The following is a 230686-nucleotide window of genomic DNA, read 5'->3' as shown; positions in this document are numbered from 1 at the left end:
TGAGCGCTCGCGCGTCGCAGAGGACCTGCTGCACATAGCCGGTCGACTGCTTGGGCGTATGCGCGGCGGTCTCGGCTATGCCGTCGTCCTCGTCGGCGCCTTGCTTGCGGCATCAACCGGCATCGTTGGCGCAACTGTCATCACAATGACGCTGATCGCCCTGCCGACCATGCTGGCCCAAAAGTACGACCCCAAGCTAGCGACCGGGACGATCGCTGCCTCAGGCACGCTCGGCCAGATCATTCCGCCAAGTATCGTCCTCATCCTGCTGGCAGACGCCGTTTCCAATGCGGCGAGCCAGGCCGCCAATGAGATGGGCATTGGCAGCTTTGTCGTGTCCGTAGGTGACCTGTTTGCCGGAGCGCTCATTCCGGGCCTGCTACTGGTTGGGCTCTATCTTGGCTGGATCGCGGTCATGGCAATCCTGAAGCCAGAGTCTTGTCCACCCGTCATCGACAATGACAGTCCGCCGCTGACAGGCAAGGAGGTCGCGTTCGGCCTCGGCGCCCCACTCTTTCTGATCATTGCGGTGCTTGGGGCTATCCTATCCGGCATTGCGACCCCAACAGAAGCGGCATCGATTGGCGTCGCTGGCGCGCTGCTTCTTGCAGGTCTCCGCCTGTCTGAAACGGGAGACGCTTTTCTCGTGCGGGTCATCGCCGGTGCCTTCGCGGCGCTTCTCCTCATTCTGGTGATCCGCAATGTGATGGATCTACGCCTTGGCGTGGCGACAACGGATGCGATCACCCTGGTTGGTATCGCCGTGATCGTCGTGTCGGCGATCCTGTTTCTGGCGGGTACGGTCGCCGGGATGATCATCCTTCATCGGCGCGGCTTTCTCACACTTGCGCTGAAAAGCGGCGTTCACATCACCTCGATGGTGTTCCTCATCCTGATCGGCGCGTCGCTCTTCTCGCTCGTCTTTCGCGGTTTTGGCGGCGACGACATGGTGGCCGACCTGCTGCACGCCATTCCTGGCGGGCGCTGGGGCGCGCTGATTGGCGCCATGCTCGTCATGTTCGTGCTTGGGTTCTTCCTCGACTTCATTGAGATCGTTTTCGTCGTCGTTCCGCTCGTCACGCCGCCGCTCATCATCATGGGGTTTGATCCGGTCTGGCTCGGCATCCTGATGGCGCTGAACCTGCAGACCAGCTTCCTGACGCCGCCATTCGGCTTTGCGCTTTTCTATCTGCGTGGCGCAGCCCCCGACAGCGTCCAGACGATCGAGATCTGGCGCGGCGCCCTGCCCTTCATCGGCTTGCAGCTTCTGATGATCCTCGCCGTCGCCTTCCTGCCGCAGCTTGCAACCTGGCTGCCGTCCCTTCAGGCGAACTAACCGTACTCGCAAAGAAAAATCCCGGCCTTTCAATGCGAAAGACCGGGATCTTAATTTTCATATCTAAAGCGCTTGGAGCCTAGAACTTCACTTCCGGCGCGTTCGACAGCGCCGTGCGATCGCCGCCAAGGTCGAAGAATTCGCGTTCCTCGAAGTTGAACATGCCCGCCACGATGGAGTTCGGGAATTGCTCACGCGAGGTGTTATAATCCTGAACGGCCGCATTGTAGAAACGGCGTGCGGCGGCAAGCTTGTCTTCGATGACAGACAGCTCGTCCTGCAGGTCCTTGAAGTTCTCGTTCGCCTTCAGGTCCGGATAGGCTTCGGACAGCGCAAACAGGCGGCCGAGGGCCCCGGTCAGTACGCCTTCGGCCTGCGCCATCTCACCCGGCGACTGCGCCGCCACGGCTGAATTACGTGCCTGAACGACCGCGTCGAGCGTTTCGCGCTCATGCGTGGCATAGCCTTTCACCGTTTCCACCAGATTGGGGATCAGGTTCTGGCGCTGCTTCAGCTGCACATCGATGTCGGCGAAAGCCTGATTGCAGCGCTGACGCTTCGCGACAAGCGCGTTGTAGATACCGATCAGGAAGACGACCAGAATGGCCAGCGCGCCGATCAGAACGTAAAGAAATGTCATGGAGGTCCCTCCACCTCGAAGATTGTCCCGGCAGACTTAGTAGACCCGCCCCTGCGGGAAGACAAGCTAACCGGTGAATGTGCCTGACTTTGGAAATCCGCGTGGTGCCGCCTTTCCAGCCTGTGCCCGTTTGCCGACCCACTCTTCCCATTCAGGGAAGGTGCGTGAACGCCCGGCTGAATCGGTCACAGCGAAGCCTTCTTCGGCCTTGAAGGTCATGGCATCGGCAAGCTTGTCCTTGCCGCGATAGGCCTGAAGCTTCACGCCCTTGCCGCGAGGCATTTCCGGCAGCTCTTCCAGCGGGAAGATGAGCAGCTTCTTGTTCGTGCCAATCACGGCGATCTGATCACCATCGACGATACGGCTGATGAGCAGATTTCCACCGGCCGTATTCACGACGGACTTGCCAGCCTTGCGGTTCGACTCAAGCTCGCCTTCCGGCACGATGAAGCCATAGCCCGCATCCGACGCCATCAGACGCTTGCGGCTGGCATCCAGCCTGAACATGGCGATGATCTCGATATTGTCCTCAAGGTCGATGGACAGCCGGATCGGCTCACCATGACCGCGCCCACCCGGAAGCTTGTCACAGGTCAGCGTGAACGCGCGGCCGTCGCTAGCGAGCAGGACGATCTTGTCAGTCGTCTGCACTTCCTCGCTGAGATAGAGGCTGTCTCCATCCTTGAACTTGGTCGTTTCAAGATCGAGGCCGTGCCCTTTCATGCCGCGGATCCAGCCCATTGAGGACAGAACCACCGTGAGCGGCTCCTTAGGCGTGGACGCCTCAAGCGCCGCGGACAGGTCGATTTCAGGCGCATCCTCAAAGGTTGCGCGGCGGCGGCCGAGTTCGGTCTCCGGATCAAAGACCTTGCGAGCCTCTTTCAGCTCCTTGCCGACCTTGGTCCACTGGCGGCGCGTCGAACCAAGCAGGGATTCGATGTCGGCGCGCTCTTCCTGAAGCGTGTCATTCTCCTTGCGGATTTCCATCTCTTCTAGCTTGCGCAGGGCACGCAGGCGGAGGTTGAGGACCGCTTCGGCCTGAATATCGGTCAGATCGAAACGCTTGATCAGCTCCTGCTTGGGCTCATCCTCCTCGCGGATGATGCGGATCACTTCATCGATGTTGAGGAAGGCCTTGAGGTAGCCTTCGAGGAGGTGGAGGCGCTTCTCGATCTTGTCGAGGCGGAAGCGCGCCCGGCGCACGACGACCTCGCGGCGGTGATCGAGATAGGCGATGATCACTTCGCGCAGGCTCATCACCTTTGGCGCGCCGCGATCCAGCACGTTCATGTTCATGGAGAAGCGCGATTCCAGATCGCAGAGCTTGAAAAGGCTCTCCATCATCACGTCAGGATCGACAGTCTTCGCACGCGGCTCCAGCACAATACGAATGTCTTCAGCGCTCTCATCGCGCACGTCGCTGAGAAGCGGTGCCTTCTTGGTCTCTATCAGCTCTGCGAGCTTTTCGATGAGGCGGGATTTCTGGACCTGATACGGGATCTCGGTGACGATGATCTGCCAGGTGCCTCGGCCAAGATCTTCAACAGACCAGCGCGCGCGGATACGGAAGCCGCCGCGACCTGTCTCATAGGCTTCGCGAATGGCGCTGCGAGGCTCGACAATGACCCCGCCTGTCGGAAAATCCGGGCCCGGCATGACATTCATCAGCTCGGTGATCGGCGTATCGCGGTCCTCGATCAGGAGGAGTGCCGCGTCGATAACCTCGGCGACATTATGCGGCGGAATGGACGTTGCCATGCCGACGGCGATGCCGGATGCACCATTGGCCAGAAGATTCGGATAGCCCGCCGGCAACACGACCGGCTCACGATCAGTCTCGGAATAGTTGTCCTTGAAGTCGACGGCATCCTCATTGAGGCCGTCGAGAAGCAGCTTTGCCGCCTCTGTCATCCGCGCTTCGGTATAGCGGTAGGCGGCCGCATTATCGCCATCAATGTTGCCGAAATTACCCTGACCATCGACCAGCGGGTAACGGACGGAGAAATTCTGGGCGAGCCGGACGAGTGTATCGTAGATCGCGCTGTCGCCGTGCGGGTGAAAGTTACCCATCACGTCACCGACGATTTTCGCACATTTGCGGTAGCCGGACTCCGGATCGAGCTTAAGTTCCCGCATGCCATAAAGGATGCGGCGCTGGACGGGCTTCAGGCCGTCGCGCACATCCGGCAGGGCGCGGGACGTAATGGTGGACAAGGCATAGGCAAGGTAGCGCTTGGTGAGGGCCTCACTCAGCGGCTCATTGATGATGTTGCCATCTTCGGGGTCCAGAAGGTCGGACATGGTGGCTCCTTCGGGCTGTGCCTGTTCAGGAATCGGGCTTCGGCCCTGACTCTATCAGAATGACGGACGATTATAAGAAATGATCAGCACGCTTGAGCGGGGTATTAAACAGGTTGGTGTCGTTGCGGCACTGCTTCTGGCTGCAATTGCCTTCAATGCGTTCGTTCCCGTGCAGCATAACCCGCTTCGTCCGCTCAGCCTGACCGACCCGATCGGGTTTGCGACGCCAATCAAGCTATCCCGGCTGAAGGGTGATTTTGACCAGTGCTATGCCCTGCTAGACCGCGCCGAGGTCGGTTACACCGCCCTTCCCGAAGGCAGCGGCACGGAGCGCTGCCCGCTGGAGCGCCCACTGACGCTGGACCGGTCGGCCTACCCTTACTCCGTCGCGCCGCTGAAAATGACCTGCGCACAGACAGCGTCGCTCTTTGTCTGGGAGCGAGAGATCGTGGCGCCTGCAGCTGAAGAGATCCTTGGCGAAGAGGTCGACCGCATACTCTCTTATGGCTCATTCTCATGTCGCAACATCGCCGGCTCCAGCAACCTGAGTGAACATGGCAGAGCCAATGCCATCGACATTCGCGGCTTTCGGCTGGCCGACGGCCGCGTCATCGACGTGCGCCAGCACTGGCGGGAGGATAGTGAGTTCGGGACATTCCTGGAGGAAGTGCATGGCGGAGCCTGCCAGCTCTTCTCCGTCGTGCTTGGGCCTGACTATAACGCCGCCCACGCTGACCATTTCCACTTCGATATGGGCGGCTCGAGCATCTGCCGCTAGGGCGTTTGCGGACGCGCCAGCTTTGCCACCAGCCGCCGTCTCGGCTCCGGCATGTCGCGGTTCATCGTGTTGAAAAGCCGCCGCTCAATGAAATGACCGGTCAGCTCCAGCCCATGCGCGATGTCCTGCTCTGTGGCTGGTGAGCGCGCGTCGATCAGGAAGTTTGGCAGCACGAAGAGCCGGTCGATATACTCTTCGGCTTCTGAGCCTTTCACCGCCCGTCCCGTGCGCGGAGACACATGGGTGAGACCATCATTCGAGCCGCTTACAGCGCAGGCATCAAGGTCTAGCCCGAACCCCAGAGCGGCGAGCAGCCCAAGCTCCCAGCGGACATAAAGGGCGGGCCAGACCTCAGTATCGTCCAGCTGATCGAGAAGTAGTTCAGTGGCAGCAAACAGCGCCGAGCCTGCATGGTCGCCCTCGTTCAAGGCACCGCGCAAGAGCGCGCAGATAGATGCGACTGCATTGAGAGCTAGCGGAAGGTCAATCAGGCGGGACGCGCGCTGGCGCGAGCTTTCGGCCACATCAAACCGGCCAAGCTGTTCTTCCAGCCGCCCGGACCACGAAAGTTCAACCGTATTGCCGGCTTCATACTGGGCGCGTTTCTTGCGCGATGCGCCGCCATAGACGAGACCAGAGCGGCGCCCGCGTTCACGTGTCAGCACGTCGAGGATCAGTCCGCTTTCGCCGAACTTGCGGCCGCCGAGGACAAGGCCCTCATCGCGCCACTGCATCAGCTATCGAACTCCAGTCCAAGATGGGCGTAGCTCTCGCGCTTTTCCTGCCACTTTTCGTCCACCTTCACGAACAGGAAGAGGTGCACGCGCGTATCCAGCAGCTTGCCCAGCTCTTCGCGCGCGGCGCGGCTGACCCATTTGATCGTCTGGCCATTCTTGCCGAGAACCATGGACTTGTGATTGTCGCGGCCAACGATAACGGCCTGCTCAATGCGGACATCGCCATTCTTGAAGTCTTCCCAGGTCTCGGTCTCCACCGTCAGCTGATAAGGCAGCTCTTCGTGAAGGCGCAGCATTAGCTTTTCACGCGTGATCTCAGCGGCGAGAAGGCGCATGGGAATGTCGGCGGACTGGTCTGGCGGGAACATGGCCGGTCCTTCCGGCATCTGCGCGGCGAGATGGTCCATGAGCAGGTCCAGCCCGTCGCCATTCTCAGCCGAGATCATGAAGATGTCGCTATAAGCGCCTTCCTCATTGAATTGGGCGATCAGCGGCAGGACTTCGTCATGTGGGAAGAGATCAATCTTGTTAAGCGCGAGGATGACCTTTCGGTTGTTGCGCTTCAGCGTGCGGATCACGTCGCGGTCATCCTCGACAGATTTGGTCTGCGCAGGCGCGGCCTTGCCCTTGCGGTCCGCGATCCACGCGGCAGCGTCGATCAGGTGCACGACGGCATCAGCGTCCTCCGCCCCGGTCCATGCCGATTTCACCATGGCGCGGTCGAGGCGCTTCTTCGCGCCAAAGATACCGGGCGTGTCGACGATCACCAGCTGCGCGTCGCCCGAATGGGCCACACCGCGCACCGGAAAGCGCGTGGTCTGGACCTTGTGGGTCACGATCGCGACCTTGGTGCCCACCATCGCATTGGTCAGCGTGGACTTGCCCGCATTTGGCGCCCCGATAATGGCGACAAAGCCTGCTCGATTGATGTCGTCAGCCTGCATTCCGGATCAGATCCCTTAAAAGTCGGTCGGCCGCAGCCATTTCGGCTTCCTGCCTCGAGCGGCCCTTGTCTTGCGCTGAACCGCGCCCTTCGACCCTGGCCTCAACGAGGAAGACCGGCTCATGATCTGGGCCGGATCGCTCGATGATATCATAGGTCGCATAGGGCGCGCGATTGGCGCCGCACCAGTCGCTCAGTCTTGTTTTCGGGTTCTGCTGCGAGATTTCCCGATCTACAAGCTCCATGATCCAGTGGCGGCTGATAAAGGCGCGGGCCGCTTCCAGCCCGCCGTCGCGGTAGATCGCGGCAACGATGGCCTCAACAGCATCGGCAACGCTCTTGTCATAGCTGCCGCGCTTATTCTTCTCCATCGACGCATCGAAGAAGAGGAATTGGCGCAGGCCCATAGCTTCACCGACCTCTGCGCAGGCTTCACCGCTGACAAGCTGATGGAAGATGCGCGTCAGGTAGCCTTCGCGCTCAGACGGAAACTTGGCGATCAGCACTTCTGCCATGATGAGGCCGAGCACGCGGTCACCGAGGAATTCGAGGCGCTGGTTGGAGAATTGCGCGTCGCCGTCATAATTGTCGATGAGGCTGGGATGGGTCAGTGCGCGGTTCAGCCACTCGACGTTTCGGAACGTGTAGCCCAGTCGGCCCTCAAGCTCCTTGCGGTCTTCGGTAGAAAGCTCGGGGCGTTTGCGTTTCACCGTCCGTCCGGAGGCGCGCAGTCTTGTACGTTTTGGACGGGCCGGTTTCATGAGCGCGCTTCTACAGGCAGCGCCTCGATGATGACAACTGCCGAAGCCCATGGATGGTCATCTGTGATGGTGAGGTGAATGACCGCCTCGTGTCCAGCAGGCATCATCTCCGCCAGACGCTTGGCCGCCCCGCCGGTCAAGGCCATGGTCGGTTTGCCGGTCGGCAGGTTCACAACACCCATATGCTTCCAGTGCACACCGCGCCGGGGCACGCCTGTGCCGAGCGCCTTTGCGCAGGCTTCCTTGGCGGCGAAACGCTTCGCATAGGTTTCAGCCGAGCGGCGCCGACGTTCCGCCAGTGCGATTTCAGTTTCAGTGAAACAGCGCTGCTTGAACCTCTCCCCGAAGCGTTCGATCGACTTCTCGATCCGCTCGATATTGCAGAGGTCATTGCCCATACCGATGATCATGAGCGGATGCTCCTTCAGGCAAGGCCCCGGCTGCCGGGTTTGACCGGCGGAAGCGCCTTGAGCTCGTCCGGCAGATCGTTCGGATCAAAGTCGGGAAAGTCGACCTGTGCGAGGGAAACGAGTTTGCAGCCGACATCGGCGCGGCCATTCGACCGGTCGATGACACATGACCCGCCCACGACTTCACCGGGCAGCTTGCCAAGCGCGACGACAGTTTCGCGGAAGGACAGCCCGGTCGTCACGATATCCTCGGCGATCAGGATCTTCTCGCCCTCAGCGATTGAGAAGCCGCGGCGGAATTGAAGTTCCCCATCAACACGTTCAGCAAAGATGGAGCGGCAGCCAAGCTGGCGCGCGAGTTCGTAGCCAGGAATGATGCCACCGACAGCAGGCCCCGCCACAACGTCGATCTTGCCGAACGTGTCAGTGACTTTCTTCGCGAGCGCCTTGCAAAGGCGCTCTGCCAGTACAGGCTGCGAGAAGACGAGCGCCTTCTGAAGGAAGACAGGACTACGGCGCCCGGACGAGAGAATGAAATGACCTTCGAGCAATGCACCAGCTTCGCGAAAACAGTCCAGCACGTCGTCATTGGTCAATTGGTCGTCTCCTCGATCCGCTCAACGCTCTCCACGACGGCGAGCGCCCGCAATGCGGCCCTTATGTGCTCGAGATGACGCAAGTCCTCAACCTCGATATCGAAGATAAGCTGAAGAAAATCAGCGGCGCGTTCGCCGGTCTCGACGCGGGTGATGTTGCCGCCAGCCTGCGCCACGGCCGAACACTGAAGCGCCATGACACCCGGCTTGTTGACCGCCTGCACGCTGATCCGGCCGACGGCCACGACACCCTGCTTGGCAAGCTCGTTCCAGCGAAGGTCCACCCAGAGGTCGGGACGGTCTTCGAAGGCTGCGACCTGACGACAGAAGATTGTATGGATGACGAGGCCCTTTTCGGGCTCCCGCAGACCAATGATGCGGTCCCCGGGGATCGGGTGGCAGCACTCGCCAAGATGGAGGGTGACACCCGGGGTGAGGTCTTCGCCTGCAATCATCTGGCTGGCATGCTGATCGTCGATCAGCGTGCGATCGTGCGCATTCGCCTGTGCCGGCTCATGTCCCGGGAAAGCCGTGCGGATAAAGTCCGCTGTGTCATAGCGCCCGCGTCCGATCGCTTCGGCGAGGTCCTCGGCGGTCTCAAAGTCCGCGCGCCGGGCAACGCGCACCATGTCGATTTCGAGCGGCTCTATGCCCGCACGTCTGAGATCCCGGTCCATCAGAGCGCGCCCGAGACGAACAAACTCGATCTGCTCGCGGCCCCTGATGAGGCGGCGGATGGCTGATCTGGCCCGCCCTGTAACCGTCAGAGCTTCCCAGCCAACTGCCGGTCGAGAGTCCGGCCGGCGCAATATCTCGACGACATCACCATTTTTTAGCGGCGTACGGAGCGTACGGTCAACGCCATTCACTCTGACGCCATCACATGTGTCGCCTACGGCGGTGTGAACGGCATAGGCAAAGTCGAGCGGCATCGCGCCCTTGGGCAGGATGATCAGCCGGCCCTTTGGCGTGAAGACAAACACATGCTCGCGGTACATCTCCAGCTTGGCATGCTCGAGAAACTCATCAGGCTCTGCGCCATCGGCGAGCAGTTCACCGAAAGCCCGAAGGTTCATGCTCGGGTCGAGACCCGCCGCCTTGGACGATTCGAGATCGAAACCGTATTCGCTATTCTTGTAGGTCCAGTGCGCGGCGACGCCGTGCTCTGCCGTCCGGTCCATTTCTTCGGTCCGGATCTGCAACTCCACGAGCCGGTTACCAGAGGCACGTACTGTCGTGTGGAGCGAGGCATAACCGTTCGGTTTTGGAACCGAGATGAAGTCCTTGAACCTGTCAGGCAGGCACGCCCAGACCGTGTGAAAGGCACCAAGCAACTGGTAGCATTCGCCCGTCTCTTGCACGATGACGCGGAAACCGAAGATGTCGGCAACATCACGGAATGAAATCGACTTGCGTTCCAGCTTCCGCCAGATCGAATAGGGCTGCTTGCGGCGCCCCTTTACGCGTGCCGTGAGCCCCTGCTCTGCGACGACCTGCTTGATGGCAAACCGGATACGCTCAAGATCGTCGGCATTTTCCGACATCAGCTCTTCAAGCTTTGCGACAATGCTCGCGCGCGCTTCAGGATTGACGTGATGGAAGCCGAGATCCTCAAGCTCCGAGGCGACCTGGTATAGACCAACCCGGCGGGCCAGCGGCGCATAGATTTCCAGCGTCTCACCAGCGATGCGCCGACGCGACTCTTCCTTCGGGATAAAGTGGAGCGTGCGCATATTGTGCAGCCGGTCAGCCAGCTTCACCAGCAAGACCCGGATGTCATTGACGGTCGCAAGGATGAACTTCTGGAAGTTCTCGGCCTGCTTGGACTGTTCGGATTTGTAGTCGAGCTTGCCAAGCTTGGTGACGCCGTCGACCAGTTCAGCAACATCATTGCCAAACCGGCTCTCGATCTCATCCAGCGAAACGTCGCAATCCTCGACCGTGTCGTGAAGAAGCCCAGCCATGATCGTGCACTGGTCCAGCTGGATGCCAGCAATAAGCATCGCGACCTGCACGGGGTGGGAATAATAGGGGTCGCCGGATTTGCGCAGCTGTTCGCCGTGCTTTTCCTTGGCGAAATCATAGGCATCACCAAGACGCTTCGAGTCTACTTCAGGATAGTAGGCCCGGACCGCGTCAATCAGGTCATCGCGGGTAGGAATAGCAGCGCGCGCACCAGCATCGCGCCGCTCCATATTTGGGGGCGACCGATCAATGTTGCTGGCGGCCGCACTGCTCATGGGACTATCAGAAACGGTCGTCGCGGCCCGACTCCAGTTCGGCCTGGTAGGCGCGCATGACGTCTTCTTCGGTCGCTGCAGGTGCAGTCTGAAGCGCCGCACGATCTGCCTCGCGCTCTTCTTCCTCGCCAGGGCGAACTTCCTGAAGGTTGGCGATCAGGCCTTCGCGAACGACGTCGAGGCTAACAGTGCGATCAGCAATCTCTCTCAGTGAGATGACCGGGTCCTTGTCATTGTCGCGCTCGACAGTGATCGGCGAACCTTCGCGGATCATGCGTGCGCGCTGCGCAGCCAGAAGGATCAGGTCAAAACGGTTCGGGACCTGCTCGATGCAGTCTTCGACAGTAACTCGTGCCATATGGGAAATCTCCTGATAGCCGCTCTTTATATGCGTTGCAGCACAGCGATACAACCCGTCACTTGCGGTGGTTGCAGTCCGGCGCTAGCCTCGCGGATATTTTGATACGACTTTGAATTCTGGGTTAAAAATGGCATTTTATAAAGACGAACGACTGATGTTGTTCATCGATGGCGCAAGCCTCTACACAACCGCCCGATCGCTTGAGATTGAAATCGACTTCCGCAAATTACTGGCAGAATTCAGAAATCGCGGCAGGCTGCTTCGCGCCAATTACTACACGACCATTGTTGAAGGCGAAGATTACAGCCCCGTCCGGCCACTCGTCGACTGGCTGAGCTACAATGGCTACAATGTCATCCACAAGGCCGCGCGCGAGTTTACTGACCGGGAAGGTCGCCGGCGTGTACGCGGCAACATGAATGTCGAGATTGCCGTCGACATGATGAGCGCCGCCAGCACAGTCGACCATATCGTTCTCTTTGCAGGCGACAGCGATTTCCGCAGGCTCGTCGAAATGGTGAAGGCACAAGGATGCCGCGTGACCGTCGTCTCTTCGGCCAAGACACAGCCTCAGACGATCGGCGATGAGCTTCGCCGCGAAGCCGATGTCTTCATCGACCTTGAAGACCTTTCAGACCTGATTGGCCGTCCACGAAATGGAACGCCTGACCGGGCCGTGGCTTATGCAGATGATGACGATGACTGATAAAACGACCGTTCCGCCCGAAGCGCCGCCCAATTGCGAACTCTGCCCGAGGCTTGTGGCCTACCGGTCGCAGAACCGGCTGAACCATCCAGGCTGGTTCAACGCACCTGTCCCCTCTTTCGGTGATGAGAATGCGCGGCTTCTGGTTATCGGGCTTGCCCCGGGCGTCACAGGAGCGAACAAGACCGGCCGCCCCTTCACTGGCGACTGGGCGGGTGATCTTCTCTACGCAACCTTCGCCAAGTTCGGCTTCAGCGAAGGTGAGTATCAGGCCCGGCCGGATGACGGGCTGGTCCTCAAGGATGCGATGATCACCAATGCGGTGCGCTGCGTCCCACCGAAGAACAAGCCGGTCGGCAGCGAGGTCAATAATTGCCGCGGATACCTCACTGCACGCATCGATGCCTTGCCAAAGGCTCAGGTATTGCTCTGCCTCGGCAAGATCTCGCACGACTCGATGCTGCGCGCCTTCGATCTCAAAGTGAAGGATCATCCCTTCGGACATGGCAGTGAGTACCGCCTGCCCGACAATCGCATCCTTCTGTCGAGCTATCACTGCTCGCGGTACAACACGAATACCGGACGGTTGACGACGGAGATGTTTGAAGCCGTCTTCGCGCGGGCCAATGAGCTTCTCGGCCGCTGATCGGCAATCCTTCAACAGCTAATCGCTGTGCGGGACTAGGAGAGCTGAGGTTCGCCCTCGTATGATCAGGCTGATTCGGTCTAGACGAGGTGGTCATGACAGGCTCCAATCAAGCACAACTGTTCGACGACGTTCCAGCAGACACATCCGGCTATTCAGCCAAGGATATCGAAGTCCTTGAAGGGCTCGAACCCGTCCGCAAACGTCCCGGCATGTATATCGGCGGCACGGACGAGCGCGCCTACCACCACCTTTTCGCCGAAGTCCTCGATAACTCGATGGACGAGGCGGTCGCCGGCCATGCGAGCCGGATCGAGGTTCGCCTCGATGCAGACGGCTTCCTGACGGTGACCGACAATGGCCGCGGCATCCCGATCGACCCGCACCCGAAATTTCCGGACAAGTCGGCGCTGGAAGTCATCATGTGTACGCTCCATGCGGGCGGCAAATTCTCCGACAAGGCCTATGCGACCGCAGGCGGCCTGCACGGTGTCGGTATCTCGGTCGTGAACGCGCTTTCGGAGCGGGTCGAGGTCGAGGTCGCTCGTGACCGCAAGCTGTACGTCCAGGTGTTCGAACGCGGCCAGGTCATGTCGCCGGTCGAGCTGAAGGGCGCAGCGCCAAACCGCCGCGGCACCAGCGTGCGCTTTAGACCGGACGTCGAAATCTTCGGCGACAAGCTGCGCTTCCGCCCATCGCGCCTGTTCCAGATGGCGCGCTCCAAAGCCTATCTCTATCGCGGCGTCGAAGTGCGCTGGTCTTGCGACCCGTCGCTCCTGCCAGAAGACTCCAAAATCCCGGCCGAAGCCACCCTCACCTATCCGAACGGTCTCGCTGACCAGCTGGAAGAGGTCTTCAAGGGCAAGGCGACCATTACGAATGAAGCCTTCTCAGGCCTTGTTGAGACCGATGAAGGCAAGGTCGAATGGGCCATCGCCTGGACGGCGGCCGGCTTCGGCGAAGCCGACGGTTTCTCGCGCTCCTACTGTAACACCATCCCGACACCGGATGGCGGCACCCATGAGGCAGGCCTTCGCTCGGCCATCACCAAGGGCCTTCGCAACTATGGTGAGCTGACGGGCCAGAAGAAGGCGACCGCGATTACCGCAGACGACATCATGTCCTATGCGGGCATCCTTCTGTCTGTCTTCATTCGCGGCCCTGAATTCGTCGGCCAGACCAAGGACAAGCTGTCGACCACGGCCGCCTTCCGCCTTGTCGAGAACGCGGTCCGCGACCGCTTCGACCACTGGCTTGCTGCCAGCCCGAAGGAAGCTGACAAGCTTCTCAACTGGGCGATGGAACGCGCGGATGAGCGCGCCAAGCGCCGCAAGGACAAGGAAGTCGCGCGCAAATCTGCGACCCGCCGCCTGCGCCTTCCCGGCAAGCTCGCAGATTGCTCTGCAAATTCCGGCGATACCGAGCTTTTCATTGTCGAAGGCGACTCGGCAGGTGGCACGGCGAAGACGGCCCGAGACCGCAAGATGCAGGCGATCCTTCCCCTGCGCGGCAAGATCCTCAACGTCGCTTCGGCTTCCGTCGACAAGCTGGAAAAGAACCAGGAACTCGCCGACCTGATGCTGGCGCTGGGCACGGGCCTCAAGACGCGCTTCAATCTCGATGATCTTCGCTATGAGCGCGTCATCATCATGACTGACGCTGACGTCGACGGCGCACACATCGCGTCCCTGCTCATCACTTTCTTCTACCAGATGACGCCTGGCCTCATCGAAAGCGGCCGCCTCTATATGGCGATGCCTCCGCTCTACCGCCTCAGCCATAAGGGCAAGTCGGTCTATGCGATGGATGACGCGCAGAAGGCAGAGCTGATCGCATCGGAATTCAAGAATAGCGAAAAAGTCGAGATCGGCCGCTTCAAGGGTCTTGGTGAGATGAATGCCTCACAGCTCAAAGAGACCACGATGGACCCGCAATCGCGCACGCTGGCGCGGATCACCCTGCCGGACTCCATGGACGAACTCACGGAAATGAAGCCTGCAGAGCTCATCGACACGCTGATGGGGCGCAAAGCCGAGCACCGTTTCAAGTTCATCCAGGACAACGCCCAGTTCGCGTCTGAACTCGATATCTGACGCTTCAGGAATTCGACTGGTGTAAATCTTGCGGGCCAGACAATGGTTTCTTCACGACGTTCCGGTATAGACTGGAGCGATTGGTGACCTTGGTCTGGGCGCAGGTAAATGAGCATTCACTGGCAATATGTCCGGCACGACAAGCTGGACTCAAACCTTCTCGACGCTGAACACAGCCTCCACCAGTCGCCGCTTTTCTGCGACGCTTCGCTTGCCGCCCTGCTAGACGCCTATCCGCGCGAGCGGCTTGGCATCTGGACCTTTGGTGAGCACGCCGAAGGCGATGAGAAACCAATTTTCGGCACCGCCAACAACATGAGCGGCGAAGAAATCCTCGAAGCCGTGAAGAAGGGCCGTATCTGGCTCAATTTGCGCGCCACGAATGAACTCGTGCCGCATTATGCCGACACGGCGGACAACATTTTCGACAGCCTGCAATCGCGGATGGGCCAGCGCATCATCAAGCGCGATATGAGTGTTCTTATCTCATCGCCGGGCATTCACGTTCACTACCATCTCGATATTCCGCTGGTCGCCCTGCTGCAGGTTCGCGGCACCAAGACGCTCTACCTCTACCCGGAATCCGAGCAGTTCGCGCCGACCGAGCGTCTTGAAGCGATCGCGCTTGGTGAGGGCGATGAAAGCCTTTACTTCGAAAGCACTTTCGACGCCCACGTGCAGCCGTTCGAGCTGCAGCCCGGCAAAGGCATCTCATGGCCTCAGAATGCGCCGCACCGCGTTCAGAATGGCGACATGATGAATGTCTCGCTCTCATGCGAATTCATGACATGGCCGGCGCTATTCCGCGCGAACGCGCTTTACGCCAATGGGCGACTTCGCCGGTCTTTCGGCGCCCGGCCCGGCCGCCCGCAAGGCATCGTGCCAGCGACTTTCGGCAAAGCGGCACTCGCGCGCGTTTTCAAGAAGTTCGAACGTGGCGGGACGACGCCGGAACCTCGTCATCCCGCCTTCGCGCTGGACCTCGACAGCCCCGGCGCTGTTCGCACGCTCTAGGGTGCATCGCCTGCGGATATGACGCCGGAAATTCGCGCACAAAGTTCTGCGTGCCATTGAAAGAGCCGGCAAACGGGTCACAATACCCTCTGGATACGGATTTCCGGCTGAGGGGCTGATATGAAAATTGCGATGCGTCTGGCAGTGGCGCTGTCTGCTGCGACCTTCCTCACCGCGTGCGGCGGTGGTGGACAGGACACCGAAAACGACACCAACGGCGAACAGGCCGAAGCTTTCGACCGCGACCCTTATCCGTCAACCTACACGCCCTACCCATCAGGCGCCGTTCTTCTACAAAACGCGACCGTTTATGACGGCATCGGCAACGTCTTCGAGAATTATGACGTCCTTCTGGAAGGCGGAAACATCGCGGGAATGGGCGAAGACCTCGATGCGGGCGATGATGTCGAAGTGATCGACGCAGCCGGCAAATTCGTAACGCCCGGCATTATCGACAACCATTCCCACCTTGGTGTGTACCCCTCGCCCGGCGTCAGCGCCCATCAGGACGGCAATGAGATTTCAGGCCCCGTCACAGCGGAAGTCTGGGCCGAGCATGGCGTCTGGCCACAGGACCCGGGCTTCACCCGCGCGCTGGCTGGCGGCGTTACATCGATGCAGATCCTGCCGGGTTCAGCCAATCTCTTCGGCGGGCGCGGCGTGACGCTCAAGAACGTCCTGTCGCGCACCGTACAGGGCATGAAGTTTCCCGACGCGCCTTACACATTGAAGATGGCATGCGGTGAGAATCCGAAACGCGTCTATGGCTATGGTGGCGGTCGCTTCCCGGGCGGCGCCCCCTATTCGCGCATGGGCAATGTCGCAGGCTACCGTAATTCATGGATCGAGGCACGCGCCTATCAGGAAAAGTGGGACGAGTGGGAAGCAGATGGCGGCGACATGCCGACCCGAAACCTCGAGCTGGACACGCTGGCGGGCGTTCTCGACGGCGACATCCTCGTTCACATGCATTGCTACCGCGCCGATGAGATGGCGCAGGTGATCGATATGTCGGAAGAGTTTGGCTACAAGGTCACCTCATTCCACCACGCCGTCGAAAGCTACAAGATTGCGGACCTATTGGCTGAGAAGGACATCTGTTCAGCCATGTGGGCCGACTGGTGGGGCTTCAAGATGGAAGCCTATGACGGCATCCGCGAGAATATCCCGCTCGTCCATCAGGCCGGTGCCTGCGCGATCGTTCACTCTGATAGCGATATCGGCATCCAGCGCCTGAACCAGGAGGCCGCCAAGGCACTGGCTGACGGCCGGCGCGCCGGGATCGAGATTTCAGACGCTGACGCCTGGACCTGGCTCTCGGCCAATCCGGCAAAGTCGCTTGGTATTTTCGATCAGACAGGCTCACTGGAGATCGGTAAGGACGCTGACGTCGTTCTCTGGAATGGCGACCCGTTCAGCACCTATTCGAACGCCGAACGCGTTTATATCGACGGCGCGCTCATGTTTGATCTTGAGCAGCCAGACTTCACCCCCGTCACAGATTTCGAGCTTGGCCAGCCTGGCGAAGGAGACCTGAAATGATCTTCAAATTTGCAGCAATTGCCGCGTCAACCTCGCTCGTCTGTGCCAGTGCGCTCGCGCAGAACCTCGCCATACAGAACGCCACCCTGTTTGACGGTGAGACGGTTCGCGAAGATGCGACCCTCGTCATCCGGGACGGAACGGTCGTCGCTTGGGCGGATGCGGACCAGCTCCCGTCAGGGCTTGAGACCATCGATGCGGAAGGCGCCTGGATCACACCCGGCATCTTCACGCCTTTCTCGCGCACCGGCATTGTAGAAGTCGGCGCTGAAGACTCGACGGACGATACCTCGGCTGGCCAGTCTGCATTCGGCGCGGCCCTCGATATGAGCGACGGATTTAACCCGGCCTCCACGCTAATTGAAGTCACGAGACTTGAAGGCGTGACACGCATGGCCGTCGCGCCAAGCCTGGGCTCGTCCCTCTTTGGTGGTCAGGGCTTCATTGCCACCACCACGGGCGAGCCCGGCTCCATCATTGAAGAGCGCGCGTTCACTTTCATCAATCTTGGTGAAGGCGGCGCCGGTATCGCAGGCGGCTCACGCCCGGCGGCCTGGGCAACTTTCCGTGCAGCCCTCGGCGATGCACGCGCCTTTCCAGCCCGCTATCTCACCGGACAGGAAGGCGATGTTCTCAACCGGATCGACGCGCAGGCCCTCTCTCGTGCAGCTCGCGGCGATCAGCTGATCATGATCTCCGCCAGCCGCGAAAGCGACATCCGCCAGATCATCGAGCTGAAGCAGGACAATCCTCAGCTGCAGATCGTCATTCTCGGCGCGCAGGAAGGCTGGATGGCCGCAGACGAGCTCGCCGACGCTGAGATTCCTGTCATCATCGACCCTTATGACAACCTGCCTGGCAGTTTCGCCCAGCTCGGCGCAACCCAGCAGAACGCCGCGCGGCTTCTCGATGCCGGTGTGACAACCGCCTTCGCCTATTTCGACAATAGCAGCCACCAGGCCCGCCTTATCCTGCAGAGCGCTGGCAATGCCGTCGGTAGCGGCGTCGACCATACGGACGCCCTGCGGGCGATCACGTCGGTGCCAGCCGATATTTTCGGGATCGATGGTGCAGGACGCCTGACTGCTGGCAGCCTTGGTGACCTCGTCATCTGGGATGGTGACCCGCTGGAAGTTAGAAGCGCGCCTGTCCGCATCTTTATCGATGGCGTCGAGCAACCGCTCGAGAGCCGCCAGACAAAGCTGCGCGACCGCTACCTCAATCTCGATGAAAGCGAACGGCCACTCGCCTACAAGCGCTAGTCAGCGCTTGGCGACGTTCTCGACTTTTTCGAGGGGTTCGATCGTCTGAACATAGCCGGCCTCTGCGGGGATATGCAGGCAGGGTTTGCCATTCTCATCCTTGCCGACGACAGGCAGCACGGTGACGACCTTGTTGTCCTTGAAGCGGCTGATGGCGGTCGGCACGCTTTGCGCTTCGGCCAGCTTTCCAAGGTTCATCTTGGTAGGGAAAATGATTGTCGCCTCGCCGGCCGCTTCCATGTCGAGAGCCAGCTGCGGGGACAGCCATACAGCATCCGTCGTTTCACGCCCGTCATGGGTCGCAAGCTGCTGCGGCGGCGTCGGCGCCAGATAGAAATGCGTATCGAAGCGCTTGGGCATCATGTCTGGCGTGATCCAGTGGCCAAAGTGAACCAGCGTATCGAGCGCGAGCACGAGGTCATGCTCTTTCACCAGCTCAACAAAGCTTTTCTCGCGCCGATCAACGGCCTCGCGGAACGGGGCAAGCTTGTCAGCGACATCGACGCCAACAAGCGCTGCGCCCTCGCCCCGCGCGCTCGCCGGGCGCGCCAGGATAATCCCTGATTCTTCAAAGGCTTCTCGAAGCGCAGCAACCCGCGCGATCCGTGCCTTGCCGTCATAATTGCCGTCGCTCAGGGCGTCCCACTCGTCAGACGCATCTTCGTCATTCGTCTTTCCGCCCGGAAAAACCAGCGCCCCTGCGGCGAAGTCGATCTGGTAGTGGCGCTTCACCATGAGGACCTGCAGGTCCGGCGCGTCGCGCAGCAGGAGAACGGTAGCGGAAAGTCTTGGCGCGGCATCGGTCATAACGAATTCTCCCTCAGATCCAGCAAATTTGCTGTAAATCCACTCGTTCCAATCCGCGTGATCTCAACGAGCGTCTGTCATTGTTCTTGTCTCGATACATTCACAGACAGGGATGCGGCATGCAACAGGTTCGGACACGCACATCGGCTCAGCCATCAATTATTCCAGGCGAAGGCGAGCTGCGGCTGTCCCCTGTCATCCACCTCCTCACGGGCGACATCGTCAACCAGGTCGCCGAAACGCAATTTGCTTTCGATGATCGCGTGTCTTTCGGCGCCGGTAGCCTCTTCGTGAACCGCATCAGCCCGGCCCTCTGGCTCGCCCATCAGGTTGAGGCTGTCGCGCGCCTTGCCAATGAGACGCCGCAGGCAACGGCTCGCCCGATCATTGTCGAAGCCCCGATCGCGGCCCTGATGCACCCGGACACACCGATTGCCTGCGAGGCCGCCGCTGCCCGCAGCCGCATCTGCCCTCAGGAAATCTGCATCGAGGTCGGCGACGCGACCCTGTCCCAGTCGAAGTCCGACATCCTCAAAAGCATCGAAGCGCTTCGCCGCCGTGGTTTCCGGGTTGGCGTCAATGCAACGCGCTCATGGTGCACACCGCTCGACACGCATCTGCGCCTCCTACTGGATTCGGTGCGCATCGACGCGCTGAAAGTCTGGAGCGAAGCCGATCTCCTCAACCGCATCGAAGCGGCCAGCGCCTGCGGCATGGCCGTCATCGCTGAGAATGCGCGTTATCGCGACGGTGAGAAGCTGGCTTCCGTAGGCATCGAGCTTGCCCGCGCCCCCCGGGTCGACGGCTAGCCGAAACGGCGCGCTGCCTCTTCGGACGGCGGCGTTTCCATGGCGCGCGCCTGCTCTGAATAGAAATCCAGTTTTTCCAGCAGATAGTCGAGGTCGCCCTTCGGGATGGCCTGGAACTGCGTCAGCACGCGTTCAATCATCCGCATCCGGAAGCGGGCCTTGTCGTTCGGACCGCCATCGACTTCGGTTTCGTGGAAGACGTTCACCGCGGCCTTGAAGGCTGGCAGGAGCTTACGCGGCAGACCGGCCCGGTCGAAAATTGCTGCAAGGCCACGCGGACCCGCATCATGGATCATCAGCCACGCCTTGCCATGCGTGACACCGGCGAGCTCTGCCATGGCATGTTCGACAAACTTCATCTGTCCGAGACACAGCGCGCGCATGATGAGCGAGTTCGTCAGGCGGCCATTGAGGTCAAGCTGGTGGACGAAATAGCCCATATCCTGGCTACGGTCCGCCTGCTCGACAAGGTCCACGGTCGCGCGTTCACGCGCACCGGCAGCAAGATCGATAGCGAGCTGCGCTGGCAACTCATGCCGGTTCACCAGCATGTCGAAAGCCTGCCCCGAAACAAGCGACACCAGCTTTTCAGCGACATGAACCGGAATATGCTCACGCGCGATCAGCGCGGTCTTCACGCCCTCATTCTCAGCGAACCGGTCGATGGAGCGATCGAACGCCTTGTTCGTCCAGCTCGCACCGCGATTGCGCGCCAGCGCGGCCACGGCATCAGCAATGCCCTCGCCAGCAATCGTCTCACACAGTGCGGGGTCGATACGTTCGCGCGATGCGATGGCGATCTGCTTGGCGCCTTCAACAGCGCGGACAAGCTCGATCAGGTCCTGATCGGTCAGGGACGGTGAATACTGAAGCACGGGCAGCGCGACGGACTCCACGTCGCGCGCAAGCTTGAGCGCGACGTCACGCGGCAGGCGCGGCGAGTTGCGCAGCGCCACAGAAAGCGTCTTGCGAACGAGCTCTGCGGCGTCCTGCGCGAGGATGCCAATAATCTCTTCTGCGTGGCGGCGTTCGGCGTCTGTCAGAGGGTCAGTCGCAATCCGGCGGCAGAGCTTGTGCGCAATGCCAGCCCGTTCGTCCGGTGTCTCACCTTTCATGAGCCGCTCAATGTCCCCTTCGGACAATTGCGGCCGCATGCTTGAAATACCCATCGATAGCGCCTTCCCTCAGCCGAGGAATCAATTTGCTGAGAATTGTATTGTGCCGGTTAATGTCCGGTTTACCAATGGGTCCGGCAGCAGGCCTGAAATAAATCTGGGAGTAGACATGCTCGAAGGCATTCGCGTCATAGAATACGCAACCTATATGGCCGCCCCTGGCGCAGGCAGTATCCTGAGTGACTGGGGCGCCGAAGTGATCAAGGTTGAACCACCCGGCGGCGACCCGATCCGCAAATTCTTCGCGACCATTGGCACCGACATCCAGGACAATCCGGTCTTTGATTTCGACAATCGCGGCAAGAAGTCCATCGCGCTCGACACGACCACCGATGAGGGCCGCAAGATCCTCCGCGAACTCGCCGAAAGCGCGGACGTCTTTCTGACCAATGTTCGCCCCGGCGGCCTCGCGCGGTCTGGCCTCGACTATGAAGGTCTGAAATCAGTCAATCCAAAACTCGTCTATTGCAGCCTGACTGGATACGGCCTCGATGGCCCGGACGCCGACAAGCCTGGCTTCGACGTGGCGAGCTTCTGGGCACGCTCAGGCGCGGCGCGCACCACCATCCCGAAGGGCGGTGAGCCATTCCCGTGCCGCACGGCCTTCGGCGACCACACGACCAGCATCGCTGCGGCCGCTGGCATCTGCGCGGCGCTGGTGGAGGCTACCAAGACCGGCAAGGGCCGGCTGGTAGAGGCTTCGCTGCTGCGCACCGCCCTCTTCACGCTTGGCTCTGATTTCGCGATCCAGCTCTTCTTCGGGCGGCTTGGCTCCACCAAGCAGCGCCACGAGCAGACCGTGCCAATCATGAACTTTTTCCGCACCAGTGACGATCACTGGCTCTGCATCGTCGCGCGTCAGGGCAATTCTGACTGGGGTCCGATCTGCCGGGTCATAGGCCGCGAGGACCTGATCGAAGATGAGCGCTTCTCTTCGCCAAAGGCCCGCCGCAAGAATAGCGTCGAATGTGTCGGCGTCCTCGATGAAGGCTTTGGGGCGATGACGAAGGAAGAAGCTGCCAAGCGTCTGGATGAGCATTCAATCGCCTGGGCGCCGGTCCAGACGATGGCCGAAGCAGCGGCCGATCCGCAGGTTCTTGCAGCCGGCGGCATCGTGGACGTCCCATCAGCCGCAGGCGATGGCAGCTCGTTCAAGTCACCTGCCTCGCCCGTCCGGTTTCCCGGTGCGAATGATGGCCCGAAAGGCCCCTCACCGAAATTCGGTCAACATAGCCGAGAGGTCCTCGCTGGCCTCGGGCGCAGCGAGGATGAGATCACTCAGTTGCTATCTTCGGGCGCCGTATCGGACGGGGCGAAACCGGCAAAATAGCTACGGATGTCATCAGCGCGCTCCGCTTCAAGCGCGACGCAGAGCCCGATGCTCTCACGGGCTTCAGCAAGCGCTCGTTCATAGCCCGGCGCGAGGTCGCCATACGCGCCAAAAAGGGCCTCAAGCTCGACAATTGCCGTCGGTGAGCAGAGATCATCTGCAAGCCGCGGCGTTGAGCGCGGGCGCTGACCGGGAATACGCTTCACGAATTCCGGATAATTCGCCTGCAGCCACGCCCATGCGTCCTGTTTGACCTCGCTCTGGCGCATCTGGCCGGACATGATCGAATAGGTCTCGCGGGTGCCAAGCTGTCCTGACATGGAAAGCTCCATGATGACTGGCAGCAACTCGGGGTCATTGTTCTGACCGATCGCGTAGGCAACCGCCTGCTCAAAGGTCGGATCATCAATGTCAGAAAGCGACGCCAACATCGCTTCAAGGAAGCGTTCCCCGCCTTCCTGCATGCCGATGGAAAGCGCGGTCGAGAAATCGTCGCTCGTCAGCCCACGTACTTCGCCGCTCACGGGAAGTCCGACATACGCATTCGCCGCACGCGCGAACTCTTCGCGCAGCTCGGCGTCATTGCCGGTGCGTGCCAGGAATGATTCCAGCCGGGAAACCAGAATGCGATCGCTCTCGATATCAGACTGTCTTGCGCGCTCGAGGCGCGGCCCGAATACGCGGGCGATCTCGGCTTCCATGCCTGCACGTGCGGCCTCGTCAGTCGAAACGGCACGGTACAGCGCGGAATAAGCGCGCATTGCGCCATCGACGACCTGGCGCTGGTCATGCCGGGCCGCGGCATTTGCGATCGCCATAAGGGTCGGGAGGGCAAGGTTACCTGCTTCGAAACTCGCCACGGCGCTATCAACGGCGACCATGGCTTCACCGGCCTCCAGCGATCCAAAGTTCACAGCCAGCAATGCCCACTGCGCGTCAGGCAGGTTAAAGCGCCAGTATCCGGCGCCGCCCGCATTCGGCATGATCCAGTCCGGACAGGTCTCAAACTGGTCCAGCGTCAGCGTCGCGGTTTGCTCACTCATCATGGTGCAGACGCGTTCACGCGTGTCGCCGCTCGCCGCCACGAGACAGTAGGGAATCGTCCAACGCCGGCTCTGTTCGATCGGGCTGCCAAGAGGTTCGTACCGGCTCTGCGACAGGGACACCTCCGGCGTGCGGCCTTCGCGGCATTGCAGCTCAGCGTTCACCAGCGGCAGGCCTGACTGCTCGACGAAGCTGCGAAACGCCGTCGTCAGGTCCGGCTCATTGGTCTCGTCAGCGATCACCTCGAAGAAGTCAGGGCTGTCAGCAACCGAGTCCTCGAAACGCGAGATATAGCGACCAAGCGCCGGGCGGAACTTGTCGGCCCCGAAATAGGAGTCCACCATCGCGATGACGGCGAGGCCTTTGTCATAGGTAATCGAGTCGTAGGCGTTGCGGATGTCCTCGTTTAGCGTGATCGGCTCTCTGACAGCGCGTGCGCTGCGCAGGCTGTCGAGCGACATTGCGCTGATACTGTCGGCAACAGCATCCAGCTCATAGCCGCCATCCGGCTCCAGCTCGGATAGCACGATGCCCGTCGCCCAACTTGAAAACGCTTCCTTCAGCCAGAGATCATCCCACCACGGCGGCGTAACCAGATCGCCGAACCACATATGCGCGATTTCGTGGCTGTGAATGTTCAGAAGTGCCCGGCGCATCGCAGGGCCGCTCGATGGCCCATAGAGAATTCGGCTCTCGCGATAGGTGATCGCAGCTGCAAGCTCTGTTGCACCGCTCGGCCATTGCGGGGCCGCGATGATATCGAGCTTTTCATAAGGATACGGAACGCCAAGTTCTCTTTCAAAGAACGCCACCATCGGCTCTGTCATCATAAGAGCATAGGAGATTTCGCTACCCTTCCCGGCCCTTGTGTAGCCCGTCAGCGGAACCGAAAAATCCCGCACTTCATTCGGCGAGAGCGAAGGCCCATCCAGCCGGTCGAACGGACCGACAGCAAGCGACAACAGGTAAGTCGGAAGTGGACGGGTCGGCTTGAAGGTAATCCGCTTAAAGCCTTCATCTTCCAGAGTTTCTTCACGCTCTATCGGCGTGTTTGCGATCGCTGTGTCGTCTTCGGGCACGGTCAGGACGATGTCATAAGGCGTCTTGAAGCGCGGTTCATCAAAGCCCGGCATGAAACGGCGCGCCTGAATACTTTCAGACTTCGCGAGAGCATAGGCGCCGCCCTGCTCCTCAACCTTGAACAGCCCTGCAAGATTGGCATCGAAAGGCGCGGTATAGTCTATCTCGACGCGGACGGTTCCCGCACCAGCGCGCCGTGGAAAGTGGATCCAGGCGACCCCTGAATTCAGGACATCGCGCCAGGTTGCCGCCTCATCCTGCATATTCGTGCCGCTGACGGTGACTTCTTTGATCTCGAGCCCCTGTCCATGAAGCCAGAAGCCCTGGGCAGGCTGGTCGAACTCGACATCGATCGTGACTGTGCCACCAAACCGCGTGCCACGCGGGTCGATCTTCAAATCCATGTCGTATGCGGTCGGGCGAACGCCATCAGGCAGAGGCCCTCGCGGCGCGCGCTCATACAGTTCGGACAGTTCCGGCTGTTGCTGACGCGGCGTCGGACCACACGAAGCAAGCCCGAAAGCAAGCGCGCACACAAGAAGAAGACGTTGCATGGAAAACCCTGAATTGCGTGTAACAATTCATATGAGGCAGCGCCCCTTGGCGTCACCCTCAAAAAGGCCTGCAGCTGTATTTCACAAAGCGCCATGCGCCGACTTCTCATGGCGTCCTGCCTGAATCGCCCCTATAAGAACGCCATGAAAATCGCGACCTGGAACGTAAACTCCATCAAGGCCCGCATGGCGACGGTGCTTGATGTCCTGAAAGCCATCGATGCGGATGTCATCTGCCTTCAGGAGATCAAATGCGAGACCGAGAACTTCCCCTATATGGAGATCGAAGAGCTCGGCTATAATTGCGCCGTGCATGGGCAGAAGAGCTATAATGGCGTTGCGCTCCTCTCTCGCTATCCGCTTGAAGACATCGTGACCGGCCTGCCCGGCAATGAAGATGATGATCAGGCCCGCTATATCGAAGCGCTCGTCCTGGCTGATCGGCCGGTCCGCGTAGGCGGTCTCTATCTGCCAAATGGCAATCCGGCGCCGGGGCCGAAATATGACTACAAGCTTGGCTGGATGAAGCATCTCAAGGCCCATGCTGAAGCGCAGTTGAAGCTTGAAGAGGCTTTCGTGCTGGCAGGCGATTACAACGTCATTCCGCGCGATGAAGATTGCTGGGATATCGCTGTCTGGCGCGACGATGCGCTGGCGCTGCCGACAACACGGGCGGCCTTCCGTGAGCTGAAGTGGCTTGGCCTCACCGAAGCCTATGAAGCTGCTGACGGGCGCGCGCATGAGTACAGCTTCTGGGACTATCAGGCCGGCGCCTGGCAGAAAGGCCATGGCATCCGGATCGACCATCTTCTGCTGTCACCGCAGGCCGCAGACCGGCTGGAAGGCGTGGAGATCTACAAGAAGGCGCGCGGTCTGGAAAAGCCGTCAGACCATGTGCCAGTCATCGCGACGCTGGCTGACTAGGCTCGCCTAGTCCTTCGTGGCGCAGTGCGTGTTGTAGGCATTTACGCGCGCATTCGCGCTCGCCGCCTTTGCCTGCAAATCAGCCTCGACCGCGCGTAGACGCGCTTTCAGGTCTTCATAAGCTGCCTTGGAGCTATCGGCCTGACGGGCCTGCTCGGCGCTGAAATTGCGCATCGCCTGATTGTTTTCCCAGGCATCGCCCGCATCCTCGACCTTCGGCACCAACGCGTCGCGCTCTGCCTTCAGCTTCAGGACATTCTGCTGCGCCGTCCGGATCGTCTCTGCCTGCTGAACGCAGCTTTCAGACGCGGCCGCGAATGGGGCCGCCACGAAAGCGGTCAGGGCCAGAGCGGCTATGGTCAGGGAGTGGGTCATCTTGATCATCCTCTGAGGCTATCGGGTCCAGCCTGAAGCCTCGGTGAACGGCGTGACCATTCCATGGCCGCAATCTGCAGCTTTTACGACGATTTAGAGATCGGCGTAAACATGGCGCTCAGCCTTGAAGCCTTCATGGGTTACAGCGCCCTGATAGGCTGGTCCGACAAGCTTTGCGAACTTCGCAAGCGCACCTGACGCGTATTTCGTCTCCCGCGGGGCCCAGCTCTTGCGACGCTCTGCAAGCTCAGCTTCGCTGACCTCAAGATCAATCGTGCCCTTGGCTGCATCGATAGAGATCATATCGCCATCCTTGATGAGCCCGATGGGCCCGCCTTCCTGCGCTTCCGGCCCGACATGGCCAATACAGAAGCCGCGCGTTGCGCCAGAGAACCGCCCGTCAGTGATCAGCGCGACCTTGTCGCCCATGCCTTGCCCGTAGATTGCAGCCGTCGTCGACAGCATTTCGCGCATGCCGGGGCCGCCCTTCGCACCTTCATAGCGGATGATCAGGACGTCGCCTTCCTTGTAATCACGCGATTCCACGGCTTTGAAGCAGGCCTCCTCGCCGTCGAAGACGCGGGCCGGGCCGCGGAACTGGAGCGAGTGGAGACCGGCAACCTTCACAATGGCGCCATCGGGGGCGAGAGAGCCCCACAGGCCAACCACACCGCCAGTCTTGGTGATCGGCTTGCTAGCCGGAGAGATCACTTTCTGCTCAGGGTTCCAGGTTACCTCTTCAAGGTTTTCGGCCCACGTCTTGCCGGTCACCGTGATACAGTCGCCGTGGATAAGGCCTTCTTCCAGAAGGGTTTTCATCAGCATTGGCACGCCGCCGGCCTCACCAAAATCCTTGGCGACATATTCACCGCCCGGCTTCAGCGACGCGATGTAAGGCGTCTTTTCGAAGATACGGGCAACGTCCTTCAACTCGAAATCGACGCCGCATTCATTGGCCATGGCTGGCAGGTGAAGCGCTGCATTGGTCGAGCCGCCGGTTGCGGCCACCACGACCGCTGCGTTTTCAAACGCCTTGCGCGTACAGATATCGCGCGGGCGCAGATTGGTCTCGATGAGGCGCATGACGGCCTCACCTGAGGCAACAGCGTACTCATCGCGGTTGGAATATGGCGCAGGCAGTGCGGACGATAGCGGCAGCGCGAGACCGATCGCTTCGGAGACGCAAGCCATTGTATTTGCAGTAAATTGACCGCCACATGCCCCGTCACCCGGACAGGCGAGCTTTTCCAGCGCGTGGAGCTTTTCTTCGGTCATGTCGTTATTGCCGGCCGCATGCGCGCCGACGGCTTCGAAAACGTCGAGAACGGTCACGTCCTTGCCCTCGAACCGGCCCGGCAGGATGGAGCCGCCATAGAGGAAGACCGATGGCACGTTGAGGCGCAGCATGGCCATCATCATGCCCGGCAGCGACTTGTCACAACCGGCAACGCCAACCAGCGCATCATAGCCGTGGCCGCGCATGGTCAGCTCGACCGAATCTGCAATGACTTCGCGCGAAACGAGCGATGATCGCATGCCTTCATGGCCCATGGCGATGCCGTCTGTGACCGTGATCGTACAGAATTCACGTGGGGTGCCGTCGCCGGCCTTCACGCCTTCAGAAACCGCATGGGCCTGACGCATCAGGGCGGTGTTACAGGGGGCGGCTTCATTCCAGCAGGACGCGACGCCGACGAAGGGCTTCTTGATGTCCTTGGTAGACAGGCCCATTGCGTAATAATAGCTGCGATGCGGGGCGCGGGCCGGGCCTTCGGTGACGTGGCGCGACGGCAGGCGTGACTTGTCCCAGGTCTTGCTCATTTCGCGGGCTCCTCAAGCTTGATCTTCGCTGATCTGATAGAAGCCCGGCCGGGATGAGGCTAGTGGGCGACAGCGAATTTCCGCCGGAAAGTGTGCGAAAAATTCTGCCCTTTTACCCTCAAAACACGGTGCAGTGACGGTGTACTGGCGGTGTTTTTGACGGTGCAGCGCCGACCTTGCGCAAATTTATTCCAATTTCAGCCGCATCAGGAATTCAAGGTCGCGGTGATTTCCGACCGGGAAGTCGAACTCTCCCACCTTCTCAAAGCCGAACCGCTCATACAGTCTGCGCGCGCCATCATTTTCCGAAAAGACACTGAGATAGAGCTCCGGCGCCTGCGAGATCTTCGCCCAGTCGATCGCCTCCTCAATGAAGTGAGACCCGAGCCCCCTGCCCTGAAGCGCCCCGTCGACATAGACCCGCATCAGCTCCACCGCGCCCTCTTCGGCGTTATCGGCAGGCAGCTCCATCGGCGAGCAGACGAGATAGGCGCCGAGCGTGCCATCCGGCAGTGCGGCCACACGGACGAGAAAGTCCGGGCTGTCGACCATGTGCGCGTAGTTCGTGCGCGTGTGAGCCTCTTCCAGATAGGCGTCGAGATCGGCCTTGGCGTAGATGTGGCCAAACTTCTCGACGAAGGTCCGCCGTCCAAGCTCTTCCAGGGCAGCCGCATCGCCGGTCGTCGCGGCGCGGATGGTGATGCCGGTGAGATCAGCTGGCATTGAGACGGTCCATCTCTTCGGCGCTGAGTTTGAGATCGGCAGCGCCCATGATGTCGGTCAGCTGCTCCATCGAGGTCGCACTGGCGATCGGCGCGGTGATGCTCGGCCGGGCCATGACCCAAGCGAGTGCGACCTGCGCCATGGTGGCATCATGCGTCTTCGCGATCTCATCCATCGCGTCCAGCAAGGCCATGTTTCGATCTGTGAACCAGTCGCCCATACGGCCCCCGCGCGCGCTCTTGTCGAGGTCATCCTTTGAACGGTACTTGCCCGTCAGAAAGCCCATAGCGAGCGAGAAATACGAGATGACGCCGAGCCCTTCACGCGCGCAGAGATCTTCAAGTTCACCTTCATACTGGTCGCGCGTGATGAGGTTGAAGTGCGGCTGGAGCACGGAGTAGCGCGCGCGGCCTGGCGCTTCTCCGGCTTTGAGCGCTTCTGACAGCTGGGCCGCATCATAGTTCGACGCTCCGACAAAGCGGACCTTGCCAGCATCGACCAGCTTCTGGTGCGCTTCCAGCGTTTCGTCGATCGGCGTGTCGCTGTCGGGGGCGTGGGAGAAATAAAGGTCAATATGATCGGTCTTGAGGCGCTTCAGTGAGGCCTCGCAATTCTCGATGATGAGCTTGGATGAGAGGCCAACATTACCGCCGCCCATATCCATGCCGGTTTTTGTAATCAGGAAAAGCTCATCGCGGCGCTTTTCGGCCGCCAGCCATTCGCCAATGACGATTTCGGATTCGCCGCCTTCATGACCCGGGATCCATCGGGAATAGACGTTGGCGGTATCTACCGCGTTGAAACCGCCGTCGAGGAAGGCATTGAGAATGTCGAAGCTGGTCTGCTTGTCAGCCGTCCAGCCAAACACATTGCCGCCCAGGACAAGCGGCGCGATCTTCGCATCAGGATGGCCAAGAGTGCGCTTTTCCATGATTGTCCTCCGCTTCGTTTATCTTTGGCTAGAGGATAGAGGGCGGGTGGTGAGGAGCAAGATGATAGGTGCCAGAATGGATAATTGAGACGGCAGCGCGGTCGCCCGTGGTTCGACTTCGCTCACCATGCGGGCTTTGAGAGGTCAGGCTCAAAAGACGGGCTTTGAGAAGCTATTACTTGGGGAAGCGAGCCTTGCTCGGGTCGGCTGGGGCCGACTTCGATTTTGACAGCGCTTTCAACCGTTCAAAGTCTCCAGCGATTAGAGCCTCTTTCTTGGCCCTCGACCATTTCTTGACCTGCGCTTCGTAAGAAATGGCGTCAGTGATGCGGTCGAAGTGCGTTGACCACACCAGTTCGACCGGGCGTCGCTTGTAAGTCCAGGCTTCTGGGTGGTGACCCGAATTGTGCTCGCCAAGGCGCGTGGCAAGATCATCGCCGCGGTAGTTGCCGACATAGTATTTGTCGTCCGCACACCTCAGAATATACACGAAACAACCACCTTGCATCGGCTCTCATAGCCCGCATGGTGAGCGAAGTCGAACCACGCGGGCGGCGACGCGGACGAGGTAAAAAGGCCTACTCCTCGGCCTCAAAGATCGCCGTCTCAAGCGTGCCGTTGGCGTCCATCATGCCGCGATACATGCCGGCGGAGTTGAAGACGTAGGCGTACTCACCTTCGCCGCCCATGACGATGACGCCGCCATCGCCGCCGAGGTCAGCGACCTGGGTCAACGCATTGTCGGCCGCGGTCTCGATGTCTTCGCCAGCGAGTTCAACGCGCGCGCAGATTGTCTTGGCAACACCGACGCGGATGAAATATTCCCCATGGCCGGTTGCCGAGACAGCGCAGACGCCGTTCTGGGCATAGGTCGCCGCGCCGATGAGAGGCGAGTCGCCGATGCGGCCATGCATCTTGGCAGTCATGCCGCCAGTTGTGGTGGCCGCGGCGAGGTTGCCATTCTGGTCGATCGCGACAGCGCCAACTGTACCGTGGCGGTCCGCATCGGTACGTTGCTGCGTATCCAGCACGCGTTCTAGCGCCTCGCGGCGGCGATCCGTGGTGAAGTAGGAATTCTCGACCATGTCGAGGCCGACCGATTCAGCAAAGCTGTCGGCGCCCTCGCCTGCGAACATGACGTGTTCTGATTGGTCCATCACAGCGCGGGCGGCGAGGATCGGGTTCCTGACGCGGGTGACGCCCGCAACGGAGCCTGCATCGCGCTGGCTGCCCTCCATGATGGAGGCATCAAGCTCATGCATGCGGTCAGCGGTCATCACCGCGCCGAAACCTGCATTGAAGAGCGGATCGTCTTCCATTGTCAGGACGGCAGCCTGGACAGCATCTAGCGAGCTGCCGCCGTTTGAGAGCACCTCGGCGCCAGCACGCAGCGAGGTTTCGAGGGCGGCGATATAGGCCGCCTCCTGCTCATCGGAGAGGTTCTCACGCAGGATGACCCCTGCCCCGCCATGGATCACGATGCGCCAGTCCGGGCGTTCAGCTGCGGCCATATCGGTCTCCGTGTCTGGCGTTGGCGCGGCTTCGGTAGAGACCTCGGCACCTGTTTCTGACGCTGTGCTCAGTTCTGACTGCTCGGGCGCTTCGGGCGCGCACGCGGCCAGCGTGCCTGCGAGACAGAGGGCGGCGAAAACGCGGTACATGGCAAATCCTCGCTGAAAACTGGGGCGTCGTTCGCCAGCCAGTGTGCAAGGGTTGAGCGCCCATTGGCAAGGGCGCACGAAGCATCAAAGCCTACTTATCAGGCCCCGGACCCGAACGGCCGTTTAGGCCGCCCGGCTGGTTCGCCTTGCGAAACAGGTAGAAGAGGATGCCGATGTCAAAGATGACGAAGGCAGCGATGCCAACGAAAATCAGCCAGTTCATCCTCTTATCTCACCTTCTGGCCTCAGGCTCAGGCCTCATGCTCAGGAAAGATCAGCGAGCTGATCGCGAGCCGAGCGGAGCTTTGCAAGCGTCGCGGTCCACTCTGTGATCCGTTCGCGGTTCTCTTCGACGATCTCTGGCGGGGCCTTCGAGACGAAGTTCTCATTAGAGAGTTTCTTTTCGGTACCCTCAATGTCCTTGGAGAGTTTCGCCATCTCCTTGTCGAGACGCGCGACTTCATCAGACAGGGTAATGAACTCCTGCACTTCAAGCGCGATGGTCTCTTCGCCCGAGGCAATGGTGACCGCACCGGCTGGCTTTTCAGCGGCGATATCGAAGGCAGACAGGCGGGCGAGTTGCCGGATCGGCGTCTCGTTCTCCTTGGCCCAGCCCTTTACCTTGTCGGAGGCGCCGATGAGCGAGGCAGCGACCTGCGCACCCGCCGGCACGTTGAGGACGGCCCGCGTCGAGCGGATCTCTGACACGGTATCGAGCACCCATTGAAGCTCTGCCTCGGCATCGCTGTCAGCCCAGGCGTCAGCGAAGGCAGGCCAGTCCTGAACCATGAGGAAGTCAGCGCGCTTGCGGCCTTCCTGCTCGGTCTGGGTCCAGAGGGCTTCGGTGACGAACGGCGTGAACGGGTGAAGCAGCTTCAGCGTCTGGTCGATCACCCAGCCGCAGGCCTTGCGGGTTTCGGCTTTCGCGGCTTCATCCTCGCCATTCATGACCGGCTTGATCAGTTCGATGTACCAGTCGCAGAGCACATTCCAGATGAACTGGTAGAGCGCCTCGGCAGCTTCGTTGAACTTGTAGGCTTCGAGCGCGGTCGTGACGGCCGTCGCCGCCTTGCCGAGCTCTGCCGCGATCCAGCGATTGAGCGGCAGATTGAGATCGCCCGGCGCAAGGTCGTGGCCGAACTCACACTGGTTCATTTCTGCAAAGCGGGCCGCATTCCAGAGCTTGGTGGTGAAGTTGCGATACCCTTCGACCGCCTGCGGCGAGAGGCGGATATTGCGGCCTTGGGCGGCCTGACGGGCAAAGGTGAAGCGCAGCGCGTCGGCACCGTACTGGTCGATCAGCTCCAGCGGGTCCATGGCATTGCCCTTGGACTTCGACATCTTCTGGCCCTTCTCGTCGAGGACGAGGGCGTGAATGTAAACGTCGTGGAACGGGATTTCGCCATCCATGAAATGAATGCCCATCATCATCATCCGGGCGACCCAGAAGAAGATGATATCGTGCGCAGTGATCAGCACGCTGGTCGGGTAGTAAGTCTTGAGGTCGTTCGTATTCTCCGGCCAACCCTGCGTCGAGAACGGCCAGAGCGCAGAGGAGAACCAGGTGTCGAGGACGTCTTCGTCCTGCCAAATAAACCGCTTCCCTTTACCGGCGATCTTATCAGAGATTTGAGACACGCTGTTCTCGGTAATTTCAACTTCTTCGCCGTAATATTCTTCCGCAAGGCGTTTAGCCTCTGCCTCTGTATCGGCGACGAATATCTCGTTTCTGATAGGCTCAAACGGATCTGTAACGAGAGAACCATCAGAGGTTTTCTTCGGGCCGAACCAGGCCGGGATGCGGTGGCCCCACCAGAGCTGGCGCGAGATGCACCATGGCTGGATGTTGTCCATCCAGTTGTAATAGGTCTTGGTCCAGTTTTCGGGCACGAATTTGGTACGGCCTTCACGGACGGCGGCAATGGCGGGCTTTGCCAGCTCTTCAGCGTTTACATACCACTGGTCGGTCAGCCATGGCTCAATGACAACGCCGGAGCGGTCGCCAAAGGGCTGCTCGACTTTCTTCTTCTCGATCTCGACCAACAGGCCGAGCGAGTCGAAGTCTTCCTCGATTTTCTTGCGCGCCTCATAGCGGTCGAGGCCGCGATAGGCGTCCGGGATGCCGGCTGCATCGGCTTCGCCGCCATCGACGATGGACGCGACGTGCGTAAGGATGTTGAGCCGCGGCAGGCCCGCGCGCTCCCCGACCTGGAAGTCGTTGAAGTCGTGGGCGGGCGTGATCTTCACCGCGCCCGAGCCCTTTTCAGGGTCGGCGTGTTCATCCGCGACGATCGGGATGCGGCGGTTCACGATCGGCAGGTCCACGAACTTGCCGACGAGGCCTTTATAGCGCTCATCATCGGGATGAACGGCAACGCCGGTGTCGCCGAGCATTGTCTCGGGGCGCGTTGTCGCGACGACGATATAGTCGCGCGTTTCCGTGCCGGCCGGATTTCCGTCTTCGTCCTTGACCGGGTGCTCATAGGTCACGCCATCAGCCAGCGGATAGCGAAGGTGCCAGAAGGCGCCCTGCACTTCTTTCTGCTCGACTTCGAGGTCTGAAATGGCGGTCTGGAAATGCGGGTCCCAGTTCACCAGCCGCTTGTCGCGGTAGATGAGGCCCTGATTGTAGAGGTCGACGAAGACCTTGCGGACAGCTTCCTGCATCTGGTCATCGGGATTGTCCCGGTCGCCCATGGTGAAGCGCTCATTCTCCCAGTCGCAGGACGCGCCAAGGCGTTTTAGCTGCTGGATGATCTGGCCGCCGGATTTCTCTTTCCATTCCCAGACGCGGTCCACAAAGGCTTCGCGGCCAAGGCTGGCGCGGCTCTCATTGCCGGCTTCTGCAAGCTGGCGCTCAACCACCATCTGCGTCGCGATACCGGCATGATCGGTGCCCGGCTGCCAGCGGACATTCTTGCCGCGCATGCGCTCAAACCGGATCAGGATGTCCTGGAGCGTATTATTGAGCGCGTGGCCCATGTGCAGGACGCCGGTGACGTTTGGCGGCGGGATGACGACCGAATAGGCCTGCGCACTCGTATCGCCGGAGGGGCGGAAGCAGCCCGCCTCTTCCCAGCGCTCATAGATGCGCCCCTCGGCGCTCTTGGGATCGAAGCGTTGGTCAAGCATTTTGTCGGTCCATAGTCGGGGTCAGAAAACACAAAAGAAAAGGCGCGCCGGTTGGGGCGCGCCTCGTCTCTATATCAGGGTGTGAACGAGGGTCTAGCGCGCCATGCGGGCGATGCGCTGTACTTCTTCTTCGACCTTGCGCTCAACAATCGTTGGCAGGTTGGCGTCGAGCCATTCCTTGATCATCGGACGCAGGAGTTCGCGCATCAGGCCATCGAGCGTGTTCGGGTTGGCTTCTTCCTCGGCCGAGCGCTTGACCATGAGCTTGCCAAGAGCGGTCGCGGCCGCGCCAGCAATACGCTCATCGGTGAGCGCGTCGCCGCCAGTCTGGGCTGACGAAGTCGGTTGTTCGGTCATCTGAGGCTCCGGCTCTGGTTGTGGCGGGCTGAATTCGGCAACTGCAGGCTCTGTTTCCGGCTCAACCTCTACAGGTGGTGCCGGGTCGAATCTGGCGGTGAAATCGGTGGTCTGAGGCTCTGGCGTGAAGCCCTGATCGACGGGTTCGGGCTGCGGGGCGACGCCTTCCAGCGGTGCAGCAGTGTCGAACGAAGTGTCCTCAAAAGTCTCTTCCGTGGACCAGTCGCCGTCATCATTGCCAGAGAGCTCATACTCGCTCTCGTCGCTGGCATAGTCTTCGGTGTCGGCTTCGGTCTGCGGGGCAGCGAGTTCCTGCGGCGACCAGGTGGCGCCCGGTGATCTGGCGGCCTCTTCAAAGGCCGGAGCATCTATCGATGGCTTGTCCTCGAAGGTTTCGAGGCCGAAGTCCTCAAGGTCGTCATCTTCTGTTTCGAAAGGCTGAGGCGCTTCTGGCGCAAAATCGGCTTCGCCCGATGTGCTGCCTTCAGCCGAGAGGTCTTCGAACATGTCATCGTCCGACAGGAGGCTGCCAGATGCGTCTTCGGTCTCCATGAGATCGAAGTCTGCTTCGCCTCGGGATTTCTCCTGTTGGGCGAAAAAGTCTTCCTCAGGGCCGTTGACCTCATCCGATTCGGTTTCGGCCACGACGTCATCCAGAGACAGATCATCAAAATCGTCGTCTTCTGAAACATTTACATCGACAGAGCGGGAGGCCTGCGGCGCATCCTGAGCGCCTGCTGAGGGCGCAGGGCCATCATCGGCGATAATCTTGCGAATGGAGGCAAGAATTTCCTCCATCGTTGGCTCGGATTGCGCTTTGTCAGCCATTTTCAGCTCCCGCAGAAAAGAATTTATGCCCTGATCCGGCTATACCGCGCCAGTTAACATGATGTTATGACGGATTCGAACGCGAATACACCGGTCAGGCGAACTTTCGTGTCAGTCCTTAACCACGTTGAAGGCCGAGACGGGTGGGTGTCAAATCCCCCATCGCGGCAAGCAGTGCATGCGCGGCAACATAGCGGTCGCGTTCGGCAGTCACACGTGACAGGCGCGCCTCCAGAAGCTGTTGCTCCTGATCGAGCACATCAAGCGTGGTGCGCACCCCTACGCTGAGCTCTTCCTGTGCGCCTTCATAGGCAAGTTCTGCTGCCTCGACCTGTCTTGCAGACGCATCGACAGCGCGGTCGGCCGCCTGAAAACTGTACCAGGCGCGCGCGACCTGCGTGCGGACGATTCGTTCACTGAGGGCGATCTGGCTGTTGGCCTGTCGGCGGGCGATCTGGGCTTCGCGGACGAGAGACGTGTTCAGCCCGCCGGTAAATAGCGGAACGCTGGCCTGCGCGCCCGCAACGATGCTCGAATCAGTGAAGCCGTCCGTGTGATATTCCTGGACGCCGGCCTGCGCGATCACTGAAACTTCAGGCTTCAGCGCCCCGCGGGCAACTTCGACGCCCTGACGTGCCGCCTGCTCTCCCAAACGCGCAGCTTCGATATCAGGATTGGCGTCCAGTGCGCGGGCGAGCGCGGCTTCGAATGTCTCCGGCAGCTCTGGCAGTGGCGGCACGGGTGCCAGCGGGTCAGACGCTTCAAGCCCGGTCAGAAGCGCATATTGGGCGAGCGCTGCCTCCAAATCGGCCTGCGCAGAGGCGAGCGCGGCGCGGCCACCTTCCAGACGGGCGCGGGCGAGTGACACATCGGTGCGTGTCGTGTCACCGACTTCGAACCGGTCAGACGCTGCGGTGAACTGGCCCTCTAGCAGCCGGATGCTGTTCTCGCGGATCGCAATGACTTCGCGCGCCCGGATGATGTCGACATAGGCGATCAGCGTATCGAGCAGGATGGACTGGCCGGTCGCTTCAAGCTGCGCCAGCGCCGCGAGGGCGCCCGTCTCAGCCTGGGCGGTGCCTGCATTGAGGCGGCCGCCGGTATAGACAGGCAGGCGGGCTTCGATCTGCGCCGAAGCAACGGGACGGTCGCCGAGGTTGAAGGCGAAAGGCCTGTTGGAATCGATCGATTCGTAGACATAGCTGCCGAAGAGCGTAACGCGCGGCTTTCTCTGGGCGCGGGCCTGCTCAATCCGTTCACTGGCGATTTCAGTGGAGTCGCGTTCAGCCTCGAGCGCAGGGTTGTTCAGCCAGGCCGCTGACAAGGCATCCTGCAGCGTTTCTGCGCTGGCCGGCAATGCTGTGACCGCAAGTCCGGTTACCAGCAATGACGCCGTTTTTCTTATGCGACGCATCGGTCGTGCCCTCCCTCGGCAAGGGTGACCCTATACGTCTTTTCCGAAAAAGTGAACAGTGTTCACTTCCTGAGCGACGTTCGCCCAAGGGAAGCCAGACTGCTATCAGACCCGCGTCGACGCCGAACTAGAAAACGAAGCTTTTCGGCTTTTCAAACCCAGCAAGGCGCGGCGGGCAGCAGTCAAAGACTTCGCGGTAGGAGACCGTCTCGCCTGCCTTGGTCCAGATGCGTGCACGGCCAAGATCGCGGCCCGCAACAACGGGCGCACCGAGACGGCCGCCTTCTGCGAGCTGGCTGAACCAGGCTTCCGGTGCCTGCTCAATAAGACCGCAGACAAGAATGATGTCGAAAGGCGCCTGATCGGCAAGACCGTCGCGAAGGTTGCCCTGCACGGCGACCGCGCGGTCATAGTCGAGGCTGGCGAGTTTCGCTGTCAGCTCATCGACGAGGTCCTCGTCCTCTTCCAGAGCGATGACGGTTTCGCAGAGATGGGAGAGGATCGCCGTCTCATAGCCTGCACCTGCGCCAATCACGAGCGCGATGTCGTTTGGCTGAGGATCGAGGGACTTGATCATCTTGCCGATGTCGCGCGGGGTCCAGAGCGAGCGGCCTTCGCTCGTCTCGATCTCATACTCTGCATAGGCAATCGCCTGCTCGCTCTTCGGCACGAAAGCTTCGCGCGGGGTGCGCAGGAAGGCCGAGACGATCTCGGGATCGGTCACATCATTCGGGCGGATCTGTGAATCCACCATGATCCGGCGCATCTTCGCAAAGTCCATTGGCGCAACCTTTCAGGCAATAAGTGCTGCTTGCAGTCGCCTTATCTTAGCCCGCCTGAAGGTGCAACGGCGGGCCTATGTGCGAAACGCCGCAATCGCACATTGCATGCGACCCGGAGCGCTGCTATTCGACGCTCCTTCTCTCGGCACGGCCCTGTGGCGGAGTGGTGACGCAGCGGATTGCAAATCCGTGTACGCCGGTTCGATTCCGGCCGGGGCCTCCAGGGAACTTCCCGCTTCAGTTTATCCAGCGCAGCGCACGCTTCAGCAGCCGGATTGTGCTGGCATGTAGCGCGTCACCAGTTTCTTTCGGCGCCTTTCCTGCGCATGCCCGCGCATACGTTCCCTCCAGAATGATACCCAGCTTGTAACAGGCCAGCACGCCGTACCAATGGATGTGGGTAAGATCGCGGTCTGATTGCGCTGCGTAATGCGCGATGAGCTCGTCCGCTGTTGGAAAACCTTCCCATGGTTGCACTGTCACCGTGCCACCTTCCTCGAGGTCTGCCTCATCAGGCCAGGTGGCCATGAGCCAGCCAAGGTCGAGAAGTGGGTCGCCAATCGTGGTCAGCTCCCAGTCGACAATGGCGGCAAGTTCCGGACGGTCATAGCGGTACATGACGTTATTGAGGTGGTAGTCGCCATGGATGATTCCGGGCTGGAATGTGGCTGGCCGGTTCGCCTCCAGCCAGTCGCCGACGCGGTTGACGCCCTCAATGTCCTTGCGCCCATCCCATTCGGGGACCTCAGCATAGCTCTCAAGCTGCGACTTCCAGCGGCTCACCTGACGCTCGAGATAATTATCCGGTTTGCCGAGGCCGGTAAGCCCGACTGCTTCATAATCGATCGCGCCGAGCGCCGCGATGCCATCGACGAGAGAAAGCCCCATCTGGTGGCGGAGGGTCGGTGAACTGACGAAAGGTTCCGGCAGGCCTTGTGATGGGGCATACCCATCGACGGGCTCCATCAGGTAGAACGCCGCGCCGAGCACATTTTCATCGCCGCAAGCCGCGATCAGTCCGGGGTGTGGAACATCAGAATCGGCAATTGCTGCGAGGACGCGCGCTTCACGCCGCATCGTCTCATTCGAGTTACCACGCAGCGACAAAGGCGGACGGCGAAGGACATAGGTGCGCCCTGCCCTGTCGAACTTCAGGAGGATGTTCTGCGTGCCACCGGCGAGACGGACGGCGTTTTCGATCGGGCCGCTGCCCAGCGACTGCTCGTCCATCCATGATGTAAGCCGCTGCAGGTCTACGCCAGTTTCCATGTTTCCTCTCCATGCATTCGTTTTCTTCTCAGGGCTGGCGCCCAGAATCGCGGATGACAAGCCTTCCCCACGGTACGCCAGTCCTTGAACCGGCATCAGCGTCCCGCCTTCGCGGCCCCGTAACGTGGCGGCATGATTGACTGACCCGGCCGCATGCCTCTCATTTCGGTCCATAATCAAAATCAGTGCGCGCCGAGCTGCCGCCAGAAAGGGACGGAAGACACAGATGAATCTCGATTTCTCAGATGAACAGAAACAGTTGCGCGATCAGGTGCGACGCTTCCTGAAGGAAAACTGCCCGCCAGCCACTGTGCGGGCCATTCTGGAAGGTGGCGACGCCTATGACGCAAAGCTCTATCAGGGTCTGGCTGACCTTGGCGTGCTCGGCGCGGCAATCCCGGAAGAATATGGCGGCGTTGGCCTCGGGCATCTGGAGCTTTGCGTCGTTGCAGAAGAGCTTGGCCGCGTCCTTGCGCCCGTGCCGGTCGCCTCGACGGTCTATCTTGGTGCAGAATGCCTGATGCAGGCCGGCAGCGAAGACCAGAAGCAGGAATGGCTTCCGAAGATCTCGGCTGGTGAGGCCATCGGTTGCTGGGCCATCAATGAAGGCAGCGGCCGCATGCAGCCTTCGAAAGTCGGCCTTACGTTTGATGGCAAGACGGTGTCCGGCTCCAAGGCACCAATCACGGATGGCGAGATTGCAGACTTTGCCATCGTACTGGCCAAGGAAGGCACTGAGCTGTCGCTCTGTCTCGTCGACCTTTCGGGCAGCGGCGTCACCCGCGAAACCCTCGATTCGATTGACCCGACGCGCGGACAGGCAAAGCTGACCTTTGACGGCACGCCGGCCACCCGTATCGGCAGCGCCGGCGATGGCTGGCATATCGCGACGCAGGTGATGGACCGCGCCGCGATCCTGATCGGCTTTGAACAGCTGGGCGGCGCCGACCGCGCGCTGGAAATGGGCCGCGACTACGCGCTGGATCGCATGGCCTTCGGTCGTCAGATCGGTTCATTCCAGGCCGTGAAACACATCCTCGCGGACATGTATGTCTCGGCCACGCTGGCCCGGTCCAATTGCTATTATGGGGCATGGGCGCTCTCCTCGAGCGCAGCAGAGCTACCGATTGCGGCAGCGACGGCCCGCGTTTCGGCAACCAATGCGTTCCAGCACTGCGCCAAGAACAACATCCAGGTCCATGGCGGCATGGGCTTCACCTGGGCGTTCGACTGCCACCTCTATTATCGCCGCTCCAATGCACTGGCCCTGACCATCGGCTCGCTCTCCACCTGGGAGAGCCTGCTCATCGAACGGATGAGCGCCGGAAATGTCGAAGCCGCCGCCTAGAAGGGAAGGAAAAAGACAATGGATTTCAACGATACACCGCAAGAAGCTGAATTTCGCAAAGAGGTCCGCAGCTGGCTCGATGCGAATGCCCCGAAACACCTCGAAGCCGAATTGAAGCGCGCAAGCTTCGGCTCTAACGGCCTTGAGAGTGAAGACCCGATCAAGGCGTCCAAGGCCTGGCAGAAGAAGAAGGCCGAAGCCGGATGGGCCTGCCTGCACTGGCCGAAGGAATATGGCGGCGGCGCACGCTCTGCCATGGAGCGCGTGATCTGGAGCCAGGAAGAAGGCCCTTATGCCGTTCTCTCCGGCCTGTTCACGATTGGCCACGGCATGTGCGGCCCGACCGTGATGGAATGGGCAAATGAAGAGTGGAAGGAACGCCTGCTGCCACCACTCGCAAGCGGCGAGGAAGTCTGGTGCCAGCTCTTCTCCGAGCCGGCCAGCGGCTCTGACCTTGCGGGCCTGCGCACCAAGGCAGTGAAAGCCGACGATGGCTCAGGCGACTGGATCATCAATGGCCAGAAGATCTGGACCAGCGGCGCGCAAAACTCTGACTGGGGCCTGCTGATTACCCGTACCGACCCGGACGTGCCGAAGCACAAGGGTCTCACCATGTTCTTCCTGCGCATGGACAGCCCCGGCGTGAAGGTCGTGCCGATCAAGCAGGCGAACGGCGCATCGGGCTTCAACGAGGTTTATTTCGACGATGTCCGCATTCCTGACGATCAGCGCCTTGGCGATGTTGGTCAGGGCTGGAAGGTCTCGCTCACCACGCTGATGAATGAGCGCCTTTCCATTGGCTCTGGCATGTCGACGGGCTTTCCGGAGCTGTTCAAGTTCTGCATGGACATGGAAATCGACGGCGAAGCGGCGACCGCCGATTCAGGCGTTCGCTCCAAGCTCGCACAGTTCGCGGTCAAGCAGAGCGGCCTCAAATATACCGGCATGCGCGCAATCTCAGCGCTCTCCAAAGGCGAGACGCCGGGGCCGGAAAACTCCATCGGCAAGCTGGTGGCGGGTGCCACGATGCAGGAGCTTGCCATGTATGCGCTCGACCTTCAGGGCGAAGCTGGCGTCGTCTGGAACGAGGACAGCCCTCAGAATGGCCGCTTCCAGGCCATGCTGATGCGGTCACCGGCGACGCGGATCGAAGGCGGGTCTGACGAGATCCTGCGCAACATCATTGGCGAACGCGTGCTTGGCCTGCCGGGCGATATCCGCGTCGACAAGGACGTTCCGTTCAAGGAAATCCCGACAAGCGGAAAGGCGAAAGCATGAGCTATCCCCTGCCAAACAATTCGACCGACCTTTCCGGACAGGTCGCGCTGGTCACCGGCGCATCCTCCGGCCTTGGTCTTCGCTTTGCCAAGGTTCTCGCCAGTCAGGGCGCCAAGGTCGCGATCGCGGCCCGCCGTCTCGACCGGCTTGAAGCGCTGGCAAAGGAGATCGAGGAGGCAGGCGGCACCGCCCTGCCCGTCCAGATGGACGCGACCGATGCCGACCAGATGGTCGCCGCTGTCGCCAAGGCTGAAGAGACCCTCGGCACTGTCACCATCCTCGTCAACAATGCCGGTATCCCGGACGCCCAGCGCGCCCACAAGATGGATATCGAGCTGATCGACCGCGTGCTGGACATCAATGTGCGCGCGCCGTTCGTTCTCAGCTGTGAGGTGGCTCGCCGCCTCATGGCTGCGGACAAGCCGGGTCGGATCGTCAATATCGCCTCCGCCGCGGCCTATCACTATGCTGGCAATGGCGCCGCGCTCTATTCGGTGTCCAAATCCGCCGTCGTGCGGATTACCGAGACGCTATCGGTGGAGTGGAGCCGCAATCACATCAACGTCAACGCCATCGCGCCGGGCGCCTTCGAGTCCGAGATGATGGACGGCATGCTGGAGCGGATGGGCGACATTGCCCAGCACTTCCCGCGCAAGCGGATCGGCAATCCGGCCCAGCTGGACGCTGCGCTCCTGTTCCTGGTCGGCCCGTCTTCAGATGCCGTCACAGGCACCTGTATCCGCGTCGATGACGGTCAGGGCTCACGCTAGCCTCGAAGGGAGAAACTCCATGTACGATTACAAGACGATCAGCGTCGAGGTGCGCGGTGGCGTGCACTATCTGACACTCAACCGCCCGGACATGCTGAACGCCATCAACACTGAGATGGTGGGTGAGCTGTCGGACTATTTTGGCGGGCTGTTTCACAATCGCGATTGTCGCATCGTCGTGATGAAAGGGGCCGGGCGCGCATTCTGTGCTGGTCTCGACATCAAGGCACGCGGTGAAGGCGAGTCGCCATTTGGCGGCGGATTTGGCTTCCAGGGCTATCTCGCGGACGTCTACATCAAGATGCGCCGTTGCCCGCAGCCGATCATCTCACTGATCCAGGGCGCAGCCTGCGGCGGCGGCTTTGCCTTCGCGCTTGCCTCCGACATCCGTATCGGCGGCGAAAGCATGAAAATGAATGCCGCCTTCATCAAGCTTGGCCTCTCAGCCTGCGATATGGGCGTCAGCTATTTCCTGCCGCGCCTTGTCGGAGTGACGATTGCGTCCGAGCTGATGATGACCGGCCGCTTCATTCATGCTGACCGCGCGCTCGCCGTTGGCCTCGTCAACCAGATCGTGCCGGACGCCGAGCTTGATTCGGCGGGCGAGGTTTTCGTCGAAGAGATGCTGGCGACCTCGCCAATGGGCCTCCGCCTCACCAAGGAAGGTCTCAACATGGCGGTTGATGCGGCCAGCCTTGAGGCGGCAATGGCGATCGAGAACCGGAATCAGGTGCTCTGCGCAGGCACGGAAGACGTTAAGGAAGGCATGCAGGCCTTCATTGAAAAGCGTAAGCCTGTCTACAAGGACGCCTAGTGAAAACCCACTGCAGACGGGGTTTTTCGATGGTGACTGGACTATTGTGAATCCCAGCGGGATTTTCGTTAATCCTTTTACGACGCATTAACCATTCCGACTCATACCTACACTCGTCTTCTTTGGAGACACCCACCATCACCCAACGCCTCGGCGGGAGATTTTCAGTCTCCCGCCCTTTTTTTGTCAGGCGCTGCAGCGGGGTGTTTGACACGCGCGTTTGCTCTGGTATTGGAGCCGTCTCGCAAGTGATCCGCGATAGCTCAGTTGGTAGAGCAGGCGACTGTTAATCGCCCGGTCGTAGGTTCGAGTCCTACTCGCGGAGCCACTTCCCCCCTTACAATTTGTTTTGTTGCTGGTGCGGGCCTGTCAGGGCTTGCAGGCGCTTACGCCGAGCACAGGTATGACCGTGCGCCAGCCTTCGTCGGCGGTGATGGTCAGGCGGCCATCCTCAATGCGCTGACCACCCTGCAGCTCTTCACCAGGCTGGAAGCTGACAAGCACCTGCTGGCCAGTGGGCGTCAGGAAAGCCTGCTCCGTCATGAACTGGCCGAAGATGGTGCCGCGATTGGCCGTCTGGACCGCATCCACCGTTTCATTGGCGATGATCATGCGCGCCTGGCCGCTCGCTGCGCGCTGGAAGAAGATGAGCCGATCAGGCTGCGTCTTGCTCCAGAGGAATAGGCCGCACTCATTGCTGGCGAGAGTCTGCGCTTGCAGGCCCGCCTGGGGAATGACACTCACAGCTGGCGCGAGCCCCTGCGCGGCCAAAGCTTCGTCAGCGGCTGAGCGTTCCACAGGTGCTGCCTGAGGCGCAGACGCGGTATCTGCCGCCCCCACACTTTCGCAAGCGGCAAGCGCCATGAGGCCCGCCAGAACGGCAAGCGAAGTTGCAATTCGGTTCATTGTGCCCCCTGCCCTGAGCCGCCTGTCTCGCGAATGAAGGTCCAGACGCCATCGCGGCGATTGAACCCTGCGCTTGCGAGAAGCGATTCGATCTCATCATCATTCGTGTTGGCGACGACCTTGATCTCTGATCGTCCATAGAGCGTCGCCTCTGCAGCGACGGCCACTGTGTCACCGGTCGGGCCGGACCCGTTCATGTCGATATTGAAGGCCCCATCGACACAGTCCAGCGTGCCGGAAAGCTCGGAAAATTCGCGGCCAAATTGCTGCGCAGCGATAGACAGCGTGTCTGAACTCAGTCGCCCGGTCGCGGACGTGCAGCGATTGCCCTCGATACGAAGCGCACCCTGCGAGAGGCGGAAGACGCCGCCAACAGCGCGCACTTCCGGCGAAAGGCTCTCCATGGCGGAGATCCGTTGCTCGATCCGCAGATTGGAGGCGCTGACCGTATCGCCGCTGATGCCGACGGTCCCGGCGCCGCGTCCACCTGCACCGCCCCACTGGAAATCGACTTTCGGCTGCAGGGTGATGAGCGAGGCTGGCTGCAGCGCGACATCAATGTCGCCGACCGGCTGGCCATTCAGGTAGACGCCCATTATGCGGCCATTCCAGATGGTGCCCTCAGACTGGGTCCAGTTCACGCCCATGGCATTCAGCGGAAGCTGGCGAAGCGCAAAGCCGAGCGGAATTTGCGATGCCCCTGCCCAGATCAGCGCGACAAGGGCGGCAATGATCAGAAAGACGCGCATCTCTGCTCAGCCCCCTGCCACGACATCGATGGTCGCGCGCACACGCTCGCCCGAAGACTGGTCAATGCTCATACGCTCAATCCGTCCACCGAGGCGGTTCTCCACCTCGTTCATCCAGTAATATAGTTGGCGCGCATCAGCTTGCTCGAAAACAAGCGAGAAACGTCCCGCGTCCCCGCCCTGCAGGCGCGAGATGGCAAGGCCCGCGCTTTGCGCGGCGCGCGTGACTTCGGTCTTGAACGCGTCGCCGGTATAAGGCGCGCGGCCCGCAGATGTGACGCCAGCCGAAAGCGGCATCTGCGCCCGCTGGACCGCAAGAAGGCGCTCCACCTGCGCCAGGTCAGATGCGGCCCGCTCACGATCGAGGCGTGCATCCGCCCGCGCCGTCAGAAGCGGCGAGACAATGCCGTACCAGACAATCAGGATCGCCAGCAGCGCGCCTGCTGCGCCGATCAGCAGCTGTTCGCGAAGGGTGAGCCCCGTCCACCAGTTCTTCATGATGCGGCTCCCTCAATCGTGAGCTCGGCGAGGACCTGATCGCCGGTCTGGCGCGCCTGGCCGAATGTCACGCCAAGCCCTGCTGTTTCAAGCTGTGCGGCAATGGCATCCGCCTCGGCATAGTTGGAGATGAGCACAAGCGCTGTGAGCTGGCCCGTGGCGGCGTCATAGCGAAGCGTGCGGATCTCGGCGCCCTCAGCCGCTGACAGCGCCTGATATAGCGCAGCCGACGCGATGGTCGGGCGCACGGACGCGGTGCCGATGCGCTGGGTCTGGCGAAGCTGCGTCAGCGCGGCGTCGACATTGCCGTTGGACGACGGCACGGCGGTTGAGATCAGGTCCACCGTCTGCGTCCGCAAGGCGTCTGCCTGACTGCGATAGGCGGCGGTTTCAAGGCCCACGCTGGCCAGCCAAAGTATAGCGGTAGCAGCCGCGAGCAGCCCGACGAATCGCCAGCGACTGGCGCTTTCCAGACCCATACGGCGGCGACGGGCATAGACGCCCTGACGAAGCGAGATGATCGAGCCGGGCTCAGCGGTCTCGTAAACGTCGGCCAGGGTTTTGAGATAGGCCTCTCCGGTGAGAGCGCCTTCGCCCGCAGGTGTGGTCCCGAGCCGCCTCGCGAGCGCCGCGCCGTGCACCCTGCCCTGCGCTGGGGCCAGCAAGCGGAGGACATCGTCAGGTATCGATGCATCGACCGCAAAGGCACGCCCATCCCGGCGCAACAGGATCTCATCCGGCGCTTCGAAAGCGTCGGCATCCTCCGGCATGAGGCTGTGGGCGCAGACGACATCGCAAGTGCCAAGCTGGTTGGCTGAAAGCCACGCCATCCAGCCAGCCATGTCGCTCGCAGAGGTCACCAGCACGTCGCGCGTGCCGTCTTCAGCGGAACGGCCGACAGCGATATGAAGCCGGTCAACAGGCTCTGCCACATCATCCTCAACGGCATAGAGCGCTGCCTGACGCACTTCGGCAGGACGCGTAGCAGCAATCTGGACCGTGTGGCGGGTGACGGCCGTGCCCGGCACAATCGCGACCGGGAAGAAGTCATCAGCGTCTTCCGGCGCCGTTTCAGCAAAGCGCCAGATGCCGTTCGTATGCCACCCGAAAAGCGGGGCATCGGCCTCAGAGGCGGGCATGAGGATGTAGAGATTGGCCACGATCTATCCTTTACGCTCCCGCCATATCGTCTCGATACGCTGGGCGCCATCACGGCGATACATGATTTCCACTGTGCGGCCCGTGCCTGCAAAGTCGATCGCGGCGTCTACGCGGACATATTCAGATTGAACCGACAGCATGTCGCTGCGCCGGAGCTCTGGCGAGATTTGCTGGACAGCCGGTTCAGCGAGAAAGGCCTCGACGTCCGGCCAGCCGCCGACGGGCCGCTGGAAGATGAGGTCTCTCGCCGCCTCGACGCTCAGCGCACCAGAGAAGGCCAGCGACAGGAGCGGCGCCTGTTCACCGGTCAGCGTGTTGATGTTGAATGATGGCTCATCCGTGCCCGGCAGCGCGCAGACCAGCGGCTCCAGCGTCTCCATCACGTCCGGCGTGTAGTAGCGCACGGCGCGAAGCTCTGACACGTCGATCATCGGGGTGCCCGGCGTGCGGTATTGGAGGCCCGGCGAGGCATAATAGGCATTCTCCGCCCCGTTCAGCCCGGGTGACTGGTCTGCATCGATCCAGTCGGCCGCGCTGTAGACGAGGCCCGTAAGATTTGGGTCATCGACCTCGGCAAGCTCCAGCAGGCTTTCATAGTCCTCTGGGGCATTCGGGCCGCTCACACCTATGGCGTCGTCATCTGGGCGTGCCGCAGCCGTGCCGAGACGGTTTATATTGAAGCAATTGCCGCCGTCGCTGGCGCGCATCGTGATTTCGCCGCCCTCTATTGGAAAGCGCACAGGCTCGGCAAAGCCCGGCATGTCGGCGGACAGGTGTCCTTCGCTGGCAGTAAACATCTCCTCGATCAGGGCACGGCCGACCTCCTCAGAGGCTAGCGCGAGCCAGTCGGCCTGACTGGCGGCGTCGATGGTGCGCGCTCGGGTCGTTGCCGACATGACGGCGGCGCTGAGCGTCACGGCCACGGCAGACATGGCCGCGACGATCATCAGCACGGTGACAAGGGCCACGCCCTCTTCGGATTTCCTTGCGTGGTGGTTCATGTACCCACCCCGCCCGCGAGGCTGGAAATGAGGAGGGTCCTCTGGTCATCGAAGCGGATTTCCATGTCGATCCGGTCCGGAAGCCCTGTGCTGGCGCCGCCTGCCGCGCTTTCCCAATATAGCGACATCTCATCACCGCGCCAGAAGGTGAGGTTCACAGTCTCAATACCCGTCAGCAGGACCTGCCGGGCGGTCGGCGTTGCCTCAATCGGGTCTGGCCGCAGCGCCGCGATACGGACAAGCTCGCCATCGGGGGTCAGCTCGTAGCGGATGTATTGAAGGCCAGAGCGCGCCTCTGCCTGCTCCGGATTGATCCAGCCATTGCGGACAAAGCTGATCAGCGCGTCCGTCTGCGAGGTTTCGCCGCCTGTAAGCCCCATCGGCCCACCTCGGCCGCTTGCGCTCTCGGCCGCGCGTGGTGTCGCCGCCTCAAGGTCACCGCGGATATAGGCCTGCGCCATGTCGAGCGAGCGGATATAGGCTTCGCGCTCACGGACCTGTTTGCCCGCGCTCGTCGCGCCGAGCAGCATGCTGCCCCCCGCCACCGCCATGATGGAGAGGATCAGCAGCGCCACCAGCGTTTCGACCAGCGTGAAGCCTGACTGAGAGGATGTGAGGCGTTGGGTCATTCCTCGCCCCCCTCGTCTTCCGGTGTATCCGGGGTCGTTACCTGCGCCGGAACAGCCTTCAACGTCATGAGCCGGGCGAGGACTTGCTCGCGCCCTTCCTCGCGCACATTCACCTCAAAGCGGAACAGCGTCTGGCGGTCTGTCGGATAGACGATAAGGTCCCATTCAAAAGGCCGCCCCATCTGCACTTCGGTGCCCTCTGACAGGCCAAGCTCTATCGGTTCACGGCTTGAGACCGCACGCGTGAGTGCGTTCTCTGCGGTCGTGCGGGCAAGCAGGCGCGCCTCGAGGCGGCCAGTGTTCTGGACGGCGTTCGTGGCAAGCTGCATCAGCGGGATCGCAGCCAGCGACAGGATACCGAGCGCGGCAACCGTCTCGACAAGGCTGAAGCCCTGCTGGCGCTTTGTTTGGAATTTAGAGGTCCGCGTCATTGGCGACCTCTCCGTCAGGGTTGAGCTCGACACGCTCCGACCAGCCCTGCCAGCTGACGCCGAGCGTAACCGGTTCAGCACGTCCTAGCGGATTGAAGACGATACGTTCCGGCGCAGCTTGCCCTGCCCTGCGCTGGTCCTCAGGCGGCAGGATTTCGACAGCGACACCCTCGGGCAAACGAAGTGCGCCGCCCTGAAGAGGAAGCCATTCTTCGCCCGTCCAGCTGAGCAGTTCGAAGCCAGTTTCGGTCTGTTGCAGTCCGATCACTTCGCCCGTCAGGACGGCGCGGTCCTGCGCCTGCATCAGCGCGGCTTCAACCTCGCGCAGCACACGTGCCTCTGGCCGCTCACGCGGCGGTAGTGTCATGACCGCGACAGTGGTCGCAAGGCCGATGATGAAGATCACCATCATCACTTCGACCAGCGTCATCCCGGCATCGCGCCGGATCAGGTGAGCGCGCGGTGCCAGCAAGCGCTAGCTCCAGTTTCCGATGTCTGCGTTCTCGTCTTCGCCGCCTTCCTGGCCATCCGCGCCGAGCGAATAGAGGTCATAGGCACGGCCAGACTTGTCGCCGGGGCGCTCATAGACAAATGGGCGGCCCCATGGGTCGAGCGGGATGGAATTGACGTACCCACCAGTGCGGTAAGTGCCCGCAGCGCTCGCCCCGTCCGGCTCGTTCACCAGGGCATCGAGGCCCTGCTGCTGGGTCGGATAGTCGTACATGTCGAGGCTGTACTGCTCGAGCGCATTAGTGAGCGCCGTGATATTGGTACGCGCGGTCTTCACCTGCGCGTCGGTGCGGGCGCCGAGCACATTGATCAGGACAACGGTCGACAGAAGGCCGATGATGAAGACGACGACCATGATCTCGGTCAGTGTGAAGCCAGCTTCTTTCGATTTTGGCTTTGAGCGTGCCTGACGGTGTTTTCTCGCGAACATGAGTTTTGTCTCCGTTGGCGCTAGCCGATGGCCAGCTGGTTGATCTGAAGAATGGGCAGCATGATGGAGAGGACGATCAGCGCGACGATGCCCGCCAGGATCACGATCATGATCGGCTCCAGCAGGCCGAGTGCGACGGTCGAGGCGTTGTCGAACTCATCCTCAAGATAGTCGGCCGCGCGTTCCATCATGCCGGCAAGGTCGCCGCCGCGTTCGCCGCTCGCGACCATGTGTAGGAGGATTGGCGGGAAGACGCGCTCGGCGCGCATGGCGCGGGCAAGGCCGGTGCCCTCCTCTACGCGGCGTCTTACTGACAAGGTTGCTTTCCGGAACACGGCGTTCGACATCGCGCCGCGCGCTGCGCTCAGGCAATCTGGCACCGGCGAACCAGACGCAGAAAGCGTCGCGAATGTGCGTGCGAAAGCAGCGGCGGAGACGCCGCGCGACAGCCGCCCGATGATGGGCAGAGACAGAATGAACCGGTCACGTGCTTCAGCCACATTTGGCTGACGAAAGAGGCGCCGCAGGCCCCACACGCCAGCAATGAGAAGGAGAAGAACGACGATCCCCCACTGGCGGAGAAAATTCGAGACGCCAATGACGGCTTCGGTGAGCCAGGGAAGGTCCTGCCCCAGCGTGTCGAACTGCTCGACGATGGCGGGAACGACGAAGACCATGAGAAGCGTCACGACGATCAGCGCGATGACACCGAGAACAATGGGATAGATCAGCGCCGACAGGATCTTGTTGCGCATCTTGCGCGACTTTTCGAGGTGGACGGCAAGACGCTCCAGCACCTCGTCCAGCCGGCCTGACGACTGCCCTGCCGACACGACAGCGCGGTAGAAAGGCGGAAAGGCTTTCGGCGCGGTGTTCAACGCTTCGGGCACAGAATGACCATCGGTGATGGAGGAGCGTACGCCGAGGAAGACCTTGCGCGTGGCGGGCTTTTCAGCCTCCGCCGCGACGGAGCCGATGGCTTCCTCAACTGGCGTTCCCGCTTTGACCAGAAGCGCCAGCTGGCGCGTCGCGATGACAAGGTCACTACCTGCGAGTTTCTGGTCATGGCCCGTCGCTGACGTGCCTTCACGGACCTTCCGGCTTTCAGCAATCGAGAGCGGAGAGAGCTGGCGCAGCCGCAGTTCCTTGCGGGCCGCGCGCGCCGAGTCGGCGGTAATGACGCCGCGCGTCTTCTTCCCGTCCGTTCCGATCGCCTGATAGTCAAAGACAGCCATGATCAGGCGTCCTCATCCTTGCGGCAGACCCGCAGGACTTCCTCAACGCTGGTCTGGCCGGTCGTGACATAACGCGCCGCATTGCGGAACAGCGTGTCATGGTCAGCGAAGGCACGCGCTTCCAGCTCGTCCTCGGACACGTCCTCGCGGATGAGGCGGCGCATCTCCTGATCAACCAGCAGGAGTTCGTAGACACCGAGACGCCCCTGATAGCCCGTTTGGGCGCAAGCCATGCAGCCGCTCGGACGGTAGAAAGTGTGCGCCTCGTCTGCCGGGATCGCGAACATCGCCTTTTCTTCGGGCGTCGCCTCATGCGGGGTCTTGCAGGTATCGCACAGCTTGCGGACGAGGCGCTGGGCCAGGACGGCGCGCATCGTGGCGGCGAGCACATAGGGCTCGATCCCCATATCGCGCAGGCGCTGGATCGCGCCCACCGACGAGTTGGTGTGCACAGTCGAGAGGACCGGACGGCCCGTGGACGAGAACTCGAACGCGACCTTGGCCGTCTCGAGGTCGCGAACCTCCCCTACCATGACGACATCTGGGTCGTGGCGAAGGATTGCGCGTAGCGTCGCGGCAAAGGTCAGACCGACCTTGTGGTGCATCTGCGTCTGGCTGATGCCTTCGAGGCCGTACTCGATCGGGTCTTCCAGCGTCATGACATTGCGCTGGCCATTATTCAGGACCGACAGCGCCGAATAGAGCGTGCTCGTCTTGCCGGAGCCGGTCGGCCCGGTGACGAGCGTGATGCCGTTTGGCTGGGCAAGGACCGTTCTGAAGCGGGCGAGCGTCTCCGGATCCATGCCAAGCTCATCGAGGCCCAACAGTGCGTTGCGCGTATCGAGAAGGCGCATCGTCACCCGCTCGCCATAGCGCGATGGAAGCGTTGAGACGCGCACGTCGATGGACCGCCCACCAATGGAAAGCGAGATACGGCCATCCTGCGGGATGCGTTTCTCTGCGATGTCGAGACGGGCCATGACTTTCACGCGGCTGGTCAGCGGCGCGGCTAGTTTGCGCGACGGGGTCAGAACTTCCTGCAGGACACCATCGATGCGGTAGCGGACCGAAAGATTGTCCTCGTGCGGCTCAATATGGACGTCCGACGCACGGCGTTTGACGGCTTCATAGATGAGACCGTTGATCAGGCGCACGACCGGCGCGTCATCATCGCCGTCGAGCAGGTCCGCCGTCTGTGGAATATCATCGATCAGGGAATGGAGATCGCCATGGCTGTCCATGGCGTCGGCTTCCTCATTCTCGATAGCGCTGCGGGCATAGGCTTCTGAGAGCTCGCGCTCGAAACGCCCTGCATCGAGCGAGGTGAAACGCAGCGGACGGCCGAGCGCCCGGCGCGCTTCGATGATGGCCATCGGGTCTACGCCCGCCCGCACGCCGAGGCTGATCGCGCCGTCCTCTTCGCCCATGACCACGAGGCCTTTGTCCTTTGCAAAGGCATAGGTCAGGCTTCGGGTTTCGGTCGATGTCTCGCTCATCTCTACTCAATCTGCAGGCAGCAAGCCTGCCGCCGGTCTATTCGCTCGTCTCTGGGGGCCCGAGCACTTCATCAAGGAAGGTATCGAGGGTGATCTCGCCCTCCTGCGCCCGCAGCAGCTCCTGCGCGCGGATGTAATTGTAATTGCGCGCGGTGACGGTCTGGGCGTCGCCCCGGCTGCGCACGATGGTCGGCTTGATGAAGATCATCAGATTGGTGCGGGTATTGGAGCGCCCTTCAGACTTGAACAGGTTCCCGGCAACCGGAATGTCGCCGAGGAATGGCACCTTGGAATTGACCGTAGAGTCCGTCTGCTCGATCAGGCCGCCAAGCACGATGATCTCACCGTCATCGGCCAGAAGGCTGGTGCGGAACTCGCGCGTGTTCAGAATGATGTCGGGGGAAAAGCCGCCGCCGATGAAATCATCGACGCTGGAGACTTCCTGATAGATATCGAGACGGATTGTACTGTCGGAAGAGATGCGCGGCGTGACTTCGAGTTTTACGCCAACCTGCTCTCGCTGGACGGTGCGGAACGGGTTGGAATTGTCATTGCCCAGAACTTCACCAGAGGTCAGCGGCACGTCCTGACCGACGAGGAGCGATGACGTCCCATTATCAAGGGTCATGTTGAAGGGCTTTGAAAGAACACGCGAATTTGTGTCCTGCTCAACCGCATTGATGATTGCGCCAAACAGCGTGTCGCCATCCTGCCCGCCGATGCCGAGAACGCTGCCATTGACGCCCAGCAGCGAATTGATCGCCGCATTGGTGAACTGGTTGCCGCCGTCGCCGCCGCCAATATCAGGGTCGATGATCGCACCCGCCAGCGCCAGCAGGTTCGGCGCGGAGCGGGAGAAATTCGTCGAGGCAAACGGCGTGGAGCTGTCGCCCGTGCCGGACAGCAGGAACTGCACACCAAGTTCGCGGGCGGTGTCGTCCGACATCTCGACAATGATCGCCTCAACAAGGACCTGCGCGCGGCGCTGATCGAGCGCATCAACAACGCGCTCCATCGCCAGAAGCGTGTCCGGCGTTGCGCTGATAACGAGGGAGTTCGACTCTATATGCGCAGCGATCGTTGCCGGTGGGGCCGCATTCTCTGCCGGGCCACGCTGGTCTGCCATCGTCGCGGCAAGCGATTCCAGAACGGGCGCGATCTCTTCCGCGGTCGCATTGTTGAGAGAAATGACACGGATATTGTCACGCGTCGGCTCTGCGGCGTCGAGTTCTGTTGCGACCTGTACGGCGCGTGCGACCGTCGGTGCGTCGCCGCGGATGATGACCGAGTTGCTGGTCTGCGAGGCCGTCACTTCAAAGTTCTCGCGGACATTACCGTCCTGCGTGCCGAGAAGATTGACGAGGATCGTCTCCATCTCACGCGCGGGGACACTTTTCAGGGATATGGTCCGCAGCTCTGACCGGTCAGCGCTGTCGAGCGACTGAATGACTTCACGGATGCGCGGCATGTTCGAGGCATAATCGACGACCACGACAGAGTTGGACCGCGCATTCGCGACCACCTGGCCTTGCGCGTCGATGATCGGTTTCAGCATCTGCGCCACTTCAACGGCGCCAAAACTGTCGAGAGAGAAGACCTGCGTAACGAAAGCGTTGGGCCCGCTCGCCGGACCACCTGCCTCACCAACCGCAAGCGCCTCTGGCACCACGCGGTAGACGCCGCGCCCCGCCGGAATGGCTGCAAAGCCATTGACGCGCAGGGTGGAGAGGAAAACCTCGAACACCTCGTTCGTCGTCATCGGGGTTTGCGACAGGACGGTCACACGCGTGCGCCCGACATCCGGGTGCAGGATGAAGGTGTAGCCGGTGATCGTCGCGACATCGTCGATCAGCGCGGTGATCTCGACATCATCAAGGCTTAGCACGTGGCGCCCGCCCTGCGCGTCTGCTGGCATCAGCTGCACGCCGAGCCCGAGCACGGCAATGGCCGCGAGGAGTTTCTTCATGACGTCATCCCTCCTCGAAACGAATGTCGAGATCTTGTGTCGCCCCGCCCCGCAACACTGTCACACTGACAGTCTGCGCCGAACTCAATTCCGCAGCGAGGGCTGCAGTGTCGAGGTCGCGGACAGGTTTCTGGTTAATACGGATCAGGCGGTCGCCCGGCTGGAGCCCGGCCTGTTGCATGAGGTCCGGGCTATTGCGCGGCTGCAGGACGAAGGCCTCGACCACGCCATTGGACATGTCCGCGGCCGGATTGAGGCTGGCGAGCAGTGTCCGCGCACTGACGCCCGGTTCAAACAAGGGGGTACGCGCGGCAACCGTCGTGGAAGGCTCTCCGGCAACTTCAGCGGCATCGCCAATGACGGACAGGCCTGCTTCGCGGCCACCGCGCATGAGTGTCTCATCAGTGCCATTGCGCGAGATGATGACCCGGTCGCTGAGGACTCGCACAAGTTCTGTGCCCGGAATGATCTCATCGCCCGGCTGGAAGCGCTGGGAGCGATTGTCGGGCGTCACGATCGTCGCCGAATCCGCAGCCGGGTCGGTCGACATGAAGATGGCTGCTAACTTGAGGTTCAGCGTCGTCTCTGGCGCGTCTGGCACGGCGCTTGGCGCGCGGCCGGATGAGACGAACGGGTTGGTTGTCATCAGAAGGGAAAGATCGCCGCGAACATTGGACCGCGTCACCTGCTGGATCGGCGCGGGCAGCGGCCGCACCGTCAGCGACGACACCGCATCCGATGGCGCTATGAGCAGCCAGCCAATGCGCGCGACCAGCATGGCCATCACGATGACGAGGACGAATTGCAGCACGGTGCGCACGCCATCGAGCAGGCGTCCGGCATTGTCCGGCAGCGAAAATCGTCCCTGTAAATCCATACCATCCCTCAATGGTCCGGGGGCAGGATCAACCTGCCCCCGTTCCCGTATATCTCAACTGGTACGTGTTGAAAGCCTGCGCGGGTGCTGCGCAGCTCACACGTACAGTCTAGAAGCGGCGCTTCAGGCCAAAGCCGATGGACGTGCCGAGGTCATAGACATCGACATCCACGCGGTCGCCGCCAGCGGTCTGGTAGGCTTCATAGGAGTCGCCGAACAGGTTCTCGACCTTGACCGAGAACTCATACTCACCGCCCCAGGCCATGAAGCCCTGGTTCCAGACGATATCGACGGTGACCGGCGGCTCTTCGATGATCGCCGGAATGTTGAGCGCAAGCGCCTCGCCAGAACGGATCCGCTCACTTGCATAGTTCACCAGAAGGCTGACTTCACGCATTGCGTCGACATCTTCATAGATGAGCTGGAAGTTGGCGAGATGCTCTGACTGGCCCTGAAGCTGGCGGCCATCCTCAATGAGGCCGGCGCCCGGCAGCAGGAACGGCTCCGGGTCAAGCGGCTGCTGGTTGGTGACAACGCACTCATCTTCGAACCGGGCACAGAACTCTGCGCTGGTCAGGCCGAGGTCGTTCGGGTTGCGGCCAGCCGACACTTCGGAGTCAGACCAGGTGTAGTTGGCCTTCACCGTCAGGTCGCGGTCGCGGAAGAAGTCCCAGCCGAACTGGTCGAACAGCGGCAGGCGCTGCTCATACTCGATCTCGGCGCCGTAGAGCTCTGCACTTGGCACGTTGATAAAGGTCGTCTTCGGCGTGTCACCGGTGCGCTGGTTGATCTCCTCGATCGGGCGCGTCATGTCCTTGTAGAAGACGCCGAGCGTCAGGAACTGGTCCCTGCCGAAATAGTATTCGCCGCGAATGTCATAGTTCTTGATTTCGGCGTTCACGAGGAACGGGTTACCGAGGAAGTTCACATCGGTTTCAGTGTTGAGGAATTCCGTCGGTGCCAGCTCGCGAAATTGCGGGCGAGTCAGCGTTTCGGAATAACCAGCGCGGACCTGAAGGTCATCAAACGGGTTCCAGGTAATGGTTGCCGCCGGCAGCACGTCTTCGGTGTGCTCACAGCTGCTGTCGGGCTGGCGTTCGATACAGGCCTCAACGAAGTTGGTTGATGGATCTGCACCGATGACCAGCGTGTCGACGACCTCAATCGCGCGCTCATAACGGGCACCGATAGCGCCGCGCACGTACGGCGTGATCTGCGTGTCGAGACCGACATAGCCGGCATCGACTTCAAGCGTTGCCTGATAGCGCTCCGGGAAGGCGGAGCCGCCGATGGAGCTGACATCAAGTTCGCCTGTGCCTGCGAGCGCATTGAACAGGTAATCGATACGCGTGCTGGAGGTTGGCAGGCCTTCGATCGCGAACAGGCGCGAGGTCGCGGTCCGGTCATTCTCGACATAGGCATAGCCGGCGCGAAGGTCGGTTTCGCAGAAGAAGTTACAATCGCTGCCGCCAAAGGTCAGCGGAAGCTCGAAGTCGATACCAAGGTCGCGTGAGCTGTCATCGATGCGGCTGAAGCCGAAGGTCGTGTCAGCTGCGTTCGACAGGGTCTGCAGGCCGTTGCCGGAATCCTGATACAGGATGTTGAACTGGTACGGCGCATCGCGAAGCGCTTCGGAATAGGACGCGCGCCACTCGACTTTCAGGTCCATGAGGCCCGGGAAGTAGTGCTCACCGGCGAGCTGCGTGGTCCAGAGCTGGCGCTCGAACCATTCGATCGCATCATCGCGCTCAAAGTTGTCGTCGAAGTCGACGCCCTGAACGGTGCGTGCTTCCTTGTCTGACGACCGCACGATGAGCGCCGTGCCCTTGACCTCGTGATTGTCGTATAGGTCAAAGCCGATCGTTGCGAACCCGTTCACATCGACGGAGTTTTCCGTCGAATAGAAGTCATAGTTGAAACGCTCGGAAAGGCCGGTGCCTGCGCTGTCGGCAAAGCCGCGCGTGCCCTGGCGCGTGCGCCATGCATTCGAGTAGGACGCTGCCACGAGAACACCCATGGAGATGTCCTGGTTCAGGTCATAGCGGTTACCGCCAGACAGGCTGAAACCGACATCAGCCGGAACCGTGCCTTCCTGAATGATAAGGAGGCTTGAATTGTCCGTCAGGGCGCGGGCGAAATCTGCATCGACGCCGGTTTCCGGAATGGTCGGCATGTCGCGCTCGGATCCGGAGAGGCCGAGGAAGTCCTGGTCGGTGCCATCATAGAGAAGACCGTCCTGGAAGGTTGTTTCAGTGTCACCGGACACCGAAGCAGAGATCTCGAAGAAAGCTTCGTCCGGAACCGCCTTGGTGCGGATGTCGACGAGACCGCCGCCAAATTCACCCGGCAGCTGCGGCGAGAATGTTTTCTGGACCAGGATGCTTTCGAGCACAGAGGTCGGGAAGAGATCGAGCGGAGCCACGCGGCGCAGCGGCTCAGGGCTCGGCAGAGGTGAGCCGTTCAGCGTGGCGCTGGAATAGCGCTCATTGAGACCGCGAACATAGACGAAGCGGTCCTGCGCGGTTGAGATACCTGCGACACGCGCAAGCGCTGCGGCTGCGTCGCTATCACCGGTCACCTGAAAATCGCCGGCGTCGATGAGGCTCGACACCTCAGAGGTCGAGCGCTTCTCATCCGGAATGAACTGGCCGCGAACGACGACGCTTTGCTGGCGAAGCTCTTCAGCGGACTCTTCGTTTGCAGTCGTGTCCTGGGCGGTGGTGTCCTGCGCGACCGAAACGGAAGCGAGACACGCTGCGGAAGCACCGGCCAGCAGTGCGAAGCGCAGGTAATTAGCGGGTTTATTCATGACTTCCCCCTCGGGCTGAGAGGCTCCCCTCTCGAATGTGCGACAGAATGTGATGAGGCAGGGCAGCCCTTTTTGAAGGAAAACTGCCCTGCCCCGAACTTTGGATTGAACCTAGTTGGTGGTTTCGGCACCCGTGATGTCGACCGTCCAGCCGCGGAACCAGGTGTCGTTTGCGTTCGCAACGGCACCGATGTGCGTGGTGGTCTGGAGGTTGCCGATCCCGCCGACTGCGAACGGCGTCACACCAAGCTCTGCGCTGCCCGGCACGACACCGGTTGCGTTCGGCACGAAGGTGAAGCCGCTGAGGCTGTTGGTGCCGGTGACGATGTTGTCGCCAGCTGCGAAAGCAGGCGTGCCTTCGTTCGTGCCACCTGGGCGGTCGCTATCGGTCGCGAAGTTCTCGGCATTGTCGAGGAAGAGCGACTTGATGCGCAGCGTACCGTCACCGAAGTTGGTGTAGGTCTGTGAGCTGTCGACATCGAGGCCAACTGACCAGTCAGCGATGATGCCGTTAGCGATCACGCCGCGCGTACCCCGGCGAAGGAGGACACCCTGCTGGGTGGCTGCGTCACCGGAATTGATCAGCGTGAAGTTCGACAGGTTCGGCGCCGAGAATGGCGTCTTGTCATTGTCGCCGTCACGGTTGTCAGCTTCGATGCCGCGCGGGTCACCCGACATGTCTGGCGAGACGCCCGGATAGACGATCGCGTACTGCACGGAGCCCGTCCAGCCATCGGTCCAGTCGAGGGAGTCGTCGCCGACACCGGTCACGACCACGTGGTCAGCAGAGACCGTGCCGCCGAACCATTCGATGCCATCGTCAAGGTTGTTGGCAACCTGAACATAGCTGACTTCCGTGCCGCTGCCGACGCCCTGGAAGGCGATGCCGTTGAGCTCGTCTTCATTGGTGAGGCGGGTACCGGCATACTGGACGCGGGTGTAGCGAAGACGGCCGCTGTCATCGTTTGCGGTGGCGCCGCCGAAGAGGCCAGAGGCACCTTCACCGGACTTCTCACAGCTGACCGTGCCGCCGGTTGCGCCAGCGTCGATACAGGCGTTGATCGGCGCGCGGCCATTGATGACGATACCGCCCCAGATACCCTTGGTGGACGCTTCGATCGTGGATGGGTTTTCAATCGCGCTCTTCGCGGTGAACACCACAGGCGCGTTTGCCGTGCCGTTGGTCACAAGGCGCGAACCGCGGCGAACGATGAGGTACGCGTCGGCGTCAGCACCGACAACCGTAACACCCGGCTCGATGGTGAGCGTTGCGGAGACGCCGCCCGGCACTGGCGAAGCAGGGTCTGGACCAAGGTCGACACCGACACCCACAACACCGTCGAGCTCATAGATGAGCTGGTCGCCATTGGAGAGGGTGAGGTTCGAGGTCAGGTTACCGCCCGGGACCAGACAGAGCGTCTTGCCGTCAAGCGTGCCACTCTCAGTCGTGCCGGTCGGGCAACCAACTGGCGCGAACAGCGTGCCGGTCTTGGCGAAATTCGCCCAGTTGTTGGAGACCGTCTCATTGGCAGAAAACGCGCCGACATAGTTGACGTTGTCGAAGAAGGCATTGCCATTCAGCGCGTTCGAACGCGGAACGTTCTGCTCCTGCGTGCCCGGGAAGAACCGGTTCTGCAGGGAGTTCTCGCCGCCACGGATATTGTTGGCTGCAGCGTATGCTGGCAGCGGGCCGTCATCGCTATCGGTTGCGAGCGTCTGGGCTGCATCAATGAAGAGCGAAGCAACGGTCAGCGTGCCATCGTTCAGGTTGGTGTAAGTCTGGCCGCTATCGATATCGAGGCCTGGCGTGAAGCCGCCCGAAACGATGCCGTTGACCACGGTACCGCGGGTACCACGGCGAAGCAGGATACCTGCCTGATTGCCCTGGGTGCCGATGAGCGTGAAGTTTGACAGGTTCGGCGCCGAGAATGGCGTCTTGTCATTGTCGCCGTCGCGGTTGTCGGCCTCGATGCCGCGCGGGTCGCCAGAAGATGGCACGTCAGAGTAGACGACCGCGTATTGCAGGTTGCCCTGCCAGCCATCGGTCCAGTCCAGCGAATCGTCGCCAGCGCCCGTCACTACGACGTAGCGTGCGTTCACGGTGCCACCGAACCATTCGATGCCGTCATCGAGGTTGTTGTGGACCTGGACGTGGGAGACTTCGGTTGCGTTGCCAACACCTTGGAAGGCAATGCCGTTGAGCTCGTCTTCATTGGTCAGGCGTGCGCCTGCGAACTCGACGCTGAGATAGTTGATCTCACCGGAGTCGTCGTCGGCGTCAGCGCCGCCGAAGAGGCCCGAAGCGCCTTCGCCAGACTTCTCACAGCTTGCCGTGCCACCGGTCGCGGTGGAGTCGATACAGGCGTTGATCGGCGCAGAACCGTTGATGATCAGGCCACCCCACTGTGCGTTGGTCGAATTGTCGATCAGGCTGGAGCCGACTTCCTCATCGTTGATGGCCGCGCGGGCCGTCATGCGGACGACGCCGGTCTCTGTGCCGTTCACATCGATCTGCGAACCACGGTTGATGACGATGTAGTCGTCGGAGCCGTCGCCCGTGCCGTCGACAGCAGCACCGAAGAGGCGCGCGCCTTCACCGATGGTCAGGGTTGCAGAGGTGCCACCGTCTTCACCGATGAACACAGCGCCGCGGATAGCGACAGCGACGCCGGCCGGGATGTTCACATCCTGGGTGATCGTGGTGTTCGAGCCAGCTGCGTCGCCAATGGCGCACACGTCCATGCTGGAGAAGCCCTCAGAGGCGATCGCTGGCAGCGTGATTGAAGTCGTGCCGGTCGGGCAGCCAGCAGCTGGAACAAGCTGGATGGTGGAAGATGGCGGAGGTGGTGGGGGCGGCGAAGTTGGCGGCGGAGGTGGTGGAGGAACGGCCGGAGCGCCAGGTGAAGAAATGCTGGTGTCCGAACAGGCCGCAACGGCGAGCGCGAGAACGCTCGTCGTGAAAGCCAGACGCAAGGTGTTCGCCTTTTTCATAAGAAGCCCCCTTCAGGGTTAACTGAGTTCAATCACGTGGATCGGAAACTCAGCCCCTGCCGACTCCCGATCTCGGGGGCGCTATGACACACCTCAAAGACAGTAATGCGACATCACAAAAGCTTCACACGACTGTCACGGACGTGACACACACGAATAAATACAGAATACTCATGTATTCGCTCATATTCGAACACGCTCGCTCTTGCTTCGATAGAATACCTATCGAAAAGCAGGCGCTCGGGGCTTTATCTCGACTACCCATGTCGCCAAGCGACGTCCGCAAGCACTTCAAAATCTCTTTACCCACATAACAAAAAGGGCCGCACGAGGCGGCCCAGTCTGGATTGTCCACAGATTTGGCTCTGGAACGGGGGAGACTTTCGGGCGCGGCGCTAATCTGCAGCATCCGTTGAAGGCGCGCCGCCTTCAACCGTCCCGACGCCCGCAAGCGCGGCATCTAGTGAGATCATCATCAGCTCTCCCTCACGAGAGAAAAACAGGATTGATCCGTCCCCCGACATTCCGGCGCCGAAATCGATGCCGGGCGTATTCACCGGCTCACCAAGATTTTGCGGCGCACCCCAAACCCCATCGGCGCCGCGCTCGGCCGTCCAGATGTCGACACTGCCGAGCTTCGGCGTGCGCGCACTATAGAAGAAGATACGCCCGCCATCAGGGGTAACGGCGAGGTGAGCCTCGGCCCGGAACGTGTTGAAGGCGTCAGGCATGGCAGAGACGGTCCATTCGCCTGCCGACTCGTCAAAGCTCGCCTCGAACATGTCGTGGCTGCCTTTGCTGTCATAGCCATTGTCAGTGAAATAGAGCCGACCCTGGCTATCCATTGCAGGGTTCAGCTGATCAGCGCCGGAATTGACGGAAGCGGGAAGCGGTTCAGGTTCACCCCAGCCGTCTTCGCCTGGCGCCACGCGCCAGATGTTGGCGTCGCGCTGGCCGCGCTCGAAGATATCTTCGTCAGATGCGTAGTAGAGCATTCCGTCAGAATGACTGAAGGACGGCGTGGTCAGCTTCTTGCGCGATGGAAACTCGAGCTTCGATGGCTCAGACCAGCTACCATCGGCCTGCTTGCGCATCTCGAAGAGATAGGTGTCGTCGCGCGCCTCCTTCGCGAAGACGCGGATCATGCCATCGGGGGATTCAGTGAGGCTGTAGGCCCGCGTGAAGACAGTTGGCGCCTCCGCTTCGGGCAGAACCGGGGTGGGTGACTTGATCTCCGGAACCTTCGCACCGCAACCGGCCAGCAATACCAGACCGAACACCAGACCTAACCGCATGAAATCCTCCGCACGCAATACATTTCGTCGACCGCGCCTCCTAAACGCCGCACATGACGTTTTCGCAACAGGAACTGCAGTCACACACAAACGCACGGGTTGGAGAGTGGTGCCGGCAGAGGGACTTGAACCCCCGACCCCCTGATTACAAATCAGGTGCTCTACCAGCTGAGCTATACCGGCAACCCCTGCCCTTTACGCCGTGCCGCTGGGCGGGGCAAGATTCCTTTGCAAGGTCATCGCAGCGCCGGATTTTAACGTTTTTGGGCACCAAATCACCGCAAAGGCGTTGCCTAATCAGTGTTACAGCAAGGAGCACTGAGATGAAACGTCATATCCTGCCCTGCATGATGGGCCTCGCGCTCGCCGCCGGTCCCGCCTTTGCAGACGAGGCGCGCACCCCGCCGCCGTCAGAGCCTTACTATGCTCCGCAGCCGTCCGGCTGCGACCTTGTTCGCCTGAAAATCTATTTTGAGCCCGGCACCGCCACCCTCACACCTTTTGCGCGCGACGCGATCGGTCAGATCAGCGAGCAGCTGGCAGGCTGTTCGGTCCAGCGCCTCAACGCCACCGCCATTGCGGGCGACAGCTCAAGCGAGGCACCCGTGGTCGGCCTCGCCGAAGACCGGCGCAACAGTGTGATGAATGAGCTTCTCGCTCAGGGAATCCGCGCCTCCGACGTCGCGATCGACACCGATCTCGGTAACTCAGTGATGTCCCGAACGGTGGACATCGAGCTTCAGACCATTCCGGCCAGGGTTAGCTAGGCGCAACGCGCATTAACCATGGCCATAGGCCCCGGCATTGCAGAACATGCCGGGGCTTTTCTTGTCCTCAGTCCAGTTTCGACAGTACCGCGCACCCGGCGACGAAGGTCACCACAGTGTGCGATAGATCGACCAGCAAGCCGCCGGTCGAATGCCAGGGCGTATAGAAGAAGTCATACGCCATAAGCGGGATGCCGATCAGCAGCGACAGTTTCAGGCCGAACGATATCGCAGCCCCAAGGCCCGCGACGCTGCCTCTGCGCATCAGCCAGGCCAGCCCGAAGGACAGCACGACAGGCACCAGAAAGCCGCCCAGCATCCACATTGGATTGGCATCCTCCTGACGCTCGGTCGCGATGCCGCTTGCCGTCAGGAAGTTCATCGCGTCGCGCGCTTCATTGATGAAAATGCCCTGCGCATTCATGTAAACTTCGGCAAAGAACAGCCCGTACCAAAGAAAGCCTATAAAATAGATGACGATGGCTGAGACCAGGACGCCCACCAGATTGATGCCTGCAAGACGTGGCATTGTTTCCTCCTAAACCCGTTTCATTTTTTGTTCGCCGCGCCTAAGAGTGCCCCCTCACAGCTTGGCGCCGAGGAAGATGCGCCCAAATCGAGAATGACGGAAGCCATAATGACGAAGTCCGCCCCCCGCAGAATTCTGGTCACCTCTGCCCTGCCCTATATCAACGGGGTCAAACACCTCGGCAATCTTGCCGGGTCCATGCTGCCGGCAGACGTGTATTCGCGGTTCCAGCGCCTGCGCGGTCATGACGTTCTCTATATCTGTGCGACCGACGAGCACGGCACACCTGCAGAACTCGCCGCCCAAGCCGCGAATGTGCCGGTTCGCCAGTATGTCGATGAGCAGCATGAGATCCAGAAAAAAGCGGGTGAGGATTTCCTGCTCTCCTATGATCACTTTGGCCGCTCCTGCAGCGCCGAAAACGCCGCGCTCACCCAGCATTTCGCGCACGTGCTGGAGGCAAACGGCCTCATCGAAGAGCGCACCATGCGGCAGGTCTATTCGATCGATGATGAGCGTTTCCTGCCTGACCGCTATGTCGAGGGCACCTGCCCGCACTGCGAATTCGAGAAAGCGCGCGGCGACCAGTGCGATAATTGCGGACGCCTGCTCGACCCGGTTGATCTCATCAATCCATACTCTGCTGTCTCCGGCTCACGGAATGTCGAAGTGCGTGAGACGCGCCATCTTTTCCTGCTGCAGTCGCAGATGCAGGAGCGTATTCAGGCCTGGATCGAAGCCTCGACCGACTGGCCGCCGCTGGCCCGCTCCATCGCGCTGAAATGGCTCGACGAAGGCCTGCGCGACCGCGCCATCACACGGGACCTCTCATGGGGCGTGCCTGTCACCAACCCTGACGGTTCGATCCGCGAGGGCTTCGAGACCAAAGTCTTCTATGTCTGGTTCGATGCGCCGATCGAATATATCGCCGCAACCGAGGAATGGGCCAAAGCCAAAGGCGAGCCAGAGGCATGGCGTCGCTGGTGGCGCACCGATGAGGGCGCTGATGAGGTCCACTATGTCCAGTTCATGGGAAAGGACAATGTCGCCTTCCACACGGTTGGCTTCCCGGTCACAATTCTCGGCTCGCAGGAGCCATGGAAGCTCGTCGACCGGCTGAAAGCCTTCAACTGGGTCACCTGGTATGGCGGCAAGTTTTCCACCTCAAACAAGCGCGGCGTCTTCATGGACCAGGCGCTGGACCTGCTGCCAGCTGACTATTGGCGCTGGTACCTGACTGCGAATGCGCCGGAAGGCTCGGACGCGGCCTTTACATGGGAGGGCTTCCAGTCCTCAATCAATTCAGACCTCGCCAATGTGCTCGGCAATTTCGTCAACCGGATCACCAAATACTGCGCATCCAAGTTTGACGGCAAAGTGCCGGAAGGCGGCGAAGCGGGCGAGGCTGAAAGCTGGATGGTGGCCGAGCTTGAGACCCGCCTGCCACAACTGGTGCAGCACTATGAGAATATGGACTTCCGCAAGGCGGCCGCGGAAACGCGCGCCATCTGGGCAGCCGGCAATGAATACCTCACCAAGGCTGAGCCATGGGTGAAATACAAGAATGATGTCGATGCGGCCGCCGTCGGCGTTCGCGCAGGCCTTAACCTTGCGGCCCTGTACGGCATCATTGCCCAGCCCATCATCCCTGAAGCGGCGGCGATGATCCTTGATGCGCTGGGCGTTCCGGAAGATCGGCGCACCCTCAGCGAAGAGGCATTTGCCGATATTCCGGCGCTACTCGATGCCCTGCCGCGCGGCCACGAAATCTCACCGCCGGATGTCCTCTTCCGCAAGATTGAGGATGATCAGGTCGCTGAATGGACAGAGCGGTTCGGCGGCGAAAGCTGACATGCCGCTTCAGAACCGCGTCGATCCGTATGCCGCAATCCATGCGGTATCGGCGCGCGGGACGTTCATGGGCAATCGTGGCGGCTGCTTCCACACGGAAGACCGCACGCTGAAGCGCACCCATTGGAAGAGCAGGCAGTGGATTATCTGCCTGCTCGATTTCAAGGGCCGTAAACGCCAGCTGATGGCGCCTGGCCAGTATACCGAACTCTTCTTTCTCGATGAGGCAACGGCGCTCGCAGCCGGTCATCGCCCCTGCTTTGAATGCCGACGGGACAATGCGCGCGCGTTCAAGGATGCGCTCGTGCAGGCCGGACAAGTGACCGACACGGCGCGCGTCGCCGACATCGACAGGCTGATCGTTGGCGATATGCAGGATCGACTGCGCGGCAAGGTAACGGCGCCGCAGGCCCAAGCCTCCAGCCTTCCAGACGGCACCATGTTCGACTGGCAAGATCAGGCGTGGCTGAAGCTCGAAGACGCTTGCCTGCCGTGGAGCTTCGAAGGTTATGGCCCCGCATCCCGCCTTCCCGGGGCGCCCGTCAGCGTGCTGACACCACGCGCGACCCTTGCAGCTCTGGCCGCAGGCTACAGGCCGCACATTCACAACTCGTCAGCCCCGGACTGATATCCGGGCCCATCTCTGGCCGAGGCGAAAAAGTCTGATAGTGTCTCCCTCACGAAAACGAAAAGGGACACGACCATGGTTTCCAGACTGAAACTGACCGCCTGCGCATCCGCCCTCTGCATGATGCTGTCGATGCCAGCCTTTGCGCAGCAATCAGTCCCGGAACCGGGCACCGACCTCGTTGAACTCTACACCTGGTTGCACGCCAATCCGGAGCTCTCCTTCAAGGAATCGACCTCCGCCTCGATCATGGCGGCTGAGCTTGAGGCGCTGGGCTTTACCGTTACCACAGGGCTTGGCGATGAGTGGACGCGCGCGAAGTCTCAGCGCGATGAAGGCACGGTCCGCGACGGTGTCGGCGGCTATGGCGTCGTTGGCGTCTATGAGAACGGTGAGGGCCCAACCGTCCTCATCCGCGCGGATATGGACGCGCTGCCCGTGCCCGAACAGACCGGCCTCGACTATGCCTCAGAGGTGATCAGTACGACATGGACCGGCGTAGAAAGCCCCGTCATGCACGCCTGCGGCCACGACATCCACATGACCAGCTGGGTCGGCACGGCGCGCGAACTGATTGAGAATAAGGACGACTGGTCAGGCACGCTCGTCATGCTAGCTCAGCCTGCGGAAGAGTTGGGCCTCGGCGCAAAAGCTCTACTTGAGGAAGGTCTGTATCAGGATTTTCCGTTGCCGGATTATAATCTGGCGCTTCACGTAAGCGCCAGCTCACCCGCCGGCACGGTGGCCTATTCGTCCGGCTACGCCCTCGCCAATGTCGATAGCGTCGATATCCTGGTCAAAGGCGTTGGCGGTCACGGCGCCTACCCTCACACGACCAAGGACCCGATCGTCATCGGCTCCTCCATCGTCATGGCGCTCCAGACCCTCGTCTCACGCAATGTCGACCCGCAGACACCTGCCGTGGTCACCGTCGGCTCTTTCACCGCGGGCGCGAAACACAACATCATTTCGGACGGTGCAGAACTCCTCCTGACCGTCCGCTCCTATGATGATGCGACACGCCAGCTTCTGCTTGATGGCATCACGCGCATCGCCAAGGCGCAGGCCGAAGCCTTTGGCGCGCCAGAGCCTGAAATCTCCATCGACAATGACTACACCCCGTCGACCTACAACACCCCTGCCCTCGCCGACAAAGCGATGACCGCGATTCGCGCGGCCATTGGCGAGGAGAATGTCATGGAAGTGACGCCGGTCATGGGCGGTGAGGATTTCTCCCAGTACGGCCGTACAGACGAAGATGTCCCCGGCCTGATCTTCTGGCTGGGCGCGATCAATCCGGACACCTATGCCGCCGCGCAGAATGGCGGCGACCCGCTACCATCGCTCCACTCACCTTTCTTTGCGCCGGACGCAGCGCCGACCATCAAGACCGGCGTCAGCTCCATGACCGCTGCGGCGCTCGCTCTCTTCAGCGAGACAGCGTCAGAGTGATTTCAGCCAATCCAGCAGGATCGCGTTCACCTCATCCGGACGCTCCTGCTGGGTCCAGTGGCCGCAACCTTCCAGCAGGTGGGCCGCCTTCAGATTTGGCAGATTAGGCTTCATCGCTTCGACGGGATCGCCCGGAAACATCTTCAGGACGAGATCACGCGTGCCGCCGATGAACAGGCTCGGCTGGTAGATCTTGCTGTCGTCCAGCGATGTCAGGAAAGCGTGGTCACGCTCATGATTGCGATAGCGGTTCAGCGGGCCGCGAAAGCCGGATTCGCGAAACTGGGAGTCGTAGTAGGCGACATCTTCCTCGCTCAGCCACGGCAGCGGCATGTCTGGCTCCGGCAGACGATGAAGCAGCGTGTCGCCATGCTTCTTATCGATCGGCCACGTCCCGTCAGGCGCATCACCTGAGATGGCATAGTAGAACTTGCGTATGGTCGCGGCCGGGTCCGCCTCGAGCTCTGCCTCCGGCGGGCCCTGATCCTGAAAATAGACCTGATAGAAGAACATGCCGCGCGCGGTGAAAAACTCGCGGAAGACCTGGATAGCAGGCTTGTCGCCCAGCGGAAGATACGGGACCGAAAGGCCGGCCACGGCCTTGAACTGGTCAGGATAGAGAAGCGCCGAATTCCACGCGATCGGCGCGCCCCAGTCATGACCGACCACAATTGCAGGGCTATCAGGCTGGAGCGCCTTCGCCACACCGGCAATGTCCGCCGTGATGGTTTCCATATCATAGGCTTCGACCGGCTCTGGCTTGTCAGAGCCGCCATAGCCGCGCACATCGACCGCAACCGCGCGGTACCCTGCCCCGCCGACAGCCGTCAGCTGATGGCGCCAGGAATACCAGCTCTCCGGAAAGCCGTGCACGAAGAGGACAAGCGGGCCATCCTCGGGCCCCTCTGCGGCCGCCCGCAATTTAATTCCATTGGTCTCGACGTGGAAAAATTCGGGCATGTCGCGCTTCCTGCTTTAGCACCGCCATCGCAGACGGAACGGGATGTCTGAAGCGCGAAGTCTCGCACCCATCCTGCAGCCCTGCAATGATCGCGTCGGGGAAGCCCGCCCGCCTGCCCGCTACTGGCCGCCGGCTGCCGCCCGCTGGCTCTGATTGATGGCGATGACCGTCTCAGGGTGGGTGAAGAAGCGGTAGCCGACATCCTGACCATGATCCTCGATCGCCTGTAGAAAGGTCGCAAACTCGATCGGAATAATGTTGACCGGGTCGCTCGCCGTTTCGTCGCTACCCGATAGCTTTTCTGAGAGCGCCTGCGCGTCGGAATAGCTGGTCATGACAGGTGTCACCGGGCCTTCAGCAGTCTGCAGCTGCACTTCGAGGCTGCCGCTCGTCACAAAGAAGACCGGCGCCATGAAGTCACCGACCTCAGGGGTCAGCTCACGGGCGTTCGCGATTTCAGCTTGCGAGCCCTGAAAGATGATCGCGCCCTTCCAGTCGAGCAGCAGACGGCCGAGATCCACGATGCGGATCTTCATGGACTGGTCTTCTAGCGGGGCAAGCTGCGCCTGCGCGGCGCCGGGGGTTAGGAAGACCACGATTGCCGGGTCGCCCTCTTCGGACTGGACCGAGGCAATCCCGCCATCCGGATTGGCCAGCACGGCGACCTGCAGACCCTTCAGCGCGATGATCATCGGATTGGGGGAAGCTGCCTGCGCGCGCTGCGGCTGGGCAGCTTCCTGCGCCTGAACGAGAGGAGCTCCGACAGCGAACGCAGCAGCGGCACAGGCCAGTAGACGTTTCATGAAAACTCCCCTCTAGAACGCGTAACGGGCGCAGGCTTAACACCTGCGCCCGCAATCGCAAGGAGAGACCTGATTAGCCCTGTTTCAATTCGTCGAACGGTACTTTCTTGTCCACACGAACATCCTGAGGCAGGCCCAGAACGCGTTCGGCGATGATGTTTTTCAGAATCTCGTCGGTACCGCCCGCAATGCGAAGGCCCGGCGCCCACATGAAGCTCTGCTGGAACAGCGCATTCGCAGGCATCGTGTCGGTATCATTCATGATGCCGTAATGGTCCTGCATCTCGATGGCCGAGTTACAGATGTCCTGAAGCTGGTTCGCCGTGATGATCTTGCCGATGGAGTTTTCAGGCCCCGGCGTATCACCGCGCGACAGCGCTGTCTGCGTGCGGAACTTGGTCAGGCTGTAGCCCTGTGCGGCAACATACCAGTCAGCAAGTTTCTCACGGAAAGCCTGATCGGTGAGCGAGCCCGTATCGCGGGCATATTCCATGATCTCTTTCCAGTCCGGGCCCGGCGAGCCACCGACAGCCAGACGCTCATTCATCAGCGTGACCAGTGCGACCTTCCAGCCATCGCCGACCTCCCCGAGACGGTCGGAGTCAGGGATGCGAACATCGGTGAAGTAGACTTCGTTGAATTCGCGCCCGCCTGATGCCTGGTGGATCGGCTTCGCCTCAACGCCCTTCTGGTGCATGTCCACGATGAACATGGTGAGGCCTTTGTGTTTTGGGGCCTTCGGGTCGGTGCGGGTCAGCACGATGCCGTAATCAGAGAAGTGCGCACCCGTGGTCCAGACTTTCTGGCCATTGATGACCCACTCATCGCCGTCCTTGATGGCACGGGTTTTCACACCCGCAACGTCGGAACCTGCGGCCGGCTCAGAGAAGAGCTGGCACCAGATTTCCTCGCCGCGCAGCGCCTTTTCGACATAGCGCTTCTTGTGCTCATCTGAGCCAAACGCGATGACGGTCGGCACGCACATGCCAAGGCCGATCGTGAACGGACCGGTTGGTGCGTCGAATTTGGCTTCTTCCTGGTTCCAGATGACCTGCTGCATGGCCGTGCCGCCACGACCGCCCCATTCCTTGGGCCAGGTAATCTGCGCGAAGCCGCCTTCGGCCTTGGTTTTCTGCCATTCCTTGGCGCGCTTCAGGAAATCCTCGCCCGTTGGACGGCGCGGGGAATTGGCGTCTTTCGGTTTCAGGTGTTTTTCAAGGAAGCTGCGCGCCTCGACGCGGAATTCGGCTTCTTCTTTTGTGTCATTGAAGTCCATTTTAAGTCCTCCTAGGCAGCATTCTTGCGCTCAAGCGCGCTAACGAGTTTCTCTTTCCAGACCTTTGGCGATCCAGCCTGCACCGCGAGCAGCTTGGCCCGGCGGTAGAAGAGGTGGCAGTCCACCTCCCAGGTGAAACCCATGCCGCCATGCGTCTGGATATTCTCCTTGGAAGCAAACCAGTAGGCTTCGCTCGCCGCAAGGCGGGATGATGCCGCAGCCTCCGGCAGCTCTGACGCATCGGTCGAAAGCGCCCACGCGCCGTAATAGCAATTGGAGCGCGCGACCTGGTTCTTCACATACATGTCGGCAAGCTTGTGCTTGATCGCCTGGTTGCCGCCAATCGGACGACCGAAGGCGTAGCGATCCTTTGCAAACTCGGTCGCCATTTCGAGGCAGCGATCTGCGCCGCCAAGCTGTTCGAACGCCAGCAGGACAGCTGCGCGGTCGAGCACGCGGTTGTGATAATCTTCACCTTCGCCGGCCTTGCCGAGGCGCTGGGCCGGGGCACCGTCGAAGGTGATTTCGGCGTGGCTACGGGTCGGCTCCAGCGTGCTGACCTTCTTGCGGCTGACGCCTGCACCGGTCAGGTCGACCAGCACGAGGCTCGCGCCGGAACCTTCCTTCGCGAGCACCACAGCGTGGGTCGCTATGTCACCATCGGTGACCGGGATTTTCGTGCCGGTGAGCTTGGAGCCATCGAAAGTGGTTTTCAGCTTGGACGGCTCCGGATTGCCCGGGCCTTCGCTCGCGGCATAACAGCCGACGACTTCGCCGCTGACGACCTTTTCGAGGACGTCTTTCTTCTGCTCTTCAGAGCCGGCGGCCTTGAGCGCCTCTGCGAAGAAATAGGTGGTCGATGCAAAAGGCACCGGCGCCAGCGCGCGCCCCATTTCTTCTGCGATCACGCAAAGTTCCAGCATGCCGAGGTCAAGCCCGCCATACTCTTCCGGGATTGCCGTCCCGATCCAGCCCATCTCGACGACCTTGTTCCAGACGCCCTCATGATGGCTCTTGTCGTCGTCGTTCAGCACCTCACGGACATGCGCGGTGGTGCACTGTGCATTGAGAAATTTACGCGCCTCGCCCGCGAGAAATTTCTGGTCCTCTGAAAAGTCGAAATTCATACGACCTCATCTCCCTTTGTAAGCCTTTGAAGCCAACCATAGCGCGGTCTCAGCGGGCGAAAAGCGGTATCGCAAGGTAAGGAAGCTGCAGCGAGATAGGTGAAATTTCACAGACCTGTTTCACCGCGTTTCAAAACTGCTGTGCCATAGCATCGCGAAGACTGGAGTACGCGAATGGCTAAGGCACTGTTTCACAAGTCGCAGCGGGTTTTCATCAAACCTGTCGGCACATGGGCAATCGTCGAGAAGGTCATCCCTCACTGGGTGAAGGATGTCGAAGAGCCTCTGCGCGTTACCTATGACGTCGGCCTTGGCCGCGAATTCTCCGCCACCGAGCTTGTCTCCGAAGAAGTGATGCACGGGCGATCCAAGTCACGGATGGACGATGACCCAACGGCCGAGCATTGGCGCATCCAGCGCGCCAAGAATCGCTGGCAGGAAAGCGACGATGTCTCCGCCCACCCCTTCCCGGGCACATTCCCGGTTGTCATGACCGATGAGAATGACTGGGGCGGCTGGCGCGTGCCGGGTTCCGAATACGACCGCGACCCGCACAAGATCGAATATCAGGCCCGCCTGATCGTGAATTCGCCTCAGCTTCTTTCCATGGTCCGCAAGATGGCAGAGTTCACCGCCCGCCACCCGGATCAGGTGCCAGATGAGATGAAGGCGCTGCTGAAACCAGCCAAGGATGCGCTGCGCCACATCTATGATGTCGCAAGCGCCCCGCGTCAGGCCGCCGAGTAATATCAGCCCAGCCCCTCGCGGGTGATTGAGAGCCCGCCGGAGACATCCTATCTGTCGTTCAGGACGACGACAGAGGATGAATCATGCTGCGCACAGACACGCCCGTTTCGGTAAAGCTGGAAGAGTACACGCCTTATCCGTTCGAGATCGATCAGGTCTCGCTGGATTTCTCTCTGGAGCCGGCCGAGACACGGGTGAAGGCCCGCATGACGGTGCGCCGCACGCAGCCCGGCCCATTCGTTCTCGACGGCGTCAAACTCAAGCCCAATGACATCCGCCTCGACGGCAAGACGCTCAGCCCGGACGCCTATGAGCGAACGGACGAGACTTTGACGATCCACAAAGTCCCGGATGAATTCGTCCTAGAGACGGACGTCACCATCAACCCGTCCGCCAATACCGCTCTCTCTGGTCTCTACATCTCTGGTGGGCGCTTCTGCAGCCAGTGCGAAGCGACGGGCTTTCGCCACATCACCTACTGGCCTGACCGTCCGGACGTGATGAGCCGCTTCCATGTGCGCATGGATGCCGACAAGTCGAAATACCCGATCCTGCTTTCCAATGGCACGCCGGGCGAAAGCGGCGATCATTCCGATGGCCGCCACTATGCCGAATGGGACGATCCGCACCCAAAGCCGTCCTACCTTTTTGCGCTCTGCGCCGGCGACTATGATGTCTGGCGCGACACCTTCACCACGATGAATGGCGACCATGTCGACCTCGGCGTCTATGTCGACAAGGGTCAGGCCGCCAGCGCCGAATGGGCGATGGAAAGCCTCAAGGCCTCGATGAAATGGGATGAGGAGCGGTTCGCCCGCGCCTATGATCTCGGCGTCTTCAATATCGTGGCCGTGCGCGACTTCAATTTCGGCGCCATGGAGAACAAGGGCCTCAACATCTTCAATTCGGCCTACGTTCTCGCCAGCCAGGAGAGCGCGACAGATGCTGACTTCGAAGCGATCGAGAGCATTGTCGGCCACGAATATTTCCACAACTGGACCGGTAACCGCATCACCTGCCGCGACTGGTTCCAGCTCTGCCTCAAGGAAGGCCTGACCGTCTTCCGCGATCAGGAATTCTCATCGGACCTGCGCTCACGCCCGGTCCAGCGCATCAAGGACGTCATGCGCCTTCGCGCCCGCCAGTTCGCTGAGGACGCTGGGCCGCTCGCCCACCCTGTCCGGCCGAGCAAATATGGGTCTATCGACAATCTGTATACGGCTACGGTGTACGAAAAGGGCTCTGAGCTTATCCGTGCACTGACCGTCTTTATCGGGATCGATTCCTTCAACCAAGGCATGCAGATCTATTTCGACGAATACGACGGCACAGCCTCGACCATCGAGGACTTCTACAGCTGTTTCGAGAAATCCTCCGGCAAGGATCTAAGCCAGTTTCGCCGCTGGTACGCGCAGGCCGGCACGCCCGAAGTGAAGGTGGAGGAAAGTTGGGACGCCGCCAATAGCAGGCTCACCCTCACTCTCTCGCAGAAGACGCCAGCAACGCCCGGCCAGCCAACCAAAGAGCCGGTGCCAATCCCGCTTCGCACCGCCCTGCTCGACGGCAATGGAAGCCATGTCAGCGTCGAAGGCTGGGAGAATGGCGAAGGCGTCCTCGTGCTTGAAGATGAGAAGATGACCGTCGACCTGAAGGTCACGGGCGCCACCGACAAGCCACTTCTCTCCATCAATCGCCAGTTCAGCGCGCCGGTCCGCATCGATCGCGAACTCACCAATGAGGCACTGCTGGAGCTTGCGGCCGCAGAGAGCGACCCGTTCAATATCTGGGACAATTTCCAGACGCTGGCACGCGTTGAGATTTTCCGCCTGCTCGACAATCCGCAATCGCCACCAGACGAAGCACTCGTCGGCGCGCTCGGCGATGCCGTCCGCGCAAATGAGAGCGACCCGGCCTTTGCTGCGCTCCTCACCGCGCTGCCCGATATCGGCGAACTCTTCCAGCACCGCGAGCCGGTTGATCCGGCAGGCCTGAACGATGCCCGCAAACGCCTGCGCAAGGCACTCGGTGAGAACCTCAAGGCCGACGCTGAGCGCATCCTCGCTGAGCCGTCCCCTGCCCCGTTTGAGCCGAATGCCGAGCAGGCAGGCATCCGCGCCCTGCGCTCTGCCATGATCGGCCTGACCGGCGCGCTCGACACCGCCGACGCGTCGCGCAAGCTGAAGAGCCTGTTCGATGCCGCCTCGAACATGACCGAAAGCCTCGCCTGCCTCCGCACGCTCGTGCCGTTCCAGACACCAGAGCGCGATGAAGCCATCGAGACCTTCTACGAAACCTGGAAAGAGAATCCGCTGGTCATCGACAAATGGTTTGCCGTCCAGGCCGGTCAGGGGGCGGCAGACGATGCGCGCCGCCTGTCGCAGCATCCAGACTTCGATCTGTCGAACCCTAACCGGGTGCGGTCGGTCGCAGCTGCCTTCTCCATGACCAACCTTGCCGCCTTCCACGCCCGCGATGGTGAGGGACACAAGGTGATCGGCGACATCATCCTCGAAGCCGACAAGCGCAACCCGGCCCTTGCCGCCCGCCTGCTCACCAGCTTCGAGCAGTGGCGCAAGCTGGAACCTGTCGCCAAAGCGAGCGCTGAAAAGGTGCTGAAACAGCTCCAATCTCAGTCGCTTTCCAAGAACGCGTCCGACATCCTCGCACGCGCTCTCGGCTAAGGACGCAAGGCACCCTTATTAACCCTAACGAAAAGCTTTTCTGGTCATGCAGGAAGGTGGACTGGGTTAGTAAGGGGCGCGCCCTTGGCGAAGCTGAAAGACAGGGTAAAGCCTCCCAAGCGGAGCGCCGAAGGCCGCCAGGCCTCAGCTGCCGTTCTGGTCGTCACTTTTCTGATCCTGGTTGCGTCCATCGCAATGGTGGCGTGGAACAGCCAGAGCAGCCGCGACGACAGTGCCATTCGCCTTGCCCAACGCGACGCGCTGCTGACGGGATACGCGCTCAATGCGGCTGCGGATCGCGCAGGCGAGCGTCTCGACGCATTGCGCGCCTCAGGTCGTAGCCTCAGCGACATCGATGCCAGCGAGATCGGCGTAGACAGCATCATATCCATTCAGGCAGCGCGCAGCTCCAATGACGAGCGCAATCGCCAGCTTGCCGAGCTCGCGCAGGAAATGATCGCCGCCGGTGTGCGCCTGCGCCTGACGCCAAATAATGAGATCATGCTGGTCCATCCGCTGGACGAAACATCCGGCATCGTCTCCCGCGTGTCCCTCGACAAATGGCTGACGGGCGCGAATGCAGCCCAGCGCATCATTCTGGATGGTGAACGCACCGTGTCGATTGGTGGCCAGAATGTCCTTCCCCCGAATGCCGCGATCCTGGCTGGCCAGAGCAATTTTCGCTGGCAGGGGCCGATGGATCGCTCTCTGACGGCTTGTTCCGATGTCGCTGGCGCTAACTTTCGCCTCTGTCTCAATCGCGCAAGTCCTGTCCTGACCCAGGCAAACGCGCTCCAGTTTCTCCTCTATGCGATCCTTCTCGGTGCGCCGGCGCTTGCCGTGTTCGGCCTCTACCGCGCAGCGCGCACGCCAAGGCCGCAGGTCGCAGAACCCCGCCGTGAAGACCCGAAGGCCGTGCGCGTCGCCACCGCGGCTGAGAACAGCCAGGTCGGTGCCTGGCAGATCATGCCCGGAAGCGGCAAAGCCTGGATCAACGAGCCGACCGCCCGCCTCTTCGGCTTCCAGCTCGCCGGTGAAATCGATCTCGCCGAACTGCTGGAACAGGTATTTCCTGATCATCGCGAGCATTTTCAGCGCGCAATGGAGACCTGCCGCACGGGTAAACCCATGTCGGTCGACGTCGCGACGAAGATGTCACGCGGCGAAACCTGGGTGGAATTTCGCGGCAGCATGGACCGCATCGACCATGGCGCCGAGGCGACCATGAGCGGCGTCGTCTTTGATGTTACTGAAGCGGTCCGCCAGAGAGAGCGCCAGCGCTCCTCCGAGGCGCGCCTTCGTGTGGCCATCGAGAACTTCCCTTGTCCGTTCGCCCTCTGGGACGGACGGCGCAGGCTGACCTTCTGGAACAAGGCCTTCGTTCAGCTCTTCCAGCTTGAGGATGTCGTCAGGGTCGGCGTTGCCTATGAGACGGTCATGCTCGCCCGCACCGCAACTACGGTCAGCCAGCGCGGCTCAGAGGACGACCCGCACACCACGATCGTTGGACTGGCAACGGGCCAGTGGTTCAAGATCGTTGAGCGACGCTCGCCCGCTGGCGGCGTCATCACATTCGGGCTGGACGTCACGCAGGACGTGAAAAGCGAGGACGAACTCCTCCGCCAGAAAAAGAAGCTCAGCTCTGCTGTGCAGGAACTGGCCCGATCTGAAGGCCACAATGCCGAACTCGCCCGCAAGTACAATGAAGAGAAGGCCAAGGCCGAGCGTTCTGCAGACTCCAAGAGCGCCTTCCTCGCCAATATGAGCCATGAGCTGCGCACGCCGCTCAACGCGATCAATGGCTTCTCCGAAATCCTCGTCAATGAGATGTATGGCGCCCTCGGTGACCAGCGCTACCGCGACTATGCGCGTGATATTCTGACCTCGGGCCAGCACCTTCTCGACATGATCAACGACATCCTCGACATCGCAAAGATCGAGGCCGGCAAGATGACGATCGATCCAAAGCCGATCGATCTGGTCGACCCCGTCGATGCAGCTGTGCGCATGATCCGGCGCAAGGCGGAAGAAAAGAATGTCAAACTGTCCCTGCAAGCGGCAGACGACCTGCCAGAGGTCGATGCAGACCACCGCGCGGTGCGCCAGATGGTGCTGAACCTCCTCTCCAACGCAATCAAGTTCACCGACGAAGGCGGGCAGATCATCGTGGCGGTACAGGACAAGGGCGATTTCGTCCGGGTCGCCGTTCGCGACACCGGCGTCGGCATTCCAAAAGAACACCTGCCGCGCCTCGCCCAGCCTTTCGAACAGGTTCAGGAAACACGCGAGCGCAATTATGAAGGCACGGGCCTCGGCCTCGCCCTCACCAAATCCTTCGCTGAAATGCATGGCGGCCGGTTCTCGATCGCCAGTGAGGTTGGCAAGGGAACGATGGTCAGCTTCTACCTGCCGGTCAGCAAAACCATTCACCGTCCGAAAGTTGCGATCGCCTGATCAGCCGCCAAGCGTGTCGGCATCCTGATCCTCAACCGGCACGGCCCGGTCAGCGATGAAGACAGCGGCTTTCTCGACACAAAGTCGTCCCGCGTCGGACAGCGCCCGCGCACGGGCCAGATCGCCCTTCGCCGTCGATGCTGCGCGCGCCGAGACGGACTGCTGCGCCACGGGCACACGGCTACGGCCATTCAGAAGTGTCAGCTGAAGTTCACAAACGCCTTCCAGCCCCTCCAATGAGAATTTCGAAACGCGCCAGTAGAGCTCATACTCGCCGCTCACGCCTGTCACATCATCGACCGCTAGACCCGGCGCATCGCCCTGGAAAGCATCCAGCAGCGTCACCTGAAACATGCGCGTCGCCCGGTCAGCCCAGGCAACACCCGGCACGACTTTCAGTCCGCCATCCGGGCTCTGCGAGGTAATCGTGCGCGACGCAAAAAGGCGCGGCGCATCAGGCTCACGGATCACGACATGTGTGCGCAGTTCAGCGAGCGCCTGCGGCTCTGCCAGCCGGTAGACGGCTTCAGGCTTTGGCTGTTCGGGCAGGACGGACACACAGCCGCCAGCGGCCATCAGGATAGCGAGCGCGCCTGCGGGCCAGATGCTTCTCTTGGAGGTCATTCTCCATCCTTCTCATATGGCAATGGGTCACTCCGCAGGAGGCCCTGCGGGTTCTGCTCAATCTCGCGGGTCAGACGGTCGAGCCGGGCGATGAGGACACGCAGATCCTGCGCGACGATGCGGAAATCGACAACGGCATCTGTCCCCGGCCCTTCGATCACGGTCGCTGCGGAATCAACAGCGCCCTCGACCCGCTCAATGGCGGATTGGGCAGACGTCGTGACCGCTTCAAGATCTTCAGTGATCGCGGAAATCTCTTCACCGATCCGTTTGACCTCGACGCTCGCGTCGCGGCCAAGCTGGCCGAGGTCACGCGAGGCCTGGTCGAAACTCTGCGCGGCGGCATTGGCGTTCTGGAGCAAGTCATTCACGTCCGTGAATATCTCCCCATTGCCGCTCAATGCCGAAGTGATCGCCTCGACATTCTGCACGGTGTTCGACACGGCATCGATATTCTCCTGGCTGAGCAGCTCATCGATCCGCTCCAGAGCGAGCGTCGCGCGGCCCATGACTTCCGTGCCGCTGGAGACCAGCGCGCTAAGCGGATTGGACTCAGTCTTGATCTCCGGGATGTTTTCGTTCGACGCCCGCTTCAGCCATTCAGCCTCCGGCGCCCCCGCATTGATCTGGATGAAGGTGACCCCGGTAATGCCTGCAAATTCGATAGACGCCGTGGAGTCTGTCTTCACTGGCGTCTCATTGTCCACGCGCAGCCGCGCGCGGACCTTGGAGGCATCATTCCGGTCAATGCCGATTGAGGTGACCTCGCCGACCTTGATGCCGATATATCGAACCGACGCGCCCTCCTCGAGCGTCACCGGGCCTTCGAAGACCGCATCATAGACGTCATATTCGCGGTTGAACTGCGACTGGCCAAGCCACAGCACAAAGCCGAGCGCGGCGAGCGCCGCGATAATGACGAATGCGCCGATCAGCGCATAGTTCGCGCGTGTTTCCATCAGCTCTCTCCAGCCTGTGCTGCGCGCCCACGCGGGCCGCAGAAATAGTCCTGTATCCAGGGGTCGTCATTGCGGCGCAGCTCATCAATCGTGCCTGTCGCAATGACCTTCTTACGGCCAAGTACCGCGATCCGGTCACACGTCGCAACCAGCGTATCAACATCATGGGTTACAAGAAACACGGTGAGCGACAGCGCACTCTGCAGCTCGCGCACCAGCGTATCAAAGCCCGCCGCCGTGATCGGGTCGAGGCCGGCCGTCGGCTCATCGAGGAACAGGATCGGCGGGTCTAGCGCAAGAGCACGCGCCAGGGCGGCCCGCTTGCGCATGCCACCAGAGAGGTCTGACGGGAATTTCGGCCCGGCGCTGTCATCAAGGCCTGACATGCGCAGCTTCTGGTCGGCAAGCTGCTTCATAAGCGGTTCTGGAAGGTCGGTGTGCTCACGCATCGGGACCATAACGTTTTCACGCACGGTGAGGTTCGAAAACAGCGCACCGTCCTGGAACATGATACCCCAGAGGTTCTGCACCTCGCGCAGATCATCGCCTTCAAGATCCGTGACGTTCTTGCCGAAGACCTCCACCGTCCCTGTCTCGGGCCGTTTCAGGCCGACAATGGCGCGCAGGAGGACGGACTTACCCGTACCAGACGGGCCGATCACACCGAGCACTTCGCCCTTCATCACGTCGAGGTCGAGCTCTTCATGCACGGTGTGAGTGCCATAGGCGGTGGTGAGGCCGCGCACCTTGATGGCAACATCCTCGCTCATACGCCAAGCTCCATATAGAAGATGGCGAACAGCGCATCGATCACGATGATGGAGAAAAGCGCCTGCACGACTGACTTGGTTGTGGACTGCCCCAGTGACTGGACGCTGCCGCCCACCATAAGGCCCTGCCGGCAACCAATCAGTGCTACGACAAGCCCGAAGACCGGTGCCTTGGACATACCGACCCAGAAATTCTCGATCGGCACATAGCTCTGGATGCGATTCATGAAGACGGTGGGGTTGATGTCGAGCGCCAGCCAGCTGACAAATGCGCCGCCGCCAACACCGAACAGGATGGCGATCAGCGTCAGCACAGGCGTCATGACCAGCATCGCAAAGGCGCGCGGCACGACCAGCACGTCCATCGGGTTCAGGCCCAGCGTTGTCATCGCATCGACCTCCTGACGCATCCGCATTGCGCCGATCTGCGCTGTAAATGCGGAATTTGTGCGGCCAGCCAGGATGATCGCTGTCAGCACCACGCCGAATTCACGCAGGACCGCAATCCCGACCAGCTCGACCGTAAAGATCGTTGCGCCGAACTCCGAAAGCGTCGTCGCGCCGATAAAGGCGATCACCATGCCGACAAAGAAGGACAGGAAGGCCACGATCGGCACCGCGTCGAGGCCGGAATCTTCCATGACAGAGACGAGCGCTGTCCAGCGCATCTTGGATGGGCGGGTCACGATGTGAGCCATCGCCATGATGGTCTCACCAAGAAAGGACAGCGTCTCGACCGTCTCTTCGATAAAATGCATCGTGGTACGGCCGGTCCGCTCCAGAAGGTCGACTATGCCGAACTCTCTCTTGCGCACTTCGTCTTCGCCCTCGGGGCGCAATTCGCCGGCTTGCTTGAGAAGCGCTGAGGCCTGTTCGCTCGCATTCACCGGGTCGACCTTGCCCGCGCCAGACCGGCAGGCGAAGCGGTCAATGACGAAAGCGCCCGCCGTATCGAGCTTGCCAAGCTCTGCGCAATCGACTTCGAGCGCCTCCAGGCCTGATGTGTCTTCCGATGCCAACCGGCCCGAAATCTTGCCGATCGTGTGGACGGTCCAGTCGCCGGACACGCTGAGCCGTCCGCGCGCGGCGTCGGTCGTCAGCTCATATTCGGGCGTAACTGGCATGCCGGTCCTGTTTCTCGCTCACAAGCGTCTACGCGCGCGGACCTTGAGCATGACAGCAAGCTGCTTACAACATCCGGCAATACAGCTAGAGCTTATTGCATATGATCACGCTTTCAATTGAGCACGTCTCATCCCCGCTGGCGCGGGAATTTTCCATCTCACGTGGCGCCAAGACGTCTGCCGAATCAGTGCTCGTAACACTGCAGCACGATGGCGCGGCGGGCCGCGGCGAAAGCGTGCCCTATGGACGCTATGGCGAAACGCTCGAAAGCGTCATCGCTGCCATAGAAGAACACCGCGCTGCCATCGAAGGCGGCCTCACGCGGGAAGATCTCCAGACCCTCATGCCTGCCGGTGCAGCGCGCTGCGCCGTCGACTGCGCCATGTGGGATCTTGAGGCCAAGCGGACGGGCAAACCCGTCTGGCAGCTCGCAGGCCTGCCAGACCCGGCACCGTTGGAAACGGCCGTGACCATCGTCCTCTCCAGCGCAGATGAGATGGCGAAAGCAGCCAGCGAGGCGCCCGGCAAACTGCTTAAGGTCAAGCTTGGCGGCGACGGCGATATGGACCGCGTACGCGCCGTCCACGAAGCCCGTCCAGACGCCCGCCTCATTCTAGATGCAAACGAACAGCTGGAAGCTGGCGCCCTGCCCGGTCTTGCCCGTGAAGCCGCCACGCTCGGCGTCGTCCTGATCGAACAGCCCTTTGCTGATGGCAAAGATGGCGCGCTCCTGAAGCGCCCGCCGGAAGTCGCGATCTGCGCTGATGAGAGCGCCCATACACGGGAGCAGGTGCAGGACCTCGCCCGGCTTTACGACGCGGTGAACGTCAAGCTCGACAAGACCGGCGGCCTCACCGAAGCCATCGCCATGGTCCGCGAGGCGAAGGCCTGCGGTCTCGGCGTCATGGTCGGCTGCATGGTGGCAGGCTCCATCAGCATGGCCCCGGCCGTTCTTCTCGGTACGCTCGCCGACGCCGTCGATCTTGATGGCCCGCTCTGGCTCTCCAAGGATGTCGAGCACGGCCTGAAATATGAGGGCGGAACCGTTTTCCCGCCCTCAAGAGACCTCTGGGGCTAGGCGTCCAGAACGTCCTTCCAGCCAGATGGCGCATGCGGCCCGATAAAGAGCTGCTCCAGCGCGCCGATCCCTTCTGACGATTTTCCGTCAGGGCCTTCATGGGTGACCTTGGAGATCGCCTGGATGTGCAGATTGGTCGGCTCCTTCCAGGTCATCACGCCCGGCTTGAAGTCCTCCCGCTCGATCGCATACTCGCCCTTATAGACGCCGTGGCCCCAGCTCGGATGGCCATAGCCAAGCCCCTTCATCTGGAAGATGGAAAGCGGCTCATAATGCACCTTGTGCAGGCGGCCTTGCGTATCAGTGACCTCAAGCAGGCCCTTGCTGATGCGCCGCGTGCCGGCCTCATACTCAGCCGAGAATTTCGGATGATCGAGATGCATCAGACCGTCCGCATCGGCGCCGTCCATGCCAAGCACAGCGCGCGTATTCCAGCTCTCGCCCTTCTCGTCCTCATTGACGTGGAAATAGACGGCGAGATTCTCGAAATTGAGCGGCGTCCAGACCCAGTAGAACTGGAACGGCTTTTCCGGAACGACAGGCTGCGGGTCCTGCGCCCCGATTGGCCGTACACCCCAGCTTCTGTCGCGCGTGCCGTAATAGCTCGACACCTCGATGCGCTCACCATCCACCTCGATCCAGCCATTCCAGTAGCCGTTCTGCGTCATGCGGGTGACATCCATCACCGTGCGCGAGCCTGAGCGGCGCTGGAAGCGTGGCTCCTCAACCGGGAAGTGGCGCCCTTCAAAAGTCAGCTCGCCCGAGATACCCTCAGCGCCCTTCAGCGTGATCTTCACCGAGTGAAGCGGCTGGAGCTCGTCGATCTTCATTGGCCCGACGCGCGTATCCATCCGCTCGTGGTGCATGACCCGCGACAGGTGAACCGAATGCTGAACCCCGTCCTTCAGGACGGAAAACGCGCCATCCATGATGTTGAGGTGCGGATAGACGCCAAAGGCCGCGCCGAAGAAGACAGAGCCATCCTTCGAATAGCCATTGAAAAAGTAGCGGTCGTAGAAATTGCGGTCAGACCCTGCGACCCAGACCGGTTCGGGTGTCTGGTGGATCGGATATTCGTCGCCCCATGTAAGCATGCTGGCTAGCCTTTCTTGTCTATACTTGCGCCGAACCCGATAAGGTTTCCGGCAGGGTCCCAGAGATGAAATTCGCGCATGCCATGGCCGGGCTGATCCTTTGGTTCAGCCTCGATGCGCCCTGGCACGAAGTCGCTATAGGTCGACGCTTCCAGCCATTCGGCATGAAGCAGGTCGAGATGCTCGACACACGCAATTTCGGTGTAGCAGGCGGTATTCTCGGCAATCGCCCGGTCCGCGCATTTCCATAGATGCAGCGCAAGTTTGCCGCGCCGGACAATAGCGTAATTCCCATCATCAAAAACGGCGGTCCGAAAGCCGAGATGCTTTTCGTACCAGCGGGCGGCCTCACCCGGGTCGGGCGCAGCAAATTTCGGTGCCGTGTGTGACCCCTCCAGCGGATCGTACATCCGGTTTCCTTCCCTATCGTGACCTCTTGGCGGGTCTTTCCTCTTGCCTACACTGTCGAAACCGGAGACCGGGATCAATCACTGACGCGGGGAGAGACATGACGTCTAAAGTTACTGTGGAGGAAGCAAACGCCTTTCTCGCCAAGGCCTTCAACAATTCCCAGAACCGGTCCGAAGTCATTCTGATGGAGGACGGCCACGCCATCATGCGCCTGAAGGCAGGCCCCGAACACCTGCGCCCCGGCGGCTATATCTCCGGGCCGACGCAGATGACCATGGCTGACAGCGTTACCTATATGGCGATCTTCACACGCCTCGGGATTACGCCGATGACGGTGACGAGCAACCTCAACATCAACTTCCTGCGCCCCTGTATCGGCGAAGCCGTCATCGCAGAGGCAAAGCTGATGAAGCTCGGAAAGACACTCGCCGTCGCCGAGGTGGAGATTCGCGCCGAAGGCTCTGACAAGGTCGCAAGCCACGTCATCGTGACCTATTCGATCCCGGCCGAATAAATCTCGTCACGCGCGATTCCTTTGCTAATGTGCCCTCTGAGAAACGACTGGAGGGTATGATGATGAAACGTCTTGTTCTTGGCGGCGCCTGCGCGGCCGCTCTTGTTCTTCCATCAGGCGCCCAATCCGCCGAGGAGCAGCTTGAGTCGCGTTATCGGGCCCTCGCAGCAATCATCGATGCCCGGCTAGAGAAAGAGGCCGTACCAGGGGCCGCCATCGGCCTCATCCACGATCAACAACTTGTCTGGTCCTACAATTACGGCGTTGAGGACCTCGAAACGGGCACGCCGGTCAGCGGCGATACAGTTTTCAGCATCTGTTCGGTTTCGAAACTCTTCAACGGCGTCGCTGCCATGTCGCTGGTTGAGGACGGCAGTCTGGACCTCGATGAAACCATCTTCACCTATCTCGACACCGAGGGACCAAGCGACGAGACAGGCGCTGAAGAGACTGCAACCCTGCGCAATATATTGAGCCATGTCTCAGGCCTTCCACGCGAAGGGGTCGAGGACTTCTGGGCCGACACGTCCTTTCCGGACGCAGAGACGCTGATGGCCAGCACCAGCGCCCACGATCAGCTCTACCGCCCCTATGATCACTGGCAGTATTCCAACCTTGGCATGGCGCTGATCGGTGAAGCCATCGCCGGGGCGAGCGGCAAGACCTGGGGCGAATACGTCAATGATACGATCCTTGCCCCACTCGGCATGGGCGAAACACGCACCGACATGCCTTTCGAGGAAGTCGGAAATGGCTTTGCCCGCGGTTACTATGTCCGCAACGCCAATGGAGAGCGCGCTCCGGTTCAGGAGCACAGCTTCCGCGCCTATGCACCCGCTGCGGGGATCGCATCCAGCGTCAACGACATGGCGAAGTTTGCCAGCTGGCACTTCCGGCTGCATGAAACGGGCGGCGAGGAAATCCTGAAGGCGACCACGCTCGGCAACATGCAACGCGTTCACTGGGTCGGGCCCGACTTTGAGGATCCGGCCTGGGGTCTTGCCTATGGGGCGCGGCGCTGGGGCGAGAAAACGCTCTGGGGGCATGGTGGCTACTGCCCCGGCGCGCGCACCGATTTTGCAATGCGCCTTCCAGACAGGACCGGCTATGTGATGATGATGACGGCGAACGACGTATCGCCCGGCACCTATACACGCCTTGCCTATGATTTCCTGAACGACAAAGTGACCGGCCTCTATGGCAAGGATGACGACAGCGGCGAAGACGAGGATCAGGCCGAAGCCGACACGCCCGACATCGATCTCAGCCAGTATGAAGGCTACTACGCCACCCCCAATTATGACTGGGACCGCTATATCGGCATCGACGACGGCAAACTCTTTTCGATTTCAGTTTTCGACGCCGATCCGGTGAAGAACATGGAAATCTATGTCCATGAGGAAGGCGATCGCTTTTACCGCGAACGTGACGATGAGACCGAAGGCGAGCCCGTCATCTTCGAGCGCGATGGCGACGGCAATATCGTTTCGCTCGTCCAGCATAGCTATCGCAGCTACAGGCGCGAGGATTAAACCTCGCCAGTCGAAGCGTTCCCCCGCGACATAGGCACTCTCCCCTATGTCGGACGGCTTCAGCGGTGCTAGGCTACGCCAAAAGAATGTCCAAGGGAGGACAAAAGTGAGCGAACAGATACTCGATGTGCTCATCGTCGGTGCCGGTATTTCCGGCGTTGGAGCAGCCCGCCACATGAAAACCCGCTGCCCGGGCAAGAAGGTCGCCGTCTTTGAGGCGCTGGACGGCTTTGGCGGCACGTGGAAGGTGCACACCTATCCCGGCATCCGCTCTGACAGCGACCTCTACACCTTCGGCTACCGCGACAAGCCATGGACCGGCCCGCCCATCGCCACGGCCGAAGAGATCCTCACCTATATGGGCGAGTTCATCGAAGAGAACGGCCTCGCCCCGCTCATCCACTACAATCACAAGATCACCAAGGCCGAATGGTCCTCGGCTGAAAAGCTCTACACGGTTACCTATGAGACCCCTGACGGCGAGCACACCTTAAAGGCGCGCTTCCTCTGGATGTGTCAGGGCTATTACGATCTCGACAAAGGCTACACGCCCGACTGGGACGGCATGGACAGCTTCAAGGGAGAGATCGTTCACCCGCAGAACTGGCCGGACAATATCGACCTTTCCGGCAAGAAAGTCGTCGTCATCGGCTCTGGCGCAACTGCCGCCACGCTGGTGCCGAACATTGCGGGCGACTGCGCCCACGTCACGCTGCTCCAGCGTTCACCGACCTATTTCGCGCCGGGCCGCAACATCAATGAACTCGCAGACGAGCTTCGCCGGCTCGAGATCGATGAGGAATGGATCCACACAATCATCCGCAAGAAGGTTCTCGTCGACCAGCGCGACTTCACCCAGCGCGCCAAGGAAGAGCCGGATGCCGTGAAGGGCGAACTGCTGGAAGCGGTCAAAGCCTTCCTCGGCGAAGACTTCGACATGAAGCACTTTACGCCGAATTACCGGCCATGGCGCCAGCGCATCGCCTTCGTGCCCGATGGCGACATCTTCCAGGGCATTGCCAGCGGCAAGGCCAGTGTGGTGACCGACCATATCGACCGCTTTGTCCCGGAAGGCATCAAACTCAAATCTGGCGAAGTGCTCGAAGCCGACATCATCATCTCGGCGACGGGCTTCAATCTCAAATTCCTGGGCAACATTCCCTTCGTGGTCGATGGCGAGACGGTCGACTTCAATGACCGGCTCACCTGGCGCGGCATGATGGTTGAGGATGTGCCGAACATGCTCTTCGTCTTCGGCTATTTCCGCGCAAGCTGGACGCTGCGTGTCGACCTGCTCGGCGACTTCATGGTCCGCCTGCTGGAGCATATGGACCAGACCGGCGCCGCCGAAGTGCGCCCGCAAGTGCCTGCAACCGAACGCAGTCTCGAACGGATGAGCTGGATGGACGCAGTCGACTTCAACCCCGGCTATCTGCAGCGCGGCCAGCACCTGATGCCGAAGCGGATCGATCATCCTGAATGGCAGCACACGCAGGACTATTGGCACGAGAAGGACGCCCTTCCGGAGGTCGACCTCGATGAGGCTTCCCTCGTCTATGAAGACGCCTCAGGCCAGCTTGTCGGGAAGGCCTCAGCGAACGCCGCCTGATCGAGCCGACTGAGACGGAATGCACCATTGATGGCCTCCAGCTGCCTGCCCTAGGACTGCTGGCTGGAGGCCCCAAATGGCGTTGACCCTTATCTCTTCAGTCCTCGGTTTTGCCGGTGTCGCCCTCGGCGCATTCGGCGCGCATGGCATGTCTGGCCGGTTCACCCCGGAAAGCCGCGGCTGGTGGGAAACCGCCACGCTCTATCTTCTTGTTCATGCGGTCGCCGTCTTCGCAGCGAGCCTGTCAGGCCGCACGGGACTCTTCTCTGCGGGCGGCTGGGCCATGATCATTGGCGCTCTGATCTTCTCCGGCACGCTCTACGCCATGACGCTCGGCGCCCCGCGCTGGTTTGGCGCCATCACCCCGATTGGCGGTGTCGGCCTGCTCATTGGCTGGGCCCTCTTCGCGGTCGCGGCCCTACGCAGCTGAGTTTCACTCCATCAGGTTTCCGCAAGGTATTGGCAGCGCGCGCGATTTGAATATGGTGCGGCGCCAGATACTGCACATGTGAAATAAATGGAGGAAACCATGGCCAGTCTTTTCGATCTCACCGGCAAGGTCGCGCTCATCACCGGCTCGTCCCGCGGCATCGGCAAATCGATCGCCGAAGAGATGGCAGAGCAAGGCGCAAAGGTCGTCATTTCCTCGCGCAAGCCAGGCCCCTGTCAGGAAGTCGCTGAAGCGCTGAACGAAAAGCACGGCGCAGGCACGGCGATCTCTGTGCCGGCCAACATCTCCTCCAAGGATGAGCTTCAGCACCTCGTGGACGAGACGCGCGCCTCTTTCGGCAAGATCGACATTCTCGTCTGCAACGCCGCCTCCAACCCGTATTACGGCCCGATGGAAGAGATTGGCGACGAACAGTTCGAGAAAATCCTCTCCAACAACATCATATCCAATCACTGGCTGATCCAGATGGTCGCGCCAGAGATGAAAGAGCGCAAGGACGGCGCAATCGTGATCATCTCGTCGATTGGTGGCCTCAAGGGCTCTCCTGTCATCGGCGCCTACAACATCTCCAAGGCAGCTGATTTCCAGCTTGCCCGCAACTATGCGATCGAGCTCGGCCCGCACAATATCCGCGTCAACTGCGTCGCCCCCGGCCTCATCAAGACCGACTTCGCCAAGGCGCTCTGGGAAAACCCAGAAAACGCCGCCCGCATCGAAAAAGGCACGCCAATGCGTCGCATCGGTGACCCGGTCGATATTGCCGGCGCAGCCGTCTTCCTCGCATCTGACGCTGGCAAATACATGGCCGGCCAGATGATCGTCGTCGATGGCGGCTCGGTCATCGTCTAGGAAAGACCAGATCCATGCATAAGGTAGACCTGCCGGGCGATGGCCCGGCAGCTCCGACCGATTTCGACACGTTCCGCCAGATCGATGTGCGCATCGGCACAGTGCTGGAAGCGGCTCCGCTCGAGGGCGCACGCAAGCCTGCCATCCGTCTGCTGATCGATTTTGGCCCGGGCGTCGGCGAAAAGAAATCTTCGGCCCAGATCACCGAACACTACACGCCCGAACAGCTTGTCGGGCGTCAGGTCATGGCCGTGGTGAACTTCCCACCACGCCAGATCGGCAAGTTCATGTCCGAAGTCCTGACCCTTGGCTTCCCCGACGACGGCGGCGCGATTGTGCTGGCCGCACCAGATACGCCAGTCCCGAACGGAGCCCGCCTCGCATGAGCCTCGCCTATAATCCAGAAGACTATTCGCCGATGTTTCAGGGCTTCCTGAAGGGGATCAGCTCCGGCGACTGGCCAAGCAAGCCAAAAGGCATCGCCAAGCTCGGCATCATGCCCGAAGACTGGCTGAAGGAAATCGAGCCGGGCCGCGTCCACTATGTCTGGCCAAACGATGGCAGCCACGACATCCAGCCGGGCCGCGCTTTTGGCGGCTGGGTCGGCGCCCTGTCCGACCACGTCGTCTCCATCTGCATGTTCTCCGCCCTCACCGACGGTGAGGCCTTCACCACGCAGGACCTCCAGATCAAGCTCTTCCGGCCCGTCAGTCACGGCGACATCACCATCAAGGCGCATGTCGTGAACCGCTCGAAATCGACAGGCTATATCGAAGCCGAGTGGCGCAATGCCGAAGGCAAACTGCTGGTAAAAGTACTCGCCTGGAAAGCCATCCGTACGGTGGAAGCCATTCACGGCCCAAGGGATTAGGAAGGCGGACTTTTCCTCGGCCCCACGTCCCGACAACCCCTGCGAAGGCTGGGGTCCAAGGTGCTTCGGCTGAACCGTTAGCTTCCGGCTTTGGGTCCCACCATGGATGCCTGCCCCTCATCCTGAGCGAAGCCGAAGGACGCAGGCATCTACGGAAAGCGGGGGCGAAAGCGCACCGCTAATGGTGCTCTTCTTCCCCCGCATGCGGGGGAAGTGGCCTGCGAAGCAGGTCGAAGGGGGCTGTGGGACAAAACAAATCCATCCCCACCCTCACAAACCCGCCCCATACTACACGCCTCCCATCACCAGACAGGGCGGTCCGGACCGACCGGAAGGTGTTGGTTCTCATCAAAGCTGCACGTGCCGGTACAGACCCCGGCGCGCGCTGGCAGAGACGGGAGGGCTCTTGCGCGGCCAACGCTGCCCATGAGCGGAGTGCGAAGGTGACCGGTGCTGCGGGCGGGGTGTAACGCCCCTGCCATGTGGTCGGCGTCATGTGGGGTAATCAGTGCTGCGCAGGCTGTCCTGTGTACGAAAATGTTTCCGAGACGGGCCGGGAGTGAGACATCCGAACGGTCGATACCCTTCGCAAGGGCGCGTCCATGGCGCACGCTCTACAGCCACGCCGAAAGGCTGGCATTACCTAAAGCGTCCACCCTGGACGCGCCCGGCCCTGTCACTTCAGGGCGAGAGTAAAAGCGCACCGCCAGCGGGAAGTCCCGCGTGGCGATATTGGTGTTTGGCTAAATCGCTAGTGAAGTTTCAGGCTGTCCCCAACGAGGCGCACTTCAGCGGGTTTGAGAAGATCCGAATGTGCGATGTTGACCGAGTGGATCACAGCATCGATCTCCCGGCGCCAGCGATCAAGGAAACCGGCAAGCCGGGGAAACTTCGGGGCGATGTCCACTGTCTGCCAGACAAAACTCTGGAGAAGGCTTGGATAATCCGGTCTGTAATAGAGCACTTCCGCCGTCAAAAGGCCGCCGCCTTTCAGTCGATCCCTGAAATCATCATCTGCCATCCGAATGCCTCCTATTGTTGACGGACTCACTATTCCGGAGTTTGCGAGACCTCATGAGGCTGTCAATATTTTTCAACGATTTCAGCGTGTTGGCAGCCGCCGACCATGGCTGCTAATTGCGCCTGCGCCGCGAGCTCGAAAATCGGCCTTCTCGACAAAAAATTTCGCTGTCCGGGGTGTTGACGTGGCTTGGCAGCGCTCCTAACTCAGCGCCGTTAGCAGTCGCCCTCTGTGAGTGCTAACACAAAAGAACATATTGCCCCGCCGGGGCGAAACCAAAGGTAAGTGATCAAATGAAATTCCGTCCTCTGCATGACCGCGTTCTCGTAAAACGCGTTGAAGAAGAAGCCAAAACCGCTGGCGGGATCATCATTCCGGACACCGCAAAGGAAAAGCCACAGGAAGGCGAAATCGTCGCTGTTGGCTCCGGCGCTCGCGGTGACGACAATGAGATCATCCCGCTGGAAGTCAAAGCTGGCGACCGCGTCCTGTTCGGCAAATGGTCCGGCACGGAAGTGAAGATCGACGGCCAGGATCTTCTGATCATGAAGGAAAGCGACATTCTCGGCATCGTCGAGTAAGCGCTCCCCCTTTTTCCAAACACAAACTTCGAACTGAATTTCAGGAAGGAAGACAGCCATGGCTGCTAAACACGTAAAGTTCAGCACGGATGCGCGCGAGCGCATGCTGAAGGGCGTCGACACGCTCGCAAACGCTGTAAAAGTCACCCTCGGCCCTAAAGGCCGTAACGTCGTCATCGAGAAGTCCTTCGGCGCACCGCGCACGACCAAGGATGGCGTCACCGTCGCCAAGGAAATCGAGCTTGAGGATAAGTTCGAGAACATGGGCGCACAGATGCTGCGCGAAGTTGCTTCCAAGGCAAACGACGTTGCTGGCGACGGCACCACGACCGCGACGGTTCTCGCTCAGGCCATCGTCCGCGAAGGCATGAAGCGCGTTTCCGCCGGCATGAACCCGATGGACCTGAAGCGCGGTATCGACAAGGCCGTTGCTGAAGTGATCTCCGACCTCGCGCATCATTCGCGCAAGGTGAAAGAGAATTCCGAAATCGCACAGGTCGGTTCGATTTCCGCCAATGGCGACAAGGAAATCGGCGACATGATCGCGCATGCGATGGAGAAAGTCGGCAATGAAGGCGTCATCACGGTCGAGGAAGCAAAATCCCTCGAAACCGAACTCGACGTCGTCGAAGGCATGCAGTTCGACCGCGGCTACCTCTCCCCGTACTTCGTGACGAACCCGGAGAAGATGGCTGTCGAACTCGAAGACCCATACATCCTGCTGCACGAGAAGAAGCTTTCTTCGCTCCAGCCGATGCTGCCGATCCTCGAGCAGGTCGTTCAGTCCCAGCGCCCACTGCTGATCATCGCTGAAGACGTCGATGGCGAAGCCCTCGCAACGCTCGTCGTCAATAAGCTGCGCGGCGGCCTCAAGGTTGCAGCTGTGAAGGCCCCTGGCTTCGGCGACCGCCGCAAGGCCATGCTGCAGGACATCGCTGTCCTCACCGGTGGCCAGGTCATCTCCGAAGACCTCGGCATCAAGCTTGAGAACATCTCGCTCGACATGCTCGGCACCGCCAAGAAAGTCGAGATCGACAAGGACAACACCACGATCGTCGATGGTGCTGGTTCCAAGGACGAGATCGAAGCCCGCGTTGGCCAGATCAAGAAGCAGATCGAAGACACCTCTTCGGACTATGACAAGGAGAAGCTCCAGGAGCGCCTTGCCAAGCTCGCTGGCGGTGTTGCCGTGATCAAGGTCGGCGGCGCAACCGAAGTCGAAGTGAAAGAGCGTAAGGACCGCGTCGACGACGCCCTCAGCGCAACCCGCGCTGCTGTGGAAGAAGGCGTGATCCCGGGCGGTGGCTCTGCCCTGCTCCGCGCCGCTCAGAATATCGACGTGAAGGGTGAGAACCCAGACGAGCAAGCCGGTATCGACATCGTTCGCCGCGCCCTCGAAGCGCCGATCCGTCAGATCGTCAACAATGCCGGTCTCGAAGGCTCTGTCGTCGTTGCAAACGTCCTTGCCAACAAGGATCGCGCATACGGCTTCAACGCCCAGACCGAAGAGTATGGCGACATGTACAAGATGGGCATCATCGACCCGGCAAAGGTCGTGCGCTCTGCCCTTCAGAACGCTGCTTCCGTCGCGGCCCTGCTGATCACCACCGAAGCTGGTATCGCCGAAGCGCCTAAGAAAGAAGGCGAAGGCGGTGGCATGCCGGACATGGGCGGCATGGGCGGCATGGGTGGCATGGGCGGTATGGGCTTCTAAACCGGTCTGCGAAGCAGAATTATCGATCCAGTGGATCGATAATAGGTTTGGAAGGCCACGGCAGTGGCTCGAAACTGGCGACAGTCAGAAAAGAGCCACCAGCCCACCCACCAGACGCAAAAAGGAAAGCCCGGCGCACCACGCGCCGGGCTTTTTCTACTCATTGATGCTGCCGATCCTAATTTGAAGGCGCATCCCCTGAATGATCGTCGCCGCGCTGTTGCTCCACCATCTCCTCAATTTCAGCTTCCCACTCATCGAGAAAGGTCTCGGCTGCTTCGCCAGAAAGTCCCTCTTTCATTGCAACGGTCTGAGGCAAATCCGCATCCGACGTGAACCGCTTGCACGTCCCGTACTGGTCCCAGTTGATGAACCGGCCAGCCCCGCCACCGAAATCGACACGCTCACGATAAGTGATCTTCCCATCTTCATGCGTGAAGATGACGGTCGTTTCGCCAGCCAGTGCTTGTCCCCAATCGTTGAACGAAAGCGCGAGACGCTCATCCAGCCGCTTCAGAGGGTGCGTACGCGAGAGCCTGCGCGTGGCCGCCGGATAAGTCCGGATTTCCCCGGCCCCCGCGTCGGCGCCGACTGAACCCTCGCCGCCCGGCGCGTCGACCACGTAAATCGTCTTGGCATTGCCCCCATGATAGATATTCGTCGAATTATCGATCGTCACTTCAGTCGTGAAACCGCTATCGATCCGGACAGAACCTGTCTTCGTGCAGAGATAATTTGCCTCCGCCATGACAAGCGCACGATTTTCATCCTCCTGTGCGCTCGCCGTGCTAATAATGCCAATCGAGCTCCCAAGTACGAGCGCAGGTATAGCGAGGTGTTTCAGCATGGGGTGTCTCCATCAGCCATTTCCTGTTTTCACCCTGGATAGAAAATTATCCCCGCGCAATGGCCCCGTCCAAAAACTTCGACGTCGCACGACTGAGCGAAACTGTTCATCTTTCCTGACGTAAACTGTCCCTTGAAAGCCCCCTGCCCCAAGCGTAAGCATTTGCCCCATGAGCAAGATTTACGACAGCGCCGCAGCCGCCCTTGATGGCGTGCTATTTGACGGCATGACGATCGCTGCGGGCGGCTTTGGCCTCTGCGGGATTCCAGAGCTTTCCATCGCTGCCATCCGCGATGCGGGCACCAAAGACCTCACCATCTACTCCAACAATGCAGGCGTCGACGGCTTCGGTCTCGGTGTCCTGCTTGAGAGCAAGCAGGTGAAGAAGATGGGCTCGTCCTATGTCGGCGAGAACAAGGAATTCATGCGCCAGTATCTCGGCGGAGAGCTGGAGCTGGAGTTCAACCCGCAAGGCACGCTGGCCGAGCGTATGCGCGCTGGCGGCGCTGGCATCGCGGGCTTCTACACCAAGACCGGCTACGGCACGCAGATCGGCGAAGGCAAGGAAGTGAAAGAATTCCACGGCGAGAAATACATTCTCGAAGAGGGCATCTTCGCTGACCTCGCCATCGTGAAAGCATGGAAAGCCGACACGACCGGCAACGCCATCTTCCGCAAGACCGCGCGTAACTTCAACGAGCCTGCCGCCATGTGCGGTAAGATCTGCGTCATGGAAGTCGAGGAAATCGTCGAGCCGGGTGAGCTTGACCCGAACCACATCCACCTGCCGGGCGTCTTCGTGCACAGGCTTGTAGAGGGCGAGTTCGAAAAGCGCATCGAGCAACGCACGACCCGGAAGAAGGAGACCGCCTGATGCCCTGGACACGTGATGACATGGCCAAGCGCGCCGCGCAGGAGCTTGAAGACGGAATGTATGTCAATCTCGGCATCGGCATCCCGACGCTGGTCGCAAACTATATTCCGGACGGCGTTTCCGTGACGCTCCAGTCTGAAAACGGCATGCTGGGCATGGGCCCTTTCCCTTATGAGGGCGAGGAAGACGCTGACCTCATCAATGCCGGCAAGCAGACCATCACTGAGCTGCCCCACACCGCCTTCTTCGACAGCTCCATGAGCTTTGCGATGATCCGCGGCGGCAAGATCAACATGGCCATCCTTGGCGCCATGGAAGTTGCCGAAAACGGCGACCTCGCCAACTGGATGATCCCCGGCAAGCTGGTCAAAGGCATGGGCGGGGCGATGGACCTCGTTGCCGGCGTGAAACGCATTGTCGTGATCACGGACCATACCTCGAAATCGGGGGAGCCGAAGCTGATCAAGGAGTGCACCCTGCCGCTCACCGGCAAGGGCGTGGTCAATCGCATCATCACCGACCTCGGCGTCTTCGACGTGGTCGATGGCGGTCTCGAGATCATCGAACTCGCCCCAGGCGTCGAGCGCGATGAGGTCTATGAGAAGACCGCCGCGAAGATCGTCAATTGAGCACGCTTCCGCCATGTCCGGCTTGCAGCTCTGCCTTCACCTATGAGGATGGTGAGCTGCTGGTCTGCCCGGAATGCGCGCATGAATGGTCCGCCGACGCGTCCCTCAACCCGAACCACAAGGTCTGGCGGGACGCAAACGGCACAGAGCTTCAGGACGGTGACACTGTCACGGTGATCAAGGACCTGAAGGTGAAGGGGTCTTCCTCGGTCGTGAAAGTCGGCACCAAGGTGAAGAACATCCGCCTTGTCGACGGAGATCACGACATCGATTGCAAGATCGACGGCATCGGCCAGATGGGGCTGAAGACCGAGTTCGTCAAAAAGGCCTGAGACTCAGCCTTCCTCAAGCACCGCGTACAGCCTGCGCTCATCCTTGCGTAGGCGAACCGGCCCGGCCTCAGCATCCGGCGTTTCGCCGTTGCGGGCCATCTCCACCAGCTTTGGATGGATATACGAATTACGGGCGATGGTTGGCGTATTGCCGAGCCGCTCTGCGGCGGCTTCGGAAATGCCCTTGATGCTGCTCGCGCCTTTGCGGAGCGCTTCGACAGCAGCAACTGACCCAGCCCATGTGCGAAAATCCTTCGCCGTAAATCCCCCGTCCCCTGCGTCCCGGATAAAACGGTTCACACGGGTCGATCCGACATGCCCATCCGGCGTGTCAAAGAGCGACTGTCCCGGCAGGCACTGGAGTTCACCAACGGCATGGGCAAGACTTTCATCGCAAATGGAGACTTCCTGCTCCTTGCCGCCCTTGCCTTTGAACTTGAGGCGGATGGTGTCTTCGTCCGTCTGGCGAACGTGGCGCTTGTAGAGCGTCGACGCACCGAAAGTGCCGTTCCTTGCGTGCCGCTCAGAGCCGACCCTGATGGCACCCTTATCGAGCAGGCGGACGATGGCGGCAGTGGCGAGCTCAACATGGTCTTCAGGGTCTTCAAGCACGGCCTTCACGCGTTTGCGGATACGCGGCAAGGCACTGCCAAAAGCAAGCATGTCAGAGAACTTTACGCCCTCACAATGGGCGCGCCAGTCCTCATGATAGCGGTATTGTGTGCGCCCGGCCTCGTCCTTGCCGGTCGCCTGAAGATGGCCCTTCGGCTGCTTGCATATCCAGACATCGGCCCAGGCTGGCGGCAGGACGAGCGCTTCCGCCCTCTCCCTGTCGTCACCCTTCAGGACATCGCCCTGCTCGTCGAGATAGGTGAAGCCGCGACCATGCGGGCGGCGCGTCCAGCCAGGCTCCGAGCTGCAGACATAGACGAGACCCGCATCAGCAGGGTCGAGAGATTCGCGGGCGAGTGAGAAAGGCATGAAGTCAAAACCTGCCAGAGCGCTGCCGGTTCCTGCACCATTTGGCGCAGCGTCATGGCTTGCAAGCCGCCCGCCTAGACCGGACAGTGCGCAGAGATATTTCAGGGAGTTTTCAGATGGCTAAAGGGTCAATGCCGGTACTGGTCGGCGTCGGACAATCGATGAGCGAATGGGACGGCACCAAGGGCCCGGATGGCGCGCCATCGCCGCTCAGCCTCGCCGTCACGGCATCAAAAGCCGCCATCGAGGATGCAGGCATCGAAGCCTCCGCCATCGACACGCTGACCTTCGTGCGGATCTTCGAAGACTCTGTGCGCGGCGCAAAGCACCCACACGGCCACAACACCAACCTGCCCGGTACGCTGGCGCGCGATATCGGCGCAAAGCCAGCCCGCCTCATCTATTCGGATGTTGGCGGCCAGAGCCCGCAGGCCCTCGCCAACGAAATGGCCAACCGCATCTATGAAGGCGAACTTGATGTCGCGCTGGTCGCAGGCTCCGAAGCCAACCGCGCGTCCAAGGGTGCGCTGAAGAACAAGGTCGAGATCAACTGGACCGATAGCGACGACGCCGACTACGAAGACCGCGGTCTTGGCGGCGAGATGCTGTCGCGCGCCGAGATCAAGCACGGCCTGATCGCACCGGCCTTCTTCTACGCCCTGTTCGAGAATGCGATTGCCGCCCGCGAAGGCCGCACCCGGTCTGGCCAGCGCGAAGCCATGGCAAAGCTTTTCCACCCCTTCTCGAGAGTCGCGTCGAAGAATGAGTACTCCCAGTTCCCAGTGGAGCGTTCGGAAGAGTTTCTCGCGACCCCGTCGCCGAAGAATTACGAGTTCGCTGACCCATTCCTGAAATGGCATATCGCGCAAGATGCGGTGAACCAGGGCGCCGCCATCCTTATCATGTCCGAGGAGAAGGCAGATGAGCTGGGCGTCGCCAAGGACAAGCGTGTCTATCTCCATGGCGGCGGCGAGGCGAGCGACGACCTTCTCTCGCTCCGTCCAAAGATTGACGGCTCCTGGGCGATGGAAACCGCTATCTCCCGCGCGCTTGAGCAGGCAGGCCGCACCTCTGGCGGCATCGCCTATTTCGACCTTTATTCCTGTTTCCCATGCGCTGTCTTCTCGTCGACGGCGGCCATGGGCATTGACCCGTTCACCGATGAGCGTCCCCTGACACTGACGGGCGGGCTCCCCTTCTTTGGCGGGCCGGGCAACAACTACTCCATGCATGGCCTTGCGGAAATGGCGCACAAACTGCGTGATGAAGCAGGCGCCTTCGGCCTCGTCCTCGCCAATGGTGGCTGGATGACCAAGGAAGCGGTCGGTGTCTGGTCCACCACGCGGCCGGATGCCTACAAGCCAGTCGCGCCGTCGGCAAAGCCAACCGAGCAGGTCGAGCTTGATCCGCAACCAGATGGCGGCACGGTGGAAAGCTACACGGTGGTGCATGGCCGCGATGGCCCGCAGCATGGCGTCATCTTCGGGCGGACCGACGAAGGCAAGCGTTTCCTCGCTGTCGCAGATCCGGCCGCGCTAGACCGCCTGCGTGAGGAAGAAAGCCCCGTCGGCGCGCGCGTTACGACCCGAACGGAAGGTGAAGTCACACATTTCAGCTTTGCGTGACCTCTCTGTGCGGTATGTCTGAAGGATGACATCCAGACGCATATCCACCCGCCTCGCCGGTGTCGCAGTTGCGGCAGCCACGCTGACCGCCTGCGTCACACAGCCAGACCCCTGCACGCCTGAATGGATCGAGTGGAAGACCGATCAGGTCCTCGAACGCTTCGCATATTCCAACCTCGACACCATCAGGGCGCTGCGGCGGGTTTCCGGCGACATCGAGAATCCGGGGCCGCTTCTTGCGATCCAGCTCGCGACGCTGGCGGACGATTTTACCGATCTGGCCCGCGACTTTGACAGGATCGTCCTGCCAGAACTCAATGATGCAGTGGCCCTCTGCTCTCGCCCGCAGGAATTCATGCCGGCCTTCGCCGCTTTCCTGCGTGATGAGGGCGTCGGCGAGGACGTCATCGTCTGGGTCGAAGCGCTCGGCTATGTCGCCATGGAACAGCGCCGCAGATGAGCGAACCGTCCGCCACGCCGCTTATTCATGGCTTTGAGTTCGACAGCGATGGCGGCGTTAAACGCCTGAGCTGGGAGGACGTAAAGTCTGCCCCGGCCGAACGCCCCGGCGTCTATCGCTGGCTCCACCTCAACCGGCTGTCGCCAGAGGTGCGCGACTGGCTGACCGGGACGAGTGGCATCGACGATGTCATCGACGCTTCTCTGCTTCAGGAGGATACGCGCCCCCGCTGCATCCGGCACGGCTCCGGCCTGCTCGTCAATCTGCGCGGTGTGAACCTCAATGAGGGCTCACAACCAGAAGACATGATCGCCATCCGCATCTGGATGACCGAAAATGTCGTCGTGTCGCTGCGGGCCTTCCACATCCGCGCAGCTCAGGATCTGCGCGACCAGATCATGGCGGGCGACGTGCCGGAATCGACTGGCGCGATCATCACCTTCATCGCGGCCCGCCTTACCGACAGGATCGAACCAATCGTCGCTGAACTCGACAGCCAAGCTGACGATTTCGAGGACGAATTGCTGCAGCCGGGCGCCAGCCTGCCGAAGACAGCGCTTGCAAACTTCCGCCGGAAAGTACTGGCGCTGCGCCGTTACATCATCCCCCAGCGTGAGGCGCTCTCACACCTTGCGCGAGAGGGTGAAGGCATCCTCTCGCAGGGCGACGTGCTTCACCTGCGCGAAATTGGCGACCGGGTCACACGTATTGGCGAAGAGCTAGATGCCATCCGTGAGCGCTCTCTTGTCCTTCAGGAACAGGTCGTCGAGGAACGCGCCGAAAGGATGAACCAGCGCCTGTTTGTGCTGGCGATCATCTCGGCCGTCTTCCTGCCGCTGGGATTTGTGACGGGTCTGTTCGGCGTGAACCTTGGCGGCATGCCAGGTGCGGCGAGCCCGCTAGGCTTTACGATCCTTTGCGTGATCATGGGCGCCGTCACCGCTGGCCTGCTTTTGCTGTTCAGGCGCATGCGCTGGCTCTAAATTATCCCTTGCGGAAAATGACGCTCAGATTATTGGCGGGCATGTCGACGATGGTCTCAAGTGTCAGGCCAGCCCTCACGGCCAGTGGCAGGACTTCCTGCACAAGGTCGCGCACGCCCCAGCTCTGGTCGCGGCGCTTCAGGTCTTCGCTGAAGGCAGCATTGGACGGCGCGATTTCACCATCCTGCGCAAATGGCCCGTAGAGCATGAGCTTGCCGCCCGGCTTCAGAAGACGCCCGGCCCCTTTGACGAGGCCTTCGGCAGCTTCAAACGGCGCGATGTGGACCATGTTGGCGCAGAAGATGCCGTCAAAGCTCCCCGGGCGCTCAGCTTCGCCCCAATTCTCCTCCGAAGCATCGATACGGACGGGACCAGAAAGCCTGTCACCCGCCTTGGCGTGCGTCACCCATGCGGCCTGGCTGGCCATGCTGATCTCGTCGAGATCTGAGTAAGTCCAGCGAAGCTCTGGAAAACGCTCAACAAACCGGGCGCCATGCTCACCGGTGCCGGACGCGATTTCGAGAATCTGGCCATCAATCGGCATATTCGCGGCGAGCACGTCACCGATCGCCTCGCCGTTTCGCGCAGCCGATGGCGAATAGCGCCGTCCGTCCTCGCCGGTATTGCGGGCCTCAAGCGCGACGGATTTGCCGCTGGAGCCGATATCGTCTTGGTCGCCTGACATTCAGGCCTCGTCCCGCTCAAATTCGAACCGCTCGGTATCCACCGTTGCCTGCATTGGCGGTGCATAGCGCGGACCGACCGCTGACTGCGGCGTGAAATGCGCATCGAGCTGTTCAACAATATGCGCCGGGAGCGTGATGCGGCCTGCTTCGATATTGTCTTTCAGGTGATCTGTACGCGTCGTACCGGGGATCGGGAGGACGTGATCTCCCTTCGCCAGCAGCCAGGCGAGCGCGAGTTGCGCCACGGTGCAGCCGACTTCCGAGGCGAGGCTGCGTGCCTGCTCAAGCAAAGCGAGATTGCCGGGATAATTCTCCGCTGAGAAGCGCGGGAAGAGCCGGCGCATATCGCCGTCCTGCATATTCGCCGGATCATAGGGCGGGTCCGCAAGGAAGCCGCGGCCGACTGGCGAGAAGGCCACGAAGGCGATGTCGAGCTCCTTGCAGAGCTCCAGCACGGCAATCTCCGGATTGCGGACCCAGAGTGAATACTCAGTCTGAAGCGCGGCAATCGGGTGCACGGCATGTGCCCGGCGCACCAGCCCTGCCCCCATCTCGCTGAGACCGACGAAGCGGATCTTGCCTGCATCAACTAGCTCAGACAGCGCGCCGACCGAGTCCTCGATCGGCACATTCGGGTCCGGGCGGTGCATGTAATAGAGATCAATGACGTCCGTATTGAGCCGCTTCAGGCTGGCGTCGCAAGCCGCCTTGATCGACTCTGGGCGCGCATCGAGCACGCGCTTGCCATCCTTCACCGCCAGCACGCATTTACTGGCGAGGAAGTACTCATTGCGCCGATGACCGATTGAGGATGCAATCAGTTCCTCATTCGTGCCGGCGCCGTAAATCGTTGCCGTGTCGAGGAAGTTGCAGCCCTGATCGAGTGCGCCGTTGAGCAGGGCCGAGGCCTCTTCGAGTGCCGTTGGTGGCCCATAGGCATGGCTGAGGTTCATACAGCCAAGCCCGATGGGCCAGACCATCGTGTCACCAATCTTGCGGTCCGTCATGGCGTCCCTTTCTGCCTAGCTGCGCGGCGTAAACTGCTCTCGCAGGGCCGGCTTCAGGATCTTGCCATTGGCGTTGCGCGGAAGCGGCTCATCCTGGAACTTGATCTCCACCGGGACCTTGAAGGCCGCGAGCTGGCTGGCGACGTGCGCGCGAAGCTCATCCTGCGTCACGGACTTGCCGGGCTTCAGCTGGACCACGGCGCCAACTTCCTCACCCAGCACCTTGTGCGGAATGCCGACAACAGATGCGTCCATGACCGCCGGGTGGTCATAAAGGGCGTTCTCGACCTCGATACAGTAGATGTTCTCACCGCCGCGGATCAGCATGTCCTTGGCGCGGTCGACGAGGAAGAGGAAACCGTCCTCATCGAGGCGGGCCAGGTCGCCGGTGACAACCCAGCCATCTTTGAAGGTCTCGGCGGTTGCATCCGGGCGGTTCCAGTATCCCTTGCAGTTTGCCGGGCTCTTGCACCAAAGCTCACCAACCTCGCCTGGCGGCAGGGTGTCGCCGTCCGGGCTGACGACTTTCAGCTCGACCGCTTTCGGCGGGGCGCCCGCGCTGGTCGGGCGGTGGACATAGTCTTCACCGATATTCAGGGTCGCTGTGGCGCACGTCTCTGTCATGCCCCAGCCATTGCCGGGCATGGCTTCCGGGAAGCGCTTCTTGATCGTCGCGACAAGCTCTGGCGCAGACGGCGCACCGCCATAGGAAACGGCGAGGATCGAGGAGAGATCATACTTGTCGCGGTCCGGGTGCTCGAGCACTTGCCATGCAATGGCCGGCACGCCGCCAATGGTGGAGATCTTCTCCGCTTCGATGATCGGCAGCGCCTTGCCTGCATCCCATTTGTACATGCTGACGATCTTATCACCGCGCAGCAGCGTGGGGATGAGAACGGCGAATGAGCCGGTCGCATGGAAGAATGGGATGGAAAGAAGCGTCGCGCGCTGCTCGTTCGGATCCGGCTCGGGGGGCTGCTCACCGCGGCGCAGGAACATGCGCGCCTGACAGGTCATGGAGTTGAGGAAGTTCGAGATGACGGCGCGGTGGGTCGCCAGCGCGCCCTTGGGCTTACCTGTCGTGCCGGACGTGTACATGATGGTCGCGTCATCATCCGGGCCGAGATCGATTTCAGGAAGGCCTTTATTCTCAAGGTCGGCCCAGCTGTTCGGCTCACCAATGAAGCTCTCGAAATTGTGGACGCGCGGATTGTTGCGCTCTTCTTCGGTTTCGCGCGCGATGATGACGGCTTCCAGATCAGAGAGGCCAGACATGTGCTCACGCATGCGCTCAAAGATCTGCGGATCGACGACCGCGACCTTCACGCCGGCATTCTGGAGGCCGTATTCAAGCTCCTCGCCGGTCCACCATGAGTTCATTGGCGTTGCGATTGCGCCAATGCTGAGCGCCGCGAAGAAGGCAACCGGCCATTGTGGATAGTTGCGCATGATGATGGCGACGCGGTCGCCCTTCTGCACGTTGAACTCGGACTTCAGGACATGGGCGAAATGGCTGACGGCCCGCCAATGTGCGTTGAAGGTCACGCGCTCATTCTCATAGACGAGGAAGGTACGCTCGCCATGCGCCTGCGACGCCTCCACGAGGAAACGGAGCGTCGGCGGCGCCTCAGGGTAATAGCGCATGGTCACGCCATTAATCTCGCCTTCTGCAACGGCAAGCGGCGTTCCTGGCTGGGCAAGCATTTCATTCGCCTGCGCAATAGTCATTGCAGGCCAGGCGGGTGCGGCATCAGCGGCCATGACGTAACTCCCTAATAGTTTTGATAGGTCGCGCGCACTCAATCACGAGCACGCCAGTCATGGAAGTGCGACCTGTCGCATACAGGCCGAAATCCGTCCAAAAAACCGGGGAGTGATGCGCTAGGAAGAAGCCTGCGGCGTTGGCGCTGGAGCAGCGGTCGGTGCCGGGCACCAATCCAGATCGGAGAGGTGGCTGGTGTTCTCGCCAAGCTGCCACTTGCCAGCGCCGGCTCCGTCATTGCGGCAGAGATAGCCAGCTGCCTCGAGCAGGCCCGCATCGAATGGGTCTGGGGCAAGGCCAGAGGTGCGATAGCGCTCTGCCGCCTCGGCGACTTCGGAAACAGCGACCTTGTCGTCGAACCATTGCGGCAGCGTCTGGAGGCCTGCGAGGCGGGCGCGCGACAGCTGGAGCTTGGCTTCGGCGATACGGATCATGGAGGAGGTGTCCGGGATTGGCTGCATGGGGGCGACGCCCTCTTCCGGCACGATGGTCGCCTCAAGTTCTGTGGCCTGCTGCAGGTCCTGGATGCCGTTTGGCAGTTCGATCGCGTTTTCGGTGCGGATGCGGCCACGCTCATACAGGACGCGCGCACGCTGGGCCGTGGAAAGCGTCTGGGTTTCCAGCATCGTGTTGAGATCTTCGATGCCCGCATATGGGTGCCAGGCAGAGGTCGCCCGCGACACGGCCGTCTGGAACGCCGATGGCTGCATGTTCACTTCGACTGGGACAGTTTCACAGCCGACCAGCATGAAAGCGCCGATTGCGGCGAGCACTAGAGATCTCATTGTCTTCCTCATGGAAACCGATTTGTAGCGACCATATCTGTAGCCGCCGTCATGGCAAACGGGCTAACCGAAAAGTTAGGCAGAAAATCGGCTAAAGCGTCAGGCGCGCGCGAAGCGGTCGATTTCACGCATATCACCACGCCCGAGAGCATCGATTGCACGGGTCGCGATGCTGTGTGCATCGAGGCCTGCCTGCGCATACATGATCTCTGGCTTGTCCTGATCCTGGAAGATGTCCGGCAGGTGAAGCGTGCGGACCTTGAGGCCGTTATCGAAGGCATTTGTCTCCGCGAGATGATGCAGCACGAACGCGCCAAAACCGCCGCGCGCGCCTTCTTCCACGGTGAGGAGCACTTCGTGTTCGCGGGCCAGACGGTTCACCAGCTCCTCATCCAGAGGCTTGGCGAAGCGTGCATCCGCCACGGTGCAGGAAAGGCCCTGCGCAGCGAGCATTTCAGCCGCTTTCAGGCATTCCTGCAGGCGTGCACCGAAGGACAGCAACGCAATCGTGGAGCCTTCGCGCACGATACGGCCCTTGCCGATCTCGAGTGCTTTCGGCTGGGCAGGAAGCTCAATGCCGATGCCATTGCCGCGTGGATAGCGGAAGGCGCTCGGCCGGTCGTCAATCTCGACAGCCGTGCGGACCATGTTCACCAGTTCGGCTTCATCGGCCGCGGCCATGCAGACCATGCCCGGCAGTGCGCCGAGGAAACCGATATCGAAGCTGCCAGCATGGGTCGGGCCGTCGGCACCGACGAGACCGGCACGGTCAATCGCGAAGCGGACCGGAAGACGTTGGATCGCCACATCGTGGACGACCTGGTCATAGCCGCGCTGGAGGAAGGTCGAATAGATCGCTGCGAACGGCTTCATGCCGTCAGCGGCGAGACCGGCAGCGAAGGTCACAGCGTGCTGTTCGGCGATACCGACATCGAACATGCGCTCAGGAAATTCCTGCTCGAACAGGTCCATGCCTGTGCCGCCCGGCATGGCAGCCGTGATGCCGACAATCTTGTCGTCGCGGCGCGCTTCCTCGATCAGGGCCTTTGCGAAGACCTTCGTGTAGGCAGGCGGACCGCCGGCGGATTTCTGCTGCTCGCCTGTGACGACATTGAACTTTGCGACGCCGTGATACTTGTCGGCGGAGTTCTCGGCCGGCTCATACCCCTTGCCCTTCTGCGTCACGACGTGAAGCAGGACCGGGCCGGTTTCCATTGCCTTGCAGTTCTCAAGCACTGGCAGGAGCACGTCGAGGTCATGGCCGTCGATCGGGCCGACATAGTAGAAACCAAGCTCCTCGAACATCGTGCCGCCCATGGCGAAGCCGCGAAGGTATTCCTCAGCCTTGCGGGCCTGGCTTTCCAGACCGATCGGCTTGGCGATGGATTTGGCAAACTTGCGCAGCCCCCGATAGGAGCGCGAGGAAACGAGCTTCGACAGGTAATGACTCATCGCGCCGACCGGCGGCGCAATGGACATGTCATTGTCGTTCAGGATGACGAGCATGTCGCTCAGGTCAGAGCCTGCATTGTTCATCGCCTCATAGGCCATGCCGGCGGACATGGCGCCGTCACCAATGACGCAGACGACCTTGTTGTCCTTTTCCTGCAGGTCGCGCGATTTCGCGAAACCGAGGCCAGCCGAAATGGACGTCGACGCGTGAGCGGCGCCGAACGGGTCGTATTCGCTCTCATCGCGCTTGGTGAAGCCGGAAAGCCCGCCGCCCTGGCGAAGCGTGCGGATACGGTCCTTGCGACCCGTCAGGATCTTATGGGGATAGCACTGGTGACCGACGTCAAAGATGAGCTTGTCGGATGGCGTGTCGAAAATGGCGTGAATGGCAAGCGTCAGCTCAACCACGCCGAGACCTGCACCGAGGTGACCGCCAGTGCCGGACACTGCGTCGATCACTTCCGCACGCAGTTCATCAGCAATCTGCTTCAGATCCTCGCGTGAGCGAGACTTCAGATCAGCCGGGGAATTGATCGTATCAAGAAGGCGGGTTTTCGCAGGCAAGCTCATGCAGCCGGGTCCTTTCAACGGACAGTCTTTTTTGCGTTCAGACAGTCCTTAGCGTGTCCTGTCCAGAACATAATCAACCGATTGCAGCAGGATATTGGCGCGACCACGGAAAAAATCGAGGTGCTGGCGAGCCTGTGCTGCAAGAAGATTTATGCGTTCGCGCGCGCCCTCAATCCCCAGAATGGTCACAAAGTTCGCCTTGCCGGCGGCTTCGTCGCTGCGCAGCGTTTTTCCGACAACCTCCTGGTCACCCGTGGCGTCGAGAAGGTCATCTGCAATCTGGTAGGCGAGACCGAGGTCCTGCGCAAATCCAGCAAGCGCGTGCTTGGCATTGGCGCTCGCACCGCCGACGATGGCCCCCGCTTCAACCGAATAAGAAATGAGCGCGCCGGTTTTGAGGCGCTGCATGCGGGTGATCGTGTTGAGGTCGCGGGGGCTTGCTTCCTGCAGCATGTCGATCATCTGGCCGCCGACCATGCCGGTCGCGCCGGACGCATCAGCGAGACGCTCAATCAGACGTAGGCGCACAGCCGGGTCGTTGTGGGTCTCGTCGCTGGCGAGGATCTTGAAGGCGAGCGTCAGCAGCGCATCGCCAGCGAGGACGGCGGTCGCTTCGTCGAAAGCCTTGTGCACGGTCGGCTGGCCCCGGCGCAGATCGTCATCATCCATGCAGGGAAGATCGTCATGGACCAGCGAATAGGTGTGGACACATTCGAGCGCCGCAGCCGTCCGCAGGAGCGCCTTATGGTCGGCATCGAACAGCGCGCCCGTCTCAATCACGTAGAAGGGGCGCATCCGCTTGCCGTTGGCGAGGGCTGCGTGCCGCATCGCCCGCATCAGGTCAGCCTCTGGCCCCTGCGCAGGCGGAATGAGCTGATCCAGCGCGACCGTTACCTTGTCGGCGATCTCGGTCAGGCGCGTCTCGAACTCCATAAGCGGTTCCTTACTCGAAGCTTGCGCTTTCGGTTGTGGGTTTGCCATCCGGGCCCTGGACAATCTGCTCGATCTTGAGCTCTGCCGCTTTCAGCCGGGCTTCGCAGTGCGATTTCAGTTTCGCCCCACGTTCATAGATTTCGATGGACTTCTCAAGCTCGACCTCGCCGCCTTCCAGCTGGCGTACAATGGTCTCAAGCTCCCGCAGGGCCTGCTCGAAGCTCATCTTCTCGATGTCTGTCACTGTCTGATCGCTCATGAGAGCCAGTCCTCATACTCGTTGAGCAGCCGCACCCTAAGCAGGCGCTGGCTGCATCACAATGGTCAGGGATCAAGATTTCCCGCGATATTCGTAGATGCGGTAGCTCCAGTAATTGTCGCCACCATCGCGCACGCAGACCCAGCCGATACGCGCCATGGCCGGTCTCAACATGCGATTGAACCAGCCATGCGCGGCAAGGTACACCTTCCCGTCAGCTGCAGCCTCATGCAGATGCTGGGCAGCCTTGTTAGCCCGCTCACGGGCCTGACGGTTGCTCTCGCCATCAAGGCTGTGGCCGTAGAGCCAGGCCGTACGGGCGATCACATTCCACGTCTTTGGAAGATATTTGCGGTTGCGCAGGCGCGGCGGTGGCAATGGAGCTTCCACGAAGACCGGAAAGGTTTCCGGCTCACGGCCTGAGGCCAGTATCGCCGTCTCGATTGCACGGGGCGCTGTTGAGCTGAGGACAATATCAGCGTCGGCGACAGCGGCCTTGAGGTTCTCAGGTGCCTGCTGGCCTTCGGCAAGGCTGCCGATCTCATAGCGGTCCCACCAGTCGCGGTATTCACGCCAGTCCAGTCGCGGCCCAGCCGTCCGGTCCAGAGCTGGACGGCCATGACGGGAAACGATGATCGGCCCGCGCGCTGTTTTGGCTTTTTCGCGCTTGGCTGCACTCATTACACTTCATCCCAAATCGAAAGCGGAGGCGAGCCTTTCACGACTCGCACAACCGGCTCAACTGATGAAGCGCTTAACTGGACGCACTAGTGTCGGCAAGATCAATAGCTGCCGCAGTGCGCCGCAATGAGTTGCCAATGCCCATGAGACGGCCAGCAGGTTTGATCTCACTGATGCAGACCTGATCGAGGCGGCGGCGGGCTGATTTCATGACACCCGACACGCGATCATTCAGCTTCTGCTCGCCCGTGCGCCAGGCGTAGCCAAGGATACGGTCCGGCCGGATAGCGAGCGCGCGGCTGCGCACAACGCCGGAGCCGACAGGCAGCTGAAAATTGGAATAGTGGCGCTTGTAGTGGTCGAGGCCCGGGCCGGCATCATAGACCTTTGGTCCATCACGGTTGGCCATCTCTTCCAGCATGAACTGGACAACGAAATTGCCGGGGGAATACTGCGCATAATCAGCCTCATAGGCGGTAATCCACCCATGCATCACATTGCGCGACTGGAGCACCAGTTCACTGGCAGCATGCTGTCCATCGAGATGCAGGCTGATCAGTCGCAGCCGGAAGCTTTCATCTTTCTGGTGACGAAGCGCGTCGAGCAGTTGATGGGCCCAACGCGTGCCGAGCACGTCGTGGCGGCCTGTGCGCCTGAACTGCTCACGCTTGAGGAAGATGAGGCGGCTGAACGTGTCGTCACTCTGGTCGTCAAAGCGGAATTCGACTTCGGAGAAATCGCGCTCCATGTTGCGGGCAAGCCGGCGCATCTTCTTGAAATGCTTGGGCCAGCGCTCGCCCTGATTTTCCATGAAGCTGTCCCAGCCAGCACTGACGTCGCTCATATTTGCGCCTGCAATAGTCAGACGACCTTCACTTTCACTGTCCTGCGGCAACCAGCCAAAGCTCGACATGCCGAGCACGCCCATACCGCGCAGGAAAGCATGCGCTGTAAGATCTGTCTTCACTGACAGAACCGGCCCATGCCAGTCGGAGAACGGCCCACCTATCGGACGCGCCCAGGCGCCGGGCCTTCTGTGGATCGGCCAGGCACCGATGAGTTCGTCGCCCTCAAATGCCAGTCCGAGGCGCGCATCCGGCCGCACTTGCGAAACAAGCCGCGCATATTCCGGATCGAAGAAAGGATCATTGTAGCGAGGGCGCGCATCGCGCAGCGCGTGAAATTGCGACCACAGATCCTCGGTCACTTTATCGAAACGCAGGAGGCGAAAGCGGTTCTTTTCCATGCCGCACCTTTAAGCAGATACGGATTAGGAATTTGCAAAGATCGCGCCAGAATTCGCGCCTAAGGAGTAAGGTCTAGAGCCCTCTCCAGAGACGCTTTTTCATGCACGGATCGGCATCAGCGCGCGAGCAGGAATAGGTCGAAAGCAGCACCGTATCGGCGCGGCCAATCAGGTTTTCAGCTGGGACATAGCCAACAGAGGCACGCTCTGCAGAGACGCCGGGCGCGAGTTCACAACCGGCTTCGTCGATGACACCATCATCGCCCACCGGGCAGTGACCCGTGACTGAACGGCCGTCTTCAGAATTGTCGCGATTGTCGCCAATGAAGAGATAGTGACCTTCAGGAACCTCAAAGACGGGCGTATTGTCGAGGCTGCGGACCTGGCTTGGGCCCTGCTGCCACTGATGGGTCAGCCACGACTTATCGCCAATCGTCTCGCGGTATTCACGCGCGGTTTCCGTTCCCCGGAAATCATGCGGGCGATAGGTGATGCTACGGACAAATTCGCGGTCGATTGGCTCACCGTTCAGGTAGAGCTGCTCATTGATCATCTGAACGCGGTCGCCCGGCAGGCCAATGATGCGCTTGATCATGACCCTGTCGGTGTGCGGATGCATGAAGACTGCGACGTCGCCGCGATCAGGCTTGCTGCCAAACACTCGGCCCTCGCCTTCGGGGATCAGGCGCCAGGCTCCCCAGGGAAGGCTGTAGCGGCTGTAGCCATAGGCGAACTTGTTAACGGCGACGCGGTCACCAACCTGCAGGTTCGGCACCATGCTTTCAGATGGAATGACGCGTTGCTCATAGATCAGGAATGAGAACATGTAGAACGCAGGAATGAAGATGAGCAGCGTGACCGCCCACTCCCGCAATTCGTGCAGCACTTTCTGCTTGAGCGTCCGGGTGTCCTCGGGCTCTGATTCAGTCATGTCGGATGAAGTGCTCATGACAGGCTGACACAGATCCCTTGAAAGGGCCGCAGGACACGACCGGCTTAGAAAACAGATACTTGCCGGACACCGCAAAGGTTCCGGGCCGTCATGGCTTTGAGCACAGAGGGCGCTGCGGTCAAGTAGATCATTGGTCGCTTCTGCGATTCATCAGGACATGTGACCCGTCTGCTTCGCCGTCTGTTCAGACTGCACGGTACCAGTCCACACCATCGCCATCGCGCTCAACAACCGCCATACCTTCAGCAATGAGGTAGTTGAGGTGGGCAATCGCCTCCCCCGTCGCGAGCGAGAGCGAGTCCTCGCCGATCTTGCGTCCGAAGATCGCAGGAAAGGTGTCGACGACGCGGCGCGGCCCCTCTGCAAGGCGTTGGGCCAATCGCTTCAGGCCGACATCGTGTCCTCTAATGAGGTGGTCGAGACGCTTGTGCGCGCCGCGGAACGGTGTGTTGTGCGCAGGCAGCACCAACACGTCGTCGCCCACTGCGGATTTCAGCTTCCGGCAGCTCTGCAGCCAGTCCTTCAGCGGATTTGCCTTCGGCTCTGTCGGGTGAACGGACACGTTGGAGGAGATGCGCGGCAAAAGCTGGTCGCCGGAAATCATCACATTCTCACTCTTGCAGAAAAGGCAAACATGTTCGGGCGAATGGCCATTGCCCATCACGATTTGCCAGTCACGACCACCGAGGCGAATGGTTTCGCCATCGAAGAGGCGACGATACGCGTCCGGCATCTGGCTCACGCCCTTGCCGAAGCGGCCGAACCGGCTGCGATACGTCTCGACTTGCGCCTCATTCCAGCCTGCAGCGACATAGAAGTCGGTGCCCGCCGCAGGCGCTTCGCGGCCCGTGTCTGCGACCAGCATACGGCAGGAAATGTATTCCAGCTGGCTCATCCAGAGCTCGGCGCCGGGGAATTTGCGCGTCAGCCAACCCGCATTGCCGACATGGTCTGGGTGCATGTGTGTGACGATCACGCGCCAGACGGGCCGGCCGCCCAGACAGTTTTCGAAGATGGTGCGCCAGGCGTCCTTGGTTTCGGGCATTGGCATGCCGGTATCGACGATGGTCCAGCCACGCTCGCCATCATCGATCAGCCAGAGATTTATCCATTCCAGCGCAAACGGCAGGCGCATGCGCACCCAGTAGAGACCGGGAATGATCTCTGTCGTTTCGCCTTGCTCGGGGACCTGTTCATCGAACGGGTAAGTCAGGCCGGGCTTTGCCGGCGTTTTCGTCTGTAAGCCATCCATGATCCGGATGGTGACACGTGAGTCACGCTTCACCAATCCATGACGGCGCGGAAGACCCTATCATTTCTGCTAGCAGGCGATGACATTCACCGCGAGGCCACCCGTGCTGGTTTCCTTGTACTTGTTGGACATGTCATTGCCCGTCTGGCGCATTGTCTCAATGACCTGATCGAGGCTGACCTTGTGATGCCCCGTGCCCTGAAGCGCGAGTCGCGCAGCGTTGGCGGCCTTCACCGCGCCAAAGGCGTTGCGCTCAATACACGGGATCTGGACCAGTCCGCCAACCGGGTCGCAGGTCAGGCCCAAATTGTGCTCCATGCCGATCTCGGCCGCGACACAGACGGTTTCGGCGTCGGCGCCCCAGACGGCGGCGAGCCCGCCAGCCGCCATCGAGCAGGCAACGCCGACCTCTCCCTGACAGCCCATTTCTGCGCCGGAGATCGACGCGCGTTGTTTGTAGAGAAGGCCGATGCCCCCGGCCGTCAGCAGGAAACGGCGCGCTTTGGAAAGATCGATCTTGTCGTCATCACAGCAATAATGGCGCATGACGGACGGCAAGATGCCCGCTGCCCCATTGGTAGGTGAGGTCACGACACGCCCGCCCGCCGCGTTCTCTTCATTCACCGCCATGGCATAGACATTGAGCCAGTCGAACAGCTGCTCGCGCTCATTGGAGCCCGGATTGTCGACGAGGCGGCGATGGAGGTCTGGCGCGCGGCGCTTCACATCCAGCCCGCCTGGCAGCGTGCCTTCGGATTTCAGGCCATTGCGGATGCACTTCATCATGGTTTGTGCGATTTTATCTAGCCTTTTCTGTGTCTTGTCGCGCGATCTTCGTGCATCCTCATTGTGGAGGACAAGCTCATCGACACGCCAGCCCTGGCTCTTGCAAAGCTCGATCATTTCCGCCGCGGACCGGAAGGGGTGCGGCGCGCCGCGTGCGCTGGCGACAAGGTCGCCGCTGGCTGGCTTTTCAAGCTGTTTGCGGGAGGCGATGAAGCCGCCGCCGGTGGAGTAATATTCCCGCGAATAGGGTTCAGTCCCATCGGCGCCAAACAGGGTGAGCACCATGCCATTGGGGTGCAGGTCGGGAACAACGTCCGTGCAGAATTTCAGGTCTTTCAGCGGATTGAAGTCGATCTTCGGGCCGCCATCCAGCTGAATGGATTTGGTCTGGACGATTTCGCGGAAACGCGATTCGGCCTCTGCCGGGTCAGCGGTTTCTGGCTGCATACCTTCAAGGCCGAGCATGACCGCCTTGTCGGTGCCGTGCCCGACACCCGTGAGCGCAAGCGAGCCCTGAAGCGCGACCTCAACCCGGACGGCGCCGTCCAGCCGCCCTGCCCTGTCAGCTTCTTGCAGGAAGCGGCGCGCAATGCGCATTGGCCCTACGGTATGAGAGCTCGACGGGCCCAGCCCGATACGAAAAAGGTCAAGAACTGACAGCATGCAGATTATGTCCGATATGCGAAAAACTAGAACGCCTACCGGGCTATAACCTGCTTGCCTTTGCGGCAAGACCAACGCAGGCTGGCGCACATATGGCCCGACAGAGGCCGCCGGGAGGACACCTATGACGACTATGACACGCCGCCGCCTGCTCGCAGGTGGCACAACGCTCGCCGCCTTTCTGCCTTTCGCGAAGGCCTGCGCCCCTGCAACTGTCATGGCCGCAGGCGCAGGATCTGCCGATCTGGATGGCATTGCCATGGCGCAGATGATTGCGCGCGGAGAGACGACCTCGCTGCAGCTCACCGAGGCCGCAATTGCCCGCGCAGAAGCCGTGAACCCGTCGATCAACGCCTTCGCGACGAAGACCTATGACCTCGCCCGCTCACGCGCGGCGGCCTCTCCGAAAGGTTCGTTTGGCGGCGTGCCGACAGCGATCAAGGACCTCGTCAACTGGAAGGGCGCGCCGACCATGTATGGCAGCCGCGCCTTCCGCGGGAACCTCGCCGAGGAAGATTCGGTCTTTGCCGCGAAATGGCGTGAGGCGGGTGTCGTCTCCATCGGTAAATCCACCACGCCTGAGATGGGCCTGATTTCGTCGACCGAGCCGCTTGTGACAGGGCCGACGCGCAACCCCTGGGATCCATCGCGTATTCCAGGTGGCTCATCGGGCGGCGCTGCCGCGCTGACGGCGGCACGAATTGTCCCCTTTGCGCATGCCAGTGACGGGGGCGGGTCTATCCGCATCCCGGCAGCGTGCTGCGGTCTGTTTGGCCTCAAACCTTCGCGCGGTGCCCTTGCAGCCCCGCCGAGCAGCGCGCCCGTCGATCTCAGCGTCAATCATGCCGTCACCCTCACCGTGCGCGATAGCGCAGCGCTTTTCGCCGCCGCAGAAACAGGTGAGAGCCAGCCCAAGATCGGAGAGATCACGGGGCCATCGTCGCGCCGGCTCAAGATCGCCCTGACGACTGATCCGGGCACCGATGCAGCACTGGATCCAGAGGTACGAGCCGCGACCGAACAGGCCGCAGAGCTCTGCCGCGAGCTCGGACATGAGGTGATCGAGTGGGACCTGCCAGTCGATGCACGCAAATTCCAGGACCAGTTCATCCTTTTCTGGGCCGCTGGTGCCGCAGAGTTCATGCAGGACGCCGCCGCAGCGCTTGGGACGCCGCCCTCGCCTGAAACAATCGAGCCCTGGACGCTCGGCCTCGCCGCCCTGTTCAGTGAACGCCGGGGCGAGTTTGCTGAGGCTGTTGCCGATCTCCAGGCCTTCTCTTCCGTCTATGCAAGCTGGTTCGATGAGTTCGACGTGCTGCTCACGCCAACAGTGACCAAGCTGCCGCCGAAGATTGGTGAGCAGGCGCCCGATGGTGACTTCGACACGGTGATGAAGTCGGTCACCGATTATGTTGCTTACACGCCTTACATGAACGTCTCTGGCGCCGCCTCCATGAGTGTGCCGCTCTTCTGGTCTGAAGGCGGACTGCCGATCGGCTCGATGTTCTCGGGCCGTCAGGGCGACGATGGTTTGCTGCTTGCGCTCGCCTATGAGCTCGAACAGGCCAGACCGTGGATTTCCCGGCGACCGCAGTTGATCGCGACTTGACGGGCCACCCGTAAGCTGAAAGCGGTGGCCAATGTCCACATCGGAAAACCGCCCCGTATTTCTCTCAGGCTCAGGTAGCTGCGCAGAAATCGTCATCAATGCGCCCGCAAGGCGCAATGCGCTCAGCATGTCCATGTGGTCGGCCTTGCCGGTGCTTGTGCGAACTGTGGACGCTGATAGCGCGGCCAAGGCGCTGGTCATTCACGGGGGAGCAGTCGGCCATTTTGCTGCGGGCGTCGATATCTCCGAATTCGAGACCATCTACGCAGATGAAGCGAGCACGCGTGACACAACTGCGATCATTTCCGACGCGGTGAAAGCCATCGAGAACTGCTCCAAGCCGGTGATCGCCGCTGTAGAAGGCAGCTGTTTCGGCGCTGGCATCGCGCTCGCGGTCGCCTGTGATATCCGTATCGCAGCTGCAGACGCCTCGTTCGGGCTGCCGCCTGCGAAACTGGGCATTGTGTACCCACCAGCCGACCTCAAGCGCCTGGTCCACCTGATCGGTCCATCCAACGCAAAACACATGCTGTTCTCTGCAAGGCGTTTCTCAGGTGAAGACGCCCATAAGATGGGGCTGGTGAATGAAGTCGCCTCAGACGCCAGTCCGGTCGACGCGGCCCGGAAGATAGCCCAAGAGATTGGCGCGAACTCATCCTGGTCTGTGAAGACGCTGAAGACCATGATTGGCGACATCGAGCGCAATGCGAGCGAAGAAGACCTCATGCGCTATATGCTCGAAGGCGCCGCCGGGCCTGACTTCCGCGAAGGCTACACGGCATTCCTTGAGAAGCGCAAAGCCAGCTTCCCGTCCGGCTAGATCACCAAAACTGTTGCTGCACTGCACCGGCGCGAAGGGCGAACGGGCCAAAAGTGATGCATCTATACATCACTAGTGAAGTATTTTTGCATAACGCTGATTTCTTCCATTGAGAATTTGCAGCAGCGCACTTTATGGCGTGCTGCGGCGCGATCTCCAGCATTTATTGGGAATCGTACCTTGCAATCACAAAAATAATCATTCGGGAGTTATAAAAATCATGCAACGCAGCAAATTCCTCCTCGCAACCGTGGCTTCTGCCGCGGTGCTCTCGCAAGCGCCTGCCTTTGCACAGGATGCGCCTGACGCAGAGCGCGAGTCCGCTGTTGACCGCGTCCTCCAGACCGTCACCGTTTCGGCAACGAAAAAGCAGAACGTCGAAAACGTGCAGGATGTTCCTGTTTCCGTCACAGCGTTCAACGAAGACACGCTCGACGCACTGAACGTCACCAACCTCGAAGACCTGTCCTACACCACCCCGAACGTCTCGCTCGACGACGTCGGCACGGCCCGCGGCACCGCGAACTTCGCAATCCGCGGCCTTGGCGTGAACTCTTCGATCCCGTCCATCGACCCAGCCGTTGGCGTCTTCATCGACGGCGTCTATCTCGGCGTGAACAACGGCGTCGTCGTTGACCTGTTCGACCTCGACAGCGTCGAAGTCCTGCGCGGCCCGCAAGGCCTGCTCTTCGGCCGCAACACCACCGGTGGTGCACTGGTCGTCAACACGGGCAACCCGACCGACGAGTTCAGCTACAAGGCACAGGCAACGTTTGACGGCCCGATCGACGATGATCGCGGCGGCCTCAACTCCACGATCCAGGGCACCGTTTCCGGTCCGCTGATCGATGGCGTCCTGAACGGCAAGATCGGTGCGTACTACAATACCGACGCTGGCTACTTCAAAAACCTGAACGACGGCGACAATCACGGCGAAGCCCAGGTCGCGATCTATCGCGGCGCCCTGGAATGGTTCGCCACCGACCGCCTCACCTTCCTCGCGAAGGCTGAGTACAGCGACAGCCGCGTTGACGGCCCTTCCGGCCAGAACCGGTCCTACTTTGATCGCGACAGCTTCGACTTCTCGATCAACAGCCCGGGCACCGGCGAGGCCGAAACCGTCTTCGCATCGCTGCGCGCCGACTATGACGTTGACTTCGGCAACGGCACGATCACCAACATCCTCGGCTACCGCGAATATGACTCTGCCAGCATGGGCAGCGACATCGACGCGACGCCGTTCACCCTGTTCCACTCCGACGCAGAATTCCTGCAGGAGCAGATCTCCAACGAGCTGCGTTACGCTGGCACGTTCGGCAAGACTGACCTCACCACGGGCGTCTACTACTTCAACCAGACGCTCGACTATACCGAGATCCGTAACCTGCCGACGACCCGTCCGGCACCACTTCCGGCGACCATTCCTTGGGTCTTCTACGGCGGCGGCTCGCAGGATCACACTGTGTACGGTGCGTTCGCGAACGTCGACTATTCGATCACGCCTGACCTGATCGCAACTGTCGGCCTTCGTTATTCGAAGGAAGAGAAAGACGCGGACATCACCTTCATCCGTCCACGCTTTGAGTGTTCGGTTGTCGAAGGCACCTGCCCGACGGACGGCTTCAACCCGCTTCTCGGTGCACTCGGCGCGCAAGAGCCGAACGGCTTCTCCGATGGTGATGACTGGTCGAACTGGACGCCAAAAGTCGGCCTGCAATACTTCTGGAACGACAATGTCCAGACCTATGGCTACTACACCAAGGGCTTCCGCTCGGGCGGCTACAACTTCCGCATCACGGACGTTGCAGTCTTCCTGAACCAGATCGTCCCGGCGACCGGCGGCAATTTCGGCTTTGACGAAGAAGAAGTCGACGCCTTCGAACTGGGCTTCAAATCCAGCAGCGAAGACGGCCGCGTCCAGGTCAATGGTGCAGCATTCCTGACCAAGATCACGGACATGCAGCGCGAAGTGAACACGGCTGGTCCATCGGGCGTGGTTCAGAACATCCTGAACACCGCTGACGCAACGATCACCGGTATCGAAGTTGAAGGCCGCTTTGCGGTGACCGACAGCTTCCTCGTCAACTTCAATGCCGGCCTCATCGACGCTGAGTATGACGATGTCCGCTTCGACATCTCGGGCGATACCCAGGTGAACAACGCCGACAAAGAGCTCGACCTGCCACGCGTTCCGCCAGTCACCTACGGTGTTGGCGCGATCTATGACATCGATCTTGGCGACATGGGCGCCGTGATCAGCCGCGCGAACTATCAGTACCGCGACCGCATCGCGTACACCGATAGCAACTTCGGCTGGATCCAGGATTCCCATCAGCTTTCGGCGAACATCAGCTGGGAAACCCCATATGATGGCTTCACCGTCTCGCTGTTCGGCCAGAACCTGCTCGACAGCGTCCAGGCCGGTAACGACACACAGCTGCCATTCCCTGGCCCGCTGTCGAACGGTGTGCAGACGCCTTACCAGAACCGCCCAGGTGCTGGCACGTTCTCGCCGCTCAAGAAGGGCCGCCTCGTCGGTGTGGAGTTCACGCTCCGCCGCTAGTGCGATCTGATTGCCAGAATTGGAAAGGGCGGCAGAGTGATCTGCCGCCCTTTTTGTTTGTCATGTCCTCGTGCCTATCGGAACACCATCTCGATATTCTCGAACGCACCATGCTTATGGTCGTCGCAGAACATCTGATGGTCCCGCTTCAACCTGTCGGCCGCCTCTTCGGTAAAACTGACGATGTCATCGATGAACAGGCCGCGCGGATGAGCAGCCTCGAGAATGGCTGGCTCGACATCATAGTCCAGCTTCCCGAGGTCGTCCGAGCGCGCATGCGCCTGCGCGAGGGCGGCACCGCAAGCCTTCGCGTATTTTTTCCAAATCTTGTACGACAGGTCGTCCATGTCGATGTCATCGCGGAAGGGCGCGCGTTCCCGGCTCATGAAGCTCTCACCATCGATTTCGACGGCTCCATAGAAGATATCTCCATGCGCGAGCTGAACCTGCTGGCCATGGGCGATGCGGTCAGCCTTGTCGCCAGCATTGAACTCGGTCGGCGGCGTCAGCCCTTCGAGCGCAGACTGACGGGCGCGCTTGAATTCGATAATGATGTCGTCGGTCGCATTCTTCGACGGTCCTTCGATGAGCACATAATAGCGTGGAAGGCCAAGCGACGCTGTTCCCTGGCCATGGCGCACGCAGACGTCTTTCACCTTCAACTCCCCGGCCCGGTCCGGTACATCGATGCCCTTGGAAGCTGCGAGGTCGTTGACAGCTTTCTGGAATTTGGCCGCCTCTTTCGAGAGCGGCTGCAATTCGTCCGTTGCCCGAAACCCTCGCCCGTTTGGTTTGAGATAGTCATCCCAGAGCCAATCACGGCGATCTTCCCAGGCCTCTTCGAAAAGCCGCTGAATGACGTCCGGCGAATTGTCGAGACGAAACGCGTCCTGCTGCTCGTTCTCATACTTGGCGTAGGTCTGCATGGCATTGAGATACCCTTTGACGAACTTTGCCACGACTTTCCGTCTTTTCTTGCGCTTCATGCCGGCCACCTTCTCGGTTGCGACCCAGAAGCCGACGGAGCCGCGTTTGATGTCCCAGGTGAACGGCGCATAGATCACTTCATCGAAGTCATTCACACCAAAGATCGGCGCACCGTTCTCGTCCGGCATGATCCCGAAATTCTGAGGGTGGACGTCGCCCAGCGCGATGACCGTGGGCATGTGGCCGTCTTCACCAACCATATCGCGATAGAACAGGAGCGCTGTGCCGCGAAAGAATTTGAAATAGTCTTCCGACAATATGTCGAACTTGTTTGCCGCCCCCTGTGAGCGGCTTTCGATGCGTGAGGCGTGGTCTTCGCGAAGCGTTGAGCGAACATGGAGGCGTCGGGCCTGTCCCGTCAGAAAGCGAGGTGGCACGATCTGCGCCCCACTTGCCAATGCTTCTGCCAGCTTGCGGAAAGATTCGACCTTTCCTTCAGCCTTTTGCGTCGGCTGTACTTCGCTTTCCTTGTCTTCGCTGACGAGATTTTCGTTCTTTTCTGCCAAATGCTGCTCCGGACCTTATCGCTGTACATCGTAAAAACGCGGCAGCGCGAGCCCGGTTGCCTTCACGCAAACTGATTTGGAAACCGCTTGGCTTTCGCAGGGTCAGCGATGCTTTGGCTCACCCCAATCAAGGAAACACTAGGGAGAGCCTCAATGAAAGTTGCCAGCCTGAAGAAGCCGGGCGGTCTGCAGAACATCCAGATCGAAACCCGCGATGACCCGAAACCCAAAGCCGGCGAAGTGCTGATGCGGGTGAAGGCGAGCTCGCTGAACTATCATGACTTCGTGGTGGCGCAGGGCGGTATTCCAACGCCCGATGGCCGTATCCTGATGTCCGATGGCGCGGGCGAAGTGGTCGAAGTCGGCGAGGGCGTCACCCGTTTCAAGAAAGGCGACAAGGTTCTCTCGACCTTCTTCCCTGGCTGGCGCGATGGACCGCCCGAACTCGACAAGATGCTGGCCGTGCGCGGTGACCGGATCGACGGCTTTTCGGCTGAACTCGTCGCAGCACCCGCAGAGGGCCTGACCCGTATGCCAGAGGGCTGGAGCTTTGCTGAAGCGGCGACCCTGCCCTGCGCGGCGCTAACAGCGTGGCGGGGCCTGATGGTAGAGAACTCGATCCAGCCGGGCGACTGGGTCCTGACGCAAGGCACGGGCGGCGTGTCGATCTTTGCGCTCCAGTTTGCCAAGGCCGCTGGCGCGCGCGTGATCTCGACATCTTCCTCTCAGGAGAAGCTCGACAAGCTGAAAGAGCTCGGCGCCGACCATGTGATCAATTACAAGGACACGCCGGACTGGGGTGCGAAGGCCAAAGAGCTGACGGGCGGCCGCGGTGTCGACGAGGTCATCGAGATTGGCGGCCCCGGCACGATGGCCCAATCCATCGCAGCCTGCCGTATCGGTGGTCACATCTCGCTTATCGGCGTGCTGACGGGCATCTCCGGCGAAGTGCCGACAGCTGCACTGTTCAGCTCCAACATTACCGTGTCCGGCATTACGGTCGGCTCGCGCCAGTCTCAGGAAGACATGATTGCGGCCATCGAATCATCCGGTATCAAGCCGGTGATCAGCGACCATTTCCCGCTTGAGAAACTGGCCGATGCGTTCGCGCACCAGGCGAGCCAGAAGCACTTCGGCAAGATTGTTGTGGACATCTGATCCCCAGCAAAAATCGCAGTTCTGACAGACAGGCCGGCATCCCCGGCCTGTCTTGCTTTGCGCCAACCTATAGATTTTCACAATAGCTATCAGGCGGCGTTTTGATTTGTTCGATGAGGCTTGATCGGGTACTGTTCGGCATCAGATCAACGCACAGGTTAGAAGGAAGGATTCAACCATGGCTGACGACGCCAAGTGCCCAGTAATTCACGGTGAAGAGCGCCACTGGCTCTTCAAGGGTCCACGCAACAAGGATTGGTGGCCGAAACTCCTCAACCTCGACATCCTCCATCAGAATCACCCGGCTGGTGACCCGATGGGCGAAGACTTCGACTATGCCGAAGCTTTCAAGAAGCTCGACCTGAAGCAGGTCAAGAAAGACATCGCGGTCGTGCTGAAGGACTCCAAGGATTGGTGGCCGGCTGACTATGGTCACTACGGCCCATTCATGATCCGCATGGCGTGGCACTCTGCCGGCACCTATCGCGTCGGCGATGGCCGCGGTGGTTCGGGCACGGGCCAGCAGCGCTTTGCGCCGCTCAATTCCTGGCCGGACAATGGCAACCTCGACAAGGCACGCCGCCTGCTCTGGCCGATCAAGCAGAAGTATGGCGCAGGCCTGTCCTGGGCTGACCTCATGATCCTCGCCGGCAACGTCGCGCTTGAGGATATGGGCTTCAAGACATTTGGTTTCGCTGGCGGCCGTCAGGACGTCTGGGAACCAGAGAAAGACGTCTATTGGGGCACGGAAGAAGAGTGGCTCGCTACCTCTGACAAGCCGAATAGCCGCTACAGCGAAGGCCGCGCGCTCGAGAACCCGCTCGCAGCTGTGCAGATGGGTCTCATCTATGTGAACCCTGAAGGCCCGGATGGTGAACCTGACCCGGCAAAGGCCGCGTTCGACATTCGCGACACCTTTGCCCGCATGGCGATGAACGACGAGGAAACCGTCGCGCTGATCGCTGGCGGTCACACCTTCGGTAAGTGCCATGGCGCAGGCGACGCTTCGCTGGTCGGTGCAGAACCGGAAGGGTCCGACATCGCAGCGCAAGGCTTCGGCTGGGCCAGCACCCACGAATCCGGCGTTGGCGGTCATGCCATCACCTCCGGTCTGGAAGGCGCCTGGACGCCAACCCCGACCGAGTGGAGCATGAACTATTTCCGCATGTTGTTCGAGTATGACTACGAGCTCACCAAGAGCCCGGCAGGCGCCTATCAGTGGGAGCCGAAAAATGTGAAGGAAGAAGACCTTGCCCCGGCAGCTGATGACAGCTCCAAGAAGGTCTCGACCATCATGCTCACGACCGACCTCGCGCTGAAGGTTGACCCGGATTACGAGAAGGTCTCCCGCCGCTTCTACGAGAACCCGAAAGAGTTCGAGGATGCGTTCGCACGCGCCTGGTTCAAGCTGACCCACCGCGATATGGGCCCGAAAGCCCGCTATCTCGGCGAAGAAGCACCTCAGGAAGACCTGCTCTGGCAGGACCCAATTCCACCGGTCGACCATGACCTCGTTGACGCGTCCGACGTCAAGTCGCTGAAAGAGAAAATCCTCTCTTCCGGCCTTTCTGTCTCGGAACTCGTTTCCGCTGCATGGGCGTCGGCTGCCTCGTTCCGCGGCTCTGACATGCGCGGCGGTGCCAATGGTGCCCGCGTGCGTCTCGACCCGGCAAAGAACTGGGAAGCGAACAATCCTGAGCAGCTCGCCAAGGTCCTTTCCAAGCTGGAAGAGATCAAATCGGGCTTCGACTCCGGCTCCAAGAAAGTCTCAATGGCCGACCTGATCGTGCTTGGTGGCTGCGCCGCGGTCGAGAAGGCTGCCAAGGATGCAGGCCATGATGTGGACGTACCGTTCACGCCGGGCCGCACGGACGCGACGCAGGAAATGACGGACGTTGAGTCCTATTCCTACCTCGAGCCGAAGGCGGATGGCTTCCGCAACTTCGTGAAGGCGGACTACTTGGTCCCGGCTGAGGAACTCCTCGTTGACCGTGCCCAACTCCTGCGCCTCAGCGCGCCTGAGATGACGGTTCTGGTTGGCGGCATGCGTGTCCTCGGCACGAACTCCGATGGCAAGCCGCACGGTGTCTTCACCAAGCGCGTTGGCCAGCTCACCAATGACTTCTTCGTCAACCTGCTCGACATGAGCACGGCGTGGAAAGCATCGGAAGAGAACGAGCACCTCTATGAAGGCCACGACCGCGCAAGCGGCGACCTCGTCTGGACGGCCACCCGTGCCGACCTCGTCTTCGGGTCCAACTCGCAGCTGCGCGCTCTTTCGGAAGTGTATGCTGAGAACGGCCACGAGAAGAAGTTCGTGAAGGACTTCGTGAAGGCCTGGAACAAGGTGATGATGCTCGACCGTTTCGACATCAACTAGGCCTGACGCCAATTACAAAACAGGAAAGCGCCCCGGTCCGTCCGGGGCGCTTTTTCGTTGGGGAAACCAATAAATTCCTCGCTTATGGCTCGCCTAAGCGAACGCCCCGAACTAGCATGATGGTCAGACACGCTAGCGCGGAGGGATTATGGCGCTTCGGATATCTCTGAACATCAACGGCACCGAACACGGTGTGGACCTTGAAGATCCACGCCCGACATTGCTCGACGTGCTTCGTGAACGCATCGGGCTTACGGGCACCAAAAAGGGCTGCGACCGCGGCCAGTGCGGGGCCTGCACAGTGCTGGTGGACGGGCGGCGCGTGAACAGCTGCCTCACGCTCGCGGTGAGCCTCGACGGCGCCGATATCACCACGGTCGAAGGCCTGGCAGATGGCGACACGCTCCATCCGGTGCAGGCGGCTTTTATTGAGAATGATGGCTTCCAGTGCGGCTATTGCACGCCCGGCCAGATCATGAGCGCGGTGGGTCTCCTCAATGAAACAGGCGGAAAGGCATCTGCCGAAGCGATCCGCGAAGGTATGAGCGGCAATCTCTGCCGCTGCGGCGCCTATGCCGGCATTCAGGACGCCGTACTCGAAGCGCAGGCGAATATCGCCAAGGCAGGCAAGTCATGAACATCTTCGATTATGAGCGCCCGGAGACCATCGCCGATGCGATCAAGGCTGCCAGCAAACCCGGCGCCTCCTACTATGCGGGCGGCACGAATTTGCTGGACCTGATGAAAGCAGGCGTGCGCACGCCTGACCGCCTTGTCGACATCACACGCCTTGATGAGCTTCAGCGTATCGAGCCACAGAAGGACGGGTCCTTGCGCATCGGGGCAATGGTGCGCAACTCAGATCTTGCCCGTAATGAGCTCATTCAAAAGGATTTTCCAGCCGTCGCCGAAGCGCTTCTAGCTGGCGCGTCGGGACAACTGCGCAATGCCGCGACGGTTGGCGGCAACCTGATGCAGGAGCCACGGTGCGCCTATTTCTATGACGCTCACAGCGCCTGCAATCTGCACGAAGCCGGACAAGGCTGCGATGCGCTCGAGGGCGTGAATGGCAAACATGCCGTGCTTGGCTGGACCAAGACCTGTATCGCCGTCCACCCTTCCGATTTCTGCGTACCGCTCGCGGCGCTCGGCGCGCTGGTCGACGTCGATGGGCCGGATGGAAGCCGGCAGATATCGATCGATGAGTTCTACCGCCTTCCAGATGCGTCGACGCCTCCAGGCAGCGCGCTCAAGCAAGGCGAGATCATTACGGCCGTCACCCTGCCCTCTGATGCCAAGCGTTTCGCCGCGCGCGCCCGCTATATAAAGCTACGTGACCGCACGTCCTATGCATTCGCCATCGTGTCGGCTGCAGCCATGCTCCATATTGGCGATGGCCGGATCAAGGATGCACGCATTGCCCTTGGCGGTGTCGCCGCCAAGCCGTGGCGCGCCCGCAAGGCCGAAGATGCGCTGAACGGCGCTGAGGCAGGCGAAGCCGCATTCCGAAAGGCCGCCGATGCCGCGCTCGCTGACGCGAAACCTTCCGGCGACAATGCGCACAAGATCGAACTCGCAAAGCGGATCCTGATCCGCGCGCTGAAGGCTGCCGCCGACGGCACTCCGGCGACCATGCCGGACCTGCCCGGCTCTGTCTTCGCAACCGGGAAGGAGGCACGATAATGGCTGATACACCGATGGTTGCCGCCCACCATGTCCGGCTCGGCTCGAATTCCGGCCAGTCGATGACGCGCAAGGACGGCCTTGCCAAGGTCACCGGCAAGGCCAATTACGCCGCTGACAACCGGCCCGAAGGCCTGCTCCACGCTGTCTTTGCAGGGGCCAGCATCGCCCGCGGCCGCGTCACCTCGCTGGACACGAAGGCTGCGCTTGCCCATCCGGGCGTTGTCCATGTCATGACCCCGGACAATACCCCTGCTCTGTCGCAGGACCCGGACGAGAAAACGACACCGTTTACCGCGCGGATCGACGTGCTCCAGCATGATGACGTCCGCTACGCCGGACAACCCATCGCTGTTGTCGTAGCCGAAACGCTCGAAGCGGCCATTGAGGGCGCACGCCTCATCAAGGCAGAGTATGATGAGCAGCCAGCGCGGATCGGTTTTGACGACGGTGAGGCATTCACGCCTGAAGCGGTTGGCATATCAACACCGCCAAAATTCGCGACCGGTGACCTTGAGGCTCAACGCAAGCAGGCGGCGTCCAGTGCGAGCGTCGTTGTGGAGACACCGCTCCAGTATCACAATGCGATGGAGCCGCATGCGGTCGTTGCCGCTTGGGATGGTGACAAGCTCACCGTCGATATGCCCAATCAGGCCATCGGCCTCGCCAAGCCAGGCATTGCCAATTACTTCGGCATTCCGGCAGAGAATGTGACGCTTCGCTCGCCCTATCTTGGTGGCGGCTTTGGCTCCAAGGCCGTCCTGTTTGGCCCGCAAATGCTGGGCATACTTGCAGCGCGCGAACTGAAACGCCCGGTGAAACTGTCGCTCAAGCGTGACCAGATGTTCGGGCCCGTCCAGCACCGTAGCGCCACGCGCCAGACGGTCCGTTATGACATGGACGCTGACAACCGCCTGCTAGCCTTTGAGCATCAGGCAAATGTCTCGACCAGCAGCTTTGACAACTGGCTCGACGGCGCAGCGAATGCGGGCCTCAGCCTCTATGCGACGCCAGCCATCAGTGTCAGCCATTCAGGCACGCGCTTCGACACAGGCACGCCGGGCGCCATGCGCGCGCCGGGTATCGCCACCGGGTCTGCCGTCATTGAATGCGCTATGGACATGGCAGCTGAGAAGGCGGGTATGGACCCGCTTGAGTTCCGTCGTCTGAACTATGCAGAGAAAGACCACTCAAACGGAAAACCGTATTCAGCCAAGGCCTTGCGCGAATGTTATGACACGGCAGCAAGCGCATTCGGGTGGAAAGACAGACCGCTCAAGCCCGGGCAGATGCGTGATGAAAACGGGCTCCTGACCGGCTGGGGCATGGGCACCAGTATCTTCCATGCGCCCTTCTTCCCGGCAAAGGCACGGGCTGTCCTGCGCAAGGACGGCTCGGCGCGCGCTGAGACCTCAGGTGCCGATATGGGCCAGGGCGCATGGACCGCACTCTGGCAGATGGCGGCTGATGGCCTTGGCATGTCCGCCGACGATATCGACTTCGACATTGGCCACTCGGACCTGCCAGACGGCAGCGTCGCTGGCGGCTCGGCGCATACGGCTTCTGCTGGCGGCGCGCTCTTCGCAGCCGGCAATGACGTTATTCGCCAACTCGCAGAGATTGCGACCAAGGACAGCGACTCTCCTCTTTTCGGCGCAGGCAATGAACGCCTGATCGGCGAGAATGGGCGTCTCTTCAAAGCCAGCGACCCGAGCGTCGGAGAACCCTACACCGCCATTCTGGAACGTGCCGGGATCGAGCAGATTGAAGGCCAGGGTCGGGGCAACCGCGACAAGGCGAGCACCGAGACCTACGCCATGTTCTCGCACGGTGCCGTCTTTGCTGAAGTGAAGGTCGATCCTGACCTTTACCAGGTACGCGTCAGCCGCCTCATTGGGGCGTTCGCCGCAGGCCGGATCATCAATCCGCGTCTCGCAAAAAGCCAGCTCACAGGCGGGATGATCTGGGGAATGAGCTTTGCGCTGCATGAAGAAGGCGTTCACGACAAGCGAACGGGCCGCCCGCTCAACAATGACTTTGCGGGATATCACATCCCCGTTCTGGCGGACGTGCCGCATGTCGAGGCGCTGCTCGTCGATGAAGACGACCCGCATGTGAATGACCTTGGCGTCAAAGGCGTGGGGGAGCTTGGCATCACGGGCACTGTCGGTGCGATCGCAAATGCCGTCTGGCATGCCACCGGCGTGCGCACGCCGCGATATCCGATCAAGATCGAGGATCTTCTCAAGGGCGCCGAAGCACTGAAACCCTAGTCGCCAGCCAGTACGTCCAGCACGCTTTTTGAGATAGATTGGCGGACTGTGTCATACCCTTCCCAGGGGTCTGATTTCAGCGCTGACAGCCGGCGCCGGATCGTCGAAAGGGTATAGTCGTGGCCGGAGCTGATGCCGGACAACTCATCCCAGCGTACAGGGGTCGCAATCGGCGCACCCGGTCTTGCGCGGAGCGAATAGGGACAGACCGCGGTGGCGCCGCGTTCATTGCGAAGCCAGTCGACGAATATGCGTCCCTTGCGCTTGGCTTTGGACATCTCGGCGACATAACGGTCCGGATCGGCTTCAGAGAGCTTCCTCGCAAGCCCTCGGGCGGCGGATTTCACTTCATCCCAGCCTTGCCTGCGCTCCAATGGGGCAATCACATGAATACCTTTGCCTCCTGTCAGCAGCGCAAAGGTCTGGAGCCCTGCCGCATCAAGCACGTCGCGCACTTCAAAGGCTGCGCTTTTCACGTCTTCAAAATCCAGCCCTTCATCCGGGTCGAGATCAAGTACGAGACGGTCTGGACGATCCAGCCGGTCAGTGCGCGAACCCCAGATGTGGAGCTCAAGGGCGCCAATCTGCGCTGCTGAAACCAGCGCTTCAGCCGAATTCAGTACAAGGTAGCCAGATGTCTCCCCGTCTTTCTCCTCTATTTCCACTTCATCAATCGCATCAGGGACGGAGTCGGTGTGGTGCTTCTGGTAGAAGCACTTGCCGCCTGCCCCAGACGGACAGCGGACCAAGCTGACGGGATGGCCCTTGATGTGAGGCAGCATGCGCGGCGCGATCTCGGCCAGGTATTCGGCAATCTCGCGCTTGGTAGCACCCTGCTCCTCATAGACGACACGGTCCGGATGACTGATACGTACGCTAAGTACCGTTCCATTATCGGCGTCTTCGACTGTCTCCGTTTCCTTTTCGCGGCGCGTCTTCACTTGCTTTGCCTCCTTGTCCTCCCGCAGCCCCTGAAAGCTCGGGTGGCGTAGCAGGCCGTCGGGCGTGCGCTCTGTATAGGCGATCTCGGCTACGAGCTTCGGCGTCAGCCAGACAGCACCGCGCCTGGCGTCGGCTGGCAGGCCCTGAAAAGCGCTCGTCTTGCGCTCCAGCCTGGTCATCGCCGCCGACAGCTCATCCATCGTCGCTTCGTCAAATCCGGTACCGACGCGGCCGCGGTAGTGGAGTTTGCCGTCTTCAAATTCACCAAGCAGAAGCGACGCGAACGGCCGCGCCTTCTTGTCTGACTTGCGATAGCCGCCGATCACGAACTCGTCGCGGCCAACGCATTTTGACTTGATCCAGCCCGATCCGCGCCCAGACACATATTTCGATGCTGCCTTTTTGGAGATGATACCTTCCAGACCCATCCCGCAGGCCTTGCCGATGACGTCGTCACCTTTGCCCTCGATATGGTCGGAGAAGCGCACGATTTCGCTATCGGCGGGAATGATTTCGCGTAACGCAGCTTTGCGCTCTGTAAGCGGCTTCTTGCGTAAATCCTTGCCATCTCGCGAAAGCAGATCGAACGCGTAGAAGGCCAGCGTGGCCTCCGCCTCGCCCTTTGTAGCTGCCTGAAGTGAAGCAAAGTGGCTGTGCCCACGTTCATCCAGGGCAACCAGCTCTCCGTCGATGGCCGCAGTCTCTACCTCAAGCGCCGCAAGTGCTTTCGCGACGGCGGGATAGCGATCCGTCCAGTCCTTGCCATTGCGCGTGATCAGCCGAACCTGATGGCCTGCGATCAGTGCCTGAATGCGATAGCCATCAAATTTGAGCTCATGCAGCCATTCATCACCTGAGGGCGGATCATCGCGGAGTTTGGCAAGCTGCGGCTCGACAAAACCAGGAAAGTCGGGGGCCTCGTCTTCTCCCAGTATGTCGGCATCACCGCCGGCAGCCGCCTCTTCGATCTCTTCGAAATCACGGTCACTCGTCACGCTGGTCTGCCAGGTCTTTCGTGGGTCGGACTTGCGATCGGCCTCGTCATCCTTTTCCTTGATGAGGAGCCAGTTCTGCTTGTCCCTGGTGGAATTGTTTTTCATCAGGACGAGCGCCCAGCCGCCCTTTAACCGCTCACCTTTGAGATTGAACTTGAGCGACCCTTTCTTGAGACCTTCATGGGGGTCTTCGCGGGGTTCCCATTCCCCCTGGTCCCACAACATGACCGTGCCCGCGCCATAGCCATCGGGGATCACACCTTCAAAGCTGCCATAGTCGAGCGGGTGGTCCTCAGTCCGCACGGCCAGACGCTTGTCTGACGGGTTGAGGCTCGGCCCTTTCGTGACCGCCCAGCTTTTCAGAACACCATCAAGCTCAAGCCGGAAATCGTAATGAAGCCGGCTCGCATCATGTTTCTGGATGACGAAACTGAGCGCGCCATTCTTCGATCTGGAGCGCTTTGATTTTGAGCCATCAGGTTCCGGCGTGCGCGTGAAGTCACGCTTTTCCCGATAGGTCTTCAAGGTATCCGCGTCAGCTTTGGCCATATGGATCAAGCCGCCTTGCCGGACTTAGACTTGGACGACTTGGAAGACGTTTTCTTCTTTGAGGTGCCCTTGTCCTTGTCGACGCTCTTTTTCAGTGCCTCCATCAGGTCGACAACCTTTCCGCGTCCGCCAGAGCCGCTGGCGCTATCAGAGCTCTCATCATGGCTTATGGCGCCCTCTTCGCGCTTCTCCTTGATAAGCTCCATCAGCGCGTCGGCATAACTCGATTTGAACGCCTCCGGTTTGAAAGGTTTCGCCTTGCGTTCGATCAATTCGCTCGCAAGCTCCAGCATCTCCTTGTCCGGCTTCATTTCGGGGATATCGTCGAACACGGTGTCGCTTTCGCGGATCTCGTCGGCAAAGCGCAGCGTTTCGAGAAGCAGTCCATCCCCGCATGGCTTGATCGCGACAACATAGTCGCGCCCGCGCACTGCCATCTGGCCAAGGCCGACCATCTTGTTCTTGCGCAGGGCCTCGCGAATAACGGTGAAACCCTCAGCCGCGACCTCATCATCGCGGGGCACGACGTAGTAGGGCTTTTCAAAATAGCGCGGGTCGATCTCGCAGGTTTCGACAAACTGAACCAGATCGATCGTCCGTTTGCTTTCAAGCTTGATCTCGTCGAGCTCATCCGGCTCCAGGAGGACATACTCATCCTTGCTGGTCTCGAACCCTTTGACGATCTCATCGGTGTCGACCGGGCCGACGCCTTCAGCGATCTTCTGATAGCGAATTCGCTTGCCGCTCGGCTTGTGGATCTGGCGCAGCGAGACGCGTTTCTGCGAGCTCGTCGCCGAATAGAGCTCGATACCGATATTCACGAGTGAAAGGCGCAGATAGCCCTTCCAGTAAGCACGCATTGCCATTGCGGGTCCTCCAATGGCGAATCAATGCCGTTCGCAGGGTTCGGTTCCAGCCAGGCCTCGGGATCATCTGGAACGGCGAACACACCAATGCGTTGCGTTGAACCTGCGGGCCACTCGCGCCCTATCAAGTCACCGACCGATGCAGGGGACCGATCTTGAGCAACCAAAATCAGCAGGAAAACAGGCAGAAAGAGCCAGCAAGCAGGACCGCACCGCAAAAGCCGATCGTGCTTATAATCGGCGCTGCGGGAAATATCGGCAGCGCGCTCACTTCCGTTCTCAAGGACGATTACCTGGTCATCGGATTTGATGTGCCGGGACACGAGGCTGATTGCGCGTCGATCGATTGCGACCTTACCTCTGACGCTTCAGTCAGGGACGCCTTGCACACACTGTCTGAGAAGTACGGTCGCAAACTCGCCGGCGTCATTCACCTCGCCGCCTATTTCGATTTCACTGGCGAGCCGCACCCCCTCTATGAAAAGCTGAACGTTGAAGGCACGCGCCGTCTGCTCGATGGCTTACAGGACTTTGAAGTCGATCGCTTCATTTATTCCGGAACGATGCTGGTGCACGAAGCGGGTGTCCCAGGCCTGCCAATTACCGAGGAGACGGCCCTTAACCCGAAATGGGCCTATCCCGAATCCAAGGCCCGCGCGGAGAAGGAAATCAGGTCCGCCAACGGCGACATTCCCTTCACGCTGCTTCATCTGGCAGGCGTCTATGACGAACACTCTGCCGTCCCGACGCTGTCAGAGCAAATTCGGCGCATCTATGAGCGCAACCCGCATGGCCATGCCTATGCAGCGTCCACCGAGGTCGGCCAAGCCTTTCTCCACAAGGACGATATGGTCGATGCTTTCAAAAGGGTCGTCGACCGGCGCAACGAGCTTCCAGACGACAATGTCATCCTGGTCGGCGAACCGAAAACACTGAGCTACGAGGCGCTTCAAAAGGAGATCGCCGGCCTTGTTCACGGAGAGAAGGACTGGCGGACCTTCACCCTGCCCAAACCCCTTGCCTCAGTTGGTGCCTGGATTGAATCGAAGTCAGAGCCTGTCGTCCCCGACGATATCGACCAGGGCGAAAAGCCGTTCATCCGCCCGTTCATGGTGGATATGGCGGACGACCACTACGCGCTCAGCATAGAGCGCGCTGAACAACAGCTTGGATGGAAGCCACGTCACAATATTGCGGGTGTCCTTCCTGATCTCATCGCCAATCTCAAGGCTGACCCGCTCAAGTGGTATGGTGAGAACGGCCTGACGCCCCCGCCATGGTTATCTGTCGCCGAAGAGCATGGCGATCACCCTGAAGACGTCCGCCTGCAAGCAGAGAAGGAATCCATCACCCAGCACCGGGAGTTTCTCTGGGCGCCCTTCCTGACCATGGCCATGGGTATCTGGCTTGCCGCCAGCCCGGCCATGATTACCTACAACTCCGCGCCACTCATCTGGAGCGACATTCTCAGCGGGCTTGCTGTCGCCCTGCTCGGCTATCTATCGCTATCCTGGAAACTTCGGCTTGCGAGATGGGGCACCGCTGCAATCGCGACCTGGGTGATGTTTGCCCCCCTTGCCTTCTGGGCACCGACTGGCGCGGTCTATACCAATCAGACGCTTTGCGGCGCCGTGATCTTCGGCCTGGCTGTCATGGCCCGGCCGACGCCGGGCGTACAGAATGCCGCTGCCGTAACAGGGCCAACCATTCCACCCGGATGGGACCAGTCCCCCTCGGCATGGATCCAGCGCGTTCCCATTATCGCGCTCGCCGTTGTGGGTTTCATGATCTCTCGGCACATGGCCGCCTATCAGCTCGGCCACATCGACGCCGTCTGGGAACCGTTCTTCTCGGGCATGCCCGGCAATGCCAGGAACGGCACAGAAGAAATCATCACCTCTGATGTGTCGGAAGCGTGGCCGGTTCCCGATGCCGGTGTCGGCGCTTTGACCTATATGCTCGAGATCCTGACCGGTATCGTCGGCTCGTCCCGGCGCTGGCGCACAATGCCGTGGCTCGTCCTGATCTTCGGCATCATGATCGTTCCGCTCGGCGTGATCTCTATTACCTTCATCATTATCCAGCCCATTGTAATCGGCACATGGTGCACGCTCTGCCTGATTGCGGCGCTGATGATGCTGCTTCAAATTCCGTATTCGGTGGACGAGTTGCTGGCCACGATCCAGTTCCTGATCCGTCGCAAGAAAAAAGGCCGCCCGGTCCTCTGGGTGCTCTTCCGTGGTGACACCGATGATGGCCCAACTGAGCGTATTGAAGACGACTTCATGCAGCCGCCCGGAAACATCATTCGCGAAATGGTCTATGGCGGGATGACATTTCCATGGACGCTATTGGCCAGTGCTGCGCTTGGTGTCTGGCTCATGTTCACAAGGGTTTCCCTCGGAACGGAAGGCAATCTTGCTAACGCTGATCATGTGTTGGGCGCACTGGTTATCACCGTCAGCATCGCAGCTCTCGCAGAGCCCATACGCACAGTTCGACTGCTGAACCTCTGCCTGGGTCTTGCAATCGCCCTCATGCCGTTCATCGTCGAAGCCACACTGGTCCAGATGATCGCAGATATTGTTGTCGGTCTTGCTGTTGCGGCTCTCAGTTTACCGCGCGGGCGCGTTGACCACCGGTTTGGTAACTGGAGCCGGCACCTCGTCTGATGCTAGGCACCCTCGACAGCGGCGGGCACGATGCCTTCTTCGAGCAGTTCGTGCAGCTCATTGATGTGCGTGCTGCCGCGTTCTGTGTTGGCGTTTGAGGTCATCACAACGGTGAGCCCCAGATCCGGCAAAACGTAAATCATCTGGCCGCCATAGCCCCAGGCGTAGCGCACGGGGTAGCCGCCCACTTCGCTGATGAACCAGCCATAGCCATATTGCTCGCCGCTCCATGGCGACACGGTACGCGGCGTCCAGCTCTGCTCGATCCAGTCTTCCGACAGCACACGCTGCCCATCGACCATGCCACCGAGGCGGTAGAGCTCACCAAAGGCGGCCATGTCGCGCGGGCTCATCAGCATATTGTTACCGCCGAAATATATGCCCTGCGGATCGGTCTGCCAGCGCGGAATTGAGATGCCGAGAGGTTCAGCCAGCCAGTCCTGCGCCAGTTGATAAGTGTCGCTGCCCGACGCGCGGGTCAGCATCGCGGAAAGAAGGTGCGTGTTGCCTGTCGAATAGAGCATCTGGCCGCCGGGCTCATCGACAAAGGGTCGCCCCAGCGCATCCCGGACCCAGTTCGGACTGACCACCCATGAGCCGTAATTGCTGCCAGATGTACGCTCCAGACCGGACTGCATCGACAGAAGGTGCCCGACATTGAGGTCGGACAGGAGAGGATCAGGGTCTGCTGGCGCCTCAGCTTCCAGAACGGAGAGAACGCTTTGATCGGCACCTTCAAGGACGCCTCTATCAATGGCGATCCCGACCATGGCGGAGATCACAGACTTCGACGCCGACTTGATGTTGACGCCCTGGTCGAGCGACGGTCCGCCATTGAACCGTTCTTCCACCAGCGTCTCGCCGTCGCGCATGACAATGAGCGCGCGAAGCTGTGGCAGCCCCCTCGCCTCTTCAATCGCCGCCTCAATCAAGGTCTGGTCGAGGCCTGTTGTCTCCACGCTGGCCGTCTCAGCGTCGGACAGGGCCTGCTGGGCCGAAGACGCAGGCGGCTGGGACGGGGCACCGCAGCCAACGAAGGCGAGCGCAATCAGTGTCGGTAAAAGTCGCATTCTCAATATGTAGACCGGCGCGTCCCGCCTCCAACGGCGATTGTCACGCCTAGTATTGTCCGCCCAGCGCGACATAGACATTGATGGCGGAGGTCAGCCGATCGAGCCGCACCTGAACCAGATTGGCCGACGCGTCGAAATAGGTTTGCTGCGCATTCAGCAGGCTCGTCAGATCGTCGGACCCCGCACGGTAGCGAAGCTCGGCCGCTTCCAGTGCCTCTGCCGCTGCCTCTTCGGCGATCTGAAGCTGCGCCTCACGTGCCGCATTGGTTTCGGTGGCCTGAAGGCTGACATCCACATCTCGCAGCGCGCTGAGTATGGACTGGCGATAGGCGGCAAGCTGTGCGTCCCGGCGCGCCTCGGCGGCGTCGAGTTGTCCATCAAGCCGCCCGCCGTCGAATATGGTCTGAGCCAGCCCTGCCGAGAGTGAGCCTGTCAGGCTCGAGCCCCCAGTCAGAAGCGCGCTGAGTCCCGCGCCTAGATCGATGCTTGGAAAGAACGCTGCGCGCGCCGCCGCGATATTCGCATTGGCCCCGCGGAGTGTGGCCTCTGACTGAAGAAGATCTGGTCGACGCAAGAGAAGCTGCGAAGGTAGCCCCGCATCGATTTCGGGCAGGGACACGCCCAGAATATTGGCACCCGAAACTGCAAAGCCCTGCGGCACCTGCCCCGTCAGAATGGCGAGCGCGGTTTCAAAGCCGGTAATCTGCGCTTCGATTTGCGGAATGCGTGCTCGCGCATTCGCAAGCTGTGCACGTTGAGCCGAAACATCAAAGCCGGAGATTGCCCCGGCTTCGTACCGGACCTCGACGATGTCGAAGATGCGTTCAGATATTTCGAGGTTCTGCTGCGCCACTTGCAGCTGGTCACGCGCAGCCAAGAGCGAGAAATAATTGCTCGCGACATCGGCTTGTACGGTGAGTTCCAATGCGCGCTGGTTGAAGATCACGGCTTCAAAACTGGCTTCACCGGCCTCACGGTTGGCCGCGTTTGCGCCGAAAAGGTCGAGCTGATAGGAGGCCGACAGGCGCCCGCTGGCATCGATGTCATCGGGTCCGCCGCCTTCAGTGTTGCTTGACGCAGAGAGGCTGCCGCTTGCCTGCGGCAGGAAGGCCGCATTCGTGATGTCGAGCGCCGCGCGCGAAGCCCTGATATTCGCAAGCCCCTGCGCCAGCGTCTGGTTCGCCACAAGCGCTTCATCAATCAGCGCGTCGAGGGTCTCCGCCTCAAAGGCCTGCCACCAGACCTCATCACTGGCAGAAATGGTCTCGACTTCGCCTGCATAGTCATAAGCCGCTGGAAGGTTCACGCCTGCCTCACTGACGGGCATGGCTGGTGCAAGGCTGGTCGTACAGGCCGTGAGGACAATGAGGCTGCCGGAGGCAAGGGTTGATCGCATCATGGGACTACTCCGAAGCAAGCGCGGTAACAGGATCGAGCCGCGCGGCCTTGCGCGCAGGCAGCAAGCCGAAGATGAGGCCAGTCCCGAGCGCAGATGTGAAAGCCAGGATGGCAGGCATGGCGGTGACGGCGATGGTCATGCCGCTCTGCGCGAGGATGAAGCAGACGCCGAGACCGAACAGGACGCCAGCAATGCCGCCGAGCCCGCCGACAACCAGCGCTTCGACCACGAACTGGGTCATGATGTCAGATCGTCTTGCCCCCGTGGCCATGCGAACACCGATTTCCCGCGTGCGCTCCGACACGCTCACCAGCATGATGTTCATCACGCCGATGCCGCCTACGAGCAGGGAAATCGAGGCGACCGACCCGAGCAGGATGGAGAAGGAGCTCTGCGCTTCCTGCATCGACTCCAGGAAGGAGGCCGTATTGCGAAGCTGGAAGTCCTCTGTGCCATGCCTCGACATAAGAAGGGCATGCGCGGCCTCCTCCGTCTCGGCAATCCGGTCGGTATCGTCGACGGCAATCGTGATGGATGAAAGGAATGCCTGACCGAAGAGCCGCATCATGCCCGTCGTGATGGGTACGAGAGCGATATCGTCCTGATCCTGCCCCCAGCCGGTCGCGCCTTTCTCCTCGAGGATACCCGACACTTCAAACGGGGCACCGCCAAGGAAGACGTATTCGCCGACAGCGCTCTGGGGATCGTTGAACAGGTTGCCCGCTGTTGTGGTGCCCAGAACGACGACGCCAACGCGGCGGTCCATATCGTCCTCGGTAAAGAAGGTGCCGTACTTCATTCCGCGGTTCTGAGCCGTCGGCCAGTCTTCCGACACGCCCTCCACCTGCGCACGCACATCGTTTGAGCCCACGCGCAGCGTCGCGCTGCTTGAGCGGGACGGCACAGCGGCGACAATATTATCGAGCTCCGCCAGCGCTTCGGCATCCTGAAGCGTCAGTGTCGCGATCGCATCGCCGCGCATTCGCTGCCCCGGCGCGCCGGGCCGTGCAAAGAGAAGGTTTGGCCCCAGCGATTCAAACCGGGCCATGACATCCTGCTGGCTGCCCTGCCCGATGGCGAGCATGGCGACAACGGCCGACACACCGATCACGACCCCAAGAAGGGTCAGCGCTGTGCGAAACAGGTTCGCGCGAAGCGACCGGAAGGCCATCTTCACCGCTTCAAACACCTGCGCAACCGGCGACGGCCCCTTACGTGAATAGCGATAGGACTCTCTCGCCTCATCATGGCCGCCCTGGTCGCCCGTATCGGAGAGGATGCGGCCATCCTGAATCGTGATCACGCGTTTTGCACGTGCCGCGACCTTCTCATCATGGGTGATGAGAATGATGGTCCGCCCGCTTTCATGCAGGTCTTCCAGAAGCGTTAGAAGCTCTGCACTCGAGCCAGAATCGAGCGCGCCCGTCGGCTCATCAGCGAGAATGATCTCAGCGTCATTGACCAGTGCCCGCGCAACGGCAACGCGCTGTTGCTGACCACCTGAAAGCTGGCCGGGTTTGTGACCGGTCCGCTCACCAAGACCGAGGCGCGCGAGAAGCTCACGCGCCTTGCTGCGGCGCTCTTCCTGTCCAAGCCCGGCATAGACGGCCGGGATCTCGACATTCTCCGAAGCGCTGACGCTTGCGAGCAGATTGTACCGCTGGAAAATGAAGCCGAAGGTCTCTCGGCGGAGAGATGCAAGCTCGTCTGCGTCGAGCTTCGAGATGTCCTCTCCGCGCACTGTGTATGCACCGTCTGTTGGCCTGTCCAGACACCCAAGAATGTTCATGAGCGTCGACTTGCCGGAGCCGGACTGGCCAATGATCGCGACGAATTCTCCCGGATTGATGCTTAGGGAAACGCCGTCCAGCGCGCGGACCTCTGTATCGCCCTCACCGTAATAGCGGCGGACATTTTCAAGCTTGATGAGCGGATGTGACATGGGGAAACTCCTGGCCTAGCCGCGCATGAAGCGCGGCCCACCGCCCCGGCGCCCGCCACGTTCCCCACCGGGCCGCTCAAAAGCGACATTCCCAGTCACGACCTGTTCGCCAGGTTCAATCCCATGAATAATCTCGGCCATGGTTCGCGTCTTGAGGCCGACAAGCACGGGACGCGGCTGAGGCGTTCCATCATCGCCAAGCACCAGCACGATTGCACTTTCAGCCTCAGGATTGGCAGCCCGTGCCCGCGCCATCTCTTCGCGGCGCGCAGAACCGCCCTCGCCTTCCCCGCCGGGCGCTGCCTCAGCTTCCATGAAGCCGCGCCGGCGTTCGCCGTTCCCTGCGACAGGCCGGCCTTCGCTGCGCTGGCCTCTCGCGGGACGCGACTGAACAGCGGTGACGGGGACAAGCACCGCATTCTCCGCCTGCCCGGTCACGAAAAAGACCTGCGCCGTCATCTGCGGCTTCAGCCTGCCTTCCGGGTTCTCGACGTCCACCAGAGCCTTGTAGAGCACCACATCGTTCAGCACTTCGGGCGTTGGAAGCACCTGCCGCACGCTGGTCTCCCACCGGCGGGTGGAGTCGCCAAGCGTGGTAAAATAAGCCTCCTGCCCGCGGTCTATGCGCAGGACATCCGCTTCAGACACATCGGTTTCGACAGTCATCACACCGAGGTCCGCAATGGTGAGAATGATTGGCGCGGTCTGGTTTGCGTTCAGCGTCTGGCCTTCGACCGCCGCCAGCGACACGACAGTGCCTGAGATTGGCGCGTAGATGCGGGTGTATTCCAGATTAGCGAGTTCAGACTGGAGCGATGAGGACTGGCGCTGGATCTGTGCATTGATCGCCTCCAGCCGCCCTTGCGCTACCGTCAGTTCGGCCTGCGCGGTCTCAAACTCGGCGCGCGCAATCGCGTCTGCCTGATAAAGCATCTCGGCGCGCTCTGCTTCGGCGCGCGCAAGCTCCAGGGTTGCCTGTTGCTGCTTCCGGCTCGCCTGAAGCTCAGATAGCTGGGCCCGGTTGGCCTCGACGCTCGTCTGCGCAAGCGTTGGATCGATCCGCGCGAGGAGATCGCCCTTCTCGACCTCGTCGCCGATTTCGACCAGCAGCTCCTGAAGCTGTCCCGACACCTGCGCACCGACATCAACTGACTCCTTCGGCATGATCTTGCCCGCCGCAGAGATAGTGACCTCGATGTCGCCGCGGCTTGCTTCCGCCGTCTGGTATTCCGGCGCCTCAGGCCCCTTCAACACGGTCGCCTTGAGCCCAAACCAGACCGCGAGACCAACAAGAAGCAGTCCTACCAGCAGTGCGAGGCGGGACTTGAAAAGGGAGGAAATCATCAGCTTGCGGCTTTCTTTGGCTCATACCTAGAAGGTGAGACGACCGGACACGCCAAATCCGTCACTGCCAGATGCAGAAACTCGACATATTTTTTCGTGGAGGGAAAAGTGGTGCGCCCACGAGGATTCGAACCTCGGACCCGCTGATTAAGAGTCAGCTGCTCTACCAACTGAGCTATAGGCGCCTATCACTTGGGAAAACGCGATGTAATGCATCGGTTTGAGAAATCAATCACTCAAAACTGTACAGCGAAGCATAGTGGCGAAGGCGTCCGCATTTTGCTTGCCGCGGAGCGTCGATGCAGCGGCGAACAGAATGCGTCGCCAAACCTAGGTATAGACTAAGCGCGCTAGCGAGGTCCGTCACCCGCCGCTTAGCTATGCGGTCGTGTTCTGCTCGGACTGAGCGCCTTCATGAACGGGTTCATAACCCCAGGCGCTTGCAGCCTCTCCGGTTTCTTCCCAGATCCCAGCGGCTTCCTCATCGGTGATAACCGTCTTCCAGCCATCATTGCCGAGACCGGGGTTTCGCTCAGGATTGAGAGCTTTGCTAGCCGCGATCGGAAGGTCTCTCACGACTTCCAACTCCGGAAGCCCGAGCAGCTCTGCGCAAGGACGCACAACCACTTCTGGCTTACCAACGACGTCTTCATAGCGAACGCTGACCCGCGGCATCGGCGACTCGTGCCAGAGCCTGTGGAAGTCGCTCCAGTGGCCGCCAATATAGTCGCCGCGAGCCGTTTTCATCACGTCTTTTGTGACGAGCAGCTTCCTGCGCGAGGCAACTGCCCGAACCGGGTGGCGAACCATACAGACGAAAGCCTCGCCTTCCACAGGGTCTTCCGGCGGCATCTCGTGGGTCTTCACAAGAAAAGTTTCACTCATGGCAGCGAGTTCGCGGCGCAAATCCGGCTTCTCGTTCAAGAGATCAAGCGCGCCATGCTGAAGAGCGAGCCGCGGCGGCTGCCCCTCATCCTGGTACTTGATGAAGTCTGAGAAATATTCGGCATTCAGCCGCTCTGGCCATGGCGCCTGGCTCGGATAGCCATCGGCGGTGATCACTCTGTAATTAAGATAGATAAGATTGCGGACAAAGGCATTCCCACAGCGTGGCCAAGTGGCAATATAGACGATCATTCGAGCAGCCCCATCGGTTTGCGAAAATTCGACCGAGTCTGGTAACCATGGCCGCATTCTAAGGTTGGTTTGTAAAGCTGATCTCTTGATACTCAAGTAGTGAATTTGACGCCCTTCGCGTGACGAGCAATCAGAATATTTGGTTTTCAGAACCGCGATCCACCAGCATTTTTAGCCTCTGAGCAGATATTTCGTTTTAAGAAGCGTTTGTGCTCGATTTTCACCAACCACGCAAAGCCCCAAAAATTTTTTGTCAGATGGTGACCGAAAGCCAGGCCATGCATATACGGTAACCTTCAACGATAATGATTGCTTTAGACATCCGAACCGAGCAGCGCACCATAGACTAAAGAGTGACTTATCATGAGAGTATTGATCACAGGTGCGGCCGGGTTTTTAGGTATGCACACAGCGAGCCGACTTCATGCGGCGGGGCACGAATTACTCGGCATAGATAACTTCAACGATTATTATGATCCTCAACTTAAGCATGCACGATTCGCGCAAATTCGGAGTTTTTGCGAGGTGCACGAAGTTGATTTGATCGAGACAGCTGCCGTCAAGGCAATCACATCAACATTCAAGCCAAACGTTATTGTACATCTCGCTGCACAAGCCGGCGTACGTTATTCGATGCAAGATCCAATGGCATATGTGCAAGCCAACGTCGCCGGCCACACGTCGATTCTAGAAGCTTGCCGAGATCTTGGAGAGGAGCTCTCTCACCTAATTTACGCCTCTTCCAGTTCCGTGTATGGCGGCAATAAAAGAGTACCATTTTCCGAAGCAGACGAAGTAAATAATCCTGTTTCGGTGTATGCTGCAACAAAACGTGCCGGTGAATTGCTAGCAAGTACCTACGCCCACCTATTCAAAATCAAGATGATTGGGCTACGCTTTTTTACCGTGTACGGACCATGGGGACGTCCAGACATGGCGTATTGGTCATTTACCCGCGATATTCTCGCTGGAAAACCAATTCAGATTTTCAACCATGGCGAAATGATGCGCGATTTTACGTACGTCGATGACGTAGTCGCTGGCATTACGGCTATCATCGAGAGACCGCCTCTCTTCGAAAATTCAGTGCGGCCACATCGGATATACAACATCGGAAACAATAAACCTGAAAAGCTGATGGATGTGATTACGGCGCTCGAGTTTTTGTTGGGGAAGTCAGCTCTGAAAGAATTTCTAGGAATGCAGCCAGGTGATGTAGAGCAAACATACGCAGATATAGGCGAAGCTTCACGTGATTACGCGTTTTCGCCAAATACATCTATTGAAGTTGGTTTGTCTCGGTTCGTCGACTGGTACAAAGATTATCAGGAAATGGCGACCTAAAAGTTCGCGTGACTGTCCAGGGCCCACACCAAACTGGAATCGGCCAACTTCTGCATCACACCTCGTACTGCGGTAGCGACGCGAAAGCCGTCTTCAGCGCTTCACCCCAGTTGTCGGAAATGAGAGAGTAGTACGGGTCGTCTTCCTCGATCCGCGTCTTTTTGAGGATGTCGAGGCTGTCGGTCTCGTAGAGCAGAAGATCGAGCGGAAGGCCGACGGAGAGGTTCGCCTTCAACGTGGAGTCAAAGGACACCATGAGGAGCTTCACCGCTTCAGCAAAGGACATGGCCGGGTCGTGGGCGCGAACGAGGATCGGACGGCCATATTTGGTTTCGCCGATCTGGAAGAAGGGCGTTTCCTTGCTGGCTTCGACGAAATTGCCTTCCGGGTAGATCATGAAGAGGCGCGGCTCGCTGCCAGCAATCTGGCCACCGAGGATCAGCGTCGCGCGAAAGGTCGATTCAGCATCCGGTCCTCCAGTTGGAGCGCTTTCCTTGATTACGTCGCGCAGCGTCTTCCCGACGAGGCGCGCGGCCTGAAACATGGATGGCACTTCGAGGATGGACGGGTTGCGCTCCTCCGGTGCCTTGGTGCGCTCTTCCAGCATGCTGACCACAGCCTGCGTGGTCGCAAGATTGCCGGCCGTCATCAGGACGAAGGTACGCTCACCCGGTACGTTCCAAGTGAACATCTTGCGATACTTTGAGATGTTGTCGACGCCCGCATTGGTGCGGGTGTCGGACATGAAGACGAGCCCCTTATCGAGGCATAGACCCACGCAGTATGTCATTTTTGCTTATTGCTGCTGCTGTTGCTGCTGCACCTGAACCGACACTTCCAACCCCTGCTGAGCACTCCCGAAGCTCAGCCCCGAAACTGGTGCGGCGTCCATATAATCCAGCCCCGTCGCCACGGCGACATAGCGCGCGTCAGGCGAAATGGCGTTGGAGACATCGAATCCGACCCAGCCAAGACCTTCAGCATACGCTTCTGCCCAAGCATGGGAAGCGTCCTGTTGCACACGGTCATCCATCATGAGGTAACCGCTGACATAGCGGGCCGGAAAGCCCATGAGCCGGGCGCAGGCGGCAAAGATCTGCGCATGGTCCTGACAGACGCCGTGGCCTGACGCAGCAGCCTCTTCAGCCGTTGTAGCGACACCAGTTTTGCCGGTTTCGTACTTTACGGTTTCAGCGATAACGCCCATCAGCGCGTGAAGACGCGAGACCTCATTCTCATAGCCCGTACCGACCCGATCGCAGATGGCCTGAATGGCGCTGCCAGGGCGCGTGAGGTCTGTCTTGCGATGGTACAGCCAGAGCGGAGTCCAGCCGCCATGCTGGCCGACAATGCCGCTCTCGTCCTGCGTTAAAACCGTACCTTCAGCGCGGATGATGAGTTCTCTCGCGCCTTCTTCCAGCCCGATCAACAGGGTGTGGTTGTTGAACTGGTCGATGAAATGGACCTGCTCCAGCGCCCCCTCGAAAGTCACATTCCAGTCGTCAACGCTCTGGCCGCGCCGCGTCTTGGGGATCAGCCGGATCTGCTGCAGCCCGTAAACGGCAGGTTCGGCGAACTGGTAATGTGTCAGATGAGCGATCTTGAGGCGCAAAATTCTTCCCTATGCGTAGAAGCGATAGTCTTTCTCGATCTGCAGACCGAGCGCGTTATTGGACTGAAGGATAGACTGGATGAATTCGTGCAGGCCGCCGTCAAAAATTGTCTCGACATCAGTACTGATGAGACGGCTCAAGGTTGCCTCGCACAGTTCGCGGCTTGGTCGGGCTTCACCGTACTCCTGCTCGAGATAGCCAAGGTTGCGCGACAGGTTCGAATAGCAGAACGCGATGGAGCGCGGCAAACGCTGATCGAGGATCAGAAACTCAGCAATGGCGCGCGGTCCGCTCTCCTTGTTAAGCCAAGCAAAGCTCCGCTCAGCTGCCGCTGACCTGAGGATGGCTTCCCACTGGAAGTTGTCGATCGTCGAGCCAACCATCGAGACTGACGGCAATAGCACGAAGTATTTCACGTCCAGGATGCGCGCGACATTGTCTGCCCGCTCTGTGAACGTGCCGATCCGGCAAAAATTGAAGATGTCGTTGCGCAACATCGTGCCATGAAGGGCGCCGCGCACCTGCGCACTTTGCTGGCGGATGAGTTCGAGGACGTTTGGCAGGTCGGCATCCGATACACGCCGGGCGAGCGCGTCCTTCAGCTTCATCCAGGTGTCGTTGACCGCTTCCCACACCTCACGCGTCAGCGCGACGCGAACCATGCGGGCATTGTTGCGCGCGGACTCTACCACAGACATGACGCTGGACGGGTTGGACCGGTCGCGAAGGATGTAGTCGATCGCGTCGGCCCGCTTCACATGCTCATGCGTCTGAAGGAACATATCCTTCACATTGGCCGTCGAGAGGACGGACTCCCATTCTGCATCGTCTGCTGCAGAGCGGGTCATGGTCATACGTGAGCCGGCCTCAATCAGACGGGCATTGTTCGCGCTGCGCTCAAGATAGCGGCACATCCAGAAGAGGCCGCCAGCTGTCTTACCTAGCATCATGACTCAAGCACCCATGTATCTTTGGTGCCGCCGCCCTGGCTCGAGTTCACGACCAGAGAGCCTTTCTTCAGCGCGACGCGCGTGAGGCCGCCCGGCGTGATGTCGATGCCGTTTGGCGACACGAGCACGAAGGGGCGAAGATCGACGTGCCGCGGGGCGAGGCCCTTATTTGTAAAGATCGGAACCGTCGAAAGCGCGAGCGTCGGCTGGGCGATGTAGCCGTCCGGTTTCGCCTTCAGCTTCGCGCGGAAGTCGGCGATTTCCTTGCGGCTCGCCGCAGGGCCGACGAGCATGCCGTAGCCGCCAGAGCCGTGAACTTCCTTCACAACAAGCTCTGACAGATTGTCGAGCACATAGGCGAGCGAATCCGGCTCTGAGCACCGCCAAGTCGGCACGTTCGGAAGCTTTGCCTTCTCGCCTGTATAGAACTCGACGATATCCGGCATGTAGGAATAGATCGCCTTGTCGTCCGAGATCCCTGTGCCCGGCGCGTTCGCGATCGTAATTCCCCCTGCCCTGTAGACATCGAGGATACCCGGCACGCCAAGCATCGAGTCAGGATTGAAGTTCAGCGGATCAAGGAAGGCGTCATCCACGCGGCGGTAAAGTACGTCAACGGGCGTGTAGCCCTGCGTCGTGCGCATCGCGACACGGCCATTTACGACGCGAAGGTCATGCCCCTCAACAAGCTCTGCGCCCATCTCGTCCGCTAGGAAAGCGTGCTCGAAATAGGCAGAGTTATGAATGCCCGGCGTCAGCACAGCGATGACCGGCTTGCCATCACAGGCTGGCGGCGCGCAGGCAGCAAGCGACCGACGCAGGCGCTTGGGATAGGTCGATACCGGGCACACGCGATTCTGGATGAAGAGTTCGGGAAACATCTCGAACATCGTCTCGCGGTTTTCGAGCATGTAGGAGACGCCCGATGGGGTGCGGGCATTGTCTTCGAGAACGAAGAATTCATCCTCGCCCGTACGGACGATATCGGTGCCGACAATATGGGTGTAGATGCTGCCCGGCGGCTCTACGCCGATCATCTTCGGCAGATAGGCCTCATTGTTGCTGATCATGTGCGCAGGGATGCGCCCGGCCTTCAGGATTTCCTGGCGGTGATAAATGTCATGTAGGAAGGCGTTCAGCGCGCGCACGCGCTGCTCAATGCCTTCTGACAGCTTTTGCCATTCACGGTTGGACAGAACGTGCGGAACGATGTCGAACGGGATCAGCCGTTCGTTAGCTTCTTCGCGGCCGTACACATTAAAAGTAATACCTGTGCGCCTGAACGCCTGCTCGGCTTCTTCGGCTTTTCTGCGGAGGCGCGCATTCTGCTCGCCTTCAAACCATTTGTGATACGACTTGTACGGTTCACGCGGCTCATCGCCTGTTCCGAACATCTCATCGAATGGCTGTTTGTCTTTCGACATGCGTCTCGCTTGTACCTTTCCACAGCTATACATCACACCTAGCTGCCGGAAATTTCGGAGGCAATGGCGCGCGGGCTGACCGGACGGACTTAGATCGCGCCTGCTGCAAAACCAGTCACGAAACCAAGACTTTAAGCTTCAAACTTAAAAAACGCGCACTTCTGCCGAAGGCGCGTTGGGTGACCGGTGCTGTGATTGGAAAGCAACACTCATCCCTACCATCTGCGAACACGAATGCAACCGTTAACGGCATTTCACGTTGTGGTCAGCATGAGACAGATGCAACACACCAACCCGATCACGCCGGTTGAGGGGCCGGAAGAGAACCCACCCCTGGAAGTCGCGCTGCTGACTTGGGAATACCCGCCCATTCCGACAGCGAAAGGCCGCGTCGCCTGCGAAGTCGCGCATGGTCTTGCGCGTCACGGTGTGAACGTTCGCGTCTTTACAATGGACCGCGACGATGTCGTCCGCACCGATCATGAACGCATCGAAGTCATCGGTTGCGCCGGCCGCATCACGGGTCTTCGCCGTCTGATGCGCAAGATCCCAGGTCTTGAGTTTGCCGCGACCGCTGCGGCCTTCCGCGAGTGTGTACATGAAGAACATGAGCGCCGTCCATTTGACCTGATCGAAGCCTCAAATTGGGGCGCACCCGCCGCGATGCTGATGGACTGCGGCCTGCCAATCGTCATTCGTAACTCTGCCCCGCACGGAATTGATGAGGCTGGCGCCAGCACACTCGGTCAACGCATTTCCAACCGCATCGTCAGCGGCATGGAAGCGCGCTGCAACCACAGTGCCGACGCCATCATCTCCAATAGCCGCAGCCACGCCAATGCAATCCGCGACTGGTATGACATCACTCCAGGCCTCATCCACATGGTCACCCCGCTTTCAGTCGATCCTGTGATCCGAAAAGCCGGCATCTCTGCTCAGTTCCCACCTGCCCACGCCCGGCTTCGCCTCGCCTATATCGGCGACGATAGCGACCGGAAGGGCTTCGACGAAATGCTTCTGGCCTTCCAGAAAGTCAGTGAGCAGCTTCGCGATCAGGGTGAGCCCTTGCCCGAGCTTCACCTGATGGGCTTGGAGAGCGGCGCTCTCGATGCCCGCGCATCGCAGCTTGGCTTGTCGACGAGCCTACTTGAGCAGGTGTTCGATTATGGCCGCGTCACCGATGAATCGATGTCGCACATTCTAGCACGCTGCCAGGCCGTGCTTGCGCCATCGCGCTATCAGTCCTTCGGATCGGTCTATCATGAAGCAGCAGCATTCGGTCGCCCTCTGATCGGTTGCGCCGAAGATCCAGCTGCTGTCGAGCACATTCACCGCTACGGTTGTGGCCGACTAGCAGAAGCCTGCAAGCCGAACGCAATCGCCGAGACCGTGCTCGACCTCTTCAACGACCGCCACACCATGCTCGAAATGCGAAAGGCTGGGCTCGAAGCAGCCAAATCTTGGACCCGCGAAGAGCTCGGCGCCCGCACCCTCCAGATCTACCGCCGCGCCATGCGCCTTGAAGCCATCGACATCCCAGGGGGCCAGCATTCTCGCCTCTACCAAGGCGCTCTGGAGAAAGTTCGGATATAACGATCCAAAATTAGCATCCGTAGCCCCGTGTCCAATCAGGATGCGGGGCTTTTTCTATTGATTTCCAAAAGTCCGTCTCGCTGCATGCAGTTTAAAACGAGCACGACTAATTCCGCGAGCCTAAGCCTTGTATTGGTTAACAATTCTCGGAAAACGCGAATTGCTTGTAGATCAATCGCCTACCTGCGAGTACACAATCCGCAGTCAACCCAAAAATAGATATCATTTTAAAATAAATCCGGTTGACCCGGTCTGCCTGACACGACTAACTCAGACTAGAAATGCTGTGTGGGGAGAAGCGATTTCGCATCACCCTGCACTGCGGTAGCAATGATTGAGGCAGCTTGTCAGGATTACCGATAGTTGAATCACCTTTGGTCCAATGAGGTGGCTTTCAATATTGATTTCAAAACTCCTTGTGTCTGTATGTCGAGAATAACGCGAAATGCATCTATTGCTTGATCTGTTATGCTAGGCAGCCATCTTGATCGACTGTATTTCTCTCCGCATCTTTCGTTGAGGGAAGGGCTCTTTGGTGCATGCGTCTATCGTTTGCGTGAAGCAATTGGCGCGTTCGTTGGGGTGGGTCGAAAAATACAATTTGAGAATTTTTAGTTGGAAAAGCCTGCCGAGCACAAGGGTCTCAGCCCTATAGACCCACAATGTTCAAAAAAAACTCAATTGATAAAAACAGCGGCGCCAACTCAAACGCTGATGTACGCCCGAACGCGAGTATCGGCGACGAGTTTGTCAATGCATCGGCCGCCACGCCAGTTACACGAATGCAGGTCGTGGGTATGGCAAGCCAAGGCGTTGCGCTTAGCCTGATCCAAAAGATAGGTGGAATCGCATTATCTCTAATCTTGGTACGAATTCTGTCGAAAGAAGATTTCGGCACATTCAACATCGCTTCAACAGCAGTGCTGTTTATGATGACAGTGTCCGTACAAAGTTTCGCAGAGCACTCTTTCTTCGTTGGACGAGACAGTAGCCCTCGCTACGATAGGCATTTGGGTTTCGCACTGGTGCTGCACGGCGCGATTTTCGTATTGGTTCTCGCATTCGCTGCGGCTGCAATGATAAGTTCAAGTTATACGCAAGTAGCTCCACTATTGCTGTTTGGGGCGGTGGCTCCATTACTGAACGCGCCACGAATTATCTACACAGTTTCTTTGAGCCGCGATCTAAACTGGAAGCGCATTCGACTTCTTGGCATCTCTTCGTTCGCTTTCGCCGCTTGCGGTACCATCACGCTCGCAGTCTTGGGTTTCGGTGGCCTGGCTCTCATGTGCCAAATCGTATTAGCACCAATTCCCTTTGTGGCTGATATGGTGCTCAACCGGCGAGAACTGTTTGCTGTTTCGTTTGATTTCAAGGGATATCGCGAAAGCTTTAATTTCGGAAGCTTCAGATCAGGCGGCGCGGCGATGCTTCAGGGCCAAAAAATGGCAGAAAGTTTAATTGTTGGCGGCACCGTTGGTTTAGAGGTGCTTGGCGTTTTTGGCCGTGCTTTCGCGCTCGCGCAGCTTACTACAGGCTGGCTCAGCCAACAGCTGGCTTCGATTACATATCCGATTTTAGCGAAGTTCGAACCGAATACGTCGGGATATCGACGCGCTTCCGGTGTACTTTTTCGTTTCTGCGTATGGACGGCCGCCCCCCCTGCTGTGGCTGTCGCAGTGGCGGACAAAGCCGCAATCACGGTTATATATGGTGAAAGATGGCTAGATCTCGTTCCGTATCTTCAGCCTATAATCCTCGCAGTCCTGTCCCTAACGATAATTGCCGGCGCGAATGTAGTTGCTCTCGGGGCGCTTGGCGCGCGGTTCGTGTTTTTGGTTCAACTAGCCATATTATTACAAGGCTTGATTGGATTGGCTCTTGCGCTGCCAATCTCTCTCACCGTATACGCTTGGTTCGTTGCAGCATCTCTTTTCGCCATCTCAACGATCGTTGTGGCCATATTGGTACATGTTCGAGCACTCGCGTTGAAAGATGTCGTGCGCACCACAGCACCGGCCATGTTGCTTGTGGCACTAGCAATGATTGCAGTCGCAAGTCCGGTTTGGCGATTCGTTGAGACACTTCCGCACTTTTTGGCGCTGTTGTTGGTGAGTGCCGCTTCGGCTACGACAATGTTGCTTCTAATCCGTCTATTAGACGCTTTCGGATTAGCCGAAGCTTTGCGTTTTATGCCAGCGCCATTCCAAAGGGGCGCAACTCGTGTGCTTGGACTTGTTGGCCTCTCCTCACATGCAAATCGCGGTTCTACGTCATAGAGATGCGTAATCTGTTGATATGCAGCCCTCATTTTCCACCCAGTGACGCGGTGGATATGCACAGGGTTCGGATGAACATCCGGCACTATGAGAATAATGGCTGGCGCCCAACTGTTTTGGCGGTTGATCCCAAGTTGGCGGGACGGCGTATCGAGCCAGTACTGTCTCGCACTGTGCCGGCCGATATCGAAGTGGTTCGATCGGGAGGTTTTTCTAAAGCGCTTTCGGCAACTCTTGGTGTTTCCGATGTCTCACTACGATCAATGTGGTCCATGGCAAGCGTCGGAGACGACCTGATAGCCCAGAAGAAAATAGATGCAGTCTTTTTCTCTACTACAGCCTTTCTAAGTATGCAGTTGGGAATACGTTGGCTGCGGCGTTTCGGAACACCCTTTGTGTTGGATATGCAGGACCCTTGGTTTGCTGCACCACCGGCTACAATCCCGCTACGACGGCATGGTTTGAAACATCATCTGATGCGTCGCCTTCATGCGCGGGCCGAAGCGGCGACGATGCCGCATGCCAGCGGCCTCATGGCCGTTAGCGAAGCCTATATAGAGGCCCTCACCGACGCCTATCCAGAGCTGCGCAAGAAGCCGTCGGAAGTAATTCCATTCGGCTATTCAAAGGCTGATTTCGAGCTGGCACGAGAGGTCGGGACACCTTGGCAGCCGACCGGGCTACGCGCGCCTTTCGCCATTTATGCGGGGCGCGTGGCCCCCAGTATGACCGGCGGCCTAGATACGCTGTTCGCTGCAATAGCGCTGGCGCGGAGCGAAGGCATAGCCCCTCTTTCAGAACTGGCGGTCGGCTTTGTCGGCACCGGCTATCAGCAATACGGTAACCCTCCCGTTGTCTCCGACGCAGCCAAGCAAGCCGGGTTGGGGCCGCATGTAATTGAGCATGCCGACAGGATTTCGCTGTTTGACTCGCTAGCCAGCCTGCAAGCCGCCGACGTGCTGCTCCTCTTCGGTTCGCACGACATAGCCTATCAGCCGTCCAAGCTTTTCCAGCTTCTTGCAATACGGAAGCCGGTGATCTGTCTAGCCCCGTCCGACAGCCGACTAGCGAAGCAGGTGCGGGCTTTGCGCTCTGTAGTGCTGTTCGAGACTAACCGCTCACTAGAAAAGACAACCGTACGTGCGGCCGGAGAGAGGCTCAGCGCACTTCTGAGCGCGAGTCCCTGTGCGGACGTGTACAAGGAGCGCGACGAAATCTGTACAGCTAACGATTCCGCAACCTTGGCGGCACGCGAGTGCGCCCTTTTCGATCGAGCGGTGGCCCAGGCGAGATGCTGAAAGGGACATCACATGTATCTGGCCGCAGCGAAGCAGCCCCGGCGAGTCAAGATGCAGGAGCGCTCCGAATGTTGGCCCTTCTGCCCTCGATCCCGCTCGGGGGCATGGAGCGCGCAGCACTCCGCGTCATGCAAGAAATGAGCGCGCGCGGCGCGGACGTTCATGTACTTACAAATCGTCGCTGGGGTGAAACCGTGCAGAGCGCGGTCGACGATGCAAATCTCAAACAGAGTGGGATATGCCATATCCATAGCCTCGGCCTACCAAAAACTCCTATCGAGTGGCGCGCTGCTTTCATTAGCTTTTTGATGAGCGAGCGTGAGCTAGCTGACGCACATCGCCGCCACGGCGCGAACTGTTTGCTGGCCCCCTCGCTCAACGCTGCTTGGTTTGCCCGTCGGCTAGCCCGCCGTCCCGATACCGTCAGCGTCTTTCGTATTCCAAATCCGCCCGATGTTACGCGCCAAGGAGTTCGAGCGGCGATTAATTACAGATTATGGCGCGCCGTTGGAGCAAGTTTTGATCATCTCATTTGTAATTCGAACTATACAGCTGGAATAGTTGCCCAAGTCAGCGGCGGTCATAATAATGTTCGCGTAGTGCGGAACTTTAGACCAGATTTAAACAGGAGAATTGCAAGGCCTGCTCCACCCCTCCCAAAAGACCGCCGTCGCGTAATCTATTTGGGCCAAATTTCATCACAAAAAGGGGTTGATATACTATTCGAGACGGCCAAGCTTCTCGTATCCAGCCGAGACGATATTGATTTTGTGTTAGCTGGCCCAAAACTCTACTTAGATTCATACTCACGTGAGCTGGAAAATCGGATAGTTGACGCACAATTGGGCGACCGCTTTCGCTTAATAGGAGTTGTCGATGATGTTCACGAGCTGTTGAGGCAAGGCGACGTGCATGTATGTCCCTCGATCAGCCCGGGAGACTCATTTCCAAACGTAGTTTTGGACGCCAAGCAAGCCGGTTTGCCGTCTGTCGTTCTGCCCACCGCTGGCCTGCCGGAAACTGTTGAGAACGACGTTGATGGAATTGTGACTGAAGACCACACCCCAGAGGCTCTAGCCGCAGCATTGCGCTTACTACTTGATGACCCGGAACGGCGTCAAGAAATGGGGAAAGCTGCTCATGCCTCTCTGCATCGATTTGATCCAGATATCTTGAGCGCTACTTGGTTAGAACTTTTTTCAACCAAAACCAATCTTAAGCCTAACTAAATGAGTGAATTAAAGTCAGGCTTAGACCCGCGCCGCCGTCCAAACCTTTTGGGTATTGGAGCAGCTAAGTGCGGTACGACGTGGTTCGCGGACGTACTTTCGCGTCATCCGGATATCTTCTTACCTCCGCAGAAAGAACTCGGAGCGCTGTACTACCAAGATTTGGAAGATCGGTTGCAAGAGTACGAGACGCATTTCCGGGGAGGCGAGGAAGCAAGTGTTCGCTGCGATTTCACGGTCCGGTATCTGCATGAGGACAGGGCACCGGGCGCGGCGGCCCTACATACGCCGGACGCTAGAATCTTGGCGATCCTGCGTGATCCAGTGGAGCAGGTTCAATCTCACTATTGGCACCAGCGCCGACAGAATTTTACTCAGCCACACGCCGTCCACCCCGCACCCAGCCTCTTCGATGCAATTGAGCGTTTTCCGCATCTTCTTCTGGAACCCGCACTCTATGGCAAACATCTGAGACGCTGGCGCGAGCGCTTTTCGGATGATCGGATTTTGCTGCTTGACTATGCCGAAGTCACCAAAGCCCTTCCCGCAACGTTGGACCGGCTCTGGACGTTCCTCGGCCTTTCGCCAATACCTATTGAAGATCAGCCTGTACAGCCAACACGCGCGGGGCGACGCGGCGTTTCCCCTCGCGAGGGTCTGTTTGGCCGCATTTATCCGCCGTTGTACAGCATGGTGACACATGGGCCGTACCAGGCGATGAAGCGCACCTTCGGGGTGCGCAGAGTGGACCTGCTGAAGCGACGGCTGAAACTGCGCCAAGCCGCCGAGGCAGTGTTCTTCAAAACCGGCTACCCAAAGCTGGGGCCCGAAGAGCGCAACCGGCTGCGTGCCATGTTTGAGACGGACCTCGCAGTGCTGGAGACTGACATAGGTTTCACGCCGGCCCGCGAATGGCGGACTGCTTCAGATGCCTAATCTCGCCATTCTCGCAACTCATCCGATTCAGTATTACTCACCGTGGTTTGCTCACCTGGCCCGACATATGAATCTGCACGTCTATTATGCGTTTCGCCAGACGCCAGAGGGCCAGGCAGCAGCGGGCTTCAAAACCGCGTTCGACTGGGACTTGGATCTACTTGAGGGTTATGAGTCGACCTTCCTGGACAACGTCTCCAAACAACCAGGCGTAGGGAGCTTTTGTGGCTGCGACACGCCAGAGATTGCCTCTCGACTGCGCGCTGGTAGTTATGACGCTCTGCTCATGTTTGGCTGGAACAAGTTGAGCTTCATCCAAGCTTGGTTAGCCGCTTTGCGAATAGGCATTCCGGTGCTGATCCGGCTCGATAGCCAGCTCGGCTCCTCACGTAGCTCCCTAAAACGAGCTTTGAAGCGCCCAATTTACAGTATGGTGCTGCCGACTGCAGCGCATTACCTGTCGCCCGGTGAACGGTCGGACACCTATCTGCGCCATTATGGCGTGCCGCATAGGCGCATTCACCGTGTGCCGCATATGATTGATGTCGACCGCTTTGCTGCGGGCGCGCAGGCAGCGCACCGTTCTGGCGCTGCTGCGGATCTGCGACAGAGGCACGGCGCTTCACCAAATTCCACCGTCTTTCTTACCGTCGGCAAACTGATCGCAAAAAAACGCCCGATGCTGGCGCTTCAGGCATTCTCGCGCTTGCCCCAGGATTCAGGGGCCATACTTTGGATGATCGGCGACGGCCCCATGGAGTCCGAAATCGACGCCCGGATAAAGGCGGAAGGGCTCAACGTAAAACGGCTTGGCTTCGTCAATCAGACCGAACTGCCTGCCCATTACGCATCGGCTGATTGCTTGTTATTGCCGTCAGACGCCAACGAAACCTGGGGCTTGGTGGTTAATGAGGCGCAGGCTTGTGGACTACCCTCTATCGTTTCGGAAGAGGCTGGTTGCGCACCGGAACTTATAGAGGACGGTATTACTGGGTGGACGCTTCGCACTTCTGATCCGGATGAACTTGCTAACTTAATGCAACGAATGATCGAGAAGCGTGGCGATCCGAATTGGTCATCAATAGAATCAAGGTCTCAATCAAGTTCGTACAATGAAGGTACTCACCTTCTTACACAGATCATTCACCGGATCATAACCCGACGGTCTGGCCCCGATTGTGCAAGCCAAGATCGTCAGGAGGCACGATGACAAAGTATGAAATGACCAAGTTCGACAAGTACGACGAAGGCGGTGCTTATCATTGGCGCGAATGTGATCGCAGATCTTCTGTCTTCAATCCGCCATTGGCTGCTCGCTACGAAATGGTGCTTAGTCGAGCCGCGGGCGTTCGCGCGCTGGATGTAGGTGCTGGAGACGGCTATTTGACGGCTCGATTGACGGAAAATTGCGAAGATGTAATTGGATTAGAATATGAAGACGCCGGAGTGGCGTCCGCCACCGAGATGTTGGCCGGGTTTCCGAATGCGTCAGTGCTGAAAGGGTCAGCTTATGAAATCCCTTTCGAAAACAACAGTTTTGACGTTGTCACTATGGCTGACGTAATTGAGCATCTTGAGGCACCAGAGGCTGCAGTCGTCGAGATGGCTCGCGTGGCTAAACCAAACTCGGCAACCTTCGTAACGACTCCGCAATGGCGTGCCGACCGTGTCTGGGATGTGAGACACGTAAAGGAGTACACGCCTGAAGAGTTGAAGGAGTTGATGGAGCGGGCCTTCAGGAATGTAGAGATGGTATATGCTTGGCCGCAGCGTTGGTCGGATTTCTACCGAACCAAAATCGGTTGGCGCGCCCTGCGCTTAGCCGGACGGTATGGGTTTAATCCGTTCAAAACAGAAAGCGCCTCCCCAAGTGGTTTCTGCCAAATGTTGGCCATAGGACGTGATCCGTTACCCAATCCAGCGAGCTGATTCCATTGATTGTCGCTACAAACACTTCTGAGAACCTCATATGAATGTGAGCTCTAAGCGAATGGCGGCTGAACGAAGTCAAACGTTCTCGGAGCGCTATCGAGATAGCTCTCCGAATTTATCAGGACCGATCTATCCACTGTCGGGGCCTCTGATAATTACCGGGGTCTTTCTGGGCATTGTCGCGATAGTGCTTTCGCAGAGTATCGCCGTGGGCACAGGATTTATTGTGCTGTTCTCGACTTGTGGCCTCACTTGGCGACGCGACATGCCGCCGATCATACCTTTTTGCCTCGCTTACCAGTGGGTCGGGGCGCATGTAGGCGCGATCCAATATCAAATCTATGGCGAATTTCCAGGGGGAGGCGACCCGGGAAATTTGTCCGAAATGCTATTCGCCACGCAGCTTGGGATGATCTGCCTCACATTGGGTCTTCGAACCGGCATGCACATTTTTAGAAATAGTATTGATCGGAAACTGAGCAATCGACCTCTTCAATACAATGTCTCTAGGCTCACACAGTTGACTGTGGTGATGTTTGTCAGCAGCTATATTGTAGATGCAGCCCCAACATCGATCTGGTTTGGTGGCGCACAAATAATCAATAATCTTCTGACGCTCAGGTTTCTGCCCTACTTCGTCCTACTTTTGGTCGTTTTCGAACGGCGCAGCGGCTACCGACTGTTAGCCTTCGCCACCTTCGTAGTGCTGATGCCACAATTGTTAACGGGGTTCAGCGACTTCAAAGAAATATTCTTTATTGTGCTTCTCAGCTTGCTTTATCAGTGGCGCCCATGGATCCGGTCATCTGCTCAGCGCCTTCGAAACTTTCAGGTCGCATCAAGTGGACTGATAGGTGGATTGGCGATCATAGCCTTCGGTTTAGTGTGGGCAGGCGGCGTCAAGGAGCAATGGCGTCAGGAGCTATGGAATGGTGGCAACGCTGTAGATGCTTCCCCCATCGATCGAATGGTAAGGTTTAGCGGAATTGTGGGCGAAGTCGTAACAGAGCTCGATATCGAACACGCGTCTCAATCATTGGCGGCGCGCCTGTCATCTGGAAGCCTTTACTTCTCCTACACGTTACACCGTGTGCCAGCGATTGTCCCACATGAGGAAGGCGAACTTCTAGGTAGAGCGGTTTCGAATGCCATGCTGCCGCGTTTCTTGTTTCCAAATAAAGAAACCCTAGGCGGAGACTCTTGGTTGGTGCGCACCTATGCGGGAATTGAAGCGGCAGGCGATGAGTCAGGCGCCTCGATCGGATTGGGATATATGCCTGAATTTTACATCGATTTCGGCTACCCGGGAATTATCACACTTTGTTTCTTCTATGGCTTCCTACTTACCATCAGCATTTGGATTTTTTCCAAAGTCGCGCCATCAGGACCGATCTGCATCGCTTTGATCATTAGTTTATTCATTCACTATTTTACAGTTTTCGACGCCAGCTTTATCAAGATATTTGCTGGCCTCATTCAACAGACGATCATCTGTTCCGCTGTGATATACTTATTCGCTCCCAGTGCCTTAAAATGGGTTCGCTCACCACCTAGTTCCCAAAACCGCTGATTTAGCCCGATCTGCAGAATGGCTTTCGGCATCATTTTATTCGCACGTATCAAGATTTTGACTTTTTGGATCGGCCAAGCTTGGCCGTCCCGTCCGAGCCGTTCTTGGCCATCATAGTATCCGCGCAAGATTTAAGTTTGGTGTCCAAGTTTAAGCCATTGAGAGAGGCTGAGCCATGAGCAATGCTATCGCGCGCATTCTGGAAACCGTAAAAGACCGGGGCGGTCCGGCGGCGGTAATCAAAAACGCGGCATCGAGACCAAGCGCGATGGCCAAAGCTTTGATCCGCGCTGTTGCTGGAAACTGGCGTGCGATGGCCGCTGGAACCTCAAAGAAAGCGGAGCATTATCATAGCGAACTTCGAGACAGTGGGTTGGTCGAAACGCTGAACTCGCGGCTAACTAAAGAGTTTACCAGAATCAGCGGCGCGCAAGTACGTGGGAAAGCCGCGGTTCCGGGAGGCATGCGATCTTTGCACGCGGAAGTGCTGTGGCTGTTAGTTCGAAGTCGTAAGCCAGCTACAGTGGTAGAAACTGGTGTCTGCAATGGCCTTTCATCCGCCGTGCTTTTGGAAGCACTCAGCCGGAATGGCTTGGGAACACTGATCTCGGTCGATCTGCCCGAATTCACGGATCCAGCGCTAAATAGGTTTGAGGTTTGGGATGGGAAGGGAGGTGCAGCGGTACCGGCCGGCAAGGACGTCGGATGGTTGGTTCGCGATGACTTGAAATCATATTGGCAACTGGAACTTGGTCCTTCCCAACGATTGTTACCGCCGTTGCTTGCGAGAATTAGCCCAGTCGACTTATTTATTCATGACAGCGAACATTCGTACGAAAATCAAATGTTTGAATTTCGCTTGGGTTTCGAGGCACTGCGACCAGGGGGCGTGCTAGTTGCGACGGACATTACTTGGTCTGACGCATTTGACCACTTCTGGAAGGAGATTCGAGCAACCGGCGCTCGACGAGTTTTCGTCGATCCGTCCTGTGCGCTTGTGGAGAAGCTATGACGCTCCGATCCTTTGGCAGGCTGGCATCGCTTCGGTAGTCCAAGATGAGTAGAGCTATTACATTTTTCGCAACGGGGATTACCCTGTCCGATGGCGGCATCGCCTCGGCGAACCGCAACGTCCTCGCTGCGCTTGAACGAATGGCCGCCCGGCATGAATGCGTGCTGAACGTCCGAATACTACATGAGCCTTCCGAAATTTGTCGTCGCGTCGCTGACAGCGGTGCCCGTGTTTTCAAGCGCGCCTACAGCGGAAAGAAGCACGCTATGGCGCCGTCTATCGTCTCGGCCCTTGCAAGCTCTCGGCTAGTAGTTTTTGACCATGTTCATTTGGCTACACCCTTGGCGATGCTCAGCCATTTAACGAGGCTCCGCAATACGCGGACAGCGATTTGTGCCCATGGCTCGGAATCCTGGAAACGCTTAAAGCCGATTAGCGAGAAAGCCTTCCGGGCTGCAGATTTGATATTAGCTAATTCTGACTACACACTGCGGCACATGCGAGAGACGATCGATGGATTTAATGGCATCAATTGCCCTCTGGGGCTACCGCCTCACTTTGCTCTCACGCCCGCTCCGCCGGCCCGGAACACGGAAACCCTTACACTTCGCGCCGCCGACGGAACGGAACGAAAAATTGGCAAACGCGCCATGCTCCTCGTCGCGCGCATGGACGCTGGCGAGCAGGAGAAAGGACATCGTGAACTGATCGCAGCAATGCCCGACATTCTGGAGCGCGTTCAGGCAGCAGAACTCATTTTTGTTGGAGGCGGTAGCGACAGCGCTGCAATAGCCGAAATCGCCGCTGCTTCATCGGCTGCCGCCCATATTTACCTGACCGGTCATATAAGTAGTGCCGAACTCGCCAAATTGTATAGTGCCGCTTACGCATACACCATGCCTAGCCGCCAAGAAGGTTTTGGACTCGTATATCTGGAGGCGATGAATTACGCCCTGCCCTGTCTCGCCTGCCATGATGACGGCGCGGCAGATGTCGTAGCGGACGGCAAGACCGGCGTATTGATCAGTCAACCTATAGACCAGCAGGAACTAACTGATGCCGCGGTCGCCCTTCTATCAAATCCCGCCCGCGCGAAGTCACTGGGTGAAGCCGGCTGGCGCCGCCTGAACGATCAATTTACCGCTGCCGCGCATCAAGCAAGACTACAAGCTGCCTTAGATCCCCTGTTTGCATGACGCTTCTAGCGAACTTCCGAAAACGTAGAATTGATCTTGCGCTTGGCGCTTATCGTTCTCGGTACACTAGTCCGATCTACGACGAAGCAGTTGTCGCTCAGCAGTTAATGGATCTAAACGCCGCATGGAAGGAATCGCTGTTGCGCTCGCCTTGGGCAAGATTGATCCAGCAGAAGGAAAATCTCCCCGAATGTTTCGCGAGTTGGGACGACTTCGACGCCCGCGCTCCAGTCATGGACAAACGGCAAATAAGAAAAGCGCTAGAGAACGCCGGGGCGACCTCTGGAAACGTGAATTGGAGGGCGACAGGCGGGAGCACGAGTGAGCCATTTCGTTTCCCCGTCTGGCCCGACGAAGCATCCTCGTCCGCTCTTGATATCTGGCTGGGCCGCGAACGCCTCGGGATTAGTCCTGCGGATCCGGCCTACCTATTGTGGGGGCATGCGCACTTATTGGGCAGCGGCCTCAGGGGGGCAATCAATCGGCTCAAGCGGACCATACTTGACCGAGCACTAGGATATACGCGGGTTAGCGCGTATGCGCTTACACCGGCTAGCCTCGAAACAGCTTGGCAACAGCTGATGGAGCACAAACCAAGATATGTCATCGGCTATTCCTCTGCGCTGGATCGCTTCGCAAGACACAATGCCGATCGCGCACCCGAAATAGCGAAACTGAAATTGAAAGCTATTATCGCCACTGCAGAAGCGTTTCCCCGTGCCGACAGCGCCGAAGTCGTTTCGCGCACCTTTGGCGCACCCGTGGCGATGGAGTATGGTACAGTAGAAACAGGCCCCTTGGCGTATCAGGACATTGACGGGAGTTATCCAGTGTTCCACGCCAGGCATCGCCTTTCGCTTCGCGGCGGCGATGGACCAGATGCCAATGAGATATTGGTGACCAGCTTGTACCCGCGCGCACTTCCACTCCTGCGGTATGCGCTGGGTGATTTGGCCGAGACAGACCCGGAGGACATTAAATGTGGCTGTGTGCTTCGTCTCCGCGGAATATCGGGACGGTGTAACGACATAGTGAATCTGCCTAACGGATCAGCGGTACATTCGGAGGTTTTTACCCATTGCGTTAGAGACATTGCGGACATTGAGGCGTTCCAAGTCGTTGCCGCCGACGGCGTCTGGCCCCGGCTGCGATATGTCTCCTCGATGGACCTCTCGATTGAGGCATCGTCCGAGATCCGCCGTCGACTTGCGCTGATAGACAGGGCCATGGGGAATACTGAACTGGAGCGGGTAGACGCCATCCCGCTAACTGTGGCCGGAAAGCATAGAATGATTGTGGAGAGCTGATGATAATCACGGTGAATGGCAAGCGGCTTGACCTTTCTCGGTACAATACTTTCCATGCTGCGCGCTATGACCGCACGATAGAATTGGTTCGGTCAATAGGCGGCGGTCGAACGGTCGAGCTTGGCGGCCATCCTTGGACCATGACGGCGCGTTTGCTTGCTGAACCCAGCGTGGACTTGCTGGCGACCGTCAGCGCGGAGGAAGTCACGGCTTGGCCTGACGAGATACCGGTTACGCGCCACGCATATGAGATGCAGGTTGAAGCAGGAGATCTACATCGTTGGACCAATATCTCGGCCAATTTGGAGCGTACCCTATTTCGGATCGCAGAAACCGATACAGCGCCTCTGAAAGCGGACTTGGTATTGGCGTGCGAAATTATCGAACATTTGACCCGCAGCCCGCACGTCATGATGCTGAACATCAACTCTTGGCTGAAGCTTGGTGGACGGGTTGTTCTCACGACACCGAACGGCAGCCAATTCGACAACCCCCTTCACACCAAGCCCAAGATGCCAGCTTATCGCTACAGTCAGTACGCCCGGCACAACTATGTCTTCAACATGGAGATGTTGAAAGACATAGTGGAGGTTTGCGGGTTCGAGGTAGAGCGTTTCGAGTACTGGTCACCTTATGCCAGAAAGGGGCTCGCGAAGGTCTACCGCTACCTTTCTAGGCTTCCAGGGAAGTATTTCAGCAATGTTTTCGCTCAGTCCATTGTGATTGTTGCGCGCAAGGTTGAAAATCGCAAAACGGCCAGTCGCCTTCCCAAGGCCTATGCGCCTGCTGGCGATTGGGAACTGATCGATAACCTCAGCGACGGCACATCTCAGGAACTGGAGCTGACACCGTGAGTCTCAGTGTTGTTCATGTTGTCGCATCAGTAGACGATGAAGCAGCGGGACCATCAATATCTGTGCCTCGCTTGGCGGAGGCACAAAAGCGCGAAGGGGTGAGCGTAGAGCTATCGACTGTAGCGACGAGTGCACCCCCAGCCATCAATCTGGCCCCATCCGTCGAGCATCGGCGCCATAAGCCGTCTTTTTCTAGTGTTCCTGTTTTTTGCCGACTGGTTCCTTCTAAAGCCATGCGTAGAGATCTCACGATGCGGGCCGCATCGATCGACGTTGCACATACGCATGGACTATGGCTTCTACCCAACATCTACCCCTCCTGCATGGCGGATTCAGGTACACGAATCGTACTTTCACCGCGAGGGATGTTAGGGGCGGAAGCGCTTGCTTTCTCCCGCAAGAAGAAGCGCATATTCCATGCTTTGTTGCAGAAACGCGCGCTGGAAAAGGTTTCCCTACTCCACGCAACGAGCGAGGCAGAGGCCGGCGACATCCGCGCTTTCGGCCTGACCGCTCCAATAGTGATAGCGCCAAATGGAATCGACATACCCTGCGACGGCACCATTATAAGAAAGACGGAGCCTCGCACTATTCTATCGCTAGGACGCATCCACCCGAAGAAGGGCCTGGACCGCCTAATACACGCCTTTGCAGGGCTTAAGCAGGACTATCCAAACTGGCGGCTCAGAATCATAGGACCGTCGGAGTTGGGCCATGGGCCGGTACTGCAGCGTTTAGCTGGAGAGCTTGGATGCTCAGCAGTCTCTATAGAACCGCCTGTCTTTGGCGATGAAAAGCTAGCTGCCTATCAAGAGGCAAGCATTTTTGCTCTGCCGACCCGGCATGAGAATTTTGCCATGACAGTGGCTGAGGCACTGGCAGCGGGAACCCCCGTTATCTCTACCAAGGGCGCGCCCTGGGCCGGGCTAAATACAGCGGGATGTGGCCTCTGGGTTGACCACGGCCCAGAGCCGATGAGAGCGGCCCTTTCTTCATTGATGGCCCTGTCGGACGAAGAACGCGCTCAGATGGGCGCTCGTGGTCGCGCGTGGATGGCGAGTGATTTTTCTTGGGGCGGTGTCGCTCAAACCATCGTCCGAGCCTATGAATGGATAAAAGACGGTGGAGAAACACCAGAGTCGATCCGTCTATACCAACCAGAGGCGGGAGGCTCGCTGCAGTCTCTCGCTACAAATCGCGAAATAATGAGGAGTGGCTGAGGATGGTTATCGACGCTGTAGTTCGCAGAGCGGTCACTTTGGTGCCGCATTCAATGCGGGGCTTCATCAGGAATTTGCCTTTAATCGGCCCAGCACAACGAAAGCTAGTGGACAGTCAACTGGCTGGGAAGACATTCCTTCACAAAGTGGACGCAGGTCCTTCAAGAGGCATCGTTTACGAGCTTACCATGCCGGAAGACAAGGGTATTTGGACTGGAAACTATGAGCCCGAGTTCGCCTCTAGACTAGCTGCCGAGATGCGCCCCGGCATGGTCGGCTATGATATTGGCGCTTGGCATGGCTATTTTACTGGCATCATGCTCGCCAACGGAGCCTCAAAAGTGGTTATGTTCGAGCCTTTACCGGAAAATCGGGTGCGGCTCGTTCGGATGATGGACTCTAATCCCGGTTTTGAAATGATCATCCGCGAAGAAGCGCTCGGTGATCGCCAAGGGAAAGCGACACTGGCGCAGCTGGAGGACACATCAATGGCGAAGCTAAGTGACAGTCCGTTTGAACCTGAACACAATACCGGTAAAAAAATCACCGTTACGCTTAACACGATCGATGCGATGGTAGCTGAGCGAACCTTACCTCCGCCAGATATCATTAAAATTGATGTAGAGGGTGCGGAAGGTATGGTTCTCCGCGGTGCCGAAGAAACCATTGCTTCAGCTCGTCCCGTAATCTTGGCAGAGATCCATTCAGGTAGCTTGTTACAAGAAGTTACTTCTCTGTTGGAACAGCACAATTATTGCATCGAGTCCTTAGATGCGTCCAAGCTGCACCGCGCGGCAGACGCTGGTCATATTTGCGCCTACCCAAAGAGCTGAATCAGACGAATACCCGTTCGGAGAGTCCCATGCGCATTTTGTTCTTTTTCGGAACGCGTCCCGAAGCCATAAAGTTAGCGCCGGTAATCCATGCTTTCCAAGCCCACTCAAGCTTGGAGGTGCAGATATGCGTTACAGGTCAGCATCGCGGGATGCTCGATCAGGTACTAAATCTATTTCAGATTACGCCTGATTTCGATTTGGATTTGATGAAAGCTAACCAAACCCTGCCTGAGTTGACGGCGCGTCTGATCTTGCGGTCCAGTGAAGTAATCGAGGAACATAGACCCGATCTAGTGGTGGTTCATGGCGACACATCTACCACTTTCGCTTGCGCGCTTTCAGCCTTCTATCAAAAAGTTCCCGTTGGTCACGTCGAGGCTGGCCTGCGCACTGGGAATTCCTACGCGCCATGGCCGGAAGAATTCAATCGTTGCGGCGTCGATATTTTCGCCGAATATCTATGGGCGCCCACGAAGCAAGCAGGCAATAGGCTGCGTCAAGAACGTCCACACAGCGACAAAATATTCATAACGGGAAATACTGTGATTGACGCGCTGCGCTTCATGGTCCGACGTCTCGACGAAGCGGACTTCTACCGTGAGCATATTGGAGGGTTCTTTGACTTCATCGATAACAGCAAACGTCTTATCTTGGTTACAACCCATCGACGCGAAAGCTTCGATCGCGGAATAGCCTCGACATGCGATGCAATCGACACGATCGTTCGCCGAGGAGACATTCAAGTATTGTGGCCGGTCCATCCAAATCCCAATGTTAAAAAAATAGTCGAAGAGCGGTTCGGCGACTCGGATGTTGTCCGCCTGACGGAACCTTTGGACTACGCTAAATTCGTCGGAGCGCTTCGCCGGGCATTCTTGATCATTACTGACTCCGGTGGTGTGCAAGAAGAAGCGCCTGAACTCTGTAAGCCGGTTCTCGTCACGCGCACTGTTACCGAACGCCCTGAAGCGGTCGAGGCTAATGCAGCGAAGTTAGTGGGACAGGACGCCAAGATGATCGTCCGAGAAACAATGAGGTTGCTAGATGATAGCGAAGCTTATGCAAGTATGGCTTACGGTGGCAGCCCATATGGCGACGGCCGCGCGTCTGAAAGGATTCTGAATTCTGTAATTGATTCAGTCGGCAAGGCGCCGAATTTTCAAAGTTGAAAATACTTGTAGTCACATCGTATCCGGCTGGTGCCGAGCCCCGAGCAGTGCGCAACGCTCTAGCGGTCCGACGTGCATTTCCGAAAGCTGAGATCGTGTTCGTCGATCGGGCCGCGCACGGCGTGAACACCTCTGCCCCTCTGACCTTGGCCGATGCGCGAGTAGTTCGGGCGACGTTGGCCTTTCCGACGCTGAAATCAGCACCTCTGCGGCGACTCCTTAGCGCTGCAATTACCGAAGCAGCTCGGTGGCGGTATCGCACCACTGGCAAGGTAAGCGAGGGAGTGTTTGGTCCTACGGCTGTGGGCCTTCTTAGGAACATTGCACACCATCGTCCGGATATGGTGGTTGCTCATACGATACAGGCATTGCCAGCAGCGCTGTCCTATTGTCGACGAACGGCAGCGCCCCTAATCTTTGACGTTTTCGAATACTATTCGGAAATGGGAGATTCCCAGCGTCCCATCGAAAGCGCAGCTACGAAACGTTTAGAACGGGATGGGTATCGTGACATAGAGTTGCTATTAGCAACGAGCGACGAGCTGGCCGACGTACTATATCGAGAGTATGAAGCTAAGAACGTCCTAGTCAGCCTCAATGTGCCTCCGCTAGAAGCCGCCCCAAAACACAGGGCTCACGAAGGACTTCGGCTCTACTGGCGAAATTCACAGGTCGCGCTGAGCCAGCGCGGACTTCGCGATGCCTTGGAGGCATTGCCCAACACGCCAGCCAACGTAGAGCTTTTTATTCAAGGTCGCCCATCCGACGATATCGATGAGATCCAACGTATTGCTGCACACCTTGGGGTGGCCGAGCGAGTGCACATACTGCCTGCGTTCAGCGTTGGCGACGCTGTTCAAGCTGCAAGCTCGTACGATATCGGCCTGTGCCTAGAACAACCTGGGCCTCGCAATCACGAACTCACTATTTCAAACAAGTTTTTCGACTATCATATGGCGGGACTGGCAGTGATCAGTTCCGACATGCCATCTCTCGCTACCGCGCTAGGGATAACCGGCGGCGGGATGATCTATCGCGCTGGTTCGCCTAGGGACCTAGCCCGCGCAATTTGCGCGCTTCACGCTGACAGAGCCAGACTGGATGGGTATCGAACCGCTGCGCGAAGGTTCGCTGAGACGCGTGGAAACCTCGAACTCGAATTGGATAGGGTGTCGAGCGCAATACTTACCGCAGCAACCATAAGAAGCTCCGCATGAAACAGACGATCCGGTTCCTGCGCCGACATCCGCTGACCCGCGCCCGTCCCGTGCGAAGCGCACTGCGCGTTGCGAGATGGCAGGTGCTCAGTCGGCTACGGGATGAGGTAATCATTGATTGGCTGGACGACGCCCGTCTGGCGGTGCGGAGAGGAATGACTGGTGCGACAGGAAACGTTTACGCAGGTCTGCACGAGTTTGCGGACATGGCGTTCATTATCCATCTTTTGCGACCGGGAGATCTGTTCCTCGATATAGGCGCCAATGTCGGAACTTATTCAGTGCTGGCCGGAAAAGTATGTGGCACAAATGTTATTGCGGTTGAGCCCGATCCGGAAACTCAGAAAGCGTTGCGCAGAAACTTGCAACTGAATGACTTAGATAGCCAAGTAAGAATAGAGGGCGTAGCAGTAGGCGCCGAGCCCGATGTAGTGCATTTCACAATCGGTTTGGATACAACCAACAAGGTTGTCAAAAACCCATCCAGCGACGGATATCGCGAGGTCAGGCAAATGAGGCTCGACGACTTAGTCGGTGCTTGTACGCCCACTATGCTTAAGCTGGACGTCGAAGGCTACGAGAGGGAGGTCTTCAAAGGCGCCAGTGGCGTATTGGCAAACCCTGGTCTGCTGGCCATTGAGACGGAACTAGACGATCCGGAGGTCAATGCTGTTCTAGAAGGTGCTGGTTTTCAGCGTACTTATTATGAACCCTTTAGCCGACAATTTACTACTGAGCCGAAATCATTGGCCTCAAATGCACTCTATGTTCGCGACCCGCAGGTTTGCCTTCATCGTTGCGCTTCGGCCCCCCGCAGGAAAGTAATCGGCCGGGAATTCTAAGAGCGCGCTATCATGAATTTTATGTCTGCTTGTTAGTGTAAAGCGAGCTTTTGGACCGCTGCCATCTAATGCAATATCTCTATTATTTACAACGTCGTTTGCTCAATACTCCCGACGCTTTTAGCAGGCTTTGCGGGTTTACCTTTTCCGTAACATATGGGCTATATTATGTTGCCTGTGAAAATCTATTTGCTAAACCGGGACTGTCATTGGGACGGAAACGCTCATGATTGCCGAAGCACCTCGGCTCACTAGTTGGCGCATCAATCAGTTTCTACGATGGTTGTGAAAATGCATAGTCGAAGTCTTCCGTTAGCTACGTTCAGTCTTATGGTAAACAAGTTAGACAGACTAGCCCGACATGTTGAGCTTCGTCACGCTGGCGCCGAAATTGGTCGTTCCGTCCAAACCTATGGCGAATTTTTTGAGGGTAACCCGCAAGCTTTAATGCTTGGCGAGAGTGCACGATTAATGCGGAGCGCTAAGCTGATTGCGAATGGTCCAGCCAGAAGCCTGAAGGTGGGAAAGAACACTTATTTTAATAAAGGCGCGCTCATCGACAGCCGACATTGCATCGAAATTGGGGATGGAGTCGCAGTTGGGCCAAATTGTTATATCGCCGACTACGATCATTCTTTCGAAATGAATGAGAATGGTAACCGCATCGACGACGGTCTCCAAGAGGCTGTAACTATAGGCGAGAACGTTTGGGTAGGAGCAAATGTCTGCATTCTCAAGGGTGTGCGAATAGGTGCGCGATCGATCGTGGGCGCCGGAAGTGTTGTCACAAAGAATCTTCCGCCTGACGTTGTGGCAGTTGGAAGTCCGGCGAAGCCAGTCCGGTTTCTCGCCTTGCCCGCTAAAAATACAAACCAATCAGGCGCATTGGCGCAGTGAGCACCGAAATCTACGACATACTTTCTAATCGTAAGGCAACGAAGTGGACGAAAGCTGAGCTTGCAGCGCGCGTACTCTGGGAGATTCTGCGCCGCCCTCTCTTTTCTTGGACGCCACGCCAATTCTGGTGGTTTCGTCGCATTGTGCTGCGTCTCTTCGGCGCGCGCGTTGGCGCACACGTCCACATCCACCCAACAGCGGACATCACCGTGCCGTGGCATCTGCATGTCGGCGAAGCAGCCGCAATTGGTGACAGAGCACGTATCTACAACCTTGGGCTTATCAGTATCGGGGCACGGTCAACCGTTTCTCAACACGCACATTTGTGCGCCGGCACACATGACTACGCCCAGTCCGGAATGCCGTTGCTCAAGACCCCTATTAGTATCGGCGCTGACGTTTGGGTTTGCGCCGATGCTTTCGTGGGCCCAGGCGTGAAAATAGGAAATGGTGCGGTGATTGCTGCACGAGCCGTAGCTGTTAGCGATGCTCCTGAAAGGAGTATTTCTGCCGGCAATCCTGCGCGCGTCATCAAGTTGAGATAGTAGAAATCGAGGGTGCTGCTCCGTGAAAGTCTCTACACTCATCCTGACCCTAAATGAAGAAGCGAACCTACCGGCCTGTCTGGGAGCGCTCGCTTGGTGTGACGACATCGTAGTGGTCGACTCCGGCAGCACTGATGGCACTGTGGCAATCGCAGAAGCACACGGCGCTCGCGTTCTTTCTCGTCCTTTCGACAGTTTCTCCGCTCAGCGAAACTGGGGAGTCGAAAACGCAGGCTTTGTCCATGATTGGGTACTACACCTGGACGCAGATGAAGTTTTGACGCCCGATTTCGTTCAGGCGCTCGACGCTACTGAGGCTCCAGCGAAAATTGACGCCTATCAAGTGCCATCAAAAACCATGTTCTTTGGCAAATGGTTGAGATGGGCAGGCATGTGGCCATCTTATCAAGTGCGGCTCGGCCGCCGCGATGGTCTGCGCTTTGTGCAGGTCGGCCACGGCCAGCGCGAAGATTTGCCCGGGGACCGCGTTGGCGTATTCCCAGAAGCCTATCTTCACTACTCTTTTTCTCACGGCCTTACGCATTGGTTAAGGCGGCATCTTCGCTATGCTGAGCAGGAGGTTGAGCAGTTGCACCGATCCAATCGCGGCTCAGGCGACGAGCCTGGCCGCAGCGGCGGCGTCACTTCCGGCCGTCGCCGCCTGAAAGCGTTAGCTGCGCGCGCGCCTTTGACCCTGAGGCCCTTTCTAAAGTTTTGCTATGTCTACTTCTGGCGTCTGGGCTTCCTCGATGGAAAGCGCGGCTTCGCATATGCATTTATGCTGGCTGTCTATGAGGGCATGATCGCTGTCATCGGCATCGACCGGCTTGAAAAAATCGCACCGACGCGAACGAATGTCGCCCGGACAATAACCAAACCCGATAGTTGATTGGGAGAGAGCTAGGATGATCAAGCTTGAAACGCCGCGTGGGCTGCCAGTTGACGTACCAGAGACTGAGGAGGAGGATCCCTCCCCCAAGTTTGCCCCAAATGACCTGGAGGCAGCCGCACGCTATTACGAAGATTATGGTTACGCGGTTATTAGAGGAGCCATTGATCCGGTAGCTTGCGATCGACTAAAGGAATTGTGGGCCACCGAAATCAAACCTTCAAGATCATTCATATACAGGCAAGCGACCGCTCAAGCAGAACAACACGTTTTTAACGACAAAGGTTGGGTGATGAACCCAATCCTGAACCTGCAGAGTGTCGACCCGAAGGAGTTTCCCGGCTTCCGCAGCTACAGTATCAACTCGATTTTGACCAATCCGAAACTTATCGGAATGCTGGAAAGTATTCTTTCCGAAGATCCCATGATCGTCCAATCGATGTATTTCGAAGGAAACTCTGCAACATGGGAACACCAAGATACCTATTACCTAGACTCTGAAAATGTCGGCAGCATGGTCGCAGCCTGGATCGCACTGGAAGACATTGTCGCGCGTGCTGGTCGCTTTTTCGTCTGCGTAGGCAGTCATAAGTTGGACATGGGTCTGCAAGGCTGGTCGACCAATATCGCCGACCATCACGAGGAATACATACAAAGCGTTGTGGCGATGATCCGCGACAAAGGTTTGGAAATTCGTGCCCCAAAGCTGGATAAGGGTGATGTGCTCGTTTGGAATGCACGCACTATGCACGGCTCACTTAACAGCCAAGATCCGAACTGCACACGGCAGTCTGTAACGCTGCATGCCATCCCTGCCAGCCACCGCTTCTTGCAATTGCAGAACCGCATCGTGCCATTGCGCGTGAAAACAGTAAATGGGGTGAGGATACACCATCCAAAGGACTTGGAGACTGCGAAGGCCCGAGCGATCATGTTTTTGGAGTCCCATTTTCCCAGCCAATTCTATTCTCTGAAGAAACTAGGTATACGGACAATGATAGCGTCAAAGGGCTTGGGCGCTATCGCATCAAGAAAGCACACAGCACCCAAAAGCGAAATGCGCAAAAACTAGATGTTTCTGACAAGGTACGAGGCTACCACCGCACCAATTGAAGGGGCTCACTAGCGTACCAGCACCTACTTAAAAGATCCTTCGAAACATCGCTGCTTATATTTAACTTTCAAATACCCTGGATCCTGCATGCTACTACGATATCACGCTCCGAGTTTAGGCTGAAACACCGTCAGACTCAGAAATCGGCCGGGAAAACAGTTGGTTTTTGCTTCTCTTTCCACGCTTCAATAGAAGTGGCATGAAAATTGCTCGATGTCTTAGGCATCTTCAACCAGTTTTTTGTCGGATCCGCTTTAAGGTTGGCCAAGGTTTTTGATAGTAATGTAGATTGTGCCAAGGCGCTTCAATCGAGCAGAAATTATGCGGTTAATGGGAGAACCAGAATGACGCGACTGTTGACTAGCTTGTGTTTTTTGGCGTCGTTTTTCGTTAGCGCATGCTCTTTAGGTGCTAACTCGGGTAGCACTGGCACATCAATTACAGCGCAAGATTTACCGCTTCCCGATACGACTTCGATCGTTCAAAGCAGCGAGGTACGCATTGGACCGATGGATATCGTGCAGGTAAAGGTTTTCGGTGTCGACGAGTTAAATGGGTCTTATCAAGTCGACTATCTTGGGCGAATAAAAATGCCGCTGATCGGCGAGGTAATTGCAAAGGATCTTACCGCACTTCAGCTCGCTAACACATTGGAAAAGCGGCTTGAAGACAATTACCTTCAAGATGCTGACGTGACAGTGTCGGTCGAGGATAGTGACCGTGAACGGGTAACCGTAGAAGGTTCGGTTACGAGCCCTGGTATCTATCCCGTTGAAGGATCAATCGGTCTCTTGCAGGCTGTGGCACTTGCAGGCGGCCCTACCCAGTCCGCGAACCCTCGCAAGGTTGTCATTTTCCGGCAGGTCGAGGGACAACGGATGGCTGCGGCATACGATTTAACCGCGATCCGAAGGGGCGACGCCGATGATCCGGTTGTGTTCGGGAATGACATCATCGTCGTCGATGGATCGGAAGCGCGGCAAACCTATGGCGAAATACTAAGATCGATCCCCCTACTCAGCCTGTTTTTGATCCTATAAATTAGCGGTAGCCTAAAATGAATTACGACAGGTTCCACAACCTTCCCGACAAGGCATCCCACCCTGGCGCAGTCGGACCAAACCGTAGGCCTGAGAGGTTCGAAGCGGTCCGCGAGGATTACGACGGCGGCGAGAGAGATGACGGCTTTAACTTCTGGCAAGTGCTCCAGATTGTGCTGCGCCGGAAGTGGATGATCCTTGCCATCGCAATTTTTGGTGTTTCGATTGTTGCCATCCTGACGCTTCGGGTCACTCCGCTTTACATGGCGACTTCGACAATCGAAGTTCAACGCCAGGAAACGCAGATCATCGAGGGCGCTTCTGTAGATCCTGCAGTGATCGCTGACGATCAATATATGGCGACCCAGTACACACTCTTGAGAAGCCGCTCATTGGCCGAACGCGTCGCCGAAGTACTCAATCTATCATCTGATGAGCGTTATGCTGACCAAACGTTGTCGCGTGACGATCGTTTAAAGCAGGCCGCAGAAACAATTGTCAAAGGCATCCGGGTTAGACCCGAGGGAAGCAGCCGGGTAATTAATGTCTCTTTTGTTAGCCCATATCCGGATGAAGCGGCTCGAATAGCCAACACGTTGGTAGAAACGTTTATCCAAACTAATCTTGAGAGAAAATATAACACTACAGCGTTCGCGCGTGAATTCGTCCAAGAGCGTCTTCAAACGACGCGCCAAGCTTTAGAGGACTCAGAGCGCAAGCTTGTTGAATATGCTTCAGAAGCAGACATTTTGGAAATTGGCGGCGAGGGTGGTGACTCCCTTGATGCAACCTCTATTCTTTCCCTGAACTCCGAGTTAGCTGCTGCCGAAAGTGCACGCATAAATGCTGAACAGCGTTATCGCGAAGCGCAAAGCAACCCGACAACCCGCGCCATGCTGGAAAGCGAAGATCTGAGCCGACTGAGAAGCCGCAGATCAGAGTTGAATGCGGAGTACCAAGAGAAGCTTGGTACTTTCAAACCTGGCTACCCAGAGATGCAGCAACTACAAGCGCGTATCGATTCCCTTGACGCGGAGATTGAACTTGAACGCGAGGGTATCGTAGCAGCCCTAGGCGCAGAGTACCGGGCGGCGGAAGCGCGCGAAGCTTCCCTACGCGAGCGGGTAGGCGAGTTGCGAGAGGAGCTTCAGAACTTGCGTGATCGCCGTATCGATTACACGATTTTACAGCGCGAGGTAGACACCAACCGAACACAATACGAAGCACTGCTTCAACGTATGAAAGAAATATCTGTCGCCAGCGGGGTCGGCTCAAGCCAGATCTCCATTATTGATCGCGCACTGGTGCCCAAATTTCCGTTCGAACCAAACCTTCGTCGATCTCTGTTTCAGGCGCTTATCCTAAGCTTGGCAGCGGGCGTCGGACTTGCATTTGTGTTGAACTACATCGACGACACCATCAAGACACCTGATGACGTAAAGAACAAACTAGGTCTCTCGTCCATAGGCGTTGTACCGAAGGTTAAAAACAAAAAGGATATCGTTTCCAGCGAACTGTCCGATCCCCGATCCGCGGTGTCGGAGGCGTTCTTCTCCACCCGTACCGCTCTTCAGTTCACCACATCCAGTGGCGCGCCTCGAAGCTTGCTCATGACCTCTACGAGGCCTGGCGAAGGAAAGACCAGTTCGACAGTTGCCCTTGCAATGGCGTTCGCAAAGATTGGTCAACGCGTTTTGATCATCGATGCGGATATGCGTAAGCCTTCCTTTGTAGCCGACTCAGGCGCCTCCATCGGCCTATCAGGTCTGCTCACTCGCGAAGCAGACTTGATGCAGAACATTGTAGCCTCTCGCCACGACGGCCTTTTCCTGCTGCCGGCTGGCGTGATTCCGCCGAATCCGGCTGAGTTGCTTTCTAATCCGCGGCTCAAGTCTATCATTGCAGAAGCCGAGGTAGCTTTCGACCTAGTTGTCGTCGACTCACCACCGGTGTTAAGCTTTACTGATGCGCCACTTTTGGGATCAATTTGCGAAGGCGCAGTGATTATCATTCAATCGGGTGTCATTCGGACACCATCGGCAACACGAACAATCGGCAGGCTTCTTGAAAGCCAAACAAACTTACTTGGCGCCATCTTGACGAAGTTCGATGCCAAAAAGGTAGGGTACGATAGCGCCGATTATTACTACAATTATTCTGGAAACGCCGCTTACGCTTATCGTGAAAAGGAGATCCCTGACCGAGAAAGCATACGCCGGAAGGTGCATCTATTTTCCGATACCAATGATGTGCCTCCCGTCCGCGACGGAGACTGATCATGGCCCGAGTGGTTGTGGTGACAAGCTGGCTTGTCTTGCTTTCGCTCGGCTTCGGTGTTTTTCACCAGCTCCTTTTTCAACAGGAGCTTGAATCAGGCTTAATGACGGACGCTGATAGCACTGACATACCCGACTCGGCCGATGCGTCCCTCTCACTCCAAGCTCTGCACAACAACCTAGCGCTCAAATCAGCGTTTGCAAAAGCTCCGCTATCGGCTCAACCGTTTGTAGTTCGGCTTGTCAGCATCTCTAAGGATGAGCCCGACTCGTTTGAGCTGCAGCGGCGTCTGGCAGAACATGTGCTCCGCATAGCGCCAAGACAAGTAGCAGCCAGACTGAAACTCGCAGAGCTCAACTATTTAGATGGAGAATATGGAGACGCAGCCGCCGGAATAGCGCGATTGATCGTGCTGAATCGAGAAAACGCCATGGTATATTCAGACATGCTCTCGGCGATGGCTCTGCAAAAGACATCAAGGCCGATCATCGAAGAGCTTCTCAGCGAGAAACCAGTTTGGGGAGCGCAGATAGTTAATAAGCTTGCTGGGAAGTTAAGCGACACCGACTTCCTGATCTCACTCGCGCGCGATTATCCTGCAAGCCAAGATGCTGTGGTCCGCTCTCTAATCTCCAAGGGTGATCTGGAGAACGCCAATAGTGCCTTCCTTCAATTCCTCAGTACTGAGGCGCGCGAGACACGCACCATTCCATTTGACAATCGGTTTGAGCAAAAGGCCGGTGCTCAACCCTTCAATTGGCGAATCAATCAGTCGTTCGCGAGTTTTGACCAAGGCGGCGGCCTTGCGGTCAGCTTCTTCGGTCGGGGCAAACCATGGATCGCGGAGCAGATTATCGAGCTCTCGTCGGGCATTTATGAAGCGAACTTCGTTATGGATGGCAACCTTTACGACAATGGCGGCAGTTTTGAATGGTCGCTGGAATGTCTGGATGCTCGAAAACCATTATTGACTCTTTCTATAGATACACTGACCTCCCTGCCTGAGGCTAAAGTTGTCACGTTCACTGTGCCTGATCAGAGTTGTCCGTATCTGCGTCTCCGTCTTTCGGGAGTTGCGGGCGAATTTCCGCGCACCGCAAGAGCCTTTGTGCGAGAGGTAAGGCTCACGCCCGCATCTGAAGTCGCCACGCCGTGAGTGTGTCTAGATTAAAACGCCATCTTCGCTGCTTTGCTTTGCCGATACTTTTGGCGCTTACCGTAATTTTTGGAGGATCCTCGCTTACTGACCTGGCGTCGAGGCTTTGGCTTTCATCTATAGCTCTGATCATTCTTCTGACTGCGATTCCTTTCGTGACCACCCGAAGCTGGAACAGGCTCACCCTATTGGGAGTCGGATTGTTCTGTGCTTGGAGTTTGTGGATCTTTCTGCAACAGGTGCCGCTTCCCCATGCCATTTGGCAGCACTTAGGAGATCGATCTGCAGTTTCAGATGGCCTTGAGCTTATGGACATGCCCGCCAAGACGGCAATGCCGATTTCACTTGCGCCGAGCAAGAGTTTCCTGTCATTTTTTGGCACGCTTCCGACAATTGCGATGTTTGTGCTCTTCTTGGCGCTGGGCTGGCGTTTTGCGGCTTCGCGTCTTAATTGGGCCATACCTCTATTCGGCGCGACGGGAGCATTGCTGGGGTTTGCCCAGATCATGGCAGGCGACAGCGCTTCTCTGTATTTCTATGAAATTACCACTCGCGGTCTTCCAGTTGGTGTGTTTGCGAACCCCAACCATCAAGCCTGTTTCCTTTTGATGTGCCTTCCTTTTGTAGCGGCACTGATTGGGCAACTCCGCAGAGATTGGGCTTCCGGAGATAGCGATCATGCAAAGGCGATAGTTGTTGCAGCTGCGGCAGGTCTCATACTTACAGGGATATTGGCGACCGGGTCCGTGGCCGGCTATGCGATGCTGCTACCGGTCCTTGCATTGTGCGTTGTGCTAGCTCGAGAACCCCGATCCAGTAGACGCTTGGCCATTGCTTTTCCGGCCATTGTAATCGCTGCAACGTTCGCTGCCGTCCTGCTTGTCGCTTTCAGCCCTTTGCTTGACGGTCTCGGCGTCACCTCGTTCGAGAACTCAGACCTGTCGCGGCTCGGAATCTGGACAGTCACAATGAAAGTTGTAGGAGACCACTGGCTGGCAGGTACCGGTCTCGGCTCGTTTGAGGACGTTTACAGGCTATATGAGAATCCAGACACAGTCACCGAAAAATACGTAAACCACGCGCACAATGATTATCTTCAGGCGCTCGTTGAGTTTGGTCTTCCGGGAATAGCTATTCTGCTGACCGGGGTGGTCTTGGTGCTTGTTCAGTTCGTCAGGGTCTGGACACGCCGAGGAGATGAACACAGGCGCATTCGTCGTGCTGCGGCGACGGCCCTACTGGTCCTTATTCTCCATAGTTTCGTCGACTACCCGGGCCGAAGGCCAGCAATCGCCTGTCTTGCAGCGACTTGTTTTGCTCTGTTGGTGGTCAATGGAAACAGTGATCGCCAGCGCAAGAGCACGGCAACCAAGCGACCGGATACAACAAGCTCGGCTGATGATCGCCGCATCGTAATTTAGGCGCCAGAAAGCTCAAGGAGCTTATCCCGCCAGGCCGTTAGCGCTGATTTTCTAGACGCTGCGATGTCGACGAACTCCCGCGCATTCTGTTTCATTTCACGCAAGCTTTCGGATGCCAAGGAAAGACGACTGATCTCGCTGACTGCCGCTTCGACATCGCCGGGTATTACCGTGGTCCCGAACCCGTATTTTTCGAGCAATTGTGCGACTTCACCATCTCGCGCGCCAATCATCAGGACAGGCCTACCAACAGCCGCTATGCCATAGAGCTTGCTGGGAACAATCAGGCCCTCGAAGGCGGGCTTCAAGCTGATCCAGTGAAGATCCGGAACGCTGAGCGATAAGGCTATGCTATCTCTCGGCTGATATGGTCGGAAGAATACTTTCGAAAGACCTCTCGCTGCGCAGGCGTCCTCCACCAACTGCCGCTGATGGCCGCCCCCAACAAGCAAGAATTTGATGCATGGATCATCTTGCAGACACTCCGCTGCGCCAAGAAGGGTCTGAACATCATGCGCTCGACCAAGATTTCCGGAATAGCCGACAACAAAATCGCTGTCACTGAAGCCCCACCCTTTTCGTAAGTTCAGCCAACCTAACGGGTCCGGGTGTAATGATGCGTCGTCCGCGAAATTTGGAATGACTGTAATATTTGAAGGCGCGATCTCTCGCTTCAATTTCGCGGCCATGAGATCGCCAATCGCGACATTGATGGCGGCCTTATCGATTGAGCGCCGCCGCATCCACTTGAGCAAGCGGAATACAATAGATGGCAACTTCATCCCCGATGCTTCAGCCACCTCTGGATATACATCCTGAAACCAGTTGCCGCGTTGAGCTCCCTTGAGCCGCGCCGCATATCCGATTGGAATGCCGATCAGCGGCGGGTCGGTTTTCGAAATAACGATGCTGTTCTTATCGGCATGGCGAAGTACGGAGAAAAATGCCGAGGCATAGAAGGTCAGATAGTCTAGCGCGCGCCCAAGCATATTCGACCTCCCGAACCGCGTCGTCCAAACCCTGCTTACCTCAACGCCTTCCCAGTTCTCGGTCTTCGTCAAAACCTGACCTGGATCTGAATAAAGCATTCGGGAAGTAATGATCCGAACGCGAAAATCAGACTGAGCAAGGTGTTGCGCGACATCCGTAAGAATCTGCGCAGTTGCGCTATGATCGGGCCAAAAGAAGCGATTCACAAAAATGATGTCGGGAGAATGTCTAGGCATAGCGACTCAATAGGCCCCGATTAGAGCTCGATCATGGCTTTCGTATCATGGCGCGAACTGTCTCTCTAAAGTTCGACAGAAGCACGAACGCAGCGACAACCGTAATACCGACACCATTCGCTAGCAGGTCATCAAGATCAAAGGTCCGGCCGACTGCTGGCTGAGTGATTTCGATAATTACTGAACCCAGTGAGACACCGCCACCAAGCGCGATTAAAGGCAGACTAGGAAAGGCGAGCAGTCCGACCAGGGTGAGGCAAAAATAAGCTGCCACGTGCCTCGCTTTGTCCCAAGGAATCAAAGATCGGACGTCGACTTCACTTTCCGGACCTATGAAGAAAAACGCCAACAAAGCGAAAATCAGCACGAGACACACCCGTGCTGCCCACATGCCGGTGGTCAGCATTTGCTGAGAACGAGCCTTACTTCGCACCGAGACCGGTAAACATCACGCGCACAGTCTGAATGCCAATGAAAACATCGGTCCAGACCGAGAAGTGTTTCACATAATAGAAGTCGTATTCAAGCTTCCGGCGGACATCATCCACGCTTGTGACGTGGCCCTGCTTCACCTGCGCCCAGCCGGTGATCCCAGGACGCACAATATGACGATACCTGTAAAACGGGATTTCCTCTTCATACCATGAGGACAAGCTGAGCGTTTCCGGCCGCGGGCCAATCCAGCTCATCTCTCCGATAAAGATATTCCAGAGCTGCGGCAGCTCATCAATTCTGGTCTTTCGGATGAAGCGACCTGAACGTGTGACGCGCTGGTCGTCGTTCTGCGTCATGTCCAGGTTACGCTTATCGCCGGCGTCAGGCGCCCGCACAGTCATGGAGCGCAATTTGAACATGATGAAGGTCTTGCCACGATATCCCATGCGCTCTTGACGGAAGATCACGGGCCCCGGACTATCAAGCTTGATCCAGGCAGCAACAATCAAAAACAAAGGCGAGAGAAGCACCAAAGCGACCGCAGCGGTTATGGCATCAATATAGCGCTTTGCTGGCGCATAGATGGAATCGGGCGCCAAGTGGCCAAACGAGTTTTCCGAAAGGTGCTCAACCCGCACCCTGCCCTCAAGTGATTCAACAATCTGTTTCGTGTTGTAGATGACGCGGCCGGCGATCGCCTCCTCAGCAAGATAGCGCTCCCACTCTGGGCCAAGCTTCGGGTCACGCAGGTTTACCACCAGCGGCAAATGACGCTGCTTGGACGCCGCCTCTGGCGATGTAAAATTTACCCAGCTCACTCCAGGTATCGAGGCAAGCTCCTTTAACTTCTGCGATGAGACAAGACCGAGATTAGCCTCCCGAAAACGTGCGACGTAGTAAGACAGCGCGATGAACCAGCATGTGGTTAGGACAAAGCTCACCAAGAATTGAGCCCGACTATAATCCAGTCTGAGGATGAAAAAGATCGCGATAATTATGCCATAAGATGACAGGAATGCAGGCGTGATGCTAGTGAATGCATTCGAACCCGGAAGCACGGTGACTTTCCGAAATACCATATAACCGATGAGCACCGCACAGAGCGTGCCGAATAGCGAATTATCGTAACTCGCGATCTGGTCGGGTAGCCGTTCGAACTGTCCGCGGAGAACGACCGGCGCAACGACCCCAAAAAGGATTGCGCCGATAAGTTGGTAGCGTATACGGAACAACGCATCAGCAAGGCGCCGGGAAAACCGGTCTTGCTGTTCTGTCCCCACCGCGAGATGACTGAGTGTGTTCATGTCCCCTGACCTACTCTACTGATCAACTCGCCTTGGCGAGCTGCTTTCTGGGAAGAGTGACCTCAACGTGGCGGGTCATCATCCCTAGAAGCACTTTGACACGGTCATTGTCCGGAAGATCGACGATACGTCCAATCCAGTCCTGAAAGGCGCCGGACATCACCCGAATTTCGTCCCCTACGCCAAGCGTGTCCTCAAATTCGATAGCACCGTCTTCGCCCGTTTGAGCCTTGAAGTTCTCGACCAGATCCGTTGGAAGGGCAGCTGGCCTGTCCCCGAAACGAACAATCCTCGAAACGCCAACCGTGCTATCGATTGCGCGCCATCTCATGCGCTGCATATCCACATTTACGAAAACATACCCGGGGAAGATCGGGCGCAGAACCCGTCGGGTCTGTCTTGCGTGGCGGACCGTCCGCCAAAGCTGAGGGCATGTTGTCTCGAAACCCTGTCGGTTCAAATGCGAAACAGCGAGGTTCTCTTTACCTGCCAACGTCTGCGCGGCAAACCAGGTGTGCGATGCGTTTACGCTCATGTTGCCTCCCCAAGACTGAAGCCCTTGATCAACTGCAGGTGTACCAATCACAACACACCCGAACGCCGCCATCAACCAAATTTAAGAAAACGTTTACCGATTTTTCTTGACTGCTCGATGACTAGTCAGACGTCACGCAAGATCGATGCCTTTTGATTCGCTGGCGAAGATGCAATCAGTTTGTTGTGCTCGCAGAGACCGTGTGGGAGGCTTATACCCAACGCGCTGTAAGAGCCGACGAGTTTGGCTTGCTAACGCAGCGCGAGCGAGATGAAGTTCTATGTTCCGTCTGTTTTCTAAGCCCGATAAATCAACCAGCGAGCCTAAGGCAGCGTCCACGCCCCCAGGCAAGCGCGCCTACGCAATCGGAGATGTACACGGGCGCCTTGATCTTCTCGAACAATTATTGGCGCGTATCGAAGAAGATGTATCCAAACGACCGTCCAAGCAAACTCACCTCGTTTTCTTAGGAGACCTCATAGACCGGGGGCCGCAGTCGAAAGACGTCATCGAACTGCTGATCGACTATCGGCCCCCTGATCTGAAGTGTCATTTCCTCATGGGAAATCACGAAGACGCGCTTCTTCGCGCCCTTAGAGGCGAGCGTAAACAACTCCGTGAATGGCTCTATCATGGCGGCGACACAACCGCAGAAAGCTATGGGGTGGATATCGCCTATGTCCAAACAGTTGGCGAAGAGGCACTTGAACACGCCCTGCTCTCGGCCATCCCGAATAGCCACATACGCTTCATGAGCCGGTTTCTCGATAGTGTTGAGTTTGGTGACTACCTTCTGGTGCACGCTGGCGTACGGCCTGGGCTATCAATCGCTGAACAAAACTCGACGGATATGCGCTGGATCAGACGTGAGTTTCTCGACAGCGAGGCCGATCATGGCAAGGTTATAGTCCACGGACATACTGTCGAAGACGAGATAACGCAGCGGCCAAACAGGATTGGGCTGGATACCGGCGCCTACAAAACGGGCGTTCTGAGCGCTGTGCGCCTTGAAGACCAAGCCATTGAGACCATTCAGGTGCGCGGAATGTGTGCAACTCCGACCTGAATTCGGCATTTATTACTCAATTATGAATATTTGCGATCATATATATACAATCTAAGGCTTCTTTGCTAAAAGGAAGTTGGGACAAAGGAGCTACACACATGCGCCTCACGAAATCTATTGCAACTCTGGCCGCCGCTGTTGGAGCGCTGACCTTCGCTCAAATCGCTGTAGCGCAGGATGAAGCTGGTTCTGGATCCGTGCCGGATTTGGAAGGCGATGTTGTGTCGACGACTGGTGATACCGGTTCGGTCGTCGTCGAACGTCAAGGTAACTTGTATTCTCTTTCAGAAGGCGACGATCTATTCGAAGGAGACATCGTTCAGACCACGAGCAACGGTACAACGACGCTTAATTTCACTGCCGCCGACGGAACGCCATGTACTGTGACGCTCACCGCTTCGCAGATTTTCGCGGTTACCGCTGCCTCATGTAGCGCACCTCCACCGGTTGCAATGACGTCGACACAGATTGCGGCTCTTGAAGGTACTGCTGTAGCCGGTACCGCAGGAAGCGGCGTCGGCGCTGCAGTCTTCGGCATCCCGGCCGCTCTCGGTGCTGTTGGTGTAGCCGCGGCAGCTGGCGGCGACGATGATGATGGCACGCCTGCAAGCCCAGGCTGAGGACTCCCACAAGTCGATTTTGAACAAGGCGTGCCACTTCGGCACGCCTTTTTTCATGCTTTGCTTCCAGGTTAGCCAAAATTTCGAATTGTTTGTGTTAACGAACGCAGCCCATCTCGCACCTGATTTTTTTGGCTTTTTCCTTTCCCGCATTTACCCTTCGTCCCAGTCTGAACCAATAGCTTAACGATTTACGACACCATCGCCTCAAATTCAGCGGCAGTCTTCAAGTCAGTATTATGGCCGACCTCGTAGTCATCTCATCACCAACTCAAAGAAGTCGGGGTGATGGACATGAAAAGAACACTCGTTTCTCGTTTTTACATGATGAGCACTTTCTGTGTCTCATCTCTCCTAGCTGGCTGTATGACCGTCGCTCCTCTAGAGCCGGTAAAAAATGCTCCTGCAGAGTTTCGCGGCGACAACACAGTCGCTGTAGAGTTCGTCTCGCCGATGCTCGTCGGCGCCAGGTGTGCGCAGCGCGGCGCTCATATTTTCGGTGTTCCACAGCTGAACTCGATGGGTTGCGGTGATGGACGCATGATCACCATGCCGAACCCCTGCCAGACAATAACGTCTGGCTGGTACGCCCGCCTCCTCTGTCATGAACTTGCGCACGCCAATGGCTGGAGCCGCACCCATGAGGGCGGCAGCTACCTACCTGATGACATGTCCGGTATCGGTGCACAGACTGCTTCGGCAGACAGGCCAGCATCCAAGCTAAGTAACCTCACGCCTGCAAGCCAATCTCCGCAAGCCATTGCGGCAGCAGAGGCGCGACGCGAGGAAGCGGTACTGGCTGACCAGGACGCCGCAGCTCCAGAACCCGAGGTGATGCAAGCGTCCTTCGAGCCTCAAGCTGAAGTGATGGATGCTCCCCAGAAGTTGGAATTTTCCTCACACGTAAAGCTGGCGAGCTTCTCTGAAGAACTTTCGCCTGCCATCAAGTCGAGCACCACGGCGACCTCACGGTTCAATATCGGCCTCCGCCCAAGAACCGAGGCGCCCTCAACGATCTCCGCGACTGAGCAAACCTTTACTCTCCCAGATCCAAAGACATTTGACCTGCCAGAAACAGATGCCGGTTCATCAAGTCTCAGCTTTCGTCCGATCGAAGTCAGTACGCAGCCGGCCGCCGCCGCAGATTGAAGAAAGCACAATCCTATTGCTTGGGGCGGAAATCGATGGGTTTCCGCCTCACAATCGTTCGCCCCTATGTCTGTATAGATGCGGCCAAGCGAAGGCATCGTGGGCACTGTTTAGAGAAAATGGTACGCCCAACAGGATTCGAACCTGTGACCTACTGATTAAAAGTCAGTTGCTCTACCGACTGAGCTATGGGCGCGCCGAAGCGTGCTAACTAGTCGACTGTGGGCGGCAGGTCAACGCGCTGTAACGCCCTAATTGCAGGTGAAATTGCGCCACTTTTCTGCCGACTTGCTGGTGTCTTGTCTGCGGCATGAAACAGGCCGCCTTTTTCGCTCTTGTATCAGCATCGCTGGTACTCGCCTCATGCGCCAGTAAACCGGCCGGTCAGGCCGTGTCACAAACGCGTGCGGGCCTTACTGATGCGGCCCTTTCCCCGCTGGAAGACCTCAACCTTCGCAAGGACGAGGTGCCAGAGGTGCTCGCGGCGATTTCCAATCCCTACAAGGTCGACCACACAGCGTCCTGCGCCGACATCGCCTCTGAGATCGCGACGCTGGACGGCGTCCTGCCGCCAGACTGGGATGAGGTTAGCGAGGAAGAGCAGGCCTCCCTGTCTGAGCTTGCGGCAGACACCGCTTCTGACGGCGTGCTTGGCGTCGTAGCCTCCGAAGCGCGCGGGCTTATTCCCTATCGCGGCTGGGTGCGCCGCCTCAGCGGTGCAAACAGCCATGAGAAAAAGCTGCGCGCCGCTTTTGACCGTGGCCGCGCACGCCGGACCTATCTGAAAGCCATTGGCCGCACGAAGAATTGTGAGGGCATTGCCGCGCCCGTCTTCGCTGAAGAAAAGGAGCCACCGGTCGTCTATCGCGGCGACAGGCCTATCAAGACCAACGCGTCTGACGCGTCATCTCCTGCCACGCCGCCCATTAAGACCGAGCCGCTTCCGCCGCCTGAGCCTGAGGGCCCGGTCGACCTCAGGCGTCCTTCGGCGAGCGAGCAGACGACTTCGTCGTCGCCCAACGCTGACTGAGCTCCGCGCGCAGTGCCTCAAAGCGGTTCTCTTCAATGGCAAGACGGATTTCCGCCATCAGCGCCTGGAAGAAAGCGGTGTTGTGCCAAGACAGGATCATCGAGCCGAGGTATTCGCCGGACTTTATCAGGTGATGCAGGTAAGCCTTTGAATAGTCCTGACTTGCTGGCGACGGCACAGCCTCATCAATTGGCGAGGTATCTTCAGCAAATCGTGCATTCTTGAGGTTGATCGGCCCGTCCCACGTCCATGCCTGCCCGTGCCGGCCAGCGCGGGTCGGCAGGACGCAATCGAACATGTCGATGCCGCGCGCGACGCTCTCGACAAGGTCGATCGGTTTGCCGACGCCCATTACATAGCGCGGTTTTTCTTCGGGAAGATATGGGACCGTCATATCTATGGTCGCGCACATCTGGTCGTGGCCCTCCCCTACGGCGAGCCCGCCCAGCGCGATGCCGCCAAACCCCTGAGCCACGACACCCTTGGCCGATTTCTCTCGAAGGTCAGGGAAGTTTGAGCCCTGGACGATGCCGAACAGCGTCTGGCTGTCCCGCTCCCCGAAGGCTTCAAGGCTACGCGCGCCCCAATCGAGCGACAGGTCGAGAGAGCGCTCAGCCTCTTCATGCGTACACGGAAAATCGGTGCATTCATCAAGTTGCATGGAAATGTCGGCGCCGAGAAGGTCGGCCTGGATCTCGATGCTGCGCGCGGGCGTCAGGCGGTGCTCGGACCCATCAATATGGCTCCTGAAGGTTACCCCGTCGGCGTCCATCTTGCGAAGCTGGGAAAGCGACCAGACTTGAAAGCCACCGCTATCGGTCAACATAGGGCCTTTCCAGCCAGAGAAGGCGTGAAGGCCGCCAAGCCGCTTCACGCGTTCTGCGCCCGGACGCAGCATCAGATGATAGGTATTGCCCAGAATGATATCGGCGCCGGCCTGTTCGACCTGGTCCATATACAGCGCCTTGACGGTCGCTGCCGTCCCGACGGGCATGAATGCTGGTGTACGGATGTCGCCGCGCGGGGTCTTCAGGACACCTGTACGCGCCTTGCCCTCACGGGCCTTTATCTCAAACGGAAATGTCGCCATGGGCGCGGCTCTAGCGATTATCGCTCACAAGGCAAGCCCGAGCCGTCAGGGAAGCAGCAAGCACGCATCGCCATAGGAGTAGAAGCGATAGCCTTCCTTGATGGCATGCGCGTAAGCAGCCTGCATGATGTCTGTGCCCATCAGCGCGCAGACCAGCATGAAGAGCGAGCTTTCAGGCAGGTGGAAGTTGGTCACCAGCGCATCGGTCGCCTGTAGTCTGTCGCCAGGCCTCAAAAAGATATCGGTCGGCCCCAGCGTGGGCACGATTTTTCCGCCCTCGACGGAGCTTTCCAGTGTCCGCAGCGCCGTGGTGCCGACGGGAACGACCCGCCCGCCATTGGCGCGCACCGCATTCAGCTTCTCGGCCACTTCAGGGCTCACCCGCCGCCATTCTTCATGCAGGCGCCCGCTCTCCAGCTGGCTCTCCTGCAAGGGGGAGAACGTCCCCAGACCGACATGGAGGCGCACCCACTCGCTCGCGATACCTGCAGCCGCAATTTCCTCACGAAGGCGCGGCGTGAAATGCAGGCCAGCGGTCGGCGCGGCCACCGATTGCGCCTCGTCGCCAGCAAAGCTTGTCTGATAAGTCTCTCGGTCTTTGTCATCGGCCGCCCGGCGACGCGCGATATAGGGCGGCAGCGGCATCGCCCCGAACGCGTCCAGTGCCTCATCGAGTGCGGCCCCCGCCCTGTTGAAGACCAGCAGCAGGTCCGCACCGCCACCCTTTTCGCTGATGGTCGCCTCGAAATCCTCACCAAACAGGATTGTATCGCCCGGCCTCAGCCGCTTGCCCGGCCTGGCGAGCGCCCGCCATGTATCCGGGCTTACTCGTTCGACCAGATTGGCATCGACATTGACGTCCGCGCCTGTCTCATCTCGCGCTGGGCGTACGCCCTTCAACGCGGCAGGGATGACGCGTGTGTCGTTGAAAACCAGCGTATCGCCAGCAGACAGATAGCGCGGCAGGTCGCGCACGCCTGCATCTTCCAGCCGGCCATCACCGTGCACCACAAGCAGCCGCGCAGCATCCTGCGGCTCGACGGGCCGCAGGGCGATCAACTCTTCTGGAAGCTCGAAAGCAAAGGCGGATAGGTCCACCCTGCCCTCCTATTCTGCGACGACCGCTGGTACGCGCATCACGTCACATATGTCCGTGTCGGTCTGGTCTGCTTCGGCAAGGCGTTCTGTCCACTCAGGCGTGTCAGAGCGCTGAACCCAGACATCGAGCTGCTCGCCCGCCGGCAGGTCGCTCATCATATAGGCGCGCTGCAGGATATCCGGATTTGTGATGGGCGTGCCGTTCGGCTCGGGCCCCTTCTTGATCGATCGCACCACATCGAAACCGTCAACGACGCGTCCCCAAGCTGTATACTGCTTATCAAGGTGGTCCGCCTGATGACGCATCAGGAAAAACTGGCTGTTCGCGGAATTCGGGTCAGTCGTACGCGCGGTCGATACAACGCCCGGACAATGAAGGATCCAGCGCTCAACGGCAGCATCACCGGTCAGTTCAGCCAGGAACTGCGCCTGCGTCCCCATCGGGAAGCCCATGTAAAGGCCCTGCGTCGCTGAATCCATCGGGCCGATAACGTTCAGGGGCATCTCGCCTGGATTGGCGCGGAAGGTGAACTCACCCTTGAGGTCAGGCAGGCCGGAGCCTTCGCCATTCATCGCCCGGATATCGCCGCCTTGCGCCATGAAGTCGTCGATCACCCGGTGAAAGACGGTGCCATCCCACTTGCCCTCGCTGGAAATGGTGCGGAACTGTTCGGCATGGGCTGGCGCCACTTGCGGCAGCATCTCGATAATGATGCGACCCTTGGTGGTCTCCATGACCAGAAGGTTCTCGGGTTCTGCCTGCCGCCAGGCATCTGGCGACGCCTCGACATCATCCATCGTGAAGACGGGCGGTTCAGGAGCCTCGGACGCGCTTTGCGCACATGCGGTTGCGCCCGCCATGCCTGCAAGAACCAGCGTGCTTACCGCAAATGTCGAAAATCTCACTTATACTTCTCCAGAAGCTTGGCCCGCACGCTTGGCGTGACGAACGATGAAATATCGCCCCCGAACTTCGCAATTTCCTTCACGAGACGCGAAGCCACAGCCTGATGTTGTACATCCGCCATCAGGAAGACAGTTTCAATCTCGCGGTTCAGCTGCTCATTCATGGCCGTCATCTGGAATTCGTACTCGAAGTCAGAAACAGCCCGCAGGCCGCGGATGATGACGTGCGCGCCGCAGGTCTCGGCGAAGTGCATCAGCAGATTGTCGAAGGGACGAACCTCAATCTCGACGCCGCGCGGATTGTGCAGCTTGGCCGTTTCTTCCTCGACGATCGCGGTGCGCTCATCGAGAGAGAATAGCGGCTTCTTGGCTTCATTGACGGCAACGCCGACGATCAGCTTGTCGACCAGTTTCAGCCCGCGGCCGATAATGTCGAGATGTCCCGCAGTAATGGGGTCGAACGTCCCCGGATAAAGCCCGACACGTTGCATGGACACTCTCCTCGCCTTGGCACCTTTTGGCGCCGCCCCGGGCGGGGGCGGCTTATTCTTCCTCTGTATCGTCTTCGCCGTCTTCTACAAGGCGTGCCACAGAGACAACCCGCTCGCCCTCATTGGTGCGAAGCACCCAGACGCCGGATGTTGCTCGGCCAGCGATACGGATCTGGTCGACGCGCGTACGGATCAGCTGACCCGCATTCGTCACCAGCATCACCTGGTCGTTGTCGTCGACCGTGAAGGATTGCGCGATCTGTTTGACCGGCCCCTTCTTCTTGTCAGAGCCCCAGATATTATGCGCCACGAGGCCTTTGCCGCCGCGCCCGGTGACCCGGTAGTCATAGGAAGACGAGCGCTTGCCCATGCCATCATCGGCAACCGTCAGGATGAACTCCTCGGCCGCGCCCATTTCGGCGATGCGTTCAGGGCTGAGAGAGACCTCGTCCTCGCCTGCATCATCCTCATCGTCGGCGATGGCTTCGCCCTCGTCTTCTTCCTCGCCAGAGATTGCACGCATCTTCGCAATCTCATGCTTGCGATAGGCACGCGCTTCAGCGGACGTGAAGTCTAGATGGTGCAGAATGCCGAGCGAGATCACCTCGTCGCCCTTGTCAAGGCGAATGCCGCGTACACCGGTTGAATTGCGGCCAGCAAAGACGCGCACATCATCGACCCGGAATCGGATACACTTGCCCAGCACCGTCGTGAGCATGACGTCATTCTGCTCGGAGCAGATCTTCACCGAGACAATGCCGTCGCCCTCGTCCAGCTTCATCGCAATCTTGCCGTTTCGGTTCACCCGCGTGAAGTCGGACAGCTTGTTCCGGCGCACCGTGCCAGACCGGGTCGCGAACATGAGATCGAGTTCCTCACGCGCGGCCTCATCATCCGGCAGCGGCATCACGCTTTCGATGCGCTCATCCTTTGCTAGCGGGAAGATATTGACCAGCGCCTTGCCGCGTGCCTGCGGGGAGCCGACGGGCAGACGCCACACCTTCTCCTTGTAGACCATGCCTTCAGAGCTGAAGAACAGGATCTCGGTATGCGTGTTGGCCGTGAACAGCCGCGTTACAAAATCCTCGTCCTTCATCGACATGCCAGAGCGGCCTTTGCCGCCGCGATGCTGCGTGCGGTAGGTCGAAAGCGGCACGCGCTTCACATATCCGCCATGCGTCACCGTCACGACCATGTCTTCGCGCTCGATGAGGTCTTCATCATCGAGGTCGGCATCCACAAAGGTGAACTCCGAGCGCCGCGGCACGGCGAACTTCTCTTTCACCTCATTCAGCTCGCCCCGGATGATGTCGAGGATACGCGGACGTGAGCGCAGAATATCGAGATAGTCGGCAATCTTGTCCGACAGACCCTTGGCCTCATTGCCGATTTCGTCCCGGCCAAGACCGGTGAGACGCGACAGTTGCAGCGCCAGGATTGAGCGGGCCTGCTCATCGGACAGATAGATCGTGTCACCGTCGGCGCGGCGTGTCCGCTTGTCGGCGATCAGGTCAATCAGCGGACCCATATCCATCATCGGCCACGCCTTGGCGAGCAACTGCTCGCGTGCCGCGTTCGGGTCCGGCGAGTGACGGATGATGCGGATAACCTCGTCGATATTGGCGACAGCCAGCGCAAGACCAACGAGGACGTGGGCGCGGTCGCGCGCCTTGTTCAGCTCGAACTTCGTGCGCCGGGCAACCACTTCCTCGCGGAACTGGATGAAGGCCTGCAGCACGGCGCGCAGGTTCAGCTGCTCGGGACGACCACCGTTCAGCGCCAGCATGTTGACCGGGAAGGAGGTCTGCAGCGGCGAGAAACGGAAAAGCTGGTTCAGCACCACGTCCGCGCTTGCATCCTTCTTGATCTCGATGACCACGCGAATGCCGTGACGATCGGATTCGTCGCGCAGGTCCGCAATGCCTTCGATGCGCTTGTCGCGCACCAGTTCGGCAATCTTCTGGACCATCGAGGCCTTGTTCACCTGATAGGGAATCTCTGAAACAATAATGGCTTGGCGGCCAGACTTCACGTCCTCGATCTCGGTGCGCGCCCGCATCAGGACAGAGCCGCGACCTTCAAGCAGCGCCTTGCGCGAGCCAGCATAGCCCAGGATCAGACCGCCCGTAGGAAAGTCCGGGCCGGGCACGATCTCGAGCAGGGCTTCGTCGTCGATCCCCGGCTCATCGATCATGGCGAGCGTCGCATCGACGACCTCACCCAGATTGTGCGGCGGAATATTGGTCGCCATACCGACTGCGATACCGCCGCCACCATTGACGAGAAGGTTCGGATACTGCGCCGGCAGAACCATCGGTTCCTGCTGGACGCCGTCATACGTGTCCTGGAACTGGACCGTATCCTTGTCGATGTCGGCAAGCAGGTATTGCGCTGCCTTCGTCATACGAGATTCCGTATAACGCATGGCCGCTGGCGGATCGTTGTCGATCGAGCCGAAATTGCCCTGACCATCAACGAGCGTCAGGCCCATGGAGAATGGCTGCGCCATCCGCACGAGCGCGTCATAGATCGCGCTGTCGCCATGCGGGTGGAAGTTACCCATCACGGCACCGACAATGTTGGCGGATTTCTTGTAAGCCTTGTCCGGCGTATTGCCGTTGATATGCATCGCATAGAGGATGCGGCGGTGCACGGGCTTCAGGCCGTCACGAACGTCTGGCAGCGCACGGCTGACAATCACGCTCATCGCATAATCGAGGTAGGACCGCTTTAGCTCGTCCTCGATATCGACCGGGTCGATGCCATCCTCATACGGGGTTTCTGGCGTTTCCGGCTCGTCCGGCGGAGTGGTCTCGTCGCTCACGGGCTTTAGGCCTCTTTGTCTGCTTTGCGCGCGGCTTCGAATCGCCCGCGATCACTAGCTTTCAGACTAGCAAACGCGGGCACCCGACACAAACAGGAGCGCCGCTTTTCAGCAGCGCTCCCCTGTGACGCGAAAGCGGCCACAAAGCCTTGTAATTACAACAGGTCGCCGCCAGCCGCCGCTGCAGTCGTACCGTCCTTCTTGAAGGCGCGGATGACGTTCTTGCCGGTGATCCATTTGTGGACCTCATCCGGGCCATCGACGAGCCGCTGCGAGCGGATGTGGGTGTACCAGGCGGCCAGCGGCGTATCGAGCGAATAGCCAAGCGCGCCGTGCAGCTGGATCGCCGTATCGACCACCTTGTGGACCATGTTCGCGAGGAAGACCTTGGCGATGCCGTTCTCCTGGCGAAGGTCCATGCCGTTCTCGGCCTTGTAGGCGATATGCATCAGCATGAGGCGCGCGATGTAGAGCTGGCTTGCGCACTCTGCGAGCATGAACTGGACGCCCTGACGGTCCTCGAGCCCCTTGCCGAAGGTGGTGCGGCTTGTGACCCGCTCAGTCGCAAGATCCAGCGCCCGCTGCGCCATGGCGACATTGTGCATGCCGTGACGCAGGCGCCCATAGGCAAGCCTGTGCTGGCCCATGGCAAAGCCCTTGCCTTCGCCGCCGAGCAGATTTTCCTGCGGGACGCGAAGGTTTTCGATCTTCACCTCTGCATGCCCGCCGCCCATGATCTCATAGAGTGGGCCATGCACCGCCATGGTCGGGATATCGCGAACGATATTATAGCCCTCATTCGGCAGCTCGACGATGAAGGTCGAGAACTGCTCATGGCGCGGCGCTTCCGGATTGGTCTTCGCCATGACCACGGCGATGTCGGCCACGCTGGCGGCAGAAGAATACCACTTCTCGCCATTCAGCACGTAATGGCTGTTGCCGTCCTTTTCGGCGCGGGTCTGCATACCGGTCGCGTCGGCGCCGGCCGCCTTTTCCGTCATGGAATAGCAGACGCGCTTCTCGCCATTCAGGATCGGCTTGAGGAACTTCTCTTTCTGGTAGTCGGTACCATGCGCGAGCAGCGTCAGCATGGTCGCGTCATCCGGCCCCTGCGAGTTCATCGACAGCGCGCCGAGATGGCTCTGGCCAAGCTCCATCTGGACGAGAGCATTGGCGAGCGGGCCAAGCCCCATGCCGCCATGCTCTTCAGGAATGAAGGGCAGCCACAGCCCCTGGGCGCGCGCCTTGGCGCGAAGCTCATTCAGGACGGTCTTATAGTCCTCTCCATCGGTGAGGCGCTTTTCGGCTGGAATACACTCGTCCTGCACCCACTGGCGCACCTTTTCGCGGACTTTCTTTGCGTCTTCCGGAATGGTGAAATCGATAGCCATGTTTTCTCTCCCTGATCGTTATCTGGAGACAGGCTAGGCAGGATTGCGCAGGCTGCACAGGCCTGCCGCCGCGTCGCTCCGCCTTGTTCGAGACAAGAATTCTCCTCTCACGCGCCCCAGCTTTGCCAATGCGTCGCGCCAGCCTATGGTTACCCGCGATGGGTAGAGAGGATTCTGTAGATGAAACTGACACCGACGCGCCGCCAGTCGCTTCAATGGCTCGCCGCAGGCCTGGCCGCAGGATACGCCGCCCGCCCGGCCAACAGTGAGCAGCCTCAAGCGGCAAGTGGCTGGCGCGATGGCCCATCGCTCCCCTTTCCGGTTCAGGAAATCTATCCCTGCCTCCATGCTGGGCGCATCCATCTCGCAGGCGGGTTCATCGCCGAAGGTGGCCGCATCACCGGCCCGACCGCGGCCCACAACGCGCTCGATCTGGAAACCGGCAAGTGGACGCCGCTCGCTGACCTGCCTGTCGCCCGGCATCACCCGCAACTCGTCAGCGTGAATGGCGCGCTTCACTGCATTGGCGGCTTCCAGTCCGGCCCCGAAGGCGGCTGGCAGATGCAAAACACCGCGTGGCGCTATGATGCCACTGGCGACGCCTGGCTCCCGGCGCCGTCCCTGCCCGTCGTGAACGGCGAAAGCAGCGGCGGCATCATCCGCGGAAAGCTTTATCTTGCAGGCGGGCGCCAGCCGTCGGGCACCCGTAATCTCGACTGGAATGACCACACCGATGTGGGCACGCTGCTCTGCTTTGACGGCGCGCGCTGGGAAGTGCTCGCTTCAATGCCGACCGCGCGCAACAGCGCCATTGCGGGTGTGCTCGACGGACGCCTTCACGTTGTCGCAGGCCGCACTGTCGACGGCGGCAACACGGCCGTGCATGAAGTCTATGACCCCGGCACAGATCGCTGGGAAACGCTCGCCCCCATGCCGCGCGCCCAGGGCGGTCTCGCCAGCGGCGTTGTCGACGGCAAGCTCTACACATTCGGCGGCGAGTGGTTCGACAATGGCGGCGGCGTCTATGAAGACGCCTGGGTGTACGATCCACGCACAGACCGCTGGTCAGCGATCGAGGATATGCCAAAGCCCCGTCACGGCCTTGGCGGCGTCACGGTCGGCTCAGATATTTACCTTATCGGTGGCGCGCTGGAGCGTGGCGGCAGCCGAACCAGCGCGGCTGTCGAGGTCTATACGCCTTGACGCAGCGACCGCCCCGCGCAAAGAGCGCGCATGTCCGATACACCTGAAGCCGATACCGAAGCCGAAGTCGTTCCACACAAGTGGTACGAAGACGTGCAGGCGCTTATCCTTGGCACTCTGCTCCTCAGCTTCGGCGTGATCCTCTATAGCGAAGCCATGCTGATCACCGGCGGCGTCGCTGGCACCAGCCTTCTGGTAGAGTTCGGCACATCGCTGACCTTCGGCCCGGTCTTCTTCGTGCTGAACCTTCCCTTCTTTGCGCTTTCCATCCTGCGCATGGGCTGGGGCTTCACGCTGCGAACTTTCGCTTCAGTGGCGCTCGTCTCGGCGCAGACCCGGCTCCTGCCGCTCTGGGTGGATTTCAGCTTCCTCGCCCCGGCCTTCGCAGCTGTCGCCGGCGCGGCCATGATGGGCGTCGGCCTCGTCGTCCTACTGCGCCACCGTGCAGGCATCGGCGGCGTGACCATCCTGTCCCAGTTCCTTCAGGACCGTGGCATCATCCGCGCTGGCCTGTTCCAGCTCATCGTCGACCTGATCATATTGGTCGTCGCGCTGTTCATGCTGCCGCTCAAGCTCGTCGCACTGTCCATTGTCGGTGCGTTCGTCCTGAACCTCACCGTCGCGATCAATCACCGCCCCGGCCGCTATCGCGGGATGAGCTAGCGACTACTGACTATCAGCTTCTACGGGACGCGGGCGAAGGTCACTCATCTCGATATGCCACTTGCGCTCTTCGGTAGAAGCGCCCGGTACGTCATTCACGCGGCTGAGCAGAAGCGGACCTTCCATCCGGTAGGCGTCTCCATTTTCCAGCTCCCCCGTCATGGTCACGGGCACTTCGTAATAGAGCGTTCCGGCGGCGCCTTCCTGGCGCGCCTCACCAAAGCTGATGTTGATCGTGCGGTACTTGCTGAAGGCTGTTTCAAACTCGTCGGCATCAAGGCCGCTTGCCATACCGCTTTCGCCCCAGATCTGCCGGGCCGTTTCCCAGTCGCGCGCCTCCAGCGCATCGGCCCAACGCTGGGCCGCGTCATCCGGACGGCCAGCATCAACCGGCGGCAGAGTCTCATCGACCGGTGCAACATCCTCAATATCGGACGCGTCATCCTCGATCGCATTATCGACGAGGGAGTCAGCGTCGCTACCCATTCGCGCCTCGCTTGAAACCTCGGTATCAGCGCCGCCCGGCCCACATGCCGTCATGGCGAGGCAGGCAAAAGGTATGAGGGCGTATTTGATCATGGCTTGAAGCTCCCATCAGATCGGATGAGAACGGCCAGCGCGCCAAGCCGTTCCCGCGCGTCTAGAAATCAGGAACAGGCGTGCCCTGCGCCTGGAGGCCTGCAAATAGGTTCGCCTGCGTGCGCTCGATATCGTGCTGGGCTGCCGCCAGACGAAGACCTTGAAGCCGCTCCGACCCAAGCCATTCGCCAGAGCGCACAACGCCGGACACTGATGCGGCGCAGTCAATATCAGCCAGCGGGTCGCAGCTATAGACAGTCAGGTCGGCCGCGCACCCCGCCTCAACGCAGCTGCGCTCATCGCTTTCGCCTAGCACCACCGCAGCGTTCCATGTGGCGGTCTGCAACGCCTCATAGGGTGTTAGCCCAGCATCGACCAGAAGGCGGAGCTCATCGCCCAGCGACTGGCCCGGCACATTGATGAAAATGCCCGCATCGCTCCCCGCCACCAGCAACACGCCTTCCTCAGCGAGGATCTTGATCATGCGCGCCTGAAACGCGTCTTCCTCCGCGATCGGCCCGGCATCTGCTGCCGCCCAATAGGCTTTTACGTCTCTCTCCAGCGCCTGCACGAACGGGTTCAGAAGGTTCATCCCTTCCCGCTCGGCTGCCGAGCCGCCGGTCTCAGCCATGCGGAGCAGATTGTGATGCGCCACCCGTGTCGGCGTCACCGCCACACCTGCATCGGCCAGCTGCCGCGCCAGCGCCCGGCCCGCCGCTTCATCCTTCCGGGCGCGCAGGCCGTGCCACACGATGGATTCGACATGCTCCAGCGTCTCGAAGCCATCAGGGATGATCTCTTCAAACGGGATATCGAAAGGTTCGCTTCGCGGCACACCGGGGCCACGCTCACCTTCGGGGCTGTGTCCGGTGACAGCCATGCCGCGCAGACGGGCTTCGTCCAGCGCGGCCTCATAGGCCTCTCGCGTCAGGTTGGAATAGACTTTGAGACGCGTAAACCCGGCATCCGCCTGCCAAGCAACAGCCGCGCGGGCTTCCTCGGCCGTCTCGACGAGCTGATGGTTGTCCTGCTGGTTCGCACCCGCGCTGTTCAGGATAGGCCCTGACGTCAGAAGCCGCGGCCCAAGACGCTCGCCGCGCGCAATCTCATCCTGCAGCACCAGATGAAAGGGCATGCCAGAGAGGTTTCGTACCGTCGTCACGCCGTACGAGAGATAGGCGCCAAGCTCTGCCTCATCCCAGACATGGACATGCATGTCGGCAAGACCCGGCGTGACCGTCTGCCCTTCAAGGTCGATGATCTCGTCTGCGGTAAAGTTCGAGCCCGCATCGCCCACAGCCGCAATCCGGCCATCGCGGATCAGCACGGACGCGCGCTCTTCAATGCGCGGCGCATCGCCAGAGAGGTCGGCCAGCCGAGCATTGGTAAGAAGCAGTGCGCCGCTCTGCGCCGGCTCAACAGTCCCGCTGCCAGCACAGGCCGACAAGGAAAGCATCGCCAGCGCCAGGCCCGGCGCCCTGCCCCGGTGGGACGTCACCCTAGAACGGGATCTCGTCTTCGAAGTCCTGGTTGAAGTCCTGCGGCGGACCGTCGAGCTGGCGCGGGCCACCGCCGCCGCCACCACCGTATCCGCCACCGCCCATGCGGCCACCACCGCCGCCGCCTTGGCCACCGCCAGCACTGTCCAGCATGGTCAGCGTGCCGTCATAACCCTGCAGCACGACCTCGGTCGAATAACGGTCCTGGCCATTCTGGTCCTGCCACTTGCGGGTCTGCAGCTTGCCTTCGATGTAAACCTTGGAGCCCTTCTTCAGGTATTGCTGCGCGATCCGCACAAGACCTTCAGAGAAGATCGCCACCTGATGCCACTCGGTCCGCTCGCGGCGCTCACCAGTGTTCTTGTCTTTCCAGGTGTCAGACGTCGCAATACGCAGATTGCAGACTTGGCCGCCATTCTGGAACTGACGCACTTCCGGGTCTGCACCCAGATTGCCAATGAGAATGACCTTGTTCACTGAGCCTGCCATATCGCGCTCCATTCATTTCGGGTTCGAATCCAGCTTCCGGGTGTAATACGTCACTTGGCGCGTGTCGCCCTCACACCCCATATTTCCACAATCGGCAGCTTAAATGGCTGCAGACGGCACAATGTTCATTTTTTGTTCTGGTCGTCAAGCTGGACTCCAGTTACACATGATACTTCAACGCAAGACGAGGCGCGGTCCCGAAAGGCTATGTCGATGACGTCACCCGATCTTCGCATGATCCGCGTGCGCGGCGCGAAAGAACACAATCTGAAGAATGTCGACGTGGACATTCCTCGCGACAAGCTTGTCGTGCTGACGGGGCTGTCCGGTTCGGGCAAGTCCTCGCTCGCTTTCGACACGATCTATGCCGAAGGCCAGCGTCGCTATGTCGAGAGCCTGTCTGCCTATGCGCGCCAGTTCCTCGAACTGATGCAGAAGCCCGATGTGGAGAGCATCGAAGGCCTCTCCCCAGCGATCTCCATTGAGCAGAAGACGACCTCGAAGAACCCGCGCTCGACCGTCGGCACGGTCACCGAGATCTATGACTATATGCGCCTTCTCTGGGCGCGCGTCGGCATTCCCTATTCGCCCGCCACCGGCCTCCCCATCCAGAGCCAGACCGTCTCGGAAATGGTCGACCGCACGATGGACCTGCCGGAAAAGACCCGGCTCTACCTGCTTGCGCCGATGATCCGTGGCCGCAAGGGCGAGTACAAAAAAGAGTTCGCCGAGCTTCTGAAGAACGGCTTCCAGCGCGTGAAGGTCGATGGCGAGTTCCACGATCTCGAAAGCCCGCCAACGCTCGACAAGAAGTTCAAGCACGACATCGATGTCGTCGTGGACCGCGTCGTCATCCGCGAAGGCATGGAACAACGCCTCGCAGAGAGCTTCGAGACCGCACTTGGCCTCGCCAATGGCATCGCTGTGCTGGAATATGCCGACCTTGAGGAAGGCGAGACCGAACACAAGCGCATCACCTATTCGGCCAACTTCGCCTGCCCTGTCTCCGGCTTCACAATTCCAGAGATTGAGCCGCGCCTCTTCTCATTCAACAATCCATTCGGTGCCTGCCCGGCCTGCGACGGTCTTGGCGAACAGTCCAAGGTCGACCCTGAACTCGTCGTGCCCGACAAGGATCTGTCACTCGCAAAAGGTGCCATCGCCCCATGGGCCCGCGCCGCGTCGCCCTACCAGACGCAGACGCTGCAGGCGTTGGCTGACCATTACGATTTCGACCTCGACACCGCCTGGAACAAGCTCGCGCAGAATGTGCGCGACGTGATCCTCAACGGCACCGGCGATGAGGAAATCCAGTTCGTCTATGATGACGGCCTGCGCCGTTATGAGGTGAAGAAGACCTTCGAAGGCGTCATCCCGAACCTCAATCGCCGCTACCGCGAAACTGACAGCCAGTGGGCCCGCGACGAGATCTCAAAGTTCCAGTCCGCCGCCCCCTGCCCGTCCTGCAATGGCAAGCGCCTGAAACCCGAAGCGCTCGCGGTAAAGATCGACGGCCTCGATATTTCCGACAGCGCCGAATTCTCGATCAAGCAGGCTGGCGACTGGTTCGGCAAGGTCGTCGACACGCTGAACGATCAGCAAAAGGAAATTGCGACCCGCATCCTGAAGGAAATCAATGACCGTCTGGTCTTCCTCAATGCGGTCGGCCTTGAATACCTGTCCCTGTCACGCGCCTCCGGCACGCTATCGGGCGGCGAAAGCCAGCGCATCCGCCTCGCCAGCCAGATCGGCTCTGGCCTGCAGGGCGTGCTCTACGTTCTTGACGAACCCAGCATCGGCCTCCACCAGCGCGACAATGAGCGCCTCCTGGAGACGCTGAAACGCCTGCGCGACCTCGGCAATTCTGTCCTCGTCGTCGAGCATGACGAAGACGCGATCCTGACCGCTGACCATGTCATCGATATGGGCCCGCGCGCCGGTGTCCATGGCGGCCAGATCATCGCCGAAGGCACGCCAGAAGAGGTCATCTCCCACCCGGACAGCCTCACGGGCGCGTTCCTGTCAGGCAAGGAAGAGATCGCCATTCCGGCCAAGCGCCGCCTGAAGAAAAAGTCCCGCTCGCTCACCGTCAAAGGTGCGAGCGGCAACAACCTCAAGAACGTCGACGCGACCATCCCACTCGGCACCTTCACGGCGATTACGGGTGTCTCCGGCGGCGGCAAGTCCACGCTCATCATCGAGACGCTCTACAAGGCGCTTGCCCGCAAGCTGAACGGCGCCTCTCAGGCCCCATCGCCCTATGAGAGCCTCGAAGGCCTCAACCATCTCGACAAGGTCATCGATATCGACCAGTCGCCCATCGGCCGCACGCCGCGCTCCAACCCTGCGACCTATACCGGCGCCTTCGGGCCGATCCGCGACTGGTTCGCTGGCCTGCCGGAAGCCAAGGCGCGCGGCTACAAGCCGGGCCGCTTTTCCTTCAATGTAAAGGGGGGGCGCTGCGAGGCATGTCAGGGCGACGGCGTCATCAAGATCGAGATGCACTTCCTGCCGGACGTCTATGTCACCTGCGAGACCTGCAACGGCAAACGCTACAATCGCGAGACGCTTGAAGTCCTCTACAAGGGCAAGTCCATCGCCGACGTGCTCAACATGACGGTGGAAGAGGCTGAAAAGTTCTTCCACGCCGTGCCAAGCATCCAGTCCAAGATGGAAACACTGAGCCGGGTCGGCCTCACCTATATCAAGGTCGGCCAGCAGGCGACGACGCTCTCAGGTGGTGAGGCGCAGCGCGTCAAACTGGCGAAAGAGCTCTCCAAACGCGCAACGGGCCGCACGCTCTACATCCTCGATGAACCGACCACCGGCCTTCACTTTGAGGACGTCCGCAAGCTTCTTGAAGTGCTTCACGAGCTGGTCGATGCTGGCAACACGGTCGTGGTGATCGAGCACAATCTCGACGTCATCAAGACCGCCGATCACCTCATTGATATCGGCCCTGAAGGCGGTGATGGCGGCGGCAAGATCGTTGCTGTCGGCACACCCGAAGAAGTGGCTGCCATCGAAGAAAGCTGGACCGGACGCTTCCTGGCGGAGACTTTCCGTCGTCAGGATGAACGCCGCGCGTCGTACGCAAAAAGCCTGAAAGCAAAGCAGGCGGCCGAATAGCGCCGCCTGCTTTTACGCGAACACGTCCGGGGCCTGCGCAATGCCGCCGCCGCGCGGATCAGTCTTGGCCGCCAGCGATGCCGGGCCCGCCCAGACATAGGCGAGCAGGCCATTGAAAGTCAGCAAGACAGCATAGATGCCGATCATGCTGGCAATGAACCGGCCCTGCAGGATGAAGAAAATCAGCTCTGCCGGGTTCTGCTCGATCTGCTCTAGGTCGCCAAAGTTCGACATGAAGATGGAAATCGTCGCGGCTGCGCCGCCCGTATAGAGCACCGTAAAGACGATCCAGAAGATGATGCCCAGAAACACATAGGCAAAAAAGAGCGGCAGGAAGCGGCCGCGGCTCGCGCCCCATGCGTTCAGGAACTGCAGCCGCCGGTCGCGGATCGTCAGACCCGCCGCCGGTGACAGGCGGACGGTGCAATACATCCATCCGAATGCCGCGAGCAGGAAGACGATCGGAAAGCTGAAGCCGAGCGCATAATTCTCGCCCCCGCCAATGCTCATGATCATCGCGCCCAGAATGCCAGCAATGATCGCGCTCGCGAGATAACCGACAATGTTGAACAGGACCCACATCACCGCAACCAGCAGCAGGCGGAATTCATCGGCACCGACACCAATACTGAAGCCTTCCTCGCGCACATAGCGCCGCTGGATGGCGGCTTCGAACATGGACCAGACAAGCGCCGTCAGCAGCAGAAGGCCGATATAGGAAAAGATGATCCGGCCAGCCATGCCGGTTATCTCGCGCGCGATGACGACTTCGACGTCATCGCCGGTCATGGCGCCGCGCGCAAACTGGAGCAGCGCGTTTGTGAAAAGCCCGATCAGCGGCTGGAAGAGCAGATAGGCCAGCCCGCCCATGAGAAGCACGGCGATGAGATAGGACAGCGCATATTTCCAGATGAAACCGCCCGGCCCGCGCGCCTGCGCAAAATGCAGCATTGCATTCGCGAAACTGAAACGATGCTCCACCCTGCCCCTCCCCGGACCTGATACAGCCTCAGCAATCAGCCGAAAGTCGTCTCCGCGTCAACACGGGTGGGGGCCAGACGCTGATAAAGCGCGACCGCCAGCCCGTGTCCTAGCCAGTAGAAAGGCGCAAGGATCAGGAAAGCGAGCGCGGCAAGGCCTGCAAATTCAAAATCGCCCAGCGCTTCGGCTGACTGTGGCGGCGGCGCGTAAACGCTGATGACGGTCATGATCCCGCCTGCGTGAAGAACAACAGACGCGATCAGCGACAAGACAAGCCAGGGCAGGAGCTGCACTCCAACCCATAGAAGAGCGAGTTTCGAGACATGTTTCGCCGTCCACGGCCAGCTGCGAAAGATCGTGACATGACGCTCTGCAATCGTCGCCGCCCCGAACAGGAAAAGCCGCAGCCCCAGCCAGATCAGCGCACCGGCCGAAACCAGCAGCAACAGGTACAGGATGATCGCCGCGCCAGAGCCGGACAGCGCATCTATTGACCGCCACACCTCGTCCGCCGCCTGGCCACTCTGCGACGGGTCATAGCCCGACGCATCGATCAGAACGCCGGCGAAGATGGAGAAGAACAGCGTTATCAGGAAGAGCAGGATGAAATAGAGTCCGTAGACCGCAAGATTGGCGAGAAACAGCCGGCTCGCATCCCCGAACACGCCTGACGTACCGGCCTCCGGCAGCAGTTTCCGGTACATGGTCGCAGACCAGAAGCTTCCGACGAAGATCACCAGAAGCCCCATGGCGAACCAGTAGAATACCGGCTCGCCGCCCTCATTCGCCAACCGGTTCACATAGCTCTGCGCAAAGACGGCGGCGGCCATGAGAAGCAGGCCCGGCAATGTCGGGATCGCCACCGTGCGCGCATGGCGAAAAGCGTCTCTCGAGATGGAGGCGGTGTGTAAGGCCAAGGCCGCTACCCTGCTTGCGAAAACAATGAAGTCACGCCGTCAGAATAAGCATGCAGCCCGGGTCCAAGTCGAATGGAAATGGCCGTGGCAGGACATCGTGTCCCACCACGCCGTGCAAATCCAGTTCGATCAGTGCCTAGCTGTCGCGACGGGCGTCAGGCAGGCGGTCATTGATATCGTCGCGGATATCGAGAACGGCGACGATCAGACCACAGATCACGCTGGCCACAATCCAGCCCGCAATCGTGAAACCTGCGATCTCTGCAACACGTGCAATATCGCCGGTAAGGCCGTAACCAGCAGCGAACTGCCCATGCTGGTAGATTCCAAGCAGAACGCCGCACACGATGATCGCAAGGTAAGCGATATAAACCATCGCCCGGAAGCTATTGATAATAAAGAATTTCATTCCGTATTCCCCCAATAAGAAAGTCTGGCCGCTGGGTTATCACTGACCAAACACGCAGCGCGGTGCCGCCTCCAGAATGAACTCGAAAACCTGACGCTGCTCATCTGCCGAATTGCCGGAGATGGCTACATCGCCCTCGCCATTATTGCGGGCAATTTCCGCAAATTTGGCGAACAGCTCGTCGTCCAGCTTTTCCTCGGCTGCATCGGTCAGGCACTCGCATTCCGCCTTCTCCATGCCAACTTCAGTCTCGCAGAACTCCATGATCGCTGCCCGGTCTCTTGAGCTACCGTCACAGGCCGCTAGGGCGATGCTGGCAAGCAGGACTGAGACTGGGAGTTTCATGGTGGCTTCCTTCTGAGGCTTTCTAGGCTTTAGTCTTCTCACGAACCCTCTGGAGATTCCAGAAAAGACTGAGTTTATTCCCGGCGGAGAATCCGGTCGAAGCTGATCCGCCCCTGCCGCTTCCGAAGGAATTCAGCCTTCACCGCGTCGCGATCATAGTCTTCATTGACCCACGCCATAAAGTCTTTTCCCGTCTCGCGCGAGCTGTCCAGATAGGCCTCGAAAAAGGCGTCCAGCATTCCGGTCTTGCCGGATTTCACATGCAGGTAACGGCCAGACAGTTGCTTCAGTGCCTTCTCGACCGGCATGTCCTGACGGAAGATCATATAGAGTGCGCTCATCAGGCCGGCCCGGTCCGCGCCCGATTTGCAATGCATGAGCGCTGGATACTCGATGGTCTCGAACAGGTCGCGGGCGGCCTCGATACGCTCGGGCTTAGGCGTGTCGCGTGAGAACACCTGAAAATCGACGAGCGTGATACCCACGGCGTCACAGGCTTCCTTCTCAAGAAGGTAATAGCCCTTCGTGCTCTCACCGCGCAGATTGATGATCGTCTTGATGCCGCGCGCGCTCGCATGCTCGGCCACCTGGCGGGGGTTCGGCTGGTTCGACCGCCACATTTCAGGGCTGATCTGGTGCAGGTTCTGGAAGCCTTCGCGCAGAAATCCATGGTCGCCCAGCACCATCTCCAACTGCGCGCGGCGGCGCCCATCCGCCGTCGTCAGATCGGCTGCGATGTGAGGCGGCTTCTTGCGCTTCTTCTTTTTCTTGGGCGGCGCTTTGCGCTCAGGCTCTTGGTCAGGCTGGGTCATCGCTGTTTTGGCTACCCAAGCCCGGCGGTCCGCGCAAGCTTGGCGCGCACGCTGGCCCTCTAAACCCCCCGGTAACCGGGTCCACCTAGCTTCACCATCAGCGCACCGTAATGCGACCGGCCAGCTGGGACAGGACATGAAGCTCACCCGCTCAATTCGCGCAGGCCTCCTCCTGCTTGCCTGCCTTGCCGGTATTTCCATTCCCGCCCATGGCAGGCAGGTATCGCTTGAGCCGACATCGCTGGAACTGCGTGCCGCCCCCGGAGACCGCGAACGCGCCCACGTCACCCTGCAGAACGACAGCCCAGACGAGACGGTCGAACTCACCATCGGTCTTGCTGACTGGACCATTCGCGCAGACGGTCAGCTCGAACTTGAACCGCCCGGCAATGCGCCGGACAGCATGACAGACTGGGTCCGCTTCAGCCCCGCCTATGTCTCACTCGCGCCCGGCGAAACCCGCGAAATCCTCGTCGACATCAAGATCCCTGACACGGCACCGCCGACTGCCTCGCGCCGGACTGCCCTCCTCGCCTCAGCCATCGCACCCGTGACGACGTCGGACGGCGGCAGTATTCTTCGAAAGATCGAGGAAACCAGCCTCATTTATCTGACGGGCCCGGACGCAGAGAGCCTGCCCGTCATAGAGTCGATTGCGCGCGTCATGTTCGCAGACGGCTCAACCGCGCTTCGTCTGACAGTCTCAAATACAGGTACCGCCCATGCGCGCCTTCAAGGCGCGGTCCAGATGGACGCGAATGGCGAAAGCACGTCCCTGCCCCTGGCCAGCCTTGTTGTGCTTCCAGAGACACGGCGGATGTTCCTCATCCCGCTGGCTCAGCCCATTCCAGAAAATGCAATGGTCTCCGCCAGCCTGACCAACACCCATGCTCCGCAGCATGAGAGCGGGCGTGCCGACCTGGTGCGTTATTCGGCGCCGCTTGGTAAGGCCGCGCCGCTCAGATAGCCGAGCCCCTGCAGCATGGATACCGCCTCATAGAGCGGCAGGCCCACAATCGCTGTGTATGATCCGTTGATCCGGCGCACAAAAGGCGCCGCCTGCCCCTGAATGGCATAGCCGCCCGCCTTGCCGACACCGTCGCCAGCATTGGCATAGTGCTCGATTTCATCATCGGTGAGGCGTTTGAACAGGACGCGGGAGCGGACAACCCGCACGGACATCCGCCCATCCGGCGCACAGACAGCAAGGCCAGAAATCACCTGATGCGCGCGGCCAGACAGCATTTTCAGGCAATCAATGACTTCAGCCGTATCAGTCGCCTTGGGCAGAATGCGCCGCCCCATCGCCACGACTGTGTCACCGGCCAGCGTAAAGCTGCCAGCATCGTGCACGTGCAACGCCTTTTCGCGCGCCAGGCGTTCAGCCAGCGCAGCGGGCATTTCGTCTTTTAGCGGGGTTTCATCAATATCGGCAGGCCGGACGTGGTCTGGTGCAATTCCGGCCTGCGCCAGCAAGTCGAGCCGCCGTGGACTCGCGCTCGCCAGGATCAGGGGCGCGCGCGTCGCTGGCATCATGACTATTTGAAGCGATAGGTGATCCGGCCCTTGGTCAGATCATAAGGCGTCATTTCAACGAGCACCTTGTCGCCCGTCAGGATGCGGATGCGGTTCTTGCGCATCTTGCCGGCCGTATAGCCGATGATTTCGTGATCATTTTCCAGCTTCACGCGGAAAGTCGCGTTCGGCAGCAGTTCCATGATCGTTCCGTTGAACTCGATCAGTTCTTCTTTTGACATTGGCACTCCTTGTTCAGCCACAGCGACTGTCAAACCATCCCTGCGGGCCAGATATGGCGCGGTTCGTAACTTTCGTCACCTGGAAGGGCAAGCCGTAAAAGGCAACGCGGCTACCCCGCGCCTCACGTCTAGTAACGGCTTGGAGAGGAATTTGGTGTCAGATCAGGCAAAATTCAATTCCGGGTGTGTGTGATGCCGCATCGTCTTGCGACCCATAATGCCTTGCCTGCAGGCTCGGCCTTCCTGAATTTCCGCCATCTCGTGGACGGTATGCTGACGCCGTACATGATCATGGATCGCAGCCTGACGATCATCTACGCGAACCAGGCCTATCTAGACTCTGTTGAGCGCAAACTGCCCGATCTGATTGGCAAGAACGTCTTCCACGCCTTCCCCGACACAGATGACCGCACAGCGCCTGTCCGCGAAAGCTTCATCCGCGCATTGAACGGAGAAACCACCCGGCTTGAGCGCACCTATTACCATTTCCGCCATGCCGACGGCACGGTCAGCACCAAATGCTGGCAGTGCATCCAGACACCCTATTACGGCGTCGACGGCGAGGTCGCCTATATCGTCCAGCACGCTGAAGACATCACCGAAGCCGACAAGCTCCGCCAGCGAAACGAGATCATCCAGCAGGAACTCGACCACCGGGTGAAGAACATCTTCTCGGTCATCCAGGCCGTCGCGATGCTATCTGGCAGCCAGGCCGAAACCATTGAAGAGTTCCGCAATGAGTTCGCCGCCCGCCTAACAGCCATGGGGCGCACGCACGACCAGCTGCGCGATCACAATTGGGAAGGTCTCTGGCTCCATTCCATCCTGAAAGACGGACTGGACCAGTTCTGCGGGCGCGACAGTGAACGCGTTACCATTTGCGGTCCCGATGTACGCCTCAGCCCGCGCGGCGCGCAGCATGCTTCTCTTCTCGTGCACGAAATGGCGACCAACGCCGCCAAATATGGCTGCTTCTCCGTGCCAGAAGGCAAGCTCCGCATTGAAACCGCGCATGGCGATGACGCGCACTCTGTAAAGGTCTGCTGGAAGGAAAGCGGGCTTTCAGGTGTAACTTCGCCTGACAATCAGGGCTTCGGCTCCCAGCTCTTCAACTTCATGCCAAATCTCACGGTTGACCGGGTGTTTGAGGATGATGGCCTGCGCCTCAACCTCACGGCCAGGCTGCTCCATCCGATGGAGCCATCGCCGGATCTGGCTTTCCCCAAGTCCTAAGGTGCGGGCGACCGGGTCTGTCCAGCATGCAGCGCGCAGATCAGCGTGAACAGACGACGCGACGTATCGAAATCGACATCAATCTTGTTCTCCAGCCGCTCGGCAAGAAGGTTTGAGCCTTCATTGTGAATACCCCGCCGCGCCATATCGATGGCCTCGATTTGATGCGGTGACTGGGTCTTGATCGCCGAATAATAATTCTCGCAGATCATGAAATAGTCGCGGATGATCCCCCGGAAGGGAGAGATCGACAGGATGAACATATGGACCTTCGTCTGGTCCTCCAGCCTGATATCGAAGACGAGCTTGCGCTCCATCATGGAGAGATGAAGCACATATGGCCCGCGGTCATCGTCTCTCACCCCGAAAGAGTTTTCCTCGATCAGGTCAAAGATGGCGACGCGCCGCTCATGCTCCGCATCCGGCCCGCTCGATGAGAGCGTCTCTTCATCGATCTCGACGGCAACAAGTCGCTTATCCGCCATCGCTCCCACCATTATTGGTCCGAATGGAAACAGATCGCGCATGGGCCGGCAGGCCTTCGGCCTCGGCAAGACGCAGGACGGCTGGCGCCAACGCGGCAAATCCGTCAGGGCCAGCCCGCTGCACACTCATCCGCTTCATGAAATCGGTCAGGCCGAGGCCAGAGCTGAAACGCGCCGCTCGGCTTGTCGGCAGCACATGGTTCGACCCGGTGACATAATCGCCCAGGGCCTCTGGCGTATGGTGGCCAAGGAAGACCGCCCCGGCATGCCGGATTTGCGGCAGCAGGATATCCGGATCGCCCACGGCGAGCTCCAGATGCTCGGCCGCAATCTCGTTTGCGATGTCCGCGGCCTGGTCCAGATCCCTCGCAAGGATGATCGCGCCATGCGTGTCCCAGGAGGTGCGCGCGCGTACTTCTGTGGAGAGAGATTTCAACTGCTTTTCCACAGCTTCTTCCACAGACTTACCCACAGGCTTTTCCACAGTGATCAGTATCGACTGGGAAGACGTATCATGCTCGCACTGGCTGAGCAGGTCAGCGGCGATCCAGTCAGGGTTCGCGCTATCGTCTGCTATGACCAGAATCTCTGACGGTCCGGCAATCGTATCGATGCCGACACGGCCAAAAACCTGCCGCTTGGCTTCGGCGACATAGGCATTGCCCGGCCCGACAATCTTGTCGACGGGTTTGAGATGCCCTGCCCCGAAGGTCAGCGCCGCCACGGCCTGCGCCCCGCCAATCGGATAGAACTCGTCGACCCCTGCCTTCAGCGCGGCATAGGCCACCGCATTGGAGAGCTGCCCGCCCGGCGCCGGCGCCGTCATCACGACACGCTTTACCCCGGCGAGCTTCGCCGGAACGGCATTCATCAGGACAGAGCTCGGATATGACGCGAGACCGCCCGGCACATAGACGCCCACACTGTCCAGGGGCGTCCAGCGCCAGCCGAGCTCTATGCCCTCGGCGTCCTTGAAGAAATTGTCCGAAGGACGCTGGCGCTCATGATAGGCGGTGATGCGCTCAGCCGCATAATCGATAGCCTCTCGCAGGTCCGCCGGGCAGCCAGCCGCCAGCGCATGCAGGTCCACATTGTCCGATTGCAGCGTGACAGGGTCCAGCGTCAGCCGGTCGAACTTGGCCGTATAACGCGCCACGGCTTCGCCGCCCTTGGCACGCACATCGGCCAGCACATCCGTCACCGTCTGCGCGACGTCCTCGACCTCTCCGCGCGGCTCAGCGAGGAAGACTGCGAGCTCATCTGCAAAGTCGCCTTTTGTGCCGTCCAGCCACCTGGCCATGCTAGCGTCTCCTGCGGTCATGCTGCGGCGTGTGCCGCGTTGTCCATTCATAGTCACTGTCGAGCAGCGTCACATCCAGCACTTCGACAGCCAGCTCCACTTCCCCGTCGCCAGCAAAGTGAAGGCGCACAATGCCGCCGGGTGGGTCCTGATCTGGTTCGAATTCAACCGCGAGCAAAGAATAGACCATGTCGGGGTCAGCGCGCGAAACACCCCGCGTCTTCACCGACAGGACGCCATCAAACGCCAGCAGCGAACGCACGCGGGTCTTCGGCTCGCGCTTGCTCTTATGGGCGGCATCTTCCCAGCGGAAACGATTGATTTCGAGCGCAAAGCGACGCTGGCTGCGCTCAAACCTGATATTCTCCGCCTTGATGACGCAGTCCTGCACAGCGGCTGAAATGATTTTCAGGTCTTCGCTATCCTCAGCGATGAGCCGCAGCGGTTTATCTGTTGCCATGGCGTGTTCAGCCCCTAGCCTTCATCTTCTTCGCTCGTCCGGCGGATATTCGCCCCGACAGCGCTCAGCTTTTCTTCCAGCCGCTCAAAGCCACGATCGAGGTGGTAGATACGGCTGACCGTCGTCTCACCTTGGGCAGCAAGGCCTGCAATGACAAGAGAGACAGAGGCGCGCAGATCGGTTGCCATGACTGGCGCGCCCTTCAGCTTCTCGACGCCCGTCACGATTGCCTCTGAACCACGCACGGCGATATTCGCACCAAGACGCGAGAGTTCTGGCGCATGCATGAACCGGTTCTCGAAGATATTCTCACGAATGATGGACGTCCCGCGCGCAACGGACATGAGGGCCATGAACTGGGCCTGCAGGTCGGTCGGAAAGCCGGGATGCGGCGCCGTATCGACGTTCACCGCCGCCAGCGGCTGACCCGTCGTTTCAATCTCGATCGTGCCGGCATCCTTGTCGGCCTCGACCTTCACGCCGGCATTGCGCAGCGCATGGTTGAGCGCGCTCAGCGCGCCGACGGGGGCATTGGTCAGCGTCACATGCCCACCCGCAGCTGCGACCGCCATGGCATAAGTGCCCGCTTCGATCCGGTCAGACATGACCTTGTGATGCGTACCGTGTAGTTCATCGACGCCCTGGATCGTGATGGTCGAGGATCCGGCGCCCTCAATCTTTGCGCCCATGGAAATGAGGCAATCGGCAAGGTCTGCGATCTCAGGCTCCCGCGCGGCATTCTCAAGCACGGTCTCACCCTTGGCGAGCGTTGCTGCCAGCATGGCATGCTCGGTCGCGCCAACAGAAACGAAAGGAAAGACGATCTGTGCGCCTTTCAGCCCGTGGATTGCGGCCGCTTTTACATAGCCCTGCTCGACCAGAAGGTCCGCGCCCATCGCCTCGAACGCCTGCAGGTGAAGATCGACAGGGCGCGCACCGATGGCGCAGCCGCCCGGCAGCGACACGGTCGCATGGCCATAGCGCGCCAGCATCGGCCCGAGCACGTTGAAACTCGCCCGCATCTTGCGGACCTGCTCATAGGGCGCGATCGTCGATGTCAGGTTTTCAGCGTTCAGACGGCACTCCGAATCGCCCTTCGGCCAATAGACCTCGACGCCCAGCGTCTGTAGCAATTGCGACAGGAAACGCGTGTCAGCGAGGTTCGGCATATTGGTGAGCGTCACCGGTTCTGCCGTCAGCAGGCAGGCCGCCATAAGCTTCAGCGCAGAGTTCTTCGCACCTGAGATCGGGATCTCACCGGAAAGCGGTTGTCCGCCAATGATTTTTAGACTGTCCATGCGCAGGACTTATAAGACTGTTCTGGGCGCCGGAAAGGCGGGAATGAGCAGATTTCTGTACACAGCGCAGCCGCGCCCTGCGTATACCTCGTCACTCACCGCGCTTGTCTGCCGCGCCATCCTCAGGCTCATCACCCTGCTTCGCCTTTCGCGCCGCCTGCTTGCGACGTTTCAGATTGTCCCGCAGCGCCGCCTTCAGACGAGCTTCGCGTTCGGTCGCGGTTTCCTTTGCTGCCATTTCTTCAGCTCCATGTCTGAAACGGTCTTTTCTTCATTGCCCGCATAAGCTAAGGGCACCGCTCGCAAGCATCAATTGCCGCGGTAGCTCAGTGGTAGAGCGCGTCATTGGTAATGACGAGGTCGACAGTTCAATTCTGTCTCGCGGCACCATCCCCTGATGGCTTGCAATACGGGAAGCCTTCCTCGCTGGCACCATTGCCAGATTTGACATAAAACCGGGCGCTGAAGACAGCTCTACTCCCGGGCGAAGCAATGTCATCCACGTGTTGGCGACCCCAGCGAAAAATTTGCCGGTCTAATTCGCATATTGGCGCATCCTGATTGCGTTGAATCATCCGAGCAGGGAATTCTGTGACCCCTGCGACACAGTCCGACGACCACTCACACCGAACGATGACGAAAGTGTCATAATTGCGTTGACCTTTAAAGATTCGCGCGATTAGCGTCGCTGCAGGGCTGTTCGGGCGTCGATCAGTCTTATTAGTCAGGGTAAGCGCCGGAATTGCACCCGCAATCCGGACACGCGCTTTTGGAGGAGGTCAATTTGACCCAAGATATTTGGAAAAGGAAGCTGCTCACCACTACGCTGATCGCAACTGCGGCCAGCGCTATGTGGGCAGGTGCTGCGTTCGCGCAGGACAATGATGCGGAAGACGAAGATTCTGATGTCATCGTCATCGAAGAAGTCGAAGCCGAAGACGAAGCACGCCAGGAGCGTGTTGTTGTCACCGGTTCGCGTCTTGCTCGCGACGAGTACACGAGCGTTTCCCCGCTTCAGGTCATCGATGGTGACACAGCTCGCGACCTCGGTCTCGTTGATGCGTCTGACCTTCTGAGCCAGACCACCGTTGTTCAGGGTCAGCAGGTTACCACGGGTGTTTCGACCTCCGCTGGTCTGATCACCGACAGCGGCCCAGGTTCTGCAACCGCTTCGCTTCGCGGTCTCGATGCTGGCCGTACGCTCGTTCTCGTCAACGGTCGCCGTCTCGCACCAGCTGGTGTGCGCGGTGTGCCAAGCGCACCCGACCTGAACCTTATCCCAGGTTCGCTGGTTGAGCGCGTTGACGTTCTTCTCGACGGTGCTTCGTCGGTTTATGGTTCTGACGCCGTTGCAGGTGTTGTGAACTACATCCTCCGCACCGATTTCGACGGCCTTCAGTTCGATGCCTTCTACACCGACCCAGAAATGAGCGGTAACGCAGGCAAGCAGCAGGTTTACTCCGCAACGATGGGCGTTTCCAGCGACCGCGGTTTCATGACCTTCGCCGCTGAATACAGCCAGTCGGACGCTGTGACCGAAAAGCAATTCGGCAGCTTCTACCACCCATATGACGGCAACTGTCTCTCCTTCCTCATGGAAGGCGCAAGCGGCCGCCGTTATGAGTACTGCTCCGGTTCGTTCGGTGCAGGTGCCATCTCCGGTACACCATTCGGCTTCCTGAAGTATGAGCCAGGCTTCAACTTCGGCGCACCACTTCCGCCGAACTTCAAGCCGGTCAGCACGCGCGGCCTGCTCATCGAGCCGGACAACCTTCAGGGCCAGGACCTTCTGATCTACCCAGAAGAGCTCAAAGCAACCCTGCTGCCGAACTTCGAGCGCACCACGCTCTACTCCACGGGTGAGTACGAGACCGACCTTTACGGCGATCTCACCGCTTACTTCGAAGCATCGTGGTCCAACCGTATCACCGACAACAGCACGGCTGGTCAGGGCGCAATCCCGCTCGACCCGAACTACGCGCTGAACGTTCTCGGCACGGCTGGTACGCTGTACTACAACACCAACTTCTTCGCGCAGACCGAAGTTGCTCAGACCCGCCTCATCGGTGGTATCAAGGGCGACCTTCCATTCATGGATTCCTTCGGTACGCTCAAGAACTGGGGTTACGACGCCTATCTGAGCTACAGCCGCTCGAACGGTGACGACACGATCCAGGGCATCCCGTACTTCCCGCGCCTCGAGCAGACGCTGGAAAACACGCGCTTTGATCCGGCCACCGGTCAGTTCGTCTGTGACCCACGCACGATCCCGAACGTTGCACAGCAGGTTACCTGCCGTCCGCTTCCGTTCTTCACCGAAGAGTTCATCTTCACGGGTCGTTTCCCTGACGATGCAGACACCGAGTACCTGTTCCCTAACCGGATCACGAACACGGTCGTCGAGCAGTCGGTCTTCAACGCATACATCTCCGGTGACCTCTTCGAGCTCCCAGCTGGCCCAGTCGGCATGGTGCTCGGTGTCGAACTGCGTGATGACGCGATTTCGACCAAGACGGACGCTGGTGCCTCTGCTGGTGACTTCCAGGGCTTCCTTGGTGACCCAGGCTCCAACGGCTCGCGTATGCTTCAGGAAGGCTTCATCGAGCTCGAGCTTCCGCTCGTCGCCGACAAGCCATTCGTCGAAGAACTCACCCTCAACGGTGCAGCTCGCTGGACCGAGGAAGACAACTTCGGCGCCCAGTGGACCTACCGTGTCCAGGGTCAATACGCTCCGGTTGACTGGTTCCGTCTCCGCTCGACCTACGGCACCTCGTACCGCGCACCGAACCTCGGTGAGCAGTTCGGTGGCCGCGTCACCGGCTTCGGCAACCCATCTGACCCTTGCCGCGTGCCAGGTGTCGCAGTTCCATTCGACGACTACGACAACGATCCAACCACGCCAGACACGCGTGAATATGTTCCGGCCCTCGACCCGCGCGACCCGGACGTCATTCAGAACTGTCTGAACGGTGGCGGCCCATACAACATCCCGGGAACCGATCCGTTCTCGCTCGGTGTTCGCGGCCTCGGCACGTCCAACCCGGTCTTCTTCGGTGCACCGACCCGCGTTGCTTCGGGCTCCAACCCGAACCTCGAGGCCGAAACCTCTGAAGCTCTGTCCGTAGGCCTCGTCTTTGAACAGCCTTGGACCGACCGCTTCGATCTCCGTACGTCTGTGACCTACTACGAGATCAAGGTTCAGGACGAAGTCGACCAGCTGACGGCTGCTGTTATCACCAGCCTCTGCTACGACAGCCCAGGCCTGACCGATGCTCGCTGTCAGTTCCTCACGCGTGCACCGCGTGTTGCTGGCGACGACACCTCGGGTGAAATCACCTTCGTTTCTGCTCTCCAGCAGAACCTTGGTGAGCAAGTCTCCGAAGGCATCGACTACAACCTCGAATTCGGTATCGACTTCAACGCTCCTTACATGGAAGGCGAAGTCCGCTACGATCTGATCGCACGTGCGACCCAGTCTCTGACGCAGACCGAAGAAATCTTCGAGGCAACCGGTGTTCGTATCGACGACGACCTGACCGAGTACGGTAACCCGGAATGGCGTCTCAACCTGACGAACGTCTTCTCCTGGAACGATTGGCGCTTCCTGTGGCAATCGCGCTGGATCGACGAAATGGTCGAAGACACCCGTCCGGACGAGCGTAACGAGCCAATCCAGTCGAACTTCTACACCTGCTTCAACGCAGCGCTGGCGAATGACCGTCCGTGTCTGCAAGTTGACGGTCTGGAGAACTACTGGGTCCACGACATCTCGCTCGCCTGGGAAGGTGATACGATGATCGTCCGTGGTGGTGTTTCGAACATCTTCAACAACGCACCACCGAACACCGACAACCCAGAGCTGTCGAACATCGGCGGCGTTGGTTACGACCTCGGTGGCCGGACCCTGTTCCTCAACATCACGAAGTCTTTCTAAGCCTTCCGCAAATAGCCAGAGCGGCCCCGGTCGCTCTGGTCCCTTCAAGGGAAAGCCCGAAGCATCACGCTTCGGGCTTTTTTTATGCAGCTTTGCCCCCCTGTGGCCTTGCCTTTGGGACCGTCCTTTGCTGACTTCGTTAATATCAATTAGCGGGAGAAAACGTGATGCTCAGGGTCATGGGCGCAGTCTGCGTCTCACTTGTATTTACGGCGGTCGCAGAAGCGGCGCCTGAACCGGTTCCAGTCGAAGTCTGGGCCGATACTGAAGAAGTCCAGGCGCTCGATATGGCGCCAGACGGTGAGCGCATGGCGATGCTCATGCGCCGCGAGCGGGGCGCAGAGCCCGAACTCGTCGTCTTCGACACCGACGATATTCAGGGCTCGATCCAGGCGATCCAGACCGAAGGCCTCCAGCCGCAGAACATCTACTGGGCGAACGACACCCACCTCGTCGTGAACTTCATCCTCGAGGAGCAGAGCCAGGGGCGTCCCGTCTACCTGCCTCGCACAGCCTCCTACGACGTTGAAAGCGGTGAGTGGACATCGCTGGTTCGTGCAAGCGGTCGGATGAACCCGCGCGACCGCATGACGGAGTTCATGGGCGATCTCGGCATCGGCAGCGTTGTCGGTACCCTGCCCGACCAGCCAAACAAGGTGCTTATCTCTCACACCGAAGAGCCAGGCTCCTCGCCAAACTACTACGTGACCGATGTTCGCAATGCGAACCGCGAGCGGGTCCTCCGCGGCGGCGGCCGTTTCCAGAGCTTCATCTTCGACCGCTCCGGCGAAGCCCGCGGCGCCCAGGAATACGACCGCGCAACCAACCGTGTCGTGACCTATGCACGCGTGTCTGCCAATGATGACTGGAAGGAAATCGGCGCGCTCGACGCATCCAACCGCGACCGTTTTGCCCTGATCGGTTTCTACGATCCGCAACGTCCGGAAATCGCGACAGTCGTCTCCAATGGCAACGGCAACAATGTGACCGGCATATATGAGCTCAACATCAATACCGGCGAACAGGAACTCGTCTTTGGCACCGAGAATTACGATGCCGTCGATGTAATCGAGAGCCCTCGCCTGTCTGATGGCGAAGTCATTGTCGGTTTTATGTATGACGATCTGGAAGGCACGAAGCCTTACTATTTCGAGCCTTACTTCCGCGACCTTCACGCCTCGCTCGAACAGGCATTTCCGGGCAAGCAGGTTCGGATCGAGCGCGTTTCGAACGACAATGAAGTCACGCTTCTCTATGTGACGGGTCCGCGCGACTCCGGCAGCTGGTACATGCTGAAGGACCGCAAGGTTGCCCCTGTCATCTCGCGTAACAATGAGATCCCGGATGAGGCGCTGTCTCCTCAGGAGCTCGTTGTCTACGAGGCCCGCGATGGCCGCGAGATTTCCGGCTATGTGACGACCCCGGTCGGCATGGAAGGGCCTTTCCCGCTCATCGCAATGCCGCACGGTGGCCCTTGGGTCCGTGACCGTCTCGGCTATGACGAGTGGGCACAGATGCTCGCCAATCGCGGCTATGCTGTGTTCCAGCCAAACTATCGCGGCTCTGACGGCCTCGGTAAGGACCACTGGATGGCAGGCGACAATCAGTGGGGCCTCTCCATGCAGGATGATGTCGAGGACGGCGTTCAGGCGCTGGTCGATCGCGGCATCGCAGATCCTGACAAGCTCGGCTTCTTCGGCTGGAGCTATGGCGGCTACAGCGCCTTTGTCGCTGCCACCCGTCCGGACTCCATGTTCAACTGCATCGCGGCAGGTGCTGGCGTGTCCGACATCTCCCGCATCCGCGGTGGTCTCGCAGGCAGCCGCTTCCTGCGTGAGTTCCAGAAGCCGACCATCACCGGCGTAAACCCGATCGAGAAAGCCGATCAGGTCGAACGCCCGATGTTCATCGTGCATGGTGACTTCGACTCAACGGTCCCGGTGGAACACAGCCGCCGCTGGGTTGAACGGATGGAAGCCATCAACGCCGACTATACCTATATCGAGATCGAGGATATGGGTCACAGCCCATGGTTCTATGAGTGGAACATGCAATGGCTGCCGGAATTCTTCGAATTCTTCGACACCAAGTGCGGGTTCTAGGACCCCTCTATTGAGACCAGACCAAGGAAGGCGGGCCGTGCATGGCCCGCCTTTTTTCTTGCCTGTTACCCGGTGCGCCCGCGCCGCGGTCCGCGGTCACCAAACCACCAGAGCGTTGCGGCCGTCGCTGCGAATGTCGCGGTTTCAATGATCGAGGCCCGCCCTGCTCCGTCCGCGCCGATCCATATCAGTCCGGCGATCAGCCAGAGCAGCAGCGTCAGCGCCGGCCGGGTCACGCCGCGCACCGCATTCACCCATTTATAGCTCTCGCCAATAGCCGCCTCGGCCGCCATGGACGCCGACAGCCCAGCCCAGCGCCCGCTTACCTCCGCAAGCGCCAGCTCGCCTTCGGTTTCTTCTGCACGCGCATGCCTCTGAAGCTCAAGCAGCTTTGTCTCATGCGCCCAGCGCTCTGTTTCGTGCTGCAGGCGCTGGCGCGTCTCGAAATAGCCTGCCACCCGCCCAAGGGCTGTGCCGATAAGGCCAAACAGCCCGCCGCCTGCCGCACTCGCGGCCAGGCCTGTTATTGGATCCATAGTCTCTCGCTTCCTGGATAGTACCAGCGCGCCGGCCGCGCCCGCCTGTCGACATGAAGGAAGCTTCGCCCAAGGCCGAGCCCGGTGAACCCGGCCCCGATTGCCGCATCGAGCAACGCCTCACGGCGATGCCCTGCAATCTGGATATCCGCAGCGATCTGCTTGTGCCGCGATAGCGGCGCTCCGCCGACCGCCGCGTTCCAACCGGCACACCTGTGTCCAGACGTCAGGACAAGCGGCCCACCCGCCCGCGCCCGCATATCCTGCAGCGCATCTAGAAACTCAGCATCGTGCCAGTACTGCCCGCTGCAAAAGCGCCTGCCACATCGGCACGAAAACTCCCGCACACTGAAGTGCGGCCAGCGCCAATGGGCTGACAATGCGCGGACTGCGCTTTCGGGGTTGGGATAAAGCAAGAGCGGTGTCCTCCTTCGACGGAAGACACTATGACCGGGCCAGTCAGGGGGCGGACGAATTCAATCCGTCCCGCCAAAGGCCAAGGCGCGTCGGCGCTCTGAACGCAGAAAGTCCGCTGGGTAACCGCCCACGCGGCTCACCTAAGCGACGCCTGCCTGCCCCTACTCGGCAAGCCCCATCGATGCTGTGCAGGCGGCCAACACAGGCGCGCGCTCATCACCAAAAAGCCCGAAATGATGCGGTTCGACGCGGGTGTTTGGCTGCGCCTTGAAAAAAGCATGCTTGATCGCCGATGCCGGCTTCAAAAGCTGGCGCGCCGCATCGACATAGCCTCGCGCCACCGCGGCCTTCTCTGTTTCGCCCTCACTATCGTAACCGGCAGCAGAGCGTTCCTGCTGGGCGATCGTGTCATTCGACGCTTTCTCGACATATTGCGCAAATCGCGCGCAAGTGAGGTCGGGATAGCTGGACGTCTCCATGACAGGCGGTGTCTTGCACCTCAGAAGTGAGGTCTGCAGCGCCTGCTTCTGCGCCGCGTCACCGGTATAGATCACACTGAACAAGGCTTGCCCTGCCGCGGTGCGGTCGTCGACAAGCGTGTCAGGCTCACCCGACAGCAGCTTAACTTGGGTCGACCAGGCGCTGGTCAGCTCTTTCACCTCGGTCTCGGCATCAGAGCCGGGCTGAACATGCCCCGCCGACATGACAAGGAATTGCTCGCATTCCAGCGCATCGCTCAACGCGTCGGCCGCTGCGGGCAAGGCGAAGGCAACGCTAAGTGACAGGCCAATCGCAAGCTTCAGGAATTGGTGTTTCATTCCGGGGTCCCCTTCCGGTTTCATCTACGCACGCCAGCCCCTGCCCCCCGACAGAAAGCCAGCATGTTGTGCTTCTCAGCAAAGCGCGAATTCTCTACATCGCGCAAGCAGCTGATGCACCGCCCGTCGGCGATGCACCAACCTAGTCATCTTTCAGCAAAGATCAGCCTGCAGGCGCAAAGGCCCGGCCCGTCGACAGGGCTGCGATGGCTTCGTTGTATTCGCGCTCCAGCTTGTCGACGAACTTCGCCGTCGGCATGCGCTCTTCAATGGCACCAATACCCTGGCCGCAGCCCCAGATATCCTTCCACGCCTTGGACTTCTGGTTGCCGCCAGAGCCAAAGTTCATCTTGCTCGGATCGCTCTCCGGAAGGTCATTCGGATCGAGGCCAGCTGCCGCAATGGACGGGGCGAGATAGTTGCCATGCACGCCGGTAAACAGGTTGGAATAGATGATGTCCTTCGACGCGCTATCGACGATCATGTCTTTGTAGCCATCGGCCGCGCGGGCCTCGTCACAGGCGATGAAGGCAGAGCCGATATAGGCAAAGTCAGCGCCCATGGCCTGCGCCGCCGCGATCGAACCGCCATGCGCGATAGACCCTGACAGCGCCAGCGGGCCGTCAAAGAACTGGCGGATCTCCTGGATCAGCGCAAATGGCGACAGCGTGCCTGCATGGCCACCAGCGCCCGAGCACACAGCGATCAGGCCGTCGGCGCCCTTCTCAAGCGCCTTGTGCGCGAAAACGGTGTTGATGACGTCATGCATGACGATACCGCCATAGGACTGGATCGCGTCATTCACTTCGGTGCGCGCCCCCAGCGATGTGATCACGAACGGCACCTTGTACTTCACGCAAAGCTCAAGATCTTCTTCGAGACGGTTATTCGTCTTGTGGACGATCTGGTTCACCGCGAATGGCGCGGCCGGACGGTCCGGATTGGCCTTGTTATAGGCGTCGAGCTCAGAGGTGATCTGGTCCAGCCACTCATCGAGCTGGCTGATCGGACGCGCATTCAGCGACGGGAAAGAGCCGACAACACCGGCCTTGCACTGGGCAATGACAAGCTCTGGGCCGGAAATGATGAAAAGCGGCGAACCGATGACCGGCAGACGCAGATTGGAAAAAATGGATGGCACGGACATTGGACGCTTCCCTCTAAAGCAAATTCCTCACTGCCGCAGACCTAACTTCGCGCGCGCGCGCGACAAGACATGACGTTGGGAAAATCGCTGCCGCTCAGCTTCGCGCGTCCAGCCAGTCGAGATCTTCCTCCAGCTGAGTGCGCAGTATACGGGTGACGGCCGGCAGCGCCGATTGCCAGCGCTCCCAGGTATAGAAGTCCTTAATCAGCTGGTTGTCTTGGCAGGCGACGCTCACCGGAACTGAGAGCCGCAACTTCCGCTCAGCGCGGGAATAGTCGACGCCGGCATAATCGACTTCCCGCATCTCCCGCGGCCCGATTTCAATGATCGGATTGTCCTGAGTGCGTTCCTCAAGCGGGATCATCTCTATGAAATTGGCTTCGCGCAGAAAGACCGATTTCAGATAGGCGGTGTCGCTGAACCGGCGACGTGCCTCTTCATCCTGCTGGGCAAGCAGGCGCGGCGATGACGTGAGTTCCTGAAGAGCGCTATCTCTCAGTGAGAGACCTGACGTGCCCATGATCCGGTTCAGCGCATGATTGATCAGCGAACGCGCTTCATCACTGTCCCGGCAGGCCTGAAGCGCATCAATGGCAACACCCACTTGCTGCAGGCGCACAATGTTTCCTTCATCTGCATCGACCAGCGTCTCCAGATTGACGGCGATCTCCGCGCGGTATCGGTCCAGCGCATCTTCATAGGCCGCCCGATCCGCTCGCGCCCCGTTCCAGTTGCCAAGCTGCACACCGATGAACACACCCAGCACGACAATGAAGAAATCCAGCCCCACAGCGAGCCAGTTCTGCTCGCCCATATGCTTGCTCAACCGGCGAAGTATCATGGTTTCGATTGCCCCCTCGCGCCCATGCCGTCATCCTTGCCGAAAGCATCTCGGAAATCGAGGGCAAATACCAAAGGGAGGGCGATCGCATGGCAATCAGCATGAAAGACAGGACAGTCGTGATCACGGGCGGCGCAACCGGCATCGGGTTTGCGCTGGCCAAGCAATTCGGCGCAGACGGCGCGCGGATCATCCTGGCTGAACCACGCGAAAGCCGGCTGCAGGATGCCTGTGAGGCGCTCAGGCAAATGGGCACTGAAGCCACCTACAAGGTCTGCGATGTGACTGATCTTGCACAGGTGGAAGCCCTCGCTGACTTCGCTTGGGACACTTATGGCGGCTGCGATGTCCTGCTCAACAATGCTGGTATTGGCAGCCGCGAAAAGCGCCTGCCTGACGTACCGATGGACGACGCGCACCACATCATGAACGTCAACTTCTGGGGCGTCTGGCATGGCTGCCGCGTTTTCGGCGCGCGCATGAAGCAGCAAGCCACGCCCGCCATGATCTACAATACCGGCTCGGAGAACTCCTTTTTCTGCGCCACTAATGCTGCCGCCTATATCGCCTCCAAACATGCCGTCCTCGGCCTGACAGAAACCTTCCGTGATCAGATGCCTGACTTCATCACTGTCGGCCTCATCATCCCCGGCTGGGTCTCAACCGAGCTTACCCCCGGCTTCGAAGACGTCGCGATGCATGCCGATGAGTTCGCCGGGATCATCTATCCGCAAATCCTCGAAGGCGAACGCTTCGTGGTTTCGCACGCCTACAATACCGTCCGGATCGATGAGCGCATGGATGCCCTGAAAGTCGCCTATGCCAGCTATGCCCCCCGCCATGAGGGCGACGAAAAATACGATGTCCGCCACTACATCCAGCGCCTCCGCGAGCGCGGCAGTATCTAGTCGAGAAGGACAACCGGGAGCCGCTTATCCTTCGACTTCGCTCAGGATGAGCGGCTCTGCAAAGCGCTCCAAAAGGCTCATCCTGAGCGAAGCGGAGAATACAACTATCTGCGGCTCGTTGGATTGAAGAAATGTTTTATGTAAAAAACCTGGTCGTCACCACGATAATGGTATTGCTGGCAGCGGCTATTCTGGTGTTTGCGCCAGAGGAGGTGCAACGCTACGTTATTCCGATCTGTGGTCTTGTGGGAATCTTAGTTCACACACTCTGGCAACCTCTTCGAATTCGCCACAATCTCACACTCAAAGAAGCCAAAGTTAAAAACCCTTCGCTGTACGTTATGTACTGGATAGGCTACATATTTTAAATAGTAATAATGGTGCTTATCTCACCGTCCATTTACCAATTAGGCAATCCGTAACCGGATAATAAGCCGCTCTAAATCACGCCAAAAAGGCTCATCCTGAGCGAAGTCGAAGGACGAGCCGAGCGGACGATCAATCCCGCTGACTTAACGCTCCAGCGCCTTCGCCTGCTTTTGCTGGCGCGCCTGGTGCTTCATGAAACTCGACAGCAGCCCCTTGCCCTTCGGCGGCTGCCGCCCCTCTGCCATCGCTTCAATTGCGAGGTAGTTCCACGCCATCTGGCCCAGCGCGTTGACCATCTTGATCATGCCGATGCCGCTATTGGGGCCGAGGAAGCCTGGGCCAAGGCGCATCTTCTTGGCATGGTTTTCCAGCCGCTCGCTCTCGCCCGATAGCAGGCGCGCAGGCCCATGCGGGTCACCGCAGAGCGGTGCGCCAAGCCCGATCATGTCGGCCATGCCAGCCGAAACCGTCTCCTCAATCGCCACTCTGGAGCGGAACCCGCCCGTCGCCATGACCGGCATCTTCGCGCGCTCGCGCACCATGGCGGCATAGTCGACGAAATAGGCCTCGCGCGCCTTGGTGCTGGCACGTACCGCCTGCTCCTCTCGTGCCTGCATGCCCTCAATGCCGAGCAGCGCCGGCTGCTCATAATTGCCGCCGGAAATCTCCAGCAGGTCGATGGATTTGTCGTTCAGCCACTCGACCACCTGGATACAGTCCTCAAAGCTGAAACCGCCCTGCTGGAAGTCTGCCGAGTTGAGCTTCACTCCGACACCAAAATCCGGCCCCACCGCCGCGCGCACCGCATCCACCGTCTCGAGCAGGAAGCGCGCCCGGTTCTCCAGCGAGCCGCCATACTCATCATTGCGGATATTGGAGCGCGGCGAGAGGAACTGGCTGATCAGATAGCCATGCGCGCCATGCACCTGCACCCCGTCAAAGCCGGTTTCCTTGGCGACCTTGGCGACATGGGCAAAGGCCGCAATCGTCGCCTGTATCTCCTGCCCTGTCATCGGGCGCGGCTTGCCGAACTGGTTGCCCGGCAGCTCCAGCTGGAGGTCGGAGGCAGACACTGGCGTCTTGTTGACGATAGTCGGCGTCTGGCGCCCGGCATGGCTGATCTGCATCCACACCGCCGCGCCCTGCGATTTCGCTGCCGCACTCCACGCCTTCAGCGCCGCAATGTGTTCCGGCGGCTGATCGCCCACAATCGCGACATTGCCGGGGCTTTCCAGATGCATCCGGTCGACCAGCACATTCCCCGTCAGGAGCAGGCCGCAGCCACTGCCCGCCCATGTCTCGTAAAGCTTCGCGTGACGCGCATCGGCGCGGTTCAGCGGCCCGGCCAGCTGCTCGGTCATCGCCGCCTTGCAGAGCCTGTTCGGCAGGCGCGCCCCGCATGGCAGATCAAGCGGTTGTTCAAGAATGCTGGTCATGGCGGCCCTCCCGTCGCTCTCGCCAGCATGACCCAGCCTGCGCTTACCGTCCACGGGTTTTCCTTGCGCCCCGCGTCGCTGCCCCTTATCTAGGCCCCTCAAGAGGCCGAAAGGACACCGAAGACATGGATCAAGCACGCACCCAATTCGCGCTGCCTGTTTACCTGACCCGAGAGGTCCCTCATGTCTTCCTGTCTCACTCTCGACTCCCTGTCGCTCGCCACGCCTGAAGGCGACACACTTTTTGACAATCTGACCCTGTCACTCGGACGCGAGGCTGTCGGCCTCGTTGGACGCAATGGCTGTGGCAAGTCCACGCTCCTCAAAGCAATCGCGGGCGAGCTCGCCCCTGCGCGCGGCCAGATCGGCGTGCATGGCCGCACCGCCATGCTCCAGCAGCACTTTGATGAGGCCGAAACCGTGGCCGAAGCTTTGGGCGTCCGGACAGACCTCGCCCGCCTCGCCCGCATCACCGCTGGCGACGGCACAGCGGAGGATTTCGACGCCGCCGACTGGACGCTGGACGCGCGCCTCGACAAGGCGCTCGCCGACACCGGCCTCGCCGGCGTCGACACAGCCCGCAAGGTCGCGACCTTCTCCGGCGGTGAACGCACGCGCATCGGCCTTGCCCGTCTCCTGCTGGCAGAGCCTGACCTCATCCTCCTCGATGAGCCGACCAATAATCTCGACGCCGAAGGCCGCGCCAGCGTCATGTCTCTCATCGAGAACTGGTCCGGTGGCCTGCTGATCGCCAGCCATGACCGCGCCCTGCTAGAGCGGATGGACCGGATCGTGGAGCTGACCCCCGTTGGCTGCACCGTCTTCGGCGGCGGCTGGTCAGAGTTTGAAGCGGCCCGGGACGCCGCCCGCGCCCGCGCAAAAGCCGAAGCGACCAGCGCCGCAAACCGCCTGAAAACCACCGAACGCAAGACCCAGCAGGCCAAGGAACGCCAGGACCGCTCCGACGCGCGCGGCCGGGCCGTGCGCGCACGCGGCGACCAGCCAAAAATCGTCCTTGATGCCCGTGCGCAACGCGCCGAAGCGACCAGCGGGCGCGGCAACATGCTCGCCAGCCGCCAGCTTGGCGAGGCGCAGGCCGCCCTTAGGGATGCAGACGCCCAGCTCGAACGCATCACCCCGCTCACCATTGAGCTGCCCGCCTGCGACCTCCCCGCCTCGCGTCAGCTGCTCGGCGTTCAGGACGCCGAAATGCGCTTTGGTGAGCGCCAGCTTTTCGGCCCGCTGTCGTTTGAGTTTCGCGGGCCCCAGCGCCTCGCCATCAAGGGGCCGAATGGCTCCGGCAAATCGACGCTCCTCAAGCTCATCACAGGACAGCTGCCCCCAACCTCGGGCACCATCAGTCTGCATACAGATCGTATAGCCCTGCTAGACCAGCACAGCTCGTCGCTCGATCCCAAAAGCTCGCTCATAGGGAATATGAGACGCCTCGCCCCGTCTCTCAGTGAGAATGAAGCGCGCGCCCAGCTTGCCCGCTTTGCCTTTCGCGCTGACGATGCCCTCCAACTCGCCGGCACGCTATCTGGCGGAGAGCGCCTTCGCGCAGCCCTCGCCGCCGCCTTCGCCGCGCCGCAGCCGCCCGAACTCCTCCTCCTCGATGAACCAACCAACCATCTCGACATGGACGCCGTCAGCCTTCTGGAGGCCGCCCTCCAATCCTATGACGGCGCCATCCTCGCCATCAGCCACGATGAGCGGTTTCTGGAAGCGATCGGGATTGAGCGGCAGGTTTTGCTTTCGCCTTCTGGTTCAACCTTCTAGCATGCGGTGGTGAGGACGAGCGTAGTAAGTCGAAAGAACATGCTGACCGGGCTGGACCCGCTCACCTGGAGCATCTTTCTCACGCTGATTTCCTCGCTTCTCTTCAAGCGCATCGTAGATATCTGGGGCACGGTCACCGTTCCCGATTGCCAGGACTTGCCGGTCGCCTTTATGGGGGCAACCCACCGCTTCGACGGGCCGATGGAGTGGCTTCTTGTCATCGGCGTCAGCGCCGCCGCGCTCCTCATCGTCCAAGCTTTTCATGCGCTTCTGTCTAGAACCGCCCATCGAACTTTCTGGCTTCTCTGGTTGGTAAACTTGGCGGCAGCCGCCCTGCTCATCTGGTCGTTCCTGTTGAGCTGGGCCTACTTCAATCCCACTGCCCGGTCAGCTGCGCCCATCTTCCAGTTCACTCAGACTTTCGCGCCACGCCTTCTCTACATGGAGCCCCCTCCACTTGAACTTCCGCCTCCAAGCGACATTCAGGAGTGGATCTGGCACGAAGAGCTGGGCGCATGGATCAATGAGCCCCTCGGTCTGATGTGGCGAAAGGAAGTCGTCCGTACATGCGAACCTGTCGAACTACGGCGCGCCCAACTCAAACTCATCTATGGCGAACACGATCCCGACGGCCAAGTCATTGATAATATTGATGTCGAGCAAATGCGCTCTCCAGTGGAAGGCGACGTACTCTACGATCTGGATGGCAATTATCTGGTGACCATTGGTTCGCCCTATCACAAGAACTCGGATATCACCCGCGCGCGTGATGCCGGGTACGATTCCAAGAAAACAGCGATGACGCCCGCCGAAGCAGAAAGTCGCTTTTACGAGTACTGGTGGAGCTACCCGGTCTCTGACCCACTGGCCCCCACCACGGTTCCTCGTATTCAGAAAGACCAGATCGATCAGATCGTCGCCGAAAGCTGGGGCGACGAGCGACCTTCGTGGCGTGAAGACTGACGAGTTCGCTAGGCTGCGATGATCGGCTCAATCTCTGAGATGTCGGCGGCCGGTTCATTGCACAGAAGATCGTAATTGACCTGCAGATTGATCCAGAACTCAACGCTCGTGCCGAACGCCTTTGAAAGCCGCGTAGCGGTGTCGACCGTCATGGACGTTTCTTCCTTCACGAGGCGCTCTATCCGTGTACGGGGGACGTGGATATGACGCGCGAGCCTGCCAGCACTCAGGCCCAGCTCGTCCAGAAACTCATGCTTGAGAATTTCACCGGGGTGGACCGGCACCTGAAGCGAAGTCATCTCAGTCCCTTTCTGGTGATAGTCGACGATCTTCAATTCTCTTGAGCACGCATTCTACACTCGATGGCCGTCCAAAACACCCCTATCCCCGCCTTGCGCCCTGTCCGCCATCGACCGGCAGCAGCGCGCCTGAGATGAAGGCCGCCTCATCGCTGCAGAGGAACAACGCCGCATGGGCGACGTCCCAGGCCGTGCCCATATGGCCGAGCGGGACCATCGCGCCGCGCTCCGCGCGCAGCTGTTCGGCCGGGATGCCGCGTTTGCGGGAAATGCCTTCAATCGCCATCGGCGTGTCCATCAGACCGGGCAGGATCGCATTGCAGCGAACGCCCTTTCTGGCTACCGAAAGCGCCGTTGCCTCCGTCATCCGGTTCATGGCCGCCTTAGAGGTCTCATACGCCATCATGTGATGGCCTGCGATCGAGGCGAGAGACGAGATATTCACGATGGCTCCGGCCCCTTGCGCTTCCATTGCGGGAAGGCACGCCTTTGTCATCAGCCAGGCCGATTTGAAGTTGACCGACAGGGTGAGGTCCAGCGCCTCTTCGGTGAGGTGTTTGACCGGTCCGTCCCCTGCCGCGCCAATGCCGACATTGTTCACGAGCGCGTCGATCCGCCCGAACGTCTCCAGCGCGGTCCGCACGGCAGACCCGGCCTGATCGGCAACGGTGATGTCTGCCTCCAGCGCAAGGGCGTCGCCGCCAGCCTCCCGGATGGCGTCCACCGTCGCCTGCGCGCTCGACAAGTCCCGGTCGATGCAGGCGACACGCGCCCCGGCCTGCGCAAACAGGAGCGCGCAAGCCTTGCCATTTCCGACCGTCGAGCCCGGCGTCTGGCCCGCACCGGTGATGATCGCCGCCTTGCCGCTCAGCCGTCCGGCAACATCAATGCCGCTCATTTTGCGAGATCCGGGTCCAGCGTCAGCCCTTCGTCCAGCTGCACACCAAACGAGTTCAGCATCATGGAAACCTGCGTGTACTGACCAACCGTCATCACAAGGTCCATCTTCTGCTTGTCGGTGAGGTCGGACAGCCGCGCCCAGGTCGCATCCGTAATGAAGGCATCCGACGTCAGCTCATCGGTCGCCTGCAGCATGGCCGCATCAATCGCGCTCCAGCCATCGGCATCCGGTCCGGCCTTGATCCGCTCAACCTCTTCATCGGTGAGGCCCGCTTCCTTGCCGATGACGACATGCTGGGCCCATTCATAGCCGGCCTTCCAGTTATAACCCGCCCGCAGGATGACGAGCTCCCGGTCGCGCGCCGACAAATCATTACGCCTGGACAGGATATAGCCGCCCCAATGCATGAAGGCTTTGTACGCCTTTGGCGCGCGGGCGATCGTGCGGAACACGTTGAAGATGGCATTGCGGTCAAACCGCTCACCCATCATCTCTTTCTGCTCGTCGCTCATTTCCTCATTGGACAATGGCGCGATGCGCGGGGCTTTCAGTCTCATCGGGTTTTCCTCGCCTTTGACTTTTATGTTTGTGACCATCCCTACTGTGCGCCAGCGCAAATTGCGACATCGGCTTGATCGAAGTGAAAGTTTGCCCTTTCAGGATCGGCTATGGCGAAGCGCGCGTTCCGGTCCTAAATGCGAGGCGTGCAAACCGAACGAATTTGCGGAGCGGCCATGACCGAACTCTCAGTCAATCTCAATGCCGTTGCCTTCCTGCGCAACCGCCGCAACCTGCCCTGGCCGAGCGTGGTTGACCTTGGCCGCATCGCGCTTGAGGCGGGCGCCGCAGGTCTCACCGTTCACCCTCGCCCCGATGAGCGTCACATCACCCGCGCTGACGTGCCGGACCTGATGAACCTCATCACCAGAGAATTTCCGGACCGCGAGTTCAACATCGAAGGCTATCCGAACGAGGCTTTCATGGCGCTGGTCGAGAAGATCAGGCCGCACCAGATCACGCTCGTGCCCGACGCGCCCTCGCAGCCGACCTCGGATCATGGCTGGGACTTCAGGACCCACGCCTTCAAACTCCAGTCGATTGTCAGCCGCCTGAAACATACCGGTGCGCGCCTCTCCCTCTTTGCCGATCCCGATCCGGACCCGAAGCAACTTGAAGCGGCTGTCAGCACCGGCACCGACCGGATCGAGCTTTATACCGGCCCCTATGGCGGCGCGTTCAATGACGCCGTCACCACCGCCGCAGAGCTGGAAAAGCTTGGCCAGACGGCGGACGCCGCGCGCCAGCACGGCCTCGGCATCAATGCAGGGCACGATCTCACCGTCGACAATCTGCCCGCCCTCGTCGCGCGTATTCCCGATCTCGCCGAAGTGTCCATCGGCCATAATCTGACGGCAGACGCGCTCACCCATGGAATGGCCGAAACCGTCCGGCGCTTCCGCCGCTCTTGCGGCCAAGTCGTCTAAAACACCCCCACCACCTCATCCTGAGCCTGTCGAAGGATGCGTCCCTATTCCTCAGCGCCCCTCACAACAGCTCCAGCGCACGTCCGACCTCCGTTTCCCATTCTGCATCATCGAGCACTGCCCACGGGTCGCAGGGCAGCCAGTCAGGGGTCTTAGGCAGCTCCCCCTTGGGCGGGCCTTTCATCCAGCGCGCCTGCCCATCGCCAAGCAGCGTCGCCCCCAGTGCCCGAAGCCCGCGATAATAGTCGGCAATATGCCTGAAGACGTCATCGACCTCGGCTTCCGGGCCCAGCGTGGCGCGCACCTTCTCAACAAAGACAAGCGCCGGCTCCAGCGGGTCTGGCCGCTCCGGGTCTTTCGCCGCCCGCTTGGACAGCCGTGACAGCAGAGCTTCGAGCTTGCGCGCCTCCGCTTCATAGCCCGCCGCCTCATCCTGTCGGCCAAGGTCGGACAGCGCCAGCGCCCAGCTTGCATGCCGCGCCGCCTGTTCTTCTGCCGTTTCCTGATCGAGGTCGCATTTGCGAAAGCCGAACTCTCGCGCCCAGACCTTGGAGGAGCTGAGACAGATGCCGAGCCGCTTCGCCAGCGCCTCATAGGTGTCGCCGCGCCGCAGGCCCACCTCCAGCTTCAGCAGGGTCAGCATCCGGCCCGCTGGCAGGCGGCCAAAGTCAGGAAGGCGTTTTCTCATCGCCGCCGACTATCGACGCGAACGACCGCTGTCGGATGAAATTCTGCAATCGCCCGTCGCTATTGGTGATTGATCGCTGAAAGTGTTTCGCGGCGTCATTCGCAGGCTCTGCGTGCACCGTCCGGAAACACCGCCAGTACACCGTCACTGCACCATGGATTTGCGGGGAAACGCGCGCTTCTTCCCACAGCGCGTCCCCAACACTTTCCGACCGTGCCGAAGTTCAGCTTCCGGCAAGCCGCGAGCGCATCATGTCGAGCCACGCCGCCTGGCGATGGATGAGGCTGATCATGTCGTCGGGGTCGCCCTCTGCAATAAGCTGGTCCAGCCAGATTCGGGTGACCTTCGCCTGGCTGTCGATCCAGTCCAGAAGCCTGCCCTGCCCTCTGGCGGGCGAGGTGGCTCCGGACATGGGCGCAATCGAATGGTGGTCGCGGTCGAGATTATACATGGGCAAACTCCCTATTTGCGATTCATTCTCATTTGCACATGATCGCCCTAATGAGTCAAATGAGGGAAAATACATATTCGAAGGCCCGCCAGTGCAGTTATGCCGCGATGGAAACTCTTGACCTTCAAGGCGGCGCGAACCCTATACAGCGGTGCAGGTAATTGGGTACGGATGAGATATGGCAGACGGTTTTCTGAAACTGAGCAGCGCTTTTGATGAAGCGAACGAGGCAGACTGGCTGGACGCGGTCTCCAAGGCCCTGAAGGGCGGCGGGGTCGAAAAGCTCCAGCGCCAGACAGATGACGGGCTGACCATCCAGCCGCTCTATCGCGAAAGCGATTTCGCCAGCGCTTCCGATCCGCGCGGCGCACCCGGCGAGGCGCCCTTCCTTCGCGGCGCGAGCGCAGAGCCAGATGCCTTCCTGCCATGGGACATCCGCCAGGCCTTCGCCCATCCCGATCCGGAAGTTACCAATGCCGAGATCCTGAGAGACCTTGAGCGCGGTGTATCTTCCGTTGAACTTTCTATCGACTGCACGGGCACTGACGGGGTTGCCGTCAAGGATGCAGAAACGCTTTCCACGGCCCTCAATGGCGTGCGCGCCGACATCGCGACCATCGCGCTCGACCATCGCGGTCAGGGTTCGGGCACTTCGGTTGCCAGCCTCCTCGCCCTTTGGGGAGAGCAGCAAGACGGCTCTGACAATCTCCAATTCGCGTTCAATATCGACCCGGTTGGCCTGCTCCTGCGCACCGGCGAAGTCGCTGGCGGCATCGATGCTGCCTTCGTGCGCACTGCTGAGCTCTCGCGCCTTCTCTGCCTTCGCTATCCAAAAGCGACCACGCTTCGCGCCGATGCCCGCCCGGTCCATGAGGCTGGCGGCTCTGAAGCCCAGGAGCTTGGCGCGCTCATGGCGCATGCCGTGGACACGATGCGCCGCCTAGCTGCGGCTGGCTATGATATCAACGCCTATCCCGCGCAGACCGTCTTCACGCTGGCGGCTGGCGCCAATTATGGCCTCGAAATCGCCAAGCTTCGCGCCGCGCGACGTCTCTGGGCGCGCATCCTCGAAGCGATGGACCTCGAGATTGAGCCGATGACACTCCAGTCGGTCAGCTCTGCCCGGATGCTGACACGCTACGACCCTTGGGTGAACATGCTGCGCAACACGGCGGCCTGTTTTGCAGGCGCTGTCGGCGGGGCCGATATCGTAACAGTTCGCGCCTTCAACGAAGCGCTCGGCGTGCCGGAAGAGCTTGGCCGCCGCACGGCCCGCAACACGCAGATCATCTCCATGGAAGAGTCAGGCCTTGGCAAGATCGCGGACCCGGCTGGCGGCGCCTGGTTTGAAGAAACGCTGGCCGATGAGCTGGCAGAAGCGGCCTGGGCCGTCTTCCAGCAGATCGAGGCCGAAGGCGGTCTCGTCCAGAGCCTTGTTGACGGCAAGCTGCAGGCCCGCATTGCCGAAACGCGCGACGCCCGCTTTGCCGCTATCGCGAAGCGCAAGCGCCCGCTGACCGGCGTCAGCGAATTCCCGCTCCTCGATGGCGAGCCCGCACCCGTGGCAGAAATCAAGTTCGAGAGCAGCGCGACCAGCGTCTCCAGCGAGGGCATCACCAGCTTCCTGAAAGACCTGCCAGACAAGTCTGGCGCGGCGACAAAAGCCGAGCCGCTCGCGCCGATCCGCCTCGCCCGTGATTTCGAGACGCTGCGCGATCGCGCGAGCGCCCATGCAGATCGCAAGGGCAAGCCGCCGGCCATCTTCATCGCCACGTTGGGCCCGCTCGCCGAGCACAATGCCCGCGCCGACTTTGCCCGTAACCTCTTCGCCGCTGGCGGCGTGGTGGGCGTCGACGCCGACAAGACGCCTGAAACGCCAGAGGTTCTGGCCGATGCGTTCAAGGCATCTGGCTGCCGGATTGCTGTCATCTGCGGCGCCGACAAACGCTATGAGGACGAAGCCGAAGCCGCCGCAAAGGCGCTCAAGGACGCAGGCGCGAGCCGCGTCTTCCTCGCTGGCAAGTTCGAAGCGCCAGGCATCGACAACAACATCTTCATGGGCTGCGACGCGGTCGACATGCTGCAAATCGCCCAAGCCGAACTGGGAGTCGAGAGAGCGTAGCGCCATGGACTTTGACTACGATCACCTTCCGAGAGAGCAGCGGCAGCGATCAGTTCAGATCGAAGAGCGTTTGCGTGGGCCTTCTGGTAAGATGCCTGCAATTTGGGAGATGAAAAGACGTGTCGAATTCCTCGAAAAAGCGCGTTCGGTAGTAGCTAAACGTAGCCGCTACATCAAAATACTTACACCTTTTTACGTAGTTATTGTCTTTGCGTTCCTGGCCATGAGCAAATCCGGCTCAATTGAATTGGTTCCGAATTGGGTTGCCCTGTTAGTTATGGCAATCATCACTTTGCCCTATGCAATCGTAGTTGGTGCCCACCTCATTCCGTTTATCCAAATTCCAGCGACAACCGACGATTTGGAACTAGAGCTCAACGTTCTGGACACCTATATCGAGAGAAAGAGCCCGTAAGCATGACCTTCCCCGATTTCACGAAGCTCGACCTTGGTACGCCAGACGCGAAAGCGCCTGCGCAGCCGCACAAGCCGTCGCTTGAAACGCCTGAGGGCATCGACCTCGCCAAGACCTATTCGGCGGCAGACACCAAGGGTCTCGACTTCCTTGATGACTATCCGGGTCTCGCGCCGTTTGGCCGTGGCCCCTACCCGACCATGTATACCCAGCGGCCTTGGACGGTGCGCCAATATGCCGGTTTCTCGACGGCTGAGGACTCCAACGCTTTCTATCGTCGCAACCTCGCAGCCGGTCAGAAAGGCCTGTCAGTCGCTTTCGACCTCGCGACCCACCGGGGTTACGACTCCGACCATGTCCGCGTAACGGGCGATGTCGGCATGGCCGGTGTGGCCATCGACTCGATCTATGACATGCGCACGCTCTTCTCCGGCATTCCGCTCGACCAGATGTCGGTGTCGATGACGATGAACGGCGCGGTCCTGCCGATTCTCGCCCTCTATATCGCCGCGGCGCAGGAACAGGGCGTCTCGCCGGACAAGCTCGCCGGGACGATCCAAAACGACATCCTGAAAGAGTTCATGGTGCGGAACACCTATATCTATCCGCCCAAGCCATCGATGCGTATTATTTCGGACATTTTCGCCTACACGTCTGAAAACATGCCGAAATATAACTCCATCTCGATCTCCGGCTATCACATGCAGGAAGCGGGCGCGACGGCGGACCTCGAGCTCGCCTACACGCTGGCAGACGGCATTGAGTATATCCGCGCCGGGGTCGATGCGGGCCTCGATGTGGACAAGTTTGCGCCGCGCCTCTCCTTCTTCTGGGCGATCGGCATGAACACCTTCATGGAAGTCGCCAAGATGCGCGCCGCGCGCCTTCTCTGGGCAAAGCTGGTGAAGGAAAACTTCAACCCGAAGAACCCGAAATCGCTGAGCCTTCGCACGCACAGCCAGACCTCCGGCTGGTCGCTTACCGCGCAGGACGTCTACAACAATGTCATTCGCACCTGCCTTGAAGCCATCGCGGCTGTCGGCGGTCAGACCCAGTCTCTGCACACAAACAGCTTCGACGAAGCGCTTGCCCTGCCGACCGATTTCTCGGCCCGCATCTCGCGCAACACGCAGCTTTTCCTGCAGCAGGAAGGCGGCGCGTGCCAGACCATCGACCCATGGGGCGGCTCCTACTATGTCGAGCGCCTGACGCACGATCTTGCGGCCAAGGCCCTCACCCATATTGAGGAAGTCGAAAAGCTTGGCGGCATGCGCAAGGCCATCGAGGAAGGCGTGCCGAAGCTTCGTATCGAGGAAGCGGCGGCCCGCACGCAGGCGCGCATCGATAGCGGTGAGCAGACCGTCGTCGGCGTCAACAAGTTCCTGCTCGACCAGGATGAGGACGTGCCGGTTCTGAAGGTCGACAATGCCACCGTGCGCCGTATGCAGCTCGACAAGCTGAAACGCCTCAAGGC

The 230686-nt window shown here is 59.6% G+C and carries 204 protein-coding genes and 6 tRNA genes (2 of these 210 cut by a window edge); 94 read left to right on the top strand and 116 right to left on the bottom strand.

Annotation, left to right across the window (positions count from 1 at the left end):
* On the top strand, positions 1 to 1336 hold the 3' portion of the coding sequence (locus KUV46_12715; protein QYJ00193.1) for a TRAP transporter large permease subunit. It extends 245 nt beyond the left edge of the window; only the last 1336 of its 1581 coding nucleotides appear in the window; its start codon lies beyond the left edge, outside the window; it ends in the stop codon at positions 1334 to 1336.
* A 79-nt stretch (positions 1337 to 1415) separates the two neighbouring features.
* Here KUV46_12715 and KUV46_12710 read toward each other — a convergent pair whose 3' ends face one another.
* Positions 1416 to 1976, bottom strand: a complete 561-nt coding sequence (locus KUV46_12710) for a LemA family protein (protein QYJ00192.1) — start codon at positions 1974 to 1976, stop codon at positions 1416 to 1418.
* Between the two features lie 66 nt (positions 1977 to 2042).
* Positions 2043 to 4277, bottom strand: a complete 2235-nt coding sequence (parC, locus tag KUV46_12705) for a DNA topoisomerase IV subunit A (GenBank protein QYJ00191.1) — start codon at positions 4275 to 4277, stop codon at positions 2043 to 2045.
* Between the two features lie 79 nt (positions 4278 to 4356).
* Between parC and KUV46_12700 the strand changes: the two genes are divergently transcribed.
* Positions 4357 to 5055, top strand: coding sequence for an extensin family protein (locus tag KUV46_12700; GenBank protein ID QYJ00190.1), 699 nt, complete (start codon positions 4357 to 4359; stop codon positions 5053 to 5055).
* On the opposite strand, the gene recO is transcribed toward KUV46_12700, so the two are convergent.
* Genes recO through rpoZ form a run of 7 tightly spaced genes read right to left on the bottom strand, consistent with a single transcriptional unit; the run spans position 5052 to position 11100 of the window.
* Positions 5052 to 5789, bottom strand: coding sequence for a DNA repair protein RecO (gene recO, locus KUV46_12695; GenBank protein QYJ00189.1), 738 nt, complete (start codon positions 5787 to 5789; stop codon positions 5052 to 5054). The two genes, KUV46_12700 and recO, sit on opposite strands and share 4 nt — an antisense overlap.
* On the bottom strand, positions 5789 to 6736 hold the full coding sequence (gene era, locus KUV46_12690) for a GTPase Era (protein QYJ00188.1): 948 nt from the start codon (positions 6734 to 6736) through the stop codon (positions 5789 to 5791). Before era ends, recO begins: the two co-directional genes overlap by 1 nt.
* A complete protein-coding gene (gene rnc / locus KUV46_12685) occupies positions 6726 to 7496 on the bottom strand; it encodes a ribonuclease III (GenBank protein QYJ00187.1) in 771 nt (256 codons plus the stop codon). Before rnc ends, era begins: the two co-directional genes overlap by 11 nt.
* Complete coding sequence (acpS, locus tag KUV46_12680; GenBank protein QYJ00186.1) at positions 7493 to 7906, bottom strand: holo-ACP synthase; 414 nt, start codon at positions 7904 to 7906, stop codon at positions 7493 to 7495. Before acpS ends, rnc begins: the two co-directional genes overlap by 4 nt.
* Before the next feature lie 14 nt (positions 7907 to 7920).
* The gene (pyrE, locus tag KUV46_12675; GenBank protein ID QYJ00185.1) at positions 7921 to 8502 is read right to left on the bottom strand and encodes an orotate phosphoribosyltransferase; all 582 of its coding nucleotides are present in this window, start codon (positions 8500 to 8502) and stop codon (positions 7921 to 7923) included.
* Positions 8499 to 10742 (bottom strand): bifunctional (p)ppGpp synthetase/guanosine-3',5'-bis(diphosphate) 3'-pyrophosphohydrolase, encoded by a 2244-nt coding sequence (locus tag KUV46_12670; GenBank protein ID QYJ00184.1) that lies wholly within the window; start codon positions 10740 to 10742, stop codon positions 8499 to 8501. Before KUV46_12670 ends, pyrE begins: the two co-directional genes overlap by 4 nt.
* Positions 10743 to 10749: 7 nt before the next feature.
* The gene (rpoZ, locus tag KUV46_12665; GenBank protein ID QYJ00183.1) at positions 10750 to 11100 is read right to left on the bottom strand and encodes a DNA-directed RNA polymerase subunit omega; all 351 of its coding nucleotides are present in this window, start codon (positions 11098 to 11100) and stop codon (positions 10750 to 10752) included.
* 130 nt (positions 11101 to 11230) lie between these two features.
* Between rpoZ and KUV46_12660 the strand changes: the two genes are divergently transcribed.
* The 6 genes from KUV46_12660 to KUV46_12635 all read left to right on the top strand — a co-directional run bounded on the left by KUV46_12660 (position 11231) and on the right by KUV46_12635 (position 18366).
* Positions 11231 to 11809, top strand: coding sequence for an NYN domain-containing protein (locus KUV46_12660; GenBank protein ID QYJ00182.1), 579 nt, complete (start codon positions 11231 to 11233; stop codon positions 11807 to 11809).
* A complete protein-coding gene (locus tag KUV46_12655; protein QYJ00181.1) occupies positions 11802 to 12455 on the top strand; it encodes a uracil-DNA glycosylase in 654 nt (217 codons plus the stop codon). Before KUV46_12660 ends, KUV46_12655 begins: the two co-directional genes overlap by 8 nt.
* A 119-nt stretch (positions 12456 to 12574) precedes the next feature.
* Positions 12575 to 14548, top strand: coding sequence for a DNA topoisomerase IV subunit B (gene parE / locus KUV46_12650; protein QYJ02407.1), 1974 nt, complete (start codon positions 12575 to 12577; stop codon positions 14546 to 14548).
* 108 nt (positions 14549 to 14656) lie between these two features.
* Positions 14657 to 15562, top strand: a complete 906-nt coding sequence (locus KUV46_12645; protein ID QYJ00180.1) for a hypothetical protein — start codon at positions 14657 to 14659, stop codon at positions 15560 to 15562.
* 120 nt (positions 15563 to 15682) lie between these two features.
* Positions 15683 to 17104 (top strand): amidohydrolase, encoded by a 1422-nt coding sequence (locus KUV46_12640; protein ID QYJ00179.1) that lies wholly within the window; start codon positions 15683 to 15685, stop codon positions 17102 to 17104.
* Positions 17101 to 18366, top strand: a complete 1266-nt coding sequence (locus tag KUV46_12635; protein ID QYJ00178.1) for an amidohydrolase family protein — start codon at positions 17101 to 17103, stop codon at positions 18364 to 18366. Before KUV46_12640 ends, KUV46_12635 begins: the two co-directional genes overlap by 4 nt.
* On the opposite strand, the gene KUV46_12630 is transcribed toward KUV46_12635, so the two are convergent.
* Positions 18367 to 19173 carry a hypothetical protein gene (locus KUV46_12630; protein ID QYJ00177.1) on the bottom strand — a complete coding sequence of 269 codons (807 nt, stop codon included), beginning with the start codon at positions 19171 to 19173 and terminating at the stop codon, positions 18367 to 18369. It lies immediately after the preceding gene.
* Positions 19174 to 19292: 119 nt separating this feature from the next.
* Between KUV46_12630 and KUV46_12625 the strand changes: the two genes are divergently transcribed.
* The gene (locus KUV46_12625) at positions 19293 to 19982 is read left to right on the top strand and encodes a hypothetical protein (GenBank protein ID QYJ00176.1); all 690 of its coding nucleotides are present in this window, start codon (positions 19293 to 19295) and stop codon (positions 19980 to 19982) included.
* Here KUV46_12625 and KUV46_12620 read toward each other — a convergent pair.
* On the bottom strand, positions 19979 to 21097 hold the full coding sequence (locus tag KUV46_12620) for a DUF2336 domain-containing protein (GenBank protein ID QYJ00175.1): 1119 nt from the start codon (positions 21095 to 21097) through the stop codon (positions 19979 to 19981). The genes KUV46_12625 and KUV46_12620 overlap by 4 nt on opposite strands.
* A 169-nt stretch (positions 21098 to 21266) precedes the next feature.
* Here KUV46_12620 and KUV46_12615 point away from each other — a divergent pair, with 169 nt between their 5' ends.
* Entirely contained in the window at positions 21267 to 22487 is a 1221-nt protein-coding gene (locus KUV46_12615; GenBank protein ID QYJ00174.1) for a CoA transferase, read from the top strand.
* Here the strand turns inward: KUV46_12615 and KUV46_12610 are convergent.
* Positions 22436 to 25165, bottom strand: coding sequence for a M1 family metallopeptidase (locus KUV46_12610; protein ID QYJ00173.1), 2730 nt, complete (start codon positions 25163 to 25165; stop codon positions 22436 to 22438). The two genes, KUV46_12615 and KUV46_12610, sit on opposite strands and share 52 nt — an antisense overlap.
* A gap of 144 nt (positions 25166 to 25309) precedes the next feature.
* On the opposite strand from KUV46_12610, the gene xth reads away from it, so the two are divergent.
* Entirely contained in the window at positions 25310 to 26089 is a 780-nt protein-coding gene (gene xth, locus KUV46_12605; protein ID QYJ00172.1) for an exodeoxyribonuclease III, read from the top strand.
* Positions 26090 to 26095: 6 nt separating this feature from the next.
* Here xth and KUV46_12600 read toward each other — a convergent pair whose 3' ends face one another.
* The 10 genes from KUV46_12600 to KUV46_12555 all read right to left on the bottom strand — a co-directional run bounded on the left by KUV46_12600 (position 26096) and on the right by KUV46_12555 (position 38112).
* Positions 26096 to 26464 (bottom strand): hypothetical protein, encoded by a 369-nt coding sequence (locus KUV46_12600; protein QYJ00171.1) that lies wholly within the window; start codon positions 26462 to 26464, stop codon positions 26096 to 26098.
* A 93-nt stretch (positions 26465 to 26557) separates the two neighbouring features.
* Positions 26558 to 28285, bottom strand: coding sequence for a dihydroxy-acid dehydratase (ilvD, locus tag KUV46_12595; GenBank protein ID QYJ00170.1), 1728 nt, complete (start codon positions 28283 to 28285; stop codon positions 26558 to 26560).
* A gap of 186 nt (positions 28286 to 28471) precedes the next feature.
* Positions 28472 to 29008 carry a GNAT family N-acetyltransferase gene (locus KUV46_12590; protein QYJ00169.1) on the bottom strand — a complete coding sequence of 179 codons (537 nt, stop codon included), beginning with the start codon at positions 29006 to 29008 and terminating at the stop codon, positions 28472 to 28474.
* Positions 28998 to 29939 carry an aldo/keto reductase gene (locus KUV46_12585; protein QYJ00168.1) on the bottom strand — a complete coding sequence of 314 codons (942 nt, stop codon included), beginning with the start codon at positions 29937 to 29939 and terminating at the stop codon, positions 28998 to 29000. Before KUV46_12585 ends, KUV46_12590 begins: the two co-directional genes overlap by 11 nt.
* A gap of 175 nt (positions 29940 to 30114) precedes the next feature.
* Positions 30115 to 30447, bottom strand: coding sequence for a GIY-YIG nuclease family protein (locus KUV46_12580; protein ID QYJ00167.1), 333 nt, complete (start codon positions 30445 to 30447; stop codon positions 30115 to 30117).
* A gap of 70 nt (positions 30448 to 30517) precedes the next feature.
* Complete coding sequence (locus KUV46_12575) at positions 30518 to 31450, bottom strand: isoaspartyl peptidase/L-asparaginase (protein ID QYJ02406.1); 933 nt, start codon at positions 31448 to 31450, stop codon at positions 30518 to 30520.
* Positions 31451 to 31864: 414 nt separating this feature from the next.
* A complete protein-coding gene (locus KUV46_12570; protein ID QYJ00166.1) occupies positions 31865 to 34732 on the bottom strand; it encodes a valine--tRNA ligase in 2868 nt (955 codons plus the stop codon).
* 93 nt (positions 34733 to 34825) lie between these two features.
* Positions 34826 to 35917 carry a DUF2497 domain-containing protein gene (locus tag KUV46_12565; GenBank protein QYJ00165.1) on the bottom strand — a complete coding sequence of 364 codons (1092 nt, stop codon included), beginning with the start codon at positions 35915 to 35917 and terminating at the stop codon, positions 34826 to 34828.
* 118 nt (positions 35918 to 36035) lie between these two features.
* Positions 36036 to 37331: a TolC family outer membrane protein gene (locus tag KUV46_12560; GenBank protein QYJ00164.1), complete on the bottom strand. Its 1296-nt coding sequence runs from the start codon at positions 37329 to 37331 to the stop codon at positions 36036 to 36038.
* A 127-nt stretch (positions 37332 to 37458) separates the two neighbouring features.
* Positions 37459 to 38112 carry a protein-L-isoaspartate O-methyltransferase gene (locus KUV46_12555; GenBank protein ID QYJ00163.1) on the bottom strand — a complete coding sequence of 218 codons (654 nt, stop codon included), beginning with the start codon at positions 38110 to 38112 and terminating at the stop codon, positions 37459 to 37461.
* Positions 38113 to 38262: 150 nt separating this feature from the next.
* On the opposite strand from KUV46_12555, the gene KUV46_12550 reads away from it, so the two are divergent.
* Positions 38263 to 38336 (top strand) — tRNA-Cys (locus tag KUV46_12550).
* Between the two features lie 14 nt (positions 38337 to 38350).
* Here KUV46_12550 and KUV46_12545 read toward each other — a convergent pair.
* Positions 38351 to 39478 (bottom strand): phosphotransferase family protein, encoded by a 1128-nt coding sequence (locus KUV46_12545; GenBank protein QYJ00162.1) that lies wholly within the window; start codon positions 39476 to 39478, stop codon positions 38351 to 38353.
* Between the two features lie 130 nt (positions 39479 to 39608).
* Between KUV46_12545 and KUV46_12540 the strand changes: the two genes are divergently transcribed.
* The 5 genes from KUV46_12540 (at position 39609) to KUV46_12520 (ending at position 43920) form a co-directional block, all read left to right on the top strand.
* The gene (locus KUV46_12540) at positions 39609 to 40730 is read left to right on the top strand and encodes an acyl-CoA/acyl-ACP dehydrogenase (protein ID QYJ00161.1); all 1122 of its coding nucleotides are present in this window, start codon (positions 39609 to 39611) and stop codon (positions 40728 to 40730) included.
* An 18-nt stretch (positions 40731 to 40748) separates the two neighbouring features.
* Positions 40749 to 42008: an acyl-CoA dehydrogenase family protein gene (locus KUV46_12535; GenBank protein QYJ00160.1), complete on the top strand. Its 1260-nt coding sequence runs from the start codon at positions 40749 to 40751 to the stop codon at positions 42006 to 42008.
* Entirely contained in the window at positions 42005 to 42778 is a 774-nt protein-coding gene (locus KUV46_12530) for an SDR family NAD(P)-dependent oxidoreductase (GenBank protein QYJ00159.1), read from the top strand. The genes KUV46_12535 and KUV46_12530 overlap by 4 nt, the downstream gene beginning before the upstream one ends.
* Before the next feature lie 19 nt (positions 42779 to 42797).
* Positions 42798 to 43592, top strand: coding sequence for an enoyl-CoA hydratase/isomerase family protein (locus KUV46_12525; GenBank protein ID QYJ00158.1), 795 nt, complete (start codon positions 42798 to 42800; stop codon positions 43590 to 43592).
* Between the two features lie 252 nt (positions 43593 to 43844).
* A tRNA-Asn gene (locus tag KUV46_12520) sits at positions 43845 to 43920 on the top strand.
* Between the two features lie 41 nt (positions 43921 to 43961).
* Here the strand turns inward: KUV46_12520 and KUV46_12515 are convergent.
* From KUV46_12515 to KUV46_12435, 17 genes are all read right to left on the bottom strand, one after another.
* Positions 43962 to 44498: a hypothetical protein gene (locus tag KUV46_12515; GenBank protein ID QYJ00157.1), complete on the bottom strand. Its 537-nt coding sequence runs from the start codon at positions 44496 to 44498 to the stop codon at positions 43962 to 43964.
* The gene (locus tag KUV46_12510) at positions 44495 to 45247 is read right to left on the bottom strand and encodes a type II secretion system protein N (protein QYJ00156.1); all 753 of its coding nucleotides are present in this window, start codon (positions 45245 to 45247) and stop codon (positions 44495 to 44497) included. The genes KUV46_12515 and KUV46_12510 overlap by 4 nt, the downstream gene beginning before the upstream one ends.
* Positions 45248 to 45253: 6 nt before the next feature.
* Entirely contained in the window at positions 45254 to 45745 is a 492-nt protein-coding gene (locus KUV46_12505; protein QYJ00155.1) for a type II secretion system protein M, read from the bottom strand.
* Positions 45742 to 46905 (bottom strand): hypothetical protein, encoded by a 1164-nt coding sequence (locus tag KUV46_12500; protein ID QYJ00154.1) that lies wholly within the window; start codon positions 46903 to 46905, stop codon positions 45742 to 45744. Before KUV46_12500 ends, KUV46_12505 begins: the two co-directional genes overlap by 4 nt.
* Positions 46906 to 46908: 3 nt before the next feature.
* Positions 46909 to 47907: a type II secretion system minor pseudopilin GspK gene (gene gspK, locus KUV46_12495; protein ID QYJ00153.1), complete on the bottom strand. Its 999-nt coding sequence runs from the start codon at positions 47905 to 47907 to the stop codon at positions 46909 to 46911.
* Positions 47904 to 48536, bottom strand: coding sequence for a type II secretion system minor pseudopilin GspJ (gene gspJ, locus KUV46_12490; GenBank protein QYJ00152.1), 633 nt, complete (start codon positions 48534 to 48536; stop codon positions 47904 to 47906). Before gspJ ends, gspK begins: the two co-directional genes overlap by 4 nt.
* A complete protein-coding gene (gene gspI / locus KUV46_12485) occupies positions 48533 to 48967 on the bottom strand; it encodes a type II secretion system minor pseudopilin GspI (GenBank protein ID QYJ00151.1) in 435 nt (144 codons plus the stop codon). Before gspI ends, gspJ begins: the two co-directional genes overlap by 4 nt.
* Positions 48951 to 49439 (bottom strand): GspH/FimT family pseudopilin, encoded by a 489-nt coding sequence (locus KUV46_12480; protein QYJ00150.1) that lies wholly within the window; start codon positions 49437 to 49439, stop codon positions 48951 to 48953. Before KUV46_12480 ends, gspI begins: the two co-directional genes overlap by 17 nt.
* Before the next feature lie 3 nt (positions 49440 to 49442).
* Positions 49443 to 49907: a type II secretion system major pseudopilin GspG gene (gspG, locus tag KUV46_12475; protein ID QYJ00149.1), complete on the bottom strand. Its 465-nt coding sequence runs from the start codon at positions 49905 to 49907 to the stop codon at positions 49443 to 49445.
* A gap of 20 nt (positions 49908 to 49927) precedes the next feature.
* Complete coding sequence (gene gspF, locus KUV46_12470) at positions 49928 to 51142, bottom strand: type II secretion system inner membrane protein GspF (protein QYJ00148.1); 1215 nt, start codon at positions 51140 to 51142, stop codon at positions 49928 to 49930.
* Positions 51143 to 51144: 2 nt separating this feature from the next.
* Positions 51145 to 52638: a type II secretion system ATPase GspE gene (gspE, locus tag KUV46_12465; protein ID QYJ00147.1), complete on the bottom strand. Its 1494-nt coding sequence runs from the start codon at positions 52636 to 52638 to the stop codon at positions 51145 to 51147.
* 37 nt (positions 52639 to 52675) lie between these two features.
* Positions 52676 to 54604, bottom strand: a complete 1929-nt coding sequence (gspD, locus tag KUV46_12460) for a type II secretion system secretin GspD (GenBank protein QYJ00146.1) — start codon at positions 54602 to 54604, stop codon at positions 52676 to 52678.
* 4 nt (positions 54605 to 54608) lie between these two features.
* Positions 54609 to 55481, bottom strand: a complete 873-nt coding sequence (locus KUV46_12455; GenBank protein ID QYJ00145.1) for a PDZ domain-containing protein — start codon at positions 55479 to 55481, stop codon at positions 54609 to 54611.
* 109 nt (positions 55482 to 55590) lie between these two features.
* Positions 55591 to 58290 carry a TonB-dependent receptor gene (locus KUV46_12450; protein QYJ00144.1) on the bottom strand — a complete coding sequence of 900 codons (2700 nt, stop codon included), beginning with the start codon at positions 58288 to 58290 and terminating at the stop codon, positions 55591 to 55593.
* Positions 58291 to 58401: 111 nt separating this feature from the next.
* Positions 58402 to 61281, bottom strand: a complete 2880-nt coding sequence (locus tag KUV46_12445) for a hypothetical protein (GenBank protein ID QYJ00143.1) — start codon at positions 61279 to 61281, stop codon at positions 58402 to 58404.
* Positions 61282 to 61676: 395 nt separating this feature from the next.
* Positions 61677 to 62576 carry a DUF5018 domain-containing protein gene (locus tag KUV46_12440; protein QYJ00142.1) on the bottom strand — a complete coding sequence of 300 codons (900 nt, stop codon included), beginning with the start codon at positions 62574 to 62576 and terminating at the stop codon, positions 61677 to 61679.
* 107 nt (positions 62577 to 62683) lie between these two features.
* Positions 62684 to 62759: transfer RNA gene (locus KUV46_12435), tRNA-Thr, on the bottom strand.
* A gap of 140 nt (positions 62760 to 62899) precedes the next feature.
* Here KUV46_12435 and KUV46_12430 point away from each other — a divergent pair.
* A complete protein-coding gene (locus tag KUV46_12430) occupies positions 62900 to 63343 on the top strand; it encodes an OmpA family protein (GenBank protein ID QYJ00141.1) in 444 nt (147 codons plus the stop codon).
* Positions 63344 to 63410: 67 nt separating this feature from the next.
* On the opposite strand, the gene KUV46_12425 is transcribed toward KUV46_12430, so the two are convergent.
* Complete coding sequence (locus tag KUV46_12425) at positions 63411 to 63872, bottom strand: DUF1761 domain-containing protein (protein ID QYJ00140.1); 462 nt, start codon at positions 63870 to 63872, stop codon at positions 63411 to 63413.
* A gap of 108 nt (positions 63873 to 63980) precedes the next feature.
* On the opposite strand from KUV46_12425, the gene metG reads away from it, so the two are divergent.
* From metG to KUV46_12410, 3 genes are all read left to right on the top strand, one after another.
* Complete coding sequence (gene metG, locus KUV46_12420) at positions 63981 to 65723, top strand: methionine--tRNA ligase (protein QYJ00139.1); 1743 nt, start codon at positions 63981 to 63983, stop codon at positions 65721 to 65723.
* A complete protein-coding gene (locus tag KUV46_12415; protein ID QYJ00138.1) occupies positions 65677 to 66351 on the top strand; it encodes a hypothetical protein in 675 nt (224 codons plus the stop codon). The genes metG and KUV46_12415 overlap by 47 nt, the downstream gene beginning before the upstream one ends.
* A 75-nt stretch (positions 66352 to 66426) precedes the next feature.
* A complete protein-coding gene (locus KUV46_12410) occupies positions 66427 to 67803 on the top strand; it encodes an amidohydrolase (GenBank protein QYJ00137.1) in 1377 nt (458 codons plus the stop codon).
* Here the strand turns inward: KUV46_12410 and KUV46_12405 are convergent.
* From KUV46_12405 to KUV46_12390, 4 genes are all read right to left on the bottom strand, one after another.
* Positions 67795 to 68763: an alpha/beta hydrolase gene (locus tag KUV46_12405; GenBank protein ID QYJ00136.1), complete on the bottom strand. Its 969-nt coding sequence runs from the start codon at positions 68761 to 68763 to the stop codon at positions 67795 to 67797. The genes KUV46_12410 and KUV46_12405 overlap by 9 nt on opposite strands.
* A 120-nt stretch (positions 68764 to 68883) precedes the next feature.
* Positions 68884 to 69567 (bottom strand): hypothetical protein, encoded by a 684-nt coding sequence (locus tag KUV46_12400; GenBank protein QYJ00135.1) that lies wholly within the window; start codon positions 69565 to 69567, stop codon positions 68884 to 68886.
* Between the two features lie 73 nt (positions 69568 to 69640).
* Positions 69641 to 70843, bottom strand: a complete 1203-nt coding sequence (locus KUV46_12395; protein ID QYJ00134.1) for an acyl-CoA dehydrogenase family protein — start codon at positions 70841 to 70843, stop codon at positions 69641 to 69643.
* Between the two features lie 11 nt (positions 70844 to 70854).
* Positions 70855 to 71970 carry an acyl-CoA/acyl-ACP dehydrogenase gene (locus tag KUV46_12390; protein ID QYJ00133.1) on the bottom strand — a complete coding sequence of 372 codons (1116 nt, stop codon included), beginning with the start codon at positions 71968 to 71970 and terminating at the stop codon, positions 70855 to 70857.
* Between the two features lie 174 nt (positions 71971 to 72144).
* Between KUV46_12390 and KUV46_12385 the strand changes: the two genes are divergently transcribed.
* The 3 genes from KUV46_12385 to KUV46_12375 all read left to right on the top strand — a co-directional run bounded on the left by KUV46_12385 (position 72145) and on the right by KUV46_12375 (position 77852).
* Entirely contained in the window at positions 72145 to 72717 is a 573-nt protein-coding gene (locus tag KUV46_12385; protein QYJ00132.1) for a hypothetical protein, read from the top strand.
* Between the two features lie 86 nt (positions 72718 to 72803).
* Positions 72804 to 75398 carry an aminopeptidase N gene (gene pepN, locus KUV46_12380; GenBank protein QYJ02405.1) on the top strand — a complete coding sequence of 865 codons (2595 nt, stop codon included), beginning with the start codon at positions 72804 to 72806 and terminating at the stop codon, positions 75396 to 75398.
* Between the two features lie 84 nt (positions 75399 to 75482).
* Entirely contained in the window at positions 75483 to 77852 is a 2370-nt protein-coding gene (locus KUV46_12375) for a PAS-domain containing protein (GenBank protein QYJ00131.1), read from the top strand.
* Here the strand turns inward: KUV46_12375 and KUV46_12370 are convergent, their stop codons facing one another.
* The 4 genes from KUV46_12370 to KUV46_12355 are packed head-to-tail and all read right to left on the bottom strand — an operon-like array spanning position 77853 to position 81329.
* Positions 77853 to 78476 carry an ABC-type transport auxiliary lipoprotein family protein gene (locus KUV46_12370; GenBank protein ID QYJ00130.1) on the bottom strand — a complete coding sequence of 208 codons (624 nt, stop codon included), beginning with the start codon at positions 78474 to 78476 and terminating at the stop codon, positions 77853 to 77855.
* The gene (locus tag KUV46_12365) at positions 78473 to 79435 is read right to left on the bottom strand and encodes an MCE family protein (GenBank protein ID QYJ00129.1); all 963 of its coding nucleotides are present in this window, start codon (positions 79433 to 79435) and stop codon (positions 78473 to 78475) included. Before KUV46_12365 ends, KUV46_12370 begins: the two co-directional genes overlap by 4 nt.
* Positions 79435 to 80205 (bottom strand): ATP-binding cassette domain-containing protein, encoded by a 771-nt coding sequence (locus tag KUV46_12360; protein ID QYJ00128.1) that lies wholly within the window; start codon positions 80203 to 80205, stop codon positions 79435 to 79437. The genes KUV46_12365 and KUV46_12360 overlap by 1 nt, the downstream gene beginning before the upstream one ends.
* The gene (locus KUV46_12355; protein ID QYJ00127.1) at positions 80202 to 81329 is read right to left on the bottom strand and encodes an ABC transporter permease; all 1128 of its coding nucleotides are present in this window, start codon (positions 81327 to 81329) and stop codon (positions 80202 to 80204) included. The genes KUV46_12360 and KUV46_12355 overlap by 4 nt, the downstream gene beginning before the upstream one ends.
* 101 nt (positions 81330 to 81430) lie before the next feature.
* On the opposite strand from KUV46_12355, the gene KUV46_12350 reads away from it, so the two are divergent.
* Complete coding sequence (locus KUV46_12350; GenBank protein QYJ00126.1) at positions 81431 to 82408, top strand: dipeptide epimerase; 978 nt, start codon at positions 81431 to 81433, stop codon at positions 82406 to 82408.
* Here the strand turns inward: KUV46_12350 and KUV46_12345 are convergent.
* Complete coding sequence (locus KUV46_12345; protein QYJ00125.1) at positions 82405 to 83502, bottom strand: hypothetical protein; 1098 nt, start codon at positions 83500 to 83502, stop codon at positions 82405 to 82407. The genes KUV46_12350 and KUV46_12345 overlap by 4 nt on opposite strands.
* Positions 83503 to 83507: 5 nt before the next feature.
* A complete protein-coding gene (locus tag KUV46_12340) occupies positions 83508 to 83912 on the bottom strand; it encodes a hypothetical protein (GenBank protein QYJ00124.1) in 405 nt (134 codons plus the stop codon).
* A 98-nt stretch (positions 83913 to 84010) separates the two neighbouring features.
* Between KUV46_12340 and KUV46_12335 the strand changes: the two genes are divergently transcribed.
* The 7 genes from KUV46_12335 to KUV46_12305 all read left to right on the top strand — a co-directional run bounded on the left by KUV46_12335 (position 84011) and on the right by KUV46_12305 (position 89739).
* The gene (locus KUV46_12335; GenBank protein QYJ00123.1) at positions 84011 to 84427 is read left to right on the top strand and encodes a PaaI family thioesterase; all 417 of its coding nucleotides are present in this window, start codon (positions 84011 to 84013) and stop codon (positions 84425 to 84427) included.
* Positions 84428 to 84489: 62 nt separating this feature from the next.
* On the top strand, positions 84490 to 85959 hold the full coding sequence (locus KUV46_12330) for a beta-lactamase family protein (protein ID QYJ00122.1): 1470 nt from the start codon (positions 84490 to 84492) through the stop codon (positions 85957 to 85959).
* A gap of 106 nt (positions 85960 to 86065) precedes the next feature.
* Complete coding sequence (locus KUV46_12325) at positions 86066 to 87568, top strand: NAD(P)/FAD-dependent oxidoreductase (protein ID QYJ00121.1); 1503 nt, start codon at positions 86066 to 86068, stop codon at positions 87566 to 87568.
* Between the two features lie 76 nt (positions 87569 to 87644).
* Positions 87645 to 87998 carry a DUF423 domain-containing protein gene (locus tag KUV46_12320; protein ID QYJ00120.1) on the top strand — a complete coding sequence of 118 codons (354 nt, stop codon included), beginning with the start codon at positions 87645 to 87647 and terminating at the stop codon, positions 87996 to 87998.
* A gap of 99 nt (positions 87999 to 88097) precedes the next feature.
* Positions 88098 to 88868 carry an SDR family oxidoreductase gene (locus KUV46_12315; GenBank protein QYJ00119.1) on the top strand — a complete coding sequence of 257 codons (771 nt, stop codon included), beginning with the start codon at positions 88098 to 88100 and terminating at the stop codon, positions 88866 to 88868.
* A 14-nt stretch (positions 88869 to 88882) separates the two neighbouring features.
* Positions 88883 to 89254: a tRNA-binding protein gene (locus tag KUV46_12310; protein QYJ00118.1), complete on the top strand. Its 372-nt coding sequence runs from the start codon at positions 88883 to 88885 to the stop codon at positions 89252 to 89254.
* Positions 89251 to 89739 carry a PaaI family thioesterase gene (locus KUV46_12305; protein ID QYJ00117.1) on the top strand — a complete coding sequence of 163 codons (489 nt, stop codon included), beginning with the start codon at positions 89251 to 89253 and terminating at the stop codon, positions 89737 to 89739. The genes KUV46_12310 and KUV46_12305 overlap by 4 nt, the downstream gene beginning before the upstream one ends.
* Before the next feature lie 751 nt (positions 89740 to 90490).
* On the opposite strand, the gene KUV46_12300 is transcribed toward KUV46_12305, so the two are convergent.
* Positions 90491 to 90760 carry an usg protein gene (locus KUV46_12300; GenBank protein QYJ00116.1) on the bottom strand — a complete coding sequence of 90 codons (270 nt, stop codon included), beginning with the start codon at positions 90758 to 90760 and terminating at the stop codon, positions 90491 to 90493.
* Positions 90761 to 91053: 293 nt separating this feature from the next.
* Between KUV46_12300 and groES the strand changes: the two genes are divergently transcribed.
* Both groES and groL read left to right on the top strand, forming a co-directional pair.
* Entirely contained in the window at positions 91054 to 91341 is a 288-nt protein-coding gene (gene groES / locus KUV46_12295) for a co-chaperone GroES (protein ID QYJ00115.1), read from the top strand.
* Positions 91342 to 91399: 58 nt separating this feature from the next.
* Complete coding sequence (gene groL / locus KUV46_12290) at positions 91400 to 93055, top strand: chaperonin GroEL (GenBank protein ID QYJ00114.1); 1656 nt, start codon at positions 91400 to 91402, stop codon at positions 93053 to 93055.
* A 178-nt stretch (positions 93056 to 93233) separates the two neighbouring features.
* Here the strand turns inward: groL and KUV46_12285 are convergent, their stop codons facing one another.
* Positions 93234 to 93902, bottom strand: coding sequence for a hypothetical protein (locus tag KUV46_12285; protein ID QYJ00113.1), 669 nt, complete (start codon positions 93900 to 93902; stop codon positions 93234 to 93236).
* 169 nt (positions 93903 to 94071) lie between these two features.
* On the opposite strand from KUV46_12285, the gene KUV46_12280 reads away from it, so the two are divergent.
* The 3 genes from KUV46_12280 to KUV46_12270 are packed head-to-tail and all read left to right on the top strand — an operon-like array spanning position 94072 to position 95737.
* The gene (locus tag KUV46_12280) at positions 94072 to 94776 is read left to right on the top strand and encodes a CoA transferase subunit A (GenBank protein QYJ00112.1); all 705 of its coding nucleotides are present in this window, start codon (positions 94072 to 94074) and stop codon (positions 94774 to 94776) included.
* Entirely contained in the window at positions 94776 to 95405 is a 630-nt protein-coding gene (locus KUV46_12275) for a CoA transferase subunit B (protein QYJ00111.1), read from the top strand. The genes KUV46_12280 and KUV46_12275 overlap by 1 nt, the downstream gene beginning before the upstream one ends.
* Positions 95402 to 95737 carry an alkylphosphonate utilization protein gene (locus KUV46_12270; GenBank protein QYJ00110.1) on the top strand — a complete coding sequence of 112 codons (336 nt, stop codon included), beginning with the start codon at positions 95402 to 95404 and terminating at the stop codon, positions 95735 to 95737. Before KUV46_12275 ends, KUV46_12270 begins: the two co-directional genes overlap by 4 nt.
* A gap of 3 nt (positions 95738 to 95740) precedes the next feature.
* Here the strand turns inward: KUV46_12270 and KUV46_12265 are convergent, their stop codons facing one another.
* Positions 95741 to 96718 (bottom strand): DNA topoisomerase IB, encoded by a 978-nt coding sequence (locus KUV46_12265; protein QYJ00109.1) that lies wholly within the window; start codon positions 96716 to 96718, stop codon positions 95741 to 95743.
* Between the two features lie 116 nt (positions 96719 to 96834).
* Between KUV46_12265 and KUV46_12260 the strand changes: the two genes are divergently transcribed.
* Genes KUV46_12260 through KUV46_12250 form a run of 3 tightly spaced genes read left to right on the top strand, consistent with a single transcriptional unit; the run spans position 96835 to position 99786 of the window.
* Positions 96835 to 98343: an acetyl-CoA acetyltransferase gene (locus tag KUV46_12260; GenBank protein QYJ00108.1), complete on the top strand. Its 1509-nt coding sequence runs from the start codon at positions 96835 to 96837 to the stop codon at positions 98341 to 98343.
* 25 nt (positions 98344 to 98368) lie between these two features.
* On the top strand, positions 98369 to 98803 hold the full coding sequence (locus KUV46_12255; GenBank protein ID QYJ00107.1) for a hypothetical protein: 435 nt from the start codon (positions 98369 to 98371) through the stop codon (positions 98801 to 98803).
* Positions 98800 to 99786 carry a zinc transporter ZntB gene (locus tag KUV46_12250; protein ID QYJ00106.1) on the top strand — a complete coding sequence of 329 codons (987 nt, stop codon included), beginning with the start codon at positions 98800 to 98802 and terminating at the stop codon, positions 99784 to 99786. Before KUV46_12255 ends, KUV46_12250 begins: the two co-directional genes overlap by 4 nt.
* A gap of 1 nt (position 99787) precedes the next feature.
* Here the strand turns inward: KUV46_12250 and KUV46_12245 are convergent, their stop codons facing one another.
* The 12 genes from KUV46_12245 to KUV46_12190 form a co-directional block, all read right to left on the bottom strand.
* Positions 99788 to 100471 carry a DUF938 domain-containing protein gene (locus tag KUV46_12245; protein ID QYJ00105.1) on the bottom strand — a complete coding sequence of 228 codons (684 nt, stop codon included), beginning with the start codon at positions 100469 to 100471 and terminating at the stop codon, positions 99788 to 99790.
* Complete coding sequence (locus KUV46_12240; GenBank protein ID QYJ00104.1) at positions 100472 to 101479, bottom strand: aldo/keto reductase; 1008 nt, start codon at positions 101477 to 101479, stop codon at positions 100472 to 100474. It abuts the gene before it with no gap.
* A 15-nt stretch (positions 101480 to 101494) separates the two neighbouring features.
* A complete protein-coding gene (locus tag KUV46_12235) occupies positions 101495 to 103240 on the bottom strand; it encodes an acyl--CoA ligase (GenBank protein ID QYJ00103.1) in 1746 nt (581 codons plus the stop codon).
* Between the two features lie 120 nt (positions 103241 to 103360).
* Complete coding sequence (locus KUV46_12230; GenBank protein QYJ00102.1) at positions 103361 to 104026, bottom strand: hypothetical protein; 666 nt, start codon at positions 104024 to 104026, stop codon at positions 103361 to 103363.
* Positions 104027 to 104125: 99 nt separating this feature from the next.
* The gene (dxs, locus tag KUV46_12225) at positions 104126 to 106048 is read right to left on the bottom strand and encodes a 1-deoxy-D-xylulose-5-phosphate synthase (protein QYJ00101.1); all 1923 of its coding nucleotides are present in this window, start codon (positions 106046 to 106048) and stop codon (positions 104126 to 104128) included.
* Between the two features lie 48 nt (positions 106049 to 106096).
* A complete protein-coding gene (locus tag KUV46_12220) occupies positions 106097 to 106981 on the bottom strand; it encodes a polyprenyl synthetase family protein (protein QYJ00100.1) in 885 nt (294 codons plus the stop codon).
* A gap of 10 nt (positions 106982 to 106991) precedes the next feature.
* On the bottom strand, positions 106992 to 107240 hold the full coding sequence (locus KUV46_12215; GenBank protein ID QYJ00099.1) for an exodeoxyribonuclease VII small subunit: 249 nt from the start codon (positions 107238 to 107240) through the stop codon (positions 106992 to 106994).
* Positions 107241 to 107312: 72 nt separating this feature from the next.
* Positions 107313 to 107921 carry a histidine phosphatase family protein gene (locus KUV46_12210; protein ID QYJ00098.1) on the bottom strand — a complete coding sequence of 203 codons (609 nt, stop codon included), beginning with the start codon at positions 107919 to 107921 and terminating at the stop codon, positions 107313 to 107315.
* A 73-nt stretch (positions 107922 to 107994) separates the two neighbouring features.
* Positions 107995 to 109167 carry a GNAT family N-acetyltransferase gene (locus KUV46_12205; protein QYJ00097.1) on the bottom strand — a complete coding sequence of 391 codons (1173 nt, stop codon included), beginning with the start codon at positions 109165 to 109167 and terminating at the stop codon, positions 107995 to 107997.
* A 73-nt stretch (positions 109168 to 109240) separates the two neighbouring features.
* On the bottom strand, positions 109241 to 110116 hold the full coding sequence (gene lepB, locus KUV46_12200; protein ID QYJ00096.1) for a signal peptidase I: 876 nt from the start codon (positions 110114 to 110116) through the stop codon (positions 109241 to 109243).
* Positions 110117 to 110303: 187 nt separating this feature from the next.
* Complete coding sequence (locus tag KUV46_12195) at positions 110304 to 111404, bottom strand: MBL fold metallo-hydrolase (protein QYJ00095.1); 1101 nt, start codon at positions 111402 to 111404, stop codon at positions 110304 to 110306.
* Positions 111405 to 111440: 36 nt separating this feature from the next.
* Positions 111441 to 112820, bottom strand: coding sequence for an L-serine ammonia-lyase (locus KUV46_12190; GenBank protein ID QYJ00094.1), 1380 nt, complete (start codon positions 112818 to 112820; stop codon positions 111441 to 111443).
* 124 nt (positions 112821 to 112944) lie between these two features.
* Here KUV46_12190 and KUV46_12185 point away from each other — a divergent pair, with 124 nt between their 5' ends.
* From KUV46_12185 to KUV46_12175, 3 genes are all read left to right on the top strand, one after another.
* Entirely contained in the window at positions 112945 to 114429 is a 1485-nt protein-coding gene (locus tag KUV46_12185) for an amidase (protein ID QYJ00093.1), read from the top strand.
* 31 nt (positions 114430 to 114460) lie between these two features.
* Positions 114461 to 115249 (top strand): enoyl-CoA hydratase/isomerase family protein, encoded by a 789-nt coding sequence (locus KUV46_12180; GenBank protein ID QYJ00092.1) that lies wholly within the window; start codon positions 114461 to 114463, stop codon positions 115247 to 115249.
* Positions 115250 to 115469: 220 nt separating this feature from the next.
* Positions 115470 to 117812, top strand: a complete 2343-nt coding sequence (locus tag KUV46_12175; GenBank protein QYJ00091.1) for a TonB-dependent receptor — start codon at positions 115470 to 115472, stop codon at positions 117810 to 117812.
* Between the two features lie 74 nt (positions 117813 to 117886).
* On the opposite strand, the gene KUV46_12170 is transcribed toward KUV46_12175, so the two are convergent.
* Positions 117887 to 119305, bottom strand: coding sequence for a DUF2252 domain-containing protein (locus KUV46_12170; GenBank protein QYJ00090.1), 1419 nt, complete (start codon positions 119303 to 119305; stop codon positions 117887 to 117889).
* Between the two features lie 153 nt (positions 119306 to 119458).
* Here KUV46_12170 and KUV46_12165 point away from each other — a divergent pair, with 153 nt between their 5' ends.
* The 5 genes from KUV46_12165 (at position 119459) to KUV46_12145 (ending at position 126799) form a co-directional block, all read left to right on the top strand.
* Positions 119459 to 120463 (top strand): NAD(P)-dependent alcohol dehydrogenase, encoded by a 1005-nt coding sequence (locus tag KUV46_12165; protein ID QYJ00089.1) that lies wholly within the window; start codon positions 119459 to 119461, stop codon positions 120461 to 120463.
* A gap of 178 nt (positions 120464 to 120641) precedes the next feature.
* Positions 120642 to 122843 (top strand): catalase/peroxidase HPI, encoded by a 2202-nt coding sequence (gene katG / locus KUV46_12160; GenBank protein ID QYJ00088.1) that lies wholly within the window; start codon positions 120642 to 120644, stop codon positions 122841 to 122843.
* A 148-nt stretch (positions 122844 to 122991) separates the two neighbouring features.
* Complete coding sequence (locus tag KUV46_12155) at positions 122992 to 123480, top strand: (2Fe-2S)-binding protein (GenBank protein ID QYJ00087.1); 489 nt, start codon at positions 122992 to 122994, stop codon at positions 123478 to 123480.
* Positions 123477 to 124526, top strand: a complete 1050-nt coding sequence (locus KUV46_12150; GenBank protein ID QYJ00086.1) for a xanthine dehydrogenase family protein subunit M — start codon at positions 123477 to 123479, stop codon at positions 124524 to 124526. Before KUV46_12155 ends, KUV46_12150 begins: the two co-directional genes overlap by 4 nt.
* Positions 124526 to 126799 (top strand): xanthine dehydrogenase family protein molybdopterin-binding subunit, encoded by a 2274-nt coding sequence (locus tag KUV46_12145; protein QYJ00085.1) that lies wholly within the window; start codon positions 124526 to 124528, stop codon positions 126797 to 126799. The genes KUV46_12150 and KUV46_12145 overlap by 1 nt, the downstream gene beginning before the upstream one ends.
* Here the strand turns inward: KUV46_12145 and ligD are convergent.
* On the bottom strand, positions 126796 to 129285 hold the full coding sequence (ligD, locus tag KUV46_12140) for a DNA ligase D (GenBank protein ID QYJ00084.1): 2490 nt from the start codon (positions 129283 to 129285) through the stop codon (positions 126796 to 126798). The two genes, KUV46_12145 and ligD, sit on opposite strands and share 4 nt — an antisense overlap.
* 5 nt (positions 129286 to 129290) lie before the next feature.
* The gene (locus KUV46_12135; GenBank protein QYJ00083.1) at positions 129291 to 130151 is read right to left on the bottom strand and encodes a Ku protein; all 861 of its coding nucleotides are present in this window, start codon (positions 130149 to 130151) and stop codon (positions 129291 to 129293) included.
* Positions 130152 to 130306: 155 nt separating this feature from the next.
* Here KUV46_12135 and KUV46_12130 point away from each other — a divergent pair, with 155 nt between their 5' ends.
* Positions 130307 to 132823, top strand: coding sequence for an NAD-dependent epimerase/dehydratase family protein (locus KUV46_12130; GenBank protein QYJ00082.1), 2517 nt, complete (start codon positions 130307 to 130309; stop codon positions 132821 to 132823).
* Between the two features lie 2 nt (positions 132824 to 132825).
* On the opposite strand, the gene KUV46_12125 is transcribed toward KUV46_12130, so the two are convergent.
* The 6 genes from KUV46_12125 to KUV46_12100 all read right to left on the bottom strand — a co-directional run bounded on the left by KUV46_12125 (position 132826) and on the right by KUV46_12100 (position 139718).
* A complete protein-coding gene (locus tag KUV46_12125) occupies positions 132826 to 133893 on the bottom strand; it encodes a beta-lactamase family protein (GenBank protein ID QYJ00081.1) in 1068 nt (355 codons plus the stop codon).
* A gap of 49 nt (positions 133894 to 133942) precedes the next feature.
* Positions 133943 to 135295: an efflux transporter outer membrane subunit gene (locus KUV46_12120; protein ID QYJ00080.1), complete on the bottom strand. Its 1353-nt coding sequence runs from the start codon at positions 135293 to 135295 to the stop codon at positions 133943 to 133945.
* A gap of 4 nt (positions 135296 to 135299) precedes the next feature.
* Positions 135300 to 137237: a MacB family efflux pump subunit gene (locus KUV46_12115; GenBank protein QYJ00079.1), complete on the bottom strand. Its 1938-nt coding sequence runs from the start codon at positions 137235 to 137237 to the stop codon at positions 135300 to 135302.
* Positions 137238 to 137252: 15 nt separating this feature from the next.
* Positions 137253 to 138581 (bottom strand): efflux RND transporter periplasmic adaptor subunit, encoded by a 1329-nt coding sequence (locus tag KUV46_12110; protein QYJ00078.1) that lies wholly within the window; start codon positions 138579 to 138581, stop codon positions 137253 to 137255.
* A 109-nt stretch (positions 138582 to 138690) separates the two neighbouring features.
* Positions 138691 to 138766: transfer RNA gene (locus tag KUV46_12105), tRNA-Lys, on the bottom strand.
* A gap of 193 nt (positions 138767 to 138959) precedes the next feature.
* Complete coding sequence (locus KUV46_12100) at positions 138960 to 139718, bottom strand: sulfotransferase (GenBank protein ID QYJ00077.1); 759 nt, start codon at positions 139716 to 139718, stop codon at positions 138960 to 138962.
* A gap of 363 nt (positions 139719 to 140081) precedes the next feature.
* On the opposite strand from KUV46_12100, the gene KUV46_12095 reads away from it, so the two are divergent.
* A complete protein-coding gene (locus KUV46_12095) occupies positions 140082 to 141062 on the top strand; it encodes an NAD-dependent epimerase/dehydratase family protein (protein QYJ00076.1) in 981 nt (326 codons plus the stop codon).
* A 55-nt stretch (positions 141063 to 141117) separates the two neighbouring features.
* Here the strand turns inward: KUV46_12095 and KUV46_12090 are convergent, their stop codons facing one another.
* Genes KUV46_12090 through KUV46_12075 form a run of 4 tightly spaced genes read right to left on the bottom strand, consistent with a single transcriptional unit; the run spans position 141118 to position 145019 of the window.
* Positions 141118 to 141852: a proteasome-type protease gene (locus KUV46_12090; GenBank protein QYJ00075.1), complete on the bottom strand. Its 735-nt coding sequence runs from the start codon at positions 141850 to 141852 to the stop codon at positions 141118 to 141120.
* A 6-nt stretch (positions 141853 to 141858) separates the two neighbouring features.
* On the bottom strand, positions 141859 to 142674 hold the full coding sequence (locus KUV46_12085) for a transglutaminase family protein (GenBank protein QYJ00074.1): 816 nt from the start codon (positions 142672 to 142674) through the stop codon (positions 141859 to 141861).
* Positions 142675 to 142683: 9 nt separating this feature from the next.
* On the bottom strand, positions 142684 to 143622 hold the full coding sequence (locus KUV46_12080; protein ID QYJ02404.1) for an alpha-E domain-containing protein: 939 nt from the start codon (positions 143620 to 143622) through the stop codon (positions 142684 to 142686).
* Positions 143622 to 145019 carry a circularly permuted type 2 ATP-grasp protein gene (locus KUV46_12075; GenBank protein ID QYJ02403.1) on the bottom strand — a complete coding sequence of 466 codons (1398 nt, stop codon included), beginning with the start codon at positions 145017 to 145019 and terminating at the stop codon, positions 143622 to 143624. Before KUV46_12075 ends, KUV46_12080 begins: the two co-directional genes overlap by 1 nt.
* A 309-nt stretch (positions 145020 to 145328) precedes the next feature.
* On the opposite strand from KUV46_12075, the gene KUV46_12070 reads away from it, so the two are divergent.
* The 25 genes from KUV46_12070 to KUV46_11950 all read left to right on the top strand — a co-directional run bounded on the left by KUV46_12070 (position 145329) and on the right by KUV46_11950 (position 174878).
* Positions 145329 to 146642 (top strand): glycosyltransferase family 4 protein, encoded by a 1314-nt coding sequence (locus tag KUV46_12070; protein QYJ00073.1) that lies wholly within the window; start codon positions 145329 to 145331, stop codon positions 146640 to 146642.
* 662 nt (positions 146643 to 147304) lie between these two features.
* Positions 147305 to 148921 carry an oligosaccharide flippase family protein gene (locus tag KUV46_12065; GenBank protein ID QYJ00072.1) on the top strand — a complete coding sequence of 539 codons (1617 nt, stop codon included), beginning with the start codon at positions 147305 to 147307 and terminating at the stop codon, positions 148919 to 148921.
* 71 nt (positions 148922 to 148992) lie between these two features.
* Positions 148993 to 150219, top strand: a complete 1227-nt coding sequence (locus tag KUV46_12060) for a hypothetical protein (GenBank protein ID QYJ00071.1) — start codon at positions 148993 to 148995, stop codon at positions 150217 to 150219.
* 68 nt (positions 150220 to 150287) lie between these two features.
* Positions 150288 to 151448, top strand: a complete 1161-nt coding sequence (locus KUV46_12055; GenBank protein ID QYJ00070.1) for a glycosyltransferase family 4 protein — start codon at positions 150288 to 150290, stop codon at positions 151446 to 151448.
* On the top strand, positions 151449 to 152384 hold the full coding sequence (locus KUV46_12050) for a sulfotransferase domain-containing protein (GenBank protein ID QYJ00069.1): 936 nt from the start codon (positions 151449 to 151451) through the stop codon (positions 152382 to 152384).
* The gene (locus KUV46_12045) at positions 152377 to 153594 is read left to right on the top strand and encodes a glycosyltransferase family 4 protein (protein QYJ00068.1); all 1218 of its coding nucleotides are present in this window, start codon (positions 152377 to 152379) and stop codon (positions 153592 to 153594) included. The genes KUV46_12050 and KUV46_12045 overlap by 8 nt, the downstream gene beginning before the upstream one ends.
* Positions 153591 to 154313, top strand: coding sequence for a class I SAM-dependent methyltransferase (locus KUV46_12040; protein QYJ00067.1), 723 nt, complete (start codon positions 153591 to 153593; stop codon positions 154311 to 154313). Before KUV46_12045 ends, KUV46_12040 begins: the two co-directional genes overlap by 4 nt.
* Before the next feature lie 61 nt (positions 154314 to 154374).
* Entirely contained in the window at positions 154375 to 155886 is a 1512-nt protein-coding gene (locus KUV46_12035) for a hypothetical protein (protein QYJ00066.1), read from the top strand.
* Positions 155887 to 156061: 175 nt separating this feature from the next.
* Complete coding sequence (locus KUV46_12030) at positions 156062 to 156898, top strand: class I SAM-dependent methyltransferase (GenBank protein QYJ00065.1); 837 nt, start codon at positions 156062 to 156064, stop codon at positions 156896 to 156898.
* A 44-nt stretch (positions 156899 to 156942) separates the two neighbouring features.
* Positions 156943 to 158094 carry a glycosyltransferase family 4 protein gene (locus tag KUV46_12025; protein QYJ00064.1) on the top strand — a complete coding sequence of 384 codons (1152 nt, stop codon included), beginning with the start codon at positions 156943 to 156945 and terminating at the stop codon, positions 158092 to 158094.
* Complete coding sequence (locus KUV46_12020) at positions 158091 to 159401, top strand: hypothetical protein (protein ID QYJ00063.1); 1311 nt, start codon at positions 158091 to 158093, stop codon at positions 159399 to 159401. The genes KUV46_12025 and KUV46_12020 overlap by 4 nt, the downstream gene beginning before the upstream one ends.
* The gene (locus KUV46_12015; protein QYJ00062.1) at positions 159401 to 160255 is read left to right on the top strand and encodes a methyltransferase domain-containing protein; all 855 of its coding nucleotides are present in this window, start codon (positions 159401 to 159403) and stop codon (positions 160253 to 160255) included. The genes KUV46_12020 and KUV46_12015 overlap by 1 nt, the downstream gene beginning before the upstream one ends.
* Positions 160252 to 161475, top strand: coding sequence for a glycosyltransferase (locus tag KUV46_12010; protein ID QYJ00061.1), 1224 nt, complete (start codon positions 160252 to 160254; stop codon positions 161473 to 161475). The genes KUV46_12015 and KUV46_12010 overlap by 4 nt, the downstream gene beginning before the upstream one ends.
* A 2-nt stretch (positions 161476 to 161477) precedes the next feature.
* A complete protein-coding gene (locus tag KUV46_12005) occupies positions 161478 to 162308 on the top strand; it encodes an FkbM family methyltransferase (GenBank protein ID QYJ00060.1) in 831 nt (276 codons plus the stop codon).
* A gap of 29 nt (positions 162309 to 162337) precedes the next feature.
* Positions 162338 to 163480 (top strand): UDP-N-acetylglucosamine 2-epimerase (non-hydrolyzing), encoded by a 1143-nt coding sequence (gene wecB, locus KUV46_12000; protein ID QYJ00059.1) that lies wholly within the window; start codon positions 162338 to 162340, stop codon positions 163478 to 163480.
* A gap of 95 nt (positions 163481 to 163575) precedes the next feature.
* Complete coding sequence (locus KUV46_11995) at positions 163576 to 164697, top strand: glycosyltransferase (GenBank protein QYJ00058.1); 1122 nt, start codon at positions 163576 to 163578, stop codon at positions 164695 to 164697.
* Entirely contained in the window at positions 164694 to 165539 is an 846-nt protein-coding gene (locus tag KUV46_11990; protein QYJ00057.1) for an FkbM family methyltransferase, read from the top strand. Before KUV46_11995 ends, KUV46_11990 begins: the two co-directional genes overlap by 4 nt.
* 519 nt (positions 165540 to 166058) lie before the next feature.
* Positions 166059 to 166436 carry an acyltransferase gene (locus tag KUV46_11985; protein QYJ00056.1) on the top strand — a complete coding sequence of 126 codons (378 nt, stop codon included), beginning with the start codon at positions 166059 to 166061 and terminating at the stop codon, positions 166434 to 166436.
* Positions 166433 to 166981, top strand: coding sequence for an acetyltransferase (locus KUV46_11980; protein QYJ00055.1), 549 nt, complete (start codon positions 166433 to 166435; stop codon positions 166979 to 166981). Before KUV46_11985 ends, KUV46_11980 begins: the two co-directional genes overlap by 4 nt.
* Before the next feature lie 22 nt (positions 166982 to 167003).
* Positions 167004 to 167870, top strand: coding sequence for a glycosyltransferase family 2 protein (locus KUV46_11975; GenBank protein QYJ00054.1), 867 nt, complete (start codon positions 167004 to 167006; stop codon positions 167868 to 167870).
* A 16-nt stretch (positions 167871 to 167886) separates the two neighbouring features.
* A complete protein-coding gene (locus KUV46_11970; protein ID QYJ00053.1) occupies positions 167887 to 168942 on the top strand; it encodes a phytanoyl-CoA dioxygenase family protein in 1056 nt (351 codons plus the stop codon).
* A gap of 386 nt (positions 168943 to 169328) precedes the next feature.
* Complete coding sequence (locus tag KUV46_11965) at positions 169329 to 170024, top strand: polysaccharide export protein (GenBank protein ID QYJ00052.1); 696 nt, start codon at positions 169329 to 169331, stop codon at positions 170022 to 170024.
* A 17-nt stretch (positions 170025 to 170041) separates the two neighbouring features.
* A complete protein-coding gene (locus tag KUV46_11960) occupies positions 170042 to 172300 on the top strand; it encodes a polysaccharide biosynthesis tyrosine autokinase (protein QYJ00051.1) in 2259 nt (752 codons plus the stop codon).
* 2 nt (positions 172301 to 172302) lie between these two features.
* Positions 172303 to 173457 (top strand): hypothetical protein, encoded by a 1155-nt coding sequence (locus KUV46_11955; protein ID QYJ00050.1) that lies wholly within the window; start codon positions 172303 to 172305, stop codon positions 173455 to 173457.
* 314 nt (positions 173458 to 173771) lie between these two features.
* Positions 173772 to 174878 (top strand): O-antigen ligase family protein, encoded by a 1107-nt coding sequence (locus KUV46_11950; GenBank protein QYJ00049.1) that lies wholly within the window; start codon positions 173772 to 173774, stop codon positions 174876 to 174878.
* Here KUV46_11950 and KUV46_11945 read toward each other — a convergent pair.
* The 4 genes from KUV46_11945 to KUV46_11930 are packed head-to-tail and all read right to left on the bottom strand — an operon-like array spanning position 174875 to position 178378.
* Positions 174875 to 176104, bottom strand: coding sequence for a glycosyltransferase family 4 protein (locus KUV46_11945; protein ID QYJ00048.1), 1230 nt, complete (start codon positions 176102 to 176104; stop codon positions 174875 to 174877). The genes KUV46_11950 and KUV46_11945 overlap by 4 nt on opposite strands.
* 31 nt (positions 176105 to 176135) lie before the next feature.
* Complete coding sequence (locus KUV46_11940) at positions 176136 to 176510, bottom strand: hypothetical protein (protein QYJ00047.1); 375 nt, start codon at positions 176508 to 176510, stop codon at positions 176136 to 176138.
* A 16-nt stretch (positions 176511 to 176526) separates the two neighbouring features.
* A complete protein-coding gene (locus KUV46_11935) occupies positions 176527 to 177843 on the bottom strand; it encodes a sugar transferase (protein QYJ00046.1) in 1317 nt (438 codons plus the stop codon).
* A 22-nt stretch (positions 177844 to 177865) separates the two neighbouring features.
* Positions 177866 to 178378, bottom strand: coding sequence for a transcriptional activator RfaH (locus tag KUV46_11930; protein QYJ00045.1), 513 nt, complete (start codon positions 178376 to 178378; stop codon positions 177866 to 177868).
* Positions 178379 to 178658: 280 nt separating this feature from the next.
* Here KUV46_11930 and KUV46_11925 point away from each other — a divergent pair, with 280 nt between their 5' ends.
* From KUV46_11925 to KUV46_11915, 3 genes are all read left to right on the top strand, one after another.
* Positions 178659 to 179444, top strand: coding sequence for a serine/threonine protein phosphatase (locus tag KUV46_11925; GenBank protein QYJ00044.1), 786 nt, complete (start codon positions 178659 to 178661; stop codon positions 179442 to 179444).
* 98 nt (positions 179445 to 179542) lie between these two features.
* On the top strand, positions 179543 to 180064 hold the full coding sequence (locus KUV46_11920; GenBank protein ID QYJ00043.1) for a hypothetical protein: 522 nt from the start codon (positions 179543 to 179545) through the stop codon (positions 180062 to 180064).
* Between the two features lie 294 nt (positions 180065 to 180358).
* Complete coding sequence (locus KUV46_11915; GenBank protein ID QYJ00042.1) at positions 180359 to 181213, top strand: hypothetical protein; 855 nt, start codon at positions 180359 to 180361, stop codon at positions 181211 to 181213.
* Positions 181214 to 181333: 120 nt separating this feature from the next.
* Here KUV46_11915 and KUV46_11910 read toward each other — a convergent pair.
* Positions 181334 to 181409, bottom strand: a tRNA-Lys gene (locus tag KUV46_11910).
* A gap of 195 nt (positions 181410 to 181604) precedes the next feature.
* Here KUV46_11910 and KUV46_11905 point away from each other — a divergent pair.
* Complete coding sequence (locus KUV46_11905; protein ID QYJ00041.1) at positions 181605 to 182243, top strand: hypothetical protein; 639 nt, start codon at positions 181605 to 181607, stop codon at positions 182241 to 182243.
* Here the strand turns inward: KUV46_11905 and tgt are convergent.
* From tgt to KUV46_11875, 6 genes are all read right to left on the bottom strand, one after another.
* A complete protein-coding gene (gene tgt / locus KUV46_11900; protein ID QYJ00040.1) occupies positions 182188 to 183333 on the bottom strand; it encodes a tRNA guanosine(34) transglycosylase Tgt in 1146 nt (381 codons plus the stop codon). The genes KUV46_11905 and tgt overlap by 56 nt on opposite strands.
* A gap of 45 nt (positions 183334 to 183378) precedes the next feature.
* Positions 183379 to 184431 (bottom strand): tRNA preQ1(34) S-adenosylmethionine ribosyltransferase-isomerase QueA, encoded by a 1053-nt coding sequence (queA, locus tag KUV46_11895; GenBank protein ID QYJ00039.1) that lies wholly within the window; start codon positions 184429 to 184431, stop codon positions 183379 to 183381.
* A gap of 9 nt (positions 184432 to 184440) precedes the next feature.
* On the bottom strand, positions 184441 to 185337 hold the full coding sequence (locus KUV46_11890) for a peptidylprolyl isomerase (GenBank protein ID QYJ00038.1): 897 nt from the start codon (positions 185335 to 185337) through the stop codon (positions 184441 to 184443).
* The gene (coaD, locus tag KUV46_11885) at positions 185334 to 185828 is read right to left on the bottom strand and encodes a pantetheine-phosphate adenylyltransferase (protein ID QYJ00037.1); all 495 of its coding nucleotides are present in this window, start codon (positions 185826 to 185828) and stop codon (positions 185334 to 185336) included. The genes KUV46_11890 and coaD overlap by 4 nt, the downstream gene beginning before the upstream one ends.
* Before the next feature lie 52 nt (positions 185829 to 185880).
* Positions 185881 to 188652 carry a DNA gyrase subunit A gene (gyrA, locus tag KUV46_11880; GenBank protein ID QYJ00036.1) on the bottom strand — a complete coding sequence of 924 codons (2772 nt, stop codon included), beginning with the start codon at positions 188650 to 188652 and terminating at the stop codon, positions 185881 to 185883.
* 155 nt (positions 188653 to 188807) lie between these two features.
* Positions 188808 to 190043: an acyl-CoA dehydrogenase family protein gene (locus tag KUV46_11875; protein ID QYJ00035.1), complete on the bottom strand. Its 1236-nt coding sequence runs from the start codon at positions 190041 to 190043 to the stop codon at positions 188808 to 188810.
* Positions 190044 to 190223: 180 nt separating this feature from the next.
* Between KUV46_11875 and KUV46_11870 the strand changes: the two genes are divergently transcribed.
* Complete coding sequence (locus tag KUV46_11870) at positions 190224 to 191246, top strand: hypothetical protein (protein ID QYJ00034.1); 1023 nt, start codon at positions 190224 to 190226, stop codon at positions 191244 to 191246.
* A gap of 30 nt (positions 191247 to 191276) precedes the next feature.
* Entirely contained in the window at positions 191277 to 191909 is a 633-nt protein-coding gene (locus KUV46_11865) for a YitT family protein (GenBank protein ID QYJ00033.1), read from the top strand.
* 3 nt (positions 191910 to 191912) lie between these two features.
* Here KUV46_11865 and KUV46_11860 read toward each other — a convergent pair whose 3' ends face one another.
* The 3 genes from KUV46_11860 to ssb all read right to left on the bottom strand — a co-directional run bounded on the left by KUV46_11860 (position 191913) and on the right by ssb (position 194476).
* The gene (locus KUV46_11860; protein ID QYJ00032.1) at positions 191913 to 192488 is read right to left on the bottom strand and encodes a hypothetical protein; all 576 of its coding nucleotides are present in this window, start codon (positions 192486 to 192488) and stop codon (positions 191913 to 191915) included.
* Positions 192489 to 192549: 61 nt separating this feature from the next.
* Entirely contained in the window at positions 192550 to 193944 is a 1395-nt protein-coding gene (locus KUV46_11855; protein QYJ00031.1) for an amidohydrolase family protein, read from the bottom strand.
* 43 nt (positions 193945 to 193987) lie between these two features.
* On the bottom strand, positions 193988 to 194476 hold the full coding sequence (gene ssb, locus KUV46_11850; GenBank protein QYJ00030.1) for a single-stranded DNA-binding protein: 489 nt from the start codon (positions 194474 to 194476) through the stop codon (positions 193988 to 193990).
* Between the two features lie 234 nt (positions 194477 to 194710).
* Between ssb and uvrA the strand changes: the two genes are divergently transcribed.
* A complete protein-coding gene (gene uvrA / locus KUV46_11845; protein QYJ02402.1) occupies positions 194711 to 197605 on the top strand; it encodes an excinuclease ABC subunit UvrA in 2895 nt (964 codons plus the stop codon).
* Positions 197606 to 197617: 12 nt separating this feature from the next.
* Here the strand turns inward: uvrA and KUV46_11840 are convergent, their stop codons facing one another.
* From KUV46_11840 to KUV46_11820, 5 genes are all read right to left on the bottom strand, one after another.
* Entirely contained in the window at positions 197618 to 198586 is a 969-nt protein-coding gene (locus KUV46_11840) for a hypothetical protein (GenBank protein QYJ00029.1), read from the bottom strand.
* Positions 198587 to 198621: 35 nt separating this feature from the next.
* Positions 198622 to 199503, bottom strand: a complete 882-nt coding sequence (locus KUV46_11835) for a hypothetical protein (GenBank protein ID QYJ00028.1) — start codon at positions 199501 to 199503, stop codon at positions 198622 to 198624.
* 136 nt (positions 199504 to 199639) lie between these two features.
* A complete protein-coding gene (locus tag KUV46_11830) occupies positions 199640 to 199912 on the bottom strand; it encodes a hypothetical protein (protein QYJ00027.1) in 273 nt (90 codons plus the stop codon).
* A 39-nt stretch (positions 199913 to 199951) separates the two neighbouring features.
* On the bottom strand, positions 199952 to 200257 hold the full coding sequence (locus KUV46_11825; GenBank protein QYJ00026.1) for a hypothetical protein: 306 nt from the start codon (positions 200255 to 200257) through the stop codon (positions 199952 to 199954).
* Between the two features lie 74 nt (positions 200258 to 200331).
* A complete protein-coding gene (locus KUV46_11820) occupies positions 200332 to 201069 on the bottom strand; it encodes a tyrosine-protein phosphatase (protein ID QYJ00025.1) in 738 nt (245 codons plus the stop codon).
* A 136-nt stretch (positions 201070 to 201205) separates the two neighbouring features.
* On the opposite strand from KUV46_11820, the gene KUV46_11815 reads away from it, so the two are divergent.
* On the top strand, positions 201206 to 202036 hold the full coding sequence (locus KUV46_11815) for a DUF916 domain-containing protein (GenBank protein QYJ00024.1): 831 nt from the start codon (positions 201206 to 201208) through the stop codon (positions 202034 to 202036).
* Here KUV46_11815 and KUV46_11810 read toward each other — a convergent pair.
* On the bottom strand, positions 201997 to 202605 hold the full coding sequence (locus tag KUV46_11810) for a Maf family protein (protein ID QYJ00023.1): 609 nt from the start codon (positions 202603 to 202605) through the stop codon (positions 201997 to 201999). The genes KUV46_11815 and KUV46_11810 overlap by 40 nt on opposite strands.
* A gap of 2 nt (positions 202606 to 202607) precedes the next feature.
* Positions 202608 to 202826 (bottom strand): translation initiation factor IF-1, encoded by a 219-nt coding sequence (gene infA / locus KUV46_11805; GenBank protein ID QYJ00022.1) that lies wholly within the window; start codon positions 202824 to 202826, stop codon positions 202608 to 202610.
* A gap of 192 nt (positions 202827 to 203018) precedes the next feature.
* Between infA and KUV46_11800 the strand changes: the two genes are divergently transcribed.
* On the top strand, positions 203019 to 204059 hold the full coding sequence (locus tag KUV46_11800) for a PAS domain-containing protein (protein ID QYJ00021.1): 1041 nt from the start codon (positions 203019 to 203021) through the stop codon (positions 204057 to 204059).
* Here KUV46_11800 and KUV46_11795 read toward each other — a convergent pair.
* From KUV46_11795 to KUV46_11775, 5 genes are all read right to left on the bottom strand, one after another.
* Positions 204056 to 204544: a UPF0262 family protein gene (locus KUV46_11795; protein ID QYJ00020.1), complete on the bottom strand. Its 489-nt coding sequence runs from the start codon at positions 204542 to 204544 to the stop codon at positions 204056 to 204058. The two genes, KUV46_11800 and KUV46_11795, sit on opposite strands and share 4 nt — an antisense overlap.
* Entirely contained in the window at positions 204534 to 205844 is a 1311-nt protein-coding gene (gene hisD, locus KUV46_11790; GenBank protein ID QYJ00019.1) for a histidinol dehydrogenase, read from the bottom strand. The genes KUV46_11795 and hisD overlap by 11 nt, the downstream gene beginning before the upstream one ends.
* Before the next feature lies 1 nt (position 205845).
* On the bottom strand, positions 205846 to 206304 hold the full coding sequence (locus KUV46_11785) for a DUF2948 family protein (protein QYJ00018.1): 459 nt from the start codon (positions 206302 to 206304) through the stop codon (positions 205846 to 205848).
* A 14-nt stretch (positions 206305 to 206318) separates the two neighbouring features.
* Positions 206319 to 207602 (bottom strand): UDP-N-acetylglucosamine 1-carboxyvinyltransferase, encoded by a 1284-nt coding sequence (gene murA, locus KUV46_11780; GenBank protein ID QYJ00017.1) that lies wholly within the window; start codon positions 207600 to 207602, stop codon positions 206319 to 206321.
* Between the two features lie 91 nt (positions 207603 to 207693).
* Positions 207694 to 207840: a hypothetical protein gene (locus KUV46_11775; GenBank protein QYJ00016.1), complete on the bottom strand. Its 147-nt coding sequence runs from the start codon at positions 207838 to 207840 to the stop codon at positions 207694 to 207696.
* A gap of 77 nt (positions 207841 to 207917) precedes the next feature.
* Between KUV46_11775 and KUV46_11770 the strand changes: the two genes are divergently transcribed.
* The 3 genes from KUV46_11770 to KUV46_11760 all read left to right on the top strand — a co-directional run bounded on the left by KUV46_11770 (position 207918) and on the right by KUV46_11760 (position 213638).
* Positions 207918 to 207992 (top strand) — tRNA-Thr (locus KUV46_11770).
* A gap of 394 nt (positions 207993 to 208386) precedes the next feature.
* The gene (locus tag KUV46_11765; protein ID QYJ00015.1) at positions 208387 to 211536 is read left to right on the top strand and encodes a TonB-dependent receptor; all 3150 of its coding nucleotides are present in this window, start codon (positions 208387 to 208389) and stop codon (positions 211534 to 211536) included.
* A 167-nt stretch (positions 211537 to 211703) separates the two neighbouring features.
* On the top strand, positions 211704 to 213638 hold the full coding sequence (locus tag KUV46_11760; GenBank protein ID QYJ00014.1) for a prolyl oligopeptidase family serine peptidase: 1935 nt from the start codon (positions 211704 to 211706) through the stop codon (positions 213636 to 213638).
* Between the two features lie 65 nt (positions 213639 to 213703).
* Here the strand turns inward: KUV46_11760 and KUV46_11755 are convergent, their stop codons facing one another.
* From KUV46_11755 to KUV46_11735, 5 genes are all read right to left on the bottom strand, one after another.
* Positions 213704 to 214174 (bottom strand): hypothetical protein, encoded by a 471-nt coding sequence (locus KUV46_11755; protein ID QYJ00013.1) that lies wholly within the window; start codon positions 214172 to 214174, stop codon positions 213704 to 213706.
* The gene (locus KUV46_11750) at positions 214162 to 214590 is read right to left on the bottom strand and encodes a hypothetical protein (GenBank protein QYJ00012.1); all 429 of its coding nucleotides are present in this window, start codon (positions 214588 to 214590) and stop codon (positions 214162 to 214164) included. Before KUV46_11750 ends, KUV46_11755 begins: the two co-directional genes overlap by 13 nt.
* Positions 214591 to 214752: 162 nt before the next feature.
* Positions 214753 to 215409 (bottom strand): hypothetical protein, encoded by a 657-nt coding sequence (locus tag KUV46_11745; protein ID QYJ00011.1) that lies wholly within the window; start codon positions 215407 to 215409, stop codon positions 214753 to 214755.
* Positions 215410 to 215572: 163 nt separating this feature from the next.
* Positions 215573 to 216556: a nitronate monooxygenase family protein gene (locus KUV46_11740; GenBank protein QYJ00010.1), complete on the bottom strand. Its 984-nt coding sequence runs from the start codon at positions 216554 to 216556 to the stop codon at positions 215573 to 215575.
* A gap of 94 nt (positions 216557 to 216650) precedes the next feature.
* Positions 216651 to 217397, bottom strand: a complete 747-nt coding sequence (locus KUV46_11735; protein QYJ00009.1) for a hypothetical protein — start codon at positions 217395 to 217397, stop codon at positions 216651 to 216653.
* Positions 217398 to 217486: 89 nt separating this feature from the next.
* Between KUV46_11735 and KUV46_11730 the strand changes: the two genes are divergently transcribed.
* Positions 217487 to 218305: an SDR family oxidoreductase gene (locus KUV46_11730; protein ID QYJ00008.1), complete on the top strand. Its 819-nt coding sequence runs from the start codon at positions 217487 to 217489 to the stop codon at positions 218303 to 218305.
* A gap of 512 nt (positions 218306 to 218817) precedes the next feature.
* On the opposite strand, the gene KUV46_11725 is transcribed toward KUV46_11730, so the two are convergent.
* The gene (locus KUV46_11725; protein QYJ00007.1) at positions 218818 to 220110 is read right to left on the bottom strand and encodes an NADH:flavin oxidoreductase/NADH oxidase family protein; all 1293 of its coding nucleotides are present in this window, start codon (positions 220108 to 220110) and stop codon (positions 218818 to 218820) included.
* Positions 220111 to 220293: 183 nt separating this feature from the next.
* Between KUV46_11725 and KUV46_11720 the strand changes: the two genes are divergently transcribed.
* Positions 220294 to 221889 carry an ATP-binding cassette domain-containing protein gene (locus KUV46_11720; GenBank protein ID QYJ00006.1) on the top strand — a complete coding sequence of 532 codons (1596 nt, stop codon included), beginning with the start codon at positions 220294 to 220296 and terminating at the stop codon, positions 221887 to 221889.
* A 39-nt stretch (positions 221890 to 221928) separates the two neighbouring features.
* Complete coding sequence (locus KUV46_11715; GenBank protein ID QYJ00005.1) at positions 221929 to 222852, top strand: hypothetical protein; 924 nt, start codon at positions 221929 to 221931, stop codon at positions 222850 to 222852.
* Between the two features lie 8 nt (positions 222853 to 222860).
* Here the strand turns inward: KUV46_11715 and KUV46_11710 are convergent, their stop codons facing one another.
* From KUV46_11710 to KUV46_11700, 3 genes are all read right to left on the bottom strand, one after another.
* The gene (locus KUV46_11710; protein QYJ00004.1) at positions 222861 to 223151 is read right to left on the bottom strand and encodes a HigA family addiction module antidote protein; all 291 of its coding nucleotides are present in this window, start codon (positions 223149 to 223151) and stop codon (positions 222861 to 222863) included.
* Positions 223152 to 223233: 82 nt separating this feature from the next.
* On the bottom strand, positions 223234 to 224049 hold the full coding sequence (locus tag KUV46_11705) for an SDR family oxidoreductase (protein QYJ00003.1): 816 nt from the start codon (positions 224047 to 224049) through the stop codon (positions 223234 to 223236).
* The gene (locus KUV46_11700) at positions 224046 to 224609 is read right to left on the bottom strand and encodes a carboxymuconolactone decarboxylase family protein (protein ID QYJ00002.1); all 564 of its coding nucleotides are present in this window, start codon (positions 224607 to 224609) and stop codon (positions 224046 to 224048) included. The genes KUV46_11705 and KUV46_11700 overlap by 4 nt, the downstream gene beginning before the upstream one ends.
* 177 nt (positions 224610 to 224786) lie before the next feature.
* Here KUV46_11700 and KUV46_11695 point away from each other — a divergent pair, with 177 nt between their 5' ends.
* Positions 224787 to 225536: a pyridoxine 5'-phosphate synthase gene (locus tag KUV46_11695; protein QYJ00001.1), complete on the top strand. Its 750-nt coding sequence runs from the start codon at positions 224787 to 224789 to the stop codon at positions 225534 to 225536.
* 61 nt (positions 225537 to 225597) lie between these two features.
* Here KUV46_11695 and KUV46_11690 read toward each other — a convergent pair whose 3' ends face one another.
* Entirely contained in the window at positions 225598 to 226224 is a 627-nt protein-coding gene (locus KUV46_11690) for a hypothetical protein (protein ID QYI99999.1), read from the bottom strand.
* A gap of 223 nt (positions 226225 to 226447) precedes the next feature.
* A complete protein-coding gene (locus tag KUV46_11685; protein QYI99998.1) occupies positions 226448 to 226675 on the bottom strand; it encodes a hypothetical protein in 228 nt (75 codons plus the stop codon).
* A gap of 178 nt (positions 226676 to 226853) precedes the next feature.
* Between KUV46_11685 and KUV46_11680 the strand changes: the two genes are divergently transcribed.
* The 3 genes in view from KUV46_11680 to scpA are tightly spaced (at most 4 nt apart) and all read left to right on the top strand, a layout consistent with a single transcriptional unit that may run on beyond the window.
* On the top strand, positions 226854 to 228797 hold the full coding sequence (locus tag KUV46_11680) for a methylmalonyl-CoA mutase subunit beta (protein ID QYI99997.1): 1944 nt from the start codon (positions 226854 to 226856) through the stop codon (positions 228795 to 228797).
* A 4-nt stretch (positions 228798 to 228801) separates the two neighbouring features.
* On the top strand, positions 228802 to 229212 hold the full coding sequence (locus KUV46_11675; protein ID QYI99996.1) for a hypothetical protein: 411 nt from the start codon (positions 228802 to 228804) through the stop codon (positions 229210 to 229212).
* Positions 229213 to 229214: 2 nt separating this feature from the next.
* Positions 229215 to 230686, top strand: partial view of a methylmalonyl-CoA mutase gene (gene scpA, locus KUV46_11670; GenBank protein ID QYI99995.1) — the 5' portion only. Its footprint extends 682 nt past the window's final position; only the first 1472 of its 2154 coding nucleotides appear in the window; it begins with the start codon at positions 229215 to 229217; its stop codon lies beyond the right edge, outside the window.

This window comes from Thalassovita mediterranea, from assembly GCA_019448215.1.
Classification (GTDB): Bacteria; Pseudomonadota; Alphaproteobacteria; order Caulobacterales; family Hyphomonadaceae; genus Henriciella.
The sequence above is the reverse complement of the archived record's forward strand: the minus strand, read 5'-3'. Positions and strand labels throughout refer to the sequence as shown.

Bases quoted from the DNA above. Each gene is read 5' to 3' on its own strand.
- KUV46_12710 (QYJ00192.1), bottom strand. From the start codon at position 1,976: ATGACATTTCTTTACGTTCTGATCGGCGCGCTGGCCATTCTGGTCGTC.
- parC (QYJ00191.1), bottom strand. From the start codon at position 4,277: ATGTCCGACCTTCTGGACCCCGAAGATGGCAACATCATCAATGAGCCG.
- KUV46_12700 (QYJ00190.1), top strand. From the start codon at position 4,357: ATGATCAGCACGCTTGAGCGGGGTATTAAACAGGTTGGTGTCGTTGCG.
- recO (QYJ00189.1), bottom strand. From the start codon at position 5,789: ATGCAGTGGCGCGATGAGGGCCTTGTCCTCGGCGGCCGCAAGTTCGGC.
- era (QYJ00188.1), bottom strand. From the start codon at position 6,736: ATGCAGGCTGACGACATCAATCGAGCAGGCTTTGTCGCCATTATCGGG.
- rnc (QYJ00187.1), bottom strand. From the start codon at position 7,496: ATGAAACCGGCCCGTCCAAAACGTACAAGACTGCGCGCCTCCGGACGG.
- acpS (QYJ00186.1), bottom strand. From the start codon at position 7,906: ATGATCATCGGTATGGGCAATGACCTCTGCAATATCGAGCGGATCGAG.
- KUV46_12670 (QYJ00184.1), bottom strand. From the start codon at position 10,742: ATGAGCAGTGCGGCCGCCAGCAACATTGATCGGTCGCCCCCAAATATG.
- rpoZ (QYJ00183.1), bottom strand. From the start codon at position 11,100: ATGGCACGAGTTACTGTCGAAGACTGCATCGAGCAGGTCCCGAACCGT.
- KUV46_12660 (QYJ00182.1), top strand. From the start codon at position 11,231: ATGGCATTTTATAAAGACGAACGACTGATGTTGTTCATCGATGGCGCA.
- KUV46_12655 (QYJ00181.1), top strand. From the start codon at position 11,802: ATGACTGATAAAACGACCGTTCCGCCCGAAGCGCCGCCCAATTGCGAA.
- KUV46_12645 (QYJ00180.1), top strand. From the start codon at position 14,657: ATGAGCATTCACTGGCAATATGTCCGGCACGACAAGCTGGACTCAAAC.
- KUV46_12640 (QYJ00179.1), top strand. From the start codon at position 15,683: ATGAAAATTGCGATGCGTCTGGCAGTGGCGCTGTCTGCTGCGACCTTC.
- KUV46_12635 (QYJ00178.1), top strand. From the start codon at position 17,101: ATGATCTTCAAATTTGCAGCAATTGCCGCGTCAACCTCGCTCGTCTGT.
- KUV46_12630 (QYJ00177.1), bottom strand. From the start codon at position 19,173: ATGACCGATGCCGCGCCAAGACTTTCCGCTACCGTTCTCCTGCTGCGC.
- KUV46_12625 (QYJ00176.1), top strand. From the start codon at position 19,293: ATGCAACAGGTTCGGACACGCACATCGGCTCAGCCATCAATTATTCCA.
- KUV46_12620 (QYJ00175.1), bottom strand. From the start codon at position 21,097: ATGAAAGGTGAGACACCGGACGAACGGGCTGGCATTGCGCACAAGCTC.
- KUV46_12615 (QYJ00174.1), top strand. From the start codon at position 21,267: ATGCTCGAAGGCATTCGCGTCATAGAATACGCAACCTATATGGCCGCC.
- KUV46_12610 (QYJ00173.1), bottom strand. From the start codon at position 25,165: ATGCAACGTCTTCTTCTTGTGTGCGCGCTTGCTTTCGGGCTTGCTTCG.
- xth (QYJ00172.1), top strand. From the start codon at position 25,310: ATGAAAATCGCGACCTGGAACGTAAACTCCATCAAGGCCCGCATGGCG.
- KUV46_12600 (QYJ00171.1), bottom strand. From the start codon at position 26,464: ATGACCCACTCCCTGACCATAGCCGCTCTGGCCCTGACCGCTTTCGTG.
- ilvD (QYJ00170.1), bottom strand. From the start codon at position 28,285: ATGAGCAAGACCTGGGACAAGTCACGCCTGCCGTCGCGCCACGTCACC.
- KUV46_12590 (QYJ00169.1), bottom strand. From the start codon at position 29,008: ATGCCAGCTGATCTCACCGGCATCACCATCCGCGCCGCGACGACCGGC.
- KUV46_12585 (QYJ00168.1), bottom strand. From the start codon at position 29,939: ATGGAAAAGCGCACTCTTGGCCATCCTGATGCGAAGATCGCGCCGCTT.
- KUV46_12580 (QYJ00167.1), bottom strand. From the start codon at position 30,447: ATGCAAGGTGGTTGTTTCGTGTATATTCTGAGGTGTGCGGACGACAAA.
- KUV46_12575 (QYJ02406.1), bottom strand. From the start codon at position 31,450: ATGGCCGCAGCTGAACGCCCGGACTGGCGCATCGTGATCCATGGCGGG.
- KUV46_12570 (QYJ00166.1), bottom strand. From the start codon at position 34,732: ATGCTTGACCAACGCTTCGATCCCAAGAGCGCCGAGGGGCGCATCTAT.
- KUV46_12565 (QYJ00165.1), bottom strand. From the start codon at position 35,917: ATGGCTGACAAAGCGCAATCCGAGCCAACGATGGAGGAAATTCTTGCC.
- KUV46_12560 (QYJ00164.1), bottom strand. From the start codon at position 37,331: ATGCGTCGCATAAGAAAAACGGCGTCATTGCTGGTAACCGGACTTGCG.
- KUV46_12555 (QYJ00163.1), bottom strand. From the start codon at position 38,112: ATGGACTTTGCGAAGATGCGCCGGATCATGGTGGATTCACAGATCCGC.
- KUV46_12545 (QYJ00162.1), bottom strand. From the start codon at position 39,478: ATGCCGGTTCAAGGACTGGCGTACCGTGGGGAAGGCTTGTCATCCGCG.
- KUV46_12540 (QYJ00161.1), top strand. From the start codon at position 39,609: ATGAATCTCGATTTCTCAGATGAACAGAAACAGTTGCGCGATCAGGTG.
- KUV46_12535 (QYJ00160.1), top strand. From the start codon at position 40,749: ATGGATTTCAACGATACACCGCAAGAAGCTGAATTTCGCAAAGAGGTC.
- KUV46_12530 (QYJ00159.1), top strand. From the start codon at position 42,005: ATGAGCTATCCCCTGCCAAACAATTCGACCGACCTTTCCGGACAGGTC.
- KUV46_12525 (QYJ00158.1), top strand. From the start codon at position 42,798: ATGTACGATTACAAGACGATCAGCGTCGAGGTGCGCGGTGGCGTGCAC.
- KUV46_12515 (QYJ00157.1), bottom strand. From the start codon at position 44,498: ATGAACCGAATTGCAACTTCGCTTGCCGTTCTGGCGGGCCTCATGGCG.
- KUV46_12510 (QYJ00156.1), bottom strand. From the start codon at position 45,247: ATGCGCGTCTTTCTGATCATTGCCGCCCTTGTCGCGCTGATCTGGGCA.
- KUV46_12505 (QYJ00155.1), bottom strand. From the start codon at position 45,745: ATGAAGAACTGGTGGACGGGGCTCACCCTTCGCGAACAGCTGCTGATC.
- gspK (QYJ00153.1), bottom strand. From the start codon at position 47,907: ATGAACCACCACGCAAGGAAATCCGAAGAGGGCGTGGCCCTTGTCACC.
- gspJ (QYJ00152.1), bottom strand. From the start codon at position 48,536: ATGACCCAACGCCTCACATCCTCTCAGTCAGGCTTCACGCTGGTCGAA.
- gspI (QYJ00151.1), bottom strand. From the start codon at position 48,967: ATGACGCGGACCTCTAAATTCCAAACAAAGCGCCAGCAGGGCTTCAGC.
- gspG (QYJ00149.1), bottom strand. From the start codon at position 49,907: ATGTTCGCGAGAAAACACCGTCAGGCACGCTCAAAGCCAAAATCGAAA.
- gspF (QYJ00148.1), bottom strand. From the start codon at position 51,142: ATGGCTGTCTTTGACTATCAGGCGATCGGAACGGACGGGAAGAAGACG.
- gspE (QYJ00147.1), bottom strand. From the start codon at position 52,638: ATGAGCGAGACATCGACCGAAACCCGAAGCCTGACCTATGCCTTTGCA.
- gspD (QYJ00146.1), bottom strand. From the start codon at position 54,604: ATGAAGAAACTCCTCGCGGCCATTGCCGTGCTCGGGCTCGGCGTGCAG.
- KUV46_12455 (QYJ00145.1), bottom strand. From the start codon at position 55,481: ATGGATTTACAGGGACGATTTTCGCTGCCGGACAATGCCGGACGCCTG.
- KUV46_12450 (QYJ00144.1), bottom strand. From the start codon at position 58,290: ATGAATAAACCCGCTAATTACCTGCGCTTCGCACTGCTGGCCGGTGCT.
- KUV46_12445 (QYJ00143.1), bottom strand. From the start codon at position 61,281: ATGAAAAAGGCGAACACCTTGCGTCTGGCTTTCACGACGAGCGTTCTC.
- KUV46_12440 (QYJ00142.1), bottom strand. From the start codon at position 62,576: ATGCGGTTAGGTCTGGTGTTCGGTCTGGTATTGCTGGCCGGTTGCGGT.
- KUV46_12430 (QYJ00141.1), top strand. From the start codon at position 62,900: ATGAAACGTCATATCCTGCCCTGCATGATGGGCCTCGCGCTCGCCGCC.
- KUV46_12425 (QYJ00140.1), bottom strand. From the start codon at position 63,872: ATGCCACGTCTTGCAGGCATCAATCTGGTGGGCGTCCTGGTCTCAGCC.
- metG (QYJ00139.1), top strand. From the start codon at position 63,981: ATGACGAAGTCCGCCCCCCGCAGAATTCTGGTCACCTCTGCCCTGCCC.
- KUV46_12415 (QYJ00138.1), top strand. From the start codon at position 65,677: ATGATCAGGTCGCTGAATGGACAGAGCGGTTCGGCGGCGAAAGCTGAC.
- KUV46_12410 (QYJ00137.1), top strand. From the start codon at position 66,427: ATGGTTTCCAGACTGAAACTGACCGCCTGCGCATCCGCCCTCTGCATG.
- KUV46_12405 (QYJ00136.1), bottom strand. From the start codon at position 68,763: ATGCCCGAATTTTTCCACGTCGAGACCAATGGAATTAAATTGCGGGCG.
- KUV46_12400 (QYJ00135.1), bottom strand. From the start codon at position 69,567: ATGAAACGTCTACTGGCCTGTGCCGCTGCTGCGTTCGCTGTCGGAGCT.
- KUV46_12395 (QYJ00134.1), bottom strand. From the start codon at position 70,843: ATGGACTTCAATGACACAAAAGAAGAAGCCGAATTCCGCGTCGAGGCG.
- KUV46_12390 (QYJ00133.1), bottom strand. From the start codon at position 71,970: ATGAATTTCGACTTTTCAGAGGACCAGAAATTTCTCGCGGGCGAGGCG.
- KUV46_12385 (QYJ00132.1), top strand. From the start codon at position 72,145: ATGGCTAAGGCACTGTTTCACAAGTCGCAGCGGGTTTTCATCAAACCT.
- KUV46_12370 (QYJ00130.1), bottom strand. From the start codon at position 78,476: ATGACCTCCAAGAGAAGCATCTGGCCCGCAGGCGCGCTCGCTATCCTG.
- KUV46_12365 (QYJ00129.1), bottom strand. From the start codon at position 79,435: ATGGAAACACGCGCGAACTATGCGCTGATCGGCGCATTCGTCATTATC.
- KUV46_12360 (QYJ00128.1), bottom strand. From the start codon at position 80,205: ATGAGCGAGGATGTTGCCATCAAGGTGCGCGGCCTCACCACCGCCTAT.
- KUV46_12355 (QYJ00127.1), bottom strand. From the start codon at position 81,329: ATGCCAGTTACGCCCGAATATGAGCTGACGACCGACGCCGCGCGCGGA.
- KUV46_12350 (QYJ00126.1), top strand. From the start codon at position 81,431: ATGATCACGCTTTCAATTGAGCACGTCTCATCCCCGCTGGCGCGGGAA.
- KUV46_12345 (QYJ00125.1), bottom strand. From the start codon at position 83,502: ATGCTTACATGGGGCGACGAATATCCGATCCACCAGACACCCGAACCG.
- KUV46_12340 (QYJ00124.1), bottom strand. From the start codon at position 83,912: ATGTACGATCCGCTGGAGGGGTCACACACGGCACCGAAATTTGCTGCG.
- KUV46_12335 (QYJ00123.1), top strand. From the start codon at position 84,011: ATGACGTCTAAAGTTACTGTGGAGGAAGCAAACGCCTTTCTCGCCAAG.
- KUV46_12330 (QYJ00122.1), top strand. From the start codon at position 84,490: ATGAAACGTCTTGTTCTTGGCGGCGCCTGCGCGGCCGCTCTTGTTCTT.
- KUV46_12320 (QYJ00120.1), top strand. From the start codon at position 87,645: ATGGCGTTGACCCTTATCTCTTCAGTCCTCGGTTTTGCCGGTGTCGCC.
- KUV46_12315 (QYJ00119.1), top strand. From the start codon at position 88,098: ATGGCCAGTCTTTTCGATCTCACCGGCAAGGTCGCGCTCATCACCGGC.
- KUV46_12310 (QYJ00118.1), top strand. From the start codon at position 88,883: ATGCATAAGGTAGACCTGCCGGGCGATGGCCCGGCAGCTCCGACCGAT.
- KUV46_12305 (QYJ00117.1), top strand. From the start codon at position 89,251: ATGAGCCTCGCCTATAATCCAGAAGACTATTCGCCGATGTTTCAGGGC.
- KUV46_12300 (QYJ00116.1), bottom strand. From the start codon at position 90,760: ATGGCAGATGATGATTTCAGGGATCGACTGAAAGGCGGCGGCCTTTTG.
- groES (QYJ00115.1), top strand. From the start codon at position 91,054: ATGAAATTCCGTCCTCTGCATGACCGCGTTCTCGTAAAACGCGTTGAA.
- groL (QYJ00114.1), top strand. From the start codon at position 91,400: ATGGCTGCTAAACACGTAAAGTTCAGCACGGATGCGCGCGAGCGCATG.
- KUV46_12285 (QYJ00113.1), bottom strand. From the start codon at position 93,902: ATGCTGAAACACCTCGCTATACCTGCGCTCGTACTTGGGAGCTCGATT.
- KUV46_12280 (QYJ00112.1), top strand. From the start codon at position 94,072: ATGAGCAAGATTTACGACAGCGCCGCAGCCGCCCTTGATGGCGTGCTA.
- KUV46_12275 (QYJ00111.1), top strand. From the start codon at position 94,776: ATGCCCTGGACACGTGATGACATGGCCAAGCGCGCCGCGCAGGAGCTT.
- KUV46_12265 (QYJ00109.1), bottom strand. From the start codon at position 96,718: ATGCCTTTCTCACTCGCCCGCGAATCTCTCGACCCTGCTGATGCGGGT.
- KUV46_12260 (QYJ00108.1), top strand. From the start codon at position 96,835: ATGGCTAAAGGGTCAATGCCGGTACTGGTCGGCGTCGGACAATCGATG.
- KUV46_12255 (QYJ00107.1), top strand. From the start codon at position 98,369: ATGACATCCAGACGCATATCCACCCGCCTCGCCGGTGTCGCAGTTGCG.
- KUV46_12250 (QYJ00106.1), top strand. From the start codon at position 98,800: ATGAGCGAACCGTCCGCCACGCCGCTTATTCATGGCTTTGAGTTCGAC.
- KUV46_12245 (QYJ00105.1), bottom strand. From the start codon at position 100,471: ATGTCAGGCGACCAAGACGATATCGGCTCCAGCGGCAAATCCGTCGCG.
- KUV46_12240 (QYJ00104.1), bottom strand. From the start codon at position 101,479: ATGACGGACCGCAAGATTGGTGACACGATGGTCTGGCCCATCGGGCTT.
- KUV46_12235 (QYJ00103.1), bottom strand. From the start codon at position 103,240: ATGGCCGCTGATGCCGCACCCGCCTGGCCTGCAATGACTATTGCGCAG.
- KUV46_12230 (QYJ00102.1), bottom strand. From the start codon at position 104,026: ATGAGATCTCTAGTGCTCGCCGCAATCGGCGCTTTCATGCTGGTCGGC.
- dxs (QYJ00101.1), bottom strand. From the start codon at position 106,048: ATGAGCTTGCCTGCGAAAACCCGCCTTCTTGATACGATCAATTCCCCG.
- KUV46_12220 (QYJ00100.1), bottom strand. From the start codon at position 106,981: ATGGAGTTCGAGACGCGCCTGACCGAGATCGCCGACAAGGTAACGGTC.
- KUV46_12215 (QYJ00099.1), bottom strand. From the start codon at position 107,240: ATGAGCGATCAGACAGTGACAGACATCGAGAAGATGAGCTTCGAGCAG.
- KUV46_12210 (QYJ00098.1), bottom strand. From the start codon at position 107,921: ATGAGTGCAGCCAAGCGCGAAAAAGCCAAAACAGCGCGCGGGCCGATC.
- KUV46_12205 (QYJ00097.1), bottom strand. From the start codon at position 109,167: ATGGAAAAGAACCGCTTTCGCCTCCTGCGTTTCGATAAAGTGACCGAG.
- lepB (QYJ00096.1), bottom strand. From the start codon at position 110,116: ATGAGCACTTCATCCGACATGACTGAATCAGAGCCCGAGGACACCCGG.
- KUV46_12190 (QYJ00094.1), bottom strand. From the start codon at position 112,820: ATGCTGTCAGTTCTTGACCTTTTTCGTATCGGGCTGGGCCCGTCGAGC.
- KUV46_12185 (QYJ00093.1), top strand. From the start codon at position 112,945: ATGACGACTATGACACGCCGCCGCCTGCTCGCAGGTGGCACAACGCTC.
- KUV46_12180 (QYJ00092.1), top strand. From the start codon at position 114,461: ATGTCCACATCGGAAAACCGCCCCGTATTTCTCTCAGGCTCAGGTAGC.
- KUV46_12175 (QYJ00091.1), top strand. From the start codon at position 115,470: ATGCAACGCAGCAAATTCCTCCTCGCAACCGTGGCTTCTGCCGCGGTG.
- KUV46_12165 (QYJ00089.1), top strand. From the start codon at position 119,459: ATGAAAGTTGCCAGCCTGAAGAAGCCGGGCGGTCTGCAGAACATCCAG.
- katG (QYJ00088.1), top strand. From the start codon at position 120,642: ATGGCTGACGACGCCAAGTGCCCAGTAATTCACGGTGAAGAGCGCCAC.
- KUV46_12155 (QYJ00087.1), top strand. From the start codon at position 122,992: ATGGCGCTTCGGATATCTCTGAACATCAACGGCACCGAACACGGTGTG.
- KUV46_12150 (QYJ00086.1), top strand. From the start codon at position 123,477: ATGAACATCTTCGATTATGAGCGCCCGGAGACCATCGCCGATGCGATC.
- KUV46_12145 (QYJ00085.1), top strand. From the start codon at position 124,526: ATGGCTGATACACCGATGGTTGCCGCCCACCATGTCCGGCTCGGCTCG.
- ligD (QYJ00084.1), bottom strand. From the start codon at position 129,285: ATGGCCAAAGCTGACGCGGATACCTTGAAGACCTATCGGGAAAAGCGT.
- KUV46_12135 (QYJ00083.1), bottom strand. From the start codon at position 130,151: ATGGCAATGCGTGCTTACTGGAAGGGCTATCTGCGCCTTTCACTCGTG.
- KUV46_12125 (QYJ00081.1), bottom strand. From the start codon at position 133,893: ATGCGACTTTTACCGACACTGATTGCGCTCGCCTTCGTTGGCTGCGGT.
- KUV46_12120 (QYJ00080.1), bottom strand. From the start codon at position 135,295: ATGATGCGATCAACCCTTGCCTCCGGCAGCCTCATTGTCCTCACGGCC.
- KUV46_12115 (QYJ00079.1), bottom strand. From the start codon at position 137,237: ATGTCACATCCGCTCATCAAGCTTGAAAATGTCCGCCGCTATTACGGT.
- KUV46_12110 (QYJ00078.1), bottom strand. From the start codon at position 138,581: ATGATTTCCTCCCTTTTCAAGTCCCGCCTCGCACTGCTGGTAGGACTG.
- KUV46_12100 (QYJ00077.1), bottom strand. From the start codon at position 139,718: ATGATCGTCTATATTGCCACTTGGCCACGCTGTGGGAATGCCTTTGTC.
- KUV46_12095 (QYJ00076.1), top strand. From the start codon at position 140,082: ATGAGAGTATTGATCACAGGTGCGGCCGGGTTTTTAGGTATGCACACA.
- KUV46_12090 (QYJ00075.1), bottom strand. From the start codon at position 141,852: ATGACATACTGCGTGGGTCTATGCCTCGATAAGGGGCTCGTCTTCATG.
- KUV46_12080 (QYJ02404.1), bottom strand. From the start codon at position 143,622: ATGCTAGGTAAGACAGCTGGCGGCCTCTTCTGGATGTGCCGCTATCTT.
- KUV46_12075 (QYJ02403.1), bottom strand. From the start codon at position 145,019: ATGTTCGGAACAGGCGATGAGCCGCGTGAACCGTACAAGTCGTATCAC.
- KUV46_12070 (QYJ00073.1), top strand. From the start codon at position 145,329: ATGCAACACACCAACCCGATCACGCCGGTTGAGGGGCCGGAAGAGAAC.
- KUV46_12065 (QYJ00072.1), top strand. From the start codon at position 147,305: ATGTTCAAAAAAAACTCAATTGATAAAAACAGCGGCGCCAACTCAAAC.
- KUV46_12060 (QYJ00071.1), top strand. From the start codon at position 148,993: ATGAACATCCGGCACTATGAGAATAATGGCTGGCGCCCAACTGTTTTG.
- KUV46_12055 (QYJ00070.1), top strand. From the start codon at position 150,288: ATGTTGGCCCTTCTGCCCTCGATCCCGCTCGGGGGCATGGAGCGCGCA.
- KUV46_12050 (QYJ00069.1), top strand. From the start codon at position 151,449: ATGAGTGAATTAAAGTCAGGCTTAGACCCGCGCCGCCGTCCAAACCTT.
- KUV46_12045 (QYJ00068.1), top strand. From the start codon at position 152,377: ATGCCTAATCTCGCCATTCTCGCAACTCATCCGATTCAGTATTACTCA.
- KUV46_12040 (QYJ00067.1), top strand. From the start codon at position 153,591: ATGACAAAGTATGAAATGACCAAGTTCGACAAGTACGACGAAGGCGGT.
- KUV46_12035 (QYJ00066.1), top strand. From the start codon at position 154,375: ATGGCGGCTGAACGAAGTCAAACGTTCTCGGAGCGCTATCGAGATAGC.
- KUV46_12030 (QYJ00065.1), top strand. From the start codon at position 156,062: ATGAGCAATGCTATCGCGCGCATTCTGGAAACCGTAAAAGACCGGGGC.
- KUV46_12025 (QYJ00064.1), top strand. From the start codon at position 156,943: ATGAGTAGAGCTATTACATTTTTCGCAACGGGGATTACCCTGTCCGAT.
- KUV46_12020 (QYJ00063.1), top strand. From the start codon at position 158,091: ATGACGCTTCTAGCGAACTTCCGAAAACGTAGAATTGATCTTGCGCTT.
- KUV46_12015 (QYJ00062.1), top strand. From the start codon at position 159,401: ATGATAATCACGGTGAATGGCAAGCGGCTTGACCTTTCTCGGTACAAT.
- KUV46_12005 (QYJ00060.1), top strand. From the start codon at position 161,478: ATGGTTATCGACGCTGTAGTTCGCAGAGCGGTCACTTTGGTGCCGCAT.
- wecB (QYJ00059.1), top strand. From the start codon at position 162,338: ATGCGCATTTTGTTCTTTTTCGGAACGCGTCCCGAAGCCATAAAGTTA.
- KUV46_11990 (QYJ00057.1), top strand. From the start codon at position 164,694: ATGAAACAGACGATCCGGTTCCTGCGCCGACATCCGCTGACCCGCGCC.
- KUV46_11970 (QYJ00053.1), top strand. From the start codon at position 167,887: ATGATCAAGCTTGAAACGCCGCGTGGGCTGCCAGTTGACGTACCAGAG.
- KUV46_11965 (QYJ00052.1), top strand. From the start codon at position 169,329: ATGACGCGACTGTTGACTAGCTTGTGTTTTTTGGCGTCGTTTTTCGTT.
- KUV46_11960 (QYJ00051.1), top strand. From the start codon at position 170,042: ATGAATTACGACAGGTTCCACAACCTTCCCGACAAGGCATCCCACCCT.
- KUV46_11955 (QYJ00050.1), top strand. From the start codon at position 172,303: ATGGCCCGAGTGGTTGTGGTGACAAGCTGGCTTGTCTTGCTTTCGCTC.
- KUV46_11950 (QYJ00049.1), top strand. From the start codon at position 173,772: ATGCCCGCCAAGACGGCAATGCCGATTTCACTTGCGCCGAGCAAGAGT.
- KUV46_11945 (QYJ00048.1), bottom strand. From the start codon at position 176,104: ATGCCTAGACATTCTCCCGACATCATTTTTGTGAATCGCTTCTTTTGG.
- KUV46_11940 (QYJ00047.1), bottom strand. From the start codon at position 176,510: ATGCTGACCACCGGCATGTGGGCAGCACGGGTGTGTCTCGTGCTGATT.
- KUV46_11935 (QYJ00046.1), bottom strand. From the start codon at position 177,843: ATGAACACACTCAGTCATCTCGCGGTGGGGACAGAACAGCAAGACCGG.
- KUV46_11930 (QYJ00045.1), bottom strand. From the start codon at position 178,378: ATGAGCGTAAACGCATCGCACACCTGGTTTGCCGCGCAGACGTTGGCA.
- KUV46_11925 (QYJ00044.1), top strand. From the start codon at position 178,659: ATGTTCCGTCTGTTTTCTAAGCCCGATAAATCAACCAGCGAGCCTAAG.
- KUV46_11920 (QYJ00043.1), top strand. From the start codon at position 179,543: ATGCGCCTCACGAAATCTATTGCAACTCTGGCCGCCGCTGTTGGAGCG.
- KUV46_11915 (QYJ00042.1), top strand. From the start codon at position 180,359: ATGAAAAGAACACTCGTTTCTCGTTTTTACATGATGAGCACTTTCTGT.
- tgt (QYJ00040.1), bottom strand. From the start codon at position 183,333: ATGGCGACATTTCCGTTTGAGATAAAGGCCCGTGAGGGCAAGGCGCGT.
- coaD (QYJ00037.1), bottom strand. From the start codon at position 185,828: ATGCAACGTGTCGGGCTTTATCCGGGGACGTTCGACCCCATTACTGCG.
- KUV46_11875 (QYJ00035.1), bottom strand. From the start codon at position 190,043: ATGGCTATCGATTTCACCATTCCGGAAGACGCAAAGAAAGTCCGCGAA.
- KUV46_11870 (QYJ00034.1), top strand. From the start codon at position 190,224: ATGAAACTGACACCGACGCGCCGCCAGTCGCTTCAATGGCTCGCCGCA.
- KUV46_11865 (QYJ00033.1), top strand. From the start codon at position 191,277: ATGTCCGATACACCTGAAGCCGATACCGAAGCCGAAGTCGTTCCACAC.
- KUV46_11860 (QYJ00032.1), bottom strand. From the start codon at position 192,488: ATGATCAAATACGCCCTCATACCTTTTGCCTGCCTCGCCATGACGGCA.
- KUV46_11855 (QYJ00031.1), bottom strand. From the start codon at position 193,944: ATGCTTTCCTTGTCGGCCTGTGCTGGCAGCGGGACTGTTGAGCCGGCG.
- ssb (QYJ00030.1), bottom strand. From the start codon at position 194,476: ATGGCAGGCTCAGTGAACAAGGTCATTCTCATTGGCAATCTGGGTGCA.
- uvrA (QYJ02402.1), top strand. From the start codon at position 194,711: ATGATCCGCGTGCGCGGCGCGAAAGAACACAATCTGAAGAATGTCGAC.
- KUV46_11830 (QYJ00027.1), bottom strand. From the start codon at position 199,912: ATGAAATTCTTTATTATCAATAGCTTCCGGGCGATGGTTTATATCGCT.
- KUV46_11825 (QYJ00026.1), bottom strand. From the start codon at position 200,257: ATGAAACTCCCAGTCTCAGTCCTGCTTGCCAGCATCGCCCTAGCGGCC.
- KUV46_11820 (QYJ00025.1), bottom strand. From the start codon at position 201,069: ATGACCCAGCCTGACCAAGAGCCTGAGCGCAAAGCGCCGCCCAAGAAA.
- KUV46_11815 (QYJ00024.1), top strand. From the start codon at position 201,206: ATGAAGCTCACCCGCTCAATTCGCGCAGGCCTCCTCCTGCTTGCCTGC.
- KUV46_11810 (QYJ00023.1), bottom strand. From the start codon at position 202,605: ATGATGCCAGCGACGCGCGCGCCCCTGATCCTGGCGAGCGCGAGTCCA.
- infA (QYJ00022.1), bottom strand. From the start codon at position 202,826: ATGTCAAAAGAAGAACTGATCGAGTTCAACGGAACGATCATGGAACTG.
- KUV46_11800 (QYJ00021.1), top strand. From the start codon at position 203,019: ATGCCGCATCGTCTTGCGACCCATAATGCCTTGCCTGCAGGCTCGGCC.
- KUV46_11795 (QYJ00020.1), bottom strand. From the start codon at position 204,544: ATGGCGGATAAGCGACTTGTTGCCGTCGAGATCGATGAAGAGACGCTC.
- hisD (QYJ00019.1), bottom strand. From the start codon at position 205,844: ATGGCCAGGTGGCTGGACGGCACAAAAGGCGACTTTGCAGATGAGCTC.
- KUV46_11785 (QYJ00018.1), bottom strand. From the start codon at position 206,304: ATGGCAACAGATAAACCGCTGCGGCTCATCGCTGAGGATAGCGAAGAC.
- murA (QYJ00017.1), bottom strand. From the start codon at position 207,602: ATGGACAGTCTAAAAATCATTGGCGGACAACCGCTTTCCGGTGAGATC.
- KUV46_11775 (QYJ00016.1), bottom strand. From the start codon at position 207,840: ATGGCAGCAAAGGAAACCGCGACCGAACGCGAAGCTCGTCTGAAGGCG.
- KUV46_11760 (QYJ00014.1), top strand. From the start codon at position 211,704: ATGCTCAGGGTCATGGGCGCAGTCTGCGTCTCACTTGTATTTACGGCG.
- KUV46_11755 (QYJ00013.1), bottom strand. From the start codon at position 214,174: ATGGATCCAATAACAGGCCTGGCCGCGAGTGCGGCAGGCGGCGGGCTG.
- KUV46_11745 (QYJ00011.1), bottom strand. From the start codon at position 215,409: ATGAAACACCAATTCCTGAAGCTTGCGATTGGCCTGTCACTTAGCGTT.
- KUV46_11740 (QYJ00010.1), bottom strand. From the start codon at position 216,556: ATGTCCGTGCCATCCATTTTTTCCAATCTGCGTCTGCCGGTCATCGGT.
- KUV46_11735 (QYJ00009.1), bottom strand. From the start codon at position 217,397: ATGATACTTCGCCGGTTGAGCAAGCATATGGGCGAGCAGAACTGGCTC.
- KUV46_11730 (QYJ00008.1), top strand. From the start codon at position 217,487: ATGGCAATCAGCATGAAAGACAGGACAGTCGTGATCACGGGCGGCGCA.
- KUV46_11725 (QYJ00007.1), bottom strand. From the start codon at position 220,110: ATGACCAGCATTCTTGAACAACCGCTTGATCTGCCATGCGGGGCGCGC.
- KUV46_11720 (QYJ00006.1), top strand. From the start codon at position 220,294: ATGTCTTCCTGTCTCACTCTCGACTCCCTGTCGCTCGCCACGCCTGAA.
- KUV46_11715 (QYJ00005.1), top strand. From the start codon at position 221,929: ATGCTGACCGGGCTGGACCCGCTCACCTGGAGCATCTTTCTCACGCTG.
- KUV46_11710 (QYJ00004.1), bottom strand. From the start codon at position 223,151: ATGACTTCGCTTCAGGTGCCGGTCCACCCCGGTGAAATTCTCAAGCAT.
- KUV46_11705 (QYJ00003.1), bottom strand. From the start codon at position 224,049: ATGAGCGGCATTGATGTTGCCGGACGGCTGAGCGGCAAGGCGGCGATC.
- KUV46_11700 (QYJ00002.1), bottom strand. From the start codon at position 224,609: ATGAGACTGAAAGCCCCGCGCATCGCGCCATTGTCCAATGAGGAAATG.
- KUV46_11695 (QYJ00001.1), top strand. From the start codon at position 224,787: ATGACCGAACTCTCAGTCAATCTCAATGCCGTTGCCTTCCTGCGCAAC.
- KUV46_11690 (QYI99999.1), bottom strand. From the start codon at position 226,224: ATGAGAAAACGCCTTCCTGACTTTGGCCGCCTGCCAGCGGGCCGGATG.
- KUV46_11685 (QYI99998.1), bottom strand. From the start codon at position 226,675: ATGTATAATCTCGACCGCGACCACCATTCGATTGCGCCCATGTCCGGA.
- KUV46_11680 (QYI99997.1), top strand. From the start codon at position 226,854: ATGGCAGACGGTTTTCTGAAACTGAGCAGCGCTTTTGATGAAGCGAAC.
- KUV46_11675 (QYI99996.1), top strand. From the start codon at position 228,802: ATGGACTTTGACTACGATCACCTTCCGAGAGAGCAGCGGCAGCGATCA.